General features: G+C 38.1%; 186 protein-coding genes, 2 pseudogenes, 2 riboswitches and 1 other annotated feature. Of the genes and pseudogenes, 47 read left to right on the top strand and 141 right to left on the bottom strand.

Features of this window, described 5'->3' with window-relative positions; all coding sequences use genetic code 11:
* Positions 1–98: 98 nt before the first annotated feature.
* Positions 99–377: a non-specific DNA-binding protein Hbs gene (gene hbs, locus NST91_RS24930; protein ID WP_010677267.1), complete on the bottom strand. Its 279-nt coding sequence runs from the start codon at positions 375–377 to the stop codon at positions 99–101.
* A gap of 265 nt (positions 378–642) precedes the next feature.
* Here hbs and NST91_RS24935 point away from each other — a divergent pair, with 265 nt between their 5' ends.
* Entirely contained in the window at positions 643–921 is a 279-nt protein-coding gene (locus NST91_RS24935; RefSeq protein WP_121448353.1) for a small, acid-soluble spore protein, alpha/beta type, read from the top strand.
* A 12-nt stretch (positions 922–933) separates the two neighbouring features.
* On the top strand, positions 934–1,077 hold the full coding sequence (locus tag NST91_RS24940) for a hypothetical protein (protein WP_165918240.1): 144 nt from the start codon (positions 934–936) through the stop codon (positions 1,075–1,077).
* A gap of 47 nt (positions 1,078–1,124) precedes the next feature.
* Here the strand turns inward: NST91_RS24940 and NST91_RS24945 are convergent, their stop codons facing one another.
* The 6 genes from NST91_RS24945 to NST91_RS24970 all read right to left on the bottom strand — a co-directional run bounded on the left by NST91_RS24945 (position 1,125) and on the right by NST91_RS24970 (position 9,183).
* Positions 1,125–2,786: an alpha,alpha-phosphotrehalase gene (locus NST91_RS24945; RefSeq protein WP_121448354.1), complete on the bottom strand. Its 1,662-nt coding sequence runs from the start codon at positions 2,784–2,786 to the stop codon at positions 1,125–1,127.
* A 46-nt stretch (positions 2,787–2,832) separates the two neighbouring features.
* Entirely contained in the window at positions 2,833–4,518 is a 1,686-nt protein-coding gene (locus tag NST91_RS24950) for a glycoside hydrolase family 13 protein (RefSeq protein ID WP_341333296.1), read from the bottom strand.
* A 313-nt stretch (positions 4,519–4,831) separates the two neighbouring features.
* Positions 4,832–5,851 (bottom strand): substrate-binding domain-containing protein, encoded by a 1,020-nt coding sequence (locus tag NST91_RS24955; protein WP_121448356.1) that lies wholly within the window; start codon positions 5,849–5,851, stop codon positions 4,832–4,834.
* Between the two features lie 206 nt (positions 5,852–6,057).
* Complete coding sequence (locus NST91_RS24960) at positions 6,058–6,879, bottom strand: carbohydrate ABC transporter permease (protein ID WP_341333297.1); 822 nt, start codon at positions 6,877–6,879, stop codon at positions 6,058–6,060.
* Positions 6,879–7,739: an ABC transporter permease subunit gene (locus tag NST91_RS24965; RefSeq protein ID WP_121448358.1), complete on the bottom strand. Its 861-nt coding sequence runs from the start codon at positions 7,737–7,739 to the stop codon at positions 6,879–6,881. The genes NST91_RS24960 and NST91_RS24965 overlap by 1 nt, the downstream gene beginning before the upstream one ends.
* Before the next feature lie 139 nt (positions 7,740–7,878).
* Positions 7,879–9,183 carry an extracellular solute-binding protein gene (locus NST91_RS24970; RefSeq protein WP_121448359.1) on the bottom strand — a complete coding sequence of 435 codons (1,305 nt, stop codon included), beginning with the start codon at positions 9,181–9,183 and terminating at the stop codon, positions 7,879–7,881.
* A 431-nt stretch (positions 9,184–9,614) separates the two neighbouring features.
* On the opposite strand from NST91_RS24970, the gene NST91_RS24975 reads away from it, so the two are divergent.
* The 4 genes from NST91_RS24975 (at position 9,615) to NST91_RS24990 (ending at position 13,142) form a co-directional block, all read left to right on the top strand.
* On the top strand, positions 9,615–10,187 hold the full coding sequence (locus NST91_RS24975; RefSeq protein WP_121448360.1) for a TetR family transcriptional regulator: 573 nt from the start codon (positions 9,615–9,617) through the stop codon (positions 10,185–10,187).
* Positions 10,188–10,280: 93 nt separating this feature from the next.
* Entirely contained in the window at positions 10,281–12,509 is a 2,229-nt protein-coding gene (locus NST91_RS24980; RefSeq protein WP_341333298.1) for a YhgE/Pip family protein, read from the top strand.
* 158 nt (positions 12,510–12,667) lie between these two features.
* Positions 12,668–12,814, top strand: a complete 147-nt coding sequence (locus tag NST91_RS24985) for a hypothetical protein (RefSeq protein WP_341333299.1) — start codon at positions 12,668–12,670, stop codon at positions 12,812–12,814.
* A gap of 133 nt (positions 12,815–12,947) precedes the next feature.
* Positions 12,948–13,142: a hypothetical protein gene (locus NST91_RS24990; RefSeq protein ID WP_341333300.1), complete on the top strand. Its 195-nt coding sequence runs from the start codon at positions 12,948–12,950 to the stop codon at positions 13,140–13,142.
* Between the two features lie 92 nt (positions 13,143–13,234).
* Here NST91_RS24990 and NST91_RS24995 read toward each other — a convergent pair whose 3' ends face one another.
* From NST91_RS24995 to NST91_RS25010, 4 genes are all read right to left on the bottom strand, one after another.
* Positions 13,235–14,194: an L-threonine 3-dehydrogenase gene (locus NST91_RS24995; protein ID WP_341333301.1), complete on the bottom strand. Its 960-nt coding sequence runs from the start codon at positions 14,192–14,194 to the stop codon at positions 13,235–13,237.
* A gap of 35 nt (positions 14,195–14,229) precedes the next feature.
* Positions 14,230–15,417 (bottom strand): glycine C-acetyltransferase, encoded by a 1,188-nt coding sequence (locus tag NST91_RS25000; protein WP_341333302.1) that lies wholly within the window; start codon positions 15,415–15,417, stop codon positions 14,230–14,232.
* A 663-nt stretch (positions 15,418–16,080) separates the two neighbouring features.
* On the bottom strand, positions 16,081–17,127 hold the full coding sequence (locus NST91_RS25005) for a serine hydrolase domain-containing protein (protein WP_341333303.1): 1,047 nt from the start codon (positions 17,125–17,127) through the stop codon (positions 16,081–16,083).
* A gap of 14 nt (positions 17,128–17,141) precedes the next feature.
* Entirely contained in the window at positions 17,142–18,092 is a 951-nt protein-coding gene (locus tag NST91_RS25010; RefSeq protein WP_341333304.1) for a GNAT family N-acetyltransferase, read from the bottom strand.
* A 348-nt stretch (positions 18,093–18,440) separates the two neighbouring features.
* On the opposite strand from NST91_RS25010, the gene NST91_RS25015 reads away from it, so the two are divergent.
* The gene (locus NST91_RS25015; RefSeq protein ID WP_341333305.1) at positions 18,441–21,074 is read left to right on the top strand and encodes a glycosyl hydrolase family 18 protein; all 2,634 of its coding nucleotides are present in this window, start codon (positions 18,441–18,443) and stop codon (positions 21,072–21,074) included.
* An 85-nt stretch (positions 21,075–21,159) separates the two neighbouring features.
* Here the strand turns inward: NST91_RS25015 and NST91_RS25020 are convergent, their stop codons facing one another.
* The 24 genes from NST91_RS25020 to NST91_RS25135 all read right to left on the bottom strand — a co-directional run bounded on the left by NST91_RS25020 (position 21,160) and on the right by NST91_RS25135 (position 50,116).
* Complete coding sequence (locus tag NST91_RS25020; protein ID WP_341333306.1) at positions 21,160–22,920, bottom strand: ABC transporter ATP-binding protein; 1,761 nt, start codon at positions 22,918–22,920, stop codon at positions 21,160–21,162.
* 74 nt (positions 22,921–22,994) lie between these two features.
* Positions 22,995–23,597: a DUF2441 domain-containing protein gene (locus tag NST91_RS25025; RefSeq protein WP_341333307.1), complete on the bottom strand. Its 603-nt coding sequence runs from the start codon at positions 23,595–23,597 to the stop codon at positions 22,995–22,997.
* Positions 23,598–23,662: 65 nt separating this feature from the next.
* On the bottom strand, positions 23,663–24,640 hold the full coding sequence (locus NST91_RS25030) for an N-acetylglucosamine kinase (protein WP_341333308.1): 978 nt from the start codon (positions 24,638–24,640) through the stop codon (positions 23,663–23,665).
* A 71-nt stretch (positions 24,641–24,711) separates the two neighbouring features.
* Positions 24,712–25,572: a MurR/RpiR family transcriptional regulator gene (locus NST91_RS25035; RefSeq protein ID WP_341333309.1), complete on the bottom strand. Its 861-nt coding sequence runs from the start codon at positions 25,570–25,572 to the stop codon at positions 24,712–24,714.
* Between the two features lie 140 nt (positions 25,573–25,712).
* A complete protein-coding gene (locus NST91_RS25040) occupies positions 25,713–26,660 on the bottom strand; it encodes a GNAT family N-acetyltransferase (protein WP_341333310.1) in 948 nt (315 codons plus the stop codon).
* Between the two features lies 1 nt (position 26,661).
* On the bottom strand, positions 26,662–27,576 hold the full coding sequence (gene murQ / locus NST91_RS25045) for an N-acetylmuramic acid 6-phosphate etherase (RefSeq protein WP_341333311.1): 915 nt from the start codon (positions 27,574–27,576) through the stop codon (positions 26,662–26,664).
* Positions 27,577–27,588: 12 nt separating this feature from the next.
* Complete coding sequence (locus tag NST91_RS25050; protein ID WP_341333312.1) at positions 27,589–28,737, bottom strand: exo-beta-N-acetylmuramidase NamZ family protein; 1,149 nt, start codon at positions 28,735–28,737, stop codon at positions 27,589–27,591.
* Between the two features lie 53 nt (positions 28,738–28,790).
* A complete protein-coding gene (locus NST91_RS25055) occupies positions 28,791–29,414 on the bottom strand; it encodes a YesL family protein (protein WP_341333313.1) in 624 nt (207 codons plus the stop codon).
* Between the two features lie 94 nt (positions 29,415–29,508).
* Complete coding sequence (locus tag NST91_RS25060) at positions 29,509–31,104, bottom strand: type 2 periplasmic-binding domain-containing protein (RefSeq protein ID WP_341333314.1); 1,596 nt, start codon at positions 31,102–31,104, stop codon at positions 29,509–29,511.
* Between the two features lie 98 nt (positions 31,105–31,202).
* Positions 31,203–32,123: a carbohydrate ABC transporter permease gene (locus NST91_RS25065; RefSeq protein ID WP_341333315.1), complete on the bottom strand. Its 921-nt coding sequence runs from the start codon at positions 32,121–32,123 to the stop codon at positions 31,203–31,205.
* A gap of 13 nt (positions 32,124–32,136) precedes the next feature.
* On the bottom strand, positions 32,137–33,024 hold the full coding sequence (locus NST91_RS25070; RefSeq protein WP_341333600.1) for an ABC transporter permease: 888 nt from the start codon (positions 33,022–33,024) through the stop codon (positions 32,137–32,139).
* A gap of 204 nt (positions 33,025–33,228) precedes the next feature.
* A complete protein-coding gene (locus tag NST91_RS25075) occupies positions 33,229–33,939 on the bottom strand; it encodes a PIG-L family deacetylase (protein ID WP_121448376.1) in 711 nt (236 codons plus the stop codon).
* A 292-nt stretch (positions 33,940–34,231) separates the two neighbouring features.
* Positions 34,232–35,170, bottom strand: a complete 939-nt coding sequence (gene murQ / locus NST91_RS25080; protein WP_341333316.1) for an N-acetylmuramic acid 6-phosphate etherase — start codon at positions 35,168–35,170, stop codon at positions 34,232–34,234.
* 18 nt (positions 35,171–35,188) lie between these two features.
* Positions 35,189–35,809 (bottom strand): YesL family protein, encoded by a 621-nt coding sequence (locus NST91_RS25085; protein WP_341333317.1) that lies wholly within the window; start codon positions 35,807–35,809, stop codon positions 35,189–35,191.
* 39 nt (positions 35,810–35,848) lie between these two features.
* Complete coding sequence (locus NST91_RS25090) at positions 35,849–36,745, bottom strand: ABC transporter permease subunit (protein WP_121448379.1); 897 nt, start codon at positions 36,743–36,745, stop codon at positions 35,849–35,851.
* Positions 36,746–36,756: 11 nt separating this feature from the next.
* On the bottom strand, positions 36,757–37,713 hold the full coding sequence (locus NST91_RS25095; RefSeq protein WP_445724501.1) for an ABC transporter permease: 957 nt from the start codon (positions 37,711–37,713) through the stop codon (positions 36,757–36,759).
* A gap of 75 nt (positions 37,714–37,788) precedes the next feature.
* Positions 37,789–39,402 carry an extracellular solute-binding protein gene (locus tag NST91_RS25100; RefSeq protein ID WP_341333318.1) on the bottom strand — a complete coding sequence of 538 codons (1,614 nt, stop codon included), beginning with the start codon at positions 39,400–39,402 and terminating at the stop codon, positions 37,789–37,791.
* Positions 39,403–39,506: 104 nt separating this feature from the next.
* Entirely contained in the window at positions 39,507–41,117 is a 1,611-nt protein-coding gene (gene nagZ / locus NST91_RS25105) for a beta-N-acetylhexosaminidase (protein ID WP_341333319.1), read from the bottom strand.
* A 24-nt stretch (positions 41,118–41,141) separates the two neighbouring features.
* Positions 41,142–43,019 (bottom strand): beta-N-acetylhexosaminidase, encoded by a 1,878-nt coding sequence (locus NST91_RS25110; protein WP_341333320.1) that lies wholly within the window; start codon positions 43,017–43,019, stop codon positions 41,142–41,144.
* A gap of 209 nt (positions 43,020–43,228) precedes the next feature.
* Positions 43,229–44,197, bottom strand: coding sequence for a carbohydrate ABC transporter permease (locus tag NST91_RS25115; protein WP_341333321.1), 969 nt, complete (start codon positions 44,195–44,197; stop codon positions 43,229–43,231).
* A gap of 12 nt (positions 44,198–44,209) precedes the next feature.
* Positions 44,210–45,130: a carbohydrate ABC transporter permease gene (locus NST91_RS25120; protein ID WP_341333322.1), complete on the bottom strand. Its 921-nt coding sequence runs from the start codon at positions 45,128–45,130 to the stop codon at positions 44,210–44,212.
* Between the two features lie 68 nt (positions 45,131–45,198).
* The gene (locus tag NST91_RS25125) at positions 45,199–46,536 is read right to left on the bottom strand and encodes an ABC transporter substrate-binding protein (protein ID WP_341333323.1); all 1,338 of its coding nucleotides are present in this window, start codon (positions 46,534–46,536) and stop codon (positions 45,199–45,201) included.
* 219 nt (positions 46,537–46,755) lie between these two features.
* Positions 46,756–47,919 carry an anhydro-N-acetylmuramic acid kinase gene (locus NST91_RS25130; protein WP_341333324.1) on the bottom strand — a complete coding sequence of 388 codons (1,164 nt, stop codon included), beginning with the start codon at positions 47,917–47,919 and terminating at the stop codon, positions 46,756–46,758.
* Positions 47,920–48,340: 421 nt separating this feature from the next.
* Complete coding sequence (locus NST91_RS25135; protein ID WP_341333325.1) at positions 48,341–50,116, bottom strand: SpoIID/LytB domain-containing protein; 1,776 nt, start codon at positions 50,114–50,116, stop codon at positions 48,341–48,343.
* A 241-nt stretch (positions 50,117–50,357) separates the two neighbouring features.
* Here NST91_RS25135 and NST91_RS25140 point away from each other — a divergent pair, with 241 nt between their 5' ends.
* A complete protein-coding gene (locus NST91_RS25140; protein WP_341333326.1) occupies positions 50,358–51,731 on the top strand; it encodes a dipeptidase in 1,374 nt (457 codons plus the stop codon).
* Between the two features lie 95 nt (positions 51,732–51,826).
* On the opposite strand, the gene NST91_RS25145 is transcribed toward NST91_RS25140, so the two are convergent.
* The 4 genes from NST91_RS25145 to NST91_RS25160 form a co-directional block, all read right to left on the bottom strand.
* The gene (locus tag NST91_RS25145; RefSeq protein WP_341333327.1) at positions 51,827–52,777 is read right to left on the bottom strand and encodes a carbohydrate kinase family protein; all 951 of its coding nucleotides are present in this window, start codon (positions 52,775–52,777) and stop codon (positions 51,827–51,829) included.
* Positions 52,778–53,013: 236 nt separating this feature from the next.
* The gene (locus NST91_RS25150) at positions 53,014–54,453 is read right to left on the bottom strand and encodes a glycoside hydrolase family 32 protein (protein ID WP_341333328.1); all 1,440 of its coding nucleotides are present in this window, start codon (positions 54,451–54,453) and stop codon (positions 53,014–53,016) included.
* Positions 54,454–54,484: 31 nt separating this feature from the next.
* A complete protein-coding gene (locus NST91_RS25155) occupies positions 54,485–55,882 on the bottom strand; it encodes a sucrose-specific PTS transporter subunit IIBC (RefSeq protein ID WP_341333329.1) in 1,398 nt (465 codons plus the stop codon).
* Between the two features lie 322 nt (positions 55,883–56,204).
* Complete coding sequence (locus NST91_RS25160; protein ID WP_341333330.1) at positions 56,205–57,191, bottom strand: LacI family DNA-binding transcriptional regulator; 987 nt, start codon at positions 57,189–57,191, stop codon at positions 56,205–56,207.
* A gap of 140 nt (positions 57,192–57,331) precedes the next feature.
* On the opposite strand from NST91_RS25160, the gene NST91_RS25165 reads away from it, so the two are divergent.
* Positions 57,332–58,168 (top strand): GNAT family N-acetyltransferase, encoded by an 837-nt coding sequence (locus NST91_RS25165; RefSeq protein WP_341333331.1) that lies wholly within the window; start codon positions 57,332–57,334, stop codon positions 58,166–58,168.
* Between the two features lie 24 nt (positions 58,169–58,192).
* Here the strand turns inward: NST91_RS25165 and NST91_RS25170 are convergent, their stop codons facing one another.
* From NST91_RS25170 to NST91_RS25185, 4 genes are all read right to left on the bottom strand, one after another.
* Positions 58,193–58,678: a GNAT family N-acetyltransferase gene (locus tag NST91_RS25170; protein WP_341333332.1), complete on the bottom strand. Its 486-nt coding sequence runs from the start codon at positions 58,676–58,678 to the stop codon at positions 58,193–58,195.
* Between the two features lie 17 nt (positions 58,679–58,695).
* Entirely contained in the window at positions 58,696–59,517 is an 822-nt protein-coding gene (kynA, locus tag NST91_RS25175) for a tryptophan 2,3-dioxygenase (protein ID WP_341333333.1), read from the bottom strand.
* A gap of 181 nt (positions 59,518–59,698) precedes the next feature.
* On the bottom strand, positions 59,699–60,130 hold the full coding sequence (locus NST91_RS25180; RefSeq protein WP_341333334.1) for a threonine/serine exporter family protein: 432 nt from the start codon (positions 60,128–60,130) through the stop codon (positions 59,699–59,701).
* A gap of 17 nt (positions 60,131–60,147) precedes the next feature.
* Positions 60,148–60,891, bottom strand: coding sequence for a threonine/serine exporter family protein (locus tag NST91_RS25185; protein WP_341333335.1), 744 nt, complete (start codon positions 60,889–60,891; stop codon positions 60,148–60,150).
* 405 nt (positions 60,892–61,296) lie between these two features.
* Between NST91_RS25185 and NST91_RS25190 the strand changes: the two genes are divergently transcribed.
* Positions 61,297–62,961: a glutamine--tRNA ligase/YqeY domain fusion protein gene (locus tag NST91_RS25190; RefSeq protein WP_341333336.1), complete on the top strand. Its 1,665-nt coding sequence runs from the start codon at positions 61,297–61,299 to the stop codon at positions 62,959–62,961.
* Between the two features lie 36 nt (positions 62,962–62,997).
* Here NST91_RS25190 and NST91_RS25195 read toward each other — a convergent pair whose 3' ends face one another.
* The 3 genes from NST91_RS25195 to NST91_RS25205 form a co-directional block, all read right to left on the bottom strand.
* Positions 62,998–63,471 (bottom strand): SpoIID/LytB domain-containing protein, encoded by a 474-nt coding sequence (locus NST91_RS25195; protein ID WP_503421005.1) that lies wholly within the window; start codon positions 63,469–63,471, stop codon positions 62,998–63,000.
* On the bottom strand, positions 63,387–64,568 hold the full coding sequence (locus tag NST91_RS25200) for a SpoIID/LytB domain-containing protein (RefSeq protein ID WP_341333338.1): 1,182 nt from the start codon (positions 64,566–64,568) through the stop codon (positions 63,387–63,389). The genes NST91_RS25195 and NST91_RS25200 overlap by 85 nt, the downstream gene beginning before the upstream one ends.
* A 256-nt stretch (positions 64,569–64,824) precedes the next feature.
* Entirely contained in the window at positions 64,825–66,543 is a 1,719-nt protein-coding gene (locus NST91_RS25205) for an ABC transporter ATP-binding protein (protein WP_341333339.1), read from the bottom strand.
* A gap of 408 nt (positions 66,544–66,951) precedes the next feature.
* On the opposite strand from NST91_RS25205, the gene NST91_RS25210 reads away from it, so the two are divergent.
* The gene (locus NST91_RS25210; protein WP_341333340.1) at positions 66,952–69,054 is read left to right on the top strand and encodes a metallophosphoesterase family protein; all 2,103 of its coding nucleotides are present in this window, start codon (positions 66,952–66,954) and stop codon (positions 69,052–69,054) included.
* Positions 69,055–69,073: 19 nt separating this feature from the next.
* Here NST91_RS25210 and NST91_RS25215 read toward each other — a convergent pair whose 3' ends face one another.
* Genes NST91_RS25215 through NST91_RS25225 form a run of 3 tightly spaced genes read right to left on the bottom strand, consistent with a single transcriptional unit; the run spans position 69,074 to position 72,615 of the window.
* Positions 69,074–70,936 (bottom strand): PTS fructose transporter subunit IIABC, encoded by a 1,863-nt coding sequence (locus NST91_RS25215; protein ID WP_341333341.1) that lies wholly within the window; start codon positions 70,934–70,936, stop codon positions 69,074–69,076.
* 15 nt (positions 70,937–70,951) lie between these two features.
* On the bottom strand, positions 70,952–71,863 hold the full coding sequence (gene pfkB / locus NST91_RS25220; protein WP_341333342.1) for a 1-phosphofructokinase: 912 nt from the start codon (positions 71,861–71,863) through the stop codon (positions 70,952–70,954).
* On the bottom strand, positions 71,860–72,615 hold the full coding sequence (locus NST91_RS25225; protein WP_341333343.1) for a DeoR/GlpR family DNA-binding transcription regulator: 756 nt from the start codon (positions 72,613–72,615) through the stop codon (positions 71,860–71,862). Before NST91_RS25225 ends, pfkB begins: the two co-directional genes overlap by 4 nt.
* Positions 72,616–73,225: 610 nt before the next feature.
* Between NST91_RS25225 and NST91_RS25230 the strand changes: the two genes are divergently transcribed.
* Both NST91_RS25230 and NST91_RS25235 read left to right on the top strand, forming a co-directional pair.
* On the top strand, positions 73,226–73,567 hold the full coding sequence (locus tag NST91_RS25230) for a DMT family transporter (RefSeq protein WP_341333344.1): 342 nt from the start codon (positions 73,226–73,228) through the stop codon (positions 73,565–73,567).
* Positions 73,567–73,881, top strand: a complete 315-nt coding sequence (locus tag NST91_RS25235; protein WP_341333345.1) for a DMT family transporter — start codon at positions 73,567–73,569, stop codon at positions 73,879–73,881. Before NST91_RS25230 ends, NST91_RS25235 begins: the two co-directional genes overlap by 1 nt.
* Before the next feature lie 74 nt (positions 73,882–73,955).
* Here the strand turns inward: NST91_RS25235 and gltC are convergent, their stop codons facing one another.
* Complete coding sequence (gene gltC / locus NST91_RS25240) at positions 73,956–74,861, bottom strand: glutamate biosynthesis transcriptional regulator GltC (RefSeq protein WP_341333346.1); 906 nt, start codon at positions 74,859–74,861, stop codon at positions 73,956–73,958.
* A gap of 440 nt (positions 74,862–75,301) precedes the next feature.
* On the opposite strand from gltC, the gene gdhA reads away from it, so the two are divergent.
* Positions 75,302–76,630, top strand: a complete 1,329-nt coding sequence (gene gdhA / locus NST91_RS25245; protein ID WP_445724521.1) for an NADP-specific glutamate dehydrogenase — start codon at positions 75,302–75,304, stop codon at positions 76,628–76,630.
* A 216-nt stretch (positions 76,631–76,846) separates the two neighbouring features.
* Here the strand turns inward: gdhA and odhB are convergent, their stop codons facing one another.
* Together odhB and NST91_RS25255 are read right to left on the bottom strand one after the other, a co-directional pair.
* Positions 76,847–78,100, bottom strand: coding sequence for a 2-oxoglutarate dehydrogenase complex dihydrolipoyllysine-residue succinyltransferase (gene odhB / locus NST91_RS25250; RefSeq protein WP_341333348.1), 1,254 nt, complete (start codon positions 78,098–78,100; stop codon positions 76,847–76,849).
* Positions 78,097–80,937: a 2-oxoglutarate dehydrogenase E1 component gene (locus NST91_RS25255; protein ID WP_341333349.1), complete on the bottom strand. Its 2,841-nt coding sequence runs from the start codon at positions 80,935–80,937 to the stop codon at positions 78,097–78,099. Before NST91_RS25255 ends, odhB begins: the two co-directional genes overlap by 4 nt.
* Positions 80,938–81,658: 721 nt before the next feature.
* Between NST91_RS25255 and NST91_RS25260 the strand changes: the two genes are divergently transcribed.
* On the top strand, positions 81,659–82,351 hold the full coding sequence (locus tag NST91_RS25260) for a cyclic nucleotide-binding domain-containing protein (RefSeq protein WP_121449264.1): 693 nt from the start codon (positions 81,659–81,661) through the stop codon (positions 82,349–82,351).
* A gap of 110 nt (positions 82,352–82,461) precedes the next feature.
* Here NST91_RS25260 and NST91_RS25265 read toward each other — a convergent pair whose 3' ends face one another.
* The 11 genes from NST91_RS25265 to NST91_RS25315 all read right to left on the bottom strand — a co-directional run bounded on the left by NST91_RS25265 (position 82,462) and on the right by NST91_RS25315 (position 96,521).
* On the bottom strand, positions 82,462–83,799 hold the full coding sequence (locus NST91_RS25265) for a murein hydrolase activator EnvC family protein (RefSeq protein WP_341333350.1): 1,338 nt from the start codon (positions 83,797–83,799) through the stop codon (positions 82,462–82,464).
* 335 nt (positions 83,800–84,134) lie between these two features.
* On the bottom strand, positions 84,135–84,842 hold the full coding sequence (cuyB, locus tag NST91_RS25270) for a cysteate racemase (RefSeq protein ID WP_341333351.1): 708 nt from the start codon (positions 84,840–84,842) through the stop codon (positions 84,135–84,137).
* Between the two features lie 114 nt (positions 84,843–84,956).
* Positions 84,957–85,742 carry a C39 family peptidase gene (locus tag NST91_RS25275; protein ID WP_341333352.1) on the bottom strand — a complete coding sequence of 262 codons (786 nt, stop codon included), beginning with the start codon at positions 85,740–85,742 and terminating at the stop codon, positions 84,957–84,959.
* Between the two features lie 77 nt (positions 85,743–85,819).
* Positions 85,820–87,667 carry an asparagine synthase (glutamine-hydrolyzing) gene (gene asnB, locus NST91_RS25280; RefSeq protein WP_341333353.1) on the bottom strand — a complete coding sequence of 616 codons (1,848 nt, stop codon included), beginning with the start codon at positions 87,665–87,667 and terminating at the stop codon, positions 85,820–85,822.
* 53 nt (positions 87,668–87,720) lie between these two features.
* On the bottom strand, positions 87,721–89,301 hold the full coding sequence (locus NST91_RS25285; RefSeq protein ID WP_341333354.1) for a Mur ligase family protein: 1,581 nt from the start codon (positions 89,299–89,301) through the stop codon (positions 87,721–87,723).
* 63 nt (positions 89,302–89,364) lie between these two features.
* Entirely contained in the window at positions 89,365–90,537 is a 1,173-nt protein-coding gene (locus NST91_RS25290; RefSeq protein ID WP_341333355.1) for a carboxylate--amine ligase, read from the bottom strand.
* A 307-nt stretch (positions 90,538–90,844) separates the two neighbouring features.
* Entirely contained in the window at positions 90,845–91,600 is a 756-nt protein-coding gene (locus tag NST91_RS25295) for an NRDE family protein (RefSeq protein ID WP_341333356.1), read from the bottom strand.
* A 583-nt stretch (positions 91,601–92,183) separates the two neighbouring features.
* Complete coding sequence (gene acsA, locus NST91_RS25300; RefSeq protein WP_341333357.1) at positions 92,184–93,893, bottom strand: acetate--CoA ligase; 1,710 nt, start codon at positions 93,891–93,893, stop codon at positions 92,184–92,186.
* An 18-nt stretch (positions 93,894–93,911) separates the two neighbouring features.
* Positions 93,912–94,625, bottom strand: coding sequence for an ABC transporter ATP-binding protein (locus NST91_RS25305; protein WP_341333358.1), 714 nt, complete (start codon positions 94,623–94,625; stop codon positions 93,912–93,914).
* Positions 94,626–94,644: 19 nt separating this feature from the next.
* Positions 94,645–95,475 carry an ABC transporter permease subunit gene (locus NST91_RS25310; RefSeq protein WP_121449254.1) on the bottom strand — a complete coding sequence of 277 codons (831 nt, stop codon included), beginning with the start codon at positions 95,473–95,475 and terminating at the stop codon, positions 94,645–94,647.
* A 50-nt stretch (positions 95,476–95,525) separates the two neighbouring features.
* On the bottom strand, positions 95,526–96,521 hold the full coding sequence (locus NST91_RS25315; protein ID WP_341333359.1) for an aliphatic sulfonate ABC transporter substrate-binding protein: 996 nt from the start codon (positions 96,519–96,521) through the stop codon (positions 95,526–95,528).
* Positions 96,522–96,638: 117 nt separating this feature from the next.
* Positions 96,639–96,748, bottom strand: a riboswitch (SAM riboswitch).
* 350 nt (positions 96,749–97,098) lie between these two features.
* Between NST91_RS25315 and NST91_RS25320 the strand changes: the two genes are divergently transcribed.
* The gene (locus NST91_RS25320) at positions 97,099–97,602 is read left to right on the top strand and encodes a DoxX family membrane protein (RefSeq protein ID WP_341333360.1); all 504 of its coding nucleotides are present in this window, start codon (positions 97,099–97,101) and stop codon (positions 97,600–97,602) included.
* Positions 97,603–97,649: 47 nt separating this feature from the next.
* Here NST91_RS25320 and NST91_RS25325 read toward each other — a convergent pair whose 3' ends face one another.
* Positions 97,650–97,808 (bottom strand): hypothetical protein, encoded by a 159-nt coding sequence (locus NST91_RS25325; RefSeq protein ID WP_341333361.1) that lies wholly within the window; start codon positions 97,806–97,808, stop codon positions 97,650–97,652.
* Positions 97,809–98,235: 427 nt separating this feature from the next.
* On the opposite strand from NST91_RS25325, the gene NST91_RS25330 reads away from it, so the two are divergent.
* Both NST91_RS25330 and NST91_RS25335 read left to right on the top strand, forming a co-directional pair.
* The gene (locus NST91_RS25330; protein ID WP_341330810.1) at positions 98,236–99,465 is read left to right on the top strand and encodes an IS110 family RNA-guided transposase; all 1,230 of its coding nucleotides are present in this window, start codon (positions 98,236–98,238) and stop codon (positions 99,463–99,465) included.
* A 242-nt stretch (positions 99,466–99,707) separates the two neighbouring features.
* Positions 99,708–100,625 (top strand): aldo/keto reductase, encoded by a 918-nt coding sequence (locus tag NST91_RS25335; RefSeq protein ID WP_341333362.1) that lies wholly within the window; start codon positions 99,708–99,710, stop codon positions 100,623–100,625.
* A gap of 1,935 nt (positions 100,626–102,560) precedes the next feature.
* Here NST91_RS25335 and ftsZ read toward each other — a convergent pair.
* A pseudogene (ftsZ, locus tag NST91_RS25340) lies at positions 102,561–103,514 on the bottom strand (cell division protein FtsZ); the annotation flags it as partial.
* A gap of 193 nt (positions 103,515–103,707) precedes the next feature.
* Here ftsZ and NST91_RS25345 point away from each other — a divergent pair.
* Positions 103,708–104,700 (top strand): LysM peptidoglycan-binding domain-containing protein, encoded by a 993-nt coding sequence (locus NST91_RS25345; protein ID WP_341333363.1) that lies wholly within the window; start codon positions 103,708–103,710, stop codon positions 104,698–104,700.
* A gap of 69 nt (positions 104,701–104,769) precedes the next feature.
* On the opposite strand, the gene NST91_RS25350 is transcribed toward NST91_RS25345, so the two are convergent.
* The 6 genes from NST91_RS25350 to NST91_RS25375 form a co-directional block, all read right to left on the bottom strand.
* Entirely contained in the window at positions 104,770–105,477 is a 708-nt protein-coding gene (locus NST91_RS25350) for a GntR family transcriptional regulator (RefSeq protein WP_341333364.1), read from the bottom strand.
* Positions 105,478–105,641: 164 nt separating this feature from the next.
* A complete protein-coding gene (locus tag NST91_RS25355; RefSeq protein WP_341333365.1) occupies positions 105,642–106,691 on the bottom strand; it encodes a lactonase family protein in 1,050 nt (349 codons plus the stop codon).
* Positions 106,692–106,758: 67 nt separating this feature from the next.
* Positions 106,759–107,607 carry a BglG family transcription antiterminator LicT gene (gene licT / locus NST91_RS25360; protein WP_341333366.1) on the bottom strand — a complete coding sequence of 283 codons (849 nt, stop codon included), beginning with the start codon at positions 107,605–107,607 and terminating at the stop codon, positions 106,759–106,761.
* A 47-nt stretch (positions 107,608–107,654) separates the two neighbouring features.
* Positions 107,655–108,521, bottom strand: coding sequence for a Cof-type HAD-IIB family hydrolase (locus NST91_RS25365; protein ID WP_341333367.1), 867 nt, complete (start codon positions 108,519–108,521; stop codon positions 107,655–107,657).
* A gap of 200 nt (positions 108,522–108,721) precedes the next feature.
* Positions 108,722–110,065 (bottom strand): branched-chain amino acid transport system II carrier protein, encoded by a 1,344-nt coding sequence (gene brnQ / locus NST91_RS25370; RefSeq protein ID WP_341333368.1) that lies wholly within the window; start codon positions 110,063–110,065, stop codon positions 108,722–108,724.
* A gap of 1,107 nt (positions 110,066–111,172) precedes the next feature.
* Positions 111,173–111,838, bottom strand: a complete 666-nt coding sequence (locus tag NST91_RS25375; RefSeq protein WP_341333369.1) for a phosphatase PAP2 family protein — start codon at positions 111,836–111,838, stop codon at positions 111,173–111,175.
* A 141-nt stretch (positions 111,839–111,979) separates the two neighbouring features.
* Between NST91_RS25375 and NST91_RS25380 the strand changes: the two genes are divergently transcribed.
* Complete coding sequence (locus NST91_RS25380) at positions 111,980–112,681, top strand: metallophosphoesterase family protein (protein ID WP_341333370.1); 702 nt, start codon at positions 111,980–111,982, stop codon at positions 112,679–112,681.
* A gap of 206 nt (positions 112,682–112,887) precedes the next feature.
* On the opposite strand, the gene NST91_RS25385 is transcribed toward NST91_RS25380, so the two are convergent.
* A complete protein-coding gene (locus tag NST91_RS25385; protein WP_341333371.1) occupies positions 112,888–113,775 on the bottom strand; it encodes a LysR family transcriptional regulator in 888 nt (295 codons plus the stop codon).
* A gap of 119 nt (positions 113,776–113,894) precedes the next feature.
* Between NST91_RS25385 and NST91_RS25390 the strand changes: the two genes are divergently transcribed.
* Both NST91_RS25390 and NST91_RS25395 read left to right on the top strand, forming a co-directional pair.
* Positions 113,895–115,085 (top strand): coenzyme F420-0:L-glutamate ligase, encoded by a 1,191-nt coding sequence (locus NST91_RS25390; RefSeq protein WP_341333372.1) that lies wholly within the window; start codon positions 113,895–113,897, stop codon positions 115,083–115,085.
* Positions 115,086–115,210: 125 nt separating this feature from the next.
* On the top strand, positions 115,211–116,071 hold the full coding sequence (locus NST91_RS25395) for a mechanosensitive ion channel family protein (RefSeq protein ID WP_341333373.1): 861 nt from the start codon (positions 115,211–115,213) through the stop codon (positions 116,069–116,071).
* Positions 116,072–116,228: 157 nt separating this feature from the next.
* On the opposite strand, the gene NST91_RS25400 is transcribed toward NST91_RS25395, so the two are convergent.
* The 3 genes from NST91_RS25400 to NST91_RS25410 form a co-directional block, all read right to left on the bottom strand.
* Positions 116,229–117,500 (bottom strand): cytosine deaminase, encoded by a 1,272-nt coding sequence (locus NST91_RS25400; protein WP_341333374.1) that lies wholly within the window; start codon positions 117,498–117,500, stop codon positions 116,229–116,231.
* Positions 117,490–118,749, bottom strand: a complete 1,260-nt coding sequence (codB, locus tag NST91_RS25405; RefSeq protein WP_341333375.1) for a cytosine permease — start codon at positions 118,747–118,749, stop codon at positions 117,490–117,492. The genes NST91_RS25400 and codB overlap by 11 nt, the downstream gene beginning before the upstream one ends.
* 324 nt (positions 118,750–119,073) lie before the next feature.
* Entirely contained in the window at positions 119,074–119,811 is a 738-nt protein-coding gene (locus tag NST91_RS25410) for an SDR family NAD(P)-dependent oxidoreductase (protein ID WP_341333376.1), read from the bottom strand.
* A 197-nt stretch (positions 119,812–120,008) separates the two neighbouring features.
* Between NST91_RS25410 and NST91_RS25415 the strand changes: the two genes are divergently transcribed.
* The gene (locus NST91_RS25415; RefSeq protein WP_341333377.1) at positions 120,009–120,611 is read left to right on the top strand and encodes a TetR/AcrR family transcriptional regulator; all 603 of its coding nucleotides are present in this window, start codon (positions 120,009–120,011) and stop codon (positions 120,609–120,611) included.
* Between the two features lie 36 nt (positions 120,612–120,647).
* Here the strand turns inward: NST91_RS25415 and NST91_RS25420 are convergent, their stop codons facing one another.
* Together NST91_RS25420 and NST91_RS25425 are read right to left on the bottom strand one after the other, a co-directional pair.
* On the bottom strand, positions 120,648–121,223 hold the full coding sequence (locus NST91_RS25420) for a uracil-DNA glycosylase (RefSeq protein WP_341333602.1): 576 nt from the start codon (positions 121,221–121,223) through the stop codon (positions 120,648–120,650).
* 85 nt (positions 121,224–121,308) lie between these two features.
* Positions 121,309–122,043 carry a sulfite exporter TauE/SafE family protein gene (locus NST91_RS25425; protein ID WP_341333378.1) on the bottom strand — a complete coding sequence of 245 codons (735 nt, stop codon included), beginning with the start codon at positions 122,041–122,043 and terminating at the stop codon, positions 121,309–121,311.
* A gap of 185 nt (positions 122,044–122,228) precedes the next feature.
* On the opposite strand from NST91_RS25425, the gene NST91_RS25430 reads away from it, so the two are divergent.
* Positions 122,229–123,137 (top strand): nuclease-related domain-containing protein, encoded by a 909-nt coding sequence (locus NST91_RS25430; protein ID WP_341333379.1) that lies wholly within the window; start codon positions 122,229–122,231, stop codon positions 123,135–123,137.
* 97 nt (positions 123,138–123,234) lie between these two features.
* Here the strand turns inward: NST91_RS25430 and NST91_RS25435 are convergent, their stop codons facing one another.
* The 4 genes from NST91_RS25435 to NST91_RS25450 all read right to left on the bottom strand — a co-directional run bounded on the left by NST91_RS25435 (position 123,235) and on the right by NST91_RS25450 (position 128,116).
* The gene (locus NST91_RS25435) at positions 123,235–123,954 is read right to left on the bottom strand and encodes a hypothetical protein (protein WP_341333380.1); all 720 of its coding nucleotides are present in this window, start codon (positions 123,952–123,954) and stop codon (positions 123,235–123,237) included.
* A gap of 125 nt (positions 123,955–124,079) precedes the next feature.
* Entirely contained in the window at positions 124,080–125,873 is a 1,794-nt protein-coding gene (locus NST91_RS25440; RefSeq protein WP_341333603.1) for an ABC transporter ATP-binding protein, read from the bottom strand.
* A gap of 29 nt (positions 125,874–125,902) precedes the next feature.
* Positions 125,903–127,642 carry an ABC transporter ATP-binding protein gene (locus tag NST91_RS25445; RefSeq protein ID WP_341333381.1) on the bottom strand — a complete coding sequence of 580 codons (1,740 nt, stop codon included), beginning with the start codon at positions 127,640–127,642 and terminating at the stop codon, positions 125,903–125,905.
* 12 nt (positions 127,643–127,654) lie between these two features.
* A complete protein-coding gene (locus NST91_RS25450; RefSeq protein ID WP_341333382.1) occupies positions 127,655–128,116 on the bottom strand; it encodes a PadR family transcriptional regulator in 462 nt (153 codons plus the stop codon).
* Positions 128,117–128,500: 384 nt separating this feature from the next.
* Between NST91_RS25450 and NST91_RS25455 the strand changes: the two genes are divergently transcribed.
* Complete coding sequence (locus NST91_RS25455; RefSeq protein WP_341333383.1) at positions 128,501–129,901, top strand: purine-cytosine permease family protein; 1,401 nt, start codon at positions 128,501–128,503, stop codon at positions 129,899–129,901.
* 235 nt (positions 129,902–130,136) lie between these two features.
* On the opposite strand, the gene hprK is transcribed toward NST91_RS25455, so the two are convergent.
* The 7 genes from hprK to proB form a co-directional block, all read right to left on the bottom strand.
* Positions 130,137–131,075, bottom strand: coding sequence for an HPr(Ser) kinase/phosphatase (hprK, locus tag NST91_RS25460; RefSeq protein WP_341333384.1), 939 nt, complete (start codon positions 131,073–131,075; stop codon positions 130,137–130,139).
* Between the two features lie 104 nt (positions 131,076–131,179).
* Positions 131,180–132,022, bottom strand: a complete 843-nt coding sequence (locus tag NST91_RS25465) for a sulfurtransferase (protein ID WP_341333385.1) — start codon at positions 132,020–132,022, stop codon at positions 131,180–131,182.
* 19 nt (positions 132,023–132,041) lie between these two features.
* On the bottom strand, positions 132,042–133,238 hold the full coding sequence (locus NST91_RS25470) for a class I SAM-dependent rRNA methyltransferase (RefSeq protein WP_341333386.1): 1,197 nt from the start codon (positions 133,236–133,238) through the stop codon (positions 132,042–132,044).
* 111 nt (positions 133,239–133,349) lie between these two features.
* Positions 133,350–133,952, bottom strand: coding sequence for a hypothetical protein (locus NST91_RS25475; protein ID WP_341333387.1), 603 nt, complete (start codon positions 133,950–133,952; stop codon positions 133,350–133,352).
* Positions 133,953–134,219: 267 nt separating this feature from the next.
* Positions 134,220–135,392 carry an Alp7A family actin-like protein gene (locus NST91_RS25480; RefSeq protein ID WP_341333388.1) on the bottom strand — a complete coding sequence of 391 codons (1,173 nt, stop codon included), beginning with the start codon at positions 135,390–135,392 and terminating at the stop codon, positions 134,220–134,222.
* Positions 135,393–135,760: 368 nt separating this feature from the next.
* Complete coding sequence (locus tag NST91_RS25485) at positions 135,761–137,005, bottom strand: glutamate-5-semialdehyde dehydrogenase (protein ID WP_341333389.1); 1,245 nt, start codon at positions 137,003–137,005, stop codon at positions 135,761–135,763.
* Positions 136,998–138,125 (bottom strand): glutamate 5-kinase, encoded by a 1,128-nt coding sequence (gene proB, locus NST91_RS25490; RefSeq protein WP_341333390.1) that lies wholly within the window; start codon positions 138,123–138,125, stop codon positions 136,998–137,000. The genes NST91_RS25485 and proB overlap by 8 nt, the downstream gene beginning before the upstream one ends.
* Before the next feature lie 51 nt (positions 138,126–138,176).
* Positions 138,177–138,397 (bottom strand) — a binding site (T-box leader).
* 289 nt (positions 138,398–138,686) lie between these two features.
* Between proB and ahpC the strand changes: the two genes are divergently transcribed.
* Positions 138,687–139,250, top strand: coding sequence for an alkyl hydroperoxide reductase subunit C (ahpC, locus tag NST91_RS25495; protein ID WP_099351424.1), 564 nt, complete (start codon positions 138,687–138,689; stop codon positions 139,248–139,250).
* Between the two features lie 12 nt (positions 139,251–139,262).
* Positions 139,263–140,843: an alkyl hydroperoxide reductase subunit F gene (ahpF, locus tag NST91_RS25500; protein WP_341333391.1), complete on the top strand. Its 1,581-nt coding sequence runs from the start codon at positions 139,263–139,265 to the stop codon at positions 140,841–140,843.
* A gap of 58 nt (positions 140,844–140,901) precedes the next feature.
* On the opposite strand, the gene NST91_RS25505 is transcribed toward ahpF, so the two are convergent.
* Both NST91_RS25505 and NST91_RS25510 read right to left on the bottom strand, forming a co-directional pair.
* The gene (locus NST91_RS25505) at positions 140,902–141,243 is read right to left on the bottom strand and encodes a zinc ribbon domain-containing protein YjdM (RefSeq protein WP_341333392.1); all 342 of its coding nucleotides are present in this window, start codon (positions 141,241–141,243) and stop codon (positions 140,902–140,904) included.
* Between the two features lie 82 nt (positions 141,244–141,325).
* Entirely contained in the window at positions 141,326–142,804 is a 1,479-nt protein-coding gene (locus NST91_RS25510) for a multicopper oxidase family protein (RefSeq protein ID WP_341333393.1), read from the bottom strand.
* A 259-nt stretch (positions 142,805–143,063) separates the two neighbouring features.
* On the opposite strand from NST91_RS25510, the gene NST91_RS25515 reads away from it, so the two are divergent.
* The gene (locus NST91_RS25515; protein WP_341333394.1) at positions 143,064–143,978 is read left to right on the top strand and encodes an EamA family transporter; all 915 of its coding nucleotides are present in this window, start codon (positions 143,064–143,066) and stop codon (positions 143,976–143,978) included.
* 69 nt (positions 143,979–144,047) lie between these two features.
* Here NST91_RS25515 and NST91_RS25520 read toward each other — a convergent pair whose 3' ends face one another.
* The 7 genes from NST91_RS25520 to NST91_RS25550 all read right to left on the bottom strand — a co-directional run bounded on the left by NST91_RS25520 (position 144,048) and on the right by NST91_RS25550 (position 152,511).
* The gene (locus tag NST91_RS25520; RefSeq protein WP_341333395.1) at positions 144,048–145,298 is read right to left on the bottom strand and encodes a nickel pincer cofactor-dependent isomerase, group 22; all 1,251 of its coding nucleotides are present in this window, start codon (positions 145,296–145,298) and stop codon (positions 144,048–144,050) included.
* Positions 145,299–145,400: 102 nt separating this feature from the next.
* Positions 145,401–146,405 (bottom strand): 4-hydroxythreonine-4-phosphate dehydrogenase PdxA, encoded by a 1,005-nt coding sequence (gene pdxA, locus NST91_RS25525; RefSeq protein WP_341333396.1) that lies wholly within the window; start codon positions 146,403–146,405, stop codon positions 145,401–145,403.
* 70 nt (positions 146,406–146,475) lie between these two features.
* Positions 146,476–147,783 (bottom strand): four-carbon acid sugar kinase family protein, encoded by a 1,308-nt coding sequence (locus tag NST91_RS25530; RefSeq protein ID WP_341333397.1) that lies wholly within the window; start codon positions 147,781–147,783, stop codon positions 146,476–146,478.
* A 265-nt stretch (positions 147,784–148,048) separates the two neighbouring features.
* Positions 148,049–149,821, bottom strand: coding sequence for a sigma-54-dependent Fis family transcriptional regulator (locus NST91_RS25535; RefSeq protein ID WP_341333398.1), 1,773 nt, complete (start codon positions 149,819–149,821; stop codon positions 148,049–148,051).
* Positions 149,822–149,856: 35 nt separating this feature from the next.
* Positions 149,857–150,666 carry an ATP-dependent sacrificial sulfur transferase LarE gene (gene larE / locus NST91_RS25540; RefSeq protein WP_341333399.1) on the bottom strand — a complete coding sequence of 270 codons (810 nt, stop codon included), beginning with the start codon at positions 150,664–150,666 and terminating at the stop codon, positions 149,857–149,859.
* Positions 150,667–150,768: 102 nt separating this feature from the next.
* Entirely contained in the window at positions 150,769–150,993 is a 225-nt protein-coding gene (locus tag NST91_RS25545) for a hypothetical protein (RefSeq protein WP_341333400.1), read from the bottom strand.
* A 141-nt stretch (positions 150,994–151,134) separates the two neighbouring features.
* Entirely contained in the window at positions 151,135–152,511 is a 1,377-nt protein-coding gene (locus NST91_RS25550) for a GntP family permease (RefSeq protein ID WP_341333401.1), read from the bottom strand.
* An 823-nt stretch (positions 152,512–153,334) separates the two neighbouring features.
* Between NST91_RS25550 and NST91_RS25555 the strand changes: the two genes are divergently transcribed.
* The 12 genes and pseudogenes from NST91_RS25555 to NST91_RS25610 all read left to right on the top strand — a co-directional run bounded on the left by NST91_RS25555 (position 153,335) and on the right by NST91_RS25610 (position 165,975).
* Positions 153,335–154,213: a LysM peptidoglycan-binding domain-containing protein gene (locus NST91_RS25555; RefSeq protein ID WP_341333402.1), complete on the top strand. Its 879-nt coding sequence runs from the start codon at positions 153,335–153,337 to the stop codon at positions 154,211–154,213.
* 533 nt (positions 154,214–154,746) lie between these two features.
* A complete protein-coding gene (locus tag NST91_RS25560) occupies positions 154,747–155,193 on the top strand; it encodes an Lrp/AsnC family transcriptional regulator (RefSeq protein ID WP_341333403.1) in 447 nt (148 codons plus the stop codon).
* A gap of 49 nt (positions 155,194–155,242) precedes the next feature.
* The gene (locus NST91_RS25565; RefSeq protein ID WP_341333404.1) at positions 155,243–156,091 is read left to right on the top strand and encodes a M55 family metallopeptidase; all 849 of its coding nucleotides are present in this window, start codon (positions 155,243–155,245) and stop codon (positions 156,089–156,091) included.
* 153 nt (positions 156,092–156,244) lie between these two features.
* Positions 156,245–157,171, top strand: a complete 927-nt coding sequence (locus NST91_RS25570; RefSeq protein WP_341333405.1) for an ABC transporter permease — start codon at positions 156,245–156,247, stop codon at positions 157,169–157,171.
* Position 157,172: 1 nt separating this feature from the next.
* The gene (locus NST91_RS25575; RefSeq protein ID WP_341333406.1) at positions 157,173–158,117 is read left to right on the top strand and encodes an ABC transporter permease; all 945 of its coding nucleotides are present in this window, start codon (positions 157,173–157,175) and stop codon (positions 158,115–158,117) included.
* A 12-nt stretch (positions 158,118–158,129) separates the two neighbouring features.
* A complete protein-coding gene (locus tag NST91_RS25580) occupies positions 158,130–159,146 on the top strand; it encodes an ABC transporter ATP-binding protein (protein ID WP_341333407.1) in 1,017 nt (338 codons plus the stop codon).
* Positions 159,146–160,096, top strand: a complete 951-nt coding sequence (locus NST91_RS25585) for an oligopeptide/dipeptide ABC transporter ATP-binding protein (RefSeq protein WP_121448161.1) — start codon at positions 159,146–159,148, stop codon at positions 160,094–160,096. The genes NST91_RS25580 and NST91_RS25585 overlap by 1 nt, the downstream gene beginning before the upstream one ends.
* A 5-nt stretch (positions 160,097–160,101) precedes the next feature.
* Positions 160,102–160,308, top strand: a pseudogene (locus NST91_RS25590) (peptide ABC transporter substrate-binding protein); the annotation flags it as partial.
* Between the two features lie 146 nt (positions 160,309–160,454).
* Positions 160,455–160,826: a DUF3899 domain-containing protein gene (locus tag NST91_RS25595; RefSeq protein ID WP_341333409.1), complete on the top strand. Its 372-nt coding sequence runs from the start codon at positions 160,455–160,457 to the stop codon at positions 160,824–160,826.
* Between the two features lie 59 nt (positions 160,827–160,885).
* Positions 160,886–162,682, top strand: a complete 1,797-nt coding sequence (locus tag NST91_RS25600; protein ID WP_341333410.1) for a S9 family peptidase — start codon at positions 160,886–160,888, stop codon at positions 162,680–162,682.
* Positions 162,683–163,046: 364 nt separating this feature from the next.
* Positions 163,047–164,675: a peptide ABC transporter substrate-binding protein gene (locus NST91_RS25605; RefSeq protein WP_341333411.1), complete on the top strand. Its 1,629-nt coding sequence runs from the start codon at positions 163,047–163,049 to the stop codon at positions 164,673–164,675.
* A gap of 445 nt (positions 164,676–165,120) precedes the next feature.
* Positions 165,121–165,975: a manganese catalase family protein gene (locus NST91_RS25610; RefSeq protein ID WP_341333412.1), complete on the top strand. Its 855-nt coding sequence runs from the start codon at positions 165,121–165,123 to the stop codon at positions 165,973–165,975.
* A 100-nt stretch (positions 165,976–166,075) separates the two neighbouring features.
* On the opposite strand, the gene NST91_RS25615 is transcribed toward NST91_RS25610, so the two are convergent.
* On the bottom strand, positions 166,076–167,644 hold the full coding sequence (locus tag NST91_RS25615; protein ID WP_341331490.1) for an IS1182 family transposase: 1,569 nt from the start codon (positions 167,642–167,644) through the stop codon (positions 166,076–166,078).
* A 413-nt stretch (positions 167,645–168,057) separates the two neighbouring features.
* Between NST91_RS25615 and NST91_RS25620 the strand changes: the two genes are divergently transcribed.
* From NST91_RS25620 to NST91_RS25630, 3 genes are all read left to right on the top strand, one after another.
* A complete protein-coding gene (locus NST91_RS25620; protein ID WP_341333413.1) occupies positions 168,058–168,948 on the top strand; it encodes a hypothetical protein in 891 nt (296 codons plus the stop codon).
* A 152-nt stretch (positions 168,949–169,100) separates the two neighbouring features.
* Positions 169,101–170,009 (top strand): nuclease-related domain-containing protein, encoded by a 909-nt coding sequence (locus NST91_RS25625; protein ID WP_341333414.1) that lies wholly within the window; start codon positions 169,101–169,103, stop codon positions 170,007–170,009.
* A gap of 1,509 nt (positions 170,010–171,518) precedes the next feature.
* Positions 171,519–171,998, top strand: coding sequence for a PAS domain-containing protein (locus NST91_RS25630; protein WP_341333415.1), 480 nt, complete (start codon positions 171,519–171,521; stop codon positions 171,996–171,998).
* Positions 171,999–172,169: 171 nt separating this feature from the next.
* On the opposite strand, the gene NST91_RS25635 is transcribed toward NST91_RS25630, so the two are convergent.
* Positions 172,170–172,940: a class I SAM-dependent methyltransferase gene (locus NST91_RS25635; protein WP_341333416.1), complete on the bottom strand. Its 771-nt coding sequence runs from the start codon at positions 172,938–172,940 to the stop codon at positions 172,170–172,172.
* Positions 172,941–173,074: 134 nt separating this feature from the next.
* Entirely contained in the window at positions 173,075–174,733 is a 1,659-nt protein-coding gene (locus NST91_RS25640; RefSeq protein WP_341333417.1) for a PAS domain-containing sensor histidine kinase, read from the bottom strand.
* Positions 174,734–175,030: 297 nt separating this feature from the next.
* Between NST91_RS25640 and NST91_RS25645 the strand changes: the two genes are divergently transcribed.
* Positions 175,031–175,480: a YdeI/OmpD-associated family protein gene (locus NST91_RS25645; protein ID WP_341333418.1), complete on the top strand. Its 450-nt coding sequence runs from the start codon at positions 175,031–175,033 to the stop codon at positions 175,478–175,480.
* Between the two features lie 59 nt (positions 175,481–175,539).
* Here the strand turns inward: NST91_RS25645 and NST91_RS25650 are convergent, their stop codons facing one another.
* The 23 genes from NST91_RS25650 to NST91_RS25760 form a co-directional block, all read right to left on the bottom strand.
* The gene (locus NST91_RS25650) at positions 175,540–176,637 is read right to left on the bottom strand and encodes a sensor histidine kinase (RefSeq protein ID WP_341333419.1); all 1,098 of its coding nucleotides are present in this window, start codon (positions 176,635–176,637) and stop codon (positions 175,540–175,542) included.
* The gene (locus NST91_RS25655) at positions 176,634–177,314 is read right to left on the bottom strand and encodes a response regulator transcription factor (RefSeq protein ID WP_341333420.1); all 681 of its coding nucleotides are present in this window, start codon (positions 177,312–177,314) and stop codon (positions 176,634–176,636) included. The genes NST91_RS25650 and NST91_RS25655 overlap by 4 nt, the downstream gene beginning before the upstream one ends.
* Positions 177,315–177,408: 94 nt before the next feature.
* Positions 177,409–178,224, bottom strand: coding sequence for an ABC transporter permease (locus NST91_RS25660; RefSeq protein ID WP_341333421.1), 816 nt, complete (start codon positions 178,222–178,224; stop codon positions 177,409–177,411).
* The gene (locus NST91_RS25665; RefSeq protein ID WP_341333422.1) at positions 178,221–179,237 is read right to left on the bottom strand and encodes an ATP-binding cassette domain-containing protein; all 1,017 of its coding nucleotides are present in this window, start codon (positions 179,235–179,237) and stop codon (positions 178,221–178,223) included. Before NST91_RS25665 ends, NST91_RS25660 begins: the two co-directional genes overlap by 4 nt.
* Before the next feature lie 177 nt (positions 179,238–179,414).
* Complete coding sequence (gene rlmH / locus NST91_RS25670) at positions 179,415–179,894, bottom strand: 23S rRNA (pseudouridine(1915)-N(3))-methyltransferase RlmH (RefSeq protein WP_341333423.1); 480 nt, start codon at positions 179,892–179,894, stop codon at positions 179,415–179,417.
* Between the two features lie 93 nt (positions 179,895–179,987).
* On the bottom strand, positions 179,988–180,143 hold the full coding sequence (locus tag NST91_RS25675) for a CxxH/CxxC protein (protein ID WP_341333424.1): 156 nt from the start codon (positions 180,141–180,143) through the stop codon (positions 179,988–179,990).
* Positions 180,144–180,293: 150 nt separating this feature from the next.
* Positions 180,294–181,535 carry a S1C family serine protease gene (locus NST91_RS25680; protein ID WP_341333425.1) on the bottom strand — a complete coding sequence of 414 codons (1,242 nt, stop codon included), beginning with the start codon at positions 181,533–181,535 and terminating at the stop codon, positions 180,294–180,296.
* Between the two features lie 114 nt (positions 181,536–181,649).
* Entirely contained in the window at positions 181,650–182,762 is a 1,113-nt protein-coding gene (locus tag NST91_RS25685; RefSeq protein ID WP_341333426.1) for an ABC transporter permease, read from the bottom strand.
* The gene (locus NST91_RS25690) at positions 182,759–184,018 is read right to left on the bottom strand and encodes an ABC transporter permease (protein ID WP_341333427.1); all 1,260 of its coding nucleotides are present in this window, start codon (positions 184,016–184,018) and stop codon (positions 182,759–182,761) included. Before NST91_RS25690 ends, NST91_RS25685 begins: the two co-directional genes overlap by 4 nt.
* Positions 184,019–184,029: 11 nt before the next feature.
* Positions 184,030–184,962, bottom strand: a complete 933-nt coding sequence (locus NST91_RS25695) for an ABC transporter ATP-binding protein (RefSeq protein WP_341333428.1) — start codon at positions 184,960–184,962, stop codon at positions 184,030–184,032.
* Positions 184,963–185,109: 147 nt separating this feature from the next.
* Positions 185,110–185,739: a response regulator gene (locus NST91_RS25700; protein WP_121448181.1), complete on the bottom strand. Its 630-nt coding sequence runs from the start codon at positions 185,737–185,739 to the stop codon at positions 185,110–185,112.
* A gap of 16 nt (positions 185,740–185,755) precedes the next feature.
* Complete coding sequence (locus NST91_RS25705; RefSeq protein ID WP_341333429.1) at positions 185,756–186,838, bottom strand: sensor histidine kinase; 1,083 nt, start codon at positions 186,836–186,838, stop codon at positions 185,756–185,758.
* A 413-nt stretch (positions 186,839–187,251) separates the two neighbouring features.
* Positions 187,252–188,046, bottom strand: a complete 795-nt coding sequence (gene yycJ, locus NST91_RS25710; protein ID WP_341333430.1) for an exodeoxyribonuclease YycJ — start codon at positions 188,044–188,046, stop codon at positions 187,252–187,254.
* 6 nt (positions 188,047–188,052) lie between these two features.
* Complete coding sequence (locus NST91_RS25715) at positions 188,053–188,829, bottom strand: two-component system regulatory protein YycI (RefSeq protein WP_341333431.1); 777 nt, start codon at positions 188,827–188,829, stop codon at positions 188,053–188,055.
* Positions 188,816–190,147, bottom strand: a complete 1,332-nt coding sequence (locus tag NST91_RS25720) for a YycH family regulatory protein (protein WP_341333432.1) — start codon at positions 190,145–190,147, stop codon at positions 188,816–188,818. Before NST91_RS25720 ends, NST91_RS25715 begins: the two co-directional genes overlap by 14 nt.
* A complete protein-coding gene (walK, locus tag NST91_RS25725) occupies positions 190,137–191,972 on the bottom strand; it encodes a cell wall metabolism sensor histidine kinase WalK (RefSeq protein ID WP_341333433.1) in 1,836 nt (611 codons plus the stop codon). Before walK ends, NST91_RS25720 begins: the two co-directional genes overlap by 11 nt.
* An 8-nt stretch (positions 191,973–191,980) precedes the next feature.
* Positions 191,981–192,688, bottom strand: a complete 708-nt coding sequence (gene yycF, locus NST91_RS25730) for a response regulator YycF (protein WP_341333434.1) — start codon at positions 192,686–192,688, stop codon at positions 191,981–191,983.
* A 252-nt stretch (positions 192,689–192,940) separates the two neighbouring features.
* Positions 192,941–194,374 carry a peptidoglycan DD-metalloendopeptidase family protein gene (locus NST91_RS25735; RefSeq protein ID WP_341333435.1) on the bottom strand — a complete coding sequence of 478 codons (1,434 nt, stop codon included), beginning with the start codon at positions 194,372–194,374 and terminating at the stop codon, positions 192,941–192,943.
* A 682-nt stretch (positions 194,375–195,056) separates the two neighbouring features.
* Positions 195,057–196,343 (bottom strand): adenylosuccinate synthase, encoded by a 1,287-nt coding sequence (locus NST91_RS25740; RefSeq protein WP_341333436.1) that lies wholly within the window; start codon positions 196,341–196,343, stop codon positions 195,057–195,059.
* Between the two features lie 230 nt (positions 196,344–196,573).
* A complete protein-coding gene (gene dnaB, locus NST91_RS25745) occupies positions 196,574–197,938 on the bottom strand; it encodes a replicative DNA helicase (RefSeq protein ID WP_341333437.1) in 1,365 nt (454 codons plus the stop codon).
* Positions 197,939–198,120: 182 nt separating this feature from the next.
* A complete protein-coding gene (gene rplI, locus NST91_RS25750) occupies positions 198,121–198,567 on the bottom strand; it encodes a 50S ribosomal protein L9 (protein WP_121448192.1) in 447 nt (148 codons plus the stop codon).
* Positions 198,564–200,537, bottom strand: a complete 1,974-nt coding sequence (locus NST91_RS25755) for a DHH family phosphoesterase (RefSeq protein ID WP_341333438.1) — start codon at positions 200,535–200,537, stop codon at positions 198,564–198,566. Before NST91_RS25755 ends, rplI begins: the two co-directional genes overlap by 4 nt.
* A 27-nt stretch (positions 200,538–200,564) precedes the next feature.
* Positions 200,565–201,494: a YybS family protein gene (locus NST91_RS25760; RefSeq protein ID WP_341333439.1), complete on the bottom strand. Its 930-nt coding sequence runs from the start codon at positions 201,492–201,494 to the stop codon at positions 200,565–200,567.
* Positions 201,495–201,782: 288 nt separating this feature from the next.
* A riboswitch (TPP riboswitch) is annotated at positions 201,783–201,884 on the top strand.
* Between the two features lie 73 nt (positions 201,885–201,957).
* Here NST91_RS25760 and thiT point away from each other — a divergent pair.
* A complete protein-coding gene (thiT, locus tag NST91_RS25765; protein WP_341333440.1) occupies positions 201,958–202,539 on the top strand; it encodes an energy-coupled thiamine transporter ThiT in 582 nt (193 codons plus the stop codon).
* A 62-nt stretch (positions 202,540–202,601) separates the two neighbouring features.
* On the opposite strand, the gene rpsR is transcribed toward thiT, so the two are convergent.
* The 7 genes from rpsR to NST91_RS25800 form a co-directional block, all read right to left on the bottom strand.
* Positions 202,602–202,841, bottom strand: coding sequence for a 30S ribosomal protein S18 (gene rpsR / locus NST91_RS25770; RefSeq protein WP_010677416.1), 240 nt, complete (start codon positions 202,839–202,841; stop codon positions 202,602–202,604).
* 46 nt (positions 202,842–202,887) lie between these two features.
* Positions 202,888–203,469, bottom strand: coding sequence for a single-stranded DNA-binding protein (gene ssb, locus NST91_RS25775; protein ID WP_341333441.1), 582 nt, complete (start codon positions 203,467–203,469; stop codon positions 202,888–202,890).
* 53 nt (positions 203,470–203,522) lie between these two features.
* Positions 203,523–203,810 (bottom strand): 30S ribosomal protein S6, encoded by a 288-nt coding sequence (rpsF, locus tag NST91_RS25780; protein WP_341333442.1) that lies wholly within the window; start codon positions 203,808–203,810, stop codon positions 203,523–203,525.
* A gap of 344 nt (positions 203,811–204,154) precedes the next feature.
* On the bottom strand, positions 204,155–205,255 hold the full coding sequence (gene ychF / locus NST91_RS25785; protein ID WP_121448198.1) for a redox-regulated ATPase YchF: 1,101 nt from the start codon (positions 205,253–205,255) through the stop codon (positions 204,155–204,157).
* Between the two features lie 114 nt (positions 205,256–205,369).
* Positions 205,370–207,370: a molybdopterin-dependent oxidoreductase gene (locus tag NST91_RS25790; RefSeq protein WP_341333443.1), complete on the bottom strand. Its 2,001-nt coding sequence runs from the start codon at positions 207,368–207,370 to the stop codon at positions 205,370–205,372.
* A gap of 129 nt (positions 207,371–207,499) precedes the next feature.
* Positions 207,500–207,697 (bottom strand): DUF951 domain-containing protein, encoded by a 198-nt coding sequence (locus NST91_RS25795; protein ID WP_099351381.1) that lies wholly within the window; start codon positions 207,695–207,697, stop codon positions 207,500–207,502.
* 60 nt (positions 207,698–207,757) lie between these two features.
* Complete coding sequence (locus tag NST91_RS25800; RefSeq protein WP_341333444.1) at positions 207,758–208,777, bottom strand: YkvI family membrane protein; 1,020 nt, start codon at positions 208,775–208,777, stop codon at positions 207,758–207,760.
* Positions 208,778–208,911: 134 nt separating this feature from the next.
* On the opposite strand from NST91_RS25800, the gene yyaC reads away from it, so the two are divergent.
* Positions 208,912–209,529: a spore protease YyaC gene (gene yyaC / locus NST91_RS25805; RefSeq protein ID WP_341333445.1), complete on the top strand. Its 618-nt coding sequence runs from the start codon at positions 208,912–208,914 to the stop codon at positions 209,527–209,529.
* A gap of 26 nt (positions 209,530–209,555) precedes the next feature.
* Here the strand turns inward: yyaC and NST91_RS25810 are convergent, their stop codons facing one another.
* From NST91_RS25810 to rpmH, 11 genes are all read right to left on the bottom strand, one after another.
* Positions 209,556–210,293 carry a DUF554 domain-containing protein gene (locus NST91_RS25810; protein WP_341333446.1) on the bottom strand — a complete coding sequence of 246 codons (738 nt, stop codon included), beginning with the start codon at positions 210,291–210,293 and terminating at the stop codon, positions 209,556–209,558.
* Between the two features lie 97 nt (positions 210,294–210,390).
* Positions 210,391–211,251, bottom strand: a complete 861-nt coding sequence (locus NST91_RS25815) for a ParB/RepB/Spo0J family partition protein (RefSeq protein ID WP_341333447.1) — start codon at positions 211,249–211,251, stop codon at positions 210,391–210,393.
* On the bottom strand, positions 211,244–212,005 hold the full coding sequence (locus tag NST91_RS25820) for a ParA family protein (protein ID WP_099360704.1): 762 nt from the start codon (positions 212,003–212,005) through the stop codon (positions 211,244–211,246). The genes NST91_RS25815 and NST91_RS25820 overlap by 8 nt, the downstream gene beginning before the upstream one ends.
* A gap of 247 nt (positions 212,006–212,252) precedes the next feature.
* Positions 212,253–213,161, bottom strand: coding sequence for a nucleoid occlusion protein (gene noc / locus NST91_RS25825; RefSeq protein WP_121448204.1), 909 nt, complete (start codon positions 213,159–213,161; stop codon positions 212,253–212,255).
* 398 nt (positions 213,162–213,559) lie between these two features.
* Complete coding sequence (gene rsmG, locus NST91_RS25830; protein WP_341333448.1) at positions 213,560–214,276, bottom strand: 16S rRNA (guanine(527)-N(7))-methyltransferase RsmG; 717 nt, start codon at positions 214,274–214,276, stop codon at positions 213,560–213,562.
* 15 nt (positions 214,277–214,291) lie between these two features.
* Positions 214,292–216,175: a tRNA uridine-5-carboxymethylaminomethyl(34) synthesis enzyme MnmG gene (gene mnmG, locus NST91_RS25835; RefSeq protein ID WP_341333449.1), complete on the bottom strand. Its 1,884-nt coding sequence runs from the start codon at positions 216,173–216,175 to the stop codon at positions 214,292–214,294.
* Between the two features lie 257 nt (positions 216,176–216,432).
* The gene (mnmE, locus tag NST91_RS25840) at positions 216,433–217,809 is read right to left on the bottom strand and encodes a tRNA uridine-5-carboxymethylaminomethyl(34) synthesis GTPase MnmE (RefSeq protein WP_341333450.1); all 1,377 of its coding nucleotides are present in this window, start codon (positions 217,807–217,809) and stop codon (positions 216,433–216,435) included.
* A gap of 326 nt (positions 217,810–218,135) precedes the next feature.
* A complete protein-coding gene (gene jag, locus NST91_RS25845; RefSeq protein WP_341333451.1) occupies positions 218,136–218,756 on the bottom strand; it encodes an RNA-binding cell elongation regulator Jag/EloR in 621 nt (206 codons plus the stop codon).
* Positions 218,753–219,529, bottom strand: a complete 777-nt coding sequence (spoIIIJ, locus tag NST91_RS25850; protein ID WP_121448209.1) for a YidC family membrane integrase SpoIIIJ — start codon at positions 219,527–219,529, stop codon at positions 218,753–218,755. Before spoIIIJ ends, jag begins: the two co-directional genes overlap by 4 nt.
* Before the next feature lie 146 nt (positions 219,530–219,675).
* A complete protein-coding gene (gene rnpA, locus NST91_RS25855) occupies positions 219,676–220,023 on the bottom strand; it encodes a ribonuclease P protein component (protein WP_099360698.1) in 348 nt (115 codons plus the stop codon).
* A 150-nt stretch (positions 220,024–220,173) separates the two neighbouring features.
* Positions 220,174–220,308 (bottom strand): 50S ribosomal protein L34, encoded by a 135-nt coding sequence (gene rpmH / locus NST91_RS25860; RefSeq protein ID WP_057997955.1) that lies wholly within the window; start codon positions 220,306–220,308, stop codon positions 220,174–220,176.
* 1,223 nt (positions 220,309–221,531) lie between these two features.
* Here rpmH and NST91_RS25865 point away from each other — a divergent pair.
* Positions 221,532–221,861 (top strand): DnaA N-terminal domain-containing protein (locus NST91_RS25865; RefSeq protein WP_341333452.1); only part of this gene is annotated, 330 nt, incomplete at its 3' end.

Raw genomic sequence — 221,861 nt, forward strand, 5'->3', positions numbered from 1 at the left:
TATAGGCTTTTACAATCGGTTGCACACTTTTAGTCTAAGAGTATGAAAAAACCCCTCAGATCGTCTCTGAGGGGCATTTGCGCAGGGATTATGTAATATTACTTACCAGCTACTGCGTCTTTAAGAGCTTTACCTGGTTTGAATGCAGGTACTTTGCTAGCTGCGATTTCGATTTCTTCACCAGTTTGTGGGTTGCGGCCTTTACGAGCAGCACGCTCACGAACTTCGAAGTTACCGAATCCGATTAATTGTACTTTATCTCCGCTACTTAATGCATTTTGAACTGCTTCAAATACTGCGTCAACAGCTTTTGTTGCATCTTTTTTAGATAGTTCTGCACTTTCAGCAACTGCACTGATTAGTTCTGTTTTGTTCATTTTAAAATTCTCCTCTCCAAATAAGCACATATTCTTTTTACCACTTTTTTCATAGGTTCGCAAGAATTTAGGCTAAATTCATCCTATTAAACTGGTGGTATAAGTATTACATCACTAGATTAGCCAAAAAACAAGCGTTTCAAACCAAAAAAACTGAATTAAATAAAAATCTTTTAAAATGTTGTTACTACCAAGTTTTACCTTATCTCTAGATTTTATACTAGGGAATACTATAAAAAATTACATGACGAAAGGAGTGTCCCTATTGGCACGAAAAAAACGTCGACCACTCATTCCTGAAGCAAGAGAAGGGCTTGACCAACTCAAAGCAAATGTAATGCGAAAACAAGGCTACAAAACAGATCCATCTAACCCTGACAGCGTAAAATACGAAGTCGCAAAGGAACTGGGGATTCCATTAAAGGAAGACTACAACGGAAACCTCACGTCCAAGCAAGCAGGCAAAGTCGGTGGCAACATCGGTGGCAATATGGTTAAAGAAATGATCCGCATGGCGCAAGAAAACTTAAATAAACGCGGGTAAGGTGGTGTTCGTATGGATAAAAAGAAAAACCGTGATGGTCAATCCAATCATAGCCAATACAAAGTTGCCAAAGGCCCGAAAGCAAGAGAGTCTGGCTATGAGGCAACCTATGAATACACAACTGGTAATGAAGTAGGAGAGCCAGATCATAAATAACTCACTCAAAATCCCCTATGCCTTACTTAAGCATAGGGGTCTTTAAATTAACCTAACCGATATACTCGTGCCTCATACGCTCTTAATTCTATTGAATCTGTAGCCTCGTGTGCATCGATATAATAATTTGCCAACATTAGCCTATCATGCCTAAATTCACCTTCTGGCAGACGACAAATGGCATTTTCTTGAGATAGATTCGTTACAACAATCACTTTCTGATCGCCTAGCGTGCGTGTGTATACATATAGCTGTGGGTCTTCGGCTAGTAATAAGTCATACTCACCATACGTGAATACTTTATTCGCCTTTTTCAAAGCAATCATTTTTTTATAAAAATGCAGCACAGAATCTTCATCTGCCTGCTGGTTTTCAACATTAATTTCCACGAAATTTGGATTAACACCCATCCATGGTTCTCCTGTTGTAAAGCCTGCGTTTTCGGTATTGGACCACTGCATTGGAGTACGTGAGTTATCCCTACTTGTCGCCCAGATGACCTCCATAATCTCCTCATGCGGGACACCCTCAGAGCGCTTTTCATGATACAAGTTTTTTGTTGCCACATCATCATATTCTTCGATGGATTGGAATTGAACATTTGTCATTCCAATTTCTTGCCCCTGGTAAATGAAAGGAGTTCCTTGCATGAAAAAGTACATGGCACCTAGCGCCGTTGCACTTTCCTTCCAATAGTCCTTATCATTTCCCCAATTAGATACGACACGTGTTTGATCATGGTTCTCGATAAACAATGCATTCCAGCCCATGTTTTCTAGTCCCTTTTGCCATCTCGTAAGAACTTGTTTGAGCCCGACCACATCAAGTTTTTGTTTCTCTTCATCCCATAGGCCTAAATGTTCGAACTGGAACACCATATTGAATTTTCCTTGTTCCTCGCCAACCCATTCTTCTGCATCCTCGACACTTACACCATTTGCTTCACCAACTGTCATAATGTCGTATTTGGCAAAGGTTTCTTTCTTTAATTCTTGTAAAAATTCTTGAATCCCGGGACGATTCATATGGCCGTCGAAAGAAGAAACATACTTTAGACCAGTTGGATTTGGCAGATCAGGGAAACCCGGTACTTTTTTAATATGACTAATCGCATCTACCCGGAAACCATCAATGCCTTTATCGAGCCACCAATTAATCATGCGGTATAACTCTGTGCGAACCTCCGTGTTCTCCCAATTGAGATCAGGCTGCTTTGTAGAAAAAATATGCATGTAATATTGACCAGTCTCTTCATCAAAATCCCATGCCGGCCCCCCGAATATACTTTCCCAGTTATTTGGCTCTTTTCCATCTTTTCCATCATGCCAAATATACCAATCCCGCTTTGGGTTATCCTTTGAAGAACGAGATTCGATAAACCAGGGGTGTTCATCACTTGTATGGTTAATAACTAAATCAATAATGAGTTTCATCCCACGCTTATGGGTTTCCTCTAGTAATTCATCAAAATCAGCCATCGTTCCAAAGTCAGCCATGATGTCTTGATAATCGCTAATATCATAGCCGTTATCATCATTGGGTGATTTGTAAACAGGGCAAATCCAAATTACATCGATCCCCAGATCTTTTACATAATCTAATTTGGATATAATCCCCTGTAGATCACCGATACCGTCACCATTTGAATCCATAAAGCTTCTTGGATAGATCTGATAGGCAATTGCTTCCTTCCACCATGCTTGCTTCATTTTTGTATCCTCTCTTCCCTTCTACAGATGGTACTCAAATCCACCTTCAAATCGTTAACCGATACACTCTTGCCTCATATGGCTTTAATTCTATTCTTTCAATTGATTCATTTTGATTGACATCATAATTGCCAATCAATAGTTCCTGTGATTTGTAGCTACACTCTTCTGGCAACTCAAATAATGCATGTTCATTTGAAAAATTCAGTACTACCAGTAACTTTTCATCAGCTAATATTCTAGTATACGCATAAATCGTTGGATGCTCCGGCAACAGCAGGTCATAAGTACCATATACCATAATCTCATGCTGCTTTCGTAACTCAATCAATCTTTTATAATAATGAAAAACAGAATTTGGATCATCCACTTGTTTAGCCGCATTAATGTCCCGGTAATTCGGATTCACCGAAATCCATGGAGTGCCTGTCGTAAACCCAGCATTCTCACTTTCGTCCCATTGCATAGGGGTACGCGCATTGTCTCTTCCTTTTGCATAGATAGACTGCATAATTTGCTCTGGAGCCACGCCTGCATCTACCTTTTCCTTATACATATTTAGGGTTTCGATGTCCTTATAATCGTCAATGGAATCAAACTGAACATTCGTCATCCCAAGTTCTTCACCTTGATATATATATGGAGTTCCCTGCAACATATGCAAAAACGTTCCAAGCATCTTTGCTGACTCTAACCAATACTCACCGTCATCACCAAATCTAGACACCATCCTAGGCTGATCATGATTATTTAAATACAAACTGTTCCAGCCAGAGCCTTCCAGACCTTTTTGCCATTTGGTAAACGTTTGTTTCAAATCTAGTAGATTTAATGGTCGCAAATCCCATTTTCCTGTTGGACCTGAATCTAAATCCATATGTTCAAATTGGAAGACCATGTTTAGCTCATTACGGTCCGAACCTGTAAACTTTTGCGCTTCTTCTGTGTCGACACCCGGCATTTCGCCAACAGTCATAATGTCGTATTTCGATAACACTTGTTGGTTCATTTCCTGTAAAAATTCATGGATTCGAGGTCCATTCATATAATAAGGTGCACCTGAAGCATATTTTTTTCCTTCCTGCGGTTCACCATCTGGTAGCGCTGGAACTTTTGAAATTAAATTGATGACGTCCATTCGGAATCCATCTATTCCTTTTTCAAGCCAAAAAGTCATAAGGTCATAGACTTCCTCACGAACTTTAGGATTCTCCCAGTTTAGATCAGGCTGTTTATTACTAAATAAATGTAAATAGTATTCATCCGTTTGCTCATCATATCGCCACGCTGAACCACTAAAGAATGACTCCCAATTATTCGGTTCCTTACCATCTTTAGCAGGACGCCAAATGTAGTAGTCACGGTAAGGGTTATCCTTTGATTTTCTGGATTCCTGGAACCACTTATGCTCATCTGACGAATGATTTACGACTAGATCCATCATTAGCTTCATGCCGCGATTATGCATCTGCGAAAGTAGCTCTTCCCAATCAGCCATCGTGCCAAATTCATCCATGATCTCACAGTAGTTGCTAATATCATAGCCATTATCATCATTAGGGGATTCATAGACAGGGGAGAGCCAAATTACATCAACACCAAGGTCTTTTAGATAATCAAGCTTTTCGGTAATTCCCTTAAGGTCTCCAATTCCGTCGCCATTTGTATCCTTAAAGCTTCTTGGGTAAATTTGATACACAACACTTTCTTTCCACCATGTTTTGTTTTCCATTTCCCATAAACTCACTTTCTAGAGGATGTTTAAAAAGTGCGGTAAAAATGACACATCGAATTTCTGCAAACACTGCACCGATAACAGAGTAATAACTAGGTTATGCGCTTGCGTCTGCTAGTTAATTCAGGAAGTCAATTCCTCAGCGCAAGGTTGCAAGGATGTTAAACTCAAGCAGTTGCCTCGCTCCGCTACTCGGGAGCTCAAGCCGCCTTGACTTCGACGCACAGGAAGTGCTAGTGTCGACAAGACATTAGGCCGTGGCGTTTTTGTCGACGCGGTCCTTTTTATCCTCCTTTTTAAACCTTCATTTTTATTTAATCCTTACGCACGACTTCCGTTCAATTAGTTTTGCCGGTATCGTAATCCGCTTTGGTAAGACATCTGGATTTTTTATTTTTTCAATCAAACAGCTTGCACCTTCAACTCCCAGTTGAAAAATATCAATATCCACTGAGGTGAGGGGAGGCTTCGAATATTCAGCCAGTAGTACGTTGTTAAAGCTTGCAATGGAAACGTCCTCTGGGACGCGAATATTCAATTCTTCAAAGTGACTCATCAATTCAATCGCGATAAAATCATCTGTACAAACCAATGCTGTAGGTGTTTTAACCGAACTTAAAAAAGATATAATCGCTTCTTTGCCTTTATTTATCGTACTCTTTTGAACGATATAGTCCTCATTAAAAGAGATCCCAGCCTCGCTTAGCGCTTGTTTGTATCCTTCAAGTCGATCGAGCATAAACACGAAGTCGCCATCATAGCCGACAAATGCAATTTTCGTATGGCCTAAGGCAATCAAATAGTCCGTTACGACCTTCGTGATGTAGATATTGTCATTGTCGACATACGTGACCCGTTCTGCACCTATCACAGGTCGACCAATCACTGTAAACGGAAAATCGATCTTTTGTAAATACTTGATAATACGATCATCTGTCCGCGAATAGAGGAGAATTAAGCCATCTACACGGCGACCTTGGACCATCCCAACAACTTCTTCATAAATCTCATCTTCCGTTCCAGCTGTCGAAAGGTACAATCCATACTTATGTTCACGTGCTTGTACGCTGATCCCTCTAATCACTTCCGGGAAAAACGGATCTTGAAGCACATGGGATGCTGAGAATGGCATCACAACCCCAATGGTTGCTGTGCTATTCACCGCTAAGCTTCGTGCTGTAAAATTAGGATGATACCCGAGCTTATCCATCGCTTCACGTACTCGTTTTTTCGTTTCTTCACTAATTCGAGGGTTATTTGCTATGACCCTTGAGACAGTGGAAGGCGAGACATTTGCCTCTTTTGCAACATCTTTTATTGTAATAGCCATACATACCCTCCATATTAGAAAAGCGCAAGGTGCCCGTTTATCGGCTGCAAGCACAAGAAAATCACTGACAGAAGGCGTTCTTTACCTTCAGAAGCGGTTAGCTTGTTATTTCGAGCCGATGGCGCCTGGAGCTGACATCAAAAAGCTTGTGATATTTCGTTTCATTTTATATAAAAGGAATCAATTCAATCCTTCGTTATCAATAATTATTTTACGGAACCCTCTGCAATTCCTTTGATAATGTGTTTTTGCATGAAGAAGTACACAAGTATCACTGGAATAATCGCAAGCGTTAATCCTGCTAGGGCTAAATGCCATTGTTTCGTATATTGACCAAAGAAGAAGAACATTTTCAATGGAATCGTATGCATTCCTTCTTGGTTAATGACTAGAGATGGTAATAGGTAGTCATTCCAAATCCAAATAATATTTAAAATAGCTACTGTTACTGAAATTGGCTTCAACATCGGGAAAATGATGTGCCAGAAAATTTGCCATCTGTTTGCACCATCAATGGTGGCTGCTTCATCTAATGATTTTGAGATTCCTTGTAGGGATCCGTGATATAAGAAAATCGATAAACTACTACCAAAGCCAAGATACATAAAAATGATTCCAAATCGATTTAATAGTTCCATTTTACCAAACAGTGATACTAATGGAATCATGACGGATTGGAACGGAATCAGCATCGCTGCGATAAAAAGGAAGAAAACGAGACCACTTACTTTTCCTTTGCGACGATTTAATGCGTATGCTGCCATCGATGAAAAGAGAATAATCACAGCAACACCTAAGACCGTAATTAGGACAGAGTTAAAGAAAGTGCGGATAAAATCAAGCTCTTCAAATGCCTGAACATAGTTATCAAATGTAAATACATCCGGAAGTTTTAGAGTATCTGTAAAAATTTCACGTTTTGTTTTAAATGAGTTTACGATCATCAAATAGAAAGGGGAGAGCCAAATTAGGCCAAGGACAATGCCTAGAATTTCAAGCAAATATAATTTTCTTTTTTTACTTTTCATTACATCTCGACCTCCCGTTTCTTATTGATGTACACCTGTGTTAAGGATATCGCCGCCACGATTAGGAAGAAAATAATCGCTTTTGCCTGTCCATACGCATAATTGTTTTCTGAGAAGGCGGTTTTGAAAATTTCCATTGCTACCATCTGTGTTGAATTATAAGGCCCGCCACCTGTTAAACTTAGGTTTTGGTCATATAGCTTAAACGTATTAGATAACGTTAAAAACAAACTAACAGTAAATGCCGGTGCGACAAGTGGGAATGTTACGTTCATAAAACGCTGGAAGCTGCTTGCCCCGTCAATTTCCGCCGCTTCTAATAACTCCTGGGGAACACTTTCCAGATAGGAAATATAGATAATCATGATATATCCAGCCATTTGCCAACTCATGAGAATAACCAATGCCCAAAAACCAGTGGTATCTGTCGATAACCAGCCTTTGAAAGCTGCAATCCCCGTTAAATCTCCAATACTCGCAAATACCTTCATGAAAATAAATTGCCAAATGAACCCGAGGATAAGCCCTCCAATTAAGTTCGGCATGAAAAAGATTGTACGTAAAATATTGTTTGTTTTAAGTTTTTGCGTTACAAGTAATGCTAATGAAAGTCCAAAAAAGTTAATGAGGAAAATCGACACGACTGAGAATTTCACAGTAAACCATAGAGAGTCCATGAATTCTTTATCCTCAAGTAACTTTTGATAGTTCTCAAGTCCAACAAACTCGGTAATCTTAATTCCGTTCCAGTCTGTAAAAGAGTAATAGGTTCCAAAAATTAATGGCACGATTATAACAACTCCAAGTGCTACAAGCGTTGGGGCTAAAAATAACCAATACCATAGATTCCGGTTTCGCATAGTAAATTCCTCCAATTGATCGAAATCCGAAAAACATTTCAATCATATTTGGGGGAGCACGGGCTCCCGTTCATTTTGTATAAAAGGAGAAAACAAAGCAACCATACGCTGCCTTGTTTTCTATTGTTAGCTGAATCGATTATTTTCTTGTGTCTTCCCAAGCCTTTTGAGATTCTTTCACAAGATCTTCCCAGCTCATTTCATCGCTGATGTATTTTTGAACATTAACACCAAGCTGTTGCTCGCCCCAACCAGTTGGGTAGCCCATGAATACCCAAGGAATTGTCTTCCCTTCTGTTGCATACTCATACACCGATTTCCCAAGTGGATCAGATACTTTTGAAGCGTCAAACCCTTCATACGCAGGGATAAATTTAAAGTCTTCTAACACAGCTGTTTTTCCTTCTTCAGACGTATATAACCAGTCTAAGAAGTCTTTTGCAGCTTTTACTTCTGCCTCGTCTTTATTGCTATTAACTGCCCAGTACATTGGAATTCCAACTGGAATTGAATCTTCTTTGTATCCTTCAACAGGGATTGGTAAAATGCTTACTCCGTTATTTGCAAGCTCTTCATCGATACCTGCGATTGATCCATATACCCAGTTACCTTGCTGAATCATTGCTACTCGACCAGTAGAGAATAGCTCTTCTACTTGCATTGCATAATCTAAACTTACAGTTGGTTGAACAGAATATTCATTTTGTAAGTCTAGAACCTTCTTAAATGCATCACCATATTTAAAATCTACACTTGCAGAATCGAATGTTCCTAATACATTCCCTTCAAATTCAGGGGATAAGAAAGCATTTGATAAGTGTAAGCCCGTTACCCATTTTTCTTTACCTGGTAGAGCGAACACTGCGTCTAAACCTAATTCATCCTTCTTGCTGTCTAATGTTTTTACCGCTTCTTCTAAAGCTGCGAAGGTTGTAATTTCATCCGGATTGATTCCAGCTTTTTCAAATACTGCTGTATTGTAAATGAATCCATATCCTTCTTGGTTAAAAGGTAGTCCTAACACTTTGTCATCTTGTGTAACTCCTTCAAGAGTTCCTTCTAATGCAGCACCAGCTGCTGCTGTATCAGCAAGGTCTGCTAAGCTATCTACCCAGTCTGCAACATCTTGAGGTCCACCAATGTTATAAATAGTTGGCTCTTCACCTGAAGCAAATTTTGAACGAAGTGCTGCACCATAATCTTCTCCACCACCAACAGTTGTGATGTTGATTTTAACACCATCGTGTGACTCTTCATATTGCTTTGCAACAGCTTCAAATTGATCCTTAAATTCCACTTTAAATTGGAAGATATCTACTGTTGTTGCTTTTGATTCACCTTTATTCCCACTTGAGCTTTCTCCATCTGATGAACATCCTACAAGTACAACACTTAAAAGGAATAAGAGTGCCATTACTGCAGGAAAAAGTTTCTTTGCTTTCATGATAAAACCCCCAGTTTACATTTTTGAAAGGAAGGAACCGTTGCACAGGTTTAGGAAACCGATTGCATAAATTTAGACTTTTTTGTAGAAATTAGTCATTTTTCCATTCTACCGATTAAACGCTTTCATTGAGTTTAAAATATATAAACTATTGATATTACTATATTCTTTTAACTTTACTGCTTTTGCGCAATTGTTGCGCAAACGGTTGCATTCCTTTTACAAGATTTATATTAGCACGGGCAAAAAATAATTACAACAAAAAAGTTTAGCGTTTTCATTAAATCATTAAAGTTCACTAATATGTACGCCGTTAAAGTAAAAGATAAACAAGACTTGCAATGTATCATTTAGTGTGCTATATTTCTCGTTGTGAATTAAATGACCGAATTCCCCATTTGGTCAATCCGCCTAAAGTGAGGTGATCAAAAGTGGCGATTGATAGAAAACAGTTAATTATTGAAGCTGCGACTAAATCGTTCTCTTTATTCGGGTACAAGGCTACAACAATGGATCAGGTTGCGAAGCTTGCGAGCGTTGGTAAAGGTACAATTTATACCTTTTTTAAGAACAAAGAGGAGTTATTCGATGAGATCATTAGTACACTCATTCGGGATATGAAAATGGTAGCCGAAGAAGCAATGGATGAAAACAGTACCTTTTATGAAAATGCACACCGGATACTTTTTCGATTGCTAGAATTTCGTAAGTCCCACCAGCTAACGATTAAGCTTTTTCAAGAGGAAAGAGATATCGGAACACAGGCAGTTGTTGAGGTTGTCCAGCGTGTTGAGCAGGCGATCATTAACTATACGAAAGACATGATTCAAGAAGCAATCGACCGCGATGAAATTAAGCCCTGTAACCCAGAGATCACAGCTTTCGTCATGTTGAAGCTATATGTTTCCTTAATCTTTGATTGGGAACGAAGCCACACACCACTCGAAAAAGAAGAAATTTCAAATTTATTTCAGCTGTATTTTTTTAAAGGGTTAGAGAAATAGTCATGCCATGGGTCCTCAAGTTGAGTACCCATCTTAATTGGCTTAAAATGACCATTTGAATAAAACAGTCATATTTTATTAGGAGGTTTATATATGAAGGGATCATCCTTTTTTGCTGAATTAAAACATATCCTTTCAAATCGCAAAGTCCTCATTCCAATTTTAGCAGTAGCTTTTGTGCCTGTTCTTTATGCAGGTATGTTTCTCTGGGCATTTTGGGATCCATATGACCAGATGGAAAATTTACCAGTCGCTATTGTGAATGAGGATATTGGAGCTGAATTTGAAGGGGACCAATTACAACTTGGAAATGAGTTGACAGACAAACTTTCCAATAACAACACCTTCGATTTTCATGTTGTCTCAAAGGAAGAAGGATACAACGGGCTTGAGAACAGGGATTATTATATACTCGTTGAAATACCTGAGGATTTTTCAAAAAACGCAACTTCCTTATTAGATCGTCAACCGCAAAAATTGGAACTTAAGTATGTGCCAAATGAAGGCACAAACTTTCTGTCCTCTCAAATTGGGGAAACCGCAATTGAAAGAATAAAAGCAGAAGTATCAAAGAATGTTACTGCCACCTACGCTGAAACCATGTTTGGCAAGGTTCAAAACCTGGCAGACGGTTTAACCCAAGCAAGTGAAGGTTCTGAACAACTTGCGGAAGGTGTAGCGAAAGTAAATGACGGTTCAAAAACACTAGAGGAAAACCTAGCTAATTTAGCCTCAAAATCAATTGAATTTACAAATGGAGTTAAAAAAGCAGAATCCGGAGCAACTGGTCTTGCTTCTGGAACTAATCAAGTAAAAGCAGGGCTTAACGAAGTGAATCAAAAAATTCCTTCTTTAGTGGATGGAACCGATCAAATTCAAGATGGGCTTGCCCTCATGAAGGAAGAACTACCAAAGCAAATTGCAAAAGAAGTAACAACTCAACTTAACAGTAATGTTAGCAAAGTTGATGAAGGTATAGATGAACTTGAGATGAAACTTAACGCTGGGCTATCAACTCAACTAACAAATGGGATTGCAGCCAGCCTTTCTGAACAACTAGCAGACCAAATGCTCGCATCTCAAACACAACAAATGGAGCAGCTTAAAACGACCTTAATTGAAAATCAAATAATGGACGAAACGCATGCTTCTGCTTTTATTGCACAAATGGCTCAAAAACAGCCAACGAAAGAACAGTTACAACAGCAATTAGAACAGCAATTGCAGCAAAAACTTGAACCTGGTATATCAGCAGGCGTTGAAAATGGACTTAACCAAGGGTTCACACAATTTAAAACTGGCTTACATCAACAGTTTGGTTCCGCAACAACTGGTTTAGAGGAACAGCTAATATCCCAAACAAGCCCTTCCTTTAACCAATTATTAGCTGGGCTTCAACAGATTAATGAAGGTCATAGAAGTCTACAACAAGGAATTAGCCAATTATACAATGGTTCGGTTGAACTTAATAACGGCGCTAACGAATTAAACAATGGTATGAACCAATTAACAAATGGTGCCGGTCAACTACAAAATGGCGCAGGTCAACTTGCGGATGGTTCGAAAGAATTAGAAGAAGGCACTGTCCAACTTGCCAAAGGCTCGGATGAACTCGCGGAGAAACTTGCGGAAGGTGCTGAACAAGCAAATTCTGTAGAGGCATCCAACGAAACCTACGACATGATGGGCGAACCTGTCACTGTTAAAAAGCAAGAAATGAATACCGTCCCTAACTATGGAACAGGTTTTGCACCATATTTTATCTCACTTGGTCTATTTGTTGGTGCATTACTCATGTCAATTGTATTTAAACTTAAAGATCCTGTTGTTCAACCAACTAATGCATTCCGCTGGTTCTTTAGTAAATTTGGTGTATTAGCCATTGTCGGAGTGTTCCAAGCAGCCCTTGTTGACATCATACTATTAGAAGGTCTAAAAATTGAGGTCGCAAGTGTCCCATTATTCTTTGTCACATCTTTAATCACAAGCTTTACTTTCTTAACTTTAATCCAAATGCTTGTGACTATGTTGGGGGACCCTGGTCGTTTCATTGCGATTATCGTCTTAATTTTACAATTAACAACAAGTGCTGGAACTTTCCCACTTGAACTAATCCCAACTGCATTACAACCAATTAACGCACTTTTACCAATGACATATTCCGTACAGTCATTTAAAGCTGTCATTTCAAGCGGTGATTTCAGTTATATGTGGAATAACAACTTGATTCTCTTAACCTATATGGTGGCCTTCATTGCGATTACCATCGGGTATTTTGCAGTGAAATTGAAAAAGCAAAAAGTACAAGTTGAAATGAATTAAGATGTGTGAGAAAAGCTAGGGATTGTTTCCCTAGCTTTTTTTATTAAAGGGCATTGATGTCACATGCTCTTTTTTGTCCTTAAAATGAAAGTATGGATGTAACGGGACGTATTGCTAATACTATGATTTGTAGAAGAAAAAATGCAGGAGGAATTACTATGCCGCAAAAACAACCTAAACAGAATACGATGCAAACAGATGTGTCAGGAACAGACCCACAAAAAGTGAAACAAGAAATTCAAAAGGATGTTAGCCAAGGCCAGGGCGCCATGACTTCTAGAGAAGCAGGAGCCATTCGGGATTAAAAAAACCACTGTTTAGTGGTTTTTCTTCTGTCAGCATCCCTATTTTCCCATTTTCGCTATCGTGGACCTTTCCCAATTGAATGCAAATAGATTATACTAGACTAACTACATATCCATTAAGGAGAGATTTTCTATGACAGAAAATAATCAACCCGAAGCACCTAAAAAGAAAATTAGTCTACAAGAGGCTATGAAGCAGCAACTTGAAAACAAAAAGGCCCAGTCTTCCAATACGAAAGGAAAAATGAATGCGGATCTTTCAACAAAAAAAATGAAAAGCCAGCAAACAAAAAAACCTAGTAATACTCGGAGAAAAATGGGCGTCTAATGAACGTACACTATTAGAATTTACAGGCATGGCTGTTAAGAAGGATAAAAAAGGAGTATGAATCCTCAATGATTCATACTCCTCCTTTTTATTTAGCCTGCATTTTTCACTAGCTTGACACTCAATTTTTCTAACATATCTTTGGTCATTGATTCAAGATCATATTGTGCTTTAAAGCCCCACTCTTCTTTTGCTGCAGTTGCATCAATTGAATTTGGCCAGCTTTCAGCGATCGCTTGACGGACTGGGTCAACATCATAATTCATCGTAAACTCTGGAATATGCTTTTTGATAACTGCTGTAATTTCTTCTGGCGCAAAGCTCATCGCCGTAACATTGAAAGCATTTCGATGTTTTAGCTTGCACTCCTCTGCTTCCATTAAATCTACAATCGCTTGAAGCGCATCTGGCATATACATCATATCCATATACGTACCTTTATCAATATACGATGTATAGCTTTTATTTTTCAGTGCTTCATAATAAATTTCCACAGCATAATCTGTTGTACCACCACCAGGTGGGGTCACATACGAAATAAGCCCTGGGAAACGGAGTCCTCTTGTATCAACACCAAATTTATGATTGTAGTAATCACAAAGTAATTCGCCAGAAACCTTGTTCACACCATACATGGTGGTAGGGCGCTGAATGGTGTCCTGTGGGGTTGCATCCTTTGGTGTAGAAGGACCAAATGCCCCAATTGAACTTGGTGTGAAAAATTGACAACGCAATTCACGAGCAACTTCTAATGCATTTACAAGTCCACCCATATTTAAATTCCAAGCTAATAGTGGCTTCGCTTCTGCAGTTGCGGATAGCAATGCTGCCAAGTGAATTAATGTGTCTGCATTGTATTTTTTCGTAATATCGTACATTGCTTTTCCATCTGTTACATCTAAAATTTCAAACGGACCAGAGTGAACAACCTCACTATCCGTTTTTCGAATATCTGTTGCCACAACATTTTGAGCACCATAAACGTTACGAAGTTTTGTGACAAGCTCTGAACCGATTTGGCCCAAGGCTCCAGTAACAATAATTTTCTCCATTATTCATTCCCCCAAGATGATCTTCTGATCAGCTTTTAGATAATGTTCATTTCCTTGCCTACTTTTTCATAAATTGCAACGGCTTCATCAAGCATTTCTTTTGTATGTGCAGCTGTTGGCATATTGCGGACCCTTCCTGTTCCTTTTGGTACAGTTGGGAATACAATCGATTTTGCATAGACGCCTTCTTCAATTAATCTCTTACTGAACTCTTGTGTTTTTACTTCTTCCCCAACAATTACTGGTGTGATTGGAGTTTCACTGTGGCCAATATCGAAACCACGCTCTTTTAACTGTTGCTTGAAGTAATTGGCATTATCCCATAGCTTGTCGTGAAGTTCTGTGCTGCTCATTAAAATTTCAATTGCTTTTGTAGCGGCAGTAACATCGGCTGGCGTAACAGCAGTTGAGAATAGGAATGGTCTGCTTCGAACTTTTAGCCAATCAATTAACGCCTTCTTACCTGCTACATAACCACCGACAACACCAATCGCTTTTGAAAGAGTTCCAATTTGGAAATCTACTTTATCGGAAAGACCAAAGTGCATAACCGTACCAGCACCTTTTCCTAAAACACCTGAACCGTGTGCATCATCTACATATGTAATGAGATCAAATTCCTCTGCAATTTCTACGATTTCAGGTAGTTTCGCAATGTCACCATCCATGGAGAAAACTCCGTCTGTGATGACCATGACTTTGTTATATAAACCAGATTCAGTTGCTTCTTTTGCCTTTTTTCGTAAATCATCCATGTCAGAGTGGTTGACACGAATAATTTTCGCCTTTGAAAGACGGCATCCATCAATAATAGAAGCATGATTTAGCTCATCCGAAAGAATCGCATCGTTTTTATCCATAACCGCTGAAATTGCAGCCATATTACAGTTAAAGCCAGATTGATATGAAATCGCTGCCTCTGTATGTTTAAACTCAGCCAGCTTTTCCTCTAGTTTTATATGAAGATCAAGTGTACCATTGATGGTTCGAACCGCACCTGCTCCAACTCCGTACGTATCAATTGCTTCCTTCGCAACCTCTTTTAGACGCTCATCGGTAGCTAATCCTAAGTAGTTGTTAGAAGATAGGTTAATAAGCTCTTTTCCATTGATTTTAATAATAGGTCCGTTTGCACCTTGTAGAGGGTCGATTACATTGTAAAGACCTTTCGTCTTTAAATCCTCCAGATTTTCATGCAAAAATGAGTCCAACACCTTCGACATTTGAATCCTCCTTTGTATGTTTGCAAAAGACAAGTGTATTTCTAGGGAATACATTTTACTTTTCATAAATCCTTTTATATCAACATTTATACTTCCTACTTTACCACATTATTCATAAAATGTTTATACCCCGTGGACACTTTTTCTTATTATTATTATATTATTTGTTAGTTTTGGATTTGTGATACAAAGAGTGCGGTTTTATCAGTTTGGTTTTGAGTTTTGGAGGACATAGATCTGCTTTGAGACCGCTTTTGGGTAATTTTAGTAAAAGTTTAAGAATAAACGATGGATATGGCTAGGGTTTTGGGGATTACTGGTAAAACCTTTAGTATAAACGTGTGATATGAACGGAGTTTTGGATATTCTTGGTAAAACCCTGTGCATAAACGAGTGATACGACTAGACCTTTGGTTATTCCTGGTAAAACCTATTGTATAAACAAGCGATATGACTGGGCTTTTGGTGTTTTTTTGGAAAAACCAAGAGCATAGACGTTTATTATGACCAGACTTTTGGCGATCACTGGTAGAACCCAGATCATAAACGAGCGAAATGACTGGGATTTTGGCGAATTCCAGTAAAACCACTCACTTAATCGCAAGTAACTGCAACAAAAAAAAGACCATCTCTGGTCTCATGTAAAGGTTAATGTTAACCTGACTAAAAATGGGCTCGAATCATATTATGCAACCTCGGTCTTAGCCGTAAAATGTGCGGTTGTCTCCCAAAATGCACACGGTTTGTCAAAAGAATAACAGTAAGGTTCACTTTTGGATCAAACCAGATACTTGTACCTGTGAATCCTGTATGTCCATAAGAACCTTGCGAAAATAGATCACCACAGGATGACAACACCGGGCTTTTTAAAATCCAGCCTAATCCCCTATACTCCTGGTCAAAAGAGGTAAAATTATTTCTTGATAAATGTAGAACAGCTTCTGATAGAATTTGCTTTCCCTTATATGCACCATTATTTTCAATCATCTCAGCATATTTTTGAAGGTCTTGAATGGTTGAAAACAAGCCTGCATGACCACTTATTCCACCCATTGACTCTGTATTATCGTCGTGGACGATTCCTTTTTTATAGCCTTTCAGTTTTTCACTAAATTCTGTAGCAGCAAACCTTTCTTTTTCAAAGGTTGGATTAAATCCCGTTTCTATCATTCCAAGTGGGGCAAAGATTTCTTTCTCAACAAACCGTTCAAAAGGTTGCCCTGTTAGTAGCTCAATAATTTTATATAGTGTGATTAATCCTAAATCACTATAGATTACTTTGCTTCCAGTCGGTACTTCGAGTGACTCTCCATAGATCCGTTCAAGGATTTGGTCTGTCGTTAAGTCCTCTACATAATATTGCTTATGTGCAGGCAATCCGGATGTATGTGTTAACAAATGTCTTACTGTAATATGCTCTTTACCCTTCTGTCCAAACTCAGGTAGGAAAAAAGAAACTGGATCATCTAATCGAACTTCCCCATCATCAATCAACTTTAATATGACAGGTAAGGTTGCTACCACTTTAGTCAATGAAGCTAGGTCAAATACAGTATTTTGTTTCATCGGTGTTTTTTCTGGATATACTGCACTATGGCCTATTGCCTCCTCTATGATGACTTTTCCATTATGAGTAATACCTATTACCGCGCCAGGTATATGCTTTAAGTCAATCTCCCTCTGAAGAAATGCTAGTATCTTTTCCCTCATTATTTTACCTACCTTTATATTTTTTTGAAATACGAGCTATAGCTTTTACAAACTTCAAAACCAAGCTTGTTATAAAACGTCACTAATCCGGTCCAATCGATAAGCATTGAACGAATTTGGCGCTTGTGCAAGTAGGAAACTGCAGCTTCGACAATGAATAGTCCATACCCGTGTTTTCGCTCATTCGAATCAATCCCGAGTGGGCCTATCCCCCCCAATTCTTGTTGATACAATGAAGACCAATAGACATTTTGAGCAATGACCGGTGAACTAGAATCATTTATCCTACAGAAACCGATTATCCGTTCATTCTTTTTAAGGACAACAAACTCCCTACCTTGGCCACCTTTTTGAAAATATTGAATCGCTTCATATTCCCATCTTCCAGGAAAACAACGATGCATAAATGATAGAAATTCATCCTTTTCTTCCAATTGAAGAAGTGAATGCGTCACTCCCTCTTTTGATGGAACCTCTATTTCATGTTCTTCAAAATGACAATCTAAGTCATATTCCTTGGTACTATGTATATATCCACATTTTTCAAACCACTTTGCAGTTTCACCATATTGAGTCGGAATTCCTGGAAAATAGTGCCACGTATCCTTTCCTAACCATATATGATTCATACCACTCTCTTGTAATTTTTGCTCTGCATGCTGAAGTAGTTTTTTACCAATCCCTTGGTTGCGGTAATTTCGATCCACAAGCAATACTTGGATCCATCCCGTTTCTTTACTAATCCCAACATCTATTTCATCCTGCCATCTTTTTGTTACAACAAATCCAACTACATGATTATCTTCATTTACCGCAATAAGTGAACCCTCTGTAAACACATTACAATCGTCAAAGCTATTTTGTTTGAATAAATCAGGACTCATTGGAAAATCGTGACCTATCTCCCGATTCCAAAGACCCACCAACTCTTCTAACCTATCAATATTCCAATTTCTGTATTCCATACATTCAGCTCCCTTTAGTAGGTTTTCAAAAGGTTATCAGTACATATTGATAAAACGCGGTTTCCAAATCAACAAGGAATATATTGATAAAGCGCAATTTAAAATAATAATTTATACCTATATTAACAATATTGAAATAAAAATTCAATGATGATAAACTAGATTTACAATATCAACCCTTTTTTCCTAGGTTGATAGAATCAGTGGGAGGTGGTTTCTAGGAAATCGATTAAAAATATTCAACCTACACCATGCTCTTACCACCACGATATGTTCCCGCAAGTTCCCTCATGATTAAACATAAGTAATTTTCAAAAATTGGACTAATTAATAAGGGGATGAAAAAGTTTGTCAAAATTTTTCCGAATATTTTGTTTACTGATTATTGTTTTTGGAAGCGTTGTCACTAGTGCTTTTGCACAGGACGGAAATTCCAACTCAGCCTCTTACATCGATGTTACCACAACTGAAGAAGGAGGAAATACCGTAAAGGGCAGTCCATTAGTTACAGCTGTTCCTGATCCATCGAAACCTGTAGAAAAAGTACAATTCTTTGCAAAGGCAGTTAATGAGCCTGATTCTATCTACTACCCCTATGCCCCTTTATCGAAGGCACCATATTCATGGAGTTGGGCTACTGGAGATCCTTGGGTTCCAGATGGAGAATATAGCCTACGAGTTGATATCACCTATACCTCAGGTGAAGTTGAGACAGTTGTGAGAAACGTTCTTGTTAAAAACTATGCAGAGCCAACGTCTCCTGCATCACCTAAGGATTTACAGGTAACATCTCGAACAGCTTCAAGTGTTAACTTGGCGTGGACTAAGTCTACTTCTACAAAGCTATATAACTATGAGATTTACCAAGGTGGAGTAAAAATTGCAGAAACGAAAGAGACTTCAATTGAGATTGAAGGATTAGAAGCTGATACTTTATATCAATTTAGGGCTAAGGCAAAAGACATTTATAATAACCTTTCTATTGATGACAATACAATTACTGTTTTAACAAATGAAACAGTTACATCACAACCGAATATTAGTGAAATCCAAGCTCCTGAGCCTAATGGTGTTTCACCTAGAAGCGAGGGTTATTCCGGCACGATTAACGTTTCAGTATCTGCGGAAGACCCAAGTGTAGAAAATGTTGAGATATTTGTTAAAACAACTGCCGCACCGGAAAGTGCCTATTGGAAGTTTCCTGGTACAAAAAAAGACGGTGATGTATACAGCGTTGATTGGGCTACAACTTCTGCACCTGAGGGTACTGCCATTATAAAAGCAGTCGCTACAGATGCACAAGGTCAAAAAACAACGGTTACGAGAATATTCTTAGTAGATAATATCGTAGAAGGATATATTCCACCCGAATGGGACCCTGCTGACGCTCCACCTCAAAATTATATGATTTCCTATTTAGCAGGCTGGGCCACATTAAGTGGATTCGATATTATGCATGATTTAGATGCAAGCCGACTCACTCATATCAACTATGCATTTGGGCTTGTTGGACAAGACCATAAAATCAAAATGAGTGACCCTACAAATGATCCGATTAATTTTGCAGAGCTTCGCAAATTAAAGGAAAAGTACCCACATTTAAAAACAACAATTGCTGTTGGTGGTTGGGGTGGTTCTGCAGGCTTCTCAGAAGCTGCTGCAACTGATGAAGCAAGAACAATCTTTGCCGATAGTTTAGTAGATTTTATTACTGAACATGGCTTTGATGGTGTTGATTTAGATTGGGAATACCCAGTTAGTGGCGGAGGTCCTGGCACATACCCGAACCCTGCTGACAAAGATAACTACCCTCTCCTTTTAGAAAAAATACGTGAAAAGCTTGATGAACAAGGAGAAAAGGATGGTAATCATTATTCGCTTTCCATTGCTGGAGCTGCGAATACAGGCTTTGTAAAAAATGCAACACTCGGGGAATCCCAACAATATTTAGACTATGTACAGATCATGACATATGACATCCATGGAACTTGGGAACCACTTGCGGACCATAACGCTCCACTTTATGATGACAACGGGAAAACATGGAGTGTAGATAAGGCAGTAACCGCCTACTTAGATGCGGGGGTACCTGCTGAAAAAATCGTAATGGGTGTTCCATTTTACGGATACCGTTACAATGTAACTTCAAGCGAAAACAATGGTCTTCGTCAACCATATGAAGGCAGTGGGTCAGCAACATACAATCGAATTATGCGTGATGATTATTTAAATAACGGGTATAAGCGTTTCTGGGATGAGGGAACACAAACACCATATTTATTTAACGCTGAAAAGTCGATTTTTATCACATATGATGATCCAGAATCAATGCAGATCAAAGCAAACTATATCCGTGAAAGAGGCCTTGGAGGAGCGATGATTTGGGAGGTCAGCCAAGACCATGGTATCGACCTATTAGATTCTTTATATCAGGTTTTAAAGGATCCGATTAAGGTAAACTTAAATACAGTTAATATATCCGTTGAGAATGAAACAATCCAACAAAATCTTCAAACAGAATTTAGCCTTGAAGGTATTCTAGCTAACAACCAAAAAGCTGACCTGACTAATACAGGAATAAAATGGTTTAACTCTAATTCAAATGTTGCATCCATTGAAAACGGCAAACTGACTGCAAATAACGCAGGTACCACAGAAATTTACGCAATTGTTACCTATAAAGGAAAAGAAGTAAAGTCCAACATCATTACCATCACAGTTGAGGCTACAACCGCATCTTTAACTGAACAAATTACTAGCTTAGAGGAAAATGGTATGCTCGAACATTCCTTATCTAAACAATTAACAAATCGACTAAATCAGGCAGAACATCATTATCAAAAAGGTGATAGTGGACAAGCGATTAAGCATTTGGGTGACTTTGTAAAACACCTAAATAAGAGTGATGCCTCTGAAGAAATAAAAGCGATGCTGGAAAGCAACGTGAAATCGATTGAAAAGTCATATCTAAATAAGGAATAAGTTGTATCAAAAAAGAAGGTTTTCTTGAACATTAGAAAACCTTCTTTTCATTTTACAACGAAAAATGACCCAATTAATGGACCGCTTAATTTTGAATATTGCCTTCTGTACCATTAGATATTTGCAAATGATACAGCCTTGCATATGTCCCACTTTTCCTCAATAGCTCCTCATGGGATCCCATTTCGGTGACTTTTCCGTCATCCATTACCAAGATGATATTTGCATTTTTTATGGTTGATAACCTGTGTGCAATGATGATAGTTGTTTTATCTTTCATTATTTGATCTAATGATTCCTGTAACACTTGTTCAGACTCGGAATCAAGTGCAGAAGTAGCCTCATCAAGCAATAATATAGGAGCATCTTTAAGAACTGCTCTTGCGATTGAAATACGCTGCTTTTGTCCACCTGAAAGCCTTGTTCCTCGTTCACCAACTTGGGTATTATAGTCATCATTTAACTCCATTATAAACTTATGGGCGTTAGCAATATTTGCTGCCTCTATTATTTCTTTCTCACTAGCACCATATTTTCCAAAAGAAATATTTTCTTTTATTGAACCATTAAATAAATATGTATCTTGAGGAACAATTGAAAAATAACTTCTTAATTCGGAAATAGTCAATTCTCCTATCGATTTACCATCAATAAAAATTCTTCCTTTATCAGGCTTACTTAAACCCAACAACAACTGAAATAATGTACTCTTACCAGACCCGCTTGGCCCAACTATTGCTACAGCATCACCTTTTGAAATTGTCAGACTAAGGTCCTTAATTATATTTTTTCCCTCATATGAAAAGGAAATTTCCTCTAGTTTGATGTCCTTATTTAAATCTTTTTCCTCATGCTTTTTTGACAGTTCAAATAGTTCCATTTCCTTTGGAATTTCTAAAAGAGAAAACAATCTTTCAACAGCCGACAATGAACGTTGAAAATCAGCCCAGATATTGGCCATCCCTGTAAACGGTGAGGTTATATTTTGAAGCAAACTTACAAACGCCAACAGTGATCCTATTGAAAGTGTACCATTTACGACGAAGAAAGCTCCTAGACCTAATGAAACCATAAATGACATTGAACCAACACCTGTTACACTTCCCTGCAATCCCCCTCGAAGTTTTCCATCCTTCAATTCTAGCAATAAAATGCGCTCACTATCGTTTTGAAATTGATTTGAAATATACTGTTCTAATCCGAATACCTTCACAATGAATCGTCCAGAAAAGGTATCCTGCAAAAAGCTATTAACCCTGCCTGTTTCAATATGAATTTTCTTACTATTTAACCTTAAAGCTTTACCAAAAAGTTTTCCTAATAATAAAGCCGAAGGACCTAATAACAAGGTTAATAAAGATAATTGCCAATTTATCGTTAACAAATAAATAAAGGAAACAAGGGCAGCTAAAGGGTGACGGATTAAATTTATAATATTACTACCAATCGCACCACCAATACTATTTGCATCGTTATTTAATCTTGATACGATATCTCCTGAATGGACTCTATTAAAATAGTTATTGGAAACACATAGAAGATGATTAAAAATATCGGTTTTTATATCTTTTTTTATTTTATTTACAGAAACAGATTGGAGATACGCGTTAAAAAAGCTTATGATGACATTGGTAATTATTAATAGTGCCCCCAACAGGAAATACCATTTCACCTTCTCAAAGTCGCCTGCAACCGCTGAATCAGTAATACTTTTTAAAAACCAAGCAAAAAACAAGTCTAGAAAAACACCCATTATTAGTAACACAAATAATAAAATGTAGGTTGAAGAATATCTTTTAATATAAGGCATTAATAGATAGAAAGAATGTTTTTTGGATTGATCCATTTATTGCCCCCTTAATCCGAAATATTTCTCAATGATTAATCAAATTGGTCAATATCAAAAAAAGTTATCCACATCTAGACAGATTTCAGCGAAAAATCATCCATAATTTCTACAACTTTAATATCTCCATTAATCAAAACCTCGGGAAGTTCACTTTTAATATTACCATTCCAATATTCTCTCGCTTGCTCAATTTTTTTAGAGAAAGGAACCCCATCTTCCTTAGGCAAAAGATTTCCATCACTCTCAAAATAATTTCCAATGACTCGTAGCTTAACAATCTGCAATACTTTACGGTTGTAGGAGTCAAATAACTCTTTCCATCTGATAGCGTCTTCATAACTTTTCACAGCGTACAAGCATGACAGTCTTGAAGGATATTCAGGGTAATCTTGTAGTCTAACCATTTCTACTATCACTTCTCTAATTGCCCTGATTGTTTGGTCCATATACCTAAAAGCTACATCTGAATCCTCTTTATTCAAAGTTAATCCTGTATTTGAAATTTGACTGGTTAAAATACGAATGAAATCCTCACCTTTGGAATTTACATGTTCTCTTTCAAAAAAGAAGCGATATAAGGTGTTGTGCTGATTTTTATCAAAGTTAATTCTCTGCCCACAGATCATTTTTTTCTTGGTAACAACGTGATAAACATTAAACTCATTTTCCCTCATTGGCCACCTCAAGTGCATCGTATTCAATCACATTAAAAGTTTCTGTTCACATCCGGAAGATTGCTTTACAATTTATGCCTACTAAATTGCTCAATAAACCCCTCATCCACTTCAATATTTTCCTCAAGAAACCCTGCAATTACTGCACCACCAACAGGCTCGATTCCCGGTCTAATTAGCTTAGCGTTGATTGAATGTTTCTCAAAGATTTCTTCCATTGCTCCCTTAAATAAATCAAGCCGATTAAAAAGTCCTCCTGCAAGTACAACCGGTATTTCATGTGCTCTTTCGTTTTCGTTAAATTGCTTATTTATTAAACAACTCACTGCTTCTCCAATATGATTGGCATTTTTTTGAATGATTGCTTGAGCAACTTTGTCACCATGATCTGCTGCGGTAAAGACGTGCCTACTTAAAGAAGCAATCAATTCTTTAGGATTTACTGCGTTATAGATAGAATGGATGATTTCTGGGAGAGTCTTTACTTGAAAATGACCACATATTAATGAGGTTAATTCCGTTCTGCTCCCTAACCCGTCATGAGCCCGAAAAGCTTCCTGTAATCCTTCGCTACCTACAGCAAAGCCACTTCCACCCTCACCAAGTAAATAGCCCCAACCACCAACACGGTCAAGAACTCCCTCGCCGTTTAAACCAAATGTAATTGATCCAGTACCGGCAATTTGGACAACTCCCGGTTTTCCTAACGTACCAGAATACAGGGCAGTGATTGCATCATTATTCACCGTTACAGGAATAGACCATGGTAATAGGGATTCCATCAGCTGTTTCATCTCTTTACGCGCTGAAGGATGGTCAACTCCTGACATACCAGCATATGCTCTTTTTACCTCTTTAAAGGCATCCTTGCTCTCGGTCTTCAATATATCTATTAACTTACTAAGCTCTTTTTTCAAGTCTTCCTTTTTTACATTATTAGGGTTTGATGCACCTACTGTTGCTTCAGCTATAATAGTTCCTGCTACTGTGGCAATAACCCCTTTTGTTTTCGTTCCACCACCATCAATCCCTAAAATATACATGGTATGATTCCCCCGTTATTTGTGATAAAAAAGACTAACCCATTTCGAGTTAGCCCTTGATTGTAGTTGTTTTACTTATTCTTACCCATTAGAAACTCTACGGCTTCACGAGTGGCATTTAAATGCATCAACGTATCATCGTATTGTAATGAGGCTACACACATAAAAAGAATGTCAATAACTTGCAGTTGCGCAATCCGAGAGGAAGTTGCACCACTCCTAAACGTCGTTTCCTTTGTCACAGAAGTATACAATTTGATATCTGCAGCATCGGTAACAATTGAACTTCCGTATTTTGTTAAACTAATCGTCGTAGCCTTCTTCTCTCTTGCTAACTGTAAAACCTTAGCAACCTCTTTTGTTTCTCCTGAAAAAGAAATTCCTACAACCACGTCATCGGCTTCCGCATTTGCAACTTGTGTAGCTGCCATATGCATATCTGCAAATGCATAGGCTGTTTTATTGATTCGAAGAAATTTTTGCTGCGCATCCTGAGCGATAATACTTGAGGCGCCTACACCAATAAAATGGATTCTCCTTGCATTTCTGACTACCTCAATCGCTTTTTCCAGTTCATCAACACTTAATAATTCTGCCGTTTCGCGAATCGTTTGAATACTATTATTGGTCATCTTTTCAATAACTGACACAATCGATTCATTCGGCTCGATATCACTAAATCCTAAATCATTCGTTTTCTGAAGGTCTCCCGCTATACGAAGCTTTAAATCCTGAAAGCCTTTTAGATTTAGAGATTTACAAAGCCTGATGACGGCCGCCCCACTCGTTGAGCTTCTTTTTCCTAATTCATTCGCAGTTAATGAAATAGACTCCTGCGGATTTTCAATAATATAAGAAGCAATTTTCTTCTCAGAGGGTGGTAAGCTTGGTAGCATCTCGGTAAGAATGACAAGTCCTCCATTTGTAGACATACATGTATCAGCTCATTTCTATTTATCTAAATACTATCGTTTATAGTTGTTTACGCTCCATGTTGAATAGTTCTCATTTATAACAATAGACTAAAATAATCCCTAATTTCAACTTAAATGTAGGTATGTCATCTATGAAATTAAATATCTCTTTTCATGACATGGAATGTACGAGTGATTGTGAAACCTGTTTTCTTATAAAGGTACCCCGCTGAAGTCTTTTCACCTGTCCAGAGGAACCAAGCTCCATGTAGACTTTCTGATTTCATATTTTGTAGACATAGGTGTAATAAGATTTTACCAAGCCCTTTTCCTTGCTGCTCCGGGTCAACTCCAAATGGTCCGAATCGGTCTGGCACCTGCTCATAGCCTCCATAAATACAAAACCCTACAACTTTATCGCCTTGTCTAGCAACAAGAATTCGCTCCATAGGTAATCCCTGTAGAATGCCTTCACGAATGGCTCTTCCCCAATCCGGGTTAAATTTTACATTTGCAAATTGGATAACTTCATAAAGGTCTTTATCCTCTGCTTTCGTAAAGGTATATCCCTCTTCTTCTCTTTGTTTCACAAGCTCCTTTATCTCATCGGAAAGCTTAAAATCAACTAAATTACGATCCATCGCTATTGGAGAATAAAGCTTAGTAAAACCTTGTGCCTGTAAAAACTGGTAGGCTTGCGGATAAGCAGCCTCATCAATCCCTGGCATGATATAATTTGGTGCATAAGATGAGAAAAATACATGCTTTCTATTATACTCTTTTAGAAAGTCAACAGCCTCTTTCATTAATTGAGCACCAACACCTGTCCGTTGGTAATCTTTATCGACGAAAAAGAAGGGTATCCATCCATTGTCTGGTTCCAAATCTGTTCCGAACATTGGCAACAGCCTTCTCACTGCATACACACAGCCTATTAATTTATGATTCTCAAAAGCGAGTCTCATTCCTTCTGGATCAAAGTTCGCATCTAATAAAACAAGATTACGAAAACGCTTGGACGTAATCGGATCCTTCCATAAGGTTTGATTCCAAAGTTCTACAATTTGTTTTTCATCACCTGATTGATAGTGTCTATATTCCACCATATTAATTCACTCCCTTACTAGCCAGATCGATTGCCTTTCGTACAAATCCATTAGCTGAATGAATGTATTTTTTTGCGTCCTCAAAGGATACAGTTGCTTTTATCATGACAATTGCTGGCTTAACCTCGTAGTTTGTTTTTTCCAATACTTCCGTTGCCTTTTCATAAGAAACATCAGTAATTGTGGAAACAATATTTTTTGCACGTTCCTGAAGCTTGATATTGCTTACTTTTAAATCGACCATTAGATTTTCATATACTTTTCCAACCTTTATCATTGTTGAGGTTGTGATCATATTTAAGATCAATTTATGAGCTGTCGCAGCCTTCATCCGGGTTGAACCAGTCAGTACTTCAGGTCCCGTTTCAACTTCGATGATAATGTCAGCATGCTGGCTAATCTTTGAATTTTTATTACTAGACAGACTAACTGTCTTCGCACCAATTTGCTGCGCATATTGAAGCGCTCCAATCACATAGGGCGTTCTTCCGCTTGCAGCAATCCCAATAACAACATCAATTTCTGTGAGATTTCTTTCCTCCAAGTCCCTAGCACCTAAATGGATATTGTCTTCCGCACCTTCCACCGCTTGAATAAAGGCATTACTTCCACCAGCAATAATCGCTTGCACAAGGTCAGGAGGAGTACTATATGTTGGTGGGCATTCAACTGCATCTAATATCCCAATTCTCCCGCTCGTGCCTGCGCCAATATAAAACAATCTGCCACCCTGACTTAAGGATTGATAAACGATTTCTACAGTCTCTTCTATTTCAGGAAGAACATCTTCTACACGGTAGGCAACGGTTTTATCCTCATTATTAATCGTCTTTAAAATTTCCATAGTGGACATGTTATCAATATTTGCAGAACTGTTATTTCGCAGTTCGGTTGTTAAAGCTGATATGTTTGTCATATGTTTACCATCCTATTTATACAAAAGATATGGTTCTCTTTGTTTTTTGAAAGAAGCCACTTGCCCTTCACATGCCTCCAAAAAATCAACTGAAGTTCCATGTAAAATGTAGTCCTTTAATTTTTTCGTTCCCGCTAATAAATCAAAAAAGTATTTCCCATTATTATTACTGATGAAGCTGAAATCCTGTGGATACATTTCAGCTATCGTTTCTATAAGTAAAATTCCCGCTTCCAAAGAATTTAATTTTCGTCTATCGACTACATGTAGTTGTATTCCTCGACATACTTCATCTTTATGCTTTTGATAGGTAGGAATAAACGATGTAGGGCGTGCTAACACACCTGTAACCTTTTTTTGATTAAACGTCTTTGCTAACCTTTGCCCATCTATAAATGGAGCACCAATATATTCAAAAGGTCTTGTCGTTCCTCTTCCTTCTGATAAATTTGTTCCTTCCACAAGACATGTACCGGGATATAAGATGTTCATATCAATGTTTGTTGTGTTCGGAGAAGGGGGTACCCAAAAAAGGCCTGTTTCATCATAATACATATCTCTTTTCCAACCTTGCATTGGAACAATGGTTAACTCACAATCATATCCAAATTCATGTTTAAATAATAAAGCTAGTTCCCCGACAGTCATACCATGTCTGTTCGGAATTGGTAGTAAACCTACAAAAGACCTTACATCCTCTTCAACTAAGTTCCCTTCCAATTTTTCTCCTGAAACAGGATTAGGTCGATCCAAAACAACGAATTCTTTTCCGTATTCCGCGCAAGCCTCCATCACATAGGCCATCGTGTAAATGAATGTATAATATCTTGAGCCAATATCCTGAAGATCAAAAACGACCACATCAATAGGATCTAACATTTCCTTAGAGGGTTTTCGGCTTTCTCCATATAAACTAAAAACAGGTAACCCCGTATCTGGATCTACTGATGTTTCTACCTTTTCCCCTTCTTTCGCATCACCGCGAATGCCATGCTCAGGTGCGTATAATGCTGTTAACTGAATGTCTGGGTGTTCATAAAATAAGTCAATTGAAGGAACAAGGTTTTGATTAACACCCGTAATATTTGTTACGAGTCCAATTCGTTTACCTAGATAGTCTTTATATTGGCTCCCTAAAAAAACATCTAAACCAATCTTCATTAAACCACTCCTAACCATCCGTTTCTCAATAGAACTATTCATGTTTATATTCATCATTCTTGGATTTCTTCTTTTGGAAATGATTTAATTGATTTCCACATAAGTACATAACACAGTAAAGAACCACCGAAATAAAGCATTAACATAGGTACCATTCGTAAAAGAGTGAGCACCAAAAGACAGCCTACGATCATGAATAGAGTTTGAAAAGGACGACCAACCGCCATAATTAAAGCATATTTGATATATTCTAACGTTTTAAACTGGTAATGAACAAAAACCGGAAAAATATAGAGCACAACTGCAAAATACACCAATAATAAAAATAAAAATAAATAAGAGAGAGCAAGTGTAATGATACTATCAGATGACTGGAAAAATCGAAGGTCAACGTATAGTACAGCACCTATCAGTACCAGTGCCAAACCAAGTAAATTCGATTGAATAAATTCAGTTTTGTAGTATTGCCAGAATGTCTTAAAGATTGGAATATCCTTCTCACCTAGCATCGACTTTCGAACAACTGAAAACATCGCAGCTGTCGCAGGGAAAAAACCTAGTACAATGACACCTAATAATGAAAAGGCTACCCAAAGAAGATTGATATACAATATTCTAGCTATAGACTCTGCTATTCGATAAATTTTCCAAATCAGTCCCTCATAACCTATACCCATTACATTTCACCTCAAAAACTTGTGCCCTAATTGGGACAAGGAACCTGTCCCTGTGACCCATCTATGGTCCAGGGACAGTAAATCCTTTGTTTTATTATTTTGCTTCTGCCCAACGGTCGTATGCTGCTTGGTTGATTTTTGCCATTTCTTCAGCACCTAATTGGTTTAATGTTTTTACGAAATTATCCCACTCGCCATCAATGGATGCTTGACCAGAGACAAATTTTGCTTCCATTTGTTCTAGGTAAGAATCCAAATCTGGTTTAATTGTATTGAGTTTCGCTTGTTCTTCTTCAGTAAAGTACACCTGTGGGAATGGTAATTCCGCATATGGTAAATACTCATCTTCAATCCAACCTGAAATTAAGTGAATGGTTGGGTTATCTTCTTTTGCGAAGAATTCCTGCTCTAATACCATAGGTACAGGAGATCCAGCACCTGGAGCATGTTGAGCGTTTGCTTGTGTTGTATTCATACCTTCTGGAGCTAACAACTTCCAGTTCCCTTTATCATCCCACTCCCAGTTCTCACCTTCAACACCTAAACGTGCTAGGTAAGTACCTTCTTCAGAGTACATATGATCCAACCAACGCATAGTTGCTTCTGCATGTTCATTTTCTGATGAAATCGCCGCGCGTCCTCTTTTAATTTCAGAGAGCTTTGTCATAAGTTTTTGATCATTAAACTCACTTGTTAATGGTGGTAATAATGGATAATTTGCCCCTAATGCTGGATCAGCATAGCCTACCATTACAATTGGCCAAGTTGGGAAAACACCTACAAGATCTTCTGCTCCTTTAGCTACATATTGTTCCCATGTATGAGAGAATACCTGTTGGTCTAATAGTTTTTCAGAGTATAAGCGGTTTAAGTATTTTAAGTATTCCTTATAACCATCCTGAACGAACGCATATCCAACCTTGCCATCCTTTTCAAAAATTCCACCTTGTTGGTTAATTCCAAAAGCCGGCATAAAGTGATATCTTAGTTCAGCGACGCTTGAAGCTGTTAGTGGAATTTCATCCGCTTTTCCATTTTTGTTCGGATCTTTTTCTTTATAATCCTTTAATAATTGGTACAGCTCTTCAGTTGATTCTGGTCTTTTATCAATGCCTAGATTTTCTAACCAGTACCCGTTCATCCACATAATTGGCACTTGAGAAGTTGTAGATGTATCAATCCCTGGTAACGCATATATATGTCCATCAGGTGCTGTAATAGAAGACTTTAGATCTGGATATTTTTCCATTACCTTTTGTAAATTTGGTGCATATTGGTCAATTAGATCCTCAAGTGGAGCCAGTAACCCTTGTGCCCCATAATCAACCTCTTCCGCAGCTGTGAAGTTAGCTCCGAAAAAGACGTCTGGAAGCTGCATACTCGTAAATGCTAATTGTTTTTGTTGAGCATATTGATCTGATGTTGAAGTTCGGTAGGTGAAATCCATATTTGTTAACTCTTTCATTTTCTTGAAGAAATTCATATCTCCCCAATTTGGCTGAAGCGGTGAACTCTGTCCCATCATTTCTAAAGTTAATGCCTCATTTACAATTGGATATCCTGTTGCATTTAAGTTCTTTGGTGCATCTTTCTCTTTAGATACTTCTTCCTTATTGGAACATGCTCCAAGAAGTAAGCTTGATGCTAGTAACACTGTTCCAGCTATTTTCATTTGCTTTTTGAACTTCACAAAGAATCCCCCTTAAATGTTATTATTTTTTATCTTATAAATGCCCCTTGCCGTAAGATTTTCCCCTTCGTTCTCACCCCCTTGTTAAATGAAAGCTTTTATCCTTTTACAGAGCCAATCATGACGCCTTTTAAGAAGAAGCGCTGTAAGAAAGGATATGCGATTAATAGTGGAGCGGCAGATACAATCATGACTGCATATTTCACAATACTTGCGATTCGTGCTTGTTCCCCAATCGCCTCTATGTTTCCACCTTGCATCATGATTTCCGTTGCAATTTCTTGCTGTATTAAAATTTCCCGTAATATAAGCTGAAGTGGGAAAAGTTCTCGATCTGTTAAGTAGATTAATGCTCCAAAATATTGATTCCAGTGGCCGACTCCATAGAATAGAGCCATTACTGCAATAATCGGTGCCGATAACGGCAGTACAATTTGAAAGAATGTTCTGAATACAGAAGCACCGTCAACCTCTGCTGCTTCCTCTAACCCCCTTGGAATGGTTACCTTAAAGAAAGTCATCGTTACGATAATATTCCATACAGATGCTGCACTCGGTATAACCATTGCCCAAATGGTATTGACCATCCCTAAGTCCCTAACGAGGAGGTAAGTAGGTACAAGTCCGCCATCAAAGAACATAGTGAAAATCAACATACCCATGATGACCCCTTTTCCAACCAATTCTGTTCGAGAGAGAGCGTAAGCACATGGTAATGTAACGGCTAGGTTAATAAAAGTACCCAGTAATGTGTAAAAAATCGTATTTCGATATCCAATCCAAATGTCTTTACTTTCAAAAACTCTTTGGAAACCTTCAAATGTTATATCTTTCGGGAACAACCACATTTCACCAGAGTTTACAAAACTCGGGTTACTAATAGAGGCACTCACGATATAAATAAGAGGGTACATAATAATAATGATGAAAAACCAAACGATAATCTTATTCGTGATATCGAATATTCGGTCTGATCTTGTTTCCATTATTTTGCTAGACTTTTTCGGTTTTATTTTCATGCTGGATACTCCTTTACCATAGACTTGTACCCGTTCTTCTTGCCAATCTATTAAATATGATTAAAATGATAAAGTTTATAACGGAGTTAAATAATCCGACAGCAGTAGAGTAGCTGAACTGACCATTCAATAAACCAATGTCATATACATAGGTTTGAATCACTTGGGAAGCTTCTAGGTTTAACGGATTCTGCATTAGTAGGATTTTTTCAAAACCAACTGACATAAAGTTACCCATATTTAAGATGAGGAGAATAATAATGGTGGGCATAATTCCAGGTAGGTTAATATGCCATATTCTTTGCCATCTAGTTGCTCCATCTACTTTTGCAGCTTCATGCAACTGTGGGTCAATTCCGGCTAATGCTGCTAAGTAAATTATCGCTCCCCATCCAAGGTTTTGCCATTCTCCAGAAAACACAAAGATGGTTTTGAACCATGCAGGGCTTGTCATAAAATTAATAGGTTCAAAGCCTAATAGTTGAATGAAATGATTGATAATACCTGTCGCTGGATCCAAAAATGCAATGAGCATACCAACGAAAACAACTACAGAAATAAAATGTGGTGCATAGGTAATTGTTTGAGCTGTCTTTTTGAATTTCCCATCCCTTAATTCATTTAGAGACAATGCAACAATTATAGATACCGGGAAAAGCAATAATTGATACAAATTAATCGATAATGTATTCCACATTAATTCCCAGAAATAATATGATTCGAAAAATCTAGTGAAATGGTCAAAACCAACCCATTCACTACCAAGAATGCCATCTACTGCTCTAAAATTCTTAAACGCAATTTGTACACCATACATTGGGTAGTATTTAAATACTAGAAAATAGATAATTGCTGGTGCTAGTAAGATATATAACTGCCAATGCTTAATGATTTTCCTCATTCTCTGTGTTCTTACTTTACGATCTTTTGGTACCCCGCTTGAAATGGAAGTTTCAGGGTTAGTGGTTTCAATATTCACTGGTCTATTCATGAGAGTTGAGACAACCCCTTTCATTCATATATAAGGGAAAAATCCTTGCGCTACACTTTCGCATAGCGCCTCTGTAGTTAATCTTAAGAAATAGGGGTTTGTTCTTCTCAGAACTTAAATTTCATGTCCTGGAATAAACCCTCTTCTCACATTACCACCCGTTGGGAATTTTAACGTTTGGGCATATTTTGCTCGACTTACACAGCCCCGAACTGTCCCTAGTGCTTTGTAATAGTCATAGTATCGGAATGATTTTGAATTCATGATAAACCAATAGTTTGACAACGCCTCCAGATATGTTTCAAACTCTTCAGATACATCTACGAAAATATCAGGAACGTACCCCTCCATGTCCTCCCAGTTCTCACTATGATAGAAAGGGTAGAAATGCGGAGGTAGACCTTCTAAATCAAATCCCGGAAGACCCGCCTTTAATTGGGCAGCTTCGACAATTCTTGGACAAAGTGCATGGTCGGGATGGATACTGTTCACCCAGTGTGTGATTACAACAGTTGGACGTAGTTTACGCATTAGTGTTGCCACACGGGTAACAATCTCATCATCCAGCTTCAATTCTGCATCCTTATAATCTAGTGTTATACTTTTTCCACCTAAGATCTCTGCCACTTTTTCGGCTTCTTGGATCTTTTGCTTACGATAGTCGTCTACTGATATATGTGGAGGATTTCCTTTTTCACCTGCAGTCAAATGAACAAATGTGACATCCCATCCAGCTTTTGCATATTTATGAGCAATTGCTCCACCTTGAATCTCAACGTCGCCACAGTGTGCCCCTACTAGTACTAAATGCTTCTTATTTTCCATTTTGTTTACACCTCTCCTATTTTTTGTTAATATGTAATTATTTTTAGAATACTCCTAAAACTGCATTTACGACTATAGGAATTAATTTCCATTCAATTGAAGATAACGCTTACATGCCTAATTAAAAAATATAAAAATCTTTCTATACTAAACTTTTGAACTACCATAAGTATATCACGGAACAAAAATAAATGAAATCAAATTTTATTAAAATTATAATATATTGTATTTATATTTCAAAAGTTTTTATCTTATTCTTCTTATGCAAAAAAATAGGCCGACTCATATTGAGTCAGCCCTCTCCATAGTCACTATTCAAATTAACGGTTCGCTTTGCTACTTCAATCGCTTCTCGAACAAACCCATTCGAAAGAATTATGCTTTTTCTAGCGACTTCCAAATTCACTTCTGCCTTGATCATCACGATGGCTGGCTTTACTTCATAATTTGTTATTGCTAGTATTTCTTCCACCTTGTTATAAGGTTCATGCGTTATAGTTGATACAATGTTCTTTGCACGTTCCTTTAATTTGACATTACTAGCATTTACGTCCACCATTAAATTTTCATATACCTTACCTAGTTTTATCATGGATGAGGTAGTAATCATGTTCAATACAAGTTTATGGGAGGTTGCTGCTTTCATACGTGTTGAGCCCGTCAATACTTCTGGTCCTGTTAATACTTCAATGGCTATATCAGAGTATTTACTAATGATTGAATCCTGATTACTCGATAAGCTAATCGTTTTTGCACCAATCTTTTTTGCATACTGAAGTGCACCTACTACATAGGGCGTTCTTCCGCTTGCTGCAATTGCTACTACAACATCATGGTTGGTAAGGTTTTTTGCACCTAAATCCTGTGCCCCTAAATGAGGGTCGTCCTCTGCACCTTCTACTGCTTCCACTAAAGCACGACTTCCCCCAGCCATGATTCCCTGAACCAATTCAGGCGAGGTACGATAGGTTGGCGGGCATTCTACAGCATCCAGGATTCCAAGTCGCCCACTTGTACCGGCTCCTACATAAATTAATCTTCCACCGTTCAATAGCGATTGATAGACGATATCGACAGTCGCTGCAATTTCAGGCAATACTGCTTCTACACAACCAGCAACCTTTTTATCTTCGTCATTAATGGTCTCTAATATCTCTCGAGTTGACAATTGGTCGATATTCATACTTTTTTCATTTCTCATTTCTGTCGTTAATGCTTCAATTTTTAACATGTATCATCCATCCTGTATTCATATTTCTGATGCTTTCTCATATTTAGGGAACGTTTTGGCTGTCCCCCACATAACGACGTAAGCTATAACACTTCCCCCAAAAAAGAAAAGGAAAGCCGGGAAAAACTTCAAAGATAAATAGATACTTATACTAATGATCACAAGTAAAAATATAGTGAGAATTGGATGAACCATCCCTATTACGAATGACCATTTTACATATTGTCCAATCTTTAAATTGAAATGAACAAATAAAGGAAAGATATACAAAAGAATTATAATGTATATTAGAAATAGCGCTATTACACCATAACTGGCTATAAAATAAGCTAGGCTTTCTTGACTTCTTAAAATTTGAAATTCAATCGACAACAAATAACCAATCAATAACATACTAATTCCAATGATATTAGATTTCACAAATTCACTTTTATATGACTTCCAAAAAGACCTAAAAATGTCTATATCTTTTTCTCCAATAATCCATTTTCGGACAACAGCAAACATTGCCACCGTTGCTGGCATAAACCCAAAAACAATTAATCCAAGTAAGGCAAACCCGACCCATAGCAAATTGAGATATGCGAACTTTGTAATTGATACACATAAACGATAATATCCACTTGCTATGCCATTCATGCAAACATCCCCCTATAGATTGATAGTCTTTGTGTAGCCTTATTCTTTAACGGAGCCAATTAATACCCCTTTAACAAAAAACCTTTGTAGAAATGGGTAGACAATAAGTAAGGGCAAAGCCGATACAATAATCACCGCATATTTTACTAGTGAAGCCGTTTTTACTTGCTCAACAAAAGACTGAGCTGTCCCCGCTCCCCCTGCGATACCTTCAGCACTAACTTCATTTAAGATCAGTATTTGTCTTAAAATCAGTTGCAGTGGATAAAGACTTTCATCAGATAAATAAATTAATGCGTTAAAATACTGATTCCATAATCCAACAGCATGGAATAGTGCCATTACCGCTATAATCGGAAGCGATAAGGGTAAAACCACTTTACGAAAAATGGTAAAGTCAGAGGCACCATCTATTTTAGAAGCCTCCACTAATTGGTCTGGAATCGTCTGTTCAAAAAAGGTTTTAGCAACAAGAATGGACCATGCTCCTACAACACCTGGGATGACAATCGCCCAAATGGTATTCAACATCCCTAGGGACTGAACAACAAGGTAGGTTGGAATTAACCCCCCACTAAATAGCATGGTGATTAAAATCACCCATAGCAAAATCTTTTTCCCCTTAAGTTCTTTTCGAGATAATGCATATGAACAAGGTAGAAGAACGAGTAGGTGAAGTAAGGTCCCCACAATGGTATAAATAATTGTATTTTTATACCCAACCCATATGGCGTCATTCTGAAAGACCCTTTGAAAACCTGCAAATGATACATCAACTGGCCAAAGCCACATCCTACCGCTATTTACCGCATCGGGATCACTAATAGAAGCACTAATAACAAAAATTAACGGATATACAATGATTAACGTAATAACTGCTACAAATATTGTATTCATGATATCGAACGCTTTATCTGATAGACTAAATGTTTTCATGTGATCACCTCTTACCACAAGCTATTGTTACTAACACGTCTTGCTAAATAGTTGACGAGTACTAGTAGTATGATGTTAATAACAGAATCGAACAATCCAATAGCAGCAGCAAAACTATACTGTCCTTCAATCAAACCGGTTTGATATACAAATGTTTGAATGATATCAGATGTCTCCGCATTTAATGAGTTCTGCATCAAAAGAACTTTTTCAAAACCAATAGACATGAAACTTCCAATATTTAGAATAAATAACACGACAATTGTAGGGAATATCGATGGAATATTAATATGAATAATTCGTTGTATTCTGGTCGCACCATCAACCCTTGCCGCCTCATGTAATTCTGGATTTACTCCTGCTAACGCAGCTAGATAAATAATCGTCCCCCAACCAAGTGACTGCCATTGACCAGACCAAACATATATATGTCGAAACCAGTCAGGGTCTGTTAGGAATCTAATTGGTTCACCGCCCAGGGTTACAACAATATGATTAACTAAACCTGTTACAGGATCTAGAAATGCAACCAGCATACCTACAACAACAACCACAGATATAAAATGTGGGGCATATGTGAGTGTCTGTGACCATTTTTTAAATGGTCCATTCTTTAACTCATTTAAAGCGAGGGCAAAAATGATTGGTAACGGAAATAGTATTAAACCATACGCGCTTAATATGATTGTATTTTTTAAGAGTCGCCAAAAATAATAGGAATTAAAAAAACGCTCAAAGTGTTCAAATCCTATCCAAGGACTACCTACTATTCCCAGATTCGCATAGAAGTCTTTAAAAGCAATTTGAACTCCATACATAGGGATGTAGTGGAAGATGGTGAAATATGTAAATGCTGGTAATAAAAATACATATAACTGCCAATTGAGTAATAGATTCTTTTTAGCACGTTTTAATCTACTACTCGCATATACCTGTGTTTGTATGGTTGTTTCTGGTTTAGCCTCCACTTAATAGCCTCCTTTCCAAACAAAAACGGGGGAAGAGGTCTCCCCCTAGACATCCTTTATCTTCCTGTTTCGTTACTATTCTTTTTTATAACGGTCGTACGCAGCCTGATGGATCTTCATTAATTCTTCTAGTCCCATTTTTTCAATCGTTTCTACATAGTTATCCCATTCCGAGAATGGAAGGTCACCAGAAATAAACTTGTCTCTTTGTTCTGCTACATATTTATTAATATCTGCTCCTGTAGACGATAAAAACCTATTTTCCTCTTCTGTATACAAGAACGCTGGCCAAATTTCTTCAGGAACATATGGCGTAATCTTTTCTGCTGCTTCTAATGAGGTTGGAGCATTTTCAGAGCCTTGGAAATATTCTTGTTTGATGATTCCTTGAATTCCACCTAACCAAGTAAGATACTTTGCAAGCTCCTGTTCCATCGTTAAGCCTTCAGCACTATTTACGATTTTATCTGTATATACATATTTTCCATCAGCTGTTTTCTCGTACGTTTCTCCCTCTACACCCATGTAGTAAAGTCTCGCACCTTCATCACTATAGAAGTAGTCCATCCATCTAACCGTAGCTGCTGGATTTGGATTTTCACTCGTAATGACAAAGTTTCCAATGGAAGATACTGACGGTGCAACCTTAGAAAATTCTTGATGTCCGTTAGGACCCTTTAATGCTGATGCACTTACATAATCACTTCCGATTTCATCTCCAAAAAGTTCTATCGGATCATAGAATACGGTACTTGCATACTTTCCTTCTGAAGCATTTGCTAAGTATTGACCCCAATCAATGGAGAAAATATTTTGCTCAACCAAGCCTTCTGAATAAAGTTTATGTACATATTCTAGCAATGCTTTAAAATCATCTGATGTTGCATAGAAGCGGACCTCGTCTTCATTTTCTGGGTTTACATCAATATTTGCATTTCTGACACCCTTGTTACTGACTCCGAATGAACCCTGTAACCAAGATACAAATTCAGCCATACTTGTCCCACCATATGGTATTTTTCCGTTTTTTTCTTTTGATGCTTTTAAGAATTGGTAAAACTCCTCAGTTGTCTCTGGTACCTCCATACCCGCTGCATCAAGGGCTTCTTGACTAAACCAAGGTCTACTAGCAATTCGAACAGACATAAAATCTGGTGAAACTATAGATGGAAGAGAATAAATATTTCCATCTGGGAAAGTAATTGCCTTTCGTATTTCAGGGTTTTCATCCATTAGTTTCTTTAAATTTGGTGCATATTGATCAATTAGATCGTTTAACTTTAAAAAAGTTCCTTGTTTACCGTATTTAAAAAGATCTAGTGTTGGCATTGCAGATAAGAAAAACACATCTGGAAGATTTCCACCAGCTAAAGCAAGGTTTCTTTTTTCTTCTAAGGAATCTGTTTGTATTTGTTCCCACTCAAGATTGACATTTGTCATTTCGGCATATGTATTCCAAATCAAGATGTCATTCCAATCGGAATTCACATTTTGAGCCGACTTCCCTGTAAAGACTTTTAACGTTAATGGATCTTTGACAATAGGAAAACCTGTTTCATTAACATTGGCTAACGCTTCCTCATCTAATTTTGGATTTTCTTCCTTTTTTGAGGATGTATTGTTGCTACATGCAGCGAGGAGCATGATTAACGCTATTCCTACTAAAAACAATTGTTTTGTCAGTTTCATATTTGTAGTCCCCCTTTATTGGTACTCTTTGTGCTTATTCAAATTACAGAAACTCACCGTTCCCTGCATTACTTTCTCCCTTTCATAGCGGTATAATAGATTCACTATTTACCTTCCACTAATCTTTTCTTAACAGTAACCGGTAGATTTCCTTTAACTTCCTCCTTTCCGAAAATTGCGCCAGCTGCTACTTTTAAGGCTGGATATGTGAATTCATAGGTATTTATATAGACTGGAACATCTGGTAAATATCCAAAATCGTACGGGCTTCTCATCGCAATTACAATGACAGAGCCCTTCTCCTTTATTAGCTTCTCAACTAAAGCAATTTGATTACTGCTCGGGGTAATTGTGAGCGTCCCTACAATAACCGTGTCATACCCTTTTGCCTTTTCAACAATGGCTGAAACCTCTTTTTCATCTAACGCACTTGAAAACGGGTAGATATCCGCCTCTGGCTGATACTCTTTTATTGCTGCACCTAATGAAAGGTTGGCATATCGCTTATCCTCCACCTGCATGGTTGTGCCATTGTCGGGATGTACTACAAGTATGCGCGAGTTATTTTGGGGAAGCGGTAACATTCCATCATTTTTTACAATCGTCACACTATCCTTATAGGCTTCATAAGCAATTTTTTCATGCTCTTTACTTCCTACTGTTTCAGGTACAATTGGTTCATCCTCTAAAGAAATATCTTGCCAGCTCAAGTACTTTTCTTTAAGCACTTTGATTCTTTGAAGTGCTTGGTCGATTTCTTCTTCAGTTAACTCTCCATTTTCAATTGCTTTTAAAATTTCCTCAATCGCCCCAACCTGTCTTTCAAGGGTGTGGGAAATCATCACATAATCTACCCCAGCTTTAAGGGCAGCAACAGCTCCTTTTTCCGTACCAACTCCATGTAAAATTGCATTCATCTCCATACAATCTGTTGTGACAACACCATTAAATTTTAGTTTTTCACGCAATAAACCCGTGATAACCTTCCTGGAGATCGTTGCTGGTACACCTGGTTCTGTTTCTATCGATGGAAAGTAAACATGTGCAGTCATGATTGTATCTGCACCTTCTGCAATACATTCTCTAAAAGGTTTTAATTCAATCTCTTCAAGTCTTGTCAATCCGTGTGGAATCGTTGGTAAATCTAAATGTGAATCAACATTGGTGTCCCCATGGCCTGGAAAGTGCTTAAGGGTTGTAGCAATACCAGCCTCTTGCATTCCTTGCATGGAAGCCCGGCCAAACTTTGAGACACTTTCAGCGGATTCTCCAAATGAGCGAACTCCGATAACAGGATTATCCGGATTATTGTTAACATCTAAAACAGGAGCGAGATTCCAGTTAATCCCTAAAGCCTTTAGCTCGATTCCTGTAGCGACCCCCACATTGTATGCGTGATTAGGATTACCTGTAGCACCAAGGGTCATAGCTCCTGGAAAAATAGTAGCTCCCTCTCCTAAACGACGAACCACTCCATTTTCCTGATCCACACATATCAATAGTGGATGCGTATACCCAGCCTTTTTTGCCTCTCGTTGGAGGTCTGTAGTAAGAGCTAGTACCTCCTTAGGGGCTCCAATATTTCTGCCAAATAAAATAATCGCTCCAATATGATAGGTATGAATTAAATCTCGTATCTCCTGTGGGACCTTAGTTCCGTTAAAGCCAATTACAAGTAATTGTCCTACTTTTTTTGCTAATTTTTCACGATTCATCGTTACACCTTCCTTTATTTTTTGTTACGTTAGATTACCTGCTGTTACAATCCTTCGGTAAATATTCCGTCCAATTGTTCCCTCCGGCATTTTATACGGTCCTTCAAAGTAAAGACGTTCTTCCTCTAGTTCTTCAATATGACTGATGTTGCCCTTCAACCACTCTTCAATTCTGAACTGTGCCGTTTCTAAACGAGAAAGCAATCCACCATATCTGATTTCAATGACTTCCCAGCCAAAAGGTTTATTCATCGAAAACCAGAGTTTTCTATGTTTTAAGCGTAGTATTTTGGAGCTCTCTATTAAACTAGCTAATTGTACTTTGATCGATTCCATCTCATTTTTATCACCTGCATCATATGCTTCTTTAAGCTGGATTCCGATTTCCGCTTTCACACTTAGGACTCGCGCCAACTGCTCATAAAATTCAAACATATACTGCCATTCAGGATTCTTTCTACTTGCATCTTTTAGCTTCGGAATCAAGTTTTTGTAATGCTGATTCATCGGCAGGCCTTTGATATTCTGATCGTATAGTCCAATTAACACATCCTGCCAAAGTAAAAACTTCGATGGGTTTGATTCATGTAGATTGTTTTCAGATACTCCAGGTGTTTCATCAAAAAGATTTAAAACCATGAAATCGCTGTATGTTCCACCTATGCAGAAGTGAAATCGTTCCGCAACCTCCTGTCTAGTTACGATTTTATGATAGGCATGCTCTGCAAAAAGCTGCAGTATCGGCAGGGAAGTTGTTAGTGGAGTTTCAGCACCATTGTCCCCCCACATCGTTGCAAATACTTCTTTTACGCCTTCTTTCTTACATGCATTTAATGCTGCCTCTGTTGTAACAATTGCCTTTCCGTAGTTAGGGGATATTCCATTCCAAGTCCATACTCCACCTGCAAAAATAGGATTAGAACCAAGTTCTTTATGCTTTTGAATAAAAGTACGATAAAACTCCTCATCTGAATGATAATAATCCCAATATACGAGCTGAGCATTTGGAATAGATGAAATAACTTCTTGAGGGATTTCAGCCTCTAAGTCATAATAACCGCCGTATTTTGAACCCAATCGGAAGTACATATCACTCCAAATCATTGACTTTAGTCCGAGCCCGTCCGTGATTTCAACTACTTTTTCAAGGTGTTTATTCATAATCACAAAGCGCTCTTCATAGCCGTTTTTATCTAAAAATCGGCCCAATCCTAGCTGATGTGCTTCGTCCATTCCGATATGAATCCTTTTTGATTTGAATGGTTTTGTTGCAGCCGTAATAACTTTTTCCAGAAATTGATAGGTCTCTGGTTCACCTACTAATAAGATATCGGCTGTATCTCTTATATTAGTGGCAAAATTCCATTTGAGAGCTTCCGTTAAATGTGCAAGTGTTTGGATACAAGGGATCATTTCAATTCCTAAAGCCTGGGCGTACTCATCACAGACTCTAAGTTCTTCCTCTGTATAACGCCCCCTCATGTAGCCGAAATACGGTAATTCCTTTACCTCATATGTATCTTCTGTATAGATCATAAGAGTATTTAATCCCATGACTGCCATTTTCCTTAATAAGCTCTTAATCTCACTAACTGTCAAAACACCATTTCTAGATGCGTCTAACATTGCCCCTGTCATTTCAAATTGTGGTTCTTCTGTTATTTCAAACACTCCACGTTTTTTGAAATATTCAAGCCATATACCTAATCCTCTAAAGAAATGAATCTTTTCCTCGAAATGAATTTCTGCCTTATTCGCTTCACTTTTAACAAAGATTGGTCCTTTTCTTTGAATGACTTGAACTTGGAAGCCTTCATCCTCTTCTTGAAATGATAATTCAGGGGAAAGTAAATGTATGCCGTCTTTGATATTTTCGATTTCACCCGTAAATCTAATTTTCATTTTGAAAATATCCTCCTTGTTCAGCCTTTGGTAACGTTTCCAAGTTAATGTTTTCCAAATTGCTATTCTATTAATAAAGATACCATAAAAGAAGTGGTTTTAAAATAAAATTTTAAATAATATTATAATTTTTTGTATATATATTTCATTTATGACAAAAAGGCCCCTGTTCTTATCAGAGAATAGGAGCAAAGTTAAACTATTTCTATTTATTCTTTTACCCCACCAAGGGTTAATCCTTTTACAAAGTGGCGTTGAAACATCATAAATACAATAATCATAGGGATCGATGCAATAGCTGCCCCACTCATTAGAAGCTTGAAACTTGCAAGGTTTGCATCCTGTAATGTTTTTAGCCCTACAGGTAATGTATATAGATCTGCATCGTTTAGCACGATAATTGGCCACAGGAATGAATTCCAGACGTTCATAAAGGTAAAGATTCCTAGAGCTGCTAGACCCGGTTTCGCCAATGGTAGAATGATTTTCCAATACGTTTTCCATTCGCTTGCACCATCGATTTTCGCTGCATCTATTAGTTCATCTGGGATCGAGTGCATAAATTGCCTCATTAAAAATACCCCAAATACCATTGCTAAGTCTGGAAAAATAAGAGCCCAGTGGGTATCCATAATTCCAAAGTTTCGTACCATGATAAACAACGGCACTAACGTTACTTGACCTGGAATCATCATCGTAGCAATAATCGACCAGAAAATGAGATTCCTTCCCGGGAACCGCTTTTTCGCGAGGACGTACCCGGCCATTGAGTCAAAGAGGAGTATCCCAATTGTCACCACTACAGCTATATAAAAACTATTAAAAAACCAGATACCTACATTATTTTTGTTAAACAAGGTCGTAAATCCTGAGAACGTATCTTCAATGATGTAGTCCATAACATCACGATGATAGGCTGCTGCTTCAGCGTCACCAGCACTTTCCGCGTCCCTAGCCTTCCCCCAATGCTCAAAGTACTCTGTAATCCCAACTGGGTACATTTTCGGAGGATTTGAATCTACATAAGATACTTGACGTTCTAGTTCTTCATCTTGGTAGCTGCTTAGTTGCAAGGAGGTACTAAATACCCAATACAACGGTAAAAGGGAAACAATTGCAAAAACCGATAGTAATACATAAATAATAAGCTTGTTTACTTTTTGAATACCTGATGTCATTATGCTTCCCTCCTAGTCATCGTACCGAAGTAAACGGAATTGAATAATTGAAAATAAAAGAATGATAAAGAATAAAACAACGGATTGTGCTGCTGCAAAGCCAAACTCGAAGTCTCTAAAGCCTGTCTTATAGATTAAGTGAACAAGAGTTTCTGTAGCCGTACCTGGTCCACCGCCCGTCATCATGATAATTTGTGTAAATACCTGAAACGAACCGATTGTACTAAGTAATACTAAATATAAGGTAGACGGTTTTAATAATGGCAATGTAATGCGGTACCACTTTTGAAAACTATTTGCTCCATCAATAGTTGCCGCTTCATATAATGTATTTGAAATCGAACCCATTGAAGCAAGATAGAGAATGATTCCGACTCCAAATGGAATTAAACATTGCATGATGATTAAGGCCCAAAGTGCGGATGAAGATTGTCCCAACCAGTTAAGAGGTTCTATTCCAAACCACCCTAGCACATAGTTAAACAATCCAAAGTCGTAGTTGTACATCCAGCGCCAGACCATCGCAACAATTACCATTGATGTAACTGTTGGTAAATAAAAGGCTCCTCGGAAGAAGCTTTGAGATAGTTTGCCAAGAGGATGGATGAGAGAAGCAATGATAAGTGCACTTATTACGTTAAAAGGTACCGTTACAACAGTAAATAAGAATGTATTTCCTAACGCGTCGTAAAAGGCATCACTTTTAAACACCTTGATATAGTTGTCTAAACCTGCCCATTCACTCCCAAAAATTTTGTATTCCTGGAAGGAGATGATAAACGCCCACACAACCGGGATCGCAATAAATGCTATAAACAGGATAAGTTTTGGAAGTAAAAATAAATATGCGGAATAGTTCTTTTTCATTTGTAGCCAGATAGTTGGTTTTTTTGTCTGTACTACTGCATTTGCAGTTTGATGAACGGGTTTCAACGCAATTCCCCCAATCTTTCATTTGGCAGCAGGTAGCCCATTTAAGGCTACCTACCTTATGCCTATTACTACTCACCTAACAATTCATTGACCTTCTTCTCAGCAGCCTTCATTGCTTCCTCTGCTGTCTTTTCACCATTGAATACTAACTGAAGCTCTGTTTGAATGGCTTCATCAATTTTCTTCCATTCAGGGTGACGTGGAAGCATAACAACTTGTGAAGACATTTCTTGTGCACGCTTCATTTCTGGATTGTCCTTATAAGGGTCCATGTCTGCAGCGCTCTTACGTGCAGGGAAAATACCATACTCAGTTGCCATCGTAAATTGCTCATCAGTTGTTGAGATGAACTTAATAAATTCGCCAACCATTTCTTTTTTCCCTTCATCCTCTTGGTGGAACATTGTCCAACCACCTACACCACCGATTGTTACAGGCTCACCTGATTTACCTGTTGGGTAGTTTGCAACTGCAAAGTTTGTAGGATATTTTGTTTGTGCTGAGCTAATCGCCCATGTAGCCCATGGCTGCATGGCAACTGTACGTTGCTCTTCGTTTGCCCATGCTTGGAATGTACCACCAACATCCTGACCACCTAATGTTTCAGGAGCTACATTATGCTTTAATTTCAAATCAGCAAGTTGTTGAATCGCTTCTACCGCTTCTGGCTCGGTGAACGTAAATTTTGACATATCTTCATTTAATGGGCTTCCACCATTGATATAGAAGAACGGCCATGCTTCATAGTATCCAGGAAGGATATACGTAGAGAATCCGTATACATCTGTTTTACCATCGTTATCACGATCAAATGTTAGTTTTTCAGCTGCTGCAAAGAATTCATCCCATGTCCATTCACCATTTGCTGGTGGCTCAACTCCACGCTCTTCGAAAAGATCTAGGTTTAAAAGCATCGCATGTACAGTTAGAGAGTTTGGAACTCCATATAATTTCCCATCAAATGTGTAAGCATCTAATGCATTTTCATAAAAGTCCTTTAGTTCATCCTCTGTAAATAAGTCATCAACTGATTCAATTACACCTTGTTCAATATGGTCAATACTTACCGCACTACCACTAATATCAACTGGCGCAACATCAGGCCAAGATTGCCCTGCGATTGAAACGCCTAATTTATCAGGAAGCTCTGCCCATGGAACTTGAACTAGATCAACCTTAACCCCTTCATGCGCTGCTTCGAATTCTTTAATTTTACTTTCCATCCAGTGGAATTTATTGTCTTTATCATCTGGCCAACGTGGTCCATCCCATACTGTGATTGTACCCGTCCATTCCTTTTCACTATCTTCGCCGCCATCTTTTGTTGTGTTCTCTTTTTTGCTACATGCCGCTAACAATCCAACTACTAAAATACTTATAAGAAAAAGACTAAGCCATTTTTTCATTCTACTTTTCCCCCTTACGTATCTTTTATCATTGTTTTTTCCAGTATCAACAGAACACTATATTTGTAGCTCTTGCCCTCGCCCCCCTTCAGTTTTTACATAATCAAATGCACCTTGGCGTATTTGTGCCCAGATTTTTTCTTCCTAGCGAAAAGTTTCCTTTGAAAAATCTGTGGCACCCGCCGGAGGCTATAGCTTTATTCAGCCTGCTGAATAAAGTTATATCAGAGCAATTTTCCCCATAATAACCGGGGCGCTTGCTCCTGTTGCCGATGGAAGATTATTGGGTCGTTTGTTGATGCATTGGTAGCCTAGTAATGCAAAGACAATGGCTTCCTTAGCATCAGCTTGTATGCCCAGCTCATCTGTACTTCCTAATTTGATTGACGGAGGCAGATTAGCTTGCAATCTCTTTCGTAGTGTTTGATTGTACCAACCACCACCGCTAATAAAAATCTCTTGGATTTTATAAGAATCTATTACTCTCTTACATTCTTCGGCAATCGTTCGGGCTGTTAGCTCGGTAATAGTTGCTACCTTATCCTCGGGTGCTAAATCAGCTTTTGCATTCCAAAGTTCCTTCGCATAATCGAATCCAAACAACTCTCGACCTGTACTTTTAGGTGCCGGCAAGCGATAATAGTCATGATCTAAGAGTTCCTCAATCCATTGTTCGTCTACCTTACCAGCTGCTGCTATTTCCCCATTTTTATCATAGGTTTGTTTTCCATTCGTTGCCCATATTGTAAAGGCATCAATCAGCATGTTTCCTGGGCCCGTATCAAACGCAAGTACCTTTTCATGACTTTTAGCTGGGGGTAAAACGGTTATATTGGCGATTCCGCCAATATTGGCTAAGATTCTACCACTCGTATTTGCCCTAAATAATAGATCATCAGCATATGGAACGAGTGGTGCACCTTGGCCGCCAACTGCCATATCACGAGTCCGGAAATCCCCAACCGTTATAACACCTGTTCTTTCTGCAATCACTGCAATATCCCCAATTTGCAAGGTTGAAGTAATCGTATAGTCTTCTACCCTTTTACCTTCAGGTTGATGAAAAATAGTCTGACCATGTGAGCTAATCAGGTCTACATCTTTCATTTCAAGACCCGCTTCAGTAACAACTTTTTTTGCTGCTTCCGCAAACAACTCACCTAGAAGCATATTTGTTAAAGATATCTCCTCAAGCCGAGCTTTACTCGGGTCACATAATGCCAAGATTCTTGCACGCATGGTTTCTGAATACGATAGTGTTGAAAATTGAATCAGATTGACTTGAATTTTTTGATGGTCATCTTCGGAAATATTGACTAGTGCTGCGTCTATTCCATCTAGAGATGTACCAGACATCAAGCCCACAACTTGCTTTTGGCTCACTTCAAACTCTCCCATCATTTGTTCGTTCGCTTTTCTGAACAGTAGCTCTTAAAATCTATTTTTATATAAATCTCCACTAGTAAAACGCTTACATATTAGCCTTCTATCTTAATTTCGTGACTCCTTTGATAAATTATTTCCTTTTAGGGGATAAAATGTAAATTAATTATAACAAAACTTTATTTCCTTTGAAATAAATATTCAAAATAAACCAAAAAATGATGTACTTATATTTTAACCTGTTAAACTCATCTAATCTCCTAATATTCATTGCTTAGCAGTTCTTAAGAACAGCGTCATTTTATTTTATTATTATGTATGCACAAGAAAAATATTATTTTATTTACTTCAAAATAGTTTATAAGTCCATATACCACAAAAACCGCTGCTCTTTCTCGAACAGCAGTTTCCGTGGTATTTCTTATTTCACCTTACTCAAAACAGATTTACTCTGTAAAGACATGTTTGGATAATAAGAAGTTAGGATTCTATCAAACTCATATCCTAAAGTAGTTCCTAGATAGTATGCGCCATATTGACTCATACCAACACCATGCCCGTTTCCGCCTCCATAAAAAGTTGCACCCTTTTCTTCATCGATTTCAAAACCAAAGAAAGCTGAAGGTAAAATCGTATAATTATCTAGTGTACCTGTGTATTCAGAGCTTCCTGCAGTGGCACGATGCAACACAACAGTATCGCCTTGTGTAAACGCATTTGATGGTCTGATTGTGAAACGGATATTGTACTCTTTAATAATTTTGTACGTTCCTGTTGTACCTTCAATGACAAGCTCCATAATGTTTCCACCATCACCACGTTTTACAACGTACATATTGATAAACTCCCCAATTCCTTCAGCAGGAATCGGTTGGCTTACAAACTCTCCTGCTTCGTTTTGAGTTAACACAAACTTAGGGTCTGCGGCTTGTCTACTCACTATGTTAGCATTGATTGTATTCTCTAATTCTTCCTTGGATAGACTTACCTTCCATCTAAACCATGGAGAATTTCCATCATATCCTGTATGAGATAATGTTTTATAGAATGCTAGAACCTCTTCTTCACTTTGTGTATCAATTTCTAGCATTTTACTAGGATCATTTGGATCAAATGTATGACTTTGCGCGATTAAGTAAGGTAGAACCTTACTTGGGAATGTACCGTCTTCTTCAGCCCAAACCTGGTGTTTAGACGCCCCGTAGCCCCCTGAGGTTGAATAGTATCGTGCATCTACTAAACTGCCATCTTCACCTAACATAATGATTCCCTCTGTTTCATTTACAGCCTGTGTTGTAGCAGCATTTTCAGGAGTATTGTTATAAACCTGACTCATGACACTATCTAATACAAAAAATCCATCCTTTGCAAAACGATCGCTTAAGTAGTCGCCTAACGCATAGGTTCTAGCGGCAACTGCTTGTGCCTTTAGTGCATTTACTCCAAAGTAGGCTGGCATTTCACTCGGAACAACTTGATATAAATATTGCTCAAAATCAACTTCATTGATTAAATTCAATTGATCTCCTGCTTGTGATGTTGTTATTTCAAAGAACCCACGGTAAGATGGATCTCCACTTGCCCGTGTAATATTTTCCACCTTTATTTTACTTCCCTCTTCAGTAAAAGCATAAAGTCGATTCGGTGTTGTGTATAAAACCTCTCCAGTAGCATTCGTTAATGTGATTTCACTTTCAGAAGGTGTAAAAGTTACTTTTTCATTAGCTGGAATTTCAAATGTCTGTTCCGCCACTTTATCCACAATTTCTAGTCCACTTTGAGAACTCAACACAATTGTATCGTGGTCGACAGATGCGAAGTTTGTGGTCATGATCCCGACCCTCATTGTTTCAATTGGAGTAGGTCCATCGATAAAAATTTTCGTAATTTCATTTTTATGATTGACTCGTACGGTTACATTTTCCGCACCAACTCTTACATCAGCAAGAGATTTTTGGTACACTCTATTTTTTCCTCTTAGGGTAACGTCATAATTCTTCGCAAGCGTTTTAGTGCCCTGAAGTTCCAATTCTAAAGTTCCATTATCTTTATCCTTCGCCATAATTTTTTCTGTGTATTCTTTCCACGATCTGTTTTCTTCAGCTGCCGAAGCTTGTCCAACCTGTGAAAAAAGGCTTGCTACAAGAACGATTATGACCATAACTCCCAAGAACTTTCGTGCCGTTTTAATCAGCATATACCATCACACTCCCCCATTGTTTTAAACCTGCCCCTTTATGCATTTAAAGTTTTGTTATAACCTCTATTTCTTTACATTGATGAAATTCACCTTCGTACTTTTGCACCATTTTATGAAACAAAATTTTAGTGCTTTTGTTTTAGTTATTAAGATTCTAAATTATTTCCCTATTCATTTAATTGATGTAAAATAATGTAATAGAGTTGTTTATTGCACATCAAAAAAGGAGGAGACAACTTTGAACAAAAACATCCAAACCTATCTAAAAGAAAACAGAGATTCTCATTTAGAGGAACTTTCCAAATTCCTTTCAATCCCTAGTATCAGTGCATTACCTGATCACAAAGAAGATGTAAACGCAACTGCAGAATGGGTTGCTCAAAGCCTACGAAATATTGGTATAGACAATGTCAGCATTCATCCTACTGAAGGACATCCAGTCGTATATGGGGACTGGCTTCACGCAGAAGGAAAGCCAACTGTTTTAATTTATGGACACTATGATGTTCAACCAGTGGACCCACTTCATTTATGGGACAGCCCTCCGTTCGAGCCAGAAATTCGCGAGGATAAAATCTTTGCACGTGGAGCTAGTGATGACAAAGGCCAAACGTTTATGCATTTTAAGGCTTTGGAAACGATTTTAAAAACGGAAGGAAAACTGCCACTAAACTTCAAGTTTCTTATTGAAGGTGAAGAGGAAATCGGTAGTCCGAGTCTTCCAGCATTTGTTGAGGAAAACAAAGAACTTCTTGCAGCAGATGTTATCGTAGTTTCTGATACTAGTATGAATGAACGCGGAAAACCGACCATTAGCTATGGAGTACGAGGACTTGCAGGCCTTCAAATTGATATAAAAGGTGCAAAAAGTGACCTACATTCTGGCCTCTATGGTGGTGGCGTACATAATCCGATTAATGCACTTGTGCAATTACTAGATTCTTTCCATAATGAAGACGGAAAAGTGACTGTTGAAGGGTTCTATGATGATGTTCTTCCAATAACTGAGGAGGAAAGACAAGCATTTAAAGATTTAAATTTCGATGAGGAGAAGCAACGTCAAGAGCTTGGTGTCCCTGCTCTTTTTGGAGAGAAGGGCTATAGTTATCTTGAGCGCACTTGGGTCCGACCAACTCTCGATATTAACGGAATCTTCGGAGGGTTCCAAGGTGAGGGTATTAAAACAGTAATTCCTTCTGAGGCACATGCAAAAATCACATGTCGACTTGTTCCGAATCAAGATCCTGATGTAATCGTCGAACAACTTAAACAACATATTGAGAAAAATAAACCGGTTGGAATTGAAGTGAGCTTGCAGCTTTTTGACAAAGGTGCACCATATGTAACTCCATTTGACCACCCTGCCATTCAAGCAGCAAGTCGTGCTTATGAGCAAGTATATAAGGTGCCTACCTCATTTACACGCGGTGGCGGTACATTGCCAATTATCTCAACCCTAGATCAAGTCCTACATGCGCCAATTGTGTTAATGGGATTCGGACTTCCAACTGAAAATTTCCATGCACCAAACGAGCATTTCCACCTCGAGAATTTTGACAAAGGGTTGGAAACGCTATGCACATATTGGTATGAATTAGAAAAGTCATTGTAAGAGAAAAGGTGGATTCCCTCGTTGGGATCCACCTTTTTTTGGTTTGAACACACTACTATATCACAATTAAATGGCGGACTCTCAATTGATCCACCTCATTTTTTAGCTGAAAATGCCTGAACTTGCTCAAGTGTCGGCAATGCAGACATGGCTCCTTTTTGTGATACTGCAAGTGCACCGGATACACTAGCAAACGTAGCAATCTCCTTGATTTCGTCAAGCGAATATTCTACTATCTCTTTATCTCTACGGCTGAACTGGTACAACAATCCAGACACAAACGCATCTCCTGCACCTGTTGTATCCACGCTTTTTACCTTTCTCGCTTCCACAAAAATGGACTCTCCCTTAAAGAAAGCATGCACTCCATCCTTACCAAGCGTGATGAATAATAGTGGAATATTGTATTGTGCTAGTTTTGTAACACCACGTTCAATATCTTTCTCACATGTAATAAACTCTAACTCAACCTCTGATAATTTCACGACATCTGCCTCACGAAGCATAGAAGTGATTTTCTGTTTCGCTATGTCTAAATCCTTCCATAGCATTGGCCTTAGGTTTGGATCATAGGAAACGACTAAACCTTTTTCCTTCGCCAGCTGGAGCGCCCTCTTCGTCGCCGACTCCGCCGGGTCATCAATGAGAGAGATTGAACCAAAGTGGAACACATTATGCTCATCAAAAAGAGACACTGGAATCTCTTCAGGAGTTAAATAGCGGTCCGCGGTTTTTTCGATATAAAACGAAAACTCTCGCTCACCATCTTCTCCCAATGTAACAAACGTAATAGCTGTACGAACTTCATTTGAAAGGTACATCGTTTCCGTTTGAACATTATAATTCTCCAAAGTCACTTTTAAAAAATTGCCAAGAACATCATCCCCAACTTTACCGATGAATGACGACTTTGCACCAAGTCTTGCTGCACCTACCGCAACATTCGCCGGTGCACCTCCAGGACTCTTGAGAAACTGCATATTGTCTTGGTCAAGTGGAATGAAATCGATTAATGCTTCACCTAAACAAATAACACCCTGTTTCATCGCATCACTTTCTTTCGTTTAAACTTATTTTTAGGGGCTAAAAGTACATGCTTAGGATTTTAGGTGTCGAGCATGTACCGCGAAACACTTCTTGCGGGACACGCTTGAGCCTTTTGACGTTGAGCATGTACGCGAGGCCCTTCTTGCAGGTCACGCTCGAGCCTTTAGGCGTTGAGCATGTACCGCGAAACCATTCTAAAGAACAAGCTCAAGTCTTTTAACTCCGAGCGTGTACCTTAGCCCAAATCCCATTTCTTCAAATCAAACTGTACCCTTCCAAGGGCTGAGAATGTTATGGTTTGATCCGCAACATCTGGATAATACCTTGCTGTAAACACTTCTTCTCCATCATTCACGAAAATCTCAATCGAAGAAGTATCTATAAACACGTGTAGTTTTTTCACCGCATCAATCTTACAATGGCGTGATTCTATGCTTCCATCCTTAAAGTTTTTGCGCTGGAGCCTCATTTTTCCTAGTTTCGAAGAATATTCGAACCTTGCTCCACCTCTAAAATTGATTTCAAAGGAGTCCCCTTCGTAAATTATTTCATCAAAAAGGAGTTCAAGTGCCTCTCCTTTTATCCCTTCAAGAGTAACATTAGATGTTATGATTTGAACCTCATTATAGGACACTTCATTTTTACGTAACAGCTGCAACTCTTCCACTGGCTGCTGCACAATTTTTTCCCCTTTACGTGTAAGAACACGTGGCAGGGTCATCGCATGGATCCAACCTTTTTCAATAGTCGGTTGATATTTTTCATTATCATCCGTAATTCCCATCCATGCAAAAAGGAGTCTTCTTCCTTTTTCATCAACGGTTGTTTGCGGAGCATAGAAGTCAAACCCGCGATCTAATTCAGTAAAAGAGCCATGCTGATAAGAAGCTTTTTGATAATCTAACTCGCCAACAAAATAACCTGCTTGGAATAAATTATGATATACGTCTCCCTCTGGCTCAAGCCCTTGAGGTGAAACAAGCAGAACATCCTTCCCGTCTAACTCGAACAAATCCGGGCATTCCCACATGTAACCGAATGGCCCAAGTTGATTCATCGCCGAGCCCGTTAGTGGACCGAGCAAATTCCAATTCATAAGGTCTGTAGAGGAATAAAGAACAACCTTCCCCTGCTTGTCTTCGTCTTGTGCTCCTAGCACCATATACCACGTATCTTCTTTTTTCCAAACCTTTGGGTCACGAAAATGAGCGGTATAGCCTTCTGGAAGATAAATGACGGGTCCCTTTTTCTCAAACGTAATTCCATCCTGTGAAACTGCCATACATTGATACGTCTCACGGTCCCCATTTTCATCCTTCACATTTCCCGTATAAAATAGCACCATTTTCCCATCATTCTCAATGGCACTTCCTGAATAACAGCCATTTTTCTCATACCATTCGCTTGGAGCTAGAGCAATTGGTTGGTGCTCCCAGTTTATGAAATCCTTTGAGGTATAATGTCCCCAAAATTTCGCACCGTGTGCCGTTTCAAATGGGTTCCACTGATAAAACAAGTGGTATACCCCCTTAAATTGAATGAAGCCATTTGGATCATTTAACAAACCAACTGGGGGCATTAGGTGAAATCGCAAACGATACGGATCACTTTCTACCATTTCCCTATTTCGCTCAACTTCTTGATTTGCCTTTTCTATTAATTCATGTTGATTCATGATGAACTCCTTACGTAAAGAAGGCAAGTCATTACTTGCCTTCTAGCATTTTATCTGAATAACCGAACATCCAAGTTAGTATGAATGCTACCGCTACTGCGATTACGTTCACGAGAATATAGAGCAAAATTTGTCCATTTAGATAAAGCAGTGTTCCAGGAATTACGGTGATTGCCATCCCTGTTGCTTTTAGTCCAAAGATTGAGGCAAAGAAACCACCAACACCACCACCGATAATACCCATAATAAACGGTTTTCCATAACGAAGGTTAACCCCGAAAATAGCTGGTTCTGTTATTCCTAAAAATGCCGATAATGATGATGGTAGTGCTAAAGCTTTTAATTTTTTTGATTTTGTTTTTAATCCTACAGCTAAAGCCGCTCCACCTTGTGCTGCAGTTGCACAAGTAACAATCGCGTTATATGGATTATTACCGAAGTTTTCAAGTAGTTGTATTTCTAATAAGTTAAAGACGTGATGGACACCTGTAATAACGATGATTTGGTTTAAGGCTCCAATGACAATACCCGCTAATCCAAATGGCCACTCAAGTACCGCTACTGTTGCGTCTAAAATCAGGTTTTCAACTGTGTGGAATACCGGTCCAATTGCAAAGAGTGCTAAAGCAATCATGATTAGTAATGTTAAAAACGGCGTTACAATTAGATCCAATGCTTCTGGTACACGTTTACGAATCCATTTTTCAAGCTTGGCACCAACAATACCTGTGATAAATGCTGGGATCACGGAACCTTGATAACCAACCACTGGGATAAATCCAAAGAATTTCAGTGGCTCTACTTCACCACCTGCAACCCCCCATGCGTTTGGCAATGATGGACTGACTAACATTAATCCTAGGATGAGTCCAATAGTTGGGTTTCCGCCAAACACGCGGAATGTTGACCATGCTACTAGGGCAGGTAAGAAAATAAAGGCTGTATCCGTTAAAATTTGTGTGAATAAAATGAAGTTTTCAGGGATACTAGCAGGAGTTAAGCCAAACCATGCAAGGATTTGTTCCTGCATCACTAAGCCTCGTACACCCATGAAAAGACCTGTTGCAACTAAAGCTGGAATGATTGGAACGAACACGTCACCGAATGCTCTGATAGCACGTTGAAAGGCATTTCCACTTTTCGCTGCCTCTTTTGATTGGTCGGCCTTCGTTGATGTTTCAATTCCAAGTTTCTCGACTTCTTCATAAATACGATTTACTGTTCCTGTACCAAGGATGACTTGGAATTGACCGGAGTTAAAGAATGCCCCCTTAACCTTATCTACATTCTCAATCTTTTCTTGGTTGATTTTTTCTTTATCTTGTACCATAATTCGTAATCTTGTCGCACAGTGTGCGGCAGAAAGGATGTTTTCTTTACCACCAACCGCTGCAATAATTTCTTCAGCAATTCGACGATTTTCTGACATTACTATCACCTCTATTAAATAGTGTTTGTGTGTAATCGATTACACATTCGTTAAAAATCAAATACGCCTTGAGGTATTTGCGCCCAGATTTTTTAGGCCCACACGATGAGGGTCACAAAGACGTTGCCACAGGAAGTGGCGTACTAAGTCTTTGATCTTAAGCTCGAAAAGTTTCCATTGAAAATCTGTGGCATCCGCCGGAGGCTTTAACATAATTCAGCAGTGTTTCTGCTGAATTATGTTAATAGGTAATCGATTACACATTCACTAAAAAAAATTAATGTCCTGTGTGTAATCGATTACACATTCATTACAAAACCGATTATATACTATCTCTAATTATTAGTCTATAGTCGATTTGTTTTTTTTCTAAGGAAATCCCTTCCTGCAACATCTGTAATAATGTCTTGGCTGCTTCCGCTCCAGTATGCTCACTTAATAGATCAACTGTAGTTAATTTAGGGGTGATATATTTTGATAAATCGGACGCACCCATACCTGTTAGAGCAATATCCTTTGGAACATGTAAACCTTGTTCTTTCAGGTATTCCATGGTGCCTATTGCTAAACGATCTGTAACCGCGACAATTGCAGTTGGTTTTTCAGAAGAAGATTCAATGATCTCTTTTGCCATCATATAGCCTGACTCAATCGTGAACTCCCCTTTTTGGATCCACTGATCTATAACCGGTAATTGGCTTTCCTTCAGCGCCGCTAAGTATCCCGCTTTACGCTTGAATCCTACCTCATAGTCTGACTCGTCTACACCGATAAAAGCAATTTTAGTATGGCCTTTATTGATTAGGAGATTGGTGATGTCTTTTGCAGCCCCGTAGTTATTGTTAATAACAGAAGGTATCCCCTCAAATTCCTGTCCAGTCGCCACAAAAGGGATGCGAAGTTTTTCGATTTCCTTAAGTAGTGTCTCACTTCGGTTTGTGGCAAGAAGAATGATACCATCAACCTGTTTGCTTTTTAAAAGTTTTACATACTCGATTTCTTTTTTCGGATCAAGATTTGTATTGGTTAATAGTATTTGATAGCCGTGTTTGGCTAGTTCTTCACTGATTCCACTTACAATTCTACTAGCTGTCTCAGTACTTAATTTTGGTAAAATGACACCAATGACATTGGATTGCTTTGTTCGTAATGCCTTCGCATGCTCACTTGGTATATAACCAGTTTCATCAATGATTTTTAAAATCCGTTTGCGAACGTCATCACTCACATATCCTGAGTTGTTCAGCACACGCGAAACAGTTGCACTAGAGACATTAGCCAGCTTCGCAATTTCTTTCATCGTAATCATGTCACTTTCCTCCATTACATTCATCCTCTTTATTTTACACAAAAGTTCCAGAGACTAAAGGAAATTTTACTCGATTTGGAGAATAATTGTTGTAACAGGATTCAAGAAGACACCTGAATCGATAAAAGGTCGTGAAGAAAATGATTATGAAGCTCGATGCTGTTAAGTTTAAAATTGTGAAACCACTCCTCACTGGATTAGAAAACCATCCAGTTATGCATGGAGTGATTGATGGTAATAATCTCGGTGAGATTTACGTAGATAACGAGAGAAATCCTAAAACCGCCTTTATTTGGGCAAAAAATGAGATGTTCTATCTTTGCGGTAGGATTGATAATGAGAAGTTTAACTCAGAACTTGAGGAATATATCGCATCTGAAATCCGCCTTGAGGCACTCCCAGAGGAGGATACTTTAAATCTCGAAATTTACCCAAACCATGAATGGAATGGATCTGTTGAATCCATTTTTACGAGAGTTTCCCTTTTGAAGGGGGAGCGTGTGCCGTTTGTTTTCCATAAAGAATGGTTTAATTCTAGTGATTCTAAAGATGTGCCTGAAGGATATGAGGTACAACCCATAAGTCAGGAGCTAATTGAAAGAGATAGAGATGATATTGTTAAAAACGAAATCATAAAATTTTGGGGAGAATCCCTTGGTCCATTTTTCCAAAAGGGCTTCGGCTACGTTGTTGTTCAAGGATCAAACGTGATCGGAACTTGTCTCTCTGTCTTTGTATCTGAAAATGAATACGAAATTGGAATTAACACATATGACACAAACCACCGGGGTAAAGGACTTGCTACCGCAATGGCAAGGGCCTTTATCGAAGAATGTCTAATACGGAATGTAACCCCTCACTGGACAACAGAGTCGTTTCGCAAAGACTCGATTGCGATTGCAAAGAAACTCGGATTTGAACAGCTAGAACATTACCCCGTTTATTACTTGCCGTTTGATGAATTTATGATCAAATAAGGAGTTCACCGTTTGGCGAACTCCTTATTTACTTTCTTCTATAGTAAATTCCTGAATCGAACAGTTTCTTTCATCAAATCGTTCCTCATAGTTTCCCTTCGTACATTTTGAAATGATATTTCTCCAAAACGCCCGGGCACGCTCATTCTTTTCAGACTGTTGCACATACCACCTTCCAGGAAACATTGAAAAGATTTCCTCCGCAACACGAGAGCCAATACCCTTGCCTTCATAACCTCTCATGATAAAAAATTCTTCTATTGAATTGGGTTCTTTATCTGATTGACTTTGCAGTAAAACAAATCCTGCAAGTAAACCATCCACTTTCACAAAATATGCATGATGATTACGGTCGGTCCAATAGACGTCCAGATTAAATCTACCAAAACGTCCATTTTCTTTTATCGTTATACTACTCATATATTTCGTAAATTCATAGATATAAAATTGCATGAGATTATGTAAAACGTCTTCTTCCTCTTTTGAAACGGCTTGAATTTGTATGTCCATTTTTACATTAAGCCCCTTTATAATTTTGTCCGCATATTCCACAACTCAGGGAAGAAGCGATGGTTGCTCACCTGCTTTAAGTACTCAACCCCCGCCGAACCCCCAGTTCCTCTTTTATATCCGATAATCCGTTCAACCGTAATCATGTGATTATAGCGCCATTTCTGTTGGTGGGATTCAATATCAACTAACTTCTCCGCAAGCTCGTAAAAATCCCAATACTTTTCTACGTTTTGATAGACTTCTAGCCAGGCCTGTTCAACACTATCATTTGCCTTATAATCCTCCGTCCAATCCCTTTTAAGGTACGATTCATCGATGTGAAAGCCTCTTTTTGAAAGAGCTAGGATAGCAGCATCATAGATACTTCTTTCTTGAAGCGCATTTTCAACCTGTTTGTAAATTTCAGGTTGATGCTTATATACCCCTAGCACATTGGGCTTCTTATGGCCCAGTGCAAACTCGATTAACCGATTTTGATAGGATTGGAAGCCTGATGACTTTCCAAGTTGCCCCCTAAATTCCATATACTCAGAAGGTGTTAATGTTGAAAGGACATCCCAGGATTGAATTAATTGCTGCTGAATTTTTGATACCCTTGATAGCATCTTAAAAGCAGGTTCGAGGTCGTTTTTTAAGATAGACGCTTTTGCAGCTTTAATTTCATGTAAAATAAGCTTCATCCAAAGCTCACTTGTTTGGTGGATAATAATAAAAAGCATTTCATCATGATGCTCGGAAAGGCGATGCTGGCTCGAGAGTAATGTATCTAGTTGAAGATAGTCACCATATGTCATGTCCTTCGATAAATCATTATAAATGCCATCGTTTTTGCTCATAGACGTCTCCCTTCGGTTTGAGGCTGGTGTTTGTGTGACCAAATATTATACACCCTTACTTTCTATGAATATGCCGAGATTCCTTTATATTTCATGAACTTTTTATTCGGACCAAAGGCTCTAGCCATACACCTATCCAAAATAAAAAGCCTCCAGGAATATGATATTCCGGAAGCTTCAACTAAACTCTCTTCTTTCTCCTAAAAATTAACTGGTTTAGTACCTCGGATAAGACAAGTCCGAAGGCAATCGCGCCAGAAATCATAAATGCCCTTGCTGCTAGTGGGAGTGCTGTTGAATAGTCATTTTCAACAAAATTCCTCATTGCGTCGTATGAGATTCCACCAGGTACTAAGGGGATGATTCCAACGATGCTGTAGATAATCACTGGGTTTTTATAGACCTTTGCAAAGATATGGCTGATGACTGCAACTAAAAAAGAGGCAGCAAGTGTCGCATATACAGCATCAATCCCTTGTAGAAATAAAAAGATATATAACATCCAGCCAATCATTCCGACAAACCCACATTTAATAAGCGACTTTTTCGGAACGTTGAAGATGATTCCAAATGTACTTGAAGCAATTAAGCTTGTAATCAGATGGGAAAGCATTTTAAACTCCTTTCAACTTAGAAAATAGCGAGAACTACCGCTACTCCCGTTCCAATGGCAAAAGCAGTTAGAAATGCTTCCGCCCCCTTTGAAATCCCCGAAACAAGGTGTCCTGCAATTAAATCACGAACGGCATTTGTAATCAATAAACCAGGTACAAGTGGCATTACAGAACCGATAATAATTTTATCGAGTTCAGCCCCAAGTCCAGTTACAATAAACAGATAGGCAATCATTCCAATTAAAAATGACGCCATAAATTCCGCAAAGAACTTTATTCGAACCAGCTGATGAAGGAAGAAAAAAAAGGCAAAGCCCACTCCTCCCGCGATACAAGCTGGTAAAAAATCGGTCCAACTCCCAAGGAACATAATCGTAAAGCAACCGCTAGCTATGGCTGCTGAAAGAACCTGAATCCAAATCGGAAAAGAAAGATTCTTTTTTGAAAGCTCCTCTAACTCCCGCTTTGCTTCTTGAAGCGTTAATTCCCCGCTGCTAATTTTTCGCGAAATGTTATTTACTAGGGTTACTTTTTCTAAATCAGTAGACCTCTCATTTATTCGTACTATATTTGTAGGTTCTGTACCACTTGTCGAGAACATAATTCCCGTTGGTGTTACATAGCTTTGAGACGTTACGTTCCCAAAAGCGGCAGCCATACGATTCATTGTGTCCTCTACTCGATAGGTTTCTGCCCCACTCTCGAGCATAATCTTTCCCGCTAACAGGCAGATCTCAATAATTTCAATCTTATTTTCCATAAAACCTCGCTCCAATAATTTCAAATGCGCCTTGGCGTATTTGCGCCCAGATTTAGGCCCACAGGAAGTGGGTCATAAAGACGTTGCCACAGGAAGTGGCGCTTTTAGTCTTTGATCTTACTGATTGAAAAACTTCCTTTAAAAATCGCATGTCTCCGCCAGAGGCTTTAACTTTATTCAGTGGGGTTTAACCCCCACTGAATAAAGTTGATAATTTCAGATAAAGTAAAGCTTATATGAAAGACAGCCTAATAATCAACTTAATCTTTGGTAAACATGAGAATAATGGTAATTATTCTGGTTTTATGATATATTCATCCATTATAGACGATGTTCAAAAAGAAGCAATGCAATTAATAGTACCAAGACTTTTTGAGCGTCCAGTACAGGATAACGAAAGAGGTTATGGCCGTGGAAAATAATAATGTTTCAAATTTTATTAGAAATATCATAATCGACGATTTAGAAACTGGAAAGCGTGACCACGTTGTCACCCGCTTCCCACCAGAACCAAATGGGTATTTACACATCGGACATGCTAAATCAATCATTCTAAATTTTGACCTTGCAGATGAATTTAAAGGTAAAACGAACCTACGATTTGACGATACAAACCCTTTAAAAGAGGACATTGAGTTTGTGAACTCGATTAAAGAAGATGTGAAATGGCTTGGTTATGATTGGGACGGTTTATTTTTTGCATCGAATTACTTTGAGGAAATGTATGACCGTGCTGTTTTACTCATTAAAAAGGGCCTTGCTTATGTCGACGATTTAAGCGCAGATGAAATCCGTGAATATCGTGGAACCCTAACAGAACCTGGAAAAGAAAGCCCATATCGTGATCGTTCAATTGAAGAAAACCTTGAGTTGTTCGAAAACATGCGTGCTGGTAAGTACGGAAATGGTGAAAAAGTTTTACGTGCAAAAATTGATATGAAATCACCGAACATCAATTTGCGTGACCCTGTCATTTACCGAATTTCACATACAACTCACCACAATACTGGTGATAAATGGTGCATTTATCCGTTGTATGCTTTTGCTCATCCTATTGAGGATGCAATTGAAGGTGTGACTCATTCTATATGTACGATTGAGTTCGAAGATCAACGTCCTTTTTATAATTGGGTTGTTGAGCAATGTGAAATGGAAAGTAAGCCACAACAAATTGAATTTGGCCGTATCAATTTAACAAATACGGTGATGAGTAAGCGTAAGCTAAAGCTGCTTGTAGACGAAGGCTTTGTGGATGGATGGGATGACCCACGCATGCCAACCATTTCAGGGCTTAGAAGAAAAGGGTATACACCTGAAGCCATCCGTACATTCTTGCGTGAGCTAGGGGTTGCGAAAAACAACGGAACCGTTGATACACAAATGCTTGAGCATTTCGTTCGTGAAGATTTAAAGCTTAAAGCACCACGTACAATGGGGGTTATTAATCCTCTTAAGGTGGTCATCACCAACTATCCAGAAGGACAAGTGGAAATGCTGGATGCAGAAATTAACCCTGAAAATCCAGAAATGGGTACAAGACAAATTCCATTTTCTCGTGAAATTTACATCGAGCAAGAGGATTTCATGGAAAATCCGCCGAAAAAGTATTTCCGTCTCTTCCCTGGCAATGAGGTTCGTCTAAAGCACGCGTATTTCATTAAATGTGAAGAAGTCATTAAGGATGAGGAAGGAAATGTGGTGGAGCTTCATTGTACGTATGATCCTGAAACAAAGAGTGGTACAGGCTTTACAGGTCGTAAGGTAAAAGGTACCATTCACTGGGTTGAGGCAACACAAGCGATTCCTGCTGAATTCCGTTTGTATGAGCCACTTATTTTAGATGCTGAAGAAAAAGAGGAAGAAGAGGATAAAACATTCCTCGATTACGTCAATCCAAACTCTCTTGAGATATTAAATGGATTCGTAGAGCCGAACATGAAAGATGTGAAGCCACATGACAAGTTCCAATTCTTTAGACATGGTTACTTTAACGTCGATCCGACGCACTCTACAGATAACCATCCAGTCTTTAACCGAACTGTTTCATTGAAAAGTTCATTTAAATTATAATAAAGAAGACTCGTGCCCATGCACGAGTCTTCTTTATTAGTATCTATCCTCTATGTCGATTCCTTGGTAATAATGCTTGAGGATTTCCTCAAAGGTTGCCCCTTTTTCAGCCATTCCGACTGCACCCGTTTGCGACAAGCCAACACCATGACCCCAGCCGCCACCGTATACTTTAAATCCAGTTACTTCTTTATTACTATCCTTCACAGGCTCAATATGGAACAACGTACTTAGCAGGGAAGCTTGGTTACCGCTTGCATTAATATATTTTAAAGTTGTTCGAATGCGATCCTTGGTTTCATAAAATGTACCATTCTCCGTAACAAACTCCATTTCGAGCACACGACCTGAACTTGAGCGCTCTAAAACATTAATTTCATAAACCTTACCAACCTCAGTGTTAAAGGATGTACTCAATACATCGCTCATTTCTTCGGCTGTCCATTCAAAATTCCAGCGATGGTATTTAGACCAATCTGCCTCAAAATCTCCCTCACTTGCTGCACGCAGGGATTTGGAGTTGCTATTGTTTTTGAAGACCTCAAGAGAGGGTACGTGCTCAAACGCTTACCTCTTTGTGCATCTGGAACTCCTCTTAAGTATGGAACAGGGTCTGAATTCCACACATCTTCATTATTGGCCGAAAAACCGCCACTAGTAGAATTAAAGACAGCCGTAATTAATTTTCCTTCGTAAGTTGCAACAATCCCTCGTGTACCATCAACTGCATCGTTCGAAATGGGGTGTTCAGCCTCAAAACCACCATACACTTGGTCAGACGTTGTTGGAAGAAGATCATACCCGTCATTACCTCTTTTACCCATATTTGATAAGGCATATGTTCTTGCAGCAATGGCTTGTGACTTTTGCGCCTCTAATTCCCCGTATGGTACAGGAGGTAATTCGCGTGGGACAACACCATATAAATACTCCTCTATTGGCAGTTCGTTGATTCCCGCAAGTGCCCCCGAACTATTAAAACCAACCTCAGCGATTCCACGATACTGATTCCCGTTAATCGTCACTAAATCCTCTGAAACAATCTGAATCGGATTTGTTGTGGTGATGGCTGTTTCCCCTTTTGAGACTTTGATTGTTGATTCGCCTTCAACAGTTGTAATTAATCTCCAGTAGGCATCACTAGCACCTAATCCTCTTGCCACAATTTCATCTTTAAAAGCAGTTCTTACCGCAAAAGATGCATCTGACGGAAATTCTCCGATTAATAAACGCCAACCATTATTGTATTCTTCAAGATAAGTTGAATATCCAAACGTTTCAGCACGCTGTAACCAATCCTGAATATAAGCATTGCTTGTGGAATATGCAACCTGTAATCGATAATTTGTTTTTACAACAGATGAGCCTGCAAGCTCAACTTGAACCTCCTCATTATCACCTGTTAAAAGGACCTCACCTGTTTCTTTGTTAATCACATCAAACTTACTTACCGCACCGACTGCCAAAGACTCTACAGAAGGCACAACCCCAATCCGAATATTTGGCTCCTCTCCCTCACTTGCCTCTGCCGGGTTGCCCCAGATTCCCTGGAGTGAAAAAATACTGACAAAGGTAAACACAAATAATAGCTTACACACCTTTTTCACGCACGATTCCCCCTACAATTTTTCGTCATACTCTTTAGTTCGTTAAGGAGAATAAAACATCCTTTCGTACAAATTTACCATTTTTTGAAATAAAATTTCACAAATAAATTTTACTTGTTCCCTACCATCCGATTGAAACTGACAAGATTCATTGTTCTTCTACCCTTTTCCGTGCGTTTGGCCGCCATCTATCTGAAATTTTTATATGACCTTTGGCCCAATTTGGCACAAAAAAATAACCAGGGTTTCCTGGTTATTATGATTGATATTGGACCTGATGTAGATTTGCGAAGATCCCGCCTTTTTCTAGTAGTTCATCATGTCCACCTTGTTCCGCAATACCTTCTTCTGTCACCACGATGATGCGATCTGCATTTCGGATTGTAGCCAAACGGTGTGCGATAACAAGTGTTGTGCGATTTTTTGAAAGCTCTGTTAAGGCTTTTTGGATAATCTGCTCTGTTTCCGTATCTAAAGCAGAAGTGGCTTCATCCAATATTAAGATTGGTGGATTCTTTAAAAACATTCGAGCGATGGCAATCCGTTGTTTTTGACCACCTGAAAGCTTAAGACCACGTTCTCCAACCTGTGTTTCATAGCCATCTGGTAGTCCAGCAATAAACTCCTCCAGGTGAGCACGCCTTGCAGCCTCTTCAATTTGTTCATCCGATGCCCCAAGCAATCCGTATGCAATATTTTCACGCAGCGTTCCTGTAAAAAGGAAAACATCCTGCTGAACAATTCCAATCTGGGAACGCAACGATTCCTTTGTCATTATTCGAATATCCATTCCGTCAATCGAAATGGAACCTCCATCAACATCGTAGAAACGAGGAATTAAAGAACAAATAGTCGTTTTCCCGGCTCCAGAAGGGCCGACAAAGGCCACTGTCTCTCCAGCATGAACCTTAAGATTTATATCTTTTAAGACCGGTCCCTGCTTTTCATCATAGCCAAAGGTTACTTGATCAAACGCAATATCTCCACGAAGGGATGGTACTGCAATTGCATCTTTCGCATTTTTCACTTCAGGCTCCATATCGAGTAGCTCTGTAAAACGTTTGAAACCAGCCATCCCTTTTGGGTACAGTTCCAATAGGGCACTAATTTTATCAATCGGTTTAAACAGGACATTGGCATATAAGACGAATCCAACTAATTCTCCGTAAGTAAGCTCCCCGCTAAAGCTTAACCACGCACCGACTACTAACACGATAAGGACAAACAGACGTGTCATGAGGTAGATACCAGCAGATGCTGATCCCATTACTCTATAAGCACTAAGCTTTGAACGACGAAATTTACGGTTATCAACTCTAAATCTAGAAATTTCAAATTCTTCATTTGTGAAGGATTGGACAACACGTGCCCCCGCCACACTATCTTCGACCCTAGCATTTACATCCGCAATATTGCTATACATCGCCTTCCACGCACGATTCATACGGACATTTGAAAATGCAATCAACCATACTAAAAATGGCACAACAATAATCGCAATTAGAGCAAGTTTCACATTGATCGTTAACATAATCCAAAATGCCCCAACAAAAGTCATAATGGCAATGAACAAATCCTCAGGACCATGATGAGCAAGCTCACCAATATCAAACAAATCATTCGTAATGCGGCTCATAATATGACCTGTTTTTGTATTATCAAAAAAGCGAAAAGACTGCCGCTGCACATGTTGGAATAACTGCTGCCTCATATCCGTTTCAATGTTAATCCCAAGCTTATGGCCCCAATAGCCTACAATAAAGTGAAGACCTGTGCTAACTGAATATAATACTAACAATCCAATGCTCACCCATATGATTGCAGACCAGTTATTAGTTGGCAAAAGTTTATCAATAAACCACTGCACCGCTAGCGGAAAGGCCAGCTCTAGAATCGCAACAATCACCGCACAACTAAAATCTATTAAAAACAAAGTGCGATGGGGCTTATAATATGTAAAAAAACGTCGAATCATTTTGCTCTCTCCTTGTGATTTTCCTACTGCTATAACGAATTATAAGCTGTATCACCTAAATTTGACAAACTATTTTGTTACTCGAAGTTTTTTTGTTTGGCTTTTCTCACTTATGCACTTTCTTCTCCACTTGTACAAGGAACTCAATCTTGCGGGACACGCTCACTCTCTTTTTACTCCAGCTTGTATCGCAAAACCACTCTTGCGGGACACGCTCGCTCTCTTTTTACCCCAGCTTGTACTGAGAAACCCCAGTACACCCTTACTCTCCCTTCTCACTCCAGCTTGCATCGCGAACTCTCAATCAAAACACCCAATCTCCCGTTCCAACACATTTCTGTTACATACCTGAAATGAACGGCCACTAGAACCCTGAATAGGATATAAAAAAATGGGATGGTGAACAAAATGGATATACCGACAATTTTATCGGGGCCAATCCTACGCCGAGTTGAGCCTTCTCACATTTATATTTGGATTGCGTTAAGAAAAAGATACAGACTTGGTGCAAAGCTGTATCAAATTGAAAAAATAGATGATACCAATTTTGCGTACCATGAAATAGATTGTGATACTGAAACAACCACTTTCCGTGCTGGAAAACAACTTTATATTAGCCTAATCAAACTAACACCACCGTATCAAGCACAGTTCCCTGTAAACACACTCCTAGCCTATAATCTCCTTTTCCAAAAGAATTCTGACATTTATGACCTTCAAGACTTCGGACTCCTAGGAAAAGAGCAACCAAACTCCATCACATATGGAGACCTCGATTTTCCTAGCTTTTTTATTCGAGATCTAACTCAACAAAAAACCAATCTCCTATATGGCTCATGTCGAAAACTTCATGGAAAAGGTGAGGATGCCCTTAGCCAAGGAGACGAAACAATCAAAATGAACTTTTTAGACCTCGAAAAGCGCCCAGACGCTTTATTTTTATTAGGTGACCAAATTTATGCAGATGATGTGCCAGATCCAGTATTTCACATCATGACGGAAGCAGGTAAAAAACTAATTGGTAGAGGAGAAAACCTTACTGAAATAGAGCCTCGCCTAGAAAATAAACCTTTCAAAAAATCAATAAACCAAACCCGAGGAAGACAATTTATCATGGAGCATTTTTGCAAATTCACCTCCGCAAATGCCCGGAACCATGCAATGACATTTGGTGAATATGCCGCTCTATATTTACTAGCATGGTCACCAGAACTTTGGGGTGCTTACACAGATGATGGTGATTTTCCTTCATTTAAAGACCAAACTAGGAAAAACCAACTTTATTATATTTACAAAAAAGGGAAGAGAAAGAAGGAAAAGAAAGTATATGAAAAAGAGTATAACGAACAAGTGGAAGATGTGAAGGAAACCTACCAAACACTTACAAAGGTAAGAAGATTACTTGCTAACATTCCGACCTATATGATCTTTGATGACCATGATATTACAGATGATTGGAACATCAGTCACAATTGGAAAAATAGCGTCTATTCATCAAAACTTGGAAGACATGTCGTTGCCAATGGACTTATGGCGTATTGGCTGTTTCAAGGATGGGGTAATGACCCAGACCGATTTGACCCTGTATTTCTCCGTAAGATGTGGGGATATAGTAAAACTTATGATACTCGTTCACATTCACATGAAGCATGGGAAGAAATACTTTGGAAATTCAATCAGTGGAATTTTGTTGCACCGACAAGCCCAGCATCCATTTTCCTTGATACAAGAACACAACGAAAGTACGATCACACCCCTCTCCCAGTTTCCCTTGGTCGTACGATCGAAGAAAAGGACCGTCCTCCGCAGCTCATTGGTGAACGCGGTTGGCGGAACTTAACAGATTGTTTAGATGGTAGTGGATGGAAAAGCGGTGAACCACTCCTTGTAATCTCCCCAGCACCGGTCTATGGAATTGGCTTAATTGAGTCCTTTCTCAATCAATATATGTATCCATTAAAAACAATTGGAGTTCCCTCAACAACAGCATTTGACTTTGAATCCTGGAAGTATAACGGAGAGGGCTTTAGTGAACTCCTTCACCAAATCAAAGAATGGAACCCGAGTCACTGCTTTATTTTATCAGGAGATGTTCATTACGCTTCTGCTGTTTCAACCAATATCGAATTTCCCGATGGAGAAGGTTTATGCATCTACCAATTTACGAGTAGTCCAATGAACAATATGAGTTTTTCAGGGATACAAGGCGGATTGATGAAGGCAATCGTTACAATAAATGCAGCGAAAAGAAGGAATAAAGAAATCAACAGATACTGTGATGCGACCTACGATATCATTAAACAAAAAGGAAATACCCCTTGTCCCACAAACTTTACGTGGAAAGAAAAGATCCGTTACCTGTCAATGGATCAAGGACCCATCATTGAAACTGGAAATAATCTTGGCCACCTTGTACTCACCTCGACTCAAGCAAACAATGCGCTACTTCAAAACAATAACACCATCACTTATAAACCCATTACATTATCATTAAAAATACCCCGTGCCTAAGTAGCACGGGGTAATACCCTTATTTTATCGGTTTTTTCAAGAACCCAACTAATAGCGCCGTTATTATTGTACCGATGATTATCGCAAGTACGTATAACGCCCAACTACCATTTACAAAAGGAATAACAAATATTCCTCCATGTGGAGCAGGTAAGCCAATACCAAACAACATGGTTAGTGCACCCGTAACTGCTGAACCAATGACCGCGGAAGGAATAACACGCCCAGGATCGGCAGCAGCAAATGGAATTGCACCTTCTGTAATAAACGATGCACCCATGAAATAAGCCGTTTTTCCAGCTTCACGCTCTTGCTTTGTAAATTTATTTTTAAAGAGGGTTGTTGCTAAAGCTAGTCCAAGCGGCGGTGTCATTCCACCCGCCATAATAGCTGCATGTGGTGCGTAATTTCCAGCATCAATCATGGCAATTCCAAAGGTAAATGCGGCCTTATTAATTGGGCCACCCATATCAATTGACATCATTCCCCCTAGAATTAAACCAAGTACAATCAAGTTCCCTGTACCTAGTCCTTCTAACCAACCGGTCAATCCGTCCATTACAAATTTTAACGGACCAACAAGTACATACATAATCGCACCTGTAATCAAAATTCCAAAGAACGGATAAATCAGCACTGGTTTTAGACCTTCAAATGATGATGGTAAACCTGAGAAGAATTTTTTCAATAATAAGACCACATATCCTGCAAGGAAACCAGCTATTAATCCGCCTAAAAAACCAGCTCCTCCTGTTGTCGCCATTAGACCACCAATCATACCTGGTGCTAATCCGGGACGGTCAGCAATACTCATGGCGATAAATCCCGCTAAAACAGGAATCATTAATTGAAACGCATTAGCACTTCCGATTGTCATCAACGCGCCAGCAATCGGACTATAGGATGGATCATTCGGGTCTGAAGCATTGATTCCAAAAATAAATGAAATGGCAATTAAGAGTCCGCCACCTACAACAAACGGAAGCATGTTAGAAACACCATTCATTAAATGCTTATAAAAACCGCTTCTTTCTCCGCCTTCTGTTTTTTTCTTTTCGTTTTTTTCAGCTTGGTAAATTGGGGCATCCTGATTAACTGCTCTTGTTAATAATTCCTCAGGTATGCGAATACCTTGAGCAACCGGCACCTGAATTACTTTTTTACCATTAAAACGAGTCATTTCTACTTGCTTGTCTGCAGCCACAATGATTGCGACTGCCTCATCAATGTCTGCTTGAGTCAGTTCATTTTTCACACCTGTTGAACCATTTGTTTCAACCTTTAAATCAATGTTCATTTCTTTTGCTTTTGCCTTTAATGAGTCTGCAGCCATATACGTATGTGCAATTCCAGTTGGACATGCCGTTACCGCAAGAACTTTTTGCTGTCCTTCTTTTTTCTCTACCGGCGCTTCTACTTCCTCTGATTCATTTTCCTTTTCATTAATAACATCGATTAACTCGTCTGGTGTTTTAACTTGCATAAGCTGTTCACGAAAACCAACGTCCATTAATAATGAAGATAATCTTGATAGGGTTTCAAGATGTGCATTATTTGCCCCTTCACTTGCCGCGATCATGAAAAATAAATGGCTTGGTTGTCCATCCAATGATTCATAATCTACTCCCTTTATGGAGCGTCCAAACGCAATCGCTGGTGTCTTCACCGCAGCTGTCTTCGCGTGTGGTATCGCTATACCTTCACCAATCCCTGTTGTACTTTGGCTTTCTCTTGTTAAGATTGCCTGTTTGTATTGTTCTTTGTCCTGTAGACGGCCAGCTTTATCAAGTTTTGAGACCAATTCATCAATGACCTCAAGTTTTGATGAAGAAACAAGGTCAATAATGACTGTATCTTTTTTCAACAGATCCGTAATTCTCATCCTGCATGTTCCTTTCTATATTTTTTTCACTTGTACTTGTGAAATCAATTCATTTATTTTCTCTTCCGTTGCTAATCCTTCAGAATAGGCTGTGGCACTGCCGGCTGCTGCTCCAAAATGAAATGCTTCTGTCGCTACCCGTTTTTTTGAATAAGATGCAATAAAGCCTGCCACGACTGAGTCCCCAGCGCCTACAGAGTTAACAAGTGTCCCTTTAGGAATGTTCGCAAAATAGACTTCATCATTCACAAATAGCAAACTACCTTTGTCCGCCATCGAAACAATAACATGCTGCGCTCCCATTTCGATGAGCTTTTTCCCATAAGGAATTGCTTCTTCGGCATTTTTAATCTCAACACCGAAAATTTCACCTAACTCATGATGGTTTGGTTTAATTAAAAACGGCTGATATGGAAGTACTTCGACTAATAAGTCTTTTGTAGCATCAACAACAACTTTAACATCCTTGTCTTGTAATGTCTCAGTGACTTGTTGATACAGTGTCGACGGTAACGATGCCGGGATACTCCCTGCAAGTACCACCATATCTCCTTTTTGCATTTGATCAAACTTCTCTAAAAGCTGTTCGAGCTCCGAAGATGTAATTTTCGGACCCGCTCCATTTATTTCAGTCTCCACATCAGAATGAAGTTTCACATTAATTCTTGTATCTCCTTCTACAGTTACAAAGTCTGTTTTGATATTCTTAGCTGTTAAGCTATCAATAAGGTATTTACCAGTAAAACCGCCTACAAACCCTAAGGCAACACTCTCTATTCCAACATTTTGTAAAACTGTAGAAACATTAATCCCTTTTCCCCCCGGGCTTTTTCGATCACTTTTAATACGATTCAGTTCACCAACCAAAAATTCATCCAAGTCGATAAAATAATCAATGGAGGGATTTAATGTAACTGTGTAAATCATGTTGTCACAACCTTTATGTTGATATGTTCTTGATAGGATGAAAGCTCACTCTTTGTTAATCCATTATCTGTTATTAAAGTGACATCCTTTAATGAGGAAATCTTTGAAAAAGAAACCTCATTAAACTTCGTGTGATCAGCCAATATATAAGTTTCCTTTGCTAAGCTCATTGCCGTTTGTTTGATCAGTGCTTCTTCAGGATCAGGAGTCGTAAAACCATACTTCAAATCAATTCCATTCACTCCTAAAAAGCACTTATCAAATCGGTAAAGGTTCAAACTTGATAATGCCCGACTCCCGATTAAGGCTTTTGTACTCGGTTTCAAAACACCACCTATTAGATAGGTAGTAATCCCTTTTTCAAGTATGGGCTCAATCAAGTTTACTCCATTGGTCACCACTGTCAGTCCCTTGTGGTCAAGATATGGGATCAATTCCTGTGTTGTTGTCCCTGCATCCAAATAAATGGAGTCACCATCTTGAATAAGCTCAGATGCATATTTAGCAATTGCTTGTTTTTCTTTTATATTCTTAGCTGTTTTTTCTATATAACTCGGTTCCAATTGATTTCCGTGAACGAATGCCGCTCCACCATGGACCCTTCTTAATTTGTTTTCATTTTCAAGTTGTACTAAATCACGACGAATCGTTGATTCCGATGAATTTGTTCTTTCAATCAGCTCTTGAAGTTTCACAACCCCGTGTTCTTTTAGTAGCGATAAAATAAGCTGATGTCTTTCTGGAGTTAACATCATGTCACATCCTTCATGGATTGTACTCTCATTATAGTGAAATCATTTTTAGAAATCAATCAAAAACGTCCATATTCATTCAAAAACACCCACAAGTAACTTTTCCCTCTTTCTTCAAAAAGGTTTCTATTGTATAATGAAAAAAGTTAAATAAAAAGGTTTTCTAGGGTTCCGTAGCCTTTGCTAGTCTGGTCCGAGAGAAAACTCATAGCAATAATGGATGTTCAAAAAGTCCGGTGAAAATGACACATCGAATTTCTGCGCACATCGCTCCGAGAGCACTGTGAATAACTAGGTTATGCGCTTGCGTCTACTAGTTTATTCATGAAGTCAATTCCTCAGCGCAAGGCTGCAAGGGAGTTAACTCAAGCCGTTGCCTCGCTCCGGTACTCAAAGCTAAACCGCCTCGAACTTCGGACGCACAGGATGTGCTAGTGTCGACAATACATGAGGACGTGGCGTTCTTGTCGACGTAGTCCTTTTCATCATTCTTTTTAAATATTTTCTAATTTTGCTATGCCACGGAGGGACAAAAGCCTGGGAGATTATACATTTGTTATAATCTCTCAGGCTTTTTCTTTTTAATCGAAACGATAAGGGGGAATTATAGATGAATTTAGAATGGATAAAAGTCCTTTTTGCGGCTTTTTTTGAAGTATTTTGGGTGATTGGATTAAAGCATGCAGATAGTTTTTGGACATGGACTGGAACTGTCATTGCAATCTATATCAGCTTTCATGCACTTATTGCAGCAGGAAAAAAATTACCGGTTGGTACGGCTTATGCTGTCTTTGTTGGACTAGGTACTGCCGGAACCGTTATATCAGAAATCCTGTTTTTTAATGAACCAGTTAAACTGGCAAAGCTTCTATTAATAGGAGTGCTTTTATTTGGTGTAATTGGTCTGAAACTTGTTACAAAAGAGAAGGACACAGAAGGAGCTGAAGGTTAATGGCATGGTTCTCACTCATTATTGCAGGTGTTTTTGAAATGTTAGGGGTCGTGCTCATTAATCGACTTCATCAAAAGAAGAATTGGCAATCACTAGTCTTACTGCTTGCCTCTTTTGGCGGAAGCTTCCTATTTCTAAGCATAGCGATGGAAACTCTACCTATGGGCACTGCATATGCTGTTTGGACAGGAATTGGAGCATCTGGGGGAGCCATTCTTGGTATGATCCTATATGGAGAGCCAAAAGACTGGAAACGATTCTTGTTTATTGGGATCATCATTAGTGCTGCTGTAGGCTTGAAATTAGTAGGGTAATTGAAAGGGGAGCCTTCAAAAAGCTCCCCTTTAATCGACAAAATCTGTCTATTTCTACGGAAATAGAACAAATCTTAATATTGAAATTTGTCTAAAAATGAAAAATAGTCCTTTAAAAAGTCATAAAAAAGCTGTTCAGTAGGAAGTAGTTTTCGCTCTTTTGGAATAATAACACCTACCGAACGGGTTACCTCAGGTTGGAGAACCGAAACTTTCACGGTAGAACGTGGAATATTTTCAATTAAAGTCACCTCAGGAATGATTGTTATTCCTAGTCCAGCTGAAACCAGACCTTTAATAGCGTCAATATCTTCTCCTTCAAAGGAAACTGTCGGCTGAAAGCCCAACTGATTACATGCCTTTACAATGATATCTCGTAAGATAAATCCATTCGGGAATAATACAAACTGTTCGTCTTTTAACTGACTAAGACTTAATGACTTATTCTCTGCCAATGGATGCGCGCGTGGTAAAAGAGCTACCATCTTATCCGTAAATAGAGTAGTGCCTGTAATCTTCTTTTCCTGATTTGGTACGGGTCCTAACAGCGCCATGTCGATTTCGCCTGTTTTTACTCGTTCAATTAGAGAATAATAATTGCCCTGTGACAATGAAAACTTAACTTGTGGATGACGTTCTCGAAATGCAGATATCATTGTTGGTAGGGTATAAGCAGCCAAACTGCTTGGAAATCCAATTCGAATCGTTCCTCGTTCCGGATCTAAATATTCTTCAATCTCACGTTTTGCATTATCTAATACATTTAATGCCTGCTCGACATGATCTAAAAAAACTCTTCCGATTGGCGTTAATTTCACATTTCGTCCATCTCGAATAAACAAGTCTACACCTAATTCGGATTCAAGGTTGAACAATTGCCTGCTAACTGCCGATTGAGCAATATGCATTGAATTCGCCGCTTCCGTTACATGTTCTCGTTTTGCAACCTCAATAAAATAAGTTAACTGTCTAAGTTCCACAAGGTGTCCTCCTTAATCCATCTCATTACGGCATTGCTTATATCTTTTATTAATATTGTTTAGATTAATTATTCATTATAAAATAGTAAATATCAAGAATTTACAGATAAAACGTCGGTTTTATTTTTTTTGACTAAAAAGGGAGTTCAAAAAAGATGATTAAAGGACCACGTCGACAAAAACACCAAGCCTCATGTCTTGTCGACACTAGCACATCCTGTGCGTCGAAATTTCAAGGCGGCGCAGCTTTGAGTACCGGATCGTATGCAGTTAATACGTGAGGAACGAAGAAGCAAGACAACGCAGAAATTCGATGCGTCATTTTCATCTAACTTTTTGAACATCCCCTAAAATATATAGCAAAGAAAGGGTGAATGTACACGATGGCTATGATCGAAAAGTCTATTCCTGTACCAGAGTTAAAACAAGCAACCGATTATATGAACAAAGTATATGAGGAGGTTAAGAAGAGAAATCCTCATGAACCAGAGTTCCACCAAGCAGTGAAAGAAATTTTCCTTTCTCTTGTACCTGTGTTTGCTAAAAATCCAAAATACATGAAACACGCGATTTTGGAAAGACTCGTTGAACCGGAAAGAATGATTACATTCCGAGTACCTTGGGTTGATGACCAAGGTCAAATCCATGTAAATCGTGGCTATCGTGTTCAGTTTAACAGTGCACTTGGCCCTTATAAAGGTGGTTTGCGTTTCCACCCTTCCGTTAACTCAAGTATCATTAAGTTCCTCGGCTTTGAACAAATCCTTAAAAACTCTTTAACTGGCCTTCCAATTGGTGGAGGTAAGGGCGGATCTGACTTTGATCCGAAAGGAAAATCAGATAACGAGGTTATGCGATTTACCCAAAGCTTTATGACAGAATTAGCTAGACATATTGGCCCTGATATCGATGTACCAGCTGGAGATATCGGCGTTGGAGCAAGAGAAGTCGGCTACATGTTTGGCCAATACAAAAGACTTCAAGGTCGCTTTGAAGCAGGCGTTCTAACTGGCAAAGGCCTTGGCTATGGCGGAAGCTTGGTTCGTACAGAAGCAACAGGCTATGGTACTGTCTACTTTGTTGAGGAAATGCTGAAGGAACAAGGTCTTTCTTTTGAAGGAAGCACAGTTGTCGTTTCTGGTTCCGGGAATGTTTCTATTTATGCGATTGAAAAAGCCCAACAGCTTGGTGCAAAAGTAGTTGCATGTAGTGATTCAAACGGCTATATCTATGATGAAAATGGGTTAGACCTTGAAACTATCAAACGTATCAAAGAAGTTGAACGTAAACGTATTAAAGAATATGTATTAGAACACCCAGAGGCAGAATATATTGAAGGCTGCTCAGGTATCTGGTCAATTCCTTGCGATATTGCATTACCTTGCGCAACCCAAAATGAAATTGACTGTGAATCAGCTCAAACACTTATTTCAAATGGTGTAAAGGCAATTGGTGAGGGTGCAAACATGCCTTCTACTTTAGAAGCAATTGATTTATTTATTGAAAGCAATGTCCTATTCGGGCCAGCGAAAGCAGTTAATGCGGGTGGTGTTGCCGTTTCTGCACTTGAAATGTCACAAAACAGCATGAGACTTTCATGGTCATTTGAAGAAGTCGACAGCAAGCTTCAGGACATCATGGCTTCAATTTATCGCAACAGCATGGATGCTGCTGAAGAATATGGCCATCCTGGTAACCTTGTATATGGAGCTAACATCGCCGGCTTCCTAAAAGTAGCTGACGCAATGATCGCTCACGGTGTCATTTAATAAGTCATTCAAAAGCTGTTTCCTCTTTAGGAAGCAGCTTTTTTTCATACACATAAACAACAAACATAAAAGGCACATGCTCCATTGTGAGAGCATGTGCCTTCTGATTCTATGTCTAGCTCCTGCGCCTAGCCTCTCTCAAAGTCTAGCCAATCCGTCAAGAAGGATTCTCTTATGCTTGTCTGGGCTGGCAAGTCGCTTGCGCTTTTCTTACAATCAACCTTCTAATAATAGGTCTTCTGGATCTTCTAATAGTTCTTTTACTTTTACTAGGAATCCTACAGCGTCTCTACCATCGATGATTCTGTGGTCATAAGATAATGCCACATACATCATTGGGCGTACTTCCACCGTATCATTTTTATCAACTACAACAGGACGTCTTTGGATTTTGTGCATTCCTAAAATACCAACCTGTGGTGCGTTAATAATAGGTGTTGAGTTTAGAGAACCGAATGTTCCACCGTTAGTAATTGTGAAAGTTCCGCCTTGAAGGTCGCCTAAACCTAATTGGTTGTTTCTTGCTTTTTCAGCTAAGCGGCCGATTTCAGACTCAATTCCTGCAAAGCTTAGTGTATCTGCATTACGTACAACTGGTACAACTAAGCCTTCATCTGTAGATACGGCAACACCGATGTCATAGAAATTCTTAAGAAGGATTTCATTTCCTTGGATTTCAGCATTCACATATGGATATGCCTTTAATGCTCCAATAACCGCCTTTGTAAAGAATGACATGAAACCAAGTTTTACACCATGCTTTTTGAAGAAAGCGTCTTTACGGCGATTTCTTACGTCCATAACAGCAGTCATATCAACTTCATTAAATGTTGTTAGCATTGCTGCTGTGTGCTGTGCTTCAACAAGACGTTTTGCAATTGTTTGACGACGTCTAGACATTTTAATGCGTTCTACGCGTGGGTCGTCATTTACCACTGGTGCTGCTGCAGGTTGTTTTGCAGCTGGTGCTGGAGTTGCAGATGGTGCTGTTTGAGCTTGCTTATAAGCCTCTACACCTTCAACACGAACACGTCCAAGTGGATCTTTAAATGGTACTTCATTTAAGTCAATACCTAGTTCTCTTGCTCTTTTTCTCGCTGCAGGTGAAGCAATGGCTGGCTTGCCTTTTTCTTCAGTAGATGCTTCTGCAACTGGTTCTGTTTTAGCTTCTTCAGCTTGTGGTGCTGCTTCAGCTTTAGGTTCTTCAGCAGGTGCTGGTGCGCTTGATTCTGAACCATTTTCATCAAGCTTTGCAATCACTTGACCAACTTCTACATTATCACCTGGTTGGAATAAGAATTCCTTAATAACACCTGTATGTTCACTGTTGATTTCAACGTTTACTTTATCTGTTTCAAGTTCAGCGATTGACTCACCTTTATTCACGAGTTCGCCTTCTTTTTTTAACCATTCAACAATTGTTCCTTCTGTAATGGACTCAGCTAATTCTGGTACTTTAATTTCGATCATTGCTGATTCCCTCCTTTGTCTGTAAGCAATGCATCTTGCATAATCCACGCTTGTTCTTGTTTGTGAATATCTGGGTCACCCGTAGCAGGACTTGAACGCTTCGGTCTACCAATATAATCTAGTTTAATTTCATCAGATAATATATCCATTAATACCGATTGTAGAGCTGGCCATGCGCCCATGTTTTTCGGTTCTTCTTGAACCCAAACAACCTCTTGTAGGTTCGGATACTGGCTAACTAGTTCTTCTAGCTCTTTCTTAGGGAATGGATACATTTGCTCCACCCTTGCAATATGCAGAGTATCTGCCGTTTCTGCCGGTAAATTCGCAGCTTCTGTTGCTAAATCAATCGCTACTTTACCTGTACATAAGATTAGGCGAGTTACTTTCTCTTTGTTCGTTCCCATTCCTGGTTGCTCCAGTAGTGGCTTAAAGCTTCCATTCGTTAGATCATCTAGTGATGACGCTGTTTGTGGGTGACGAAGAAGACTCTTAGGAGTCATCACAATCAATGGTCTTGCTTCATCAGTTGAAGTAAGCAATGATTGTCTTCTTAATAAATGGAAGTATTGAGAAGCGCTTGTTACGTTCGCAACAATCCAGTTATATTCCCCAGCTGCATTTAAGAAACGTTCCACTCTTCCACTTGAGTGCTCCGGACCTTGTCCTTCATAACCATGTGGTAATAGCATGACTAGACCTGATTTTTGACCCCATTTTGCATGGCCTGAAGAAATGAATTGGTCAATAATTGGCTGTGCCACGTTCACAAAGTCCCCAAATTGCGCTTCCCAAAGGACAAGTGCATTTTCATCTTGAACACTATAACCATATTCAAATCCTAAAACAGCCGTTTCAGACAATGGACTGTTATAGATGGAGAAGGATGCCTTCGCCTCTTGAATATTGTGCAATGGGATATATTTTTCATTTGTTTCATAGTCATTTAAAGCAACATGACGATGAGCGAATGTTCCTCTTTCACTATCCTGACCTGTTAAACGAACTGTTTTTCCTTCTGCAAGAACTGATCCGAATGCAAGTGTTTCAGCTAATGCCCAATCCACTTTGTTTTCCTCATCTAAAGCTGTTTCACGTCGCTTTAAAATACGTTCAAGCTTCGGATAAACTGTAAGTGATTGAGGCCACTGTAATAGTCCTCTGTTGATACTCTTTAATAGGTCAGCAGGTACTGTTGTATCAAATTCTGGAATAGCAGACAAAGCTTTTGGCTTCTTCGGTTTCACGCGCTCTTCATTTTCCACAAAGTCATCAAAAATAGATTGTAAACTTTGCATGAATTCCTCACGTTTATTAGTTAGTTCTTCTGTTGTTATTACATTTTCAGCAACAAGCTGATTTCCGTACTTATCTGCAATAACAGGGTGATTCGCAACCTTCTTGTACAATAATGGTTGTGTTACGCTTGGATCATCCATTTCGTTGTGACCAAATCGTCTGTAACCAACTAAATCAATTAAGATATCTTTTTCAAAACGCTTACGATACTCATACGAAAAGTGAATTGCTGCAAGACAAGCTTCAGGGTCATCAGCATTTACACGTAAGATTGGAATCTCATACCCCTTCGCAAGGTCACTCGCAAAACGAGTTGAACGAGAGTCTGTATTATTTGTTGTAAAACCAACCATATTGTTTGCAATAATATGAACGGTTCCCCCAGTTTCGTAGCCTTTCAATCTACTTAAGTTTAGAGTTTCAGCTACTACTCCTTCACCAGGGAATGCCGCGTCACCATGAATTAGTACACTTATTGCACTTTGCTTATCCTGAACAGGATAACCAGCTTTACTAGTATTGTCCTGAGCCGCTCTAGTAATCCCTAACACTACAGGGTTTACAAACTCCAAGTGACTTGGGTTGTTCGCAAGATTAATACGAGTTACGTGCTCTTTAGGACCTTTAACGGCACGGTCAGCTCCTAAGTGATATTTCACATCACCGGACCAACCATAGTTAATCCCTCTTGAACCTTCCGAAGGAATTAAATCCTTGTTTGGTGCATGGTGGAATTCAGAGAAAATGAGTTCGTATGGCTTATGCAAAACATGTGCAAGCACATTCAAACGGCCACGGTGAGCCATACCGATCATAATATTGTCGGTACCGTCACTATTGCCTTCTTGAATTAAACGCTCAAGCATTGGAACGAGCATGTCTAATCCTTCGATTGAGAAACGCTTTTGCCCAACGAATGTTTTGTGTAAGAATTTTTCAAATCCATCGACATTCATTAGACGCTCTGCTAATTGTTTCTTTTCATCTGCAGTTAGCTTTAATTTAATTCCATTGATTTCAACTTGTTGTCGTAACCATTGTCTTTCATCTTCGGAATCAACATGTCCAAATTCATAAGCAATTGATTGTGTATAAACAGATTTTAAATGCTTATACGCATCCCAACCAGTTTGAACGGAAGGAGGTGCTTCCTCCCAAATATATGTCGCTGGAATATCCATTAAATCTTCTTTTGTAAGATTATAGTAACCAGGCTCTAAAAAGCTGGTATCTGGCATTGGTCTAGTGCGAATTGGGTAAATATCTGCCGCTATATGGCCGTACGCACGAATGCTCTTAATTAATTTACCTCCAGATGTGATCGTCTTGATTGTCTTCGGTGAGATACCCCCACTTACTAGCTCTGCTGTTGCTGCTTGCTCATCTGCCGGTGGTGGCCCAAGTTCTTCGAAAAGCGCTTTCACGGAAGGGTCTACTGAACTTGGATCATTCTTGTAATTTTCATACATGTCAAAGACATAACCCATGTTCGGGCCATAGAATGACTCCCACACATTTTTCCTTTGTTGATTATCCATTTGTGTTTAGCCTCCATATTACATTCACAGTAAATACTTGTAATAGATGTTTAAAAAGTGCGGTGAATATGACACTTCGAATTTCTGCGGTCTTTGCCCCGGAAAAAATCATGAACAACGAGGTTATGCGCTTGCGTCTTCTAGTTTATTCTAGGATGTTAATTCCTCAGCGCAAGGCTGCAAGGAAGTAAACTCAAGCAGTTGCCTCGTTCCGGTACTCAAAGCTGCACCGCCTTGAACTTCTTGGTCCTCTTCATCCTCCTTTTTAAACTTGCACTTGTAATACTTAATAGACAAAATTTGTATTTTATAGAAATATGACGTCTACACTTACTATACCCCATTTTCCACAGATTTCTAGTAAAATGCTTACATTGGAAAACTCCTGAAAAAAGCTGAAAAAACAGGCAAAATAGTGTCATTATATCGTCATAATTCATAATAAATATGTTATTCTTATCTTATAGTCGAAAACAGAAAGTTTCCTTGATATAAATCAAGTTTTACAAGTAATTTTTTAAAATAATAAGTTTTGGAATAACATAAAGTGAAACTCTATTGTAGTACATCAATCCTCTTGAAGTAAAGGGACCGAAAAAAGTAAGTTATACTCTTACACTTTCGAAACGATAAATCGTTTAGACTTCGGCAAGATAGGTAAACTATAGTACAACAAGAGTCCGCATTTTATGGGCATTTGAAAGGAGAAAAAGTGTTCTGTATGATTAGCAGTCCACATGATCCAAGCTCTATTCGACAGGTACCTATTTTTCATGGTTTAAATGAGCAAGAAATGAACCTTTTACAAAAGGTCACGCAAATTCGCGATTATCGAAAAGGGGAAGTGATTTTTAGAGAAGGTGACCCTTCCGATACCCTCTATATTATCGGTGAGGGGATCATTAAAATTACAAAAGTGGCTGAGGACGGAAAAGAACAAATCGTTCGTCTCTTATTCCCTGATGATTTTTTCGGCCAATCCGTGATGCTTCAATCAGAAAATCATTATGCCAACGCAGTAGCAATCAACGATACGGTTATTTATACGATTCAAAAACAGGATTTTGTTAATACGTTAGAACGAAATCACAAAATGGCTCTCCGCTTCATGCGGGCATTAAATGAGCGGATTTATCAAGCCGACGAGTGGATGAGTTTACTGAGCCTAATGGAGGTTGAACAACGATTAGCAAGTGTTCTCCTCTTGTTCAATGACAGGGTTCGCTCTAAGGATGGCCGCTTTAAGCTCCCTATTACTAAAAAGATTCTAGCGTCTCTCATTGGTACAACACCTGAAACCATTAGCCGGAAGTTTGTAAAATTTATTTCTGAAAACCTAATTGAGGTAAATGGACAAAGGGATATCCATATCCTCGATTTTGAAGGCTTAAAAAAGAAGGCAAAAACTTTATAAGCTGTTAAACCCACATGTGATGTGGGTTTTTGTTTTGTCGGAAAAAGGTGATGTCTTTTTTTCCAATAAAGTAAAAAAGCCCGACCATACTCGGTCGGGCGCGTTAATCCTTAAAAGGAAACATATTGACGTGGGTTCACTGCGTTTGAGTGTCCGCCACTGTATTGTGTTGGACTATATGGTCCGTTATAAATTTCAAAATGAAGGTGCGGACCAGTCGAGTCACCTGTAGTCCCCATATAGCCGATCAAATCGCCTTGTTCCACTCGGTCATATTGACCAACGAAACGTTCCTGTAAGTGTGCATATACGGTGGTCATTTGACGTCCATTGATATAGTGGGTGATCATGATGACATTACCGTAGCTACTTTCAAGACGTGAGCGCGTAACCGTACCGCCTGCAGCCGCGTAAATTGGAATATTTCCTGGTCGTCCACCTTTTCCAATATCAATCCCAAAGTGCATACTTCCCCAGCGCATTCCAAATTCGGATGTGACTCGGCCTGTTGTTGGTTTAATAAACCCACTATTGTTCACAACAGGTGGAGGTGCTGGTGGTAGTGGTGGCGGTGTAGTACCAGCCTCTTCGGCCTTTTTCCGTTCCTCTTCAGCTTTTTTCCGTTCTTCTTCAGCTTTTCTTTGTTGCTCTTCAAGTTCCTTTTGCCTTTGGTTCCATGCATTAATTTCCATTTGAATTGCCTTTTCCTGCGCAGCTAATAATTCTCCAACATCCTCTAGCGCATGGAGCTCTTTATGCATTTTCTGTTCTTGGGCCTCTAATTGCTTCATAACTTTATTTTGTTCTTGAATTTGTGATTGGAGCTGAACCTCTAACCGATCAAGTTCTTTTAATTGGTCTTCCTGCTGTGCAAGTAAGGTCTTTACCTCTGCTTTATTTTCCTCAAGTAATTTAATATCCGCTTCATGTTCTTTCATAATTTCGCGATCAGCATGTACAAATGTAGATACCGCACTTACCCGGTTGATAAAATCATTAAAGCTTTTTGCACCGAGTAACACATCTACATAACTAACAACTCCACCACTTTGTTGAAGACTACGCATCCGCTCCTTGATAAGCTCGTCCCGTTTTTGAATACGTTCCTCGAGCACTTTCATTTCCGCCTCAAGACGCGCAATTTCTTCTTTCGTTTCCTGAATCTTTGCTTTTATGCTCTCAATTTTACCTCTCGTTTCACTTACAGCAAAATCAAGCCTTTTAATCTCCTGCTCGACACTAACCTGTTGTTGTTTGACTTCATTTAGAGCTCCCTTCTTTTGGGAGATTTCAGACTCTACTTCTGTCTTTTTATCCAGAACTTCCTTCTTTTCATTTTCTAGCTCTTCATTCTTTTGAATCGCTAATACAGTATTAGGCATAGATGTCAATAAACTTCCAAGTCCTATTGATATACCCATTCCAATCATAAGAAGTTTTCTTTTCAACCGGCACATCTCCTTCTACCAAACTAGCAACCTATAAAAGGATGAAAAATATTTATTTTTCACCATAAGTATCATATTTTGCTATATATTCTCACGTTTTGTATTATAACATAAAAAATTGTAATAAAACGCCAAAGTAATATTACAATTATATTTCATAAACACTTGAAAATACTGGGTTTCCCAAAGATTATTCGACAAACTATAGGAACGACGAATCCCAAAAAATTCGACAAGCATCTTGAATTATACTATAAAAAAACTCACCCTTTTTAGGTGAGTTTAATTTCCAGTTTGATCTAACCGGTTCATTATCATTTTTTGGTGTAACAATCTTATTTCAATCGCTTGCCTGAACGTAAGATTGATCTTTCAACAAGTACATTCATCGCATCAATGCTGCTTTTAACAGCCTCATCACTTAATTTAATACAGGACAATTCTGTACAAGCCAATATCACAATTTTACAATGCTCTTTTTCAACAAGATGCCTGATTAGCTGCTCAAGTTCACTAGAATCAACATCGAGATCACTTTTTACATTGTTATATATAATATCCATGACCTTTTCTTGTAAGCTATCATTTGGGGCTAAGAGCTCAAGATTATATTTCTTACAAACATCTGCATAGATTCCGCTGCGAATCGTACCGTTTGTTGCAAGAATTCCGACCTTCGTTCCTTCACCATGCCGATGATGAATTTCTTTAATTGTTTCTTCGACCATGTTGATGATAGGGATATTCGTTAGCTTCTGAAGCTCATCGTAAAAATAATGAGATGTGTTACAAGGTATTGCAATATTAGCAACGCCCGCAGCTTCTAGCAACTTGAAATCATCTTTTACAGCATCTAAGAATGTCTCGCCTGTGTTTGTAAGGATTGCATTTGTTCGGTCTGGAAGGGTAGCATGATTTAGAATAATCATATTTAGATGGTCCTGGTCCTTATGTGCCTCTGTTTTATTAACAATTTTGTCAAAAAAAACAGAAGTAGCCTTCGGACCCATGCCACCGATAACACCTAATTTTTTTTGTTCCATGTTTAAACACCTAGTTTCATTTAAGAGGTTGTTTAAAAAGTGCGGTGAATATGACGCAGGACGTGGCATTTTTGTCGGCCCGTCATTTTCATCCTCCTTTTTGAAACATATATTTTATTTAACCGTCATTGCATGACTCCCTAAGTCAACATAGCTCGCAAAAAACGCATCTGCATCGTATGTGACTTGCCCTTGCAATGGATTCATGACATGCACCTTATCACCTATATAACCATTTAAAACCACGGCATGTAGGTTAGTAGGAGCATTAAACTTTGTTTTTGAGTCACGAATATTCCAAGAATAGTTGACCTTTTTCTTACTTAAGTCAAGAGTTACCCAAACTACCACAGGGTTCCCCTCTTCAAGCTCCATTATGATTTCCTCACGAGTGCTTCCAGTCAGGTCAACAGGTTCTAATTGAGCACCTTCTTTTCCTAAATATGCATTCGCTGCTTGTATAATTGGAGGCGCATAAGAGAAGAATCCGCTCCATTCCCTTGGGTTTCCTGCGTATGCCTTATTTGGATCTGGTCCGTATAAAACATTGTTGATTGTTGTAAAAGGCTCCTTCGGTAAATAATGATCAGCCATATCCACTTTTGAAACATTATAGCCATAAAAATTCAACACGGAAGTAAGTGATGTAATTTCACAGCCGTTTGGAAGCTCCGGTAATTGTAGAACCTTTTCGACTGGTATGAATACTTCTACTTTACCGTTTGATACTTCCCGATATGGGTTATTTTCCTGAGCGTACACAATTGTGAGCCCAGATGTAATCCCGTCTGCCCCTGAAATCAGATTTCTAGCAATGCCTTTAACCGTTTCAACATTCAGCAATAAATAAATGACACAAACGAAATTCAAAAATAATAGTCCTCTTACTATTTTTTTCACTTCTATCTGCCCCTTTACTCTGTAAGACAATCTTTAGACAATTACTAGAAACCATATATATGTGAAGAAAACAAACTTTATAACTCAATAAAGAATTTCTTGTACCAAACAAGGAATACATAGACCGTATAGATGTATCTTGCGTAGTTATGTCTTCCGTGGAAATGGTCATCAAGATATTTAACGAGTTCTTCTGTATGGAAGAATTCTTTCGCGATATCGGATTCAAACATTTCTTTTACAATGTTGTAGTATTTCTCTTCACGAAGCCAGTGTCTCATTGGAACTGGGAATCCAACTTTTTCTCGATTCGACCATTCTTCTGGTAACACCTTTTTCGATGCAGCACGAAGAGCATATTTTGTATCGATTTGATTCACACGCAAATTACTTGGGATATGTGACGCCATTGACATCACTTCTTTATCTAAGAACGGAACCCGTAATTCAATCGAGTGGGCCATACTCATTTTGTCTGCTTTTAAAAGAATATCCCCTGGTAACCAAAGTTTGAGGTCAAGATACTGCATTTTCGTAACATCGTCTTTTCCCTTTACATCATCATACACTTTTTTCGTAATACTTTGAATAGACGGGCCAGTTTGGTATTCCTCTTTCAAGACTTTACGAGCATCTTCTTCCTCGAATACTTTTGCTTGGCCGATGAACTTTTCCTCAACAGGTTGTCCACCTTTCACAAGGAAGTTTGTGATTGTATTTTTCGGAAATGCACCACTAATTGCAGATATCGCGCGACGAATCCCAAATGGAATCTTTTCGTATTTTTCTAGCTTCGCAGACTTCTGGTACCAGACATAGCCTCCGAAAATCTCATCTGCGCCTTCACCAGAAAGGACAACTGTAACATGCTCACTGGCTAATTTTGATAAAAAGTATAACGGAACAGAGGATAAATTTGATTGAGGTTCATCCATGTGATACTGGATTGTCGGTAGCATTTCAAATGCCTGATCTGCCGTCATCAATTCTTTATAGTTTTCTATTTCAAGTATGTCAGATAAATCCTTAGCCAAATTGGTTTCATTGAAGATTCCTTCATAATCCTGGAATCCAACAGAAAATGTTTTGTTTGGCATTAATAACGCCGTAATATAACTAGAGTCAACCCCGCCGGATAAGAAAGAACCTACTTTTACATCACTGATTTTGTGATAGTTAACCGATTCTTTTAATGTATTATTAATTTCTTCTATATAGTGTTCAAGACCTTTATTATCTGCATCAAAATTAACGTCCCAATATGGCTTAATTTCAAGATTTCCTTTTTTATAAATCATGTAGTGACCAGGCTTTAATTTATAGACACCTTTGAAGAAAGTCTCATCAAGCACTGAATATTGGAAAGTTAAATATGGTTTTAACGCGTCTTTATTTAACTCTTTCTTAAATGCCGGCTGCTTTAAAAATGCTTTGATTTCAGAGCCGAAAATAAGTGAGTTGTCTGCTGTATTTTGTGTATAGTATAAAGGCTTAATTCCAAAGAAGTCACGCGCTAAAAACATGGATTCATTGTTTTTATCCCAAATGGCAAATGCAAACATCCCGCGTACTTTTTGTAAAAGGTCTACTCCATATTCCTCATAAGCATGGATAACGACTTCGCTATCTGCGTCACATTTGAAAATATGGCCTTTTTGGATTAGGTCCTCACGAAGTTCTTGATAGTTGTAGATTTCGCCATTGAAGACTAAAACGCAGCTTCCGTCTTCATTGAACATTGGCTGACTTCCTTCTTCAGATAAGTCAATGATACTTAGGCGACGAAAGCCTAATGTTGCATGTTCGTCCGAATAGTGATTACCACTATCTGGACCTCTATGAATTATTGTATCCATCATTTCATTTATTACTTGTACTTTATCTATTTCAAGCTTTGAATCAGCAAAACCAACGAAGCCACACATAGTTTAATCACCTTTACATCTTAGATTTTTACAGTTCGCTTTCCTCTGTTGTTTTACCCGTCACTACGTCCTAACATTTGGCGTTGTTCCTTTGTTAGTCCGGCCACACGGTTGCGTAATGGGAAAAATAATTTCTCACGCGATACATTAGGTCTCGTTTTTGCGATTTGCTGTAGGGCAACACCTGCACCGTAGTCCATGCCTTGTGCACCTGCAAGGATTACAACATCCCCCGGCTCGGCATGAGTTAAGGCTTGCGCAATGGCGTCATCCAGCTCATCATAAAGAGAAACCTGAACTCCCGCTTCTGCCATGACTTCCTTGAACACAGCTGTTTCTTCATCTGTTACATAGTCCTTTGAAGTGACATGGGAGACACTCTTTGTCGCAATAATTTCATTGAACCCTAGCGTTTTTGCCCACTTGACGATCGCCTCTGCATTTTCACGGTTAACCGTCGGACCACGCTCTCCTCGAATCGCATAGACTAAATGCAAATCCTTATATTCCATATATTTCAATGTCTGAAGAGTCACATCAATATTCCCAGCATTCGCAAAGTGGTCATCGATGATTTTAATGTCATCTTCAAAAATAAACTCAAAGCGACGTTCCACTCCACCAAAGTTTTTTAATCCCTTTTGAATGGAGGATACCGGCACTCCGCAAAGAAGACCAATTGTAATTGCCACCATCGCATTATACACAGAGTGCAAACCAGGAACTGATAGTTCAATCTCAAATTCACCTGGCTCAATCTTGTTTTCATAGCGAGAGAAAGGCTTTAAAATCTCAATTGTAAACTTCGCTCTACCCGTGGTCAAATCCAAATTTTTGCAAGCAATATGCCCCTCTTTGCTGTCTAAGCCAAATGTGATGACCTGTGCCTTCGTTTGTTCAATTAAGGAAGTCGAATACTCATCATCCAGATTTAAAATGGCAAAGCTTTTTTCACTTGCATGGCGGATTAAACCTGATTTCACTTCAAAATATCTTTCAAACGAGCCATGGGAATCAATATGCTCACGACTGATATTATTTAAAGTGACAATATCATAGTCTACTGCTTCAACACGATGTGTTTCTAATGCGTTTGATGAAACCTCCATTGTCACATGGGATACATCTTTATCTACCATTTGCCCCAAGTAAAACTGTAAATCAAGGGATTCAGGAGTTGTAAGCTCAGAAGGAATCGCAAAATCGTCAATCTTAATGGATACTGTACCAATAAGACCTGTTCTGTACCCTTCTTCCTCTAGAATTGCATTCGTCATAAACGATGTTGTGGTTTTCCCATTCGTAGCTGTAATCCCAATCATATTCATTTTTTCAGATGGCTTCCCATAAAATTCTGCTGCAAGTCGCGCTAGTGCAATACGGCTGTTTTTTACCACGATTTGAGGAATCTCTAATCCTTCTTGCACATCCTCAACAACACAAGCCACTGCACCATTTGAAATTGCCTGCGATAAGTATTTATGGCCATCCGTTTTATAGCCTTTTATACATACAAAAAGATGTCCGTCCTTCACCTTTCCAGAATGATATGATAGCCCACTAATTTCAATATCCTTATCATCAATGGTTTTTTGAACCTCAATTGCTGTTAGAAGCTCATGTAATTTTACCATTTTGTTCCCTCTTTTCTTAACGTTTCTTTTAGATTTGATGTTTTGGAAGTGCGATAAACAACATTAATTACGTTTCTTCCCCGAAATCATTTTTACAAATGAGAAAAACGGCTTTGGATCATTCCAGTCCCAAATTGCGTAGGCCTTTGGTTTAAAATAAGAACGAATGACCTCGCCAAGTGAAAGCTGACCTGTTTTTAAATATCCCTTCACGGCATAAAAATCCTCATAGGCATACCAAAATACTTGATTCGTATCATGCTTAAGGCCCTTTGGAGGAAGTGGGTTACCCGTAAGCTCTCGATATGTAATGTATGGGAAGTTAAAACCAACCTTATTTAATAACACATTAAAATTGGTAATCCTCACATTTAATTCAATTAAATAATATTGTCCAGTTTCGGCATCCTTTTTAAACTCAATTTCTACAAACCCTTTATAGCCAATCGCTTCTAAAAAGCGTGAGCCTATTTCAAAGAGCTCAGGAACATAGCGTTGCCCCGTATACACAGAAGCCCCAAAATTGATCGGATATTGGCGAAACTTTTGAGCAGTCACCCAATGAGTAACCTTCGCGTCCTGATTTAAATATGCATCAAAGGTATACATATGATCATCAAATCCTGGAATGATTCGCTGAACAATTACCTCTTGTTTTGCTTCTTTTGCCTTTTTGAGCGCTTCGTCTAACTCCTCGCGATTGTTGACGATAAATAATTTTTTACGAAAGATCGAAACAAAGGTTGGTGAATCGGTTGGCTTCACCACACAAGGATATTTTAACGTCTCCTCAATTTTTTCATAGAAATTTTCTTCATTTACACGAACTGTCTCAGGAACAAGCATTCCATGTTCAGTTGCTAACTGATGAAGGAGTTGTTTATCCATTGTTTTCGTATAAAGACCCTGCTCCGTTTGCGGGATTAGATAATACTCTTTTAATTCATTTAAATATTGGTCAATGACTTCCACATAGTTGTCATGACAAGGAATAAGAACAGGCTTTGCTGTTTGCTTTCTTGCATATTCTTTTAAAAAGGAAATAAAGCCTTCTGTGTCTTTTCGGTAATGTGGTGCAATAATATGCTCCGTACAATATTTTGAATCTGCACCATACGTATTTTCATATGAATAATCGACTGCAACCGTATGTATACCTTGCCTGCCTAAACACCTTATTGTGCTTAACCCTATATAGTAATTGCAACCTAAAATGACTGCTTTATTAGTATTCATTTAATATCGATCTCCCTAGTATCTATATCACATTACATTTTATTAGCAAAAATTGTTTGAATAAGTTTTTTCGACAATTATCCCATTCTCCATATTGACACAGAATAATGGGTCTTTCAAGATGAAAAACACCTTTATCCCGCTTGTTATCGAGCTGTAACATAAATGAAAAAAAGAAACAAAAAATAGAGTACAATATATATGATTTCGTACTCTTTACCCATTTTTCGACTTTTTTCCTCATTCTTTATTTTTAATAGATTTATCATCTTTGTTCTATTATATACGATTGGCTAAATGAACTTTGTTATGACTTAATCGGAAAGCGAAATTCTCGGTCGCTCTGTCCCGAACTATCGTGAACCCGCTCAACATATTGAATTTCTGTATCCGACATTAATAATACGGTTGAACTTCTTGTCCCATACCCATTTGTTTGAATAAATAATGAAGAAAGAATCCGTTCCCACTCAAGGGACACCCCAGTTTTGGGTAGAAGGTTGTCGTTTGGCCGGTCTGTGTTCTGAAGGAGCTGGAATAGATTTTCCACTAAATCTTCTCCCATAATAATCTTTGAAAGTTCCTCTTTCCCTTTTTGTACTTTTGGCCAATTTGTATCAAGCAAATGGTTGCTAAGCCCGTGGATACCTGGTTGGAACTTTTCCAATCTTTTTCCGACATTTGAGTAATAATATAAATGCTGTGGGTCACCTGCTAAAAGATTATAACCAGGATACTGAGAGTTCGTCTCTTCCAACTGCTTCATATACTCAGCAATATCGCCTTTATGGAGGAGAGCCTCTTTTACGATTGCTCCTCTAGACCTTTTACCTACTGAGACTTCACTTGGATCTCGATAATTCGTGATGGCTGCGAAACGCCCGGTTTTGGTGACCCCCATCCAGGTTCCCATTTTTTCAAGATCTCTTCCAGCCAACAGAGCAGGCTCATCCTCCCAAAAATGAATCGGAGCCGTTGGCCGTTGAAGAAACTCATCTCGGTTGGCCGCAACAATTAATTTATAAATCGGATGCGCCTGATAGGCAAACAAAATTAAACACAATTTACCCACCGCCCTTTTTCACAAATTATAACATTTATGTGGTCACCTTGTGCGATATCAGACTTTTATTCACAAAAAATGTTTCTACCTTTGTTTGACTGTTATCGTATAGGAAAGCGTAAGACTGAAGGGTAAATTGACATTTTCTTTTACACTCAATTCTTAGGATAAAACGCGATTTGAACTTATAGCTCAAATAAAAGTACTCGGTGTGTTCGAATGATGGAGTGTTTGGGGCTCGGATGACTGTCACAACCTCTTGCGAATTGCTATCAACTGGGATTTCGGACTCGGATGACTGGAACCGGTCGCCCTTGTGTCCGAATGTATGGGGGATTCGGACTCTCACGACAGAAACCTTTAACCTCGTATCCGAATATATAGCTGATTCAGACTCAACCAACTGAAACCGGTGGACCTGTGTCAGAATGTACGCGAGATTCGGACTCTCACAACCGAAACCTTCAACCTTTGTGTCCAAATGTATACCTGATTCTGAACTATATCTTTCCTTGTATAAAGAAAACAGCGTGAGTACAATCTCACGCTGTTTTCTCTAATATACCTCTATAACTATAACGCCTTACCTTACTACTTCCTTTTCAACTTCTCGTGCTTTTAGCTCTCTTCTTAAAATTTTTCCGCTAATCTTTGTTTTCGGCAGTTCATCCAATACTTCAATTTCCCTTGGAGCGGAATGTGCTGCAAGATGTTGTTTAACAAACACGCGAATATCCTCTAGTAAGTCTTTCGTTGGGCTGTAACCGTTTTTTAGAACGATAAAGGCCTTTACGATTTCCCCTCTTATTGGGTCTGGCTTTCCGATGACACCTGCCTCAGCAACCGCTTGATGTTCAATTAGCTTACTTTCGACTTCAAAAGGTCCGATTCGCTCTCCAGAAGAATTAATCATATCATCGCTTCGCCCTTGGAAAAACACATAGCCATCCTCATCTAAAATAGCCAAGTCACCTGATACATACCAACCATTTACAAAATATGAATGATACTTTTCTTCATTTTTCCAAACTTCTCTCATGATTGATGGCCAAGATGCCTTAATGCCAAGATGACCTACCTGACCATTTGGGAGCGGATTTCCGTCATCGTCGATTATGGCAACTTTGATACCTGGAAAAGGTCTCCCCATTGAGCCCGTTTTTATAACCTCTGATGGAAGATTGACGATCAATTGTCCGCCCGTTTCTGTCATCCACCAAGTATCATGGATTCTTTTTCCCAAAGCTTCAATCCCCCAGGTAATAACCTCAGGATTTAACGGCTCTCCAACACTTAAAATATGCCGTAAAGAGCGTAAATCGTATTCGTTTAATACTTCATTTCCTTCTGCCTTTAACATCCTGAATGCTGTAGGTGCACTATACCAAACCGTTACTCCTGTTTTTTCAATTGTTGAATACCAGGAATCTGCATTAAATCTCCCACCGTTAACGACAATTGTGGCACGATTTAGCCAAGGAGCAAAGATTCCGTACACCGTTCCTGTTACCCAGCCGGGGTGTGCGGTACACCAATAAATATCGTCCTCTTTCAAATCAAGGACCCATTTTCCCGTTTGGTACTGTTGAATCATCGCGCGATGTGCATGCACAATTCCCTTTGGTTTCCCGGTTGACCCACTTGTATAGTGAATATTGAGGCGATCTTCAAGCTCCAACCATTCAATCACTCTATTCTCACTTTTCGTTTCAGCTAATGCCTCTACAAGTGAGATTTCATCTTCCTTACACTTTTCTGATCCCTCCGTAATAAACACGGTTTCGAGTGAAGGCAATTCTTGTTTTGGGACCCTTTTTACCAACTCCGAGTCAGTGATTAAAAAACGACCCTCACAGTCTGAAATGCGATCCCTTACCGCATCCTCCATAAATGCTTCAAAAAGCGGTCCTGCAACGGCTCCGATTTTAACTGCTGCAATCATCGCAATATACATTTCCGGGTTTTTCGGCAAAAAGATAAAGACAATATCGCCCTTTTTAACCCCGTATTTTCTTAACACCGACGCTAAGTGGTCCGATTTTTCTTTGATATCTTTAAATGTAAAAATTTGTTCTTCTGCTTCATTAATGTAGTGAAGGGCAACTTTGTCTCCATACCCATCGTCGACATGCCGGTCAATACATTCATACGCCATATTGACTTGCCCAGTTTGATACCAACTAAACTCCTTTTCAACTTCCTCCCATGAAAAGTCTTGGTATACCTGATCATAGTTTTGTAGATTATAGGTACCTTCAAAAGGTCTTATCGCACCTAATTGTGTGGTTGTCAATTCCACTCTCTCCTTTCTTTAACTTAGTAGAGACAATATTTCCGCCTTCAATTGTGCCAACTTTATATCACCACGAGATCTGGGCTTTGGATCATCAATGTGAATCGTTTGATAGATTTCACCCGGCTGCCCTTTTAAAATAACAATTCGGTCGCATAAATAAAGTGCTTCATCGATATCGTGAGTAACGACGAGCATCGTTGATTTGTATTTCTCCCATATTGTCAGCAACAAATCTTGCAACTGCATTTTCGTAAATGCATCAAGCGCACTAAATGGTTCATCTAATAGCAAAACTTGAGGTGCTGTGATAAGTGCACGAGCAATCGATACTCTTTGTGCCATCCCACCGGAGATATCCTTTGGATAATGATTTTCAAATCCTTGCAATCCTACTAACTTTACATATTCCTGGGCTTTTTCACTTTTCTTACTATCATTCTTTAAACCAAACGAGATATTTTCTAATACTGTCAACCATGGCATTAAACGTGATTCTTGAAAAATAACGCCCACCTTTTCATGAACGGACTTAATGATGTCCCCGCTTATTTTCACCGTACCTGTATAATCCGAATCTAATCCAGATAAGACACGTAATAAGGTGCTCTTTCCACACCCACTCGTACCTAGTACTCCCACAATTTCACCTTGTTTTGTTTCAAGATTTATATTTTTAAACCCTGTCGTACCATTCGAAAAGGTTCTAGAGACATTTTGAACTGCCAGCATCTAATTCATCCTTTCAGGTCTACTTCACAAAGCTATCCTGCCAGTGAAGAGTTTTTTCCTCTGTTTTCTTCAAAATGGAATCTGTTATTTTACCTAAAATCGCAAATAGTACGATGCTTGCGATGACCGTCTCAGGAGAATAGGAGTTTTGGCCAACAACAAGCAAATATCCAATCCCCTGACTAGCACCCATTAATTCAGCTGCAACGACAAACATCCAACCTAGCCCAAGCCCACTTCGGATTCCAACTAGAAAAGAAGGAAGGGATGCAGGCAATATTACCTTTCTAATTAACTCAAACGATGAAAAATTATAGATTTTCCCTACCTCAATCAACTTTCGGTCAACACCCTGTATGCCTGACACGATGTTTAAATAAACCGGAAAAAATACCCCAACCGCAATTAGTGTAATTTTTGATGGTTCTGCAATCCCCATCCACAAGATAAAAAGAGGTACCCAAGCAAGGGACGGAATCGAACGGAAAGCCTGAATCATCGGGTCTAGTAACTGTTCAGCAATTCTAAAATAGCCGACCAATGAACCAAATATAACAGCAGCAACTACCCCAATGAGAAACCCAAAAAAGATGCGATATAACGTAATCCCAATATGGCCCCACAGACTTCCATCTCCAGCAAATTCAATTATTTTCGCAAGGATAACCGTTGGTGCCGGCATAAGATGACCTTCAAGGACACCAATATGGCTTAAATATTGCCAAACCACGATTAAAATAGCCGGGATGATACTCCCAAGTAGAACTACTTTTAGACTTCCTGATAATACAAACTCACGCTTTGATTTCACCTTAATTTGTCTAGTCAACGCTCCGCCTTTTGTGCTCATTTTACCGTCTCCTATCACGAGGAAGTGCCGTTTTAAAAGAGGCACAATCCCTATTGTTTAATTACGTTTTCCGCAAACGTAGGATTAATCAATTCCTGAACCAGTTGATCCAATTTAACATCTTTTCCGATGATTTCCTGCGCTTGAAGCACCTTACCTGCTTCGGTTAATGCCTCAATTTGTATTTCACCAGGAACAGGATTAGAAAAATCATTTCGTTCATTTAATTGTTTATTAGCAACTTCAATATCAATATTTGCGGACTTTGCCAAAATTTCCGCTGTTTCCTCTGGATTTTCTAAAACCCATTTACGAGCCTTTTCGTAGACCTCAATGACTTTTTCTACGTACTTGGGATATTTTTCCGCAAACTCAGAACGCACATTTAAGGTTCCATACGTATTAAAATCTGCATTGCGGTAAAAAAGGTTCGCATCCGTTTCTAATTCAACTCTTGCCATATGAGGATCTAACCCCGACCATGCATCCACCTGACCAGAAGATAACGCGGCCGCTCCATCTCCATGCTGGAGGTTAACGATTTCAACATCTGATGGACTTAACCCTTCCTCATTAAGGGCGCGTAATAGGAAAATATATGGGTCTGTTCCGATAGTTGCAGCAACCTTTTTTCCTTTTAAATCACTTATATTTTGAATCTTTGAATCTTTATTTGCGACCAATGCTGTCCACTCTGGCTTCGAGTAAATATACACCGATTCAATTGGAGCACCCTTTGCTTTTGCCATTAGAGCCGCTGCGCCTGCAGATGAACTGAAATCCGCACTTCCACTATTTAAAAATTCCAATGCTTTATTACTTCCTTGACTTAGAACAAATTCAACCTTAATTCCCTCTTCTTTGAATGCTTCTTCAGCCCACCCAAACTCTTTTAACACAAGACTCGTAGGCGAATAAAAAGCATAATCTAATGTGATTTTTTTAGGTTTTTCACTTCCTTGACTCGCTTTACTTGTGCTATTCGAACAACCTGCAATTCCAATCAACAGTAATACAGCAATAAAAATAACGCTTATTTTCTTCATGTCTGTACCTCCAGTATTTTTATAGGAAAACTAGGAATAGTACTAATACAACTTCTAACTTGCATATCCTAACGATGAAAAAAGCCCCCTTCTAGTAAGAAGAGGGCTTTTTTCCTCCTCTTATCTTTCAGGTAATTTTACCTGATGGAATTAGCACCTTTTCAAGAATAATCTTGAAGGTTGCCGGGTTTCGTAGGGCCATGTCCCTCCACCGCTCTGGATAAGAGTCCTTTATTAAATTAATACGTTCTAGTTTTACTTTATAAATGGATTATAGAGTGTAAAATACCCAAAGTCAAACACTTTTTGAAAAATTTTCCCTTATTAAAATTTTCGGTGATTATAATCATTCCCTATACAAAACGTTAACTTTGAGACTATAAATACAATCAAAAAACATTTGTGTCATATTTGTGAAGCCCATTGCTTTAATTGAAAATCCATTGTATATTAAGAGTGTAGAAAGTTAGTGAAAAACTTCACAAACTAACTACCCAAGCTGGCAGCTAAAACGATCATATTTTTTTATAACAACTTGTGAATAGTTTCACAATATAAAATAAAAGGGGAGATTAAGATGAGAACATTCTTAAAAGGACCTAAAATGGCAGTTATTTGGACAGTATTACGTGTATGGTTAGGTATTCAATGGCTAGAAGCTGGTTTTCATAAATTGACTGGAGGATTTGACGCAGGTGGATTCCTCCAAGGAGCACTTGCAAAGGCTGGTGGCGAACACCCAGCAGTGGCAGGTTGGTATGCAACATTCCTAGAAGGCTTTGCCGTTCCAAACGTTGATATAATTAACGTACTCATTCCATGGGGAGAAGTTCTAGTTGGACTTGGATTAATCTTAGGTGCTGCAACAATCCCAGCATTAATTGCAGGGGCATTCATGAACCTAAACTTCTTACTTGCTGGAACAGTTAGCACAAACCCAGTACTTTACACATTAGCAGTTATTCTCTTATTCGCAGGCGCTGCAACATACTACTACGGTGTAGATAGATTTGCAGTACCATTCTTAACAAAACGAATTCATGTGAAAAAAGATACTAAAACAGCAACAACCACTGCATAACTAAAAAAAGGAGTTCTACCCGATTTTGGGAGAACTCCTTTTATATTCTACTCATCATCAATCTCGCCGTCACCGATTTCATCTTCCTCTTCAATCTCTTCAATTTCCTCGCCTTCCTCAGGTCTTTCGTCATCCCCACAACCCGCTAAGAAAAACATCGGAAATGCTAATAATAACAGCATGAATAAGCGTTTTATTTGGTTCATTACTTAACCTCCTCGTATAGTAAGTTTATAGTCCTCTTTCGAGGTAATTTCCAATTAAAATATTGTTCTTTGATAATTCTATAGATGTTAGTTCAGATAGTGGGGGGCTAGCCCCCCACCATCTGAAAAAGTTTTCCAAAGGGTGGACTTTTCGTGATGTCCCTAGATAATGGTCTTAGGATCGTTTGGGGGATTTCTATCATCTCCTGTAGCTTTGACTACTACAAAAGTCTGTCTCCCCAGTCCTTGTTCGAACTTCTAACCCGCAGGCTGTTCCCTTTGGCAGCCCATGCTGGAAGTTGCAGCTTCCAGGCAGCTCATGGACCAAAGTGAGTTCTAATACGCGAGGGTGATTGACCGACAAGTACACTGGGGATATCCCGAAGAGTCCTTCCCTTGATCCTAGATTGAAAGGAGGTTAGCCACCATGAAATTATTTGTTGGAATAGACGTTAGCTCTCAAGATATGAAAGCTTGTGTCATGAATTTTGAAGGAAAAGCATTAACTGCTCTCACTGTTGACAACAATTTGACAGGGGCATCTTATCTGAAAGATCTGATTGTCAAGATAGCCCAAAGTAACTCAATTTCCGAGATTCAAATCGGGATGGAGGCCACTTCAGTCTATAGTTGGCATCCTGCTATGTTTTTTCACGAGGATGAATCTCTTAAAGAATTTAAAACAACAGTCTTTACTATTAATCCAAAACTAATTAAAAAATTTAAAGAGTCATATGTTGACCTGGATAAAACAGACCAAGTCGATGCTTGGATTATTGCAGATCGCTTACGGTTTGGACGTCTTCCACTAACGGCGGTCATGCAGGAACAATTTATTGCTCTTCAAAGGTTGACAAGAATGAGATATCATCTCGTTCATAACCTAACGCGAGAAAAGCAATATTTTCTGCAACACTTATTTTATAAGTGTAGTTCCTTTACGACTGAAGTGGATAGTTCGGTTTTTGGAAATGCCATGTTAGAGCTATTTCTTGAACAATATAGCTTAGATGAAATTAGCTCAATGGATCTTCAAGAACTTGCGAATTATCTTCAAGATAAGGGCAAAAATCGCTTTACTGACGCCGAGTGTGTGGCGAAATCCATTCAAAAGGCTGCGAGATCTTCCTACCGATTATCAAAGTGTGTGGAAGATTCTATCGACCTATTATTAGGGACTTCAATAGAGTCCATCCGTAGTATAACTAAACAGATTAAAGAACTTGACAAAGCCATCCAAAAGCTTCTAGAAGGTATCCCTAATACCTTACAGACGATTCCAGGAATAGGCCCAGTCTATACCGCTGGTATTTTAGCCGAAATTGGACAAATTGATCGCTTTGATAACCAAGCTTCCATTGCCAAATATAGTGGACTTACATGGTCCAAGCATCAATCAGGCAAGTTCCAAGCTGAGGAAACCAAAATGATACGTTCAGGAAATAGATTTCTTCGTTATTACCTTGTTGAAGCTGCCAACTCGGTTCAACGAAATGAACCTGAATTTCGGGCATACTACCTGAAAAAATATCGTGAGGTTCCTAAGCATCAACACAAAAGAGCACTCGTCTTAACGGCAAGAAAACTTGTGCGGTTGGTCGATGCGCTGCTACGCAACGATCAAGTCTACACGCCAAGAAGGAAGGTGAATAACTAAAGGATAAAACATCCTAAATCCTTCAATGTTTTCCAGTAAATGGTTTAATATCTTACTGGGTTTCTTAAGTATTGTCTTTTTTAGGTATTGGTTGGCTTACAATTTCCAATTCCTTAGATTTTGGTACTTGACATATTACCGCAGGACTTTTATCTATACTTTCCAATCAATAGCGAAATATGTAAACTAGAAATGGGTAACAGTAATAATATTCCTATATTAAAACTTGGAGGTTTAACACAATGCGAAAAATAAAACTCGGCACTAGTTCACTAGAGGTTCCTGTTATAGCAGTAGGGTGTATGAGAATCAACTCATTAGAAAAGCCTGAGGCGGAAGCGTTTGTACAAACGGCATTAGAAAACGGAGCAAACTTTTTTGACCATGCCGATATTTACGGAAGTGGCACTTGTGAAGAAATCTTTGCAGATGCGATACATATGAACGATGACGTGAGGGAGAAAATCATTCTTCAATCCAAATGTGGCATTCGAAAAGGAATGTTTGACTTTTCAAAAGAACATATACTTAATTCCGTAGATGGAATCTTAAAACGTCTTAAAACGGACTATCTTGATGTTTTACTTTTACATCGTCCAGATGCCCTTGTTGAGCCTGAAGAGGTTGCAGAGGCATTTGATGTGTTGGAATCATCAGGGAAGGTTCGTCATTTTGGAGTCTCTAACCAAAAGCCGATGCAAATACAGTTATTAAAAAAATATGTAAAGCAGCCAATTGTTGCAAATCAGCTACAATTAAGTATCCCCAATGCCCACATGATTGCAAGTGGTGTTACAACTAATATGCAAATTGATCAATCCATTAACCGTGATGGAGATGTCCTTGATTTTTGCCGATTGAATGACATTACCATTCAACCATGGTCACCTTTTCAATATGGTTATTTTGAAGGACCTTTTCTCGGTAATGAAAAATGTCCAGAATTAAATCAAAAAATTGATGAAATTGCTGAAAAATACGGCGTATCCAATACAACTATTGCAATTGCGTGGCTATTACGTCATCCAGCAAACATGCAGCCGGTAATTGGAACCATGAATATCGAGCGATTAAAGGATTCCGTGAAAGCAAGTGAAGTCCAGTTATCCCGCGAAGATTGGTACAGCATTTTTCAAGCGGCTGGTTATCTACTTCCGTAAATAACAAAGCTTCGCTCACGCCCGTATATTGGCGATAAGCAAAGATTAGCGCTGACAGAAGGCGTCCTTTGCTTTCAAAGGTGATTGGCTTGTGACCTAGAGCCGATGGTGCCTGAGCTAGACAAAGCAGGCAAGGGTAAAATTTTTTCGGTTGTGTCTGAGGTTTAGGTAGCTTTGGACAGGCTAAGGTAAAATTTACTCGGTTGTGTCTGAAGTTCAGGTTTCTTCAGACTTATAATGGCAAAGCCTACGCGGTTGAGAACGAAGTTGAGGTATCTTCGGACAGGTAATGGCAAAACTTGCCCGGTCGTGTCCGAAGTTCGGTTATCTTCGGACAAGCTAAGGCAATATCTACACAGTTGTGCCCGAAGTCGAGGTAGCTTCGTACTTGCAATAGCTAATTTTGAGGGGGTGTGTCCGAAAGTCTGTGTGTCTTCGGACTACTAAGATAAAATCTACGTGGTTGTGTCCGAAGTTCAGGTGACTTCGGACAGGCATAGGTAAAATCTGCGCGGTTGTGTCTGTAGTTTAGGTAGCTTCGGACTGGCTAAAGTAAAATTTACTCGGTTGTGTCTGAAGTTCAGGTTTCTTCAGACTTATAATGGCAAAACCTACTCGGTTGAGAACGAAGTTGAGGTATCTTCGGACAGGCAATAGCAAAACTTGCCCGGTTGTGTCCGAAGTCCAGGTATCTTCGGACAAGCTAAGGCAATATCTACACAGTTGTGCCCGAAGTTCAGGTTTCTTCAGACATACAAAGGCAAAATCTACTCGGTTGTGTCTGAAGTTCAGGTATCTTCAGATTTATAATGGCAAAACCTACGCGGTTGAGAACGAAGTTGAGGTATCTTCGGACAGGCAATAGCAAAACTTGCCCGGTTGTGTCCGAAGTTCAGTTATCTTCGGACAAGCTAAGGCAATATCTACACAGTTGTGCCCGAAGTTCAGGTTTCTTCAGACATACAAAGGCAAAATCTACTCGGTTGTGTCTGAAGTTCAGGTATCTTCAGATTTATAATGGCAAAACCTACGCGGTTGTGTCCGAAGTCGAGGTATCTTCAGACTTACAATGCCAAAACCTACTCAGTTGTGTCCGAAGTCGAGGTAGCTTCGGACTTGCAATAGCAAAATCTACTCGGTTTTGTCCGAAGTTCACGTAGCTTCGGACTTACAATGGCAAAATCTACTCGATTGTGTCCGAAGTCGAGGTATCTTCAGACATACAATGGCAAAATCTACTCGGTTGTGTCCGAAGTTCAGGTATCTTCAGACTTACAATGGCAAAACCTACTCAGTTGTGTCCGAAGTCGAGGTATCTTCAGACTTACAATGCCAAAACCTACTCAGTTGTGTCCGAAGTCGAGGTAGCTTCGGACTTGCAATAGCAAAATCTACTCGGTTGTGTCCGAAGTCCAGCTAGCTTCGGACATACAAAGGCAAAATCTGCGCGGTTGTGTCCGAAGTCCAGCTAGCTTCGGACATACAAAGGCAAAATCTGCGCGGTTGTGTCCGAAGTTGAGATGGCTTCGGACTTACAAAGGCAAGATCTGCGCGGTTGTGTCCGAAGTCCAGTTATCTTCGGACATACAATGGCAAAATCTACTCAGTTGTGTCCGAAGTCGAGGTAGCTTCGGACTTGCAATGGCAAAATCTACTCGGTTGTGTCCGAAGTTCACGTAGCTTTGGACATACAAAGGCAAAATCTACTCGGTTGTGTCCGAAGTCGAGGTAGCTTCAGACATACAATGCCAAAACCTACTCAGTTGTGTCCGAGGTCGAAGTAGCTTTGAACATACAAAAACAATATCTGCACGATTGTTAATTTTAAACGATCAACCAAAATAAAAGCGTGAATTCATATGTGAATTCACGCTAAAATTTATTATTATTTACTACTTTTCACCTGAAAACCAGTTACTCTAAAGCGTCTTTTTAATTTTCAGTAAATCCTGTCGCAATGACCGTCACAATAATTTCATCTTTCAAGTTGTCATTAATGACTGATCCAAAGATCATGTTTAGATCTTCGTGTGTTGCTGATGAAATCACGTCGGCCGCTTCTTGTATTTCGAATAGACTTAAATTTCGTCCGCCTGTAATATTTAAAATGACACCACGTGCACCACTTATGGATGTTTCAAGAAGTGGACTATTGATTGCTTTATTTGCCGCTTCAACTGCACGCCCGTCCCCTTTCGCCATACCGATTCCCATCAAAGCTGTTCCTCTGTGTGACATGACTGTTTTTACATCCGCGAAATCCAGATTAATTAATCCTGGGACCGCAATTAAATCGGAAATCCCTTGTACCCCTCGGAGTAGAACATTGTCTGCTTCGCGGAAGGCTTCAATCATCGGTGTACGCTTATCGACAATCTCCAATAGTTTCTCATTAGGAATGATAATTAAGGTGTCAACCGCTTCCTTCATTGCATCGATTCCTGCATCTGCATTAACAGCACGCTTACGACCTTCAAATCGGAATGGTCTTGTTACAACACCTATTGTTAATGAGCCCAGCTTCTTAGCAATTCTTGCAATTTCCGGTGCTGCTCCAGTACCAGTGCCACCGCCCATTCCAGCGGTGACAAAGACCATGTCCGCTCCTCTTAAAGCGTCCTCAATCTCTTTCTTGCTTTCTTCAACGGCTCTCATCCCTATTTCGGGATTGGCACCCGCACCAAGCCCTCGCGTTAAAGATGCACCAATTTGAATGGTGATTTCTGCTTTTGATTGATTAAGTGCTTGTCCATCTGTGTTTACTGCTATGAATTCAACACCTTCTACCCCTGCTTCAATCATTCGATTCACGGCATTATTTCCACCACCGCCAACACCTATTACTTTTATTCTTGCAAATTGATCTATGTATGGTTCAAACTCTAGCATGACTTTTTCCTCCTTGCCGCCCATTGCCTTCTTCCTAAGTGAAGACGGTTTTATACTATATACTTCGTAGTACTACTTCGCTTTCTGTCATGAATTTCCTCTAAAAATTAAAAAGAACCTACAAATACCTAAGAAGCATAATATTAGATTTCTTTTACAAACTAATACTAACATGTTATGAAAGGAACGAGCCATGAAAAACAGGATAGCATTTGTATTTGGAGCCTTTTTCTTTATTTTTATCGCATTCCTTCCTACAGATGTAGGAGCAAATAGTACTGAAAACACGTATGTTGTCCAAGCAGGTGATACATTACCTGGGATTGCGAAAAAATTTGAAACCTCTGTAGAAGAATTAAAAATCACCAATGGGATTCAATCAGATTTATTAGTTGTCGGACAGAAGCTATGGGTACCTACATCCTATGAAGTTGTAGCCGGAGATACATTGCAGAATATTTCTTCCAAGTTCCATACATCCCCTGAGCAGATTAAAACGACAAACAAACTTTCAGCTGAAAAAGTCATTCCAGGACAGATTCTCAAAATTGCCCCAAGAAGGATGAATATGCAAGGGGAACACATTTTAATGACAAAAGAAGAATTTAAAGATTGGCTTTTCAACCAGAAGATCAAACGAAAAATAAGCCTTATCCAGCAGCACCACACTTGGGTCCCAGACTATGGTCGGTTTAATGGCTCAAACCATTTTGGGCTATTAACAGGTATGGAAAATTTTCATAAAAATAATATGGGTTGGAAACATATCGCCCAAAATATTACGACTTTTCCTGATGGGAAAGTCGCTGTCTCAAGGCCATTACATATTGTCCCAGAAGGCACAATTGGTAGTAAAGCAAACTCTGTCGGTATTGCAATTGAACACCTTGGAAATTTTGATCTGGGTCATGATGTGATGACGAAGGAACAAAGCGACACAATTATCTATGTCAATGCCGCTCTCAGCCTTAAATTTGGATTAACCCCTTCCATTGACAGTATTACCTACCATCATTGGTGGGATTTGCGAAACGGTGAAAGAGTGCTGGATAAAGGGCCCGACTATAATGTGAAAACCTGTCCGGGAACCGGTTTTTTTGGTGGCAACTCCACAACAAGTGCCAAAAAATATTTTTATCCCTTGATTATCAGTAAAATGGAAGAGCTTCGAAAAGAAATGGAATAAAACAAACCCACTCAACCATATGGACGAGTGGGTTTGTGCAAATTCTATTAAAATAATGAGGAAATAGCCTTAAATCATTATACTTTCTTTCTTAAAATATTCAGGTTGTTCCTTCATAAATTCATACAAATGAGAAATCCCTTTTGTAATATGCTTGTTTACAACATCCTCTGCTACTACAACATCCTTACATTTAAGAGCATTAAAAATAGCTCTGTGTTCATCCAAAACAGTCTCCCAATCCTCTGCCTTTGTATTGATAAGTCGGAGCATCCGAACCCGTTTATATTGCCCGTTCATTTGGTCGATTCCCTTCCAGATACGGTCCATCCCTAATCCTTTATAAATGAGTTCATGAAATTCATCATCATAGGCTAAAAAGTCTTTTTCGTTTTCTTCCCGTAAGGCAATTTCCTGCATTGTTAAGCATTTTTCTAATTTATATAATGAGTCAGGAGTTAGTTTTTCCGTCGCTTCTCGAATTACAGCAAGCTCCACAGCTTTCCTCATAAATCGTGACTCTTCAATATGTTTCGGATCAATTAAAGACACAAAAGTCCCAATCTGTGGCTTTATTTCTATTAATCCTTCCTTTGCAAGCTGCATCAGAGCTTCCCTAATCGGTGTTCTACTAACACTCAACTGAGCACCAATTTCAGATTCAGAAATTGGGGATCCCGGACATAAAGAAAAATCCATAATTTTTTCACTCAAATAGGAGTAGACATATTCTCTTCTTGTACCGCCATCACGTCGTCTAACTTGATTGTATTCCATAACCCAACTCCCCTAAACAAGCTTCATCCGTAAGTATTTACTTACCTAGATAATATAAACTATTATTCTATTATAATCATTTTATACTAAAACGCTTACATAGGGTAGCCCCGAATTACAAAAAAAGGAACCTGGTGCTTTTTCCAGGCCCTCCTCTATATTTTTTAAGCATGTAAAAACTTCACGCAAACTGGATATGGTACCGTTATATCTGAGTCAATTTGTGTTAATTTTCCTGTTTGTTCATCCCTCGCATATAACACAAGGTTACTTGATTCCTGGTTGGAACCCACAATGAACTTTTCTGTTGGATCAAATACAAAGTCACGTGGCCAATCTCCTTTTGACGAAACCCTTTCGACTAATGTTAACTTCCCTGTTGCCTCATTCACTTCGAAGACAGCAATACTGTTATGTCCACGGTTAGCCGCATATACGAACTTCCCATCCTTTGAAATATGTATAGCACTACCTTGACTGTTTTCAGTGAAATCTTCAGGAATGGTTGAAATATATTGAAGTTCCGTAAAGTTTCCATTGCTACTGTCATATGCTAAAGCAACCACTTCATTGCTTATCTCTGTCATTAGATATGCATGTTTCCCATTAGGATGAAAGGCAATATGTCTTGGCCCGCTTCCTGGTCTTACCGATAAAGTACTTACTTCATGTAATGACCCATTCTCTACTGCATAAGTGATAAGCTTATCAATGCCTAAATCAACTGCCACCACATACTTTTCATCTGGAGTAAATCCTGAAAAATGGGTATGTGGTTTTTCTTGTCTTTCATGTGGTCCGTTACCTTCATGTGCAACAACCGATTGGGAAGATTCAATTCCTCCTGTTTGACTGTTAACTGAATACAGTTCGATTGTCCCTTTATGATAATTCGCGGAAACAACTTGGTTATTCTCCTTGTTTACACTGATATGACAAGGTGATGCCCCTTCTGAAACATGGTTATTTACTGGCATTAAATCCCCTGTTTGACTATCGATAGAGTATGCCGCGACTCCACCCGATTCTCCATCTTTTATTACCGAGTATAGAAAACGATTATCCTGACTCACTGTTACATATGTAGGATTTCCCAATGTTGCCGCAAGCTTTACATCCTCTATTTTTTGTACGTCCGTATCTAAAGTAAACGTATAGACTCCCTTGCTGTCCCCTTTTGTATAAGTACCAACATATCCGATAAACTTGCCCATTGTTGAACCCCTCTCATCATTTATTTATTTGCGTTCATGTGTATCAATTCTTTTACAATCTACATGATCACAGGTTTTTATGTCGATTTGTGACTCGATGAATATGTACGGTTAAATAAACTTCTTCTTCTTTAGAAATCTTCCAACCAAACTCTGTCTTTAAAAACTTCGAAACTTTCTTCGTACATTTATAAGCATCTGAATACTTAAGTTTGATCTGCTTATGGAAAAAATCTTCAACGGAATCAGATAATTTTTCCTTGCGCATATACCTCATTCCAAAAAAGCGAAGATGGGTTACAAATCGTTCATAGTTCACAGAAGTCTCATCAAGCTCCATTTCAAAATGATCTTTTACTATGTTTAGTATATCATTTACCATCTGTGCAATCTGAATCGCTGCCCCCATATTATCTCCTGAAAGTTGCCCATTGACCAAATGTAGAGCAATTGAAGCCGCTTCGTCTTCATCAAGTCTAATACCGGTCTCTCTTTCAATAATATCCAAAGCTTTTAATGCAATTTGGAATTCTGGTCTATAATATTTTCGAATTTCCCATAATAGGGCATTCTTCAATTGTATTCCTTGGTTATGCCGACTAATGGCAAAACTAAGATGATCTGTTAAAGCCACATATAGGTAATCATCTAGTTTATTAGGTAATTGAGTTTTTGCATATTCTAAAATTTTGAAGGAAATGCTTAAATACAACTCTGATGTATCTTCGAGTAACTTGGCAAGTTTTTCTGTAATCCCATGCTTTTGTAAAATAAAAGTTTTCTCAATTTGCGAAGCATCAATTATATCTCCAGACTTACGTTGAAAAGCTAAGCCTTTGCCCATGACCACTATTTCTTGATCGAGTTCGTTTCTACACATCACAACATTGTTATTTAAAACCTTTTCGATTTTCATGCATCCACCCCGTTCCTAAATCGATACCCTACATATGCGTGTAAATTTCAACTATAATACTCTTTTAGCATTTCTTCTATTGCGAAAGCTACCCCATCTTCTTCATTTGTTTTTGTATGAAAGTTACAGATGTCTACTATTTCTTTATCAGCATTTCCCATGGCAACACCACGACCTGCCATTTCGAGCATACTTTTGTCATTTAGGTTATCTCCCATCGACATGACATCCTTCATTTCAATCCCCATACTTTTAGCTAATTCTGCAAGAGCTAAGCCCTTGATCGCTTCTGGATGGTTAAACTCCAGATTTAAGTAACCTGAAGAAGTGATGACTACCCCAGTCTTATCTTTTAGCTCATTATACACCTGCTGATGTCTTTCCTCATCGTCCGCAAAGCTTAAAAGTTTATAAATTTTTAGATCATCCATGGCCTCTAATTGTTCATAATCCTCGATAAATTGAACACTTTCATTCTGGAAACGAAGCTCAATTTTCTGATTAATTTCCTCATCTGTAAAATTTGGATTGACAGTTTTCCACCAACTAGTCATTCGTTCGATAAATCTATTTCTTCCAAAAGAAAACAGTCCCTTGTTGGTAAAAAACTCCGTATACATTTCGCCGTTATGACAAGCTGTGTATACCTTCTTACAAACCGATTTATCCATTGGAATATCACGTAATACGTTACCATCTATATCAAATGAACTAGCACCGTTCAAGGTAATAATGGGACATTTAATTCCTACTTCCTTAAGAGGCATATTCGCAGCATCATATGACCTTCCTGTTACAACAACAAATTTTACCCCTTTATCCATTGCCTTTTGTATAGCATGTGCATTAGCCGCACTAACCTTACTATTTTCATTTAATAGAGTTCCATCTAAATCTGAAGCAATCAGTTTCATCCCAAATCCCTCTTTCGTATAAAATGAAAAAACCTAAATAAACTGTCTCCTAAAACAGAAACACCTTACTTAGGTTTTGCCTGCTTTACCAGTTACAATCCTACAGTCTATTATAACAAGATATATATTTAACACAAAGCTAACGCTACTCACATAAAAAAAGGCTACTTACAACTTTATGCTATAAGTAGCCTTCCTTCTTATTCTTTAATTGGCTCTGGGTTAAGAGCACCATGTTTAATGATACTAATTAAATAGCCAATTACACCACCGACTATTGCTGGTACAATCCAGCCTAATCCAACTGAATATAATGGAAGAACTGATGCTAAGAAGTCATTTAAAGCAGCAATTTTAACACCTGCTGCATTTAATCCATCATTAATGCTTAGGATCAATGTAACTAAAATACTAACTTGATATACTTCCTTACGTCCCTTGAATAGAGGGTGTAAGAATGTTAATGCCATCAAGCAAATCGCTAATGGATATAAAGCAACCAAAACTGGTATAGAAAAACTAATAATTGTACTTAAACCGAAGTTTGAAATCACAGCACTAAATAATGTAAAGACAACTGCCCACTTCTTATAAGAAAGAGCAGGAATTAATTTTGTGAAATAAGAAGCACAAGATGTAATAAGTCCAATACTTGTTGTTAAACATGCTGCGATAACAATTACTGCAAGAATAACTTTCCCATACCATCCAAAGAAATGTTGAGAAGCAGCTGCTAATATTGCTCCACCATTATCTAACATTCCAAGACCTTCTACACTTGTTGCACCTAAGAATGCAAGTGAAGAATAAATAACTGCTAGTAGAACACCTGCTACTAATGCAACTTTACCTGTTGAAAGCATGATTTGTTTTTTAGAAGTTGCTCCACGTTGCTTCATAATGTTAATAATGATAATTCCAAATACAAACGCTGCAAGTGCATCCATTGTGTTATACCCTTCTTGGAAACCTTTAAAGAAGCTATTTGACATATAGGTTTCTGTAGGCTCTTGAATCGCACCAATCGGATTCACGAATGCCGCTATAATAAGAATAGCAATTACGATTAATAGTATCGGTGTTAACATTTTCCCGACAATATCAACAATCTTACTAGACTTTAAAGAAAAGAATAGTGTTACCCCAAAGAACACAATTGTAAATAGGAATAACGGAAGATAGCTGCTTTGATTTTCTAGGAATGGAACAATCCCAATTTCATAAGCAACTGTATTCGTTCTTGGAATTGCAAAGAAAGGACCAATTGTTAAATATAATGCAACAGTAAAGAAAATACCATAAATAGGATTAACTCGTCCCGCTAACGACTCCAAATCGCTTTTACCTGAGAATGCTAATGCAAGTATACAAAGAACAGGTAATCCTACTCCTGTAATGATGAAACCAAGATTGGCTGTAAAAACATTATCTCCAGCTAACTGACCTAATTGTACAGGGAAGATTAAATTCCCTGCTCCAAAGAATAATGCAAACAACATAAATCCGACTGCAATTACATTGCTAAATGAATCTCTCGCTGACATATCTATTCCTCCTAAAACACTCTAGACACCTAATTATCCGATAACTTCTAGAGCATAAAAAATTATACTAGTAAACTCACTTGCTTACAAATCTAATCTTGATAGGAACTAATATATCACACAAAAAATTCAAAAGCAACACTTTTCAGAAAATAAAATTATATCAAAATACTTTTAATAATAAATGTAAGTACTGGTATTTAGTTCCACTGTACTAGCATAATCTATCATTTTAACGATATTTTCTTCATAAAACGATTACTTGTAATAATGGCTACTTTATAACGATTCAGTACTTGTTTTATCGAATAAGAACCTTTTACTTAGAACAAATTAATAAAAACTTATTACCAGAAGGGTTGTTATCGATGTTAAAAAACGGCATCAGGCTTTTTATTGTTTTATGCTCGGTAGTAGCTGAAGTGTGACTTCCAAAGAAATCGTATATAAAATACTTACCTGTTTCCTTATTCTCATCTAGTATTATTATGTTTGAAATCTTCTATTTTACCGTACACAAGCTCTGGAAAGTAAAAGGTAGTGTTGGGGCAATGGTTTGTGACACCTGTATATTAATTATAGGCCCTTATCTTTTTGCGAATTACTGGGTGTTTAATCTTTCAAAAGGAAAGTTTCTGCCATATACCTTCATCAATCTTGTCGCTGATTGGATTTACGCATACCCAATTATTTCATTACTAAGACAGCTAAAATTTTTCAAATTAAAAATTAGTTCTGCTAAGTTCTTTACCTTAATTTTTTCTAATGCTTTAATGAACTATATCTTCCACAAATTTTATGAAAAATGCATTGCACCAAAGCAATCGAAAAATCACCTAGAATTTGGCGAAGCCGGCTTTTACTAATAAATCCACACAAAAAAGGGACCATTTAATTCACTGAATTAAATGGTCCCTTTTTAATAATACACTTAAAAATAATACATTTTAACGTGTTACTTCACTACAGTATCGGCCCCACCTTCGCCAAATACCACGATGACCACACATGTCATCCACCTGACTTTATTATAATTGATAGCGCTTTCATTTTCAATTAAAACCTTTCCCTAAGATTCGACAAAATCGTTGGAATCATCTACCTGTATCAACCCGTTTGTAGCTTCGTGTTTTTGATGGCTTGTCTATCCTTGTACCACTGAAAGGTCCATATTGAAAACCCAAGCCATGTAGCACTTGCAAAATATCCACCGATAATATCGGTTGGATAATGGACTCCTAAATATATTCGACTGATCCCAATCCCCACTATCATTATTCCACTAGATATGAGTAGTACCATTCTCCCCCACACGACTGGAATATGGCGCCATAACAGGAATGTGAAGATACCGTAAAATGTGAAAGCATTCATCGCATGACCACTCGGAAAGCTATAACCCGAGATTTCAATTAATCTGCGGAATTCTGGTCTTGCCCTTTCAAATAGTTCTTTTAGTAAGATGTTTAAGAGTGGCGAACCAACCATCACGCCTATAAACAAAACCAACTCATGACGATGCTTCAATACTTTATAGAGGAAATACAAAATAAGAAGGGATAAAACAACGACGACTGGTGCAGACCCGATTAATGAAAGGAACTTCATCAGCGCGGTAAGTCTGGCTGATTCCATCCCCTGAACTAAATCAATCACACGCCTATCAATAAGGAGCACATCATGGACATGAACAAAGTAGGCCAAAGTCCCAAACACAATAATTGATGAAAAACAAAAAATAACGGCAACTGATAGCGGTTTTCTTATGTTCATTAGCGTCATACTCTCTCTAGTTTGATCACTTGCTTTTAGGAATTTATTTACTTTAAAAAAATTTGCAAAATGGGTATTCCTCACTATGACGTAGGGTGTGCTAAAATAGAAGAACCTATTATAGTAAAAGGTTGTGTGTGGATGAGACGAATGCTTGCGATAAGCGATATTCATGGTGACTTAGATAAATTTGAACGGCTTTTAGAACTAGTAAAATACAATGATCAGGCAGACCAGCTTTTGTTGTTGGGAGACTATGTTGATCGAGGACCACACTCAAGGGCTGTTTTAGATAGAGTAATTGAGTTACGGGACAAAGGAGCTATTGCGTTGATAGGCAATCATGAAAAGATGATGATGGAGGCTTTCCGCGCTGATTCAATGAGTGTCAAACGATGGTTTTACAATGGCGGGATAAAAACTTTACAAAACTACGGCTATCACATTGAAAAGGATGATGCGAAGTATTGGTACACCACGGAGGAAATGCCTAATCTTCTTCAAATAAACAAAGAAATTCAGCAGCATTTAGAAATTTTAAAGGAATTTCCATATTATTATGAAACAGATACTCATATTTTTGTTCATGCAGGGGTTCATCCTGAAACACCACTAGAATCAACTGACCCCCATTTATTAGTCTGGATTCGCGAGGAATTTCACAATGGCTACACGGGACATAAGACTGTTGTTTTTGGTCATACACCTACCAAATATCTACATAAGAGTAATGAAGTTTATTTCGGAAAAAATAACATCATTGGTATTGATGGTGGCTGTGCATACGGAGGGAGACTTTACTGCCTTGATGCTACCAATTCGCAGATTTATTATGTCGAATGAATACACAGGGCAGTTCTACAGTTTAAGAAATTAGAACCGCCCCAAAACTAGCTTTATGCTTCTTTACTAATCAACGCTTAGCAACAATTTTTTAGAAAAGATTCTTTTAAAAGAGTAACCTGTCTTTCTTGTAAAAGTACACTGGTTACTCAGTTTTGATTTTTATTTATCTCTTAAAAATTATGACATGGAATAGATATACACCCTCATCCTTCCTTCTTAACGATTTCAACAAACTTTGTTGATGCTGGTGATAGTGGTACATTTTTAACGTAACAGATTCCAATGCTCCGTTTTGGGATCTGTTCTGTAAGCTTTACCTCATGTAGGATGCCACTTTTTAAATATTCTTGGGAAAATTCTCTCGTGACGCAGGCAATACCAAGATTTATTTTAGCAAACTCCAATAATAAATCATGAGAGCCCAGTTCAAACTCGGGCGATATCCTCAGTCCCTTTGACAATAGATATTCCTCAACATAATTTCGTGAAATGGATTTCGGTTCTAAAAATATTAATGGATATTCTATAAGATCGGACACATTGACTGACTTATATAGAAGCTCTTTATAATTTTTCCCGCACACAAATATATCATGAATATCCATGCATGGAATTTGTGCTAGGGTAGCGTCATTTACCGGGAAGTTACAAATGGCGAGGTCAACCTCTCCTAACTTCAATAAAGAAATAAGTTCCTGGGTTGTCCCATTTTCAATCTTAAACTTTATATTGGGATATTCCGTATGAAAAATTTCTAAATAGGCGAGCAAAAAGTATTTCGATATCGTATCACCCACACCTATTCTTAGTTCCCCTTTTGTTAGATTCTTAAATTCCATAATCATTTCCTCACCAACATTGATGAGATTCATAGCCGAATGAACATATTCATATAAAAGATTTCCCTCATCGGTCAACGAAACCCCTTTAGGTGTACGGTTAAATAGTCTTGTATCCAATTCTCTTTCTAGTTGCATCATCGCTTGACTAACTGCAGGCTGTGTCATAAATATGTCCTTGGCCGCCTTGGAAAAGCTCCCATTCTTAGCAACTACACTAAAAACTTTATATAAATCTAATTTACCTATCATATTAATACTCCTTATACCCATTATTAGATATATTAATTTTACTTATATCCCATGGTAGATGTATAGTACTAGTAGATAATATTTACATAAAAACTTATCAGCATGTAGGAGTGATTGTTTTGGAAAGAGTAGTTGGAACAGTTGTAAGAGGTTTACGTGGACCAATCATCAATACAGGTGACAGCATTGAGCAAATCGTTGTTGATACTGTATTAACCGCTTCTGAGGTGGAAGGTTTTACAATTCAAGATAAAGATATCATAACGATTACAGAATCTATTGTTGCTCGTGCTCAAGGTAACTATGCGACAATCGACCATATCGCAAAGGATGTACAATCTAAATTTGGAGACGACACAATCGGTGTTATTTTTCCAATCCTAAGTCGTAACCGTTTTGCGATTAATCTTCGTGGAATTGCAAAAGGCGCAAAGAAAATCGTCCTTATGTTAAGCTATCCATCAGATGAAGTAGGTAATCACCTAGTGGACCTTGATTTACTTGATGAAAAAGGCGTAAATCCTTGGACGGATGTGTTAACAGAGCAACAATTCCGCGAATTTTTCGGACATAATAAACACACTTTTACAGGTGTAGATTACATTGATTACTACAAATCGTTAGTTGAAGAATACGGAGTAGAATGTGAAGTAATCTTCTCAAATAACCCAAGAACGATTCTAGACTATACTAAGAGCGTGCTAACTTGTGACATTCACACAAGATTCCGTACAAAGAAAATTTTAAAGGCAAACGGCGGAGAAAAAATTTATAGCCTTGATAATATTCTTTCAGAATCAATCGACGGCAGCGGCTATAACGAAAACTATGGCTTACTTGGTTCTAACAAAGCAACTGAGGAAAGCGTGAAGCTCTTCCCTCGTAATTGCCAACCAGTTGTAGATCAAATCCAGGAAGTCCTCAAAGAGAAAACTGGTAAAATGGTAGAGGTTATGATTTACGGTGACGGCGCATTTAAAGACCCTGTCGGAAAGATTTGGGAACTTGCTGATCCGGTTGTTTCACCTGCCTACACAGCAGGCCTTGAAGGAACGCCGAATGAGGTTAAATTAAAATATCTTGCTGATAATAATTTTGCAGATTTAAAGGGCGAAGAACTTAAAAAGGCAATCTCTGAGTTTATTAAAAATAAAGAAAACGACCTTGTTGGACAAATGGAAGCACAAGGTACAACACCTAGAAGACTAACTGACCTGATTGGCTCTCTATCTGATTTAACTTCAGGAAGTGGAGACAAAGGTACCCCGTTCATCTATATCCAAGGGTACTTTGATAACTATACAAAATAAAGAATACCATTTCCTCTGTGATCTCACAGGGGATTTTTTTCTTAGAAACATGTTTCCTTTTTTACGATTTGTGGTATTCTCTTACTAATCAAAAATGAATTGGAAACAAAGGAAGGATGATATGTTTGTTTGATTTACTTGATATCAATTGGGAGGCTCTGCTCCTACATACAGGAATTATCATTTTAAAACTAATCGGAATCTTTATCGCCTTTATTATTGTAAAAAAGATTGGAAACAAAGTGATTGACCGAACCTTTACGAAATTACAGGATAAACAAAACATTACTTTAGGGCGAGCTCATACGCTTCAAAGGCTAATGGAAAATATTTTATCATATGCCTTGATTTTTATGCTAATTGCGTCCATTTTTGGCATATTTAATATTCCTGTTGCAAGTCTGATTGCCGGTGCCGGAATTGTTGGACTGGCTGTTGGTTTTGGAGCACAAGGACTCGTAAGTGATGTTGTAACAGGCTTTTTCTTGTTATTAGAAAAACAAATTGATGTTAATAATTATGTCACCATTGGAGCTATTGATGGTGTAGTAGAGGCAGTAGGTTTACGAACCACTCAACTTCGCGGCTTTGATGGAACCTTACATTATATTCCGAATCGCGACATTACAAGTGTAAGTAACCATTCCCGCGGAAATATGCGTGCCCTTGTAGATATCGGGATTGCCTATGGAGAAGACATTGATAAAGCCATAACCGTAATGCAAGAAGTATGTGAACATGTTGCTGCAGAGAATCCAGTAATTGTTGAAGGACCAAATGTCATTGGGGTTCAAGCACTTGGAGCATCAGATGTTGTTCTACGTGTTATAGCCAAAACAGAAAATGGGGAACATTGGGGTGTTGAGCGTCAACTTCGAAAAGCGATTAAAGAGGCCTTTGACAAAAATGGAATTGAAATACCATTCCCTCATCAAGTCACCATTCATAAGAATGATGAAAGTCCACAAAGAATGGGACAAGCATAAGACGAGCGCTGTCATAAGGTGCTTTGACATCCAAAGCGATTGGGCTTAGACCAGAGAGCCGATAGCACCTGGAGCTAAACGTGAAAACCAGGTAAACAGTTTATACTCTCCTATCTTATAAAAAAAGGGCATCCTATTGTGGATGCCCGTTCTCTATTCATCGATTAAAATCAACTGCTTCTGTTTGGTCTAATGAAATCATTGTTTCACTTGGCTTTGTTTCTGCGATGATTTTTCCATTTCTAAATGAATAGCGGACTTTTGCTTGTTTACGGATTGTTTCATATTCATTTTCTGCTGACATGACAACGAAGTTCGCCGGCTTTCCTTCTTCAATTCCGTAGCGTTCTTCGATGTGTAGTGTCTTAGCGCTGTTTGTCGTAATCAAATCAATGGAATTCACAATTTGCTCATAACCCATCAATTGTGAAGCGTGGATTCCCATATGAAGTACCTGTAGCATATTACCCGTTCCTAGTGGATACCACGGGTCAAAAATATCATCATGTCCAAAGCTTACGTTTAGTCCCGCTTCTAATAGTTCTTTAACACGCGTTAGTCCTCTGCGTTTTGGGTACGTATCAAAGCGACCTTGTAGGTGAATATTCACCAGTGGATTTGATACAAAATTAATATTTGAAAGCTTTAGTAAACGGAAAAGCTTGTACGTATACGCATCATTGTATGAACCCATCGCTGTAGTGTGGCTTGCTGTTGTACGAGTACCAAGTCCGCGCTCATAGGCTTCCTTTGCCACAACCTCAACAAATCTTGATTGCTCATCATCAATTTCGTCACAATGGATATCAACTAACCGATCATATTTTTCTGCTAAATCAAAGGCAATCTTCATTGACTCGACACCATATTCACGAGTGAATTCAAAATGAGGAATACCTCCAACGACATCAGCACCCATTTTGACTGCTTCTTCAAGCAATTCTACTCCATTCGGATAGGATAATATTCCTTCCTGAGGAAAGGCAACAAGCTGAATATCTACATAATCTTTCATTTCCTCTTTCACTTCAAGCATTGCCTTTAGTGCTGTTAAGTTAGGGTCAGTAACATCGACATGGGTACGAACGTGCCCAATTCCTTGAGCAATTTGCCATTTTAGTGCTGTTTTGGAACGTGTTTTTACATCCTCAAGGGTTAAGGATTCTTTACGCTGTGACCAGCGCTGGATCCCCTCAAATAGTGTTCCGCTTTGATTCCACTCAGGTTCACCAGCCGTCAAAGTCGTATCCAAATGAATATGTGGCTCAATAAAAGGTGGCAATACTAGGGAGCCATCTACATCGATTACTTCCTCATTTGCCTCTGTTTCAACTAGTTGTTCTTGCGTAATTTTTTCAAACTGACCTTCTTTAATAACAAGATGCCAGAGACCTTCTTTTCCTCGTAAAGTTGCATTTTTAATAATCAACTGAAATCACCTTTGCTTCTTTAAGTTTTTTTGCTTCTGCTACTTTCATGAATACGAAGTAAATTACCGCTGTTCCTAGTAGTGCATTTAGTGGTGTAATCCCAGGTGCTACTTGCGCAATAGCTACACCTACACCCCACGCCGCAATTGAAACCCAGTTTACTGATTTAAAAGTCATTTCTTCAAAAGCTTTATATTCTCTGCGCTTTACAAAGAAGTAGTCTGTAATGATGATGGCACCGATAGAAGGGATCGCAGCACCAAGAAGTGTTAGGAATCCTACAAAGTTGTTGTACATCCACATTGCTAGTATGGTTCCAACTAGTCCATTTACCACTACAAATACCTTTTTAGGAATCTTCGTGATGTTTGCAAATCCTAAGCCTGAAGCATACAGTGCATTGTCATTTGTTGTCCAAATATTTAACCCGAGTACAATAATAGCTGGAATCATTAATCCCTGTAGAAACATTACTTCTGAAATATCTGCTAAGCCATAAGACATCGATCCGATTGCTCCGAAAAGGAACATTAATGAGTTTCCTAAGAAAAAGGCGATCACTGTTGCAACTACTGCTGAACGTGATGTTTTTGCAAAACGCGCAAAGTCTGGTGTTAACGTTCCTGCACTGATGAATGATCCGACGCAAATCGTAAGGGCTGCTGAAAGTGTGATGGATACGTTTGGTTTGTAATCCATCAGAGCTTCTATTCCACCTAAGGACTCAGTTGCCTCAACTGCTGAGTAGCTACCAAGAATCGCAATTGCTGGCACCGCTACGAATCCTAAAACAACCAGTGCTTTCATTCCAAAAATTGAAGTTGCTGTCATTGCAAGTCCAAAGATGAATATTAAGGCGTACACATTCCAGTCCATTGCATTTGCAACTGGAACTGCAAACATCGCTACACCTACTCCGAACCAACCAACTTGTGTAAATCCTAGTAAAAAGGATGGAAGATAGGATCCTTTATCACCAAATGCATACTTTGCCAAAAGGTGTGTTGATAATCCTGTCTTCGATGCTATATAAGCTAAGGTTCCTGTAAAAATTCCTAAAGCTAGATTCCCTGCTAACACGATTATGATAAACTCTGAAAATGTTAAGCCCATCCCAATTTCTCCACCAGCTAGCATACTTGCTGAGAAAAACGTAAGGCCTAGCATTACGGATAATGTCTTCCAAAAACCGTTTCGACTAGATTGTGGAACTGCTTGCCATGAGAACTCTGAATCCACTTTTTTCATAAATGATTCCTCCTGTATGATCATTTCTGATACCAGAAGCAAGCAGAAAAAAAAGAGGCTAATTACCAGGTATCCTGACAATTAGCCCTTTCATCTATTAAAAGGAACAGGGAAAGTTTATACACGTATCCCCACGTCTTTTAATAAAATCCGCCGTCCTTGTCAGCCTCTCTGGACTGAATTAAAGGTACCAGTTATTAAATTAATGTTATTATTGCACAAAAATCTCCAAATCGTCAACAACTATATTTAAAATGTTTGACTAGAATACTATTTCCCCGAAAATAAAAAAGCCCAGCACCAGTAAGGTGATGGGCAATATGATTATTGAGCTGTATAGCCGCCGTCAACAATTAAGCTGTTTCCTGTCATGAATGTAGAATCATCACTAGCAAGGAATAATACAGCTTTAGCCATTTCTTTAGCTTGTCCTAGGCGCTTCATTGGAGTCATAGAACGTAATACTTCTTTGCTTTCTTCAGGAATAATTGGAGTGTCAATGAAACCTGGGCAAAGAGCATTTACACGAATATTTTGCTCTGCATATTCAAGTGCTAATGAACGAGTTAAGTTCACTACGCCACCTTTTGCTGCATTATAGGCTGCTGAACCTGGTGATCCCACCCAACCATACATTGATGCAGTGTTTACGATTACTCCACCATCAGCTTTTAAGAATTCACGGATCGCTTCACGTGCCACTAAGAAAACACCATCTAAGTCAACATTAACCGTATTTCTCCACTCAGAATAGTCTAATTCATGTGATGGTTGAACTCGACCAATACCAGCATTATTGAAAACAATATCGACTTTACCGAATGCTTCAATTGTTTGTTTATAGATATATGCTACTTCTTCTTCACTCGTAATGTTTGCTTTTACAAATAAAGCCTCTGCATTTAGCGCTTTCAATTCTTCCTCAAAAGCTTTTCCCTTTTCTTCATTTAAATCAACAAGAACAACCTTTGCTCCTTCTTCAACAAATAAACGAGCTGTTGCTGCTCCAATTCCTGAAGCTCCCCCAGTTATAATAGCAACTTTATCTTGTAGTTTTCCCATTATATAATCCCCCTTATTGTATAATATGGATAGCATTAACCTATAGTAGAGTAATATTTACTCCAATAGGCTTTGTCACCATTTGGTCACAATTCTATTTTACTACCTTGACTAGACTTAACAATCATCAAAGAAATTCAAAGTGTCTAAATAATAGACATTTCCAATAAAATTGTCTATTTTACGGAGGTTTTTTTATGAATGATGAATTGGATCTCACATCTAAACGACGAAATCGAACCCAAGAACACTTAAAGCATGCCCTTATTGACCTTATTAAAGAAAAGGGTTACCATTCCGTTTCTGTAAAAGACATTGTAGATAAGGCTACCTATAATCGCAGTACCTTTTATATTCACTACCATGACAAAATTGATTTAGCTGAAGACTTGCTAGATTCCATGATGGTAGGATTATGGAATTCGGTTGGAAAACACCATCCTCCAGGACAAAAAGTGTATACATCTAAGATAGGCAAGCCTTCTTTTAATATCGTGTCTTATATTTATGAGCATCGACACTTTTTTGAACTCATTAAATATGACGACACATTACCAGGGTTACATACAAGTTTCCCTCAAACCATCTTAAAAATTTATCAAGAAAAATTTATATTTGAAACAATCAACAATATTCCAGTCAATATGGACTATTTTAAACGCTATACAGCGTATGGCTTTTACGGGCTTATCCAAAATTGGATTACAAGCGGATTTAAAGAGTCCCAAGAGGAATTTATTGAGGAAGTCATTGAATTAACAAAAACGCATATCTATTCGTTTAAGTATATAAGTCATTAAAAAGGACAGGTTCAGCATAGTGGACCCGTCCCTTTTTTATATATGCTTCCGAAGTTCCGATTCTACTAACTTCATATCCTCCAATAGTTGTGGATACAAGTTTGGCCTTCTTCTGGCCGCGAGTGGATGATACGCAACAGTCGTTTGATATCCATTCATTTGATAGAAATTGCCCCTAAGCCCTTTGACTTCAAGCTCTGGATTCTGAAAAAAAGATTGCACTGCTACATTGCCTAGACAAACAATAAGTTTAGGTTTTTGTTCCTCCAGTTGCGTATACAAATGGTTTATACAAATCTCGCGTGTCTTTTCCTTATCATAGGCGCGTTTCGGTTGTCGTTTTAAAATGTAAGTAACATATATTTGCTCTTTATCTAATCCCGCTTCATATACTGCCTTTTGCAAGGTTTGCCTCGTTCCACAAACCATTGGATTACCTTCACAATCTTCACGAGCACCTGGATTATCCAAAATAATCATGATCGGTGCTTTCGGATTGCCCTCACCCCAAATCATTCGCGCTCCTTGTTGATACAACCCACAATCTTCACAATTCTTCACATCTTCGGGTACAGGATCCTCATTCCACATCACCGGACAGAACGAATTCATTTTACTCACACTCCTTATGATTATGATAACCAGAACTAGAAAAAACCAAAAAAATCTGGACTATTTAGTGAGTCCAGATTTTTATTTAAAGAACATTCTCGGTTACAATTTGAAAAATAAGAAGTACTGTTACAATTCTTAAAATTGGCTTTACATATTGAGGCTTTAACTTTTGCGCAATACGCACCCCGATTTGAGCCCCTGTAAAAGAACCTAGTAACAAAGCAATGGCAACCGGCCAAATGATCTTACCAGTAGCAATATAGGTCATCGCAGCTCCAAAACAACTTGAAAATGTAGCAAGGCGGACCAATCCAACGGCACGAATGTATGCAATATTTAAATGATTATATAGATAAAGCATTAAAGTGCCTTGACCAGGCCCAAATAGTCCATCATAAATGCCAATACTATATAGCCCGGGTGCACTAATTTTATTGAACTTCAATGGCTCATTTCCGGTAAAATCTCCTTTTCCCACAAAAGAAACAATGAAAGCGAATAGTAGCAGGACAATTGCTACAATATACATGTTTTCTGATGAAATCCGTGAAGCGATGAGGCCCCCACTTATCCCGCCAGAAAGGCTAACCGGTATAATCCAAACCGATTCTTTTAAAGAGAGCTCCTTTTTACGTAACAAATAGAAGAAACTCGAGAACGAACTAATTGTATTGGAAACCTTATTCGCTCCAATTGCCGAATGAACAGGTACACCTAAAAGTAACATCGACGGCAAACTGATTAATCCCCCACCACCAGCAAGCGTCCCCAAAGTCGTCGCACAAACCCCAATAAAAAACAGGATAATATACTCCATTTATTACCACCCCTTGTACCTTAAGTATAGTAGCAAAAGAGTGATTAAGAAATTTAATCTTTATTATAGAAATGGATAAGTATTTCCTATGGAGTACTGGACACAAAAAGTTAAAGGAATTTTCACATTTAACAGGTTGAATTTCTATTAAAATAGGAATGAATAAATAGAAAGGAAGTGGACGTTTGTTACTTAAAGTGCGAACTGAATCAGAGGAATTGTTAGCTCTTCGTTCGTTAGATATTCGAATGGAGTTAACTGCAAAGGAGAAATTTCTCTACCAAAACCTTGAAAGAGGCTATGAAGGAGAGGTGAAATTTGATTCCATGCTACATGATCTTCGTGAAGAAAGATATATAATCAATGACCTTTTATTAGAAGTAAACAACTCCTTTTTCCAAATTGATACATTGCTTATTTCAAGGGGCATAATTAATGTTTTAGATATAAAAAACTTTCAAGGGGATTGTTACCTTAAATCTGACAATCTTTTTTCTGTTACAACTGGCCGTGAATATAAAAACCCCATAACTCAAATAAACAGAAGCGCCTCTTTATTCCGCCAATTACTCCAAAATCTCAATCAACATTACCTAGTGGATGCCTCCATTATTTTTATCAATCCCGAGTTTACATTATACCAAGCACCTCTTGAACAGCCATTTATTTTACCAACTCAAGTAAATCGATTTTTGAGAGATTTAAATAAGGGATCTTCTCCGTTAACTGACGGAGATAGAAAAATTGCTCAAAAACTATTAGAATTGCATCAGCCGAAGAACCCCTTCACCAAGTTGCCATCCTATACTTATGAAAAAGTTAAAAAAGGGATCTTTTGTAAGAACTGTAAGTCCTTTCAGATTACAATAAATCACCATAACCTAGTTTGTGATAACTGTGGAGGAGTGGAAAAAATAGACCAAGCTATTTTGCGAAATGTGAAAGAATTCAATTTGCTTTTTCCTAATCAAAAAATTACAACTCAAGCCATTTATGAATGGTGCAAACTTGACCTATGCAAACGCACATATTCGAGAGTCCTAAAAGCAAACTTTAATACTATTGGTAACACAAAAAATACATACTACGAATAAAAGTTAGTACTGTAAAATATAAAACCTCATCTAACTATTTCGATGGGGTTTTTTGTTGTTGGTGTATTTTATTTTGGGTGGTCCTCCATGTGGCTCTTTAATTTTTTTGCAATGAGGGCTTGTATTCTGACTCTATTAATTTCGTTTTCGCGTTCTTTGTCCGAATCACACCTTCTTTCCGACTCATTCCTGCATCCTTGTCTATCTTTCTGTCTGAATCAAGCTCGCTTTCTGACTCTACTAATCTCGTTTTCGCATTCTTTGTCCAAATCACACCTTCTTTCCGACTCATTTCTTCACCTTTGTCTATCCTTCTGTCCGAATCAAGCTCGCTTTCTGACTCTACTAATCTCGTTTTTGCATTCTTTGTCTCAATCACACCTTCTTTCCGACTCATCCCTGCATCCTTATCTATCCTTCTGTCCGAATCAAGCTCGCTTTCTGACTCTACTAATCTCGTTTTTGCATTCTTTGTCCAAATCACACCTTCTGTCCGACTCATCCCTGCATCCTGGTTTATCCTTCTGTCCGAATCAAGCTCGCTTTCTGACTCTACTAATCTCGTTTTTGCATTCTTTGTCCAAATCATACCTTCTTTCCGACTCATTCCTGCATCCTTATCTATCCTTCTGTCTGAATCAAGCTCGCTTTCTGACTCTACTAATCTCGTTTTTGCATTCTTTGTCTCAATCACACCTTCTTTCCGACTCATCCCTGCATCCTTGTCTATCCTTCTGTCCGAATCAACACCGCTTTCTGACTCTGTTTCCCCCTTTTCCTCATTCCTTGTCCGAATGAAGCATTGATTCCGTCTCACTCTGGTTTCACTACCCTCCACTTGTCCTACAACAAGTACCTTTCTCTAATTTAAAACACAGAAAACAGCCTAGCTTCACCTGCTAGGCTGTTTTCGAATTTGCACCCTACCTTATAACCAGTATCTCATATCTCCTGTAGGTTAAATTGACTGTCATACATGTCAAAGTAGAAGCCTTTTTTCTTTAAAAGCTCTTGATGTGTGCCTGATTCAATAATTTCTCCTTGATGAATAACGAGGATGCGATCGGCGTTTTCAATGGTCTTCAAACGGTGAGCAATCATAAAACTTGTCCGCCCTTCTGTTAATTTATTGATGCCCTTTTGTATTTCAATTTCAGTATTGGTATCAATACTAGAAGTTGCCTCATCAAGAATAAGAATATCTGAATCTGCTAAAATCGCCCTTGCAATCGCTAATAATTGACGCTGCCCCTGGCTTAAATTTTCACCACCAGATGTAATTTGAGTAAGGTAAGCTTCAGGTAAATGTTGAATAAATTGATGTGCTGATGCCATTTTTGCTGCATTTATTACTTCTTCCTCTGTTGCTTCCAAACACCCGTATCTGATATTCTCCATGATCGTACCCGAAAATAAGAAAGTATCTTGAAGGACGACACCGATTTTTTTTCGTAAACTGCTTATTTGATAGTCCTGTATATTTCGACCATCTACTTTTAGCTCACCCGCTGTTACGTCATAAAACCGCGATAATAGATTAATAATGGTCGTCTTACCTGAACCAGTCGGGCCAACAAGCGCGACTTTCTCACCCGCTTTGACAGAAAAATGAACATTCTTTAAGATTGGCTGACCATCCTCATAACCAAAAGTCACATGAGAAAATTCAACATCACCCTTCAAGGAATCAACCACAATCGCATTCTCTTTATCTACAATATCCGGAGTCTCATCCATAATTTCAAAGACACGTTCCGCACCAGCTATAGCTGATTGGAACATATTGATTAGATTTGAAAGCTGATTGATTGGTCTAAAAAATTGACGAGAATAGAGAACGAATGCACCGATAATCCCAACAGTCGCTAGATTATGCACTGCAAGTACGGCGCCTATCGCAATCACAAGACCGAGTCCTAGATTATTAATAAAATTATTAACTGGACCTAGAAATCCCGAAACAGTGTCAGCGGCCATAGCAGATCTGCGCAACCGCTCATTGATACCCGAAAATTGCTCGTTTATCTTTTCTTCTTTTCCAAAGAGCCTAATGACCTCACTTCCAGAGATGGATTCTTCAATTACACCATTTAACTCACCCAGATCGCGTTGTCTTTTTATAAAATAGCTACTGCTATATGTAATGATTTTTTTCGTTGTTAAAATCATCAGCGGGATGACTAAAAGGGTAACAATAGCGAGCACCCAATTAAGTGAAAACATTGCAATCGCTACTCCCGAAATCATTAAAATTGATGACAAGATTTGAATAACGCTTTGGCTTAATGCGTTATTTAAGGTATCAATATCATTTGTTACCCTACTCATTAAGTCTCCGTGTGTACGTTTATCAAAGAATTTTAAGGATAGAGTGTGGAGCTTATTAAATAAATCTTGACGTAAATTTCGAATGGTTTCCAAGGATACCCGAACCATCATGAAGGTTTGAAGCCATGTAAACAAAGCGGTTGCCACATATATAGCGGTAAGTATTCCTAAAAACTTTATTGTCCCAGTTATGTCTTTTGGAATGATATATTCATCAATAATGATACCGATCAAATATGGTCCAGCGAGCCCTAGCAAAGTAGATAGGATAACAAAGATAATTGAAAAAACTAATGCCATCTTTTGCTTCTCCATCTGCTTCCAGATACGGTGAATCGTCCCCTTCCAATCCTTTGCCTTTTCTACGGGTCCCCCAAATCCTCTTGGCCCACGCGCTCGGGCTAACATATTAGCATTCGGTTGTGATGTGGCTTTACTCATCCGAACTCAACCTCCCTCCCAGTTTGTGTAGCAACGATTTTTCGATACACTTCACTCTTTCTGAGTAACTCATCATGTCTGCCGCTAGCCTCAATTTCGCCATCGTTCATCACAAGAATTTGATCTGCATCGATAATGGATGAAATCTTTGATGAAATGATGAACACGGTTGAATCAGCATAATCTTCTCGTAATGCCTGTTGAACTAAGCCTTCCGATAAAGCATCAATTGCAGAGGTTGAATCATCAAGCACTAAAATACTCGGCTTGCGGATAAAAGCTCGCGCCATCGATAAACGCTGCTTTTGACCACCTGATAGATTCGTTGCACCTTGCAACAATGAGTGTGAAAACTTATCTTCTAATCTCATAATAAATTCACTTGCTGCAGCAGATTCCGTAGCTTGATCCAACTCACGTTCTGATGCTAATTCTTTTCCGAAACGCAAATTCTCCTCAATCGTTCCTGAAAACAAGGTAGCCTTTTGAGGAACAAAACCGATACTATTTCGTAAGTTTTCAAGTGGTATATCTTTTACATTAACCCCATCGATAAGAATTTCACCAGAATCAGGGTTATATAGACGCGGAATAAGCTTCACTAATGTCGACTTTCCGCTTCCTGTTGAACCAATAATGCCGATTGTTTGCCCCGCCTTAGCTTTAAAAGAAATATCCTGGAGCACATTATTTCCGTTTTTACTATAACTAAAATTTACCTTCCGAAATTCCACTTCGCCTTTTAAATCATATATAGTGCGAGGCTGAACCGGCTCTGTAATATCAATTTTTGTTTCAAGCGTATGAACAATCCTCTCAGCAGAAGGAAAAGAACGTGCAATTTGCATCAAGACATGACTGCTACTAATTAACCCGTTCATCATGATATTTAAATAGTTTAGAAAGGCTAAAATAACCCCCACCTGAAGTGTACCTTCGTTTACCTTGATGACTCCTAACCAAAGCCCAGCTATTATTCCAAGATTAACAACAAACATCATAATGGGCATTAGGGTTAAAACAAACTGTTCTGCGGTCATCAGACGATTCGTTAACAAATTATTAACCTTTTTAAAGTGGGCCTTTTCGTAATTTTGGCGATCAAACGCCTTGATGACCCGAATCCCAGCTAACGTTTCTTGCAACTTTGTATTCACCTTATCCATTGCCTTCTGTACTTGAGAAAAAAGTTTCCCTGATTTTACAGAAAAGAAATAAATAAAAGCAATTAGAACCGGGATGGCGACTAATAAAATGGGAAACAGTTCCCTCGCAGTAAACCAAACAATCACGACCGAACCAATAAATAAGAGTGGGCCTCGTACAAAAATACGTAATATCATAATAACAGCCTGCTGCACTGTCGTAATATCGTTTGTCGTAATCGTAATCAATTTTCCAGTCCCAAACGAATCAATATTCTGATTCGAAAATCGGCCTGTTTTTTTAAACACATCATGGCGAATATCAGTTGCAAAATTTACAGCAGCCTTGGCTGAAAAAACAATACAGCCGATTCCACCTATCAATCCAATGATTGCACATAGCAGCATAACGAGTCCAAATTTAATGACATATTCATTATCCTGATTGGCAATTCCTGTATCAATCATCTTCTGCATGATTGTTGGTTGTAAAAGATCCATCACCACCTCAATACACATAAAAAGAGGTGCTAAAATGGCAAATAACAGATATGGCTTTATATACTTAACTAGTTTTTTCATGGCTTTCATGAAAGTTTCCCCTTACTTCCCACTATTCTTTTTTAATTGTTCAGTCATTTCTTCAATGAACGAAATTAATTCAAGTACCCCTCGGGAATTCCCACGTGTTTGTTTTACAGCATGTCGAAATTCCTTTTCCCAGCGCTCCATCGCTGTCCTTAGTTGAATAAACTCCCCCGAGTTCTTCCAGGCCATTCTCTCTTTCCACTCAACCCAAAAATCACCCTCGACATGCTTTGCTTCATCTAGCCGTTTTTGACCATTTTTATGAATTGAATAAACCTTTTTTTGTGTATCAGCATCTCGTTCAATCAGGCCCTGGTCCTCCAACTCCTGAAGGGCTGGATATACAGTCCCAGCACTTGCAGAGTAAGCACCATTTGATCGCTCTTCTAATTCCTTCATAATCTGATAGCCATGCATTGGTTCTTCCTTTAACAAATGCAAAATAGCTATTTGAACAAACCCTCTTTTTCTCCTCATTGCATGCTGCCTCCTTAATTATATCGATAATTATAATCGATATATCGGAGTGTTACAATCGTAACCCTTTAAATGATCAAAATACCGAAAACCCGAACTTTTAATGCCACATTCTTTTATACTATCCATCCAATGATATAATACGCACATTTCCAAGCATTTCAGATATATTATTCGGTATTTGTGGATAATCCTAAGAAAAACCCGGATTATGTAACCTAGACATGCTGTAAATAGGTTTTATCACGGAATATGCTGGTTTATCGCGTTTGATGCAACGTTATCTTTAGTGATATAGTTATTCTAGTTAAGCGAACTGTGCACTTATATTTATTTCACAAGAAATGTTTTTGTGAAATTATTCACAAAAAGGGAGTTGATAAAATGGGATCTAATATCCAACCGGAGCAAAATCGCAACGAAGCGTTGAGTGATGACTATTCCTTGGATAGAGTACCTCTTAACAAAAGAAACATGAGTTGGTTAAGTATAACGAATATTACATTCGGAATTGCAACGGCTATTTTTTATTTTCAAATGGGAAGTGTAATGGCACTTCAATTTGGCGCAATTAACGCCATCATTTCCGCGATATATGCGATTATCGTTGCCGGTATTCTTGGAACTTTCATTGCGTACCTATCTGCAAAGTCAGGTATGAACGTAAATTTATTATCAAGGGGTGGCGGGTTCGGCTATATTGGCGCTTCATTAACCTCCATAATTTATGCCACAAATTTCATCATGTATTGTGCACTTGAAGGTTTAATCTTAGTTTCCGCAGTCCACGAATTCTTACCTATTATTCCAGAATGGGCTTTAATTCTTTTCTTCGGTACCATTGTCATTCCACTAAACTGGTTTGGAATTAAGCAGTTGGATAAATTACAAAAATGGTCATTGCCATTGTTCGGTGTATTTTTAGTTGGAGCAATCGTAGTGGCAGCAATCAAGCCATCTGTTTATGATGGAACTTTCTGGTCCTATATGCCAGAAAATGTTCAGGTTGGAGGAACCGCTCTCTTGCTTTGTATTGGAATGCAACACGGAATTATGGGATTAACTCCACTACTCGCATCCGATTATGCTCGATTCCTTAAACCTAAGGACACGAAAATTGGAGTATTTGCAATTGGGTTTGTCCCGCAGATCTTCTGTTTTGGTGTAATGGGAGGCTTAGGTATTTGGTTTGGTGTTCGTCTAGGTGAACCAAATCCTGGTGTGTATATCGTAATGCTTCTAGGAATGTGGGGAGCGTTGTTTACGATGATTACCCAAGTGAGAATCAATGTCACAAATATATATAGTGGTTCACTTTCTCTTTCAAATTTCTTCGAAAACATTTTTAACTTTAAACCTGGAAGACGCTTTTGGGTAGTTGTAACAGGAGTATCTGCCATCTTCTTAATGCTCACCGATATTGTCAATCATCTTGGCACTGTCTTGACCTTCCAAGGAGTCTTCTTATTATCTTGGGCAGCTATTTTAGTTACTGATGCTGTCTTTGTTAAGAAATTATTAAAAATTGGCCCTGGATATTACGAGGCAAGACAAGAGAACTTATATAAATGGAATCCCGTCGGTGTTGCTGCTTTATTAATTTCAAGTGCCCTCGGTACTGTAGCAGCACTTGGATTTATGGGAACCTTCTTACAAAGTACGGCCGCATTTTTTGCAGCAATCCTTGCATCGATCCTAACAATAATCTTAGCCATTGCTACAAAAGGAAAATATTATATAAAAAAAGAAGCAACAGATATCAAAAAAGAAGAGTACGTCGCTTAACCTATTAACCCTCTACTTACTTAGAAGATGTAGAGGGGCTTTTTTTACCTTAGAAGAGTAACTGGGCATGGGCGATGCCCTCACTTGGCACCGGCAGTAAATTCCTGGGTACCTAACCGTAATAATATATCTAATCAGGGGCATCGCCAAGACCTCATCCATCTTGGCAAGGCACATTAGAAATTGAAAACCAAGTTCAACTCAAATTGGGGTTCTCAAGCTTTGAACCTCCCCTTTATTTATCGCCATTAGAGGTCGTCAACTCATTATCAATCCTACTCATGAATTCCTCTGCCGCATTGTAACCTTGTTGTTTTAAATACCAGTTGTTTGCGGCTGCTTCAATTAGCCCTGCGACATCTCGCCCAGGCTGAAGCTGAATCTCAATTGAAGGAATCTTAACACCCATAAATTCCATCGTGTTGATTTCTTGTTCTAGATCATTATACAAAGCATCTTTTTCCCACTTCGTCAAATGAATATCAAGGGAGATGCGGGTTTCATCTTGAAATGCTTTTCTTCCATACATCCGAACTACATTTAAAAGCCCGATACTACGAAGGGCTAAGAACTCCTTTGTTTTTTCATCATGTGTACCTAGAATCGTTTGTGGACTTAGCTTTTTTAAGACGACGATATCATCTGCTACGAGCCGATGTCCCCTGCGAATCAAGGTATGCGCAGTCTCACTTTTTCCTACACCAGAATTCCCCCGGATCAGAATACCAATCCCCGACACATTCATACAAACACCGTGTACAGCAATTTCTTCCGCTAATTCCTTAATTAAATAGGCGTCCAATCTTACAATATAATCAGAAGTAATCTCAGGCTGATTTGTAACCAGCAATGGAATGCCTTGTTCCACACAATGCTGTTTTAAATAGGTTAGCCCCTCTTCCCCACATGTTACGATAAAACAAGGAGGATGGTATTTAACAATATTTCCAATCCGAATTCTACGTTCCTCTTTTGTAAGTTTATGTAAATACGTGACTTCCTTTTCTCCTAAAATTTGAACTCGCTCTGTTGGAAAAAAGTCAAAGTGACCAACGAACTCAAGACCCGGTCGATGTACCCGGGATTGCGTAATTGTATTCTGTAATTGGTCTTCACCAGCCAATACCTTCAATGAAAACCTACGGACCAAGTCTGCCACGGTTATCCTTTTCACTGTACCCTCACCGTCCAAATAATGTTTAAGTGTATTATACTTTATTGAGGGGGTAAACGTCATCAGTATGTTAATGAAAAAGAGCCTCCCTTTCAGAAAGGCACTTATCTCTCATTCCCTTTTGCAACCGGATTGTCTTCATAAGAAACCCAATCACTATAACTACCTGCATATAGTCTGACATTCTTAAATCCTGCCATTTTCAAAGCAATATAATTAGGAGTAGCTGTTACACCAGACCCACAATAAACAATGATTGGTTCGTCTTTTTTAAGGTCTGCAAATCTCTTTTTCTGTTCTTCACTATCTTTAAAGGTCCCTTGTTCCATCCCTTCTATCCAACATCTATTTATTGCGCGGGGAATATGTCCTGCAATACGATCGATAGGCTCAAATTCCCCTTTATAGCGGCTTTCATCTCTCGAATCTATTAAAATGGGAGAATCCATTTTCTGATCAACGATTTCCTTAACCTCTTCATAAGAGGCTAACATGTCTTCACGTATATTTATGTTAAATGAAGCTGATTCTAGTTCTGGTATTTCATTTGTTGTAGGATAACCTGCTTCAGTCCAACCTTTAAAGCCTTCGTTTAATACATAAACCTTCTCATGTCCAAGATAGGTCAGTAACCACCAAAAACGAGATGCAAACTGACCTTCACCCCCATCATAAGCAACTACTGTTTTTGAATGATCGATTCCAGCTTTTTCAACCCCACGTTTAAACTGCTCTATATCCGGCAGTGGATGCCTTCCCCCATGCTCCGATACAGGAGCTGATAGCTGCTTTTCTAAATCAAAATAAAAAGCACCAGGTAAATGACTTTCCTGATAGAGCTTTTCTCCTTGGGTTGGATTTCCTAAAGCAAACCGGCAATCCACAATCTTTATATCCTTGTTATGTAGTTGTTCAACAAGCCATTCCTTATTTACTACGAAATCCATCTCATTCGCCTCCATCTTCCTAGCCATTTAGCTTTTTGATAAATACTACTTTTAGATAGTTACCTTCCTTAAATTGCGAAATTGTTTGAAAGTCTGAAGGTAATGTGAATTCCTCTTTAATTTTGTATTTGCAATTACTTTCCTTAAACGCCGCATCAATAAAGCTCTTAAATTTTTTCATATCAAAGGATGCACTATTTGTTGAAGCAACAATTATTCCATTATTTTCTGTAATTACAATTGCTTCCTTCAATAGATTTTTATAGTCCTTTTCAGCACTAAATGTCATTTTCTTCGACCTTGCAAAACTAGGCGGATCAAGAATTACCACGTCAAATTTTAAGTTCTTTTTACCTGCGTACTTAAAATAATGAAAAACGTCTTCAACAATAATGTCATGGGCCTCATAATCAATTCCGTTTACACTAAACTGCTCAATCGTTTTTGGCAGACTACGATTCGCTAAATCCACACTCGTTGTCTTTGCAGCTCCACCCATTGCTGCAAACACAGAAAAGGCCCCTGTATATGAAAAGGTATTTAATACAGTCTTCCCATTTGCATACTTATCGCGAATTGTTCTTCTTACATCCCGCTGATCGAGAAACACCCCGACCATGGCTTCTTCATTAAAATAAACGGCAAAATTAACCCCATTTTCTTTAACAATAATCGGAAATTGGCCACGTTCACCTTCAACAAACCCATCTTCTTCAATAAACTTCCCGTCTTCACGAAATCGTTTTTTCTGATAAATTGCTTTATACTGGACTAGATTTTTAAGTGAGGTTAACACATGATTGAAATATGTATAGATGCCTTTACTGTACCAATTAATTAAATAATACCCATCAAAATAATCAATGGTGAAGCCCCCAATTCCGTCTCCTTCTCCATTAAATACACGGAAGGCATTCGTTTCCTTGTCATTAAAAAATGACTTTCTTTTGTCTAAGGCAGCTTTCATCTTTCTTTCAAAAAAGGACTGATCAATCTTTTCATCCATGTTCCTCGTTAGGATCCAGCCATATCCTTTATTTTGCTTGCCATAATAGCCCCTCCCAATAAATGAATGTCTTTCGTCAACAAGGTTAATTTGGGCTCCCTCTTCTAAATGGCTTGTATTATTCATCACTTGCTTTGTAATAAGCGGATAACCCCCTTTGTACTTATTAGCGAGTTTTGAATTTACTTGTATATTCAATTCCGTTTCCATGATCTCCATCCTCATCCTATGGTTTTCTTTCTACTATCATACATTTCTCTTCTTTCATTTAAAAGGGACAGTACCACGTCACCATAATGTAACAAGTACTGTCCCTTCATTTTACTTATTCATCGCAGAAAGAAAATCCCCCAAAAGACTGTCTAAATCAGCGTTCTCTGCATCATTATCTTCTTCTTTTGGTTCATCTTGCTTGGCAGCTTCCCAGTTAAAATTATCTAAGTCATCCTCAAGGTTGGTCGCATCCTTAGCTACAGCGACTTCGTCAACCGAATGTACATGACCTTCCTCGGTGATTGGCTTAGCCTTATGTTGCTCCACAGACAATTCCTCTTGAAGATATAAGGCTTCATCTAAATCTACTGATTTGCTGTTTAACGAAGCTAGTAGTGCAGTCGCACGAACTGGGTCAGATAAAAGGTGGTAAATAATACTTCCTAGTAATGCTTCAGAATGCTCATGCTTAAGCCAATTTCGCTGTGATTTACTTAATTTATGAGGGAGTGGAACGGTGATGACTTCCCGCTCCCTTGAATAAGTCTGGCCGACTCCCTGCATGACAAACTCAGCTATTTTACTAGAAAAATTCCTTCGCTCTGTTTCCTTCAGTTTTTGTAGATGCTTTAATAAATGATCAGGTGTATCAGATGGTACTCGAAACGAAATCGCTTGGCCCCTCTTTACCTCAGGTGAGGTTGTTTTCATAGGATCACCTTATCTTATTTTTTTGAAGATGTTCAAAAAAGTCGGATAAAAATGACACTTCGAATTTCTGCGCACTGCACCAAGTACATCGTGAATCACTTGGTTATGCGCTTGCGTCTACTAGCTTATTCTCGAAGTCAATTCCTCAGCGCAAGGCTGCATGGAGGCTAACTCAAGCAGTTGCCTCGCTCCGGTACTCAAAGCTGCACCGCCTTGAACTTCTTGGTCCTTTTTGTCCTCATTTTTGAACCCTTATTTTTTAAATTCTTATTTCTTCACTGGCTCTTGTGGTACCTTTTGCTTCTCATTTTTTCTTATAAAGTCAGTAATAAGCTTATAATAGGCATTTGCCATCATCCAAATGCTCTCTTTTTCATCTTCAAAGAATTCAATATTATAACCATCAAGGTTGTTATTTAATGTTTTAATATAATCTTTAAGCACATTTGATCCACCACCGACGAAATAGCAGATTTCCGTTTGAGAGTTTTTCAGCCAAACATTGCGTAGTAATCGATATTGCTTTTTCGCCAATTCAAGCAAGATTCGATCTGTAATATCATGAACGCTTGTCCGACTTCCTTTTACCATAATATGATTTCGGTTATTTTTTCTCGTAATTATATCTACTACATCTCGGCGGCTATCTAACTCTATTCCGTGCTTAGAGCGAATTTCTTCTCTAATGGCTTCCAATGATTCGGATACCCCGAGATTAAAGCCTTGGGCCTTATCATCATCAACAGTTCGGTTACGAATCACCGCAATATCCGTGGAAAGACCACCAATATCTTGAATTAAAATCTGCTTATCAATTAGATCCTTATTGATTACTTTCAAATTATTATCCATTACAAGATTAATATAAGCCGCAAAACCTTCTGGATAGATTTTCACTTCATTGAATTTAATGTTGACCTTTAATCCCTGATATCTCGGTGTTACAAGAAATTCGACTTGATGAACTGATCCTGTTAACTTTGATCGATATCCAGCATCTTTTCCTTCTTTTACTTCTCGAAGTGGCAATCCTGTTCCTAATGTGTAATTTGCATCAATTACATTTTTTGACCTTGGAAAGGAAGTTGTGTTTCCCTCACGTACTGCATCCAATGCCAATGTAGCAAAAAGCATAATCAATGTCTGATCCTCTTCTGATTTGCTGCTCCCCGGGTCTAATTCTGATGCACTGTTACTCTTGGTTGCCAAGTGCCCTACACGATAAATGACATTATTCTCTTTTAGGGCAGGGGAGTGAACCTTAATATGAATTCCTTCCAACGGATCCTTACTATTTAATTCTTCTATACCAATTACCGGACGGTCCTCGGTGTCTCTTGCAATAATATTAGGAATATTTAATTCATACTCTAGTTCTCCGAAGATTGCCTTAATAGAATCATTTCCAACATCAACTGCTGCAATTCTGGACATAGTCATTCAAACATCATCCCTTTTCAATTTAGTTAGATTTGTTGCTATGTAGGTCTGTTGAACTTATTCACTTAATAAAAGAGTATAAGAGAATACTAGATTCCACAATGACTCTCAGCAAAAAGAAACAAAACTGTAAACCTGTAAACACTCTGTAAACATGTCGGTTTTTGTATACATTTCTGTAAACAACGAACACAAACTCGTACACACGTTGTAATTTCGGGATGTATACAGATTTGTAAACATGTAAACGGGTTTGTATACACCTTGTTTACTTTTTGTGTACGTGTAAACATTTTTGTAAACAACAAAAAATAATAAAGGATGTTCCCAAGTTTGTTGGAAACATCCCTTATATTTCGTATTCAATTTTACTTGATTTGCCCATTTCCTCGAATTGTATATTTTGTGGAGGTTAAGGCCTGTAGCCCCATCGGTCCACGTGCATGTAGTTTTTGAGTACTAATTCCAATTTCTGCACCAAATCCAAATTCAAATCCATCTGTGAATCTGGTTGATGCATTATGGTAAACAGCCGCTGCATCCACTTCTGTAAAAAATTTCTCTACATTTTCAACGGTTGAAGAGATAATGGCTTCGGAATGCTTTGTTCCATATTGATTAATATGGGTAATGGCCTCTTCTACGCCCTCAACCACTTTCAAGGCTATTTCTAGCCCTAAAAATTCAGTACCCCAGTCTTCCAAGCTTGCAGGAATGATTTCCTTCCCTGCTTTTTGGACCTTTTCATCTCCATGTATTTGAACATCTTTTTCCTGTAAGGCTGTTATTAACTCTTGTAAATGTTCTGATGCCCAATCCTTTTGGACAAGAACATTCTCAATTGCATTACATACCGATGGACGCTGTGTTTTCGCATTAATCGCAATCTCAATCGCCATGTTTGGATCAGCTGTTTCATCAATATATACATGACAATTTCCTGCTCCTGTTTCTAATACAGGAACTGTCGAATTTTGTACAACTGTCTGAATTAATTTCGCACCACCACGCGGAATCAACACATCTAGATACTCATTTAGCTTGAACATTTCTGATGCTGTTTCTCGGCTTGTATCCTCTACTAGTTGAACACCATCAACTGGTAGATTACTTAACTCAAGTGCATGTTGAATAACCTTCACAAGGGCTTTATTTGAATGGATTGCTGTAGAGCTACCACGAAGGAGTACTGCATTTCCCGTTTTTAAACATAAACTTGATGCATCAACGGTTACATTTGGTCTTGCCTCATATATCATTCCGATTACCCCTAGAGGAACTCGAACTTGTGCAATTTTAAGTCCGTTTGGACGCTCCCATTCTTCTATTAATTGTCCAATTGGGTCCTCTAGTTTCGTTAATTGAACAAGGGCATCTGCCATATCTTGAATCCGCTGTTCATTTAACTTTAAGCGATCAAGTAAAGAATCACTCATTCCATTTTCTTTTCCTGCTTGTAAATCCTTGTTGTTTTCTTCCAAAATAAACGTTTGTTCTTTGATAAGTTGCTCAGAAATTGTCGAAAGAGCCTTGTTCTTTTGTTCTGTGGTTGCCTTTGCTAAAAGTGATGCTGCTATTTTTGCCTTTTTCCCTTTTTGAATTAACTCACTCATACGTAACTCTCCTCTCTTTTTGACTTACCCAATTATCTCTATGAATGACAACACGTTGATCACTGTTTACCTTAACCATTGCCTTAGTGCTTGATAACCCTTTAATCTCTACTAATTGGTCAGAAGAAAAGTTTACCTTTCCTTTTCCGATTGTATCTCCCTTAAGATTTACAACCTCAACAACATCATTGATGCTAAAATTACCGATAATATTAGTGACACCTGCAGGTAGAAGGCTTTTTCCATGCCTTAATATGGCCGCTGCAGCACCCTGATCGACTTCAATTTTCCCGCTTGGAATTGAGTGTAAGGCTAGCCACTGCTTTGACGTATTCATACTAGGTCTTGAGGAGTCTCCAATATACGTTCCATCCCCTTTTCCTGCAAGAATATCGACAAATTTTTCATCTCCAGAACCAGATCCAATAAACACTTTTACTCCTAAACTGACAGCTGTCTTTGCTGCCTCAATTTTTGACTTCATTCCTCCAGTGCCTACCTTTGACCCCGAACCAGAAGCTCCCCTTACTAATTCGTCATTAATCTCATTGAGGAAATTGTACCTCTTTGCATTTGGATGTGTTTGTGGATTTTGATCATAGATTCCATTGACATCTGTTATGATAATCAAAAAGTTAGCATGTACAAGGCCGCTTACTAATGCCGATAACATGTCATTATCTCCAAAGTTTAATTCTTCTAATGATACGGAATCATTCTCATTAATAATCGGTACAACATTTCGTTTTAGAAGTTCTGATAGAGTAGCATTAGCATTGTTGTATTGATCCTTGTATAAAAAATTTTGCCTTGTTAACAGTAATTGAGCGGCAACAATGCCATGCTTTTTAAATTCTTCCGTATATCCTCTTAGAAGAAGTCCTTGGCCCACCGCTGCAGCTGCTTGCTTGCCAGCGACAGTTTTAGGGCGGGAAGAATAGCCAAGGTCCATAAATCCAGCTGCAACAGCCCCAGATGAAATGAGAATGACTTCATGCCCAAGTTCCTTTAAACGAGCTATCGCATCCACATGTTCTTTAAGCTTATCGTTACTAAGTCCGCCATTTTGATTGGTTAAAGAACTGCTCCCTATTTTGACAACAATTCGCTTCTTCTTCATTTCATTCACCACCCATTAAATTCTATAAAAAAAGGCCCTTCCATCCCTATAAAAAAGGACGAAAAGACCATGTCTTTCGTGGTACCACCTTTATTGATACTAAGAAACGCTCTAGTATCCACTCAAAACCTTTAACGCAGGCAACGGTTAGGTTTTCCTAACAGTTCAAAGGACAGGTTCAATAGCATTGCAGGTTATAAAATCTTTCAGCCCATGGATTTTACTCTCTTTTACCTGAGGACTACTTACTAGTTCCCTTTCATCACTTCTTATTATTAAAATAGTTCGTAAATTGCTTTTGAATTATAGATTAGGAATATTATGAATCAAATTTACATTTGTGTCAATGGAAGTCAGCATTAATCAAGAATTACCATTTATAAAGGTACCTTCTAATACAAAATCTAATAATTGATATTTGAATATAATTTTCATAGCATTTTAATTGACATAAATAATAACATCTATATAATAATTATTATAAACAAGTATTAATTATAGATTTATTAGTCAATAATGCTAATAATCTATATTAAATATAATTAATTGGAGGAATTTATTATGTCACTTATTGGAAAACAAGTAGAACCATTCACATTACAAGCTTATAGAAATGGTGATTTCATCGAGGTTACAGAGGAAGATTTAAAAGGTCATTGGAGTATTGTTTGCTTCTACCCTGCTGACTTCACTTTCGTATGTCCTACTGAATTAGAAGACTTACAAGAGCAATACCCAGCATTACAAGATCTTGGTGTTGAAGTATTCTCTGCTTCTAGAGATTCTCATTTCACTCACAAAGCATGGCATGATTCTTCTGAAGCAATTGGTAAAATTACTTATACAATGATCGGTGACCCTGCTCACGTACTTTCTCGTCAATTTGATGTATTAGTTGAAGAACTTGGACAAGCTGACCGTGGTACTTTCATCATTGATCCAGATGGTGTAATCCAAGCTGTTGAAATCAATGCAGACGGTATTGGCCGTGATGCAAGCACACTTATTAATAAAATTAAAGCTGCACAATATGTACGTAACAACCCTGGTGAGGTTTGCCCTGCTAAGTGGAAAGAAGGAGAAGCAACACTTAAGCCAAGCCTAGACCTAGTAGGAAAAATCTAAGGAGTGCTTTAAATGATACTAGATGCTGATATAAAGCAACAATTAGCTCAATATCTTCAACTTTTAGAAAGTGACGTCCTACTCAAAGTAAGCGTGGGATCTGATAATGTCTCAAAAGATATGCAGGCTCTTGTTGATGAGTTGGCAGAGATGTCTTCTAAAATTAAGGTTGAGTATGTTCAGTTAAAAAGAACACCTAGCTTTAGCATCAATCGTATCGGCGAGGATTCTGGTATAACATTCGCTGGAATCCCTCTTGGACATGAATTTACTTCATTTGTGTTGGCTCTTTTACAAGTAAGCGGAAGAGCTCCGAAGGTTGATCAGAAGCTAATTGACCAAATAAAAGCAATTAAAGGTGAATACCACTTTGAAACTTACGTAAGCTTAAGTTGCCACAACTGCCCTGATGTTGTACAAGCTCTTAACGTGATGAGTGTTCTCAACCCTGGCATCACACATACAATGATTGATGGTGCTGCCTTTAAAGAAGAAGTTGAAAGTAAGGATATCATGGCTGTTCCAACTGCTTTCCTCAATGGAGAAGTATTTGGTAATGGACGTATGTCATTAGAAGAAATTCTTTCAAAAGTTGGAAGCGCACCTGATGCATCAGAATTTGCTAATAAAGATCCGTTTGATGTTCTTGTTATTGGTGGCGGGCCAGCAGGTAGCAGTGCAGCTGTATATGCAGCGCGTAAAGGTATTCGCACAGGTATTGTTGCTGAACGCTTTGGCGGACAAATTATGGATACACTTGGCATTGAGAACTTTATTAGTGTTAAGTACACAGAAGGCCCTAAGCTTGCAGCAAGTCTCGAAGAACATGTAAAAGAATATAATGTTGATATAATGAACCTACAGCGTGCGAAACGCATTGAAAAGAAAGACTTAGTTGAGATTGAATTGGAAAACGGTGCTGTTTTAAAAAGTAAAACCGTTATTCTTTCAACTGGTGCTCGTTGGCGTAATGTTAATGTACCAGGGGAAGCTGAGTTCAAAAACAAAGGTGTAGCATACTGTCCACATTGTGATGGTCCATTATTTGCCGGCAAAGACGTAGCCGTTATTGGTGGCGGTAACTCTGGAGTTGAAGCTGCAATTGATCTTGCTGGTATTGTTAAGCATGTAACAGTTGTTGAATTTAATTCTGAACTCAAAGCCGACACCGTGCTTCAAGATCGTCTTTTCAGTCTTCCAAACGTAACGGTTATCAAGAACGCACAAACTAAAGAAATTACGGGCACTGACAAAGTAAATGGTCTTACTTATGTTGACCGTGAATCTGGTGAAGAAAAGCATATTGAATTACAAGGTGTATTTGTTCAAATTGGTCTTGTACCAAACACTGATTGGCTTGGTGACACAATCGAACGTAACCGAATGGGTGAGATTGTTGTTGATAACCACGGTGCAACAAATATCCCTGGTGTCTTTGCTGCTGGTGACTGTACAAACAGCCCTTATAAGCAAATCATCATTTCAATGGGCTCAGGTGCAACTGCATCATTAAGTGCATTTGACTACCTAATCCGAAACAATTGGGATACAACTACTGATGATTCTGGTCAAAAGACCCTTGTTCACCAGTAATCCTTTTCAATAGTAAAAGTCGCTATTAACCTAACTGGTTAATAGCGACTTTTTTACTTTATATCTTCTTAACAAATTCTGACTTTAATTTCATCGCACCAAATCCATCAATTTTGCAATCAATATCATGGTCTCCTTCGACTAAGCGAATGTTTTTTACTTTTGTCCCCTGTTTTAGTACAGAAGAGCTCCCTTTTACCTTCAAATCTTTAATAACGGTAACAGTATCTCCATCCACCAATACATTCCCGTTTGCATCTTTGATGACTCTTTCACCTTCATTGTTATCCTCTTCTTGATTCAATGGCCATTCATAAGCACATTCTGGGCATACTAGTAACGCTCCATCCTCATACGTATACTCTGAATTACATTTTGGACAATTAGGCAAATTACTCATTTTTTCCTCCTATTAAGGTTTATTATTTGAAATTACTTATCTTGATTATATCCTTAAAAAACAATTATGTTTTTCTATATCTTTAATGATGACCCTGATGTTCTCCACTCGTACCATTATTAGGAAGCGTTGTTGGCACCTCCGATTCAGTACCGGGTTCGACTAATAAGAATTGCCCCATCATGCCGTCATCTTCATGTCGCAATAAATGGCAGTGATACATGAACGGGAAATTAGGGTCAGCGTGTTTACCAAATTCCACAACAATTCTCACCTTTGAACCATTAGGGATAAAAACAGTATCTTTTCTTCCTCGCTCATACTCTGAAGGTGGCTTATCATTGATGTCTAGGACTCGAAATGCAGCATTATGAATATGAAAATTATGCGACCATCCAAAGTTGTTGATCTCCCATATTTCTGTTGCTCCTGCTGGAACAACCTCGTCAATACGATACATATCCATTAACTTGTCATTAATCTTATTCTCCATTGTAAGTTTGAACTGACGAACTCTAGCATCTTTTGGTGCCTCTATTGGTGGTACGCTTGAAAGTTGCCCCGTAACTGGAGCTGACTCTTCTATTTCAGAGGCTGCTACTATCTTTACCAAATCAAATTCACCATTATCTAAACCAGTATTCCCACTAAAACTATGGAGAACCGTCTCCTCACCCGGCTCAAATTCTACAACGATTTCTGCACGTTCACCAGGACTTAACATAAATCGCTCCAGGGTCACTGGCTCTTCTAAGAGGCCAGCATCGTTCCCTACAAGTTTGAAAGCTCTCCCATCGCTAAAGCCAAAATTATAGGCTCTTGCATTCGAACCATTGAGCAATCGAAAACGAACCTGACTCGTTTTAACTTCAAGATAGGGGTCATACGTTCCATTCACAAGTATTTCATCACCAAGGGTGCCAAATACTCCCTCTTCGTCCTCAGTTAATTGTCCCTCATTCGTAAACAACTTATCTTGGATAATGAGTGGAATATCATCTACTCCATATTCCGAAGGGAGTTTTTTTGAATCCTCATCATCGATGATGAACATGCCTGCAAGTCCTTTATATACATGCTGGGCTGTCTTCCCATGTAAGTGAGGATGGTACCACGTGGTAGCAGATGGTTGATCAATCGTCCAATGGGGAGTCCAAGTTTCCCCAGCATCAACCATTTGGTGTGGACCTCCGTCCATTTTGGCTGGCAATCTCATTCCATGCCAGTGTAGAGTTGATGGCTCGTTCAAACTATTTACAACATTAAAAGAAACCTTGTCCCCACGAGAAACTCTAATCGTTGGACCTAAATAGGCACCATTAATCCCCCAAGTATCCGCAATCTTACCTGGCAACAATTCTGTCTCTCCCGATTGCATAGTCAATGTAAAGTTTTTTGTACCATCGGATTCTATTGTAGGCTCAATAAGCGGTGGAAGTTTTAATGGCTGATCAAAGTCTAGTTTTCCCACATTTGTAACAATATCTTCCTTACCACAACCAGCTAAACTAATCATAAGTAACATACTAAAAAGTAAAAAAAATCTATTATGTGTTCTCAATTTTTCCCCTAACTTTCTCTCTTACCCATACGGTAGTTTAATATATACCTTGTTTCTAGCCTATTTTACTATCGTTTTTTCTTTATCCATGGTGAATCATGGTTTTGTCATAAAATTGACATATTTATTCCCCGCATTTTATAATTCACCAAACGAACCCTATCTTTTTATCAAGATAATGGAAGCCTCCATTAGGCATCTAGTTTCCCCTTTTATGATACAATAGTTTAATAGTATTTAGCTTCATGGAGGTTTCATAATGAAAGTAAATAAGGGCATATTGTTTGTATTATTGGGTGCTGGATGTTATGGCTTTACACCCGTTTTTGCGAAATTAGGGTTTAGCTACGGCTATTCGCTAGGCCAAATCAATATTGTTCAAATGCTGATTTCCTCGTTTTTATTATGGTCTATCACTCTAATTAAACGACCTAGCTTTAAAGGACTTACGAAGAACAATCTTCCTTTAATCATGATAACTGGATGTTTTACCGGATTAACTAGTATTTTTTATTATGGGGCAATGCAATATCTACCTGCTTCATTGGCCATTATTTTAATGTTTCAATTCATTTGGATTGGAATTCTTTTAGAATGGATTTTCAGCAAAGTGAAACCCGCTCCTATCACTGTTTTGTCCATCCTTTTAATATTAATCGGCGTCTTTTTTGCTTCCAATATAATAAATGGCGACATCCAAGGGCTACCTCTTAAAGGTTTCCTCTTTGGTATTTTATCTGCATTTACGTATGCAGGATTTATTTTTTTCAGTGGAAAAGTTGCTGTAGATGTAGACCCGTTGGCTCGTACTTCATTAATGGCAACCGGGTCAACCATTTTAATCCTGATCATATTCATACGCGATATTCCATCTGTTTTTCCTTTAGAGACGAACTTAGTAGCAACAGCCGTTGGTGTATCCTTATTTGGTGCAGTCTTTCCTCCATTATTTTTCGCGGTGGGAGCACCATTGGTATCTGGCGGTATTGCCAATATCTTAACATCCATTGAATTACCCATCGCCATCCTATCAGCTAGTATTATTTTGTCCGAAACAGTCACACCACTTCAATGGGTTGGTACAGCCATTATATTAGCAGCGATTGCGTTGAATGAACTTGGTGGTAAACTATTTAAAGTTCGAAAGCATAATAAAGAAGTTATATATCGATAAAAACAAACAGCCCCTTTAGTAGGAGCTGTTTGTTTTTCAATATAAAGTCCAAGTTTTCTAAAAGGCTTGTTACATAGGTAAGAAATAACCCTTTTCGTCAAACTTCATTTCATGTAGGTCCTCTAATACTTCAATGTTTTCTTTATCTTTTAATTCATTAAAAATAGCTTCGGATACATATAATTCTCCGATATGAAGTGTATTTGGAATCCTTGCAATTCTAGCCTTTTCCGGTGATACACCCCAATTCGCGCGGAGTGCCGCTTTAAGAGCTTCTTGGTCATTATCCAAAATAATGGGGATACTTGCTCGAGCTAAAAACGTACTTGTAATTACATTTTCATTCATTGCTTGATAATCAATTTTTTCAAATAAGCGCTTTGTAGTTAAGTCAGCTAAGCCAATTCCCAACGCATTTCCATGGCTCGCCTCACTTAAATTTGAAGCAATGACATATTTAATGCTCGGCTTTTGTGGTTCTTCAACTCCAAGCACCCGGATACGCCCAATAATATTGGTATCCATTCCAGTCCCACTATAGTTTTTCCCAATCTCGTCAACGACTAAAATATCCATATTTTCGACTGGAAGGCTAGGCATCAATGCAAATGCCTCTTTCAATAATTCTCTTTCACGCTCTTCTACTCGATCTTTTTCGATAGCCTCGATGATAGCTGTTTCTTCATGAGCGTTTTCAACAATAGCTATACCAAATAAAGTATTTGAATTAGCGATAGCCACTTTGCCGACCTCAGGCATCATTTCGCTAATTCCTTTAATACCATGTGTATGTAAAGCTAAGGCTTGTTTATGTTTTCCCATTCCAATTGACGCCATTTTCAATACGCCACTCTCAACTTTGTTTTTAAAATCCGTATGAGGCTTAACTCGCCCCATAACGATAATGCCATCTGCCTGATACGCGTTCTTATCAATGTAAACAGGGATTCCGTCTGAAGTTTTGCCCACTTCAACTACATCCATGGATGAACGTATTTCACATCCTGTTGATTCCTCAGTGACACCTAGTCCCTCAAGAACCTCAATTTGTCCTTCCGCAGTAGCTCCACCGTGACTTCCCATTGCTGGAATGATAAATGGAGATGCCCCTCTTTTTTTAATTTCATCTGCTACACTTTTAACGATTAAAGGAATATTGGCGATACCTCTACTTCCCACGGTAATCGCAATTTCCATACCCGGTTTAATTTTTTCATCCGCATGTACATGAAGAAATTGCTCAACAATTGCTCCTGGGATATCATTTATACTTTCCGTTTGGAATTTCTGACGTATCTTTGCAACTTTTGGTAAAGTCATCATCCTTGTCTCCTTTACAGAAATACTACTTGTTGAAAAAAATGATTTGTATACAAAGTCAGCAAGAGATCTGTTTTTGACCTCTTGCTTGGTATTCTCATATTACGCTTTTTTCTTTGGAGCTAATTCAACTGCCATACGTAGCGCTTCTTTTAATGATTGCTCGTCCGCAATATTTTTACCAGCAATATCAAAAGCAGTTCCGTGGTCAACACTTGTACGAATGGTTGGAAGACCTACTGTAATATTCACTCCAGCCTCTAGACCTAACACTTTAATTGGACCATGACCTTGATCGTGATATTGTGCAACAACAATATCAAAGTCTCCACGTCTTGCTCTAAAGAATAATGTATCGGCTGGAAGTGGACCTTGAACATTTATTCCTTCTGCTTGTGCTTTTTCAATAGCTGGAACAATCTTTTCTTCTTCCTCACCATGACCAAATAGTCCATTTTCACCTGCATGTGGGTTAATTCCACAAACAGCGATTCGAGGAGATTCAATTCCTGCCTTTTGTAATGTTTCATGTGCAAGTTTGATAACCGTATATTGACGTTCAGCATTTATCTTATGAATTGCATCAAGAAGTCCAATGTGTGTTGTTACATGAATGACTCTTAACGCTGGTGCAGAGAGCATCATAGCAAAATCCTTTGTATTTGTTAATTCTGCTAAAATCTCTGTATGGCCCGGGTAAATATGCCCTGCTTTATGAAGTGCTTCTTTATTTAAAGGTGCTGTACAAATCCCTTGAATTTTGCCTTCATTTGCGTATTGAATAGCTCTTTCTAAATAACGGAAAGCCGCATTTCCAGCTTCTGGCGAAACTTGTCCCCATGGTAAATCTTCAGAAACTAAATCAAGGTCGATAATATCAATCGTACCATATTGTGACTTTGCTTCTTCTGGATTGGTAATGCTATTTAATTCAAGATTGATATTTGTTACGTTTAAAGCTCTTTTTAAAATTTTCAAGTCACCTACAACAAATGGACTGCAGTTATCGTAAATATTTTTGTCATTCAAAGATTTTACGATAATTTCAGGTCCGACACCAGAAGGGTCTCCCATTGTAATCGCGATACTTGGTTTATAGCTAGTCATATATAATTCCTCCTGTAAATATCTCTTATTTGAATAAGCAAAATGTCAGTTATAATTTCTATATTAGTACTCATTGAGTACGTATACTTAATTCAGTTACCTTTTGAAGAGCCTTAGAAAGTGCTTGTTCGGTTCCAAACGCACCCGCTTTGGTGACAAGTGGAATGCCATCATATAATCCTCCAAAGAGTTTGCCATACGGTATACCAGGCTCTACTTCACCAATGACTCGAATCCCTTCACCTTGTAACTCTTTACATGTAGCACCTGCAATATCTCCACCTGTTAAAACGGCACCGCAAATTTTCTTACTCTCGATTAATTGACCAGCAATTTCTCCCATTGCATGGGCTATTGTATTCCCAACATCGAAGTTTGATAAACCAAGTTCACGTTGTAAATCCTTTACTTTCCTTATTACTTCCTGGTCTCGGTTCGTCGTTACTACTAAGTCGCCTTTATCTAGCAATGCTTTACTTTCTTTCACAATACGATCAATTTCAAGTTTTCTCCTATCCTCAAAAAAGAATTCTTCAGGAGAAATAACAATTTCTGCTACATCATTTTTTTCTTTAAGGACCTGAATTTGTTGCTGAGTAATAGAATTTACACTACCCGCAACCACTAATACAGGATCCCGGTCACAAACCTTAGTTGTATTTATAACCTCTTCCTGGGTTTCTTCAAAGAAGATGTGTGAAGCAATTCCTGCGGATCCCACCCAGAGATATTTCTCTTTTAAAGCTTGTGCTGCTTTAACGATAATTTCAAGTTCCTCATCCGTCGTTGCATCGATAATGATGATTTTTGAAGTATCACTCAAGGATAATTCCTTCATTAGATTAGATAAGTGGTCGATTCCTTTTCTAACATGAGAGATTGTAATTAGCTCAACATCTCTCTTACTTTGTTTCTGTACCAATTTTGGCAGATAACTTTCATTTACTGGGCTGGCAGGGTCTTTCGCCATTTCAGCTTTCTCTAATAAAACTCCGTTTACAAAATGTTCTCCATTAATAGTCGCGCGATTACTTTTTGGAAAAGCTGGAACTACAAATGAAATCTTATAGTGAAAAGCATCCATTACTGCATCAATTTCCGGACCAATGTTTCCCCTCATCGTTGAATCTATCTTCTTAAAAACATTAGAAACACCTAATTGCTTCAATTGTGCCGATAGATCATAAACGATGTCATAGGACTTACCAGCCTCTATTGCTCGACTATCTGAATTTAAAACAATGACATCTTCAGTAAGATGTGACGGTTGTAATTGTGTATATGAAAATAGCACTGTTGTGTTTAAACCCTGTTTTGCAAATTGAACTCCCGTGTCGTTTGCACCCGTTAAATCATCTGCGATTACCGCTAGTTTCACCTACATCCCGCCCCCTTTACTACTTAGTTTGTATAATTTAGCTTTTTTTATTTGTTTCGAAACAAGTGTCACATTACATGTAAAACTGCTCTTTTTTATTACTCAGCATCTTTTTCATGCGGTATTTTTAAACAAATACCTAAAAACGCTTACACTTATCATAAAACAATATGTTGCATTTAGCAATAGAATTCATGACATTTATTCTTATTTTTATAATATGTTGCATTTTACATCAATTTGAAACAAAAGAAAGGCACAAGCTTTATTTTAGCTTGCGCCATAATGTGGAACGGTTAATCCCTAATCGCTTAGCTGCTTTCGATTGGTTCAACCCTTCTTCTTCTAGTACTTTTTTGATCACTTGTTTTTCTATATCTTCTAATGTACCAGTTATATCAATCTGTACGAATAGGTCATCTTTCTTCTCTTTTTGGTCTATTCGTTCCAAAAGTGCCTCAACTTCTTCTTTTTCAATATAGTAAGAGTGTGATTGTAGAAATAATTGTTCGATTACTTGTTTAAGTTGTTCGATATTTCCCGGCCAATCGTATTTTATAATCTCATCCATAGCTTCCTGACGAATCCCTATGACTCCATTTCCATACTTCGGATGTAATTCAGTAATAAATAGATGAACTAAATCCTCAATATCCTCCATACGTTCCCGGATTGGTGGTATATGGATTGATAGTTGCGCCAAGGCATTATATAACTCTTGATGGAAAGAACCACTTTTCACCTTTTCACCTATATTTTCATCGGAGGATACGATCCATTTTAGCTTTTTACCATTACCATTAATATAAACTTGATAGAGTTCCTTTTGAACATATGGGTTTAATTTATGGATGTTTCTTAAAAAAACAACACCATCTGATAATGTAAGAAAAAAGCCTTCATTGATTTCTTTAAGTTGTTCCGAAGTTAATTGTTCACAATTTAAAAGAATAAATGGTTCACTTTGTGACCTTCTATTTTGATAAATCGATTGAGCTGCTACTGATTTCCCAGTCCCCTCTTCACCTGAAATCCAAACAGTATCATCCTTTTTACTGTATTGCTCAATTTTCTTCAAGACATTTTTAATCTGTTCGCTCTTTCCTGAAAAAGGAGAAAAGGTTGAATCTGGGGTATGAATTTCGATTGCATTTACGTTCATCCCTTCTCCTTGGTTAGCAGATTCATTAGGGAGATTATTTTCTATAAATAGAACAATATGATTTTCGTTTGGACAAGCTGTTAATTTCCAAAATGAGTCATTTATGTGTATTGTTTTTGAAATTTTTTGACCAGTAATAACTATTTCTTGTATTAAATTTCTTATTGTATCTGAATTCTTTACCTTTACCCAATTAAAATCTTGATTGAACCGTTCATTGCTGTAAATGACCTCTTCATCTTTGTTAAGAACTCCTATTGCTTGTTCGCTACAACTTAGAATGGTTTTATAAAAAGAAACATCCTGTTGTAATTGAGAAAAGACACGGTAGGCTCTTCTTGTTTCTTCTAATGCGTCAATAATGGCCTCTTTGCCTGACGTAATTAGAACCCCGGTTAAACCTAACTCTTTAGCAACTTGGACCGTAACCACATCACCTATGACCACTTCATAACCTTGCTTTTTTAGATTTGTTAACATTTCTTTTACTTCTATTTCTTTTGTAATCGTTAACGTTTTAATATCAAAATCCAGGAGTTTACATATTGTACCGGCGCCCTGTGTAATATTGGAGAAGCCTACAATCGCGGCTTTTCGCGAAAATCCTTTAACCATCGTTAAAATACGCAATACATCATAGCCAGAAACTTGAATATCAATCACCGGTATTGAGACAGCCTCCTGAATTAAGGAAGCTGTCCCCCCACGACTTATAATGACATGGTAACCGTCTTTTTCAGCCTCTTTTGCAATGGCTACTCCTTCATGCAAGTTCCCTAGTTCAATCTGGAACTCAATATCATTAACATCTTGTGTGACTTCTTTCATTATTTCATATAATCCCTCGTAAGGGACAATTGCCAATGCCTTAATCATTTCTCCATCACCTTTGGCTTGATTTAACCATCTTATTATTCGTTACTTTTTGCTAACACCTTGTTCATACTTCCGCTTATGTACCCTTGTAAGTCAAGAGTGACATATTTATAACCGAATACCTGTAGGTTTTCGATAATTTCTTGATGATTGGCTAATATGCGTTCCATGTCTTGAGGCTCTACCTCAATTCTAGCAATATCCTCATGTGTTCGAACGCGTACTTGCTTAATACCCAACCCTTTAATGTATTCCTCTGATCTTTCAACTTTTGTTAACTTTTCCTGTGTTATTTTTTCACCATAAGCAATTCTTGATGATAAACATGCAAACGAAGGCTTTTCCCAGGTTGGTAAATCTAATTGCTTTGAAAGTTCACGTATTTCTTCCTTAAAAAGATTCGCTTCTTGAAGTGGGCCACGTACACCATGTTCTTTGGCCGCTCGTACTCCAGGACGGTGTTCACTCATATCATCTGCAATTAAACCATAGACAACGTTCTTAAATCCTTTTTCACGCATGATTGGGACGATTTCCTCGAATAACCCATTCTTACAAAAGTAACAACGGTTCCTATCATTTTCCGCATAACCTGGAATGCTCAGTTCAGAAGTTTCAATCACTTGATGTGTCGCACCGATCTCTTTGGCAAGCCTCTTCGCTTCCTCTAATTCACTGGATGGATATGTTTCGGAATCAGCCGTAACCGCTAAAACCTTCTCTGCTCCCAAAACGTCAATGGCTACTTTTAGCAAAAATGTACTATCTACTCCACCAGAAAAAGCAACCACTACATTTTCCATCTCACTCAATATTTCCTTAAGTCGTTCATACTTTTCTCGCATTCTGTATTCCACCTATATAATAAATTTAGTAGTAAACAAGTGATACTTAATAGATTATAGTGTATTAAATCTAAACAACTTTGCATTTTGCAACACTTTTCATTATAAGCGATTTTTGACCAAAGTTAAAGAATCTACTAAAGCGATTTCATTTATGGCATAAATTGCATGGGCAACCCAATATAATTCCTCGTTAGCTTTTATCGTAAGGCTGTTTTTTGCAAACTTTGTTGTTTTTATATCGTTGACTTCCGCTTCACGCTTTTCCCGCTGACATTGAATTTGCTTCATTGAAATAACCCACGCACGAAGAAAATGTGAATACATTTTCGAGGAGTCGCCACCTTACGCTCCAATCAACTAGTTTTGCCTTTATTATCAGAAAGCAACAATCTTTTAGAAAAGAGCCTATCGTAAAGAAAAAGAGCCCTATAATTGAGCTCTTTTTCGGTTCTTTACTTTATGAACTTAAATAAACATATTAGCAATTAAGATAAGAATTAATCCTGTGAACCACATAAGAGTTGTCGGTACTGACCAAACCAAGATTTGCTCTTTTACATTTTTAATACCTAGCATACGGTTAACTACCCAGAAGAAGCTATCGTTAAAGTAAGAGAAAATAAGTGATCCTAATGCAGCAGCTTGAGCAGCAAGTGCCATGTTCACATCTAATTGAGCCAAAATTGGCGCTGAAATAGATGCTGCAGTTATCATCGCTACTGTTCCACTACCTTGGACTAAACGAACCATACTAGCTACAAAGAAAGGAATTAGGACTGCTGGTAGCGGTAAGTCCGCTATTTGTTGAGCAATGTAATCTCCTGTGCCACTTGTACGCAATACATTTCCTAACGCTCCACCTGCACCTGTTACTAGTAAGATAATACCCGCATCTTGAATACCTTTTTCCATTTCTTCAAGCGTTGTATTACGACTTAGTTTACCTGCTAATGCATAAATTGCTGTGATTAAACCAAGTCCAACTGCTATGATTGGTTGACCTAAGAAATTAAAAATTCCATAAATACCTTCAGTTAATTCTAAGGCTGATAAAGTTGTATTGATAAAAATAAGGATAATCGGAATTAAAATTGGTAAAAACGATCTTGCAAATGACGGAAGTTCTTTTGATCTTTCATTTACAATTTCCAATAACTCTGGGTAAGTCATTTCTGTTTCAGGTCTAACATATCCAGATTCTGATTCTTCACTTGGGAGTTGATAAATCTTCTTACCAAGCCATTTCGCATATAAAACCCCTACAATCATTAGAGGTATACCAAATCCAAGACCTAAAGCGATCATTAGACCAATGTCTACTCCGAAAATCCCTGCAACACCTAATGGACCTGGAGTTGGAGGTACAATGGAGTGTGTAAGCACAAGTCCAACCGCTAATGATACACCAATCGCTATAACTGATTTACCTGTTTTCTTTGAAAGTGTCTTTACTAATGGATTTAAAATAACGAAAGCTGAGTCAACAAAAATCGGAATGGAAATAATATAACCCGCTATTGCCATTGCCCACTCTTCTTTTTTCTTACCAACAAATTTAATTAATGAATAGGCTAATGTTTCGGCAGCACCTGTTATTTCAAGAATACGACCCATCATAACACCTAATCCAATTACAATACCTACTGAAGCTAATGTACTCCCGAATCCTGCTGAGATAGCTCCAGCAACATCACCAGGAACCATTCCTCCAACAAGTCCAGCGATTGAAGCTCCTATTATAAGCGCTAGAAATGCGTGAATTTTTGTTTTTAATACAAGTAAGATTAATACGATTACCCCGAGTATTAGCCCGGAAACCATTTGGATGCCTGACGGTTCCATTTTATTACTTCCCCCTTAATTTGAAGATGTGCTTTTTATTTGAATTGAAATAATGGATGGATGAGATACCAGCTTTCATTTTTTGTAAAGGTCTGTTAGAATATACCGATTATTACCGCTTACTAAATTTCTTATTTACAAGTATACGGTTACATTTATTTACATCGGTATAAATAAGACTATTACACTTGAGCTAATCAATAGATGATCTTGTAAATAAAACTTTCTATTTAAGGACAATGATTTCGATAATATTGTGTACAATTCCACTAGCATCTACTATCCATCCCCAAGAAAGAACTGCAAGTGCTTACATATGGACGATAAAAATAAGTGGCAGGAACCACTAGAATATTAGTCCTATATTTAGGTAAAATTGCAACACATTTTTTAAAGTTTTATCTAAAAGCTAAATTGGTCGCCCAAGAAATGTTGCGTATCGCATCATTACTTGTTCTTTAACAGATTCTATACTGTTCTAATAAACTTGTCAAGTAGACAATAACCGATAATTTGTTCATTTTTACAACAATATACTCATTCTGCTTACAAACATCTAGATATAGCAAACTAAGTGTTGCATCATTGTTAAACTTTGCTACACGCAATATGAACCGGTACTTATTTCCTATTCTGAAATAACAGAAGATGCTCTTACATATTTAAGAAAACCATATATTTCAACCATTAGTATGTAAGAAATATTCTTGCAATATAATTGCCACAGTTGAAACCAAATTATTACCTCCCTGTTCTTTTTCTACAGATTTTCTATGATACGATTATTGAAAATTAGCAACCAAAGAATATGGAGGGTAATTAAATGCTAAAAAAAATGGTAGCGATCTTAACAGGTACTGTACTCTCAGTAACAGTAAGTGCTAATGTACATGCTTCAATGATTACAGTACAAAAAGGAGATACCCTTTGGGATCTATCACGCGCACAAAATACATCCGTTAAAAATACTAAAATGTTGAATCATCTTTCAACTGACCTCATTCACCCTGGGGATGAACTATTTATTGCACCAGAAAAACAATATACGGTTAAGAAAGGCGACACATTATGGGACATCGCCATTCAACATCAGGTAAAGGTTTCACAATTAAAGGAATGGAACCAATTACATAGTGATCTTATCCATCCTGGATTAAATCTAGTAATCTTTGAAGGTGCAAAAACAGTTGCAGCAGCTGTTGGAGAAAAGCCAGTACAATCAGTTACAGGAACAACAAAAGAAACTACAAGCACAGTTACAACTGATAAAAAGACAATTAAGAGCACCCCTGTAGCGCCAGCGGCAACTACAGAAAAGCAAAAAGAAAGTGCACCTGTAGCACCCGCTACTGAAAAACCAAAAGAAAACTCAACTAAAGAACAACAAGCAGCATCAACAACGAATACAAGTCAGAAGGAAATAACTGTAACTGCTACAGCATACACCGCTACATGTGATGGATGTTCGGGTATTACATCTACTGGAATTAACTTAATGGAAAATCCAGATGCAAAGGTAATCTCTGTTGACCCATCTGTCATTCCACTTGGCAGCAAAGTTCATGTAGAAGGCTATGGAGAAGCAATTGCAGGAGACACTGGTGGAGCAATTAAAGGAAATAAAATTGATATATTTATTCCATCCAAACAAGATGCCATTAATTACGGTGTTCAACAAGTAAAAGTAACAATTTTAGACTAAGAAGTTATCTAACGATAAAGACCCTACAAAACATTAGACTTAGTGTTTTGTAGGGTCCCTTTTATTTTTTTGGAAAACGGCTTACTTATATTATATAGTAGATAATCGTCATTCTATTATCCATTCATTTTTAGTACCCACGATACTTCCTCTTTGTTGAATCACTTTTTGATTCTAAAGAAGCACCTAGCCTATTTACCGTTCAACTACTTATAAAGCACATAAAAGTTTCGACAATTTACCCTCCTTTCCAAAAACTATTCTAATAAAAAGTACCTGTTCGAAAGTGAAGTATATAGTCCTTATCATTTCAAAACTCCGGAAACATGAGCATTACTAATACATAACGAAAAAATTTCTTCCTAATTAACAAAATTATAATTGATTTCTGAAAACTATTTCTATATAATTGCAACTAATTCCTTATTTAGATAATAAACTATATTTAAAGTATTTTAAATTGGTAGTGAAAATTAAATTATTATCCTTTTGTGATAGTCGTTTAGAAAAAAGTACTGAAAGGGGGAGATTAATTGCATTATGAATTAGATGAACTGGACAGTGGCATTATTCGACATTTATCAGTTGATGGGAGAATGTCGTTTAAAGACCTTGCCTGCAAATTAAATGTAACAGAAAAGACAGTAAGGCTTCGTTACAAAAGCTTAATCGAAAAAGAAATATTGAACGTAGTCGGTATTGTTGATCCACTTACTGTTGGAATTAAGGCTGGAGCCATTATTTTAATTAAGGTTCATCCTAAGTCTATTGAAACTGTTGTAAAGGACTTACAGGAAATTAAATGGATTCGCTATATTTCATTAATTTCAGGCGAATATCAACTTCTTATACAAATAGCGGTTAAAGATCAAAAGAAAATCACAGATACTATCATTCTTTTAAATGACAACGAAAAAATATTGGAAATTAATTCCATGGTACAGCTTGATGTATATAAAAATACATTTGAATTTATCTAATGACAAGTTTTTTAACATCTTAATTCTAATGAAAAAGGGAGAGAGTTTGATGAAAATATTTATTTCTGCTGATATGGAGGGTATTTCTGGTGTTGCTACCAATCAACAATTAAAAACCCCGAGTGAGTATCAACGCTTTCGTAAACTAATGACAGCTGATGTAAATGCTGCAATCGAAGGGGCATTTAATGGTGGTGCTACAGAGGTAGTCGTAGCTGATGGGCACGGTAATATGTCCAATATTATTATAGAAGAATTAGATTCTAGAGCTCGACTAGTATCAGGTAGCAATAGAGTGATGTGCCAACTTGAAGGTCTTAATGAAACATTTAGCGGTATTATGTTTGTTGGTCATCACGGACGTGAAGCTGGGTCTGATGTAACAGTAATTAGTCATACATTGGCTGGTATTTGTGTTAAGGAAATGAAAATTAATGGCAAGGTTGTTGGGGAAACAGAAATGAATACAATGGTTGCAGGTTCTTTTGGTGTCCCGGCTATTTTCATTAGTGGAGACGACGCGTATGTAAAAGAAGTGAAAGAAACCTTGCCTAACGTAGAAGGGGCAGTAACCAAAAGGGCTGTTGATCGTTTTTCTGCAGAACTTCTACATCCTGAAGTAGCGCAAACTATCATTCGTGAGAAAGCAGAAAAAGCTGTTGAACGTATTGGAGAGTTTACACCTACTAAAGTGAATGGCCCCATTACATTTGAAATTGATTTTAAAGGCCCACAACAAGCTAAAATGACAACAACTCTTCCTACTGTTGAACTTATTAGTCCAACAAAGATTCGCTTCACTTGTGATGACATGGTGACAGCATACAAACATATGTGGGGTTGTGTCATTATTGCAATGACAGCTACAAACGGTGTGCTAGGTAGTGTAAATTCATAACTTTTCAATCTATAAAAAAGTAAAAACTTAAACCCATTTTTTTGTGTTAAGCTCCTGCGCCTGTCCCTCCCTCTACAATCTTGTAAGAAATTCATAGGTTGTGAGGCAGAGGAATGTGCATAAGCTTTTCATATTCTGGAGGTGTTTTGTTACATGTATATAGTTAAACGATTCTTTACCATGTTACTTACGATTTGGATAATAGCTTCTCTAACTTTCATAATAATGAAATTTATCCCTGGTGATCCATTTGCGTCTGACTCTAATGCACTACCACCAGAAGTGTTAGAAAATATGCGAGCAAAGTTTAATTTAGATGAACCATTACCAGTTCAATATGCTCTCTATTTGAAGAATCTCGTAATGCTAGATTTAGGTCCTTCCATTCAATCGGAAACTCGTACAGTAAACCAGATTATTTCGGACGGATTCTCCGCATCTGCAATTCTCGGTCTTCAGTCCATTATTATTGCACTTGTAATTGGACTAATGTTAGGGATTGTTGCTGCCTTAAACCATAATCGATTCTTGGATTATACATCGATGATTATTGCCATAATCGGTATATCAGTACCTAGTTTCATATTAGCACCATTTTTAATTAAATATTTTGCAGTTGAATGGGGACTTCTCCCTGTTGCTTCTTGGGGTACATGGCAGCATACCATACTTCCTTCATTAGCATTAGCAACAACACCTTTAGCTGTTATCGCTAGATTTATGAGGTCTAGTATGCTTGAAGTCATGAACCAAAACTATATAAAAACGGCAAACGCTAAGGGGTTATCAACAACGAATTTAGTTTTAAAACATGGAATACGAAATGCAATATTACCTGTTGTATCTTTTATTGGTCCTTTATTTGTTTCATTAATCACAGGTACATTCGTAATTGAAAAAATATTTGCAATACCGGGAATTGGCCGTTACTTCGTAGATAGTATTTTTAATCGTGATTATCCGGTAATCATGGGTACAACAGTATTCTTTAGTACGATTCTTGTTGTGACTCTTTTTGTGATTGATATTTCATATCGTCTCATTGATCCTAGAATTAAGTTATCAAGTAAGGGGGATTAACATGATAGAAAAAAGCGTAGATCATTCCCTATTTCGTCCGGCAGATCCAAAAAAACTAAAGGCTGATCCAATACAACGACCAAGTCTGAGTGTTTGGAAAGAAACAGTATTAAGTATTCTTAAAAATAAGCTTGCTATATTTGGTCTTGCTCTATTAGTTGTAATCATGTTTTTCGCTATTTTTGGACCGATGATGGCACCATACTCGGCTTCCGATCAAGACTTAACGAAAACAAACCTGGCTCCTTCTGGTGAACATTGGTTTGGAACAGATGATTTAGGTCGTGACATGTGGGTTAGAACATGGATGGGTGCTCGAATATCCCTAACCATTGGTCTTGTTGCAGCCGTAATTGATTTATTCTTAGGGGTTGTAATCGGGGGAATCTCTGGTTATATGGCAGGTCGCGGAAAGCTAGGAGATCGAATTGATAGTGGACTAATGAGAATAGTAGAAATTCTTTATGGAATCCCATACCTGTTAGTCGTTATTCTATTGATGGTGATAATGGAACCTGGGGTAACCACCATAATAATTGCACTATGTGTAACGGGGTGGGTCGGGATGGCCAGAATTATACGTGGACAAGTTCTGCAATTAAAATCACAAGAATACGTATTGGCAGCACAAAAACTTGGTACTTCACATGCAAAAATAATTTCCCGACATTTAGTACCAAATATGATGGGGATTATCATCGTCAATTTAACATTTTCCATTCCAAGTGCAATCTTTGCTGAAGCATTTTTAAGTTTCCTAGGACTGGGAGTACAAGCTCCATTCGCAAGCTGGGGTACCATGGCAAATGATGCATTAGGGGTTATTTTAAGTGGACAGTGGTGGCGTTTATTTTTCCCTGCAGTGTTAATCTCATTAACAATGTTTGCATTTAATGCATTTGGTGATGGATTACAAGATGCTCTTGATCCAAGATCTCGAGATTAGGAGGTTTTTTGATTGGCCCATTTATTAGAAGTTAAGAATTTAGAAGTTAATTTTAAAACGTATGGAGGAGAAGTCAAAGCTGTACGTGACGTATCCTTCCATGTAAATAAAGGTGAAATACTTGCAATAGTCGGTGAAAGTGGTAGTGGTAAAAGTGTTACGGTTCAATCTATTATGGGATTGATTCCAACTCCTCCGGGTATTATTAGAGGCGGTACCATTCACTTTCACGATAAAGATATTCTAAAGATGTCCAAAAAAGAAATGCGAAAAATTAAAGGTTCAAAAATTAGTATGGTTTTCCAAGATCCGATGACATCCTTAAATCCTACCATGCGCATTGGGAAGCAAATCGAAGAAGTGCTTATCCTTCACCAAGGATTGTCTAAAGATGATGCAAAAAAACGAGCGATTGAAATGATTAAACTCGTTGGTATTCCAAACCCCGAAGAGCGATATAATCAATTTCCACATGAATTCAGTGGAGGTATGAGGCAAAGAGCGATGATTGCAATTGCCTTATCGTGTAATCCGGAGTTGTTAATTGCAGACGAACCTACAACGGCACTTGATGTAACGATTCAGGCACAAGTCCTTGAACTAATGAAGGATTTACAAAGCAAATTAGACACTTCTATTATTCTAATAACACACGACCTTGGTGTAGTTGCTGAAACTGCACAACGTGTAATTGTAATGTATGCAGGGATGATGGTCGAAAGCGGAACTGTCTTTGACCTATTTGAAAATCCAAAACACCCTTATACATGGGGTTTACTTGAATCCATACCAAAAGTTGAGGATGGAGAGAAAAAACCATTGGTTCCAATTGAGGGATCACCACCAGATCTTTTTTCTCCTCCAAAAGGATGTCCATTTGCTCCCCGTTGTAAATTTGCAATGGACATTTGCTTAGAGGAAATTCCACCAGATTTTGAAATAGATCAGGGACATACAGCAAAATGCTGGTTGAACGACCCTAGGGCTCCAAAGGTAGAAGATTTAGTTGCAGCAGGGAGTGAGGAATAATGTCGGAACATATTCTTGAAGTTCAACAGCTTTCAAAGTATTTTCATATCAATAAAAATCAGACTGTGAAATCGGTAGACGATATATCTATCTCCATCAAAAAAGGGGAAACATTTGGCCTTGTAGGCGAAAGTGGTAGTGGAAAGTCCACCTTAGGAAAAACAATCGTTGGGTTACAGGCACCGACATCTGGAAATATCATCTACAATGGCAAAGATGTAGAAAAATTAGACAAGTCTACCAAAAAAGTAATTAACCGTGAACTGCAAATAATTTTCCAAGACCCACATGCATCTCTTAACCCTAGGATGCAAGTTGGGGACATCATCGCAGAAGGTATGGATGCTTATAAGCTGGCTAAAGGACAAGAACGTCAAAATCGCATCTATGAATTACTTGAAAGAGTAGGACTAAGACCAGAACACGCAAAACGCTACCCACATGAATTTAGTGGTGGTCAGCGACAACGTATAGGCATTGCTAGAGCACTTGCCGTTAAACCGAAGTTTATCGTTGCCGATGAACCTATTTCTGCCTTAGATGTGTCCATCCAAGCACAGGTTATTAATTTGCTAGATGATTTAAAGAAAGAGGAAGAATTAACGTATTTGTTTATCGCCCATGACCTAGGCATGGTAAAACATATAAGTGATCGAATCGGCGTAATGTACTTAGGTAAAATGATGGAAATGAGTGAAAGTGACGAACTTTTTAAAAATCCATTACATCCTTACACACAGGCACTGTTATCAGCTATTCCTAACCCAAATCCACGAGCGGATAAAAGAGAGCGTATTGTTCTTCAAGGTGATCCACCAAGTCCGGTAAACCCGCCAAGTGGGTGTCGTTTTAGAACAAGATGCCCACATGCAATGGACATTTGCTCTCAAAAAGCGCCAGAGTGGAAAGAGATTCAAAAAGATCATTGGACAGCTTGTCACTTGTATTAACTAATCAATTATCCAACCAGGAGTGGGGAACTTATTTAGATACAACCCAACCTAAAAAAAATGATCAAATGGCTCGCATGGGCTGGATTGGTATCTTTGTTAATCCAGTTGTAATGCTTGACTACTATTTGGGTGATAGCCCGAATAACCAAACAGGATGGGGAATTGAAGATTTTGATAGTCTCTTGATGCAAGCAAAAGTAGAACAAGATCTAGCCACGATGCTAAAAAAGTATAAATGAATGATTTACCATTTATTCTGTTAAAATGGGCTAAAAGGGTTTCTGAAGTATTATAAACAGGCAGGGTGAGCCATTTGTTTGACTCCTCTGCCCTGTTAAATAAGGGGCTTAAGAAGATGAAAAAAGTTATTTTTCCGATGTTTATTATCCTTTTCTGGATCGGGACAATTGCATTTCTGCATTTATCTTTACTTGAATGGATAAATGTAACATTCCTGATCGGACTGATTTCAGGTTTGATAGCTACATCCGTTAAGATAATTCATAGCGGATTTTTACACCTTTTTATGTCTGGTTTTAAGAAGTTAAATATGACCATGATGCCAAAGTCTAGGTCATTACAACAAGTGGATGAAGAATTAGAAAGTAATGAAGACATCATTCAGTTTAAGCATAACCTTTCTATGATGGTTTATAAGGTAACATTACAGTTTTCAATTTTGACTATATCTCTTTCTGTTATTGGGCTATTTGTATTTTACAACTAAAACAAATAGTCTTTTTTGTATACTAGTCCATTCAAAAATAAAGATTGGGGGAATTAGAAGTGGAAATCACACTTGAATCAAAATTACATAGTTATTTAAACGCAGTTTCTGCTTATAAACCTACTGTTATTCCAAATCAAAATACAGTTACATTTTTAACTAAGAAAACCGGCATACCTCAAGTATGGAAGTGGAGCAAAGATACTTCAACGATTGAACAATACACGGATTTAGAAGATCGTATTTTATCCGTCTATCATTCACCGTCTGGTGATAAAACAGTCGTTGGAATGGATTCAAAAGGGAATGAAAAACAACAGTTTTATCTCCTAAAAGAGGAGGGTAAGATTGTTGAAGAACTAGTGGTCTCTCCTTCCCATTTCCATTACTTTGGAGGTTGGTCTCCTGATGGTAGTAAAATTGCCTATTCAAGCAATAGAAGGCATCCAGGATCATTTGACGTATTCATTATGGATGTCGAAACAAAACAGGAATCTGTTGTATTTGAGTATGATGGAAACTGTACACCTCTAGTATGGCTTAAAAATGAAGAACAGTTAGTTATCAGCATACAAGATACGAACATAGATACTTCTTTATATGTTCTAGATATACATACTGGGGAAAGAAATAGAATTGGATTTGAAGGAACTCATGCAAGATACCAATCTCTCATACTAACAAAGGATGGTAAAAGCGGCTTCGTATTATCTGATGCTTTCAATGACACTTTAGATATTTACCAATTCTGGTGGGATAAGCCTACTGCACCGAAAAAGTTATTCTCAGTTGATAAATGGGATGTTGAAGAGATAGCATTGTCACCCAATGAAGAAAAGCTAGTGTATACGGTCAACGAAGGCGGGATTTATTCACTTACGATATTTGATTTGATTACAGGTATACATGAACAAATAACAGGCATTCCAAACGGCATTTTGGACTCTCTTTCCTGGCTAGATGACGAAAACCTGATTTTCAGCTTAAATAGTCCAACCCTTCCTGGGGATATTTGGAGAGCCTCCATTGACAAAAGTAAAGTAGAAAGACTTACATTTGTAGGACGTTCAGAAAGCGTCGAAAACCTATGGCTAGAGCCTGAACTATGTACATTTTCCTCCTTTGATGGGTTAGAGGTTCCATATTTTATCTATGGGAAAAAGGAACAGTCGCAGCCCCTTGTCATATATGTCCATGGTGGTCCGGAATATCAAATTAAAGCCGAGTTTAATCCTGTTATCCAATTTTTAGCAGGACAAGGATTTGCCGTAGTAGCACCAAATGTCCGTGGTAGTATGGGATATGGAAGAAAATATGTACAATTGGATGACGGACGAAAGCGTATGGATGCTGTTGCTGATCTCGCTTGGCTTGTTAAGGATCTGATTACAAACAGGTCTGTTGATAAAAATAGAATCGGAATTATGGGAAGAAGCTATGGGGGCTTTATGGTTCTTGCGGCTTTAACACACTATCCTGATATTTGGGCAGCAGGCGTGGACATTGTTGGGATTTCTCATTTTAAAACCTTTCTTGAAAATACTGGATCATGGCGTCGAAAATTGCGTGAGTGTGAATACGGAACCCTGGACAAGGACATGGATTTCTTTGAAGAAATAGCTCCATTAAATCATACTAAGAATATATCTGTTCCGTTACTAATCTTCCATGGTCGTAATGATACCAGGGTACCGGTAAGTGAGGCGGAGCAACTTTACTCTGATTTACGCTCTCAAGGTAAACAAGCCGAACTGATCATTTTCGAGGATGAAGGGCATCAAACAGAAAAGATTGAAAACCATATTAAAATGAATTCAATGATTGTTAGCTTCATGAATCAATATTTAACAAGGTAAATTTCCTAAAGAGAAATGTAAATCGAACATTTCTCTGCTTTTCTTTTGTAGCATTTTTATTTTTTTACCATTGGTTAATTTTTGTTCGCATTAATATATTTTTTATTCTCCTTTTTAAAAATTATTATTGATTTCTGAAAATTATTTTTATATAATGACTATTATCAATTCCTATTTTAGGTATGAAAAAGTTTTCTAAATATTGAAACTAGGTAATTTCCAAAGCAGAAAACCGATTTTCGGTAAAATTGATGGATTTTAGTATCTATTTTAGGTAAATGGTTATTATTCATTGAGTCTACTACTTCTATCTAGTAATACGACGATATGATTGAATAAAAATTGAAACAAAGGGGAGAAAATCATGAAGAAAAAATGGCTAATGTTATTATCGATAGTAATGGTAGCTTCGTCCATTCTTGCCGCATGCAGTAGTAATTCTACTGGAAATGAATCAGATGGAAAAAGTTCCGCAGATGTAAAACAGGAAATGGTAGTTAATATCAAAACTGAGCCACCTGCGATTGACCCAGCAATGGCAACTGATGTTCCTTCTGGATGGGTATTAGATCATATTTTTGAAGGCTTATATACCCGTGATAAGGATGGAAATCCAGTCCTAGGTGTTGCTGAAGATGTAAAGGTTTCTGATGATGGGAAAACATACACTTTCACTCTACGTGAGGATGCAAAATGGTCTGATGGCTCACAAGTAACTGCGCAAGACTTTGAATATGCGTGGGAGCGTGTGCTGAATCCTGAAACAGGAAGTTCTTTTGCATTTTACTTGTATTACATAAAAGGTGCAGAAGAGTATAACAAAGGGAATGGAACAGTCGAAGACGTTGGTATAAAAGCAGTTGATGACCGTACATTCGAAGTTGAACTAACAAGCCCTCTTGGTTATTTTGATAGTTTGTTAACATTATGGACATTCTATCCTGTTAAAAAGGACCTTGTTGAATCGAACAAAAACTGGGCAGCTGAAGCTGAAGGCTATATTAGTAATGGTCCATTTAAAATGACTGAATGGCAACATGATAGCCAAGTAGTTATTGAGAAAAACAAAGAGTATTATGCACAAGACGTTGTAAATCTAGAAAAAGTCACATTCAAAATGGTTGGAGAAGCAACAACATTCTACCAAATGTTCAAAACTAAAGAACTTGATTTAGTTATGACATTACCTACTGATTCAATTGATGCTGAAAGAAATAATCCAGAGTATAAGGAAGTCCCTTACTATGGAACTTACATGTATATGTTTAACGTCGAGAAAGAACCTTTTAATAATGCAAAAGTACGTAGAGCATTTGCAATGGGAATTGACCGAGATGCGTTAACAAAGAATATTACAAAAGCAGGAGAAACTCCAGCATACGCAATGGTACCAACTGGAGCAGAAACGCCAGACGGTGAATTCCGTGAAACTGGTGGGGACTATTTTGAAGAAAACTATGAAGAAGCTAAAAAGCTTTTAGCTGAAGGTATGGCTGAAGAAGGCTGGACAGAACTACCGGAAGTAACGTTGCTCTATAACACAGATGAGAATCACAAAAAGACTGCTGAGGCAGTTCAAGAAATGTTGAAAAAGAACCTTGGGGTAGATATTAAGCTTGGTAACCAAGAGTGGGGTACTTACTTAGACACAACTAAGCAACATAACTATCAAATGGCGCGTATGGGTTGGATTGGAATATTCGTAGATCCAGTTGTTAACCTAGACTACTATTTAGGGGATAGCCCGAATAACCGTACTGGATGGGTAAATGAAGAGTTCGATAGCGTAATGGCACAAGCCAAGGTTGAACAAGATAGTAAGAAACGTTTTGACCTTCTTCACGACGCTGAAGAAATTCTTATGACAGACATGCCGTTTATGCCGGTGTATTTCTATACAAATAACTACCTTGTATCAGAAAAATTTGAAGATATTGCATACTATGTAAACCGTTATCCTACATTAAAGTGGGCTAAGAAGGTTTCTGAATAATGTAATTGGCAGAGAGAGTTTATAAATACTCTTCTCTGCTTTTTTTTGAAACAAAAACAAAGATCCCCTTTTATATTCGCTTTTCTTCTTTTAATACATCCTTAAATACACTTTTTTATCCTAGTGGGTTCCATGCTAATCTTTTTCATTCATTTATGCCAATTTGTGCCGTTAAAGCTTTGCGATATGAGCAGTCTAAGCCATTGCATCTAATAGGTCACTTACTGCAATGGTCCGTGCTTCTTTAGGAATTGCCTTTTGGGGGGCAAACCAGGTGAATGTAGCCCTATTGAATTGTTTTTCTGTTTTTTTAATCAACAGATAAAGTCTATTATTAATCTTTCATGATTACCTCCTCCTTTCATATTTCGTAAATTAGAATATTATCTATAAATTAAACAAACATTAACTTCGTAATAACAAGGAATATGTTAGGAGGTAAATCATGTACTTTTATAGAGAAGATTTGATTAATATTATTGTTCCAGACAAACCTGATCCCGCTGCAGCCAAAGTACTTCAAGAAACACTTGGTGGTAGGTTTGGAGAAATGAGAACAATGATGCAGTTCTTTTTCCAAAGTTCAAATTTCCGGGGAAACCAAAAACAGTACCGCGACCTAATTAGAGGTGTTTTCCTAGAGGAAATAAGCCATGTGGAACTTGTTCAAACGACGATTAATCAATTATTAAATGGCTCTGGAGAAGAAGCCGTTGGATCCGGTGGTAGTACAGGGGCCCCTTTAGAGGAGGCAATCAAACATGCAAATCCGCATCACTTTATAATGGGGGCACAAAGCTCGCTTCCTGTTGATGCTGCAGGTAATCCCTGGAATGGAAACTATGTTTATAGCCATGGAAACTTGATTAGTGATTTACTCGATAATGTCGTTTTGGAATCAACAGGTGTACTCCAAAAGACAAGAATATATGAAATGAGTTCGAATAAAACTTTTAGAGAAACATTAGCTTTCTTAATTGTACGTGATAATGCTCATCAAAATGCATTTGCTAAGGCTCTAGAAACTCTAGGTGTAGATTGGGCAAAAATTTTCCCAGTACCAAATTATGATATTAACAAATATCCAGAATGTAGAAAGTATGTAGAAATGGGCTTCCATAATGCACAATTTAACTTTAGATTAGATGAAACATTAATCGGACAAATTTTCCAAGGTGAGTCCCCAAGTAGAAATGACGGTACTCTCTCAGTAGTTCCACCACCAGATGGCTACCCAGTACCTGTTCTACCTGAGATGCCTAATGAACATAGCCCTGGAATACAAGACTTAAACAGATAAAGAGGCTGGGACATAACTAGCTTCGAATAGTGATAAAGGAGAATTTGAGTGAACTCAAGTTCTCCTTTATCTATTTTTTGCTATTAATTTTCACACAATCTTATCTGTTGGCCGTGAATTTTCTTAAATTCACGGCCATTAATGCAAGGCCCATTTCATTCTCAACCTTCGATTTTCCACGTACAGAAAATCGAGTGAAATGCAAATTAGCCTTCAAGAATCCAAAAACTGGTTCTACATCAATCTTACGTTGACGATAGATGGCACCTGTTTTTTCTTCTGAAAGCTTCGCTCTCACATATTCTTTTTGATGTTCCCACTTCTCGTTCACCATTAACTTTCGATTATTACCTTCTTTAGCTTTTGTACAGGATGAACGGAATGGGCAGTCAGAACAGTCTTCGCATTCATATACTTTAAATCCCCGTTTAAAGCCTGTTCTATCCGTACGTTCAGATTGATATTTAAATGGAAGATGTCTGTGATTTGGACAAGTGTATGTATCCGTTTCTTCATCGTACTGCCAGTTGTCTGGGTTAAACTCATTTTGTTTATGTTTTTTCTTTTGTTCTTTCAGATACATATTATAGGTAATTAGAGCTTCTCGTTTACGCTTAGAAAGGATATCATCATAATTTTGTTCACTTCCGTAACCTGCATCTGCCACAATATGTTTCGGTAATTCGAAATAATATTTCTCGATTTGATCTAGAAATGGAATTAAAGTACGTGTATCTGTTGGATTTGAAAATAAACTATAGGCAAGCGCGTATTGACCTTCTGTTGCGATTTGTACATTATAACCAGCTTTCAATTGACCATTTTTCATATAATCCTCTTTCATTCGCATGAAAGTTGCATCATGGTCTGTTTTTGAATAACTATTACGTGTGCCAAAGATTTCAAAATCTCGTTGATATTTCTGAATCCGTATAATATAATCAGTCAGCTGCTTATGCACTTGCTTCGGATATTTTCGTTCACTTCTTAGTGCTTTTCTTTCTTCTACGCTCGATGATGTTTCAATTTTTTGGTCATATTCCGTAATGACTTCATTTACTTTTTCAACCATTTGGTCGAGTTCTTTAAGTGTTAATTGTTCATCATTGTCTCGTTCAATTTCAGGTAGGATTTCTTTTTCAAGTAATTCGTTGTACAGTTGATTTGATTTTTCAATTAAGTTCTTGTGGTATTTCTCAATCGCCTTTTTCCACACGAATGTAAATTTGTTCGCATTCGCCTCTATTTTTGTACCATCAATGAAAATGGCTTCTTGATTGATTAATTTCTCCTGTACTAGATGGCAACGGAATTGCACGAAACATTGTCGAATCAGTTCTATTGCTTCGGGGTGAACACGGAAACGATTAATGGTGCGATAACTCGGTTCATAACCTTGGGAAAGCCACATCATACGGATACTATCTTTTAAAAGCGCCTCGATTTTACGTCCAGAAAAGACAGACTGCGAATACGCACATAAGATAATTTTTAACATCATGCGTGGATGATAAGCAGGGCAACCTTCATTTCGAAGAAATGGTTCAAGTGCTTCAGCTGGAATACTTTCAACTAAGTTATGTACATGGAAGGCAATATCATTCTCTTGTAATTTTACTTCTAAATTTAAAGGCAAAATTAATTGATTCATGTTATAATCTTTAAACATAAGGACACTTCTTTCTGTTTGGATTTGGTGTGGTAACTTAATTTTAACAAAGAATGTCCTTATTTTTTATTTAAAAATAATCAAAGCCTGTGAAATTTTACTCATGGTAAAATTCCACAGGCTTTTTCATTTCAGAGGAGGGTTTTGTCCCAGCCTCTTTTCTGTTTATGGTAAAGTTCCACACCAACCTCCTCCCCACTATTTCTTAACTCGATACCTTGATTCTCATTAAATACCTCTGTCCATACTATATTCACCATGCATATAGTTAAATGTAATTTTTTGTAAATAATTATTGCGAAAGAAATTCTTACTCATTACAATGAAAGAGTAATGGGGCATGACCTATATCATTGTTTCTTCATTTTAAAAACTTAATAAACTAAAATTTTGAAAGTGAGTTGATTCTTTTTATGTCTAACCGATTTAAATCCAAATATTTTCGGAACAAAAATGGCCCGCAAGTAAGTGTTAGAACATACGAATTTGCAAACCCTGCAGAACGTCAGCAATTGTTGAGAGATTTAGCTTTTAGTTCTGAATTTGAGATGAGGTATCGTGGTCTCTTTGAATATTATGGAAAAGACTTTATTTCCTACAAGAAAGAAAAACCCTCTGATAAAAAACGCAATGAGTTTCTTCGTGTCATTTCAAATTTCATGACCAACTATTTAGATGATGATTGTCCACCCTCTTGGAAACAATGTTCGTCCTCCTTTTGGGAAGTCCTCATTTATTCCTTTTATCCTGACCACATCAAACTTTCACCTAACGAACAAGACGTAGAAGATTTCCTTTACCAATTAAAAAAATTCGTCCGTTGGCTAGACAAGCGTAATGGCACGTCATGGTATCCAGCAGTCGAGCAATACTCATCAGAAGCTTTTCCTGAATTAAAAATCTGTGAACGAATAATAAACCGGATTTTTTTAATAGACTTCCCTCGAATTCATCATGATGACTGGAATCTTGATCAAGATATAGACCGACTAAAGCAGAAATTTAACCAATTTACTAATCAAGTTGATAGTTCGTTTAAAGTAACAAGCATTATTGGAGAAAGAGTTGTTTTGACAGAAACAAAAACGAATTGTACCTATTACGTCAAAGGTCTCCCCTATGAGATCATTTCACCTGGCATTAAAATGAGCGGAATTATTTGCAATAAAAACGGAGATCAAACGTGGCACTGGTATCACACTCATGGGATTTATCCGTCTAAAGGAGAAAGACTTGAATATCCTGTCTCGATAAAACATGAAGGTCTGAAAACCAACGATGGAGTGAATTTTTTCAAGAAGTAAGATTTGTGCCTGTCGCTCCAGTTATGAGTTGACAGGTTCTGATTCTCTAAAATTAAATGCAGGCTAGAATCCACTTTTATATATATAAAATAAAATTCGTATGTTTACTTTTTTATAAAAAAAGACTTATGGATTTTGAAAGGCTGTGGCTTATGATACTTAAGGAAAGAGCAGAATCTGAAGAGTTACTGAAAATGCGATCTTTAAACACGCGGATGGAGTTAACACAAGAAGAAAAATTTCATTTTTTCAACCTAGAAAAGGGTTATGAAGGTGAGACCAAATTTGATCAGAAGGCAGAAAGTCTTCAAGAAGAAAGATATATTATCAATGACTTGATGCTAAAAATCAACAATTCCTATTTTCAAATTGATTCAACATTTATTTCACAGGAAGGAATTCGACTCTTAGATGTGAAAAATTTTGAAGGTGACTTCTGCATAGAAAAGGATAGATTTTACGCAATTAAGACCGGTCGCGAATATAAGAATCCAATCGAACAATTAAACAAATGTACTTCACAATTCCGTCAACTACTCCGGGACCTTAAGCTCAATTACCTCGTTGAAGCCTTTGTTATTTTTATTAACCCCGAGTTCACTTTATACAACACGCAAATAGACTACCCTATTATTCTTCCCAATCAGGTTGACCGTTTTTTTAGAAATATAAATAATACACCATCTAAGTTGAATGAGGGGCATGAAAAATTGGCTAAACAATTAATTTCATTACATCAAACTAAAAATCCATATTCAAAGGTACCAAACTACCAATATGAACATCTAAAAAAGAAAGTTTATTGTAAATACTGTAGTTCCTTTCAAGTTACATTACGAAACCATACATTTATTTGTGATAAGTGTGAAGGCCATGAAACCATAGAAGATGCCATTCTACGGAATGTTAAGGAATTTCAGTTGCTATTTCCTGAACGGAAGATTACGACTTCGAATATTTTTGAATGGTGCAATGTTGATTTAACCAAGAGGACATTTTGCAGGGTATTAAATAAAAACTTTAAAGCAGTTGGAAAGACAAGTGATTCCTATTATATATAATTTTTGTTCTTATAAAGACCCTATTTCTTTGGACACAACCTTGCTTTTTCGACGACTTCCTGTCCGAAGTTAGCACGACTTCGGACACAACCGCACCTTTTCTGCGACTCTTTGTCCGAAGTTAGAACGGCTTCGGACACTTTCCTGCTTTTCCAGTGACTCCTTGTCTGAAGTTGACTCGGCTTCGGACACAACCGCACCTTTTCTGCGACTCCTTGTCTGAAGTTAGCACGACTTCGGACACAACCGCACCTTTTCTGCGACTCTTTGTCCGAAGTTAGAACGGCTTCGGACATACCCCCGCTTTTCCGTCTCTACTTTGTCCGAAGTTAGCACGGCTTCGGACATACCCCCGCTTTTCCGTCTCTACTTTGTCCGAAGTTAGCACGGCTTCGGACATACCCCCGCTTTTCCGACTCTTCCTTGTCCGAAGTTAGAACGACTTCAGACACTTTCCTGCTTTTCCGCTTCTTCCCTGTCCGAAGTTAGAACGACTTCATACACTTTCCTGCCTTTTCTGCGACTCCTTGTCCGAAGTTGACACGACTTCAGACACTTTCCTGCTTTTCCGACTCTTCCTTGTCTGAAGTTAGCACGACTTCAGACACTTTCCTGCTTTTCCGACTCTTCCTTGTCCGAAGTTAGAACGACTTCAGACACTTTCCTGCTTTTCCGCTTCTTCCTTGTCCGAAGTTAGCACGACTTCAGACACTTTCCCACCCTTCCGACTCTTCCTTGTCCAAAGTTAGAACGACTTCAGACACTTTCCTGCTTTTCCGCTTCTTCCCTGTCCGAAGTTTGCACGACTTCAGACACTTTCCTGCTTTTCCGACTCTTCCTTGTCCGAAGTTGACACGACTTCGGACACTATCCCGCTTTTCTGCCTCTTCCTTGTCCGAAGTTAGCACGACTTCGGACACAATCGCACCCTTTCTGCGACTCCTTGTCCGAAGTTAGCATGACTTCAGACACTATCCCGCTTTTCCGACTCTTCTTTGTCCGAAGTTGACACGACTTCAGACACTATCCTGCTTTTCCGCTTCTTCCCTGTCCGAAGTTAGCACGACTTCAGACACTTTCCTGCTTTTCCGACTCTTCCTTGTCCGAAGTTGACACGACTTCGGACACTATCCCGCTTTTCTGCCTCTTCCTTGTCCGAAGTTAGCACGACTTCGGACACAATCGCACCCTTTCTGCGACTCCTTGTCCGAAGTTAGCACAGCTTCACACACCCCCACCTTTCCGCCTCTTCCTTGTCCGAAGTTAGCATGACTTCAGACACTATCCCACTTTTCCGCCTCTTTCTAATAAGAGCTTTCAATCCCTCTATATCAAGGAATAATCAAAAGCATCTTCTGTGAGATGAATCACATTACGCTATCTATAATAATGCTATATTAATATTGAGGTTAGATAATAAGCACTCAGAAGTGTCCGATTTTTTCCTCACTAATTCTTAGATTATTTTATTCTTCTCATCAACAGAGATTATTTATAGGAGGTTTTTCTATGTCTGCTGAAAAATTGTCTGAATTAATAAGTCCTGAAGCTGTCATTAATTTTGAAACTGGTGCGATTAAAGCAAGCACTTTGGATTCAATTATTAATCTTTTACCATTTGAAATGGGTTTTTGCGATGCGGACGATATTTTCCGCTGGTATTCAAATAACCCTGACCGGGTGCATCGTCGTCGTAAAGAGGCGATTGGCCGCCATGTGCTTGAGCTTCATCCGAAAGTCGCTCACCACGTTGAGAAATTATTGAATGATTTCAGATCCGGAACGCGCGATGAATGGGAATTTTGGTTCCCTAAACGTTCAGGTGAAGAAACTGGTCAAATCTATCAAAAATTCATGGCAGTACGTGATGAAAATGGCAAATATCTTGGATGCATGGATGTAACCGTTAATATTGACCTTTTCCAAGGAAAAGAAGGTAAACATACCCCAGAAACTATTGACGAATTTATCGTCGTCAAGCCTGAGTAAATAATTTCAGAAACTACTGAAAAACACATTGAATCCCCAGTTCAATGTGTTTTTTTGGTACAAATTTACCGCTCCTATTATACTTAAAACACTATTAAGGCCATGCCACAGACCTCAGTAAACAGCACCATGTTTTGGTATTTATAAATTTACAAGTAAATTTATTTACAGTTACTTCCGTCCATCGAAAATCATTGCATTTCCTAAAACCTTTTTACCCAATAAGAGCTTAGGCAATTTAATTTCTTCAGCAAGTTTGGAACTATTCAATTCGGATATGCCATGTTTCTTTATGTTATTTATGAGCTCTTTTTCATCACCAAATATATTTTCATCCATAAATAAATCTAAGAAAACAAATACGCCACCTGGTTTTAATACTCTTAATGCCTCTTTAATAACTTCAGTTTTATCTCTTCTATCTTTTACTTCATGAAATGTTAAACAACTTACAACTATATCAAATTCATCATCATTAAAAGGGAGTTCTGAAGCACTTGCTTTCAAAAAATGAATCCTCTCATTGACTCCTTCTATTTCAGCATTTTGTTGGCATTGGGCTTTCGAATATTCCCAATTCTCACCCCAATAATCAATTCCAGTTAAAACAGAATTAGGAAAGGTCTTTGCCAATTTAATAATCAATGAGCCGTTTCCCGTACCAATATCAAGTATTTTTCCTTCTCCATCCCAAATCACTTTGGCAACGATTAGATCATGAATTTTTGACTGATAATTACCCCCAAATGTTGCAAATTGATAAACAGAATAAGAAAGTAAAAATGCTATATAAATAAAAGGCAACGATAAGAACCCTGACAGAACTCGAAGATATAAATTAATAGGTAATAATGTAACTATAAGGAGGATGACTGAAATAACCAAGAATATCAGTAGCTTACGAATTCGTATCCAAGTTTGATATTTAGCTCTTGCTTTCAAGTTATCAGCCGCCTCATAATCTATTTTTTGTCCGAGAGATGAATTACACCACTTCTACTTCGCAACAACACCCATTGTTTCATAGCTTCATTTTTCTCACTAAAAGCTGGCGAGTACGGTTCAAGATTAATACCTTATACTTGTTGAAGAGAAGGAGTAATAGGTAAGTTAATATTAATGGTGGTACCCTTGTTTATCTGACTAGATATATTCATCGTTCCACCATGATTTTCAATAATTCGAAAGCTTACCATTAATCCTAATCCTGTGCCATTTTCTTTTGTCGAGAAGAAGGGTTCTCCTAAATTAGGAATTTTCTCCTCTTCTATCCCTATTCCTTCATCTATAATTTGGATATTGACCATCTCATTATTTTCAACCTGTACGATTACATGAATGCTTCCGCCTTGAGGCATTGCTTCAATCGCATTTTTTACAATATTAATAAATACTTGCTTTAATTGATTTTGTTCACACTGTATGCATGGTATTTCTTTATCAAATTCAAGTTGGAATTGTATATTTTTTAATAATGCCTGTGGCATCAGTAATGAAATACTACTCTGTAATAGCTGTTTAATATCTATATACTCATACTTTGTTGCTTGTGGTTTTGAAAGAATAAGAAATTCACTGACTATAAGGTTAATCCGATCTAACTCGGTTAACATAACATCTACATACTGTTTATCAATGTTCGACTTATATAATTGAACAAACCCTTTAAGTGTTGTTAATGGATTTCTAATTTCATGAGCTACTCCTGCAGCTAGTTGACCGACAACTGATAATTTATCAGACCTTCTTATCATTTCCTCAGTTAATATGGCTTCTGTCATATCTTTTGCAATTTCATAAATACCAATTAGCTGATTATCGATAATAATTGGAATCATTCTTAAATTAACGACTCTTTCACTGCCATCCTCATGAATCATCGATACCGTACATTCCTGTTGTGTTCCTTCATTTACATATTGAAAATATTTCCTGTGCAAATCTATGTATTTTGGAACAAAGACAGCTTCCCACTCCTTTTCTTTGAGACTCTCAATAGAGTAACCTAATAGTTCCTCTGCAGCTTCGTTAGCCTCAATTAATTTCCCCTCTAAATTAAATGTAAAAATGGCATCGGAATTATGAACAAATAATGACTTAAACCGTTGTTCGGTTTCTTCCAAACGTTTTTCTAATAGTTTATGATTTTGTTCTTGGCTAAATTTAAGTAATTCTTCTACTTTTTTACGCTTATCAATATCAATATCAATTCCATTCAACTTTACAAGTGTTCCATGCGAGTCCAATATGGGCGTAACACGCTTTTGAATCCACTTTAATTCACCATTTGGGAGATGAATTCGATATTCACCTAATCCACTTTCCCCGTTGTAGACTTTTCGCTCTATTTCTTTTACAATGTCCATGTCTTCGTTATAAATATGTTCTTTCCATAAATTCGGGTTTTTTCTAAATTCATGAGCTTCATATCCATATAACTCACTAATTTTCTTTGATACCATCGTGTGGTTCGTTCGAAGATTAATTGAATAAATCACAGCATCAACACTATCAAAAAGTTCGACGATTTCTTTATCCTTTCTCTCCAATTCCTTAGCATAATATTTCGCTTTATCAACTTGTAAACCAACCCACCACACAGGGAATATAGAAATGAATGTCAAAATCCATTCAATGGGTGGCAAATACCCTAGTGATAAATAAACATTTATTTTAAAAATTGTTGTGGTAATAATCAAAATAGAAATTGATAATATTCTCCATCTATACTTCATTCCCTAAACTCCTTAATTTCCAACTATTATGGTCTAATGACCACTTTTGCACTCTAAATTCTTTCGTAATAGTACAGTACATATATTACCATAGTACTTTTTACTATTTCTTATTAAATTTTGGAAACAAGTTGGAAAAGAAGGATAACATACCCTTGAAACGATTGAGGAATTTATAGCTACAATCTTCGACCGCTCATACATTGTAAAACCGGAAGTTCTTTCTCCGGTGTTAAAGAGTTTCTAATAGATTAATGGGTAACAATAAAAATTGATAATTAAAGGGAGGAATTTTTTATGAGATTTCGAGCAACTATCCAACTAAGCAGAAAAACCGCAACAGGTATTCCAGTTCCGGAGGATGTTGTAGCAAGCCTCGGGTCTAGCAAGAAACCGGCAGTAATCGTTACAATCGGAGAATACAGCTACAATAGTACGATTGGTTCAATGGGGGGACAATTCATGATTCCACTCAGTGCAGAGCATCGGAAAGGTGCTGGTGTCGGAGCAGGTGACGAAGTTGATGTTGACATTGAACTAGACACTAAGCCTCGGGAACTTGTTGTGCCTGCAGATTTCTCAGAAGCACTTGAGCAAGAGACTGAAGCAAAACACTTTTTCGACGGTTTATCCTACAGCAACAAACGGAGATTTGTTCTTTCGATTGAGGGTGCTAAGACAGCTGAGACTCGCCAGCGTCGGATTGAGAAAGCAGTCAATACATTAAAAGAAGGTCGGACACAGTAATCAAATCATGCTTAATAATAGCACATTCAAAGGGACTGATTTGACAAATTCAAGTCCCTTTAATTAACTTTATACTTCTCCCAAGAATCTCCAATCAAGGTAACAGTAAACTCTGTTCCTACCCCGAACTCGCTCTGTACTCTAATATCACCTTCATGCAAATCAATTATTTTTTTGACGATGGAAAGACCGAGCCCATTTCCTCCGGCTATCCGATTTCTAGATTGATCTGCCTTATAAAAACGTTCAAAAATATGCATGAGTGAATCTTTTTCCATGCCTATTCCTGTATCCCGGATTTTAACGATGATGCTGTCTTCTCCTGATTTACATGCAACGACTGATATGGTACCTCCTTGTGGCGTAAATTTTATACTATTATGAAGTAAATTAATCCATACTTGGTCCATGAGCTCTTCATCCGCTGTAATTGTCAGGTGATCAAGTGAAATATCCATGTTAATTTTTTTCTCTGTCCACTGAGGTTCGTTCGCCAGTATATTCCGGCGAAGTTGATAATCAAGCCGATAACTTTTTCGATCAAGTGATAGATGCTCGGACTCTAAAGAGGTGAGTTTCAGAAGATTTTCGCTTAATTTGGAAAGTCGAATGCACTCCGTCTCAATAATCTCTAGGTAATGTCTGCGTTCCTCCGGTTCCAAGTCTTCATTCTTTAATGCATGGGCAAAGCCAATGATAGAAGTAAGGGGAGATTGAATTTCATGGGAAACATTCGAGATAAACTCTTGTCGCATTTCCTCCACTTCTCCCAGTTTCGTTGCCATTAATTTAATGTTTTCCACAATTTGATAATAGGGATGATGCTTATCCTGTTCGCGAAACTGGTTTGAATAAAATGAAAGATCCACATTAAAGTTTCCTTCTGAAATCATCTTCATGGCTTGTAAGATCGGATGTAAGTATTGATTTTGTTTAGATCTAACCCATGGATTTCTTGTTAGTAACAACATTAGGCAAAAAAACAAGGTAAAGCCCACGAACGAGTTAATGAGCAGGCTAAGATATTCATTAGGAACATATTGGATTTTCTTAAATAATTTTGTCGTCAGCCAGTACGCACAGGACCACGCCAATAAAAGACTTCCCACAACCGCAAGAATTCCACCGATTCGCTTTACATAGTTAAGTCTCTTCAACCTACTACCTCCAGACGATATCCTAAACCACGAATTGTTGTGATTTTGAATGGGCAATCTTCTTGTGAAAACCGTTGGCGTAGCCGTTTAATATGAACATCAACCGTTCGTTCATCTCCCTGATAATCAAAGCCCCAAATATCCTCGATTAATTGTTCTCTTGAAAACGTTTTTTGCTGATGGGTGGCGAGCTTAAACAATAGTTCAAATTCTTTCAATGGCAAGGTAATCCGCTCCGCCCCTACCAAAACGGAATAGGATGAACGATCAATGACCACATTTCCAATCGTAATTTGATTGGCCAAGGTCACTTGATACCGTTTAAGTAGAACTTTTACTCGTGCCACTAGCTCAGCTACATCAAAAGGTTTGACCAAATAATCATCAGCACCGAGATTAAAGCCTTTTACTTTTTGTGCCGTTTCCCCTTTTGCCGTTAACATTAGTATAGGAAGAGTATCCGAGTAATACCTTCGAATCTCCTTGCAAAATGACCATCCGTCCATATTTGGCATCATAATATCGAGAATAATCAAATCAATTCTTTCTGCTTCCAGTAATGAAAGTGCATCCTTACCATCGGTTGCTTCTTCAATGGAGAACCCTTCTTTCGAAAGAATGACACAAATTAATTCTCTAATATGTGAATCATCATCTACCACTAATATTTTTGCCATAGAATCAATCCTTTTATAAAATTGAAAGGAACCTCCAATGCCACTACGATTCCATCAGTGTCTTTTTATACTACAATATTTCGAGCATTATTTACTACGCACGACGCATGTAGGCTCGAACTGTAATTGGTGCAAAAACTGCTACAATTATAGCAGCCCCAGTAAGTGAAATAGCGAGATCCCAGCCCAGGGTTCCAGAATTCGTCAAATCTCTGACGGCCGTGACGAGATGGGAAATTGGATTAATATTCACGAACCATTGTAACCAGTTCGGCATTGTATCCGCTGGAACAAATGCATTCGAAAGAAAGGTTAATGGAAAGAGGACTAACATCGAAATCCCTTGTACACTCGAAGCAGAACGAGCAATCACTCCAAAAAAGGCGAAGATCCAACTAATTGCCCATGAACACGCAATGACAAGTAGTCCAGCAATAATAACAGCACCTAGTCCTCCCTCAGGACGATAGCCTAAGATAAATCCCATTGAAAATGTAAGTACTGTTGCAATTGTATAACGGATTGTATCCGCAAGCAAAGCTCCTGCTAACGGTGCAATCCTGGCAATCGGTAATGACTTAAAGCGGTCAAATACCCCTTTATCCATATCCTCTCGTAATTGCGTACCTGTGACGATTGAAGTCGTGATTACCGTCTGAACAAGAATCCCTGGGATAATAATAGGCAAATAATTTTGCACATTGCCGGCAATCGCCCCACCAAAAATATAGGTAAACATTAGCGTAAAAATAATCGGCTGGAATGTAACATCAAATAGTTGTTCCGGTGTTCGACGGACTTTCAGTAACCCACGATAAGCCATAGTGAATGAATTTCGCACTGCCTGTTTGAAGCTAGCTTTATTCCGTAGCTGAATATTGGAAATGGACATAGTTGATTGTTTCTTCATAGAATATCCCCCTTCTTTTTCTGATTTAGATTAGCTTGGCTGTTTTTATTGCCTTCAGCTGTAATGTTCAAAAAGACCTCATCTAAAGATGGTTTCTGCACACTTAGCTCAGCCAATTTGATGTCTGCTTCCCGAAGAGCGACTAACAGATCCGTAACTCTATCCGCAGCTGCCATAGGTGCAGTAATCATACCTCCTTCTGGTGATACTGCTGATTGTACGTGTAAAACTTGTTCCACAATTATTCGAGCATTTGGGATATCCTGAGTATGTTGAATACTTAAATGCAAAGAGGAAGTTCCAATCGATTCTTTTAGTTCATTGACAGTACCTTCTGCAACTACACTTCCATGATCGATGACAGCAATTCGATCTGCTAGTTCATCTGCTTCTTGTAGATACTGAGTCGTTAACAACACGGTTGACCCAGATTTTACTAACCGGCGAATTGTATCCCACATTTGATTACGTGTTCGCGGGTCTAGTCCTGTAGTCGGTTCGTCTAGGAAAATGAGTGGTGGTTGTGCAATTAAACTTGCGGCTAAATCCAGTCGTCTACGCATTCCCCCTGAGAAATTTTTCAATGGACGTTTGGCAGCATCCATTAATCCAAATTCCTCAAGTAACTCAGTTGCTTTACGTTTTGCCTCCAGACGACTAAGCCCCAGTAATCGGGAAAAAATGATGAGGTTCTCTGTTGCACTTAGTGACTCATCCACTGAAGCATACTGGCCCGTAACGCCAATTAACTGACGGACTATTTGTGAATCCTTCACTACATCATATCCAAAAATCTTTGCTGATCCCGAATCAGCTCTAAGTAATGTTGCCAGCATACGAATCGTTGTCGTCTTGCCCGCGCCATTTGGTCCCAATACACCGTAAATGGAACCAGTCGGCACTACCAAATCCACCCCGTCAACTGCTCGATGATCGCCAAAAGTTTTAATTAACCCTTTAGCCTCCACTGCATACTTCTCATTTGTTAAGTTCATACTATCCTTATTTCTCATGTGACCCTCCCTGTAATAAACCTTAACTATAGCTACTTTTGTAATCACTCATCTTTCGATTACTATTGGATTATAGACGCCTTTTATGAACTGAATATGAACAAAAAAAGGAGGAATCTCAATTAGTGGCTGAGACACCTCCTTTTTTAAAAAATTTATCTGTTATAAAAACCTCATTTACTTGTGGTACGGTTCATTCCTAATGATCCGAAACGCTCTATACACCTGCTCCACTAATATCAGTCTCATTAATTGATGCGGAAAGGTCATCTTTGAAAAAGACAATGTACCATTTGCTCGCTTCATTACGTCCTTGCTCAGGCCAAGAGAACCACCGATGACAAAGGCAACTTTGCTTTTTCCATAGGTTGCTAGGTTTTCAATATCGGCTGCCAGCTGTTCGGATGATTTCATCTTTCCTTCAATTGCCAAAGCAATCACATGAGTGTCATCCGATACTTTTGAAAGTATCCGCTCTCCCTCTTTTTGTTTTACTTGCTCCATTTCTGACTCACTCAAATTTTCCGGCGCCTTTTCATCAGCAAGTTCAATTATGTCAATCTTGGCATAGGCCGTTAATCGTTTTAAGTATTCGTTGATCCCTTGGATCAAATATTTCTCTTTTAACTTGCCTATTGTTACGATTGTGATGTTCACACTTATCCCCACTTCGCTCACATTTTACAAACACACTATCCACAGAAGTTATCCACATATCCACATTTTCTATCCACATCTTGTATGAGAATATTAGTTCCCTACAACATATACCGCCTTATTTTGACAAAATTCACAGGTTGTTGATAAGTTTTCGTCTTCAATTTTCGTCAAAATCGGCGCTACCTCATGTTCATCAACCACGATGTCCAATGCTAATTCAATATGTTCTTCACAACATTTAATCATTTTTTTGTCCTCCATCAAACTTACCCACATCCGACTGCGAATTATGGGTATAACTTTATCTTTTTTTCTTATCCACATGTTTTATCTTACCCATTTTAGCATATAATCTTATCCACAAAAAACAGGGGAAGTTTCTCTCCCCTGTTTTCTCTACAATGATTCTCTTGCCAATCGTACTGTCGCCTTTTGTTTTTCTCCGCCTCGGTAGAATGTGACCTCCATTGTGTCTCCTACTGATTTTTCATTATATAAATGCTTTCGCAACTCAATTAGTGAGGTGATTCTTTCACCATCTAGTTCTACAATCACATCAAGTTCCCTTAATCCTGCTTGTGATGCGGGTGTATTTCGCAGTACTTCTAAAACTGCCACTCCCTCTGTTACGTCATTTGGAAGATGTAAGGTTTGCATTCGATGATAGGAGGAAATTTCACTTAAACTCTTAAGTTGTCCAACTCCTAAAAAAGGACGATTAACCTCACCATACACTTCAAGATCTTCAATAATCGGCTTTGCACTCGTAATTGGAATCGAAAGGCCAATTCCTTCAACGGCCTCCTGTGCAATTTTCATGGAATTAATTCCTATTACTTCTCCCTTGATATTTACAAGCGCTCCTCCACTATTTCCTGGATTAATCGCAGCATCTGTTTGCATGACATCAGCATTCCAATCAGGTACTCCATCCTGATTAATATCAACAGGAATCGTCCGATTTAAGCCTGAAATAATTCCTTGTGTGACTGACCCAGAAAACTCAAGTCCCAACGGGTTTCCAATCGCAATGACAGGTTCACCAAGATTAATGTTATCGGAATTTCCAAATTGAGCAACCTTTTTAATATGGCTTCCATCAATCTCGATTACAGCCAAATCCGTCCAAATATCACTTCCAAGCACTCTTCCCTTCACCCTTGCCCCATCACTAAGACTTACCTCAATATCCGAAGCGCCTTCAATTACATGATGGTTTGTGACGACAAAAGCTTTACCGTCCCCTTTTTTATAGATAACGCCAGATCCCGTTCCCGCTGTCATCGATTCCTCTGTCCAGAAATTCGTTTGTTGTAGATTGACAATACCTACAACAGCCTCACTTACTTTATTGACCGCACTGGTAATCTCGGTAGTTACGTTCACGTTGATATTTTGTTGGACACTTTCTCCTGTTACTGGTGCTTTTTCCTCCACCTCATCAAGCCCATTTACCTCTTCAGGGGTCGCATTCTCTTCACTTGGAAGTAAATGATACTTGGATAAGGTCGGTAAAAGAGCTATTACAAGGAGTGCCCCAATAACAGCACCGACTAACGCTGAGAAAAACCAACTGCCTCGGTTCCCTTTCCTTCTTTGTTGCCTTTGGTTTAGATAATCCTGATCATAGTACCCCATTACATGATTTCTCCTTTTTACACTCTTTCTATTAATTTTACCCATATTTTATGCAATTCATGATTTTGTCCCACAACGACAAAAGACAGGAGCCACTTGCCCCTGCCTTTTTCTTTAAGCGCTTTTCCGTTCCATTAAATTGATTCCGATCCCGATTAACACGACTCCCATTAACGTCAGAATACTGATTGGATATAGTAATTCACTCATTGGTGCTCCATAAATGGTGGCGGCTTTTAAGCCTTCCATCGCATGTTTAATTGGCACAAAGTCTGACACCTTTAACAAGAAGTCTGAGCTTACAATTTCTAATGGCCAATAAGCCCCACCCAGCATCGATAAGCATACTGATATCAGTGAAATAATCGCGTTGAATTGTTGAGTGCTTTTAACAACGCTGACTAAAAATAACGATAGTGCGACAATTGAGAACACGTATGGGATTAACACAATTAATGTTTTTCCAAATCCCCCGTAAAAGTCTACCCCGACGGCATACCGGAACACTATAAAGATAAGTGCAACCTGAAAATATCCCATTAGGAAACTATAAACTAAATTGCCGGCGTACATCTCCCATTTCTTTAAAGGGGATAAAATCATGCGGTCCCAAACTCCCCATGTTCTCTCTTGTAAGATGTTGTGAACATTATAAGAGATGGTGTAAATGACAAAAAACAAGGTAAATCCAAAAATCGTCTGCAGTTGGTTATCAATAATCACAGCATCATCGCTACGAAATGACGCAGCTTGAATCTTAAATAACGGGTTCTCTTCCTTTTCGTTTAATTCTTCAATAATGGCATCTGAGTCGATATAAGAATTTGTTGCTGTTGCCTCTTTAATCTTCTCTTCCATTAAAATATCGCTATAAAAAGTCTGAAGATAGCTTTCTATTATATGAAGGTTTGAAGTCTCCGTCACAATGACAATTGTGTAAGATTCCTTTTCTAGCTTCACAGCAGCCTCTGCATCACCTTCACTGACCATTTTCTTTGCCTCATCTTCAGTCATTCGTATAAATTCAAACGCCTCTGTCTTATTTAGTTCTTTCCATAATCCCGTTTCTTCAATATTTTCAATATCTGTATAAATAGGTACTTTAATATTTGAATAATTTGCGGCACCTAATAACAAAGCAAACACAATACTCATTACGGTCATGCCAATCATAAGCATTGGCTTTCTTAAAAATAATTTAAACTTTGCCTGTAAAATACTTATCATATGGCATCACCTCTTTTCGGAAAGCTAAAAACAGCTGCAGTCAGCATTATCAAACCAAAGCCCACTAAATAAAAAAGATGATGAGCAATAGCCGATAGCTCCACACCTTGAAGCAATTGTAATAAGGAGGACATTCCTGCACCATTTGGCGTAAGATTCCCCAACATACCGATAACAGAAGAAGTTTCAGCAATCGGTGTAAAGCTTCCACCTAAAAAGGCAAAGATGGACACCATTACATTTCCAAAAAAGTTTGATACGCCTTCTGAGTCTATTCGGTAGTTTAATGCGGTCAACAATGCTCCGACTCCTCCTATCGCAAAGGATAGTGATAGGTTCACTAAGAAAAACCCGAAAAGATCTTTCCAAACCACACCAAATATGAGAGAAGTAACTCCATATAAAATCGCTTGCTGGATTATCGCAATTACTATTACAGAGAAAAAGATGCCACCTAGATATGACCATCTTGACGTATTTGATAAAATAATTCGATTGAACACCTGTAACTGTTTTTCGCGATAGGCAGATGAGCCAATATGAGAGGCAATAAACATAATAAACATGACGCTCATACCGACGGAATAATATTGCAATGAATTAATTGGTTCACGCTCGGTAACAGTCTCTGTTTTTCCAATTTCCTTACTTTTTATATCTTCTAGCTGAACTCCAGCTTTCCCTATTACGGTCATGGAAGTAAGCTGTTTTTGGAAATTCATAAGGATATCCTCCACTATTTTTGGAGAAATCTGTTTTCCTTCATTTTTATAAAGGGTAATTGTCGCGGATGAAGGTTCATCAAGTAAGGCAGATGATAGAATATCATATGTGTAATGCGCTGGTATCTCAATCACAGCAGCGTAATGATCATCATTTTTAATTTCATCTAGTTTTTCAGCCTTAACTACCTCAAGTTCCACAATTTCTTTTAGTTCCTTACTACCAAACACATCATCTACTAATGTCTGAATTGGATGAAGTAGATTAGCGCTTTGGATAAGTGCTGTTTCTGCTTCCTCTGGCATTTCCTGTCCCTTTATCTCTTCAATAAATGCCTCTATCTCTTTTTGTTCATCACTATGTGTAATAAATGCCACTTTAGCCGTGATCGGTTCTGCATCTCCCCCCATCACTCCACCTAAGGCAAAGCCTAGGATAGCAATAAGGACAAGCGGCATTAGAACTAGAACAAGTAACTCCTGGGGGTTCCTTAGTAACACCAATAAGTCTTTTTTTATAAATGGAATTATCATCCTCTCACCTCCTAATCTCTTAACGCTCTACCCGTCAGATGAAGAAATACGTCTTCAAGTGTTGGCGCTTTTACTTCTACTGATATCAATGCTGTACTCGTTTCCTCAGCGATCTGGGATATTTTTTGAAACAAATTGTACTCCTTTGGAACAATTACTGTTACATTACGGTCCAACACCTTTACTTGACGTATGGTTGGATCTGCTTCAAGTAATTGAATAAATTCTTCTTTTACCCGCTCAACCTGAATAGAAATCGTATTTTCAGAGGAAAGGATATTTTTTAACTCTTCCTTTGTACCTGAGGCGATAATATGACCTTTATCCATAATATAAATACGGTCACATAAGAATTCGACTTCTTCCATGTAATGACTTGTATATAATACGGTCATTCCACGTTCCTTATTGAGCCGTTTTACCGCTTCTAAAATATAATTTCGAGATTGCGGGTCAATCCCTACCGTTGGCTCGTCCATAATAATAATTTCCGGATTATGAAGTAAAGCCACTCCAATATTTAACCTTCTTTTCATACCACCCGAAAATGTTTTAACTAGATCCTTTCTTCGGTCAGTTAGGCCAATTTGCTCTAGAACCTCTTCAATCCGCTTTTTTAACTCAGCACCTTTTAGCCTATAAATCTCTCCAAAAAACCGCAAATTTTCTTCAGCCGATAAATCCGTGTACAATGCGATTTCTTGAGGAACCACTCCTAAAATCTTACGGATATTCTGTGGATTCTTAATTGTACTTTCATTTAATAGCCTCACATCACCAGATGTTGGAACAACCAAAGATGAAAGCATAGAGATGGTGGTAGATTTTCCTGCTCCATTTGGACCAAGCAGACCCACAATCTCCCCTTTTTCTAAAAACATATTAATCCCCTGTGCAGCATACTTTTGTTTATATTTCTTCGATAAATCAATCACTTCTAACATACCGTCGCCTCCTTTATACATTAATCATAGACATTCAAGGCTTCTTACAGCACTATCTAACGTCACTTGTTTATGTTAAAAACATGACCTGAGTCATATCTGCATGAAAAAAGGGTCATCCACTGAAGTTAGGACAACCCTTGTCTTTTATGTAATATCGTTTTTCACTGCAAAAATAGCTAACTGAGTACGATCCCGAAGTTCTAATTTATGCAAGATTTGTGTGATGTGGTTTTTTACCGTTCCGACTGATAGAAATAAATCATCTGCAATTTCCTTATTTGTTTTTCCTTCCCCCACTAATTTTGTAATATCTAATTCTCGTGTAGATAAAGGCAGTTCAAGTTTCTTCTCAACCTTGTGTAATAATCGCGGCATTACTTTCGCTGCAACTTCTTCATGAATCGTTAGACCCCCTTGAAAACAACTATAAACCGCATGGATTAGTGTATTCTGGTCTGATGTTTTCAGTAAAAAAGCATTTGCCCCGTATTTTAATGCTTGGATTGCGTATTCATCATCATTAAAGGTTGTGAGGATTAAAATCTTAGTATCGGGCCAACGTTCCTTGATCTTTCTAGTTGCTTCAAGTCCATTCATAACTGGCATCCGGATATCCATTAATACCACATCAATCACATGTGCCTCCATCTTCTTAATTGCTTCTTCTCCATTTTCGGCTTCAGCCACAACACGGATTTTTCCATCTTGCTCCAACATGAGTTTTAAGCCTTGCCTAACAATCGATTGGTCTTCTACAATTAACACATTCCACATGTCCGTTTCCCCTCCCTTACGTTTTTGCTAACGGAAGTATACCTTTAATGACAAATTCCTCATCCGTTTGATAGACTGATAGCATTCCCTCCAATTCCTCAACTCGCTTCCGCATATTTGACAGCCCGAATCCCTCTTTAAATGACTCCTTCTTATAGATTCGGTTTTTCATAACAAGTTCAATATTTCCGTCTGCTGTTTTTCCAAGCAGCACCTGAACTTCACGTGAGTGGGCATGGCGCATTGCATTCGTAAGTCCTTCCTGGATTACTCTATATAGCACGACACTTTGTTCATTTGTGAGCTGTTCGGACAAGATTCCTTGTTTTGTCGTCAGTTGGACCATAATATGACTTTCAGCCTCAAGTTTTTTGAATAGCTGTAAGATGGTTGCAATTCCTTCATGTTCCCGGTCCTTTAAAGTTCGTACTGCAAAACGTGTTTCTTCTAAGCTCTCTTTAGCCAATTCCTTTAAATCTTGATAATGTTCTGGACCTTGTTTAATTGATAAGACTTCCAACTGCATTAACAATGCTGTCAACTTATGCCCAACAGAATCATGGATGTCCCTTGCAATTTTGGTCCTCTCTTGATATCGTGCTTCCTCCTCCGCCACAAGGGCAACCCTCTTTAACTTTCGATATTCCCCAAGCAATTCTTCATAAAGGTTGCGTTGTTCCTCTTGCTTCGTCCAAAGTTCATTCACTTGAAGGGCAAGAAGGTAGAATAAGAGAAAGTAGACATAAACGGATAAATCACTTTTCATCCACATTAAGAAAGCCAATAAACTGGTCACCGTAAAAGCAACAAGTCCTTTAAATGGTTGACTTTCTAGTTGAATTGCAGCTAATAACACAACGTACAATAGTAATAAAAGTGTAAATGGATTGCCTGATTCAATAACTCCTTGCGTCAGTAGAAGTGTGGTTATCGCAACATATAAATAGACTGGCTTTGATGTGATTTTCAGGAAAAAATATAAGGTCATCACAACAGCACAAATCATAATTGAATAAGCTGTTGGAACTGGCCTTTCAAAAATGAAAAACAACACCCAAAGCACCATTAAACCTGCCGCTTGCAACATAAAAGATTTCATAGCATCCCTACTTTCATCCTATTTTCAAGTTACTAGAAAATTATGGGCGCGGCAAGTGTTTTTCTTCGAAAAGTGCAACCGCCTTGAAAGTGGAACATCGACTAACTACTGCCACTTCCTGTGGCAAACGTCGATGTCAGCACTTCCTCGAAAATGCTTTGCATTTTCTTCGTGCGATGTTATGACTGTCGAAGCCTTCCTTGTCCTGTGCAAGTCCGACAAGCATAAGAAAAGCCGGTGAGAAGGATGCCTTTTATCCTTCTTGACGGATTGGCTTATGACCTCGAGCTGCTCAAAGCAGAGCTTTTCGCAAGATACTCGCTGGAGCCAATTCAAGGGGAAAACTGGCTAGGCGCTGGAGCTAGACATGCACACAAAAAAGCCCATCTGATCAAAATCAAATGGGCTTCTTTCTACACATAAGCTAGTTTTGTAGGTACCTTTGGATCTGTATCATACAAATCAAACTGTTCCCCGACAACATACCCTTTGCTTTCTAAGGTTTGCTTAACCGACATACGTGCTAAATCCTTTAAATTATTATCTTTACTTAGATGCGCCAAGTAGATTCGTTTCGTGTTATCCCCAATTACATCTGACATAGCTAACGCTGCATCCTCATTCGATACATGTCCAACATCACTTAAAATACGTCGCTTAATACTCCAGGGATAATGGCCCATCTGAAGCATAGACACATCGTGGTTACTTTCAAATACATACGCATCGGCATTTTCAATGGTGCCCTTCATACGGTCACTGACATAGCCTGTATCCGTAATTAAAACAACCTTTTTTCCCTCGTTGTGGAATACATAAAACATTGGTTCAGCCGCATCATGGGAAACACCGAAAGATTCAACATCCATATTTCCAAATGTCTTTACTGACCCCATTTGAAAAATAAACTTCTGTTCTGTCGGGATTTCTCCAATATTACGCTCCATCGCACTCCATGTCTTTTCATTTGCATAGATGGGAAGCTTGTACTTTCTAGCCAGTACACCTAGCCCCTTAATATGGTCACTATGCTCATGTGTCACAAGAATTCCGGAAAGATGCTTAATTTCTTTGTTGATTTCTTTAAATAACAGTTCTAGTTGTTTACCACTTAACCCGGCATCTACAAGCAAGGAATGCTTGTCTGTTCCAACATAGAACGCATTTCCTGTGCTCCCGCTTGCAAGCACACTAAAATGCAACCCCATAATCGTTCACTCCATCTTATTTAAAATTTGTCCTTCGATGGCATTGACATAAATATCTGTTTCATCGTCTATGGTAACATGCCAAGCTGGAGCCAATAACTGTGATTCTGAATATGGGACAAGTGGGTAATACCCAACTTCCACCTTAGATACATGGCTACCTGATTTGAGATGGAAGTTATTAAAAAGGTTTTCTAGAGTTTCCATAGGCGTAATTAACTCCTCCATCTCATGCTCTTCAAATTCAGGAATTAATGTTTGCTCATAGGACGTTACCTCATGATCCTCATTCAGATACAAATAGATGACACCACTTATATTCGATGATTGGCCAAAGACCTTGTAATTTTTATATTGTTGAATTAAAACAACCGTGCCAGCCTCTTCATCCACATCCCAAACGGTATATTTGTCCCCCGATAGGATATGTTCCTTCACAAATTGTCCGATCTTCATTTGATCTGTTAAGGAAAGCTTAATAGGATCTGTAAACTCAGCCTTTAGCATACCAGCAGTATCAATGTTAACGGTCTGATTTTTAAGAGTTTTAACATCTTCCTCTGTAAAAACCTTGATTTTCCCACTTATATAGCTTAATTCCTCCGGTTCCTTTGGCAAAGCCTCATACGTGATTTCCTCTTCCGCTAGTTTCTCGTCAATACTTAATTCTTTTAGCAAATCGAGTTGACTGCTATCCCTCTTTTGAACAAGCTGATATCCTAAAAAGATGTTGAGAATCAAGAAGGTAACGATAAATAAAGACTTGGTTTTACTCCAATCCATCTTTATGTCCTCCTAAATCCTCATTCTTTATCTCAACCTTTTTCCAACTTCCATTATACCTGTAAGTCCAAATCGGTTGAAGTGAAACAAACTGGGAATTATCTTCACTTTCTACAAGGTCATAAGCAACTGTCACAGACTCGAGCAATTCAGGATTAAAATTTGGCTTACTTATAATTTCCTCCATTACCTTTTCGCCTTTTGGTAGTCTCACCTTAATTGAGTCCAAATCGATTCGTAAGTTTATGGATGGATGAAAATATCTCGCTATATCATTGTTATCCCATTGTTGTGTAATATCTGTTAGTTTATTTTGACTAAAAACAGGGATATTTTTTACATAGAGTTTAAAAACTGTCGTTTGACTCTCTTTACTCCACCTAAAAAAGCGGTAATCATCTGTCCATCCAACATGTTCATTAACAAAATCAATGCTAGTTTGAATTAAATCTGTTGTCTGTGCTGGTTCTCCACTAATTCTTGTTGGATTAATGAACTCAATATATTTTTTATTATTATACGCTCTTAGTAACCTTGTTCCATCGGTATGAACTTCACCTGTAGTAAGAACATCCCGCTTAACAAGACTTGAATTGGTGAATAAGCGATCTTTAAAGGTATCAATTTCAATCGCATCAATATAATAGTCAACACGTTCTACAATTGTTGTGTCCTTCGGTAAGTAGACTGAATTCGTATCTGATAGTTCATATTCAATTTGCTCGGGATATCTCGTCGCCGTTGTATAAAAGTTTTTCCGATATTCCCTTGTAAGCCTACTATTGACACGGCCCTCATACACTAAGTTGTCACCGGTGGACACAAAGTACACAATCCCTTCGCCATCTTCTTCAGAATTGACATCAATTACAAATCGGTCAAACGAAATGAAGGAATGATCCTTATCATTAATTTTTTTAATAAACGATTTATAAAGCTCTAGCGGAAACGGATCAGGAAAGTATATTTCAACTTGTCCATTTTGCTTTAAGAAGTCTGCTAAACCTTGATCCTGAACCGTATGTGTAATGTTGTGGACCTCATCAATTTCCCAAGACCTAAGTTCTTTCATGACTCGGTTCAGTTCCGTCTCGTTAAAAGTCCCAAAATGCTGACCATCGATATGATAAAGAATTTTAGTTGGCCTTATAATTTCGGAGGCGTCCTTTGTAATATTTGTCGTTACTTCCGCTACTAAGTCATCATTTTCTCCTAGGTGATCGTATTGGGGCTGATACGTCCACAAAGACCATGTAAGAACAATGCTAGAAAGCACTAAGAGAATTAAAATTGTTGTTTTTATTGATTCATACTTCATCCCAATCATCCTCTAAACCATCTTGATTCACATTGATTGGTAGGGTAAAGAAAATAGTTGTACCTACCCCTTCTTCACTTTCAGCCCAAATCCTGCCTCCATGAGCAACGACCATCTCCTTGGCAATAGCAAGACCTAACCCTGTTCCTCCTAATTTACGTGTGCGTGCTTTGTCCACCCGGTAAAATCGCTCAAAAATTCGATTGATGTTATCCTTCGGTATTCCAACACCCTGGTCTCTTACGCTTACGACGATTTCATCATTTGATTCTTCCACTTGAAAGGATACCGTTCCTCCCTCAGGTGAGTATTTCAAAGCATTTGAAATAATATTATCGAGAACCTGTGTCATCTTATCTTGATCGATTTCCAGATAAATGGGCTTCTCAGGTAAATTTCGAATAAAGGAGATATGCTGCTTCCTTGTCATTTCAAATCGGTCAATGATTCGGTGGAAGTACTTTGTAAAATCAATTAAATCCTTGGATAAACGATAATCCTTACTATCTAATTTTGATAACTTCAGCAAGTCATTGACCAACCTAATCATCCGTTCTGTTTCGGTTTGCGTTACATGTAAAAACTGAGGCGCAATCTTTTCATCCTCCCAAGCACCATCTGCTAGTGCTTCAAGATAGCTCCGCATTGTCGTTAATGGTGTTCGTAATTCATGTGAAACATTTGCGACAAACTCTCGTCTCTCACTTTCAATCTTTTCTTGCTCGGTCACGTCATATAATACAGCAATTAAACCATTGATAATGCCTGATTCCTTTTTAATAACTGAAAAACTAACCTTTATAATGTATTGTTTTTTATGCGTACTAAAATCAAGGATTTCCGTATCTATATCGTGAACAAGCTGCTCAAAAGTATATTGTTCATCTAACCCTAAGACGGAAACAATTGACTGATCAAGGACTGTTTCACGTGAAACATCTAGCATGTCAATTGCAGGCGTATTGATTAAGATAATCCGCCCCTTTTTATCGGTTGCAATTACCCCATCTGTCATATGAGCAAGCACAGAAGAGAGCTTGCGACGTTCCCCTTCTGTTGTCGCTTGTGCATCTTGTATTTTTTTCGATAAATTATTGAAGGTCATTGCAAGTTGACCAATCTCGTCATGGCCGAATAATTTTACCTTCTTTGAAAAATTACCTCTTCCTAATTCTAAAACATGCTTTCTCATTGCTGAAATTGGTCTTGTAATCGTTTGAGCGACAAAGATTCCAAGGACTGCCGTAATCGCCATCGCAATTCCAGTACCCGTTACAAAAATATCATTGATTTCTTTTATATCATCATAGACATTTTCCATCCTCGCGATTAAAAAGATTGCGCCGATGATATCTCCATTCGAACGAATTGGTGTTGAAGATACATACATCCGATCATACGTAGATTCATCTAAGCGCACATAATCTGGATTGTCACCAAGCAGTAACGTACGTTTGACCGAATCCTCATTTGTTTTTCTGCCAACAATTCCCTGACTATATGGGTTTGAGCTCCCAACTACACGGCTTTTATTATCGATAACCCGAATTTCCTGGATATCCTCAGACTCATAGTCCTGCAAAATATTCCGGATATCTTTTTCTAATGTAGAAGCATCTTCCCTCTCCTTATTCATTTCCTGCTCAATACTAAATGCAAGTATATTGACCCGTTCATTTAAGGATATTTTAAAATTTTCTACTAATCGCAACTCTAATTTCCCTATAAAATAAACACCAATAATTTGCATCGCAATTAAAATTAAGAGCAAATAGATAAGTGCAAATTTAAAATGAATTGATTGAAAAAAACCTAGTCTTTTCATTTCAAGATTTACTCCTGATCAGGGTTTCGTAAATAGTAGCCCACTCCACGTCTTGTGACAATCCATGTTGGATGGCTCGGACTGTCTTCAATTTTTTCACGTAAGCGGCGTACTGTTACGTCAACTGTACGTACATCTCCAAAATAATCATATCCCCATACCGTTTGTAACAAATGCTCTCGTGTCATGACTTGACCAAGGTGCTTGGCTAAATAGTGTAAAAGCTCGAATTCACGATGTGTTAATTCTATTGTTTCTCCACGTTTACTCACCACATAGGCATCTGGATGGATTACAAGGGAACCCACAGCAATCTCACTTGTTGTTTCCTGGCTAACTGCCTCAGAAATTTGTTGGTGTCTTCGAAGGTTCGCCTTTACTCTTGCAAGCAGTTCTCTCGTACTAAAAGGCTTTGTAACATAGTCGTCAGCCCCTAGCTCAAGCCCTAATACTTTATCAATTTCAGAGTCTTTGGCTGTTAGCATAACGATCGGCATATCATACTTTTTTCGTACCTCTCGACAAACCTCCATGCCATCTTTATGTGGAAGCATGATATCAAGTAGAATGAGATCAGGATTTACTTCCTCAACCTTTTCTAAAGCATCATTACCATCATAGGCACAAACGACTTTATACCCTTCCTTCTCAAGATTAAATTGTAATATATCCGCAATTGGTTTCTCATCATCAACTACAAGAATTACTTTTTCCATTCACTTTTTCTCCTTCACATTAAAATAAAAACCGTATCACCTAAAACAGTTTTCATATTATATAGTTCGAATTGTACCTTTTATTTTGTTCCTTTACCTCTAACTTTAGCAGAAAAAGGGAGGTATATCATCAGAAGTGTATAAAAAAACAGTGATATAGGTCATCTGTCCAATTCCGACTTCCATTTTATCGTTCTTTATACTTATTAAAAAAGCCTTCAGCATCATGCTGAAGGCGTATATTGTCTAATATTATAAGTAATCTAATGGATTTTTCAAAGCTCCATTAATATATAATTCGAAATGTAGGTGCGTTCCTGTTGAGTTACCAGTTGAACCCATTACACCAATTTGTTGGCCCTTCGTTACGGTTTGTCCAACACGAACATTAAGGGATGACATATGAGCATAAATGGTTTTCATTCCATTGTTATGGTTAATCGTAATTTTATTCCCAAAGCCGCCAGAATATCCAGCCTCTACAACTGTCCCATTGTCAGCTGCTTTAATCGTATAATTACTTGGTCTTGCAATATCAATACCTTTATGGAGTTGTCCCCATCTATATCCAACGTGACTGGAGATATAACCGCCAACTGCTGGCCATGCTAACTGACCTGATCCCCTTGAAGGAACAACCTTCGTTCCTTTTTCAATTACCTCTGTTACAGGCTCTTTTGTGATGGTTTCATTAAGTTTCTTTGTTTCAGCATTCACGCCATTAACCATTTTATATTCATAGTGAACAGTCTTTTCACCCTCTTGACCTTCTTGAGTGACTTTTCTGTCCCCTTTGTACATATTTGAATTTTCGTTAACCTTCGTTTCAAAATTAATCGTTTCTTTTTTATTTTGCTCCATCTTTACCACAACTGTTAAAAATGGCTTATATGCTGTTACGTTTAATTCTTGTCCAATTTTTATAAGTGTATCCTTAGTAATTCCAGGGTTTAATGCTAATAAATCCGCTGTCTTTAAATCATAGTCTACCGCAATAGAACCCAGTACATCTCCTTCTTTAACTTGGTACTTTTTCTCTTCTAATGTACCCTTTTGAAGCAATGTGACGGTATCAGCAGGATTATGAATTTGTTCTGGTGAAATTTTTTCATCTGAAACTGAAACCTTTTCCACAAATGAAACGTCTAATAAACGAGATTGTCCTTCAGCTAATGCAGGCAAAGGTTGTTCTGATTTTTCTCTCGCCTCAAGCTCTTGCAATTGCTCTTCTTTTACATATTGTAACTTTAATTGTTTCAGAGCTTCATTCGCTTCTTCTTCATTTTTTAGATAAGCAACTGGCTCTCCATCAATCGTAATCGCTTTAGCTTGTGCTGCAATTTCAATCTCTGATTCTAGCACCTTCACAGTATTTTCATTATTGAAGGTTGGTAGAAAAACCTGTTCTTCAATAATTGAAACATTATCGGCTACCAAAGAAAGCTCTTTATATTGATCTTGTAAGGAATCTACTTTTTGTTCGATTACCTTTTCTACTACATTCTTGGAATCAACTGTTCCAACTCTATTGCCATCTATGTATACATGATACACTGTTTGTATTTTTGTATCAGCTGATGCTGATCCAAACACTAATGTTGAAAGCGCAACTGAGGTTATCGCAACTCGTTTTAACAAAGTCATATATTTTCTTGGTGTTTTATTTGTATTATTTTGGTCTGACACGGTCTTTCCTCCCTGAACAAAGGTTGCTTGTCCGAAATTATCGTTCATCTCACCTTGTGAGTTGAAAAGCGTTGTCTTACAAAATACGCCAAGACGTATTCTATCGTTCGACAATTCTCTCTATTTTACACTTTATTAATTTACCATAGAATTTGAAAAAAAGTATAATAGTTTCCAATATGTAATATAATTGTAGTATTACTGACAAATTTTTACACAGAAAACTGTAGAATTTTGACATTGAAATGAGCCTTTCTTCCCTTTAAACCGTGGATTTTTTAAAGATTTATGTCGTTTTTGCACGACAAAAGACTCCTTATCAAAATATGACATAGTGAGATTGTCATGGGAAAGGAGATAAGTGTTTATATGTTATCTGTGGGGATGGGTTTGATTTAAAATAAAGGCTGTTTTCGCAAACTTTGTTGTTTTTATCAATGGTTTCCGCTTCAGGTGGACGCTTTCCGCGGGCGTGGATTGAGCCTCACGCTTTTCCCGCTGGACATTGAATTTGCTTCTTTGAAATAACCCACGCACGAAGAAAATGTGAATACATTTTCGAGGAGTCGCCACCTTACGCTCCAATCTACTAGGTTTCCACATTATAACTAAAAACAACAAACTTATAGAAAAGAGCCAAAATAAAAAAACATAGCTGTTTCCAACTATGTTTTTCATGTTATTAGCTATATATATTGCGCACTACATTTGTTTGTGTTCGGTCAGGTCCAACTGAGAATACAGATAATGGGATACCAGTTAACTGGGATATACGCTCAACATAGTTTCGAGCATTTTCTGGTAGTTCTTCTAACTTTTTCACTCCTGTAATATCCTCTGTCCACCCTGGAAACTCTTCATAGACTGGTTCACATTCTGCGAGGACTTTTAAACTAGCTGGGTATTCCTCAATTAGCTCCCCTTTGTGTCGATAGGCCACGCAAATTTTTAACGTTTCAATTCCTGTTAATACATCAATGGAATTAAGAGATAAGTCAGTAACTCCACTTACCCGTCTTGCATGACGTACAACTACTGCGTCAAACCAGCCTACTCTTCGAGGACGTCCAGTAGTCGTCCCATACTCACGACCAACTTCTCGAATTTGATGACCAATCTCATCGTTTAGCTCTGTTGGGAAAGGTCCGTCTCCTACACGTGTTGTATAGGCTTTTGAAACGCCTACTACAGAATTTATTTTAGTAGGGCCCACTCCAGAACCAATTGTAACCCCGCCGGCTACTGGATTTGAGGATGTAACAAATGGATACGTTCCCTGATCAATATCTAACATAACACCTTGGGCACCTTCAAATAGAACACGACGTCCATCATCTAGAGCATCATTCAACACAACAGATGTATCACAAACATATTGAACGATTTGCTGTCCATATTCATAATACTCATCTACGATATCTTCTAGAGTAAATCCTTGTGTTTCATAAACCTTTTCGAATAGTCGATTCTTCTCAGTAAGGTTATGAGAAAGCTTTTCTTCAAACACTTCTCGGTCAAGTAAGTCTGCAATACGAATTCCCACTCTGGAAGCCTTATCCATATAGGCAGGTCCAATTCCTTTTTTTGTAGTCCCTATTTTGTTTATCCCTTTGTATTCTTCTTCTAATTCATCCAACTTAATATGATAAGGAAGAATAACATGGGCACGATTGCTTATACGTAAATTATCTGTCTGAACACCCTTGTCATGCAAATAGGCTAGTTCTTTGACTAATGCCTTTGGGTCTACTACCATACCATTGCCGATGACACAGATTTTCTCTGAATAAAAAATGCCTGATGGAATCAAATGAAGTTTGTACGTTTCTCCATTAAATACGATTGTATGTCCCGCATTGTTTCCACCCTGATATCTAGCTACTACTTCAGCCTGTTCTGAAAGAAAGTCAGTAATTTTCCCCTTTCCTTCATCTCCCCACTGTGTTCCTACAACTACGACTGCTGACATTACTATGCACCCCCAGGGTTAATATAAAGATATTGTTCATTTCCAGTCAATATTTTATCAGTTTTCTTTTCTTATTACAATAAAAATACGAACATTGCATATGTAGAAATAATGAACATTCGTGTTTATTATTTCATTTTATCTCCAATAATATGTAAGAAAATCAAAAAAAGACGTATCATGAATTGATACATCTTTTTTCTGTACTCAGGAACGTTTTAACCATTTTACTACGCACCTGGTGGCATATTGGCATCATCAAACCTTCGTTCCAGATTGACGAATTTATTATATTCTTTAACGAATGCCAACGAAACTGTTCCAACCGGGCCGTTACGTTGTTTAGCAATAATGATCTCAATAATATTCTTATTCTCTGACTCTTTATCATAGTAATCATCACGGTATAAGAACGCAACAATATCGGCATCCTGCTCGATACTCCCTGATTCACGAATATCAGACATCATTGGACGCTTGTCCTGTCTTTGCTCTACCCCACGGGATAACTGTGATAAGGCAATAACAGGAACCTTTAATTCACGGGCTAAGGCTTTTAAAGAACGCGAGATTTCAGATACCTCTTGCTGACGGTTTTCGCCGCTTCTTCCATTACCTTGGATCAACTGTAGGTAATCGATAAGAATCATCCCTAATCCACTTTCCTGCTTAAGTCTGCGACATTTTGAACGAATATCATTCACACGAATACCAGGAGTATCATCAATATAAATTCCTGAGTTGGATAAGCTCCCCATTGCCATGGTTAACTTACTCCAATCTTCCGGTGTTAAGGAACCTGTACGTAGATTTTGTGCATTAATGTTACCCTCTGCGCAAAGCATCCTCATTACAAGCTGCTCAGCACCCATCTCTAGACTAAAGATAGCGACATTTTCATCAGTCTTAGTTGCTACGTTTTGCGCAATGTTAAGAGCAAATGCTGTCTTACCAACAGATGGACGGGCTGCTACGATTATTAAATCATTTCGCTGGAATCCGGCTGTCATCTTGTCCAACTCTGTAAACCCGGTAGGAATACCGGTAATATCTCCAACACGATTATGAAGAGTTTCAATATTATCATAGGTCTGAACGAGAACGTCCTTAATATTTTGGAAAGCACCCGCATTTTTACGGTTCGCGACTTCCATTATATTTTTTTCGGCCTCACCTAAAAGTGCATCGACCTCGTCTTCTCGGGAATAGCCATCTGTAGCAATCGTTGTTGCTGTGCGTATCAATCTGCGGAGTATTGACTTTTCTTCAATAATCTTCGCGTAGTATTCAATATTCCCGGCTGTTGGTACGGAACTCGCCAACTCACTTAAGTACGAAACGCCACCTATTTCATCTAAAATTTTCGCATCCGCTAACTCGGAAGTAACCGTTACTAAGTCTACTGGTTCACCTTTATCTGAGAGAACCAGCATCGCGTCAAAAATCTTCTGGTGTGCTGTCCGATAAAAGTCTTCTGGAATCAACACTTCTGAAGCAAGAGTTAATGAGCTTGGTTCTAGGAAAATAGCACCTAAAACAGCTTGCTCAGCCTCTATATTTTGCGGAGGAATACGATCAGCAAAAATGTCACTCAACTATTCTCCACTCCCTTTACATAACTTTTTTATGTCTATCTATCTATCTATTATACTTCTCTTTTATTTAATTCCAATGGAAAAGCTTTATTAACAATCCTGTAAATAAAAAATGTGATCTTGTATGTAACAAAACCACATTCTTCATTCTATCTGTTTTCCCTATTCAGTTTCAATGGAAATTACTGTTCTTTGACATGTACCTTAACTGTTGCTGTTACTTCTTGATGCAATTTTACAGAAACATTGGTATAACCTAATGCTCTAATTCCATCAGGAAGGTCAAATTTACGCTTATCAATTTTAATACCATGTTTTTTCGCGAGCTCATCTGCAATTTGCTTACTTGTTACAGAGCCAAATAAACGACCACCCTCACCCGCTTTTGCTTGAAGCTCAACGGTTAATGCTTCAATTTTTTCCTTTAGCTGTTTTGACTGGGCAAGTTCCTCAGCTGCTTCTTTTGATTCTTTATTTTTCTTAGCTTCTAATGATTTCATATTCGCTGGTGTTGCCTCAATCGCAAGATTTTGCTTGAACAGGAAATTGTGAGCATATCCATCAGATACATTCTTCACTTCCCCTTTTTTCCCTTTACCTTTTACATCCTTTAAGAAAATAACCTTCATTTCTTGGTTCCTCCCTCTAAATACTCATCTATTACTAATAGTAGCTGTTCTTCTGCTTCTTCTATTGTTGTATCCTCTATCTGTGTTGCAGCATTTGTAAGATGGCCGCCACCGCCTAAACTTTCCATAATCAGTTGCACATTGACGTCACCCAATGAACGTGCACTGATTCCCACTCTTAAGTCATGTCGGACGGAAATAACAAATGAGGCAACGACATCATTCATTGTCAGTAATGTATCAGCCGCTTGTGCAATCATCACTTGGTCATAGGTCTCATTTTGTGTTCCTTTTGCAATCGCAATTCCTTTTTTATAAATAAATGCTGACTCAATTAATCTCGATCGCTTTTTAAAATGGTCCATATTTTCTTTAAGGAATTTCTGAACAAGAATGGTATCTGCTCCTTGTGCACGAAGATAGGATGCTGCATCAAATGTTCTTGAACCCGTGCGAAGCGTAAAACTCTTTGTATCAACAATGATCCCAGCTAGTAAAGCTGTCGCCTCAAGCATATTAATTTTTTTCTTCTTAGGTTGATATTCAAGAAGTTCCGTCACCAACTCGGCTGTCGATGATGCATATGGTTCCATATAAACGAGTAATGGTGATTGAATAAATTCCTCTCCACGGCGATGATGGTCAATAACAACCACTTTATCAATTTTTGATACCAGCTTTTCCTCAATTACAAGTGATGGTTTATGGGTATCTACTACAACAAGCAGTGTGTCGTTTGAAGCAATTTCAAGTGCCTGCTCTGGCGTAATAAAGTATGACCATAATTCCGTATTTTCCTTTACTTCTTCAAGTAAACGCCCAACACCTGAATCAATTTCATTCGGATTTAATACAATATATCCTTCTTTATGATTCATTTGTGCTACTTTCAATATCCCAATGGAGGCACCTACAGCATCCATATCAGGGTATTTATGGCCCATGATGATGACTTTATCGCTATCCGAGACAATTTCCTTTAGAGCATGTGAAATAACGCGTGCGCGGACTCTAGTGCGTTTTTCCATTGGATTTGTTTTGCCCCCATAGAATTTAACCTTACCGTTTGGAAGCTTAATCGCAACTTGGTCACCACCACGTCCCAGTGCAAGGTCCAAGCTGGATTGTGCTGAAACTCCTAGCTCAGGAAGGGTTGGGACTCCAATTCCGATTCCTATACTTAGAGTTAGTGCTACGCTATCCCTTGCTGTATTTTCCCTAACATCATCCAGAATCGTAAACTTTGTTTTTTCAAGATTGGATAATATTTCTTCATTTAACACCGCAATGAAACGCTCAGATGAGGTTCGCTTTAAAAACACACCATGTTCATTTGCCCATTCATTAAGGATTGACGTAACCTGACTATTTAAAGAACTCTTCCGTTGGTCATCCATTCCTTGAGTAACTTCATCATAGTTGTCTAAAAAGATGATCCCTAGCACTGTACGCTCAGCTTCATACAATTGCACAATTTCCATTTGTTCAGTGACATCGAAGAAATAAAGTAATCGTTCTTCCCTCTTAATGATTACCTTAAATTTCTGCTCATTTAATGTAATTGTCTCACTCTCGACCTCTTGCTGAATTAAAGGAACAATTAATTCCTCAACATCATATAGTGATCTCCCCACTAACGTATCTGCGTCAAGGCAATTTGATAAGTAAGCATTGGCCCATTCAACTTGAAACTCATCATTATATAGCAAAATCCCAATCGGCATTTCCATTAACGCTTCTTCGCCAACCTTCTTTAAGCGATAGGATAGGGTTGAGATATAATGCTCCATTTCTTTTTTTAGAAGTGAATTTGCTTTGTACAAATAGTACGTAATTAATCCAAGGAGCAGAAAACTTGCTAACCCAATCACCCACTGAAAATAAACGAGAATTGCACTAAAAATACTTGTGATAACAAGTAATGCATATAAGGGATAGCGAAACAACTTTCTTTTGTAAAAGTCTGGCATGTAATTTTCAGCTCCTAAAGCTTTGTTTTACTTCTTTTTACTAATTCGATTTCGCAGTTGGAATCCTAAGTCAATTATACCTAAGATTCGAATAATATAAAGGAGAATTGGTGTTAAGATCGTTAGAACGATCGGTACGACCTTTGGAATTCTTTTTTGATAACAGTAATAATAAATAAATGACAAGCCTTGAATGACCATTAGCAACTGCATAATAAAAAAGAAATTTAAAAAGGCAGTATATCCAAATGTACCCTTTTCCATCTCAACAAAGCTCAAAAGTAAAATCAATAAGTAATACCATAAGACACTCTTTGGAAAATTAATCTCACGAAATGGCGGGAAAGGATTTATTTTTACCCGAAGCCTTACCAGAATTGGTTTAATGGCCACAACTGTTATAAAAGCCAAAAACATCGCAAGAAAAACAAACATACTTGGAATCATGTATTGCATCATTTCTACTGACTCTTCTAGCTGTTTAATGGCTTCTGTATTCATTTCTCCCCCTGTTGCCCTCATTATACTCTCAGCCATGGCAAAAGATTCTTGTGTACTTTCTTTAAGCACTTCAGTAACATTCACTTGTAAAACAAGGTTAACCGTGACAAACATCAGCACAATGGAAAACAAGTAGGACAAACATGCGCCTAAGAAAAGTTCGATTCCACTTCTTCCTCTGTTGATCATTTCACCCAATAAAATCCCTGTAACACCAAACATTATCGTAAGAATAATCCCCATTACAGAACCTAATAGTCCTGAGAGGAAAAAAGCGATAAGTAAAAATAACAATGACTGCTTTACTTTATACTTCACTGTAAACAGAATAAATGGAATGGGCAAAAGGAATGAAAGTACCGTTCCAAGTAGCGGGAGATATAGACTGACAAGTAACAGTACACTGTATACTGCTAAAAGCATGGCACCTTCTGTTAATAATTTTGTATTTTTCACCTTTTCACCTCAACTTATTTGCAACACACCTTCTGAAGAAAAGTGCCTGGCGCTTGGACCCCTCAAGCCAATGGCGTATGGAACTTGACATCAAAAAAAGTGCCTGTTTTATAACCACTTTCTATTTTAAAGATTTACTAGGAAGTCTTCAACTTTTGTACTTCCATTGGATTTGTTGACTTCGGCTTTGACATAGAACACGGCAGTCTTTAGTTGAAGTTCCACTGTGACGAAACTTTTTGTTTTACTTTTCCCTAATTTCTATTATGATAGTAATTAATTAATAAACGTAACCACAAGGGGAGCAATTTGCTGAGAGTGAACGTTAAAAGTTCAGACCCTTCGAACCTGTTAGTTAATGCTAGCGTAGGAATGTGGAGATTTATGAGAACTTATCCTTTTATTAAAGTTGTTCTCCTTTGGGGTGCGTTTTGTTCATTACACACTTCAAGGGGGTTTTTTTATGAGAAATACTAGGTTACAGTCCATGATTGAAGCGGCGATTTTTGCCGTATTAGCGCTAGCTCTAGATATGTTTGTGCCATCAATAAAAATTGGTCCTTCCATCTCTATATCATTCGCAATGATCCCTATATTCATTGTCGCACTTAGATGGGGACTTAAAATTGGTTTCCTTTCCGGTTTTTTATGGGGACTTCTGCAAGTGATCTTTGATCCCTGGATTATCCATCCAGTTCAAGGAGCCATCGATTATTTCTTAGCTTTTTCTTTCATTGGGTTTGCTGGTTTATTTAGAAACGGCGTTCAAGAAAGCTTACGAACTGGTAACAAAGGTAAATCATTAGCTTTAATCATTAGTGCCATTTTCATTGGAAGCCTTGCTCGCTACTTTTGGCATTTCGTATCAGGTTTTGTATTCTTCGCTGAACAACTAAAAGGCTTTGAAGCAGTATGGTTTTCTCTTACAGCTAACGGTATCACTTTTTTAGGTGCATTCATCTTCTGTTCCATTATCATGACCTTATTGATTCTTTCTTCACCCCGTTTCTTCGTACTTAAACAGGAAGTACAGAAACGATTCTAATCGTTCTCTAAATAAACAACAAAAAAGCGATGACCGCATTAGGCGATCATCGCTTTTCTTTATTATTCACCAGATACATATGGTAATAATGCCATTTGACGAGCACGTTTAATAGCAACTGTTAATTTACGTTGGTATTTTGCGCTTGTACCTGTTACACGACGAGGTAAAATTTTACCACGTTCAGAAACGAATTTTTTAAGTAAATCTACTTCTTTATAATCGATGTGTGTAATTCCATTAGCTGTGAAGTAACACACTTTACGACGCTTTGCACGTCCACCTTTACGTCCGCCTGCCATTGATTTTCCCTCCTTTTAAGTGTTGATTATATGATTGACTTACAAGTTAGAATGGAAGATCATCATCTGAAATATCGATAGGTTGTCCATCATTTGCAAATGGATCTTGGTCTACTCTTGTAGGTCCTTGGTTTTGATTTGGGTTCTGATTCTGTCCAAATGGAGAATAGCCGCCTTGGCCTTGGCCTTGGTTACCTTGGTTACCTTGGTTACCGCCAAAACCACCTTGATTGCCACCATAGCTGCCTTGATTACCGCCATAGCCACCGCCAAAGTTACCTCCACCGCTACGCTGTTGGTCATTTGCATTTCTTGGTTCAAGGAATTGAACACTTTCTGCTACAACCTCAGTAACATATACGCGTTTGCCATCCTGGCCTTCATAATTTCTTGTTTGAAGACGACCATCAACGCCTGCTAAGCTGCCCTTCTTCAAGAAGTTTGCAACATTCTCAGCTGGTCGGCGCCATACAACGCAATTAATGAAGTCAGCTTCACGTTCACCTGACTGATTCGTAAATGCTCGATTCACTGCGAGCGTGAAGGTTGCTACCGCAACTCCACTTGGTGTATATCGTAATTCAGGGTCTTTTGTAAGTCTCCCTACAAGAACTACGCGATTCATCATCAGAACCATCTCCTAACAGGATATTCAAACAGAGCCTATACTCTAATAAATTCTTATGCTTCTTCTTTAACAACGATATGACGGATAATGTCTTCGTTGATCTTCGCTAAACGATCGAATTCGTTTACTGCTTCAGCGTTTGACATTACGTTAAGAATCATGTAGTAACCATCGCGGAAATCATTGATTTCATATGCTAAACGGCGCTTACCCCATTCTTTTACGTTTGTAATCTCCGCACCATTGTCAGTTAAAACGCCATTAAAACGCTCAACTAAAGCCTTTTTCGCTTCATCATCAATGTTTGGACGGATGATATACATAACTTCGTATTTTCTCATCACGTTACACCTCCTTTTGGACTAACGGCCCTTTTACCTAAAAAGGGCAAGGAGCAATTATTTCAATTACTCACAGAAAAATATTATAGCACATAAAAAAATCGTAGGCAAGAACTGTTTCAACAACGGATTATTAGCTCAATTGAAAAAATAAATAAAAAGGGCTTGAGTAAGTTAGCTTACTCTGCCCCTTTTATTTATTTTTGTCACCTTTCAGCCAAAGCTGAAAGGCGTGAGGAACTCAAAAAGTTTCTCACGATTGAGCTAATAATCACCTGTTACCTTAACAAAACAGCCACAAAACGACATATCATCGTCCTGTGGCTGAATTCCAGTCAAATAACTTATACATTAAATCGGAAATGAATGACATCCCCATCTTGTACAACATACTCTTTACCTTCAAGGCGAACCTTCCCTGCCTCACGAGCAGCATTCATAGAACCACCTGCAAGAAGATCTTCATACGATACCGTCTCAGCGCGGATAAATCCTCTCTCAAAATCAGAGTGAATGATACCAGCACATTGTGGAGCCTTCATTCCTTTTCTAAATGTCCACGCTCTTACCTCTTGTACACCTGCAGTAAAATACGTAGCTAGTCCTAATAAGTGATACGCAGCTCGAATCAATTGATCAAGACCAGATTCTTCTATTCCTAGCTCTTCAAGGAACATTTCCTTTTCTTCCCCTTCAAGCTCCACAATTTCTGACTCGATTTTTGCACAAACAACAATAACTTCCGCATTGTCCTTTTGAGCAAACTCACGTACTAATTGAACATATTCATTTGAAGAAGGATCTGCTACATCATCTTCGCCAACGTTCGCAACGTATAAAACTGGTTTACTTGTTAGTAAGTGCATTCCCTTTACATATTTCATTTGCTCTTCAGTAAATTCAACTGCACGAGCTGGCTGCTCATTTTCAAATGCTTCTTTTAACTGTACAAGAACCTCATGCTCAGCAACTGCATCCTTGTCCTTTTGCTTAGCAAGCTTTCCAACACGGTCAATTCGCTTATCTACTGACTCAAGGTCTGCTAAAATCAATTCTAAATTAATTGTTTCAATATCAGCAATTGGATCTACCTTACCTGCTACGTGAGTGATATTATCATCTGCAAAACAGCGTACCACATGACAAATCGCATCTACTTGGCGAATATGTGATAAAAACTTATTACCAAGACCTTCCCCTTTGCTGGCACCTTTTACAATCCCTGCAATATCAGTAAATTCAAAGGTTGTTGGTACAGTTTTTTTAGGTTGTACTAATTCAGTTAATTTATTTAAACGCTCATCTGGAACCTCAACAATCCCCACATTTGGGTCAATTGTACAGAACGGATAGTTCGCTGATTCCGCACCTGCTTGTGTAATTGCATTAAAAAGAGTTGATTTTCCAACGTTAGGAAGACCAACGATACCTGCTGTTAACGCCATTGATTTTTCCACTCCTCTTATCCGAAACATACTAGCCTTCAACAATTATAGGTTTTCCTTATAAAAAATACAAGCCGTTTCAGCTAGAAACGGCTTTTGTATAAATCCACCATTCTAAAGTTTTTCAATTCCAACAAGGCAATCATATAATGTACTGCCAAGCCCGTTATCAGAAACTTCATGTGATGTGAGATTATTGACACTACCACCAAAGATATGCCATTGTCCTTCATCAATACAAATAATCTTTGGAGATGACTCTTTTAATATTTGCACTTTCCCTGTAATTTCACCACGGTCATTAAATACCCTTACCTTATCATTCGATTCAAGATTTTTCTGTTCAGCAATATCCTTAGAAACCTCAACTTTTATTGTTTGTAATCCTTCAATCAAAGGATAATTTTGTGAATGGTTTGAACGTAAAGGATGAATCGTTAATAGTGAGTATGGGTATTTTTCACCTAACTCTTGATTAGAAAATGTCGATTCTCTTGGATATGATATTTTTATACGTCCATCATACCCTTTCATCTCTCCTAATGATGATGTGAATTCAAATTTTCCAGATGGAGTTGAAAAATGAAAATCATTCCAGGGTACAAGCTGTACAGGCAATGGTACGTGACTTTTTTCCTTGATTTCCTCAAAGGATATACCCTTCTCTTGTAAAGAACCTACTCCCATTTTTATAAATTCTTTTCTTGTATAATTAAAATCTTCACCAAACCCTAACCTTTTAGCTAATTCAGACCAAATCCAAACATCAGACTTTGCCTCTCCACGAGCTTCGACTAATTTAGGCCCATAATTAACAAAATGATGGTACATGGATGAATAATAAATATCCTCTTCCTCAAACACAGTAGCTGAAGGAAGTACATAATCGGCTAACCTCGCCGTATCAGTCATAAACTGCTCTAATACAACTAAAGTATCTACTGATTGGAAGGCTTCTAGTACCCTATTTGTATTTGGAACCTGAGTTAATGGGTTTCCACTTGATACCATAATCATTTTTATTGGTGGTTCTGAAGCAGTTAGAATCCTTTCCGCTTGCTCGCTCATAACGAAAGATCTCGAATGTTTCTTTCTTTCTGGTAGAGTTAAAGCCACACTATCAAAACTTTGGCCAACTTGCGTATTTCCAAAATTAGCTCCACCACCTGGGATGCCTACATTACCACTGACTGCTACTAATGCATCAATTAGACGAATGGTATTTCCACCATTTGCGTACCGCTGCATTCCTAACCCCATATAGGTTGCCGTTGGCCCATTACTATATATGTTAGCTAAACTTGTAATTGTTTCACGTGGAACATTTGTTACTTCCTCAATTTCGTTCATTGAAATTGATTCAATAGTAGCCAATAAATCACTGAATCCCAAAGTATACTTTTCAATAAACTCTTTATCCTGTAAGTCTAAACGAATTAATTCCTTCATAATACCAATCGCTAACAAACCATCCATACCTGGAGTAATTGAGATATAGGAATTAGCTATCTTTGCCGTTCCATTGTATATGGGATCAATAACAATTATGTTAGTGCCCTTCTTTTTTACCTCTTGTAAATAACCAAAGAGATGCATATTCGTGCGTGCCACATTTCTTCCCCAAATGATTACATTTTTACTATTGTATATATCATCAGGTGCATGACTTGCTGAATTTCCAAAATCCCAATTTTGTGCTTCAATACCTGATCCCCAGCAAATGCTACCGATTAGATCAGTGGCACCACCATAACAATTAAAAAAACGATCTGGTATTTTAGTTAAAAGGCCACCGTTTGCATAGTCATGACTGTGCAGAACAGCCGTAGAACCATATTTTTGCCTTACTATTAAAAGCTTCTCTGAGATTTCTGTTAATGCTTGTTCCCATGTAATTCTTTGAAACTCTCCATCTACCTTTTTCAATGGGTAAAGAATGCGATCATCAGAGTTTGTTCGTGTTTCCAGCATACGTCCTCTGCCGCAAATTTTGCCCTTTGTAATTGGATGATCTTTATCTCCATCTATTTTTACAACTTTACCGTTTTCCACTTCAACAACAAAACCACAACTGTCCCAACAATTTAAAGGACATGCAGATTTAAATGTAGCCATTCTCCTCACTCCCTACACATGTAGCAAACCTACCAAAACTTCGTATCCTCTATTATAAATCACAGCAACTAACATTCTATAGAAATTATTTCCGCTTAAAAGAAAACCCGAAAAAATAAAGCACGAGGCTTAATCCTCATGCTTCACAAGAATCTTTTTTAGTTTTCGGCCAAACTCTTTTCGAGGAATGAGTACACTATGTTCGCAGCCTTCACATTTGATTCGAATATCCATTCCTAATCGAATAATCTTCCATTTATTTGTTCCACATGGATGAGGTTTCTTCATTTCTACAATATCATGTAATCCATAGTCTTTGTCTACCACGACACCCACCCTTTATTCTTTTATATGAAGAATCTTTATATGTTGTATTGTAACAGGAAATCATTTTAAATTGTAGCGATTTACAATTGGATATAGCAAAATGACGGCCAATAAGTATAAATTTGCAATACCATATAATGGGTATAAAATTGAAACGAGCGTAGAAAAGCCAAAAGTCGTAAAGGGTACCATCAGTAAAATCAATAGAATGGAAATCATCCACAAAGGCATTTTTAAATAGTCTTTAAAACGTGTGGATAATCCTAGTAATCCCGACGCTGCAGTTGTAAATATTGCTCCAAATAATAGAATGGACATGATAAATACTGCTACATACGGGAAATTTTTCATGATGATAAATAATGGAATCTCATAAAGCATGATTTCTTGAGCCACTTCAATAAGTGCCTCATTGTAAACAAAGGTGATAAATCCTAAAAACAGACCACTTCCAATACTCGCAACCCATGCTTCCCCTTTTGACTTCATTTCTTTACCAATTGCACCAAGTACAGCAACAAGCGGTAATATGTTTAATGCTGTAAATGTAAATGCGGACGGCCAATTTCCTTGCTCATGCAAAATAAAGGAAAATTCCTTTCCATTAGCTGACAAAAAAATAAACAAAACCGTTGTTAAAAAGATTATTAAGGCAGGTATAATAGCCATATTTATTGAGATCAAGCCATTGATATTCCACAAAAAGACCAGTACCAACAGGAAACCAAAAATCAGAATTCCCCACCAAAAAGGAATCGTAAATAACTCTAATGTAGCTCCTCCACCCGCTAACATCACAACCGTTGTAGAAAATAAGTATAAAATCGTAATCACATCATACACATGTGAAACCTTTTCTCCCACTAGTTCTTTTAATACAGGAACAAAATGCTCGGCTTTTTTTTCATAACTGATCTTCATAATAATATAACTACAAATAATAAAAATGAATGTAAAAAAAATGATCGCTAAGGCACTTTGTTCTCCATAAAACTGCCAAATCTCCCTCCCTGATGCATATCCCGCACCAATTGCGGTTCCCAAAATAAGAAACATCCACCGAAACCCTGCCCTAAACATATGATCCCTCCATAATTCCTCTATCTACTAAAAAATGCTCATAATACAAATCTAAGAATCTTTTTTGTTCAGACGTATAGAATATAAGATTTCTCCGTATACTGTTACTACAGTTAAAAAGGGGTGAAAAGCCTATGAATCTTAGATACAAATTATTTGACCATCTAAAAAATGAACCATTTCGAATTCCACATGACCAAGAATCAGCTGACCATCAAATTGCCTTAAAAATCACTTCTATGCTCCCACATACTGCTAATCAACCAATTGTTATTTTTTGCATCGGTACAGACCGTTCTACTGGCGACTGCCTTGGACCTTTAATTGGCACGAAGATTACCGAAAAAAGATTGTCCCACTTTCATGTATATGGCACATTGGACGAACCTATTCATGCAGTTAATCTTCAAGAGAAAATTGAGGAAATCAAAATGAAGTATGCAAACCCATTTATTATTGGCATAGATGCCTGTTTAGGAAGATTGAAGAACGTGGGAGCCATAACCATCGGAGACGGTCCAATCAAGCCAGGAGCAGGCGTTAATAAGGAATTAACCCCTATTGGCAACATGCATATTACTGGGATTGTAAATGTAAGTGGATTTATGGAGTTTTTTGTCCTTCAAAACACAAGATTAAGTTTAGTTATGAAAATCGCAAATACAATTGCAAGTGGTATTTACAAGGCTGAGTTTCAGTTTCTGCGGAAAGTTGAGCTGGGGAATGTTGAAAAAGATCGATTTTCCTTATAAAAAAACCTCTTCTGTTATGAAGAGGTTTAAAATAGACCTTGTGCAAAGAACAAAATTGAATTCCAATAATACACTACTGTTACGAGGATAGCTACAACAAGAATACCAGGTAATAGATTTGCAACACGGATATTGGTAATTCCTATCAAATTGGTACCAATTGCGACAATCATTAAGCCACCCGTACCCGTCATTTCGACAATAAACGCATCCATCACTTCGGTCGGAATAAATTTATCAATTTGTGTAGCAAATAGTGCAATTGCACCTTGATACAGAATAACAGGAACTGCAGAGAATAATACACCAATCCCTAAAGTTGTTGATAATATTAAACTAGTAAATCCATCTATGATTGACTTTGTATAAAGGACACGATGGTCATGGCGCAATCCACTGTCAAGTGCGCCAATGATGGCCATTGCACCAATGACAAATATTAAGGTAGCTGTTACAAAACCTTTTGCAATCGTACCCTCATCAGAGGATGAACCTACCTTCTTTTCAATCCAGGCTCCTAATTGATTTAATTTATCTTCTAGTCCCCACCATTCGCCAAGAATACCGCCAAACACTAAACTAAAGATGACAATTAGAAATTGCTCACTCTTTAGTCCCATTTGGATACCTAACAAACAAACAGCAAGTCCAATCGCTTGCATTACAGTTGCTTTTATTTTATCTGGAATCCGGTGCAATACCTTTCCTAATAAGGTTCCAACAATTATACACAGTCCGTTTACTACCGTCCCTAATAAAACCAATTTCCATTTCCCCTATTTCCTTTTTATATAATAAAAAAACGCTGCACAGTCCAGTTATATAATCAATAAAACAAGACGTGCAGGTTTGCTAAAAGCCCTATGAGATTTTTGGTGAATCTAGCAATTCAAGAATTCTTTCAAGGTCTTCATTCGAGAAGAATTCGATTTCAATTTTTCCTTTTTTCTTGCTTTGTTTAATCGAAACAGATGTACCAAATCGCTCACGAAGGAAAGATTCTTGTTCTTTGATAAAGATATCTTTTTCCTTTTTTGGCGGTTTAGGTGTTTCACGTGGAACATTTTGATTAATTTCGCTAATCAAGGCTTCTAATTGACGAACATTAAGCTCCTCTGCAATCACTTTTTCAACAACTGCATTTAACTTTTCTTTCTTTTTCAGTCCTAGTAATGTGCGTCCATGTCCCATAGATAATCTTCCTTCAGAAATTAAATCTTGGACATGTTTTGGAAGAGATAGAAGACGAAGGTGATTCGCAATATGCGGTCTGCTTTTTCCTAATCTTTTCGCAAGCTGCTCTTGAGTAATTTTTAAATGATCAAGTAAGGATTGGTAAGCAAAAGCCTCTTCAATTGGTGTTAAATCCTCACGTTGTAAATTTTCAAGTAATGCAATTTCCATCATTTGTTGCTCATTTAACTCACGAACAACAACAGGAACTGTATTAAATTTTGCTTCTTTTGCAGCACGGAAACGTCTTTCGCCGGCCACAATTTCAAATCCTTTAATGGTTTTTCGAACAATAATAGGTTGTAATATCCCATGTGTAAGAATTGACTCTTTTAATTCAGTAATTGCCTCAGGCGCAAATGTTTTTCTTGGTTGATATGGATTCGTACGTAATTGAGTTACTTTAACTTCTTGTACAACCTCTTCATTCCCCACTTCCATCGAGGTGGAAAATAAAGCATTGATACCTTTACCTAACCCTTTAGCCATTCACAATCACTTCCTTTGCAAGATCTAAGTATACTTCAGCACCTCTAGACTTCGGATCGTAGATGATAATTGGTTCCCCATGACTTGGAGCTTCACTTAAACGGATGTTTCTAGGAATAATCGTTTTATATACTTTATCTTGAAAATACTTTTTCACTTCTTCAATGACCTGAATACCTAAATTAGTTCTTGCATCTAACATGGTCAAAAGAACTCCATCAATCATTAATTCTTTATTGAGGTGTTTCTGAACCAGGCGGATTGTATTTAATAGCTGACTAAGTCCTTCAAGTGCGTAATACTCACATTGAACTGGAATGATCACAGTATCTGAAGCTGTTAATGCATTTAATGTTAACAATCCTAATGATGGTGGACAGTCTATAATAATATAGTCATATTGATCTTGCACTTCTTCTAATGCTCTTTTTAGACGAACTTCGCGAGAAATCGTTGGCACTAGTTCAATTTCGGCACCAGCCAATTGGATTGTTGCCGGAATCATATATAAGTTTTCAACTGTCGTTGGAACCGTTACATTTTTTGCCTCAACATCATCAACAAGTACATCATAAATGCACTGATCTATATTCGCCTTTTCTATGCCGCAGCCACTTGTTGCATTCCCTTGAGGGTCAATATCAACAAGTAAAACCCGCTTACCCACATAGGCTAAGCAAGCACTAAGGTTAACAGAAGTAGTTGTTTTACCTACTCCACCCTTTTGGTTAGCAATTGAGATGATTTTCCCCACGATGTCACCTACTTTCTACTATCCTACTATTTTTTCACAAAGTGAGGTCTTTATAATAGTATCACTTTTTCTATTCTATCACGAAAAAATGATATGGTTTATCTTTTTTTGACAAAAAAACAGTCAAAAATGTTTCACGTGAAACATTTCCTATGACAAATAGAATGTATTTTAATCGTTTCCACTGAAAATAGTCTCATAGAACTAAAAAAATTCCTCACCTGTTTAGGCAAGGAAAGAACACAATCTATTTATTTTTAGGAATTCGGATTGTAAATTGATAAAAGTCGTCGAATTCTTCTTCTTCAGTATTTAAAGAGACACCACTCTCTTCAACCATGGTTAATGATTGACGAATCGTGTTCATCGCAATTCTCATATCACGGCTTACTGCTTTAAATTTTGGCTTTGGTCGCTTCTTCTCCTTTTCTAATTCAAGGATTTTATCGACACGGTCCTCTGTTTGCTTTACATTCAGCTCTTTTTCAATAATATCATGCATAAGCTTAATTTGCTTTTCTGGATCCTTGAGAGGAATCAAAGCTCTCGCATGCCGCTCTGTAAGCTTCTTCTGCATGAGTACCTGTTGGACTTCTTCAGGCAACTTTAATAAACGCAACTTATTAGCGATTGTTGATTGACCTTTCCCTAATCGTTGAGCTAACGCTTCCTGTGTAAGATTATGTAATTCTATTAATCTAGCATAAGCATACGCTTCTTCAATGGCTGATAGTTCCTCACGTTGCAAGTTCTCGATCAATGCAACGGATGCAGTTTCTGCATCATTGAACTCCTTTATAATGGCTGGAATAGTCTCCCATTCTAGCGTTTGGACGGCTCTCCAACGTCGCTCACCAGCGATGATTTCATACTGATTATCAGCAAATTGTCGAACAACAATTGGTTGAATAATCCCATGAGTACGTATGGTTAATGCTAGTTCTCTAATCTTATCCTCTGCAAAAACAGTTCTTGGTTGATATCGGTTTGGAACAATTTCATTTATCGGAATTTGTCGAACTTCTTCATTCAGGTGTGTTTCTTCTTCATCTTCTATTGAATCTTGTAGTTGTGTTTCTACCACCTGTTCTTGATTCGTTTGTTGTTTGTCATCTTTTTCACCGATGCTAAATAATCGTGAAAATGGATGCCTCATAATTCCACCACCCCTTAGAACTCCCACTAATCAAATGCGCCTTGGCGTATTTGCGCCAGATTTTTAGGCCCACACGCGGTGGGTCATAAAGACATTGCCACAAGATATGGCTCTCTTAGTCTTTAATCTTTCTGCTCGAAAAATTCCCAATGTAAAATCGTGACATACGCCGGAGGCTTAACTTTATTTAGCCAATGATTGAACGCCTCACGTAAACGTTATACCGTACATACATTCCACACTTAGATAAGTAGAGTATTCTGCTGAATAAAGTTAATAATTCTCTATTTTCTCTCTCATTCCTTCTATTATAACACGGATTCTGCAAAAATCTTACTATCTTTCTACTAATTCATGTTGAAACAAATTTACAATGTAAAAAAAGGTTCACCAATAGATTATTTAATTGGTGAACGATTTGGTGTTCCCGGTTTACGTGGGTATTTTTTTGGTGTTGGTTTTTTCTTATCGATAATCACAATATTTCGGTCACTTTTTTCAATAGGTAATAAAAAGTGATGTACATCTCTTACTTGACCACCTAGTGTTGTGATGGCTTTCTTGCCATCCTCTAGTTCCTCTGCAACAGAAGCTGCTTTCATCGCAATAAATGTCCCATCTACTTTCACAAGAGGCAAGCATAGTTCACTTAACACAGACATTCTAGCAACTGCTCTTGCCATCACAATATCAAAAGTCTCTCTAATATCTTGCTTCTGCCCAAAGGTTTCAGCACGATCGTGATAGAATGTCATATTTTCTAGCTGTAATGCCTTCGAAAGCTCCTCTAGAAACGTTATTCGCTTTTGTAGTGAATCCACTATTGAAATTTTTAGATGCGGAAAGCAAATTTTAAGTGGGATGCTTGGAAATCCAGCACCCGCTCCGACATCACAGATTGAAGCTTCTTTGGAAAAATCAAAATAAAATGCGGCAGAAACAGAATCAAAAAAATGTTTTAAATACACCTCTGGCTTATCTGTAATCGCCGTAAGGTTCATTTTTTCATTCCATTCCACTAACAATTTGTAATACGTTTCAAACTGTTTAAGTTGGGTTGGAGAAAGGGATATCCCCTTCTCTTCCAACATAGTTGTAAATAATGAAGTGTCCATTTCTTTCTCTCCTAGTTAATTTACGCGAGCAATTTTTCCTTGCTCAAGATATACGAGTAAAATGGAAATATCAGCAGGATTTACACCTGAAATCCTTGAAGCTTGAGCAATAGATAGAGGGTGTACTTCCTTTAAATTTGCTCTCGCTTCATTAGCTAAGCCAGAGATTGCATCATAATCAATGTTTTCTGGAATTTTCTTATCTTCCATTCGTTTAAGTTTGTCAACTTGCTGCAAGGATTTTTGAATATACCCTTCATACTTGATTTGAATTTCAATTTGTTCCGCAACATCAGGGTGAATCTCTTGCTCGCTTGGAGCCAATTTGCGTATATGATCATATGTCATTTCTGGACGTTTTAGCAAATCACTTGCTAAAATTCCATCCTTTAGTTCACTTCCACCAACAGAGCGGATTAATTCTTGTACTTCGTCGGTTGGTTTAATTCTAACCCCTTGGAGACGCTCCATCTCTTGTTGAATAGCTGTCTTTTTATTCAGGAACAATTGGAATCTTTCTTCAGGAATTAAGCCAATCTCATGACCTAGATCCGTCAATCGCAAATCTGCATTGTCATGACGAAGAAGTAAACGATATTCGGCACGAGAAGTTAATAAACGATAAGGCTCAGCAGTGCCTTTTGTTACTAAATCATCAATAAGTACGCCAATATAGGCATCTGAACGACTTAAAATAACTTCATCTTTGCCAAGAGCACGGCGCCCTGCATTAATACCGGCCATGATTCCTTGTGCTGCAGCTTCCTCATATCCAGAGGTTCCATTTATTTGACCTGCAGTATAGAGGTTTTTAATTTTTTTTGTTTCTAGTGTTGGCCATAGTTGTGTAGGTACAATTGCATCGTATTCAATCGCATATCCTGGTCTCATCATTTGTGCATTTTCAAGTCCTGGGACAGATGCGATTAAACGATGTTGAACATCCTCAGGTAAGCTTGTAGATAGTCCCTGTACATAGACTTCCTGAGTATTTCTACCTTCTGGCTCAAGGAAGATTTGATGTCTAGGCTTATCATGGAAACGAACAACTTTATCCTCAATCGAAGGACAATAACGTGGTCCTGTACCTTTAATCATGCCAGAATACATGGGTGAACGATGCAGGTTAGCATCAATAATCTGATGTGTTTCTTCACTTGTATATGTTAACCAGCATGGAAGCTGATCGGTGATGTATTTAGTCGTTTCATAAGAAAATGCTCTTGGTGTTTCATCACCAGGTTGAATTTCTGTTTTACTATAATCAATCGTATGACTATTTACCCTTGGCGGTGTTCCCGTTTTAAAACGAACTAAATTAAAACCTAACTCCTCAAGATGCTCTGATAACTTAATAGACGGTTGCTGGTTATTTGGGCCACTTGAATACTTTAATTCACCAAGGATGATTTCACCCCGTAAAAATGTACCTGTTGTAATGACAACTGTATTTGCACGATATTCTGCACCCGTATTGGTAACAACACCTTTACATACGTCATCCTCAACAATTAAACGTTCAACCATCCCTTGAACAAGAGTTAAATTCTGTTCATTTTCTAATGTTTTTTTCATTTCATGCTGATAAGAAAACTTGTCTGCCTGAGCACGTAACGCACGCACTGCAGGACCTTTTCCAGTGTTAAGCATTCTCATCTGAATATGAGTTTTATCGATATTTTTCGCCATTTCTCCGCCCAAGGCATCAATTTCACGGACAACCGTCCCTTTTGCAGGTCCACCTATAGAGGGATTACATGGCATAAACGCAACCATATCTAGGTTGATTGTTAAAACAAGTGTTTTTGCACCTAATCGCGCTGAAGCTAAGCCTGCTTCACATCCTGCATGACCAGCACCGATCACGACGACATCGTAATATCCGGCATCATAGCTCAATTTAATTTCCTCCTCTTTAAGGATGTTCAAAAAGTCGGCTAAAAGTGACACATCGAATTTCTTCAAAAATTGCTCCGAGAAAATGTTGAATATCTGGGTTATGCGCTTGCGTCTACTCGTTTATTCTTGAAGTCAATCCCTCGGCGCAAGGCTGGAAGGATGTTAACTCAAGGAGTTGCCTCGCTCGGCTACTCAAAACTGCGTCGCCTCGAACTCTTTGGTCCTTTTCAACGTCCTTTTGAACTCTAATTTATTTTCTATTTGCCTAAACAAAATTGTGAGAATAGCTGATTAATTAGACTTTCATGAACAGCATCTCCAATAATTTCCCCTAACAGCTCCCAGGTTCTTGTTAAATCAATTTGAACCATATCAATTGGTAGATCCGATTCTGTCCCTGAGATGGCATCCTCAATTGACTTTTTCGCTTGTGTTAGCAAAGCAATATGGCGGGAGTTAGAAACATATGTTAAATCATTTGCTTCAACAGTTCCAGTAAAAAACAATGATGAAATAGCTTTTTCTAAAGCATCTACCCCTTTTTCTTCAAGTAAAGAGGTTGTTACGACTGGATTGTCTTTAACAAGTTCCTTAACCTTCTCCATATTAATTTTTTGTGGAAGGTCTGTTTTATTGACGATCACTATTGTTTCCATACCTGAAATAGCCTCAAATAAACGCTCGTCCTCTTCTGTAAGCTCTTCTCCATAGTTTAAAACAAGTAATATTAGATCAGCTTTTTTCAGTACCTCTCGGGAACGCTCTACACCAATCCGTTCAACAATATCCTCTGTTTCACGGATTCCAGCTGTATCAACAAGACGTAGTGGAACACCTCGAACATTTACGTATTCCTCAATTACATCACGAGTTGTGCCAGGTATATCGGTAACAATGGCCTTGTTTTCATGAACAAGACTATTTAATAATGATGACTTCCCTACATTCGGCCTACCTATAATAACAGTAGATAAGCCTTCTCGTAAAATTTTTCCTTGGTTGGAGGTTTCTAATAACTTTATAATTTCATCGCGCACATGTTTCGCTTTTTTCAGCAAGACGTGATGCGTCATTTCCTCAACATCATCATATTCAGGGTAATCGATATTAACTTCAATATGGGCTAATGTTTCAAGTAATTCCTGACGTAATTGGTTAATGAGGGTCGATAATCTCCCTTCCATTTGACCAATTGCAACATTCATTGCGCGGTCAGTCTTCGCTCGGATCAAATCCATGACTGCCTCTGCCTGAGAAAGGTCAATACGTCCATTTAAGAACGCACGCTTTGTAAACTCTCCTGGCTCAGCTAGTCTCGCTCCATTCGTAAGTACAAGTTGCAAGACCCGATTAACCGATACAAGTCCCCCATGGCAGTTAATTTCAATTACATCCTCTCTTGTGAAAGTCTTTGGTCCCCTCATCAAGGTAAGCATTACTTCCTCAACAACCTGGTTTGTATCTGGATCAACGATATGTCCATAATGAATGGTATGTGAATCGACCTCTTTTAGATTCTTCCCTTTAAATACTCGGTTTGCAATATCAATTGCTTCATCCCCGCTTAATCGAACAATCGCAATTGCTCCTTCTCCCATTGGAGTTGAAATTGCTGCTATTGTATCAAACTCCATTTTCTTCACCTTCTTTATATCAACATTCCAAATGCTTCTTTTTAACATGACTTTTTTAAACCTGTGAATAACTTTTATCATTCACTTTTTTACTAGTATTACCTATTTATCCACAAGGATAACAAATCCTAGTTTTCCCAAAACAAAAACCATACTCCATTTTATCTTATCCACATGTGAATAACAATAATAGAGAATGCTCTTAAACGCAATAAATTACCTTTATTCCTGTTCTATAACAGGTGGCATTTTGATGAATCCTACTTCCTTCTTCCTGTAAGATTGCACAAAAAAAACCTAGGCAATCGCCTAGGCTTCTTTTTATATTACTCTACTGGTGAAATCACAATATGTCGATTTGGATCAGATCCACTTGATGATGTCTTAACCTTTTTATGATTTGCAAGAGTTGTGTGAATGACTTTTCTTTCATAAGAAGGCATTGGTTCCAACTTCACATCTTGCTTCGTGCGACTTACTTTATCTGCAAGTCTCTCCGCTAATTGAATCAAGGTTTCTTCACGACGCCCTCGATAGTTTTCAGCATCCACCATAATATTTAAATATTGATCGGAAAATCGATTTGCTACCAATTGTGTCAAATATTGGAGCGAATTTAAAGTTTGTCCCCTTTTTCCGATAAGAACCGCCATTTTTTCACCAGATAGTTGGAATGTAACATTCTTTCCATTCCGCGTAACATCCAATTTTGCTGGTATCCCCATAGTTTGAACGACACTTTCCAAATACTCCTGTGCCTTTTCTACTGGATCATCTTTTACTGTTACTTTAACAACAGCTGGCTTCGTTCCAAAAATTCCAAATATCCCTTTTTTACCTTCATCGATGATTTGTATGTCGGTGCGGTCTCTTGTTGTGTTAAGTTGAGCTAAAGCTGATTCTACTGCTTCATCGACGGTTTGCCCTGTAGCAGTTACTTGTTTCACTTTTTGGCTCCTCCCGCATTTCCAGATTTAGCTGCTCTAATATCCGGACCTTTAATTAAAATCGTTTGAACAATCATAAAGATATTACCTACAACCCAGTATAATGCTAAAGCTGCTGGGAATTGAAATGCAAAGATTACAATCATAATTGGCATTAACCAAAGCATCATTGCCATTTGCGGATTGTTTTCCATCCCCATCATTGTAATCTTTTGCTGAATAAAGGTGGTCACACCTGCAACTATAGGAAGAATATAATATGGATCTGATTCTCCAAGATCAAACCATAGGAAATTATGCTCAGCAATTTCTCTCGTTCTCATAATCGCATGGTAAAATCCAATTAAAATTGGCATTTGAATCAATAATGGGAAACATCCAGCCAATGGATTGACGCCATGCTTTTGGAATAGCTGCATTGTTTCTTGTTGTAGCTTTTGTTGAGTAGCTTGGTCCTTCGAGCTGTACTTTTCACGAAGTTCTTTAAGCTCAGGTTGTATAGCCTGCATTGCCTTCGAGCTTTTCGTTTGTTTAATCATTAATGGTAATAATGCAAAACGAATCAAAAGAGTTACAATAATAATGGCTAAACCATAGTTTGATTCTCCAAATAGTTCTGCAAAATAAGTAATAAGCCAGGATAGCGGATAAACAAAATATTTGTTCCAGAACCCTGTGCTTTCTGCGGTAATCGGTTCATTGACCTGGGTACACCCAGATAGTAGTAGAACTAATCCTATTAGCGCACTTATTAATAATATTCGCCTTTTCAACTACTTTTCCTCCTAGTATTAAATATCTAAAGGTAAATATGTATGCCTTCTATTTTCAACATATTCATTCTTAGAAAAATCGATATGTTCCTTTGTATTCTAACATCTTTGTATGAAAATTTCTTTCTTTCCTTTGAAAAAATCTTCTATTTTTGCACTTTTTTTAATACTTTTGCCACCTTCAATACATGAAGAAGGCTTTTCTCCACTTCAGCATAACTCATCTCAGCAACCGGCTTCCTGGCAATGATCACATAATCCTTGATTTGAACTTGATCTTTGTGTTCAAGAAAGAATTGGCGAATTAATCTTTTAATTCTGTTTCTAGTAACAGCGTTTCCAATTTTTTTGCTCACTGATAAGCCGATGCGAAAATGTTCAAGCTCATCCCGTTCATAAACATAAACGATAAATTGCCGATTAGCCGAAGATTTTCCCGACTTAAACACCGTTTGAAAATCTTGATTTTTTTTTATACGGTATTCTTTTTTCATCTTTTACAACTCCCGTACGACGAAACAACGTTCAATTTCTATGATCTATTCCCTCTGTCTAGTTGTCGTTTCCACTTTCCATAGTATGGGCAATAGAAAAATCGAAATAAACCTTTTTATTGAAAAAAAGACCACTGAGCTTTCAGTGGCCTATGCTGATAATACTTTTCTTCCTTTTTGACGACGACGAGCAAGAACTTTACGTCCGTTTTTTGAGCTCATACGACTACGGAAACCGTGAACTTTGCTGTGCTTACGCTTGCTTGGTTGATATGTTCTTTTCATTTATATGACACCTCCCTGAGGAATTAACTCTCAAATTATACATCAGACAGTCTTACTAATTATATTGAAAACCTATAAAAAATGTCAACCTTATTTGAAATACTATATTTTGGATAGTTTATTTTTCTTCAGAATAAGGGAATTATGATTTTGAGCTGCTACTTGCTAATTTCCTCACTTTTAAAAATCCCTCCCCCTCAAATTCTAATTGGTCTAATTCCATGAGAAATATTACTTCCTCCTTATATAGGTAAAATGTACCTCTTAGACAGAACTTCTGACGCACTAGTCCTAACTTAACCACTGGATGTGATAATTTTGGTCGTCCAAATTTTTCATTTCTAGGCAAGCCACTTCCACTTTTTCTACTTGTCCAGCTCCAGCGGCTAGAAACTCGAGAAATTTCATCTCCTCTAGTAGAGGCAAAGTAAGCCTCTTTGTCGGAGCTTCCAATTTTCTCATTTCTTGGCAAGCCGCTTGCGCTTTTCTACTTGTCCAGCTTCAACGCTAGAAATTCGGGAAACTTCACCTCCTTCTACAGAGGCAAAAAGCGCCTCTTTGTCGAAGCCTCCAGTTTCCTCATTTCTGAGCAAGGCGTTTCAGCTTTTCATTTTATCCAGTTCCAGCGGCCAGAAACTCGAGAAATTTCATCTCCTCTGGCAGAGGCAAAGAACGCCTCTTTGTCGGAGCCTCCAATTTTCTCATTTCTTGGCAAGCCGCTTGCGCTTTTCTACTTGTGGACAACTTTTTTCGACAGTTTTTTTAATCCACAACAATTATCGACAACTTTTACACATCATCTTGTGTTGTGGATAAATATTTTCCACAAGGTATAGATATTGTGGATAAGTTTTCAAAAACCATTGATTATCTAGCAATTATTTGATATTATAGTTTTGTTTTCACTCGTAATAAGTTATTAACAATTTTCTTTTATCCACAGAATGTGGATATCATGTGGACAGATTTTTTCACATTGTGAATAATAACTTGTCCACAGTCAGTGGATTATGTCGAAAAGATGTTTTTCTACTATATTATATAGTTATTCACAAATAGCCAAGTATGTATATTTATAAACTTATATCCATTTGATTAAAAATAACTGCATAAAGACTTATTTTTATACATTCGATTAATCATAATTAGTAGAAGAAATTTCAGACGTAACATCGTCTAATTACCTTGGTAGGTACAAAATAACTAACAAAGGAGGGAGATTGTTGGAGAATATTGCAGATTTATGGGCAAAAGCGCTCCAAGAGATAGAGAAAAAATTAAGCAAGCCGAGCTTCGAGACATGGCTGAAATCAACAAAAGCCCATGCCCTACAGAACGATACACTTATTATTACTGCTCCCAATGAGTTTGCTAGAGATTGGCTAGAATCTAGATATCTGCATCTAATTGCTGAAACAATATATGATCTAACCGGTGCAGAACTCGGAATCAAATTTATTATTCCTCAAAATCAGCTAGATGAAGAATTCGAATTGAAAACACCTGAGAAAAAGGCTACGAAAAACGATGAACCAGCTGAAAACTCTCAAAAT

This window comes from Ferdinandcohnia sp. FSL W7-1320, assembly GCF_038050315.1.
Classification (GTDB): Bacteria; Bacillota; Bacilli; order Bacillales; family Bacillaceae_L; genus Ferdinandcohnia; species Ferdinandcohnia aciditolerans.

Coding starts and splice junctions, on each gene's coding strand:
- NST91_RS25335 (WP_341333362.1), top strand. CDS start 99,708: ATGCGAAAAATAAAACTCGGCACTAGTTCACTAGAGGTTCCTGTTATA.
- NST91_RS25305 (WP_341333358.1), bottom strand. CDS start 94,625: ATGCTGGCAGTTCAAAATGTCTCTAGAACCTTTTCGAATGGTACGACA.
- NST91_RS25040 (WP_341333310.1), bottom strand. CDS start 26,660: ATGGTGGAATATAGACACTATCAATCAGGTGATGAAAAACAAATTGTA.
- NST91_RS25290 (WP_341333355.1), bottom strand. CDS start 90,537: ATGAATACTAATAAAGCAGTCATTTTAGGTTGCAATTACTATATAGGG.
- odhB (WP_341333348.1), bottom strand. CDS start 78,100: ATGATCGAAATTAAAGTACCAGAATTAGCTGAGTCCATTACAGAAGGA.
- NST91_RS25320 (WP_341333360.1), top strand. CDS start 97,099: ATGAGAACATTCTTAAAAGGACCTAAAATGGCAGTTATTTGGACAGTA.
- NST91_RS25030 (WP_341333308.1), bottom strand. CDS start 24,640: ATGTATATTTTAGGGATTGATGGTGGTGGAACGAAAACAAAAGGGGTT.
- NST91_RS25585 (WP_121448161.1), top strand. CDS start 159,146: ATGTCGGAACATATTCTTGAAGTTCAACAGCTTTCAAAGTATTTTCAT.
- NST91_RS25475 (WP_341333387.1), bottom strand. CDS start 133,952: ATGAAAACAACCTCACCTGAGGTAAAGAGGGGCCAAGCGATTTCGTTT.
- NST91_RS25505 (WP_341333392.1), bottom strand. CDS start 141,243: ATGAGTAATTTGCCTAATTGTCCAAAATGTAATTCAGAGTATACGTAT.
- NST91_RS25215 (WP_341333341.1), bottom strand. CDS start 70,936: ATGAGAATTACGGATCTGTTGAAAAAAGATACAGTCATTATTGACCTT.
- NST91_RS25695 (WP_341333428.1), bottom strand. CDS start 184,962: ATGTTAGAAGTGATTGATTTATCGAAGAAATATAAACAAAAGTATGCT.
- NST91_RS25000 (WP_341333302.1), bottom strand. CDS start 15,417: ATGTCGAAGGTGTTGGACTCATTTTTGCATGAAAATCTGGAGGATTTA.
- NST91_RS25210 (WP_341333340.1), top strand. CDS start 66,952: ATGGATATACCGACAATTTTATCGGGGCCAATCCTACGCCGAGTTGAG.
- mnmE (WP_341333450.1), bottom strand. CDS start 217,809: ATGGAGTTTGATACAATAGCAGCAATTTCAACTCCAATGGGAGAAGGA.
- NST91_RS25550 (WP_341333401.1), bottom strand. CDS start 152,511: ATGGAACCGTCAGGCATCCAAATGGTTTCCGGGCTAATACTCGGGGTA.
- NST91_RS24990 (WP_341333300.1), top strand. CDS start 12,948: ATGACAGAAAATAATCAACCCGAAGCACCTAAAAAGAAAATTAGTCTA.
- yycJ (WP_341333430.1), bottom strand. CDS start 188,046: ATGGGGTTGCATTTTAGTGTGCTTGCAAGCGGGAGCACAGGAAATGCG.
- brnQ (WP_341333368.1), bottom strand. CDS start 110,065: ATGTCAGCGAGAGATTCATTTAGCAATGTAATTGCAGTCGGATTTATG.
- NST91_RS25165 (WP_341333331.1), top strand. CDS start 57,332: ATGATTATGAAGCTCGATGCTGTTAAGTTTAAAATTGTGAAACCACTC.
- NST91_RS25660 (WP_341333421.1), bottom strand. CDS start 178,224: ATGAAGAAACAATCAACTATGTCCATTTCCAATATTCAGCTACGGAAT.
- NST91_RS25455 (WP_341333383.1), top strand. CDS start 128,501: ATGGGATCTAATATCCAACCGGAGCAAAATCGCAACGAAGCGTTGAGT.
- NST91_RS25535 (WP_341333398.1), bottom strand. CDS start 149,821: ATGATTAAGGCATTGGCAATTGTCCCTTACGAGGGATTATATGAAATA.
- NST91_RS25350 (WP_341333364.1), bottom strand. CDS start 105,477: ATGGAATACAATCAAGTTAGACGACGTGATGGCGGTACAAGAAGAGAA.
- ychF (WP_121448198.1), bottom strand. CDS start 205,255: ATGGCGTTAACAGCAGGTATCGTTGGTCTTCCTAACGTTGGAAAATCA.
- NST91_RS25440 (WP_341333603.1), bottom strand. CDS start 125,873: ATGTTAGCCCGAGCGCGTGGGCCAAGAGGATTTGGGGGACCCGTAGAA.
- NST91_RS25330 (WP_341330810.1), top strand. CDS start 98,236: ATGAAATTATTTGTTGGAATAGACGTTAGCTCTCAAGATATGAAAGCT.
- yyaC (WP_341333445.1), top strand. CDS start 208,912: ATGAATCTTAGATACAAATTATTTGACCATCTAAAAAATGAACCATTT.
- NST91_RS25640 (WP_341333417.1), bottom strand. CDS start 174,733: ATGAAGTATAGATGGAGAATATTATCAATTTCTATTTTGATTATTACC.
- NST91_RS25755 (WP_341333438.1), bottom strand. CDS start 200,537: ATGCCAGACTTTTACAAAAGAAAGTTGTTTCGCTATCCCTTATATGCA.
- ahpC (WP_099351424.1), top strand. CDS start 138,687: ATGTCACTTATTGGAAAACAAGTAGAACCATTCACATTACAAGCTTAT.
- codB (WP_341333375.1), bottom strand. CDS start 118,749: ATGAAAAAAGTGGATTCAGAGTTCTCATGGCAAGCAGTTCCACAATCT.
- NST91_RS25655 (WP_341333420.1), bottom strand. CDS start 177,314: ATGGCAAAAATATTAGTGGTAGATGATGATTCACATATTAGAGAATTA.
- NST91_RS25740 (WP_341333436.1), bottom strand. CDS start 196,343: ATGTCAGCAGTCGTAGTTGTAGGAACACAGTGGGGAGATGAAGGAAAG.
- NST91_RS25675 (WP_341333424.1), bottom strand. CDS start 180,143: ATGATTAAATGTTGTGAAGAACATATTGAATTAGCATTGGACATCGTG.
- NST91_RS25285 (WP_341333354.1), bottom strand. CDS start 89,301: ATGGTAAAATTACATGAGCTTCTAACAGCAATTGAGGTTCAAAAAACC.
- NST91_RS25715 (WP_341333431.1), bottom strand. CDS start 188,829: ATGGATTGGAGTAAAACCAAGTCTTTATTTATCGTTACCTTCTTGATT.
- NST91_RS24985 (WP_341333299.1), top strand. CDS start 12,668: ATGCCGCAAAAACAACCTAAACAGAATACGATGCAAACAGATGTGTCA.
- licT (WP_341333366.1), bottom strand. CDS start 107,607: ATGAAAATCGAAAAGGTTTTAAATAACAATGTTGTGATGTGTAGAAAC.
- NST91_RS25665 (WP_341333422.1), bottom strand. CDS start 179,237: ATGAGAAATAAGGATAGTATGAACTTAACAAATGAGAAGTATGCAGTG.
- NST91_RS25065 (WP_341333315.1), bottom strand. CDS start 32,123: ATGAAAATAAAACCGAAAAAGTCTAGCAAAATAATGGAAACAAGATCA.
- rsmG (WP_341333448.1), bottom strand. CDS start 214,276: ATGGACACTTCATTATTTACAACTATGTTGGAAGAGAAGGGGATATCC.
- NST91_RS25055 (WP_341333313.1), bottom strand. CDS start 29,414: ATGGGTATAGGTTATGAGGGACTGATTTGGAAAATTTATCGAATAGCA.
- ahpF (WP_341333391.1), top strand. CDS start 139,263: ATGATACTAGATGCTGATATAAAGCAACAATTAGCTCAATATCTTCAA.
- NST91_RS25145 (WP_341333327.1), bottom strand. CDS start 52,777: ATGAAACAGGGTGTTATTTGTTTAGGTGAAGCATTAATCGATTTCATT.
- NST91_RS24945 (WP_121448354.1), bottom strand. CDS start 2,786: ATGAAGCAAGCATGGTGGAAGGAAGCAATTGCCTATCAGATCTATCCA.
- NST91_RS25605 (WP_341333411.1), top strand. CDS start 163,047: ATGAAGAAAAAATGGCTAATGTTATTATCGATAGTAATGGTAGCTTCG.
- larE (WP_341333399.1), bottom strand. CDS start 150,666: ATGCGAGAAAAGTATGAACGACTTAAGGAAATATTGAGTGAGATGGAA.
- NST91_RS25720 (WP_341333432.1), bottom strand. CDS start 190,147: ATGAAGTATGAATCAATAAAAACAACAATTTTAATTCTCTTAGTGCTT.
- NST91_RS25800 (WP_341333444.1), bottom strand. CDS start 208,777: ATGTTTAGGGCAGGGTTTCGGTGGATGTTTCTTATTTTGGGAACCGCA.
- NST91_RS25070 (WP_341333600.1), bottom strand. CDS start 33,024: ATGAGGAAAATCATTAAGCATTGGCAGTTATATATCTTACTAGCACCA.
- NST91_RS25125 (WP_341333323.1), bottom strand. CDS start 46,536: ATGAAAAAATGGCTTAGTCTTTTTCTTATAAGTATTTTAGTAGTTGGA.
- NST91_RS25485 (WP_341333389.1), bottom strand. CDS start 137,005: ATGAGTGAGTTAATTCAAAAAGGGAAAAAGGCAAAAATAGCAGCATCA.
- thiT (WP_341333440.1), top strand. CDS start 201,958: ATGAGAAATACTAGGTTACAGTCCATGATTGAAGCGGCGATTTTTGCC.
- NST91_RS25020 (WP_341333306.1), bottom strand. CDS start 22,920: ATGGATCAATCCAAAAAACATTCTTTCTATCTATTAATGCCTTATATT.
- NST91_RS25170 (WP_341333332.1), bottom strand. CDS start 58,678: ATGGACATACAAATTCAAGCCGTTTCAAAAGAGGAAGAAGACGTTTTA.
- NST91_RS25110 (WP_341333320.1), bottom strand. CDS start 43,019: ATGAAAATTAGATTTACGGGTGAAATCGAAAATATCAAAGACGGCATA.
- NST91_RS25115 (WP_341333321.1), bottom strand. CDS start 44,197: ATGACATCAGGTATTCAAAAAGTAAACAAGCTTATTATTTATGTATTA.
- NST91_RS24940 (WP_165918240.1), top strand. CDS start 934: ATGGATAAAAAGAAAAACCGTGATGGTCAATCCAATCATAGCCAATAC.
- NST91_RS25420 (WP_341333602.1), bottom strand. CDS start 121,223: ATGAATTCGTTCTGTCCGGTGATGTGGAATGAGGATCCTGTACCCGAA.
- NST91_RS25235 (WP_341333345.1), top strand. CDS start 73,567: ATGGCATGGTTCTCACTCATTATTGCAGGTGTTTTTGAAATGTTAGGG.
- NST91_RS25260 (WP_121449264.1), top strand. CDS start 81,659: ATGATTAGCAGTCCACATGATCCAAGCTCTATTCGACAGGTACCTATT.
- NST91_RS25700 (WP_121448181.1), bottom strand. CDS start 185,739: ATGTGGAATGTGTTAATTGTAGAAGACCAATCGATTGTTAGGCAAGGC.
- NST91_RS24970 (WP_121448359.1), bottom strand. CDS start 9,183: ATGAAAGCAAAGAAACTTTTTCCTGCAGTAATGGCACTCTTATTCCTT.
- hbs (WP_010677267.1), bottom strand. CDS start 377: ATGAACAAAACAGAACTAATCAGTGCAGTTGCTGAAAGTGCAGAACTA.
- NST91_RS25680 (WP_341333425.1), bottom strand. CDS start 181,535: ATGGGGTACTATGATCAGGATTATCTAAACCAAAGGCAACAAAGAAGG.
- NST91_RS24965 (WP_121448358.1), bottom strand. CDS start 7,739: ATGCGAAACCGGAATCTATGGTATTGGTTATTTTTAGCCCCAACGCTT.
- NST91_RS25205 (WP_341333339.1), bottom strand. CDS start 66,543: ATGATTCGACGTTTTTTTACATATTATAAGCCCCATCGCACTTTGTTT.
- NST91_RS25160 (WP_341333330.1), bottom strand. CDS start 57,191: ATGATTACGATGAAAGAAATTGCGAAGCTGGCTAATGTCTCTAGTGCA.
- NST91_RS25150 (WP_341333328.1), bottom strand. CDS start 54,453: ATGAATCAACATGAATTAATAGAAAAGGCAAATCAAGAAGTTGAGCGA.
- nagZ (WP_341333319.1), bottom strand. CDS start 41,117: ATGAATCGTGAAAAATTAGCAAAAAAAGTAGGACAATTACTTGTAATT.
- NST91_RS25445 (WP_341333381.1), bottom strand. CDS start 127,642: ATGAAAGCCATGAAAAAACTAGTTAAGTATATAAAGCCATATCTGTTA.
- ssb (WP_341333441.1), bottom strand. CDS start 203,469: ATGATGAATCGCGTAGTTCTTGTAGGGAGACTTACAAAAGACCCTGAA.
- asnB (WP_341333353.1), bottom strand. CDS start 87,667: ATGTGTGGCTTCGTTGGTTTTGCTGATTCAAAGCTTGAAATAGATAAA.
- NST91_RS25625 (WP_341333414.1), top strand. CDS start 169,101: ATGATACTTAAGGAAAGAGCAGAATCTGAAGAGTTACTGAAAATGCGA.
- NST91_RS25315 (WP_341333359.1), bottom strand. CDS start 96,521: ATGAAGAAAATAAGCGTTATTTTTATTGCTGTATTACTGTTGATTGGA.
- NST91_RS25410 (WP_341333376.1), bottom strand. CDS start 119,811: ATGGGAAAACTACAAGATAAAGTTGCTATTATAACTGGGGGAGCTTCA.
- NST91_RS24960 (WP_341333297.1), bottom strand. CDS start 6,879: ATGAAAAGTAAAAAAAGAAAATTATATTTGCTTGAAATTCTAGGCATT.
- rnpA (WP_099360698.1), bottom strand. CDS start 220,023: ATGAAAAAAGAATACCGTATAAAAAAAAATCAAGATTTTCAAACGGTG.
- NST91_RS25570 (WP_341333405.1), top strand. CDS start 156,245: ATGTATATAGTTAAACGATTCTTTACCATGTTACTTACGATTTGGATA.
- NST91_RS25520 (WP_341333395.1), bottom strand. CDS start 145,298: ATGACTTTACCAAAAGTTGCAAAGATACGTCAGAAATTCCAAACGGAA.
- NST91_RS25355 (WP_341333365.1), bottom strand. CDS start 106,691: ATGGGCAAGTTTATCGGATATGTTGGTACTTATACAAAAGGGGACAGC.
- NST91_RS25620 (WP_341333413.1), top strand. CDS start 168,058: ATGTCTAACCGATTTAAATCCAAATATTTTCGGAACAAAAATGGCCCG.
- walK (WP_341333433.1), bottom strand. CDS start 191,972: ATGAAAAGACTAGGTTTTTTTCAATCAATTCATTTTAAATTTGCACTT.
- NST91_RS25155 (WP_341333329.1), bottom strand. CDS start 55,882: ATGTCAGAAAATCGTCGAATTGCTGAAGAAATTATTGCAGCGGTTGGT.
- NST91_RS25515 (WP_341333394.1), top strand. CDS start 143,064: ATGAAAGTAAATAAGGGCATATTGTTTGTATTATTGGGTGCTGGATGT.
- NST91_RS25385 (WP_341333371.1), bottom strand. CDS start 113,775: ATGATAGGTAAATTAGATTTATATAAAGTTTTTAGTGTAGTTGCTAAG.
- gdhA (WP_445724521.1), top strand. CDS start 75,302: ATGAACAAAGTATATGAGGAGGTTAAGAAGAGAAATCCTCATGAACCA.
- pfkB (WP_341333342.1), bottom strand. CDS start 71,863: ATGATTTACACAGTTACATTAAATCCCTCCATTGATTATTTTATCGAC.
- NST91_RS25365 (WP_341333367.1), bottom strand. CDS start 108,521: ATGAAACTGATTGCTTCAGATTTAGATGGAACTCTATTAAATGAAAAT.
- NST91_RS25225 (WP_341333343.1), bottom strand. CDS start 72,615: ATGTTAACTCCAGAAAGACATCAGCTTATTTTATCGCTACTAAAAGAA.
- cuyB (WP_341333351.1), bottom strand. CDS start 84,842: ATGGAACAAAAAAAATTAGGTGTTATCGGTGGCATGGGTCCGAAGGCT.
- NST91_RS25575 (WP_341333406.1), top strand. CDS start 157,173: ATGATAGAAAAAAGCGTAGATCATTCCCTATTTCGTCCGGCAGATCCA.
- proB (WP_341333390.1), bottom strand. CDS start 138,125: ATGAAGAAGAAGCGAATTGTTGTCAAAATAGGGAGCAGTTCTTTAACC.
- NST91_RS25325 (WP_341333361.1), bottom strand. CDS start 97,808: ATGAACCAAATAAAACGCTTATTCATGCTGTTATTATTAGCATTTCCG.
- NST91_RS25705 (WP_341333429.1), bottom strand. CDS start 186,838: ATGAAATCTTTTATGTTGCAAGCGGCAGGTTTAATGGTGCTTTGGGTG.
- NST91_RS25555 (WP_341333402.1), top strand. CDS start 153,335: ATGCTAAAAAAAATGGTAGCGATCTTAACAGGTACTGTACTCTCAGTA.
- NST91_RS25685 (WP_341333426.1), bottom strand. CDS start 182,762: ATGATAAGTATTTTACAGGCAAAGTTTAAATTATTTTTAAGAAAGCCA.
- NST91_RS25230 (WP_341333344.1), top strand. CDS start 73,226: ATGAATTTAGAATGGATAAAAGTCCTTTTTGCGGCTTTTTTTGAAGTA.
- noc (WP_121448204.1), bottom strand. CDS start 213,161: ATGAGGCATCCATTTTCACGATTATTTAGCATCGGTGAAAAAGATGAC.
- NST91_RS25630 (WP_341333415.1), top strand. CDS start 171,519: ATGTCTGCTGAAAAATTGTCTGAATTAATAAGTCCTGAAGCTGTCATT.
- NST91_RS24955 (WP_121448356.1), bottom strand. CDS start 5,851: ATGGCTATTACAATAAAAGATGTTGCAAAAGAGGCAAATGTCTCGCCT.
- yycF (WP_341333434.1), bottom strand. CDS start 192,688: ATGGAAAAAGTAATTCTTGTAGTTGATGATGAGAAACCAATTGCGGAT.
- NST91_RS25345 (WP_341333363.1), top strand. CDS start 103,708: ATGAAAAACAGGATAGCATTTGTATTTGGAGCCTTTTTCTTTATTTTT.
- murQ (WP_341333311.1), bottom strand. CDS start 27,576: ATGACAAACATATCAGCTTTAACAACCGAACTGCGAAATAACAGTTCT.
- NST91_RS25005 (WP_341333303.1), bottom strand. CDS start 17,127: ATGAGGGAAAAGATACTAGCATTTCTTCAGAGGGAGATTGACTTAAAG.
- NST91_RS25010 (WP_341333304.1), bottom strand. CDS start 18,092: ATGGAATACAGAAATTGGAATATTGATAGGTTAGAAGAGTTGGTGGGT.
- NST91_RS25090 (WP_121448379.1), bottom strand. CDS start 36,745: ATGAAAACATTTAGTCTATCAGATAAAGCGTTCGATATCATGAATACA.
- NST91_RS25375 (WP_341333369.1), bottom strand. CDS start 111,838: ATGAACATAAGAAAACCGCTATCAGTTGCCGTTATTTTTTGTTTTTCA.
- NST91_RS24950 (WP_341333296.1), bottom strand. CDS start 4,518: ATGGAAAACAAAACATGGTGGAAAGAAAGTGTTGTGTATCAAATTTAC.
- NST91_RS25190 (WP_341333336.1), top strand. CDS start 61,297: ATGGCCGTGGAAAATAATAATGTTTCAAATTTTATTAGAAATATCATA.
- NST91_RS25815 (WP_341333447.1), bottom strand. CDS start 211,251: ATGGCTAAAGGGTTAGGTAAAGGTATCAATGCTTTATTTTCCACCTCG.
- kynA (WP_341333333.1), bottom strand. CDS start 59,517: ATGAGCAAAAACGATGGCATTTATAATGATTTATCGAAGGACATGACA.
- rpsR (WP_010677416.1), bottom strand. CDS start 202,841: ATGGCAGGCGGACGTAAAGGTGGACGTGCAAAGCGTCGTAAAGTGTGT.
- NST91_RS25450 (WP_341333382.1), bottom strand. CDS start 128,116: ATGAGGAGAAAAAGAGGGTTTGTTCAAATAGCTATTTTGCATTTGTTA.
- NST91_RS25565 (WP_341333404.1), top strand. CDS start 155,243: ATGAAAATATTTATTTCTGCTGATATGGAGGGTATTTCTGGTGTTGCT.
- NST91_RS25425 (WP_341333378.1), bottom strand. CDS start 122,043: ATGGAGTATATTATCCTGTTTTTTATTGGGGTTTGTGCGACGACTTTG.
- rpsF (WP_341333442.1), bottom strand. CDS start 203,810: ATGAGAAAATACGAAGTTATGTATATCATCCGTCCAAACATTGATGAT.
- NST91_RS25595 (WP_341333409.1), top strand. CDS start 160,455: ATGAAAAAAGTTATTTTTCCGATGTTTATTATCCTTTTCTGGATCGGG.
- NST91_RS25380 (WP_341333370.1), top strand. CDS start 111,980: ATGAGACGAATGCTTGCGATAAGCGATATTCATGGTGACTTAGATAAA.
- NST91_RS24980 (WP_341333298.1), top strand. CDS start 10,281: ATGAAGGGATCATCCTTTTTTGCTGAATTAAAACATATCCTTTCAAAT.
- NST91_RS25690 (WP_341333427.1), bottom strand. CDS start 184,018: ATGATAATTCCATTTATAAAAAAAGACTTATTGGTGTTACTAAGGAAC.
- NST91_RS25615 (WP_341331490.1), bottom strand. CDS start 167,644: ATGTTTAAAGATTATAACATGAATCAATTAATTTTGCCTTTAAATTTA.
- NST91_RS25135 (WP_341333325.1), bottom strand. CDS start 50,116: ATGCTGATTAAAACGGCACGAAAGTTCTTGGGAGTTATGGTCATAATC.
- NST91_RS25035 (WP_341333309.1), bottom strand. CDS start 25,572: ATGTCTACAAATGGAGGACTTGTCATTCTTACCGAGATGCTACCAAGC.
- NST91_RS25415 (WP_341333377.1), top strand. CDS start 120,009: ATGAATGATGAATTGGATCTCACATCTAAACGACGAAATCGAACCCAA.
- NST91_RS25085 (WP_341333317.1), bottom strand. CDS start 35,809: ATGAATGGCATAGCAAGTGGATATTATCGTTTATGTGTATCAATTACA.
- rplI (WP_121448192.1), bottom strand. CDS start 198,567: ATGAAGGTTATTTTCTTAAAGGATGTAAAAGGTAAAGGGAAAAAAGGG.
- rpmH (WP_057997955.1), bottom strand. CDS start 220,308: ATGAAAAGAACATATCAACCAAGCAAGCGTAAGCACAGCAAAGTTCAC.
- NST91_RS25610 (WP_341333412.1), top strand. CDS start 165,121: ATGTACTTTTATAGAGAAGATTTGATTAATATTATTGTTCCAGACAAA.
- NST91_RS25075 (WP_121448376.1), bottom strand. CDS start 33,939: ATGGAAAATAAGAAGCATTTAGTACTAGTAGGGGCACACTGTGGCGAC.
- NST91_RS25790 (WP_341333443.1), bottom strand. CDS start 207,370: ATGGCTACATTTAAATCTGCATGTCCTTTAAATTGTTGGGACAGTTGT.
- NST91_RS25480 (WP_341333388.1), bottom strand. CDS start 135,392: ATGACTATGTCCAGAATTGCAGCAGTTGATGTTGGAAATGATTCTATT.
- pdxA (WP_341333396.1), bottom strand. CDS start 146,405: ATGACTAGCTATAAACCAAGTATCGCGATTACAATGGGAGACCCTTCT.
- NST91_RS25180 (WP_341333334.1), bottom strand. CDS start 60,130: ATGCTTTCCCATCTGATTACAAGCTTAATTGCTTCAAGTACATTTGGA.
- murQ (WP_341333316.1), bottom strand. CDS start 35,170: ATGTTAAAAATTGAAGCATTAACGACAGAAATGAGAAATGAAAAAAGT.
- NST91_RS25255 (WP_341333349.1), bottom strand. CDS start 80,937: ATGGATAATCAACAAAGGAAAAATGTGTGGGAGTCATTCTATGGCCCG.
- NST91_RS25545 (WP_341333400.1), bottom strand. CDS start 150,993: ATGTATTCACATTTTCTTCGTGCGTGGGTTATTTCAATGAAGCAAATT.
- NST91_RS25025 (WP_341333307.1), bottom strand. CDS start 23,597: ATGAGGGAAAATGAGTTTAATGTTTATCACGTTGTTACCAAGAAAAAA.
- NST91_RS25310 (WP_121449254.1), bottom strand. CDS start 95,475: ATGAGCACAAAAGGCGGAGCGTTGACTAGACAAATTAAGGTGAAATCA.
- NST91_RS25465 (WP_341333385.1), bottom strand. CDS start 132,022: ATGGATTTCGTAGTAAATAAGGAATGGCTTGTTGAACAACTACATAAC.
- NST91_RS25645 (WP_341333418.1), top strand. CDS start 175,031: ATGAGATTTCGAGCAACTATCCAACTAAGCAGAAAAACCGCAACAGGT.
- NST91_RS25050 (WP_341333312.1), bottom strand. CDS start 28,737: ATGAAGATTGGTTTAGATGTTTTTTTAGGGAGCCAATATAAAGACTAT.
- NST91_RS25470 (WP_341333386.1), bottom strand. CDS start 133,238: ATGGAAACGGAATTGAATATACAAGTAAATTCAAAACTCGCTAATAAG.
- NST91_RS25185 (WP_341333335.1), bottom strand. CDS start 60,891: ATGGAAAATAAGATTGAAATTATTGAGATCTGCCTGTTAGCGGGAAAG.
- NST91_RS25100 (WP_341333318.1), bottom strand. CDS start 39,402: ATGAAACTGACAAAACAATTGTTTTTAGTAGGAATAGCGTTAATCATG.
- NST91_RS24995 (WP_341333301.1), bottom strand. CDS start 14,194: ATGGAGAAAATTATTGTTACTGGAGCCTTGGGCCAAATCGGTTCAGAG.